Source organism: Pelotalea chapellei (assembly GCF_018531195.1).
Lineage (GTDB): Bacteria > Desulfobacterota > Desulfuromonadia > Geobacterales > Pseudopelobacteraceae > Pelotalea > Pelotalea chapellei.
Genome location: NZ_JAHDYS010000008.1, coordinates 1 through 197337 on the forward strand (window position 1 = coordinate 1; position 197337 = coordinate 197337).

Annotated in this window: 174 protein-coding genes, 1 tRNA gene, 1 other RNA gene and 3 pseudogenes; 96 read left to right on the forward strand and 83 right to left on the reverse strand. The window is 52.2% G+C overall.

What is annotated here, in order from left to right:
- Positions 1-220: 220 nt before the first annotated feature.
- Positions 221-664 (forward strand): cytochrome c3 family protein, encoded by a 444-nt coding sequence (locus KJB30_RS09545; protein WP_214298484.1) that lies wholly within the window; start codon positions 221-223, stop codon positions 662-664.
- A 95-nt stretch (positions 665-759) separates the two neighbouring features.
- On the opposite strand, the gene KJB30_RS09550 is transcribed toward KJB30_RS09545, so the two are convergent.
- Positions 760-3678: a PAS domain S-box protein gene (locus KJB30_RS09550; RefSeq protein WP_214298486.1), complete on the reverse strand. Its 2919-nt coding sequence runs from the start codon at positions 3676-3678 to the stop codon at positions 760-762.
- A 195-nt stretch (positions 3679-3873) separates the two neighbouring features.
- Positions 3874-4377 carry a DUF3592 domain-containing protein gene (locus tag KJB30_RS09555; protein ID WP_214298488.1) on the reverse strand — a complete coding sequence of 168 codons (504 nt, stop codon included), beginning with the start codon at positions 4375-4377 and terminating at the stop codon, positions 3874-3876.
- A 50-nt stretch (positions 4378-4427) separates the two neighbouring features.
- Between KJB30_RS09555 and KJB30_RS09560 the strand changes: the two genes are divergently transcribed.
- The 4 genes from KJB30_RS09560 to KJB30_RS09575 all read left to right on the forward strand — a co-directional run bounded on the left by KJB30_RS09560 (position 4428) and on the right by KJB30_RS09575 (position 5905).
- Positions 4428-4898 (forward strand): putative toxin-antitoxin system toxin component, PIN family, encoded by a 471-nt coding sequence (locus tag KJB30_RS09560; protein ID WP_214298490.1) that lies wholly within the window; start codon positions 4428-4430, stop codon positions 4896-4898.
- Positions 4895-5137, forward strand: a complete 243-nt coding sequence (locus KJB30_RS09565) for a toxin-antitoxin system HicB family antitoxin (protein ID WP_214298492.1) — start codon at positions 4895-4897, stop codon at positions 5135-5137. Before KJB30_RS09560 ends, KJB30_RS09565 begins: the two co-directional genes overlap by 4 nt.
- 166 nt (positions 5138-5303) lie before the next feature.
- A complete protein-coding gene (locus tag KJB30_RS09570) occupies positions 5304-5489 on the forward strand; it encodes a type II toxin-antitoxin system HicA family toxin (protein ID WP_246545614.1) in 186 nt (61 codons plus the stop codon).
- Entirely contained in the window at positions 5486-5905 is a 420-nt protein-coding gene (locus KJB30_RS09575; RefSeq protein ID WP_214298494.1) for a type II toxin-antitoxin system HicB family antitoxin, read from the forward strand. The genes KJB30_RS09570 and KJB30_RS09575 overlap by 4 nt, the downstream gene beginning before the upstream one ends.
- A gap of 215 nt (positions 5906-6120) precedes the next feature.
- On the opposite strand, the gene KJB30_RS09580 is transcribed toward KJB30_RS09575, so the two are convergent.
- From KJB30_RS09580 to KJB30_RS09610, 7 genes are all read right to left on the reverse strand, one after another.
- Positions 6121-6903 (reverse strand): transposase, encoded by a 783-nt coding sequence (locus KJB30_RS09580; RefSeq protein ID WP_214298496.1) that lies wholly within the window; start codon positions 6901-6903, stop codon positions 6121-6123.
- Positions 6904-7154: 251 nt separating this feature from the next.
- Complete coding sequence (locus KJB30_RS09585) at positions 7155-7781, reverse strand: hypothetical protein (RefSeq protein ID WP_214298498.1); 627 nt, start codon at positions 7779-7781, stop codon at positions 7155-7157.
- 5 nt (positions 7782-7786) lie between these two features.
- The gene (locus KJB30_RS09590) at positions 7787-8167 is read right to left on the reverse strand and encodes a hypothetical protein (protein ID WP_214298500.1); all 381 of its coding nucleotides are present in this window, start codon (positions 8165-8167) and stop codon (positions 7787-7789) included.
- A 49-nt stretch (positions 8168-8216) separates the two neighbouring features.
- Positions 8217-8822, reverse strand: coding sequence for a hypothetical protein (locus tag KJB30_RS09595; protein ID WP_214298502.1), 606 nt, complete (start codon positions 8820-8822; stop codon positions 8217-8219).
- Between the two features lie 100 nt (positions 8823-8922).
- Positions 8923-9294, reverse strand: a complete 372-nt coding sequence (locus KJB30_RS09600; protein ID WP_214298504.1) for an ankyrin repeat domain-containing protein — start codon at positions 9292-9294, stop codon at positions 8923-8925.
- 254 nt (positions 9295-9548) lie between these two features.
- The gene (locus tag KJB30_RS09605; RefSeq protein ID WP_214298506.1) at positions 9549-10637 is read right to left on the reverse strand and encodes an IS5 family transposase; all 1089 of its coding nucleotides are present in this window, start codon (positions 10635-10637) and stop codon (positions 9549-9551) included.
- A 132-nt stretch (positions 10638-10769) separates the two neighbouring features.
- The gene (locus KJB30_RS09610; RefSeq protein ID WP_214298508.1) at positions 10770-11144 is read right to left on the reverse strand and encodes a hypothetical protein; all 375 of its coding nucleotides are present in this window, start codon (positions 11142-11144) and stop codon (positions 10770-10772) included.
- A 191-nt stretch (positions 11145-11335) separates the two neighbouring features.
- On the opposite strand from KJB30_RS09610, the gene KJB30_RS09615 reads away from it, so the two are divergent.
- Complete coding sequence (locus tag KJB30_RS09615; RefSeq protein ID WP_214298866.1) at positions 11336-11701, forward strand: hypothetical protein; 366 nt, start codon at positions 11336-11338, stop codon at positions 11699-11701.
- A 193-nt stretch (positions 11702-11894) separates the two neighbouring features.
- Here the strand turns inward: KJB30_RS09615 and mfd are convergent, their stop codons facing one another.
- A complete protein-coding gene (gene mfd, locus KJB30_RS09620) occupies positions 11895-15440 on the reverse strand; it encodes a transcription-repair coupling factor (protein WP_214298510.1) in 3546 nt (1181 codons plus the stop codon).
- 33 nt (positions 15441-15473) lie between these two features.
- Complete coding sequence (locus KJB30_RS09625) at positions 15474-16031, reverse strand: MXAN_5187 C-terminal domain-containing protein (protein WP_214298512.1); 558 nt, start codon at positions 16029-16031, stop codon at positions 15474-15476.
- Between the two features lie 315 nt (positions 16032-16346).
- Between KJB30_RS09625 and glmU the strand changes: the two genes are divergently transcribed.
- The 4 genes from glmU to KJB30_RS09645 all read left to right on the forward strand — a co-directional run bounded on the left by glmU (position 16347) and on the right by KJB30_RS09645 (position 21954).
- On the forward strand, positions 16347-17720 hold the full coding sequence (glmU, locus tag KJB30_RS09630) for a bifunctional UDP-N-acetylglucosamine diphosphorylase/glucosamine-1-phosphate N-acetyltransferase GlmU (RefSeq protein WP_214298514.1): 1374 nt from the start codon (positions 16347-16349) through the stop codon (positions 17718-17720).
- Positions 17721-17799: 79 nt separating this feature from the next.
- The gene (locus tag KJB30_RS09635) at positions 17800-19917 is read left to right on the forward strand and encodes an EAL domain-containing response regulator (protein WP_367618961.1); all 2118 of its coding nucleotides are present in this window, start codon (positions 17800-17802) and stop codon (positions 19915-19917) included.
- Between the two features lie 156 nt (positions 19918-20073).
- Positions 20074-21252 carry an Ig-like domain-containing protein gene (locus KJB30_RS09640; protein WP_214298516.1) on the forward strand — a complete coding sequence of 393 codons (1179 nt, stop codon included), beginning with the start codon at positions 20074-20076 and terminating at the stop codon, positions 21250-21252.
- Positions 21253-21303: 51 nt separating this feature from the next.
- On the forward strand, positions 21304-21954 hold the full coding sequence (locus KJB30_RS09645) for an outer membrane protein (RefSeq protein WP_214298517.1): 651 nt from the start codon (positions 21304-21306) through the stop codon (positions 21952-21954).
- Positions 21955-22018: 64 nt separating this feature from the next.
- On the opposite strand, the gene KJB30_RS09650 is transcribed toward KJB30_RS09645, so the two are convergent.
- The 4 genes from KJB30_RS09650 to KJB30_RS09665 all read right to left on the reverse strand — a co-directional run bounded on the left by KJB30_RS09650 (position 22019) and on the right by KJB30_RS09665 (position 27868).
- A complete protein-coding gene (locus KJB30_RS09650) occupies positions 22019-23383 on the reverse strand; it encodes a hypothetical protein (RefSeq protein ID WP_214298519.1) in 1365 nt (454 codons plus the stop codon).
- A gap of 81 nt (positions 23384-23464) precedes the next feature.
- Positions 23465-25093, reverse strand: a complete 1629-nt coding sequence (locus tag KJB30_RS09655) for a methyl-accepting chemotaxis protein (protein WP_367618962.1) — start codon at positions 25091-25093, stop codon at positions 23465-23467.
- Between the two features lie 415 nt (positions 25094-25508).
- Positions 25509-27497, reverse strand: a complete 1989-nt coding sequence (locus tag KJB30_RS09660; RefSeq protein ID WP_214298523.1) for a methyl-accepting chemotaxis protein — start codon at positions 27495-27497, stop codon at positions 25509-25511.
- Positions 27498-27682: 185 nt separating this feature from the next.
- On the reverse strand, positions 27683-27868 hold the full coding sequence (locus KJB30_RS09665) for a hypothetical protein (RefSeq protein ID WP_214298525.1): 186 nt from the start codon (positions 27866-27868) through the stop codon (positions 27683-27685).
- 260 nt (positions 27869-28128) lie between these two features.
- On the opposite strand from KJB30_RS09665, the gene KJB30_RS09670 reads away from it, so the two are divergent.
- Complete coding sequence (locus tag KJB30_RS09670; protein ID WP_214298527.1) at positions 28129-30462, forward strand: PAS domain-containing sensor histidine kinase; 2334 nt, start codon at positions 28129-28131, stop codon at positions 30460-30462.
- A 306-nt stretch (positions 30463-30768) separates the two neighbouring features.
- Positions 30769-31041, forward strand: coding sequence for a sensor histidine kinase (locus KJB30_RS09675; RefSeq protein WP_367618966.1), 273 nt, complete (start codon positions 30769-30771; stop codon positions 31039-31041).
- Positions 31042-31445: 404 nt separating this feature from the next.
- Here KJB30_RS09675 and KJB30_RS09680 read toward each other — a convergent pair whose 3' ends face one another.
- Positions 31446-32174 (reverse strand): PEP-CTERM sorting domain-containing protein, encoded by a 729-nt coding sequence (locus tag KJB30_RS09680; protein WP_214298535.1) that lies wholly within the window; start codon positions 32172-32174, stop codon positions 31446-31448.
- Between the two features lie 548 nt (positions 32175-32722).
- Here KJB30_RS09680 and uvrA point away from each other — a divergent pair.
- Complete coding sequence (gene uvrA / locus KJB30_RS09685) at positions 32723-35629, forward strand: excinuclease ABC subunit UvrA (protein WP_214298537.1); 2907 nt, start codon at positions 32723-32725, stop codon at positions 35627-35629.
- 143 nt (positions 35630-35772) lie between these two features.
- Here the strand turns inward: uvrA and panD are convergent, their stop codons facing one another.
- From panD to KJB30_RS09715, 6 genes are all read right to left on the reverse strand, one after another.
- Positions 35773-36171 carry an aspartate 1-decarboxylase gene (gene panD / locus KJB30_RS09690; RefSeq protein ID WP_214298539.1) on the reverse strand — a complete coding sequence of 133 codons (399 nt, stop codon included), beginning with the start codon at positions 36169-36171 and terminating at the stop codon, positions 35773-35775.
- Positions 36172-36173: 2 nt separating this feature from the next.
- The gene (gene panC / locus KJB30_RS09695; protein ID WP_214298541.1) at positions 36174-37025 is read right to left on the reverse strand and encodes a pantoate--beta-alanine ligase; all 852 of its coding nucleotides are present in this window, start codon (positions 37023-37025) and stop codon (positions 36174-36176) included.
- A 19-nt stretch (positions 37026-37044) separates the two neighbouring features.
- Entirely contained in the window at positions 37045-37845 is an 801-nt protein-coding gene (gene panB / locus KJB30_RS09700; RefSeq protein ID WP_214298543.1) for a 3-methyl-2-oxobutanoate hydroxymethyltransferase, read from the reverse strand.
- Positions 37846-38094: 249 nt separating this feature from the next.
- Positions 38095-40062, reverse strand: coding sequence for a methyl-accepting chemotaxis protein (locus tag KJB30_RS09705; protein ID WP_214298545.1), 1968 nt, complete (start codon positions 40060-40062; stop codon positions 38095-38097).
- Positions 40063-40098: 36 nt separating this feature from the next.
- A complete protein-coding gene (locus KJB30_RS09710) occupies positions 40099-40467 on the reverse strand; it encodes a PilZ domain-containing protein (protein ID WP_214298547.1) in 369 nt (122 codons plus the stop codon).
- A gap of 87 nt (positions 40468-40554) precedes the next feature.
- Positions 40555-41538 carry a class II fructose-bisphosphate aldolase gene (locus KJB30_RS09715; protein ID WP_214298549.1) on the reverse strand — a complete coding sequence of 328 codons (984 nt, stop codon included), beginning with the start codon at positions 41536-41538 and terminating at the stop codon, positions 40555-40557.
- Between the two features lie 180 nt (positions 41539-41718).
- Between KJB30_RS09715 and mnmH the strand changes: the two genes are divergently transcribed.
- Positions 41719-42759 carry a tRNA 2-selenouridine(34) synthase MnmH gene (gene mnmH / locus KJB30_RS09720; protein WP_214298562.1) on the forward strand — a complete coding sequence of 347 codons (1041 nt, stop codon included), beginning with the start codon at positions 41719-41721 and terminating at the stop codon, positions 42757-42759.
- Positions 42760-42791: 32 nt separating this feature from the next.
- On the forward strand, positions 42792-43337 hold the full coding sequence (locus KJB30_RS09725) for a Slp family lipoprotein (RefSeq protein ID WP_214298564.1): 546 nt from the start codon (positions 42792-42794) through the stop codon (positions 43335-43337).
- Positions 43338-43347: 10 nt separating this feature from the next.
- Here the strand turns inward: KJB30_RS09725 and gluQRS are convergent, their stop codons facing one another.
- The 6 genes from gluQRS to KJB30_RS09755 form a co-directional block, all read right to left on the reverse strand.
- Positions 43348-44277, reverse strand: a complete 930-nt coding sequence (gluQRS, locus tag KJB30_RS09730) for a tRNA glutamyl-Q(34) synthetase GluQRS (protein ID WP_214298828.1) — start codon at positions 44275-44277, stop codon at positions 43348-43350.
- A gap of 77 nt (positions 44278-44354) precedes the next feature.
- A complete protein-coding gene (ppnP, locus tag KJB30_RS09735) occupies positions 44355-44669 on the reverse strand; it encodes a pyrimidine/purine nucleoside phosphorylase (protein WP_214298566.1) in 315 nt (104 codons plus the stop codon).
- Between the two features lie 123 nt (positions 44670-44792).
- Positions 44793-45188 (reverse strand): hypothetical protein, encoded by a 396-nt coding sequence (locus KJB30_RS09740; RefSeq protein ID WP_214298568.1) that lies wholly within the window; start codon positions 45186-45188, stop codon positions 44793-44795.
- A 175-nt stretch (positions 45189-45363) separates the two neighbouring features.
- A complete protein-coding gene (locus KJB30_RS09745) occupies positions 45364-48009 on the reverse strand; it encodes a CBS domain-containing protein (protein WP_214298576.1) in 2646 nt (881 codons plus the stop codon).
- Positions 48010-48043: 34 nt separating this feature from the next.
- The gene (locus KJB30_RS09750) at positions 48044-49210 is read right to left on the reverse strand and encodes an aminotransferase (protein ID WP_214298577.1); all 1167 of its coding nucleotides are present in this window, start codon (positions 49208-49210) and stop codon (positions 48044-48046) included.
- A gap of 98 nt (positions 49211-49308) precedes the next feature.
- Positions 49309-49785 (reverse strand): MaoC family dehydratase, encoded by a 477-nt coding sequence (locus KJB30_RS09755; protein WP_214298579.1) that lies wholly within the window; start codon positions 49783-49785, stop codon positions 49309-49311.
- Positions 49786-49879: 94 nt separating this feature from the next.
- On the opposite strand from KJB30_RS09755, the gene queF reads away from it, so the two are divergent.
- From queF to ftsZ, 26 genes are all read left to right on the forward strand, one after another.
- On the forward strand, positions 49880-50314 hold the full coding sequence (gene queF / locus KJB30_RS09760) for a preQ(1) synthase (RefSeq protein WP_214298581.1): 435 nt from the start codon (positions 49880-49882) through the stop codon (positions 50312-50314).
- Between the two features lie 24 nt (positions 50315-50338).
- Positions 50339-50902, forward strand: coding sequence for an elongation factor P (locus KJB30_RS09765; protein WP_214298583.1), 564 nt, complete (start codon positions 50339-50341; stop codon positions 50900-50902).
- 176 nt (positions 50903-51078) lie between these two features.
- Positions 51079-51846: a PilZ domain-containing protein gene (locus tag KJB30_RS09770; protein WP_214298584.1), complete on the forward strand. Its 768-nt coding sequence runs from the start codon at positions 51079-51081 to the stop codon at positions 51844-51846.
- A 102-nt stretch (positions 51847-51948) separates the two neighbouring features.
- Positions 51949-52025 (forward strand) — tRNA-Ile (locus KJB30_RS09775).
- 118 nt (positions 52026-52143) lie between these two features.
- A complete protein-coding gene (locus KJB30_RS09780; RefSeq protein WP_214298591.1) occupies positions 52144-53271 on the forward strand; it encodes a Nif3-like dinuclear metal center hexameric protein in 1128 nt (375 codons plus the stop codon).
- Positions 53272-53305: 34 nt separating this feature from the next.
- On the forward strand, positions 53306-54022 hold the full coding sequence (locus tag KJB30_RS09785) for a zinc ribbon domain-containing protein (protein ID WP_214298593.1): 717 nt from the start codon (positions 53306-53308) through the stop codon (positions 54020-54022).
- A gap of 52 nt (positions 54023-54074) precedes the next feature.
- Positions 54075-54440, forward strand: an RNA gene (gene rnpB, locus KJB30_RS09790) — RNase P RNA component class A.
- A gap of 67 nt (positions 54441-54507) precedes the next feature.
- Positions 54508-55728: an HD domain-containing protein gene (locus tag KJB30_RS09795; protein WP_214298595.1), complete on the forward strand. Its 1221-nt coding sequence runs from the start codon at positions 54508-54510 to the stop codon at positions 55726-55728.
- A 3-nt stretch (positions 55729-55731) separates the two neighbouring features.
- Complete coding sequence (locus tag KJB30_RS09800; protein WP_214298597.1) at positions 55732-56238, forward strand: hypothetical protein; 507 nt, start codon at positions 55732-55734, stop codon at positions 56236-56238.
- Between the two features lie 29 nt (positions 56239-56267).
- Positions 56268-56618 (forward strand): hypothetical protein, encoded by a 351-nt coding sequence (locus tag KJB30_RS09805; RefSeq protein ID WP_214298599.1) that lies wholly within the window; start codon positions 56268-56270, stop codon positions 56616-56618.
- A gap of 213 nt (positions 56619-56831) precedes the next feature.
- On the forward strand, positions 56832-57320 hold the full coding sequence (gene mraZ / locus KJB30_RS09810; RefSeq protein WP_214298601.1) for a division/cell wall cluster transcriptional repressor MraZ: 489 nt from the start codon (positions 56832-56834) through the stop codon (positions 57318-57320).
- The gene (rsmH, locus tag KJB30_RS09815) at positions 57321-58262 is read left to right on the forward strand and encodes a 16S rRNA (cytosine(1402)-N(4))-methyltransferase RsmH (RefSeq protein ID WP_214298603.1); all 942 of its coding nucleotides are present in this window, start codon (positions 57321-57323) and stop codon (positions 58260-58262) included. It abuts the gene before it with no gap.
- A gap of 53 nt (positions 58263-58315) precedes the next feature.
- Positions 58316-58657 carry a cell division protein FtsL gene (gene ftsL / locus KJB30_RS09820; RefSeq protein WP_214298605.1) on the forward strand — a complete coding sequence of 114 codons (342 nt, stop codon included), beginning with the start codon at positions 58316-58318 and terminating at the stop codon, positions 58655-58657.
- A 14-nt stretch (positions 58658-58671) separates the two neighbouring features.
- The gene (locus KJB30_RS09825) at positions 58672-60657 is read left to right on the forward strand and encodes a penicillin-binding protein (RefSeq protein ID WP_214298607.1); all 1986 of its coding nucleotides are present in this window, start codon (positions 58672-58674) and stop codon (positions 60655-60657) included.
- 52 nt (positions 60658-60709) lie between these two features.
- Positions 60710-62230 (forward strand): UDP-N-acetylmuramoyl-L-alanyl-D-glutamate--2,6-diaminopimelate ligase, encoded by a 1521-nt coding sequence (locus tag KJB30_RS09830; protein WP_214298609.1) that lies wholly within the window; start codon positions 60710-60712, stop codon positions 62228-62230.
- Entirely contained in the window at positions 62230-63603 is a 1374-nt protein-coding gene (locus KJB30_RS09835) for a UDP-N-acetylmuramoyl-tripeptide--D-alanyl-D-alanine ligase (RefSeq protein WP_214298611.1), read from the forward strand. Before KJB30_RS09830 ends, KJB30_RS09835 begins: the two co-directional genes overlap by 1 nt.
- Before the next feature lie 62 nt (positions 63604-63665).
- Positions 63666-64742: a phospho-N-acetylmuramoyl-pentapeptide-transferase gene (gene mraY / locus KJB30_RS09840; RefSeq protein ID WP_214298613.1), complete on the forward strand. Its 1077-nt coding sequence runs from the start codon at positions 63666-63668 to the stop codon at positions 64740-64742.
- Positions 64743-64778: 36 nt separating this feature from the next.
- Positions 64779-66119: a UDP-N-acetylmuramoyl-L-alanine--D-glutamate ligase gene (gene murD, locus KJB30_RS09845; protein ID WP_214298615.1), complete on the forward strand. Its 1341-nt coding sequence runs from the start codon at positions 64779-64781 to the stop codon at positions 66117-66119.
- 52 nt (positions 66120-66171) lie between these two features.
- Positions 66172-67314: a putative lipid II flippase FtsW gene (gene ftsW / locus KJB30_RS09850; RefSeq protein ID WP_367618967.1), complete on the forward strand. Its 1143-nt coding sequence runs from the start codon at positions 66172-66174 to the stop codon at positions 67312-67314.
- Positions 67311-68420, forward strand: coding sequence for an undecaprenyldiphospho-muramoylpentapeptide beta-N-acetylglucosaminyltransferase (gene murG / locus KJB30_RS09855; RefSeq protein ID WP_214298617.1), 1110 nt, complete (start codon positions 67311-67313; stop codon positions 68418-68420). Before ftsW ends, murG begins: the two co-directional genes overlap by 4 nt.
- 64 nt (positions 68421-68484) lie before the next feature.
- The gene (gene murC, locus KJB30_RS09860) at positions 68485-69864 is read left to right on the forward strand and encodes a UDP-N-acetylmuramate--L-alanine ligase (RefSeq protein ID WP_214298619.1); all 1380 of its coding nucleotides are present in this window, start codon (positions 68485-68487) and stop codon (positions 69862-69864) included.
- Positions 69819-70751 carry a UDP-N-acetylmuramate dehydrogenase gene (murB, locus tag KJB30_RS09865; protein ID WP_214298621.1) on the forward strand — a complete coding sequence of 311 codons (933 nt, stop codon included), beginning with the start codon at positions 69819-69821 and terminating at the stop codon, positions 70749-70751. The genes murC and murB overlap by 46 nt, the downstream gene beginning before the upstream one ends.
- A gap of 28 nt (positions 70752-70779) precedes the next feature.
- Positions 70780-71715, forward strand: coding sequence for a D-alanine--D-alanine ligase (locus tag KJB30_RS09870; RefSeq protein ID WP_214298623.1), 936 nt, complete (start codon positions 70780-70782; stop codon positions 71713-71715).
- Positions 71716-71719: 4 nt separating this feature from the next.
- Entirely contained in the window at positions 71720-72598 is an 879-nt protein-coding gene (locus KJB30_RS09875) for a cell division protein FtsQ/DivIB (protein WP_367618963.1), read from the forward strand.
- Complete coding sequence (ftsA, locus tag KJB30_RS09880) at positions 72576-73817, forward strand: cell division protein FtsA (protein WP_214298625.1); 1242 nt, start codon at positions 72576-72578, stop codon at positions 73815-73817. The genes KJB30_RS09875 and ftsA overlap by 23 nt, the downstream gene beginning before the upstream one ends.
- Positions 73818-73984: 167 nt before the next feature.
- Positions 73985-75154, forward strand: coding sequence for a cell division protein FtsZ (gene ftsZ, locus KJB30_RS09885; RefSeq protein WP_214298628.1), 1170 nt, complete (start codon positions 73985-73987; stop codon positions 75152-75154).
- 126 nt (positions 75155-75280) lie between these two features.
- Here the strand turns inward: ftsZ and KJB30_RS09890 are convergent, their stop codons facing one another.
- The 5 genes from KJB30_RS09890 to KJB30_RS09910 all read right to left on the reverse strand — a co-directional run bounded on the left by KJB30_RS09890 (position 75281) and on the right by KJB30_RS09910 (position 82143).
- On the reverse strand, positions 75281-75508 hold the full coding sequence (locus KJB30_RS09890) for a hypothetical protein (protein ID WP_214298630.1): 228 nt from the start codon (positions 75506-75508) through the stop codon (positions 75281-75283).
- On the reverse strand, positions 75492-75671 hold the full coding sequence (locus KJB30_RS09895) for a hypothetical protein (RefSeq protein ID WP_214298632.1): 180 nt from the start codon (positions 75669-75671) through the stop codon (positions 75492-75494). The genes KJB30_RS09890 and KJB30_RS09895 overlap by 17 nt, the downstream gene beginning before the upstream one ends.
- On the reverse strand, positions 75668-77356 hold the full coding sequence (locus KJB30_RS09900) for a radical SAM protein (protein WP_214298634.1): 1689 nt from the start codon (positions 77354-77356) through the stop codon (positions 75668-75670). The genes KJB30_RS09895 and KJB30_RS09900 overlap by 4 nt, the downstream gene beginning before the upstream one ends.
- A gap of 68 nt (positions 77357-77424) precedes the next feature.
- Complete coding sequence (locus KJB30_RS09905) at positions 77425-80046, reverse strand: molybdopterin-dependent oxidoreductase (RefSeq protein ID WP_214298636.1); 2622 nt, start codon at positions 80044-80046, stop codon at positions 77425-77427.
- Positions 80047-80124: 78 nt separating this feature from the next.
- Entirely contained in the window at positions 80125-82143 is a 2019-nt protein-coding gene (locus tag KJB30_RS09910; protein ID WP_214298638.1) for an FAD-dependent oxidoreductase, read from the reverse strand.
- Positions 82144-82450: 307 nt separating this feature from the next.
- Here KJB30_RS09910 and KJB30_RS09915 point away from each other — a divergent pair, with 307 nt between their 5' ends.
- Both KJB30_RS09915 and KJB30_RS09920 read left to right on the forward strand, forming a co-directional pair.
- Positions 82451-83581 (forward strand): aminopeptidase, encoded by a 1131-nt coding sequence (locus KJB30_RS09915; RefSeq protein WP_214298640.1) that lies wholly within the window; start codon positions 82451-82453, stop codon positions 83579-83581.
- Entirely contained in the window at positions 83578-84411 is an 834-nt protein-coding gene (locus KJB30_RS09920; protein WP_214298642.1) for a menaquinone biosynthesis family protein, read from the forward strand. The genes KJB30_RS09915 and KJB30_RS09920 overlap by 4 nt, the downstream gene beginning before the upstream one ends.
- Positions 84412-84574: 163 nt before the next feature.
- Here KJB30_RS09920 and KJB30_RS09925 read toward each other — a convergent pair whose 3' ends face one another.
- The 9 genes from KJB30_RS09925 to nuoH are packed head-to-tail and all read right to left on the reverse strand — an operon-like array spanning position 84575 to position 93031.
- On the reverse strand, positions 84575-85369 hold the full coding sequence (locus KJB30_RS09925; RefSeq protein WP_214298644.1) for a M48 family metallopeptidase: 795 nt from the start codon (positions 85367-85369) through the stop codon (positions 84575-84577).
- A gap of 18 nt (positions 85370-85387) precedes the next feature.
- Positions 85388-86782 (reverse strand): NADH-quinone oxidoreductase subunit N, encoded by a 1395-nt coding sequence (locus tag KJB30_RS09930; RefSeq protein WP_214298646.1) that lies wholly within the window; start codon positions 86780-86782, stop codon positions 85388-85390.
- Positions 86779-88263, reverse strand: coding sequence for a complex I subunit 4 family protein (locus KJB30_RS09935; protein WP_214298648.1), 1485 nt, complete (start codon positions 88261-88263; stop codon positions 86779-86781). Before KJB30_RS09935 ends, KJB30_RS09930 begins: the two co-directional genes overlap by 4 nt.
- The gene (gene nuoL / locus KJB30_RS09940; protein WP_214298650.1) at positions 88260-90149 is read right to left on the reverse strand and encodes an NADH-quinone oxidoreductase subunit L; all 1890 of its coding nucleotides are present in this window, start codon (positions 90147-90149) and stop codon (positions 88260-88262) included. The genes KJB30_RS09935 and nuoL overlap by 4 nt, the downstream gene beginning before the upstream one ends.
- 8 nt (positions 90150-90157) lie before the next feature.
- Entirely contained in the window at positions 90158-90466 is a 309-nt protein-coding gene (gene nuoK / locus KJB30_RS09945; RefSeq protein WP_214298652.1) for an NADH-quinone oxidoreductase subunit NuoK, read from the reverse strand.
- A complete protein-coding gene (locus KJB30_RS09950; RefSeq protein ID WP_214298654.1) occupies positions 90463-91011 on the reverse strand; it encodes an NADH-quinone oxidoreductase subunit J family protein in 549 nt (182 codons plus the stop codon). Before KJB30_RS09950 ends, nuoK begins: the two co-directional genes overlap by 4 nt.
- A gap of 5 nt (positions 91012-91016) precedes the next feature.
- The gene (gene nuoI, locus KJB30_RS09955; RefSeq protein ID WP_214298656.1) at positions 91017-91547 is read right to left on the reverse strand and encodes an NADH-quinone oxidoreductase subunit NuoI; all 531 of its coding nucleotides are present in this window, start codon (positions 91545-91547) and stop codon (positions 91017-91019) included.
- 24 nt (positions 91548-91571) lie between these two features.
- Positions 91572-91994, reverse strand: a complete 423-nt coding sequence (locus KJB30_RS09960) for an ankyrin repeat domain-containing protein (RefSeq protein ID WP_214298658.1) — start codon at positions 91992-91994, stop codon at positions 91572-91574.
- Positions 91995-92038: 44 nt separating this feature from the next.
- Positions 92039-93031 carry an NADH-quinone oxidoreductase subunit NuoH gene (gene nuoH / locus KJB30_RS09965; protein ID WP_214298660.1) on the reverse strand — a complete coding sequence of 331 codons (993 nt, stop codon included), beginning with the start codon at positions 93029-93031 and terminating at the stop codon, positions 92039-92041.
- A gap of 168 nt (positions 93032-93199) precedes the next feature.
- Here nuoH and yihA point away from each other — a divergent pair, with 168 nt between their 5' ends.
- The 5 genes from yihA to mqnB all read left to right on the forward strand — a co-directional run bounded on the left by yihA (position 93200) and on the right by mqnB (position 96349).
- Positions 93200-93811 carry a ribosome biogenesis GTP-binding protein YihA/YsxC gene (gene yihA, locus KJB30_RS09970; protein WP_214298662.1) on the forward strand — a complete coding sequence of 204 codons (612 nt, stop codon included), beginning with the start codon at positions 93200-93202 and terminating at the stop codon, positions 93809-93811.
- Complete coding sequence (locus KJB30_RS09975) at positions 93808-94080, forward strand: acylphosphatase (RefSeq protein ID WP_214298664.1); 273 nt, start codon at positions 93808-93810, stop codon at positions 94078-94080. Before yihA ends, KJB30_RS09975 begins: the two co-directional genes overlap by 4 nt.
- Positions 94081-94167: 87 nt before the next feature.
- Positions 94168-94941, forward strand: coding sequence for a GTP cyclohydrolase FolE2 (gene folE2, locus KJB30_RS09980; RefSeq protein WP_214298834.1), 774 nt, complete (start codon positions 94168-94170; stop codon positions 94939-94941).
- Positions 94938-95618 (forward strand): TIGR04282 family arsenosugar biosynthesis glycosyltransferase, encoded by a 681-nt coding sequence (locus KJB30_RS09985; protein WP_214298666.1) that lies wholly within the window; start codon positions 94938-94940, stop codon positions 95616-95618. Before folE2 ends, KJB30_RS09985 begins: the two co-directional genes overlap by 4 nt.
- Entirely contained in the window at positions 95615-96349 is a 735-nt protein-coding gene (gene mqnB, locus KJB30_RS09990) for a futalosine hydrolase (protein ID WP_214298668.1), read from the forward strand. The genes KJB30_RS09985 and mqnB overlap by 4 nt, the downstream gene beginning before the upstream one ends.
- 28 nt (positions 96350-96377) lie before the next feature.
- Here the strand turns inward: mqnB and KJB30_RS09995 are convergent, their stop codons facing one another.
- From KJB30_RS09995 to KJB30_RS10010, 4 genes are read right to left on the reverse strand one after another with little or no spacing between them, the layout of a single operon-like run.
- A complete protein-coding gene (locus KJB30_RS09995) occupies positions 96378-97064 on the reverse strand; it encodes a YggS family pyridoxal phosphate-dependent enzyme (RefSeq protein ID WP_214298670.1) in 687 nt (228 codons plus the stop codon).
- Positions 97051-97680 carry a Maf family nucleotide pyrophosphatase gene (locus KJB30_RS10000; RefSeq protein WP_214298672.1) on the reverse strand — a complete coding sequence of 210 codons (630 nt, stop codon included), beginning with the start codon at positions 97678-97680 and terminating at the stop codon, positions 97051-97053. The genes KJB30_RS09995 and KJB30_RS10000 overlap by 14 nt, the downstream gene beginning before the upstream one ends.
- A complete protein-coding gene (locus tag KJB30_RS10005) occupies positions 97661-97939 on the reverse strand; it encodes a hypothetical protein (RefSeq protein ID WP_214298674.1) in 279 nt (92 codons plus the stop codon). Before KJB30_RS10005 ends, KJB30_RS10000 begins: the two co-directional genes overlap by 20 nt.
- 27 nt (positions 97940-97966) lie before the next feature.
- Positions 97967-99346: an FAD-binding oxidoreductase gene (locus KJB30_RS10010; RefSeq protein WP_214298676.1), complete on the reverse strand. Its 1380-nt coding sequence runs from the start codon at positions 99344-99346 to the stop codon at positions 97967-97969.
- A gap of 192 nt (positions 99347-99538) precedes the next feature.
- Between KJB30_RS10010 and KJB30_RS10015 the strand changes: the two genes are divergently transcribed.
- The 4 genes from KJB30_RS10015 (at position 99539) to KJB30_RS18225 (ending at position 105589) form a co-directional block, all read left to right on the forward strand.
- Positions 99539-100912 carry a hypothetical protein gene (locus tag KJB30_RS10015; protein ID WP_214298678.1) on the forward strand — a complete coding sequence of 458 codons (1374 nt, stop codon included), beginning with the start codon at positions 99539-99541 and terminating at the stop codon, positions 100910-100912.
- A 63-nt stretch (positions 100913-100975) separates the two neighbouring features.
- On the forward strand, positions 100976-102013 hold the full coding sequence (gene mtnA / locus KJB30_RS10020; protein ID WP_214298680.1) for an S-methyl-5-thioribose-1-phosphate isomerase: 1038 nt from the start codon (positions 100976-100978) through the stop codon (positions 102011-102013).
- 62 nt (positions 102014-102075) lie between these two features.
- A complete protein-coding gene (glnE, locus tag KJB30_RS10025) occupies positions 102076-105258 on the forward strand; it encodes a bifunctional [glutamate--ammonia ligase]-adenylyl-L-tyrosine phosphorylase/[glutamate--ammonia-ligase] adenylyltransferase (protein ID WP_214298682.1) in 3183 nt (1060 codons plus the stop codon).
- A gap of 82 nt (positions 105259-105340) precedes the next feature.
- Positions 105341-105589: a GSU3128 family (seleno)protein gene (locus tag KJB30_RS18225; RefSeq protein ID WP_281415589.1), complete on the forward strand. Its 249-nt coding sequence runs from the start codon at positions 105341-105343 to the stop codon at positions 105587-105589.
- A gap of 12 nt (positions 105590-105601) precedes the next feature.
- On the opposite strand, the gene KJB30_RS10035 is transcribed toward KJB30_RS18225, so the two are convergent.
- The 3 genes from KJB30_RS10035 to def are packed head-to-tail and all read right to left on the reverse strand — an operon-like array spanning position 105602 to position 107837.
- Positions 105602-106318: a DUF116 domain-containing protein gene (locus KJB30_RS10035; RefSeq protein ID WP_214298835.1), complete on the reverse strand. Its 717-nt coding sequence runs from the start codon at positions 106316-106318 to the stop codon at positions 105602-105604.
- Positions 106319-106371: 53 nt separating this feature from the next.
- The gene (fmt, locus tag KJB30_RS10040; RefSeq protein WP_214298686.1) at positions 106372-107325 is read right to left on the reverse strand and encodes a methionyl-tRNA formyltransferase; all 954 of its coding nucleotides are present in this window, start codon (positions 107323-107325) and stop codon (positions 106372-106374) included.
- A complete protein-coding gene (gene def, locus KJB30_RS10045; protein WP_214298688.1) occupies positions 107322-107837 on the reverse strand; it encodes a peptide deformylase in 516 nt (171 codons plus the stop codon). Before def ends, fmt begins: the two co-directional genes overlap by 4 nt.
- Before the next feature lie 85 nt (positions 107838-107922).
- Between def and KJB30_RS10050 the strand changes: the two genes are divergently transcribed.
- Positions 107923-108141 carry a hypothetical protein gene (locus KJB30_RS10050; protein ID WP_214298690.1) on the forward strand — a complete coding sequence of 73 codons (219 nt, stop codon included), beginning with the start codon at positions 107923-107925 and terminating at the stop codon, positions 108139-108141.
- On the opposite strand, the gene KJB30_RS10055 is transcribed toward KJB30_RS10050, so the two are convergent.
- Positions 108134-108982, reverse strand: a complete 849-nt coding sequence (locus KJB30_RS10055; protein WP_214298692.1) for an HDOD domain-containing protein — start codon at positions 108980-108982, stop codon at positions 108134-108136. The genes KJB30_RS10050 and KJB30_RS10055 overlap by 8 nt on opposite strands.
- Before the next feature lie 166 nt (positions 108983-109148).
- Between KJB30_RS10055 and KJB30_RS10060 the strand changes: the two genes are divergently transcribed.
- Entirely contained in the window at positions 109149-111044 is a 1896-nt protein-coding gene (locus tag KJB30_RS10060) for a tetratricopeptide repeat protein (protein WP_214298698.1), read from the forward strand.
- A 74-nt stretch (positions 111045-111118) separates the two neighbouring features.
- Positions 111119-114637, forward strand: a complete 3519-nt coding sequence (locus KJB30_RS10065; protein ID WP_214298700.1) for an alpha-amylase family glycosyl hydrolase — start codon at positions 111119-111121, stop codon at positions 114635-114637.
- Positions 114638-114785: 148 nt separating this feature from the next.
- On the opposite strand, the gene KJB30_RS10070 is transcribed toward KJB30_RS10065, so the two are convergent.
- The 17 genes from KJB30_RS10070 to ybgF form a co-directional block, all read right to left on the reverse strand.
- On the reverse strand, positions 114786-116075 hold the full coding sequence (locus tag KJB30_RS10070; protein WP_214298702.1) for an adenylosuccinate synthase: 1290 nt from the start codon (positions 116073-116075) through the stop codon (positions 114786-114788).
- Positions 116076-116079: 4 nt separating this feature from the next.
- Positions 116080-117390, reverse strand: a complete 1311-nt coding sequence (locus KJB30_RS10075; protein WP_214298704.1) for an ATP phosphoribosyltransferase regulatory subunit — start codon at positions 117388-117390, stop codon at positions 116080-116082.
- Between the two features lie 8 nt (positions 117391-117398).
- Positions 117399-118907 (reverse strand): VCBS repeat-containing protein, encoded by a 1509-nt coding sequence (locus KJB30_RS10080; RefSeq protein WP_214298706.1) that lies wholly within the window; start codon positions 118905-118907, stop codon positions 117399-117401.
- Positions 118908-119188: 281 nt separating this feature from the next.
- Positions 119189-120655 (reverse strand): alginate export family protein, encoded by a 1467-nt coding sequence (locus KJB30_RS10085; protein WP_214298707.1) that lies wholly within the window; start codon positions 120653-120655, stop codon positions 119189-119191.
- A 454-nt stretch (positions 120656-121109) separates the two neighbouring features.
- Positions 121110-121520, reverse strand: coding sequence for a methylmalonyl-CoA epimerase (gene mce / locus KJB30_RS10090; RefSeq protein WP_214298709.1), 411 nt, complete (start codon positions 121518-121520; stop codon positions 121110-121112).
- A 47-nt stretch (positions 121521-121567) separates the two neighbouring features.
- On the reverse strand, positions 121568-121942 hold the full coding sequence (locus KJB30_RS10095) for a GxxExxY protein (RefSeq protein WP_214298710.1): 375 nt from the start codon (positions 121940-121942) through the stop codon (positions 121568-121570).
- Positions 121943-121992: 50 nt separating this feature from the next.
- Positions 121993-123648: an acyl-CoA mutase large subunit family protein gene (locus tag KJB30_RS10100; protein WP_214298712.1), complete on the reverse strand. Its 1656-nt coding sequence runs from the start codon at positions 123646-123648 to the stop codon at positions 121993-121995.
- 79 nt (positions 123649-123727) lie between these two features.
- Entirely contained in the window at positions 123728-124363 is a 636-nt protein-coding gene (locus KJB30_RS10105; protein WP_214298713.1) for a dTMP kinase, read from the reverse strand.
- A gap of 137 nt (positions 124364-124500) precedes the next feature.
- Entirely contained in the window at positions 124501-127377 is a 2877-nt protein-coding gene (locus KJB30_RS10110) for an ATP-binding protein (protein WP_214298715.1), read from the reverse strand.
- A gap of 151 nt (positions 127378-127528) precedes the next feature.
- Positions 127529-129253, reverse strand: coding sequence for an acyl-CoA carboxylase subunit beta (locus KJB30_RS10115; protein WP_214298716.1), 1725 nt, complete (start codon positions 129251-129253; stop codon positions 127529-127531).
- Positions 129254-129406: 153 nt separating this feature from the next.
- Entirely contained in the window at positions 129407-129970 is a 564-nt protein-coding gene (locus KJB30_RS10120) for a helix-turn-helix domain-containing protein (protein ID WP_214298718.1), read from the reverse strand.
- 191 nt (positions 129971-130161) lie between these two features.
- The gene (locus KJB30_RS10125; RefSeq protein WP_214298720.1) at positions 130162-131451 is read right to left on the reverse strand and encodes a (Fe-S)-binding protein; all 1290 of its coding nucleotides are present in this window, start codon (positions 131449-131451) and stop codon (positions 130162-130164) included.
- Positions 131452-131710: 259 nt separating this feature from the next.
- Complete coding sequence (gene trmFO / locus KJB30_RS10130; protein WP_214298722.1) at positions 131711-133021, reverse strand: methylenetetrahydrofolate--tRNA-(uracil(54)-C(5))-methyltransferase (FADH(2)-oxidizing) TrmFO; 1311 nt, start codon at positions 133019-133021, stop codon at positions 131711-131713.
- Positions 133022-133094: 73 nt separating this feature from the next.
- A complete protein-coding gene (gene topA, locus KJB30_RS10135; RefSeq protein WP_214298724.1) occupies positions 133095-135437 on the reverse strand; it encodes a type I DNA topoisomerase in 2343 nt (780 codons plus the stop codon).
- Positions 135438-135522: 85 nt separating this feature from the next.
- On the reverse strand, positions 135523-136626 hold the full coding sequence (gene dprA, locus KJB30_RS10140) for a DNA-processing protein DprA (RefSeq protein ID WP_214298726.1): 1104 nt from the start codon (positions 136624-136626) through the stop codon (positions 135523-135525).
- A gap of 76 nt (positions 136627-136702) precedes the next feature.
- A complete protein-coding gene (locus KJB30_RS10145; RefSeq protein WP_246545617.1) occupies positions 136703-137722 on the reverse strand; it encodes a LysM peptidoglycan-binding domain-containing protein in 1020 nt (339 codons plus the stop codon).
- Between the two features lie 33 nt (positions 137723-137755).
- A complete protein-coding gene (gene ybgF, locus KJB30_RS10150; RefSeq protein ID WP_214298728.1) occupies positions 137756-138481 on the reverse strand; it encodes a tol-pal system protein YbgF in 726 nt (241 codons plus the stop codon).
- Between the two features lie 148 nt (positions 138482-138629).
- Between ybgF and KJB30_RS10155 the strand changes: the two genes are divergently transcribed.
- The 18 genes from KJB30_RS10155 (at position 138630) to KJB30_RS10240 (ending at position 161987) form a co-directional block, all read left to right on the forward strand.
- The gene (locus KJB30_RS10155) at positions 138630-139862 is read left to right on the forward strand and encodes a peptidase U32 family protein (protein WP_214298730.1); all 1233 of its coding nucleotides are present in this window, start codon (positions 138630-138632) and stop codon (positions 139860-139862) included.
- A gap of 134 nt (positions 139863-139996) precedes the next feature.
- Positions 139997-141901, forward strand: a complete 1905-nt coding sequence (locus KJB30_RS10160) for a TonB-dependent receptor plug domain-containing protein (RefSeq protein ID WP_214298732.1) — start codon at positions 139997-139999, stop codon at positions 141899-141901.
- Complete coding sequence (locus tag KJB30_RS10165; RefSeq protein ID WP_214298734.1) at positions 141901-142758, forward strand: ABC transporter substrate-binding protein; 858 nt, start codon at positions 141901-141903, stop codon at positions 142756-142758. Before KJB30_RS10160 ends, KJB30_RS10165 begins: the two co-directional genes overlap by 1 nt.
- A gap of 293 nt (positions 142759-143051) precedes the next feature.
- On the forward strand, positions 143052-143432 hold the full coding sequence (locus KJB30_RS10170) for a RidA family protein (protein ID WP_214298736.1): 381 nt from the start codon (positions 143052-143054) through the stop codon (positions 143430-143432).
- A 51-nt stretch (positions 143433-143483) separates the two neighbouring features.
- Positions 143484-144455 (forward strand): D-2-hydroxyacid dehydrogenase, encoded by a 972-nt coding sequence (locus tag KJB30_RS10175; protein ID WP_214298738.1) that lies wholly within the window; start codon positions 143484-143486, stop codon positions 144453-144455.
- 125 nt (positions 144456-144580) lie between these two features.
- Complete coding sequence (gene dnaB, locus KJB30_RS10180) at positions 144581-145960, forward strand: replicative DNA helicase (RefSeq protein WP_214298740.1); 1380 nt, start codon at positions 144581-144583, stop codon at positions 145958-145960.
- A gap of 187 nt (positions 145961-146147) precedes the next feature.
- Positions 146148-147800, forward strand: coding sequence for an ATPase, T2SS/T4P/T4SS family (locus KJB30_RS10185; RefSeq protein ID WP_214298741.1), 1653 nt, complete (start codon positions 146148-146150; stop codon positions 147798-147800).
- Between the two features lie 84 nt (positions 147801-147884).
- Complete coding sequence (locus KJB30_RS10190; protein ID WP_214298742.1) at positions 147885-148952, forward strand: type IV pilus twitching motility protein PilT; 1068 nt, start codon at positions 147885-147887, stop codon at positions 148950-148952.
- Positions 148953-149202: 250 nt separating this feature from the next.
- A complete protein-coding gene (gene moaC / locus KJB30_RS10195; RefSeq protein WP_214298743.1) occupies positions 149203-149682 on the forward strand; it encodes a cyclic pyranopterin monophosphate synthase MoaC in 480 nt (159 codons plus the stop codon).
- 8 nt (positions 149683-149690) lie between these two features.
- Positions 149691-150200 (forward strand): MogA/MoaB family molybdenum cofactor biosynthesis protein, encoded by a 510-nt coding sequence (locus KJB30_RS10200; protein ID WP_214298839.1) that lies wholly within the window; start codon positions 149691-149693, stop codon positions 150198-150200.
- A gap of 57 nt (positions 150201-150257) precedes the next feature.
- Positions 150258-153785, forward strand: coding sequence for a hypothetical protein (locus KJB30_RS10205; RefSeq protein WP_214298744.1), 3528 nt, complete (start codon positions 150258-150260; stop codon positions 153783-153785).
- 53 nt (positions 153786-153838) lie between these two features.
- Positions 153839-154501 (forward strand): DUF1318 domain-containing protein, encoded by a 663-nt coding sequence (locus tag KJB30_RS10210; RefSeq protein ID WP_214298746.1) that lies wholly within the window; start codon positions 153839-153841, stop codon positions 154499-154501.
- A gap of 828 nt (positions 154502-155329) precedes the next feature.
- Positions 155330-156757 (forward strand): DUF3300 domain-containing protein, encoded by a 1428-nt coding sequence (locus tag KJB30_RS10215; protein WP_214298748.1) that lies wholly within the window; start codon positions 155330-155332, stop codon positions 156755-156757.
- Between the two features lie 51 nt (positions 156758-156808).
- Entirely contained in the window at positions 156809-157819 is a 1011-nt protein-coding gene (locus tag KJB30_RS10220) for a DUF2950 domain-containing protein (protein WP_246545619.1), read from the forward strand.
- Positions 157820-158008: 189 nt separating this feature from the next.
- Positions 158009-158398 (forward strand): DUF3135 domain-containing protein, encoded by a 390-nt coding sequence (locus KJB30_RS10225; RefSeq protein WP_214298750.1) that lies wholly within the window; start codon positions 158009-158011, stop codon positions 158396-158398.
- 327 nt (positions 158399-158725) lie between these two features.
- On the forward strand, positions 158726-159943 hold the full coding sequence (locus KJB30_RS10230) for a DUF6178 family protein (protein ID WP_246545620.1): 1218 nt from the start codon (positions 158726-158728) through the stop codon (positions 159941-159943).
- A 286-nt stretch (positions 159944-160229) separates the two neighbouring features.
- On the forward strand, positions 160230-160760 hold the full coding sequence (locus tag KJB30_RS10235; protein WP_214298752.1) for a GNAT family N-acetyltransferase: 531 nt from the start codon (positions 160230-160232) through the stop codon (positions 160758-160760).
- 45 nt (positions 160761-160805) lie between these two features.
- Positions 160806-161987: a hypothetical protein gene (locus tag KJB30_RS10240; protein ID WP_214298754.1), complete on the forward strand. Its 1182-nt coding sequence runs from the start codon at positions 160806-160808 to the stop codon at positions 161985-161987.
- Between the two features lie 94 nt (positions 161988-162081).
- Here the strand turns inward: KJB30_RS10240 and KJB30_RS10245 are convergent, their stop codons facing one another.
- Complete coding sequence (locus KJB30_RS10245) at positions 162082-162648, reverse strand: Hsp20/alpha crystallin family protein (protein ID WP_214298756.1); 567 nt, start codon at positions 162646-162648, stop codon at positions 162082-162084.
- Positions 162649-162783: 135 nt separating this feature from the next.
- Positions 162784-163386, reverse strand: coding sequence for a short chain dehydrogenase (locus KJB30_RS10250; RefSeq protein ID WP_214298758.1), 603 nt, complete (start codon positions 163384-163386; stop codon positions 162784-162786).
- 146 nt (positions 163387-163532) lie between these two features.
- Between KJB30_RS10250 and KJB30_RS10255 the strand changes: the two genes are divergently transcribed.
- The 5 genes and pseudogenes from KJB30_RS10255 to KJB30_RS10270 all read left to right on the forward strand — a co-directional run bounded on the left by KJB30_RS10255 (position 163533) and on the right by KJB30_RS10270 (position 166729).
- Entirely contained in the window at positions 163533-164051 is a 519-nt protein-coding gene (locus tag KJB30_RS10255) for a dioxygenase family protein (protein ID WP_246545621.1), read from the forward strand.
- 183 nt (positions 164052-164234) lie between these two features.
- Positions 164235-164756: pseudogene (locus tag KJB30_RS10260) on the forward strand (DUF4337 domain-containing protein); the annotation flags it as partial.
- Positions 164753-165493: pseudogene (locus KJB30_RS18645) on the forward strand (5'-3' exonuclease); the annotation flags it as partial. The pseudogenes KJB30_RS10260 and KJB30_RS18645, both read left to right, overlap by 4 nt.
- 141 nt (positions 165494-165634) lie before the next feature.
- Positions 165635-166048, forward strand: a pseudogene (rnhA, locus tag KJB30_RS18650) (ribonuclease HI); the annotation flags it as partial.
- Between the two features lie 189 nt (positions 166049-166237).
- A complete protein-coding gene (locus KJB30_RS10270; RefSeq protein ID WP_214298760.1) occupies positions 166238-166729 on the forward strand; it encodes an NUDIX hydrolase in 492 nt (163 codons plus the stop codon).
- 98 nt (positions 166730-166827) lie between these two features.
- Here KJB30_RS10270 and KJB30_RS10275 read toward each other — a convergent pair whose 3' ends face one another.
- Positions 166828-167232, reverse strand: a complete 405-nt coding sequence (locus KJB30_RS10275) for a DoxX family protein (RefSeq protein ID WP_214298762.1) — start codon at positions 167230-167232, stop codon at positions 166828-166830.
- Between the two features lie 173 nt (positions 167233-167405).
- On the opposite strand from KJB30_RS10275, the gene KJB30_RS10280 reads away from it, so the two are divergent.
- Positions 167406-168710 (forward strand): MFS transporter, encoded by a 1305-nt coding sequence (locus KJB30_RS10280; RefSeq protein ID WP_214298764.1) that lies wholly within the window; start codon positions 167406-167408, stop codon positions 168708-168710.
- Positions 168711-168804: 94 nt separating this feature from the next.
- On the opposite strand, the gene KJB30_RS10285 is transcribed toward KJB30_RS10280, so the two are convergent.
- A complete protein-coding gene (locus KJB30_RS10285; protein WP_214298765.1) occupies positions 168805-169323 on the reverse strand; it encodes a superoxide dismutase family protein in 519 nt (172 codons plus the stop codon).
- Positions 169324-169435: 112 nt separating this feature from the next.
- Between KJB30_RS10285 and KJB30_RS10290 the strand changes: the two genes are divergently transcribed.
- The 7 genes from KJB30_RS10290 to KJB30_RS10320 all read left to right on the forward strand — a co-directional run bounded on the left by KJB30_RS10290 (position 169436) and on the right by KJB30_RS10320 (position 177066).
- Positions 169436-170344 carry a CopD family protein gene (locus KJB30_RS10290; RefSeq protein ID WP_214298767.1) on the forward strand — a complete coding sequence of 303 codons (909 nt, stop codon included), beginning with the start codon at positions 169436-169438 and terminating at the stop codon, positions 170342-170344.
- Positions 170345-170761: 417 nt separating this feature from the next.
- The gene (locus KJB30_RS10295; RefSeq protein WP_214298769.1) at positions 170762-171571 is read left to right on the forward strand and encodes a metallophosphoesterase family protein; all 810 of its coding nucleotides are present in this window, start codon (positions 170762-170764) and stop codon (positions 171569-171571) included.
- Between the two features lie 56 nt (positions 171572-171627).
- On the forward strand, positions 171628-172560 hold the full coding sequence (locus tag KJB30_RS10300) for a diacylglycerol/lipid kinase family protein (protein WP_214298771.1): 933 nt from the start codon (positions 171628-171630) through the stop codon (positions 172558-172560).
- Between the two features lie 7 nt (positions 172561-172567).
- Positions 172568-173407: an Fpg/Nei family DNA glycosylase gene (locus KJB30_RS10305; RefSeq protein ID WP_214298773.1), complete on the forward strand. Its 840-nt coding sequence runs from the start codon at positions 172568-172570 to the stop codon at positions 173405-173407.
- Positions 173408-173541: 134 nt separating this feature from the next.
- Entirely contained in the window at positions 173542-173874 is a 333-nt protein-coding gene (locus KJB30_RS10310; protein WP_214298774.1) for a BON domain-containing protein, read from the forward strand.
- 478 nt (positions 173875-174352) lie between these two features.
- A complete protein-coding gene (locus KJB30_RS10315; RefSeq protein WP_214298781.1) occupies positions 174353-176032 on the forward strand; it encodes a phospholipid carrier-dependent glycosyltransferase in 1680 nt (559 codons plus the stop codon).
- Positions 176033-176064: 32 nt separating this feature from the next.
- Complete coding sequence (locus tag KJB30_RS10320) at positions 176065-177066, forward strand: glycosyltransferase family 2 protein (protein ID WP_214298783.1); 1002 nt, start codon at positions 176065-176067, stop codon at positions 177064-177066.
- Here the strand turns inward: KJB30_RS10320 and KJB30_RS10325 are convergent.
- The 3 genes from KJB30_RS10325 to KJB30_RS18020 all read right to left on the reverse strand — a co-directional run bounded on the left by KJB30_RS10325 (position 177047) and on the right by KJB30_RS18020 (position 179425).
- Positions 177047-178402 carry a glycosyltransferase 87 family protein gene (locus KJB30_RS10325; protein WP_214298785.1) on the reverse strand — a complete coding sequence of 452 codons (1356 nt, stop codon included), beginning with the start codon at positions 178400-178402 and terminating at the stop codon, positions 177047-177049. The two genes, KJB30_RS10320 and KJB30_RS10325, sit on opposite strands and share 20 nt — an antisense overlap.
- Before the next feature lie 10 nt (positions 178403-178412).
- On the reverse strand, positions 178413-178853 hold the full coding sequence (locus KJB30_RS10330) for a GtrA family protein (RefSeq protein ID WP_214298787.1): 441 nt from the start codon (positions 178851-178853) through the stop codon (positions 178413-178415).
- A 263-nt stretch (positions 178854-179116) separates the two neighbouring features.
- Positions 179117-179425: a hypothetical protein gene (locus tag KJB30_RS18020; RefSeq protein ID WP_246545622.1), complete on the reverse strand. Its 309-nt coding sequence runs from the start codon at positions 179423-179425 to the stop codon at positions 179117-179119.
- Between the two features lie 31 nt (positions 179426-179456).
- Here KJB30_RS18020 and KJB30_RS18455 point away from each other — a divergent pair, with 31 nt between their 5' ends.
- The 3 genes from KJB30_RS18455 (at position 179457) to KJB30_RS10345 (ending at position 181769) form a co-directional block, all read left to right on the forward strand.
- On the forward strand, positions 179457-179570 hold the full coding sequence (locus tag KJB30_RS18455) for a hypothetical protein (RefSeq protein WP_367618964.1): 114 nt from the start codon (positions 179457-179459) through the stop codon (positions 179568-179570).
- A 269-nt stretch (positions 179571-179839) separates the two neighbouring features.
- On the forward strand, positions 179840-180097 hold the full coding sequence (locus tag KJB30_RS10340) for a hypothetical protein (protein WP_214298791.1): 258 nt from the start codon (positions 179840-179842) through the stop codon (positions 180095-180097).
- A 148-nt stretch (positions 180098-180245) separates the two neighbouring features.
- A complete protein-coding gene (locus tag KJB30_RS10345) occupies positions 180246-181769 on the forward strand; it encodes a TolC family protein (RefSeq protein ID WP_214298793.1) in 1524 nt (507 codons plus the stop codon).
- Here KJB30_RS10345 and KJB30_RS10350 read toward each other — a convergent pair.
- The gene (locus tag KJB30_RS10350; protein ID WP_214298795.1) at positions 181766-182278 is read right to left on the reverse strand and encodes a DinB family protein; all 513 of its coding nucleotides are present in this window, start codon (positions 182276-182278) and stop codon (positions 181766-181768) included. The two genes, KJB30_RS10345 and KJB30_RS10350, sit on opposite strands and share 4 nt — an antisense overlap.
- A 2-nt stretch (positions 182279-182280) precedes the next feature.
- Positions 182281-182463, reverse strand: coding sequence for a hypothetical protein (locus KJB30_RS10355; protein ID WP_214298797.1), 183 nt, complete (start codon positions 182461-182463; stop codon positions 182281-182283).
- A gap of 210 nt (positions 182464-182673) precedes the next feature.
- Here KJB30_RS10355 and KJB30_RS10360 point away from each other — a divergent pair, with 210 nt between their 5' ends.
- A complete protein-coding gene (locus tag KJB30_RS10360) occupies positions 182674-182889 on the forward strand; it encodes a hypothetical protein (protein WP_214298799.1) in 216 nt (71 codons plus the stop codon).
- A gap of 92 nt (positions 182890-182981) precedes the next feature.
- Here the strand turns inward: KJB30_RS10360 and KJB30_RS10365 are convergent, their stop codons facing one another.
- Entirely contained in the window at positions 182982-183341 is a 360-nt protein-coding gene (locus KJB30_RS10365) for a cupin domain-containing protein (protein WP_214298801.1), read from the reverse strand.
- Between the two features lie 146 nt (positions 183342-183487).
- Here KJB30_RS10365 and KJB30_RS10370 point away from each other — a divergent pair, with 146 nt between their 5' ends.
- Positions 183488-184015, forward strand: a complete 528-nt coding sequence (locus KJB30_RS10370) for a DUF3750 domain-containing protein (RefSeq protein WP_246545623.1) — start codon at positions 183488-183490, stop codon at positions 184013-184015.
- 143 nt (positions 184016-184158) lie between these two features.
- The gene (dbpA, locus tag KJB30_RS10375) at positions 184159-185538 is read left to right on the forward strand and encodes an ATP-dependent RNA helicase DbpA (RefSeq protein WP_214298805.1); all 1380 of its coding nucleotides are present in this window, start codon (positions 184159-184161) and stop codon (positions 185536-185538) included.
- Positions 185539-185635: 97 nt separating this feature from the next.
- On the opposite strand, the gene KJB30_RS10380 is transcribed toward dbpA, so the two are convergent.
- From KJB30_RS10380 to KJB30_RS10400, 5 genes are all read right to left on the reverse strand, one after another.
- Positions 185636-186073, reverse strand: a complete 438-nt coding sequence (locus tag KJB30_RS10380) for a thioredoxin domain-containing protein (RefSeq protein WP_214298807.1) — start codon at positions 186071-186073, stop codon at positions 185636-185638.
- Positions 186074-186226: 153 nt separating this feature from the next.
- Positions 186227-187405, reverse strand: coding sequence for a methyl-accepting chemotaxis protein (locus tag KJB30_RS10385; protein ID WP_214298809.1), 1179 nt, complete (start codon positions 187403-187405; stop codon positions 186227-186229).
- A gap of 371 nt (positions 187406-187776) precedes the next feature.
- The gene (locus tag KJB30_RS10390; RefSeq protein ID WP_214298811.1) at positions 187777-189030 is read right to left on the reverse strand and encodes a uracil-xanthine permease family protein; all 1254 of its coding nucleotides are present in this window, start codon (positions 189028-189030) and stop codon (positions 187777-187779) included.
- A gap of 11 nt (positions 189031-189041) precedes the next feature.
- Positions 189042-189668: a uracil phosphoribosyltransferase gene (gene upp, locus KJB30_RS10395; protein WP_214298813.1), complete on the reverse strand. Its 627-nt coding sequence runs from the start codon at positions 189666-189668 to the stop codon at positions 189042-189044.
- A 350-nt stretch (positions 189669-190018) separates the two neighbouring features.
- A complete protein-coding gene (locus KJB30_RS10400; RefSeq protein WP_214298815.1) occupies positions 190019-190216 on the reverse strand; it encodes an ArsR family transcriptional regulator in 198 nt (65 codons plus the stop codon).
- Between the two features lie 203 nt (positions 190217-190419).
- On the opposite strand from KJB30_RS10400, the gene KJB30_RS10405 reads away from it, so the two are divergent.
- The 3 genes from KJB30_RS10405 to KJB30_RS10415 all read left to right on the forward strand — a co-directional run bounded on the left by KJB30_RS10405 (position 190420) and on the right by KJB30_RS10415 (position 193184).
- The gene (locus tag KJB30_RS10405; protein WP_437179728.1) at positions 190420-191847 is read left to right on the forward strand and encodes a DegQ family serine endoprotease; all 1428 of its coding nucleotides are present in this window, start codon (positions 190420-190422) and stop codon (positions 191845-191847) included.
- Between the two features lie 30 nt (positions 191848-191877).
- Positions 191878-192141 carry a hypothetical protein gene (locus tag KJB30_RS10410; protein ID WP_214298817.1) on the forward strand — a complete coding sequence of 88 codons (264 nt, stop codon included), beginning with the start codon at positions 191878-191880 and terminating at the stop codon, positions 192139-192141.
- A 98-nt stretch (positions 192142-192239) separates the two neighbouring features.
- The gene (locus KJB30_RS10415; RefSeq protein ID WP_214298819.1) at positions 192240-193184 is read left to right on the forward strand and encodes an RluA family pseudouridine synthase; all 945 of its coding nucleotides are present in this window, start codon (positions 192240-192242) and stop codon (positions 193182-193184) included.
- A gap of 20 nt (positions 193185-193204) precedes the next feature.
- Here KJB30_RS10415 and KJB30_RS10420 read toward each other — a convergent pair whose 3' ends face one another.
- Positions 193205-194434 carry a c-type heme family protein gene (locus tag KJB30_RS10420; protein ID WP_367618965.1) on the reverse strand — a complete coding sequence of 410 codons (1230 nt, stop codon included), beginning with the start codon at positions 194432-194434 and terminating at the stop codon, positions 193205-193207.
- A 167-nt stretch (positions 194435-194601) separates the two neighbouring features.
- Between KJB30_RS10420 and KJB30_RS10425 the strand changes: the two genes are divergently transcribed.
- Positions 194602-196917, forward strand: coding sequence for a penicillin-binding protein 1A (locus KJB30_RS10425; protein ID WP_214298820.1), 2316 nt, complete (start codon positions 194602-194604; stop codon positions 196915-196917).
- Positions 196918-197337 lie beyond the last annotated feature (420 nt).

The window sequence follows — 197337 nt, forward strand, 5'->3', positions numbered from 1 at the left end:
GTCCTGGAACAGAGAATCTAGTTACTGTCAGTCCAACATACAAGGCGTAGCAGCGCTACGCCGCACAAGGTGGCTTTCGAGGATGGCGGCGAGATGACTGTTTTTCAACAACCTTTTGATGTGATGACTGCTTGCACAGACTTGTTCCGATGATAGCATTAGATGTGTGTAACGTTGCGGCTTGTCTATAGCTTTCAAAAAGTCTGGAAGAGGGGGTCACTTGAAGCCTGCGCACACTTTCCGTACGGTAATTACAGCACTTCTCATGACTGCTGCCGGCAATGGTGTCCCTCATGATGCCGCATGTGGCGATATATCCGGTGTCGATCATTTTGGAAGCATGGTGGATAATGAAGGGGCCACCCACACCTGTCTTTCCTGTCACGATGGAATTGCTGTGAAAGGAGTTGATTATCAGCTTTTCAGCCGTAATTCCCATATGAATGCCTTGGGCAGTCATCCGATCGATGTTTCCTATCCTGCCGAATGGTCAGGCCGTACCAACTTCGCTTCGAGCACCGAAATCCTGCAGTCCGGGCTTCGTCTGCAGGATGGAAAAGTAACCTGCATCACCTGTCATGATCTGCGTCTGCAGCAGCGGGAACACTATGTTCCGGTCACCATGAACGGCAGTGCACTTTGTCTGACCTGCCATCGGGTTTAACCTTAAAATTCAGCTCACATGAAGCTCCCTCCCCCTTGAATGGGGAGTAACTTATGAGGCGCGCGTTGCAAATCAGGAAAAATTGTTACCAAAAATTACAGCACTTGCTTGATTCTCTCCAGCAGAGCTTCCGTGGAAAAAGGTTTCTGGAGATAGTTGACCTGGTCTTCAAGGGTCTCGCCCCGTAGTCCAGGATTCACCGGATATCCGGAAATGTACACCACCCGTAGTCCGGGAATCAGTGTTACCAGTTTATCGTGCAGTTCCGGTCCGCTCATTCCGGGCATGACCACATCAGATATCAGCAGGTCGATGTGCTGGCCCTCTTTAACAAGTTTCAATGCTGAATGTGGATCAGCGGCGGAAAGGATCTGATATCCCACTTCAGCCAGCATTTCTCCTACCAGATTCCGGACCATCTCGTTGTCTTCTACCACCAGCACCACCATATCGTCAGTTCCTTTGCACGGTGGCTCCTGCAGCATATCCACAACCGGTAATTGACACTGGGCGCAGCTCGCGAAATAAATTCTGAAGCTTGTTCCCTCCCCTTCATGGCTCGAGACGCTGATATGGGCACCGTGTTGTTTGACAACTCCATACACCGTGGCAAGGCCGAGGCCGGTGCCATGACCGACCTGCTTCGTGGTGAAGAATGGCTCAAAAATATGGTTCATCACATCGCTGCCCATGCCGCAGCCATTGTCGCGGAAAGAGAGCAACACATACTCTCCCGGCGCCATGCCGGGATGGAGCCGCGCGGCCTCCCCATCCATGAACACCTTGCATGTTTCGATCACAATGCGTCCCTGATTTTCGAAGGCATCCTGTGCATTCACAGTCAGATTAAGGATAATCTGTTCGATTCGTGAGCGCTCGGCCTTGATGAAGGCCCCCTGTGGATCGAGCAGAAGGTCAATCGTAATGTTTTCGCGAATGGTCCGACGCAGGATGGAGTTGAAGGAGGTGATCACCTCATTAAGGTCGATCGTTTCGGTAGTAACTGTTTGGCAGCGCCCAAAACCGAGTAGCTGTTGGGTGAGATCCTTGGCTTTATTGGCTGCCGCCATGATGCCGTTTAACCGGGATGCCAGGGGGGTGCCTGCTTCCACGGTGGCAAATGCCATTTCCGTATATCCCATGATGGGGGTCAGCAGGTTGTTGAAATCATGGGCGATGCCGCCCGCAAGATGACCGATAGCTTCCATTTTCTGCGCCTGGCGCAACTGGATTTCAAGTTCATCCCGCTCCTCTTCGGCCTGCTTGCGGGCAGTGATATCGCTGTAAACCCCCTGTGCAATGTGCAAACCGTTCTGCAGCATGGTGGCATAGGCAGAGTCATGCAGCCAGACCCAGTGCCCATCCTTGTGCTTTATGCGGTATTGAACATCATATGCAGTTCCATGCTCCATCAAGGAGGCGAAAGCTGTAAAAACCATCTGCCGGTCATCGGGATGGACTCGTTCAAGCCAGAGCGCCTCACCCCCTGCATAAAGCTCTTCAGGAGTATATCCTTCGATCGCTGTTACAACAGGGCTGATAAAATGGGTGGTGCCATGTTCATCCGCCTGCCAGCAGACGACCGGCAGATTTTCGACCAGCAGTCGGTAGCGCTCTTCCGATGCCTTGATGGCGGTGATATCTGAAACTATATGTACTGCGCCGGTGATGACACCATCTTCCCCTATGATTGGATCCACTGTCACTTCAAGCCATTTTTCTTCGATCGAAAGCTGCAGAGAGGCTCGTTTTTCCGTGTCCAGCATTTGCTGAAACGGGCAGGATGATAGTGGGGTAGTGAATTGGTGGGCAACTGAACAGCAGAGCTGGCCGACGATTTCTTCAACATTTTTGCCGAAAATGGTCTGAGTTGCCTTGTTGCAGCGCAGGATACGCCGCTCCAGGTCCATTATCCAGATGGCATCGGCAACGGAATCGAAGGTGGTTTGCCAGGCTGCTGCTGCCGCGGCAATCTCCGCCTGCTGCTCTGCCTGGTGGCGGTTTGCCAGTTCGATACGTCTGATCTGGCGCAGCAGCAGTAAAGTCAGGAACAGCAGGGCTCCACAGGCGGCAGTGGCGATCATGACGTGCTTGTACATGTTTTGCCGCCAGGTGCTCGTGACTTCGTCCGTGTCCAGGTTTGCAGTTACGATCACCGGATAACCGGCCAGGGAATCGTAGGAGATGATGCGGGCACTCGGTTCCAGTAAAGCCTGTCCAGCCTTAATATGGAAGATTCCTCTGGGAGATCGGGGCAGCTGCTGGCGGAAGAGGAAGGACTTGCGGAAATCAGTCTTGAGATCGGTGTCTTTGGCAGGTTCTGTCAGCAGCAGGGCGCCATCATTGCGGACCATGACGATGCGCCCCCGCTTTCCAAGTTCCAGGGAACGGTAAAATTCCATGAAATACTCCGCTTGGAAACCGATGGCTACTACCCCTGTGAAAGTGCCGTTGGCGGAACGGACCGGGCGGGAGATGGTGAAGCGCCAGTTGTTGTGCAGGCGGCTCTTGAACGGTCGTGAGATGAAAGGGGTGTCGTCCATGGGGTTATTCCGGTGATGGACGAAGTAATCCCGGTCAGCGACTTCGGTGGTCGTGGTCGGCAAATCCAGCGAATGGGCGAAGAGGGTGCCGTGTCGGTCCACCAGCACGATGGCATTAGCCTGAGGAATTTTGCGGGGGTGGCGTCTGTAGAATTCGCGGAGGTACTCGCTGTTCACGTTGTCGATGCCGCCTTGGGATTCGATGTGCTGGATGGCGTCCAGCAGAAGCCCGTCCATCTCGCCGAAGGCACGTTCGGCATGCTCGCGCAGGGCGCGTGCGTATCCTCGCGACTGCAGTTCCGCCGCATGAATCGTCAGACGATATTCCTCACGGGCTTGCAAGGCTGAAAAACAGATGATCGACAGGATCAGTATGATCACTGTGACAATGATGTATCGTTTGAAAGCGCGGTAGTCTGGCTGGCTGTTTTTCATTGAGTTTTTTGGAAAATCTACAGTCGTAACCTGCATCTCGTTTTTCCTCTGAGGGAACATTGGAACTGCTGTAAACAAATTACATGTGCATTCTTGCATCACATCTTCGTCACCTTATCATAAATTAAAATAGGGCCGGCATAACTATTTCATATGCCGGCCCGCTATGGAATGAGGTGTCTGTGGGAGACCGTCTCCCGTCAAGTGGTGGGGAATTCAAGTCGATAATTTTTACTTGTAACGTTTTGGTTCGAGCTGTCTCCGGAACAGCCAGAGCAGCAGGGGAAGGAGCAGGAAGCCTATGCCGAGCCCGAGCAGACTGGCCATCGTGTTCCAGGACGTGCGCGCTTCAAGAACTGTTTCTTTCGGGTTCGATGGGGAATAGTAGATGTCGACCTCGCGCCCGACAGGATATTTCGCCACCGCTTCGTGCGCCTCTGCCTCGCCGCTGCCAAAGCGGAAGTCGCCATATCTGACCCGCCTTACGCAGAAGGTCTCTTCGCTGTCCTTATACGTGCCGCAGATTTCCGCTCGCCACCACGGCGCCCGCCGGGTGCTGGAGCGCCGATCAGCAAATGATTTGGTGATGAGCCCCTTGCGCGAGGGCCATTTCTCCGCCGTAGCCATCTTGCCCATCTCGATGGGAACGGCCACTATCGTGAACAGCCCGAATAGAATCCCGGCCAGCAGAACATACCCTAACAATTTTCCCAGTATCTGTTTAATGGCGTTCATGGCCGTATCGGCTCCTCTGCTCGATTAAATCCCAAAGAAATACATTCTATTTGCTGACCAATATTTCCTGTGATATTGTATGTAATATGAATTACCGATTTGTTCTTGATGCAAATGTTCTGGTAACTGCCCTTTGCAACCGTGATGGAGCATCGCATCTTCTGATTCGATGGGCTTTGGCAGATAAAATATCACTCTTGGCATCGCCTCCGCTCTGGCTAGAATATGAGGCGGTACTCAAGCGGCCGGAAATAAGGTTACGCCACGGTATTTCAATTGAAAATCTGGAGATTGTTCTGGACACCCTGGCCGCTCATGTAGAACCGGTTCATTTGAGCTATTTATGGCGGCCTCAATTGCGTGACCCAAATGATGAAATGGTGCTGGAAACCGCACTGAATGCCGCTGCTGATGCGCTGGTGACTTTTAACACGAAAGATTTTGTTGATGCTGCTAGCCGGTTTTCTCTGAAATTAATCACACCGGCTGAATGCATCAAGTTGACAGGAGATATATCATGAGTCAATACGCCCTTCGAATACCTGATTCCCTCGCAGGTTACGCTAAAGAGCTGGCACGCGAAGATAATGTTTCTCTCAATCAGTTTATCGTGATTGCCCTTGCCGAGAAAGTATCTGCTTTGAAGACAGAAGCATTCTTCAGAGAGCGGGCTGAACGTGCTAATCCTGAAAAGGCGTTAAGTATTCTCGATTCGGTCAAGAAGATCCCTCCGATTTCGGGAGACGAACTACCTGGCTAACTTCCCTACATGATTGGTCATGAGGCAATAAGAGTGAATTATTGCGCCATAACGAGTGACGGACGACTCCAGGTACGAGAGAAATTGTTCCCGATCTCGACGACTCTTGAAGATATCTTTCAATAAATTTTTGCAATATTACCTAAAATGATATATCAATATAAGCATGAACGGCAAAGAAATCATAAAAAAGCTCAAAGCACTGGGATGGGAAATCAAGTCCATCAACGGTAGCCATCACCAGATGATAAAAGATGGTGTTAAGGTCACTGTGCCGGTTCACGGAACGCAAGACATTAAAATCAAAACCTTGCTTTCCATAGAGAAACAATCGGGGGTAAAACTAAAATGAAAATCGAATATCCGGCTATATTTGATCCTGCCGATGAAGGTGGATACACTATTACCTTCCCTGACTTCCCTGAAGCCATCAGTGAAGGGGATACACTTGAAGAAGCTAATTACAACGCCATAGAAGTATTGGACCTAACTCTTAAATCAAGGATGGAAGATAACGAGATTATCCCTCTTCCACACTCTGAATCAGGGGCTAACGTGCATATGATTGCGCCGGATGTCAACATTCAGGCGGCTCTTCTCGTCAAGTTAAATCGAGGAGAGAAAAAGTTCTCAGACCTTGCACGAACGCTAGGCACCTCATGGCCTGCGGTATCCCGCTTGGAAGATCCAAAGCATTGGCCGTCCCTTCGTCAACTGGATAAGATAGCGGCGGCCCTAGGTAAGCGATTAGTGTTATCTCTCGAATAACTATTCCAACTGCCTCGGTTTGTCTTTATTTTGTATGGTTTCCTTTCGCTGCCTTGCAGAATCCTTCTTCGATAAGTAGGGGAATCACATAGCTTAAATATTGTGGTGAATATCCATTCTTTATCAACATTGCTCCTATTGAACCATTTGGCGGATTGTCTCTGCCAGACCTTTTCCAGGGTCGGACCAAACCAACGCCACGATTTACTTCAGGTTTATTCCCAAAAATAACAGTTATTCAGGCTTAGAGCTTCGTTTTCGAGGTCAAAAACGGCCTTGTAAGGAACTGGTTCTTCCCTAAGAATGCAGACGTCGTCTTGCTGCCTCTCAATTCTTCTGCTGGCGGCCTTCATCCCAAGTCTTGCCTTTATTGCTTCAACGTAATAACCACTGCCCACGGCAATAGCATCTGTCCAACGATTGTCCCTCTTACTTTCACTGTTCTGCAAGGCGTCCTGGACCCATTGCCGATGATGATCGGCAAAAGATTCATTTGCGGGGACACCGCAGAATTCATGCAGTCCCTGACGGTCAATCACGCCATACCGCATAGGTGGGTTCTGGATTTCGTTGAAGCCGCCTGCCTCCCACTCCGATGGATGCTTTACCACTCCTGCGCGGACCATATTTAGATCGATGTACACAAGGCAACGGATCAGATGCTCATTCCGCTCGATTGCAGTGGCGTGGTAGCGATCTTCCCAGAACGCACCTTTCCGATCTTTACGCAGATTGAATTCCTGGGCGGTCCTCCCGGCTATCAGCTGGATACTATTGGGGATGACATCAGGGCCACTGTCGACAACCAGCAGATGAATATGGTTGGAGGTCACCACGTAGTTGAGCACCCGCAGGCCGAAACGTTTCTTGGCTTCAAATAGCCACGAATGACAGCGCCTCCGGTCCTTTTCGAATTTGAGGAGAAATTCCTTTTTGTGGCAGCGGTGGGTGATATGCCACACCTGCCCGGGGATGTGATGACGGTTTGCTCGTGCCATTTTCTTAAAGACTCGTTTTTAGTACAAAAAAAGGGTGTTTAAGGCCGAAATGAGGCCGATTTTTGGATGAAATTTATGTTATTGCAGGACGTTAGCTTGGTCCGACCCAAGCCACACACATCACAACGGGGCTGCGCCCTTGACCCGCGCCGGGACGCTTCTCAGCCCCGGTCGGTGTCCAAGGGCCTGGTTATCACCGATTTCGCCTATTAACTGCTCAATACGGAAACCAGCTCCCGCAAAAATCATCCTTAGGGGAATCGATTGATCTCCGGAAATTCACCATCTGACTCCCAAAGACAGGGGACGGAGCGCATGCGTACCTTCCAACCGTTGCGGGTGGGATGGTAGCGACGATAGAAGGTCACGAAATTTTTGTCCTTCGGCTGGCAGCTTACTGAGACAAGATTGTCAACTCCCTTTATGAAAATCTTCCTCCAATCAGCCTTTCCTGTCTGGGCAAGATAGATTGGTTCTAGACGCCCGTTGGACGCGAGAGCTACAACACGCTGTAGATGGTTATTCACTACTTGAACAGGAAAGGTCAAAGGGCCATTGTAGGAGCCTGCGGCTTGTGTCAGATCCACCGACACAAGGTAGCTTGGAGCAGGGGCTCCGCGAAGTGGGATGGGATCCAGTCGGGCCAAAGCGGCATCGAGGGTGAGACGGTCAAGTATTTGGCCCTTGCAGCCCCGCAGTTCCAAGACTGCAGGGGCTTGGGAACTGGACTCACCAGTCGCCCATTCCCGATCAACCACGCTGGGGCTTAACGCGGGGTCCAACACCAGCGACAAACGATTGCAACCAATCTGGATATCATCAGCTGCATGAACGACCGAGTTGATGCTGAACATACCGACAAGTAGTAATATTATCATGCGCTTTATGGTATTCTGGGAACCTCAATCCCTGCAATCAAACCTTCGTTGGTTTCAATCGCTTTCATAAGAACATCGATCTGTGAAGATACATTCTTTTCCAAATCAACCCCTGCCTTTTTAAGCTCGGCCAAATAGTGGGTCGTGTCGTTTTCGCTGGGCGGCGTTAGCCTGTCAATGGCATTACGCACTTTCATTGCACCGTACTTGTTGATGTAAAGATTCTTTTGCGCGGCACGACCCTCGTCCAGGTTGGCAAAGACGGCAAAGTGGCCTACTGCTCCTGATACCGAGCCGATCTTGGTTAAGGCATCCCTGCCGGGAGATAAGGGGACAGCGGGAGATAAGGGGACAGGCACCAATTGCACGGCTGGATGTTCATTCAATTAGGTGCCTGTCCCTTTATTGCTATGCTTTTCCCTGGCATAACTTGATTCATTCTCCAAGCTGCCTGCCATCATTGAGGCTTGTACCCTGACCATCAAAATTTACACGCAGTTCTGGGGCACGTGTGTTGATATAGTATTCACCCCTCGGGTGCATACAGGCAAGAATATCCTTGAATTTTTCTGGTGGTAGGCATTTCAGGTCAAAAGGAGGCAGCGAATCTTTTCCCGTATCTTTAAACCATACGATTGCAGCTTTTTTGGGTACTGATTTGGAAGAGTTCAGAGTGACATTGTAATTTACACTCGCAACCGCCCATTTGCAGAAACCAGGTTCAAATTTGTTCAACTCTAGGTTCAACTCATAAGTTCCATTTGTCTTTTTAAGCGGATAAACAAGACGTTCCACTCTTGGAGCGCTAGCGCCCTCTATCCAACTTAACGTTCGATCGCAGAAAGAATTGTGTGTAGTATATACAACATCAAGCGTCTGAAGGGTTACGAGGGAATCAATTGTTCCGGAAATTTTTAATGTTGCAGGACTATTAGCCCGAGTGCGTGGTGCTTCCGCTGCATCAAAAACTTTTTGGACCGGTTCACAACCCGCCAGCATCACGCAAAGTAGGCAAAAATATAAAACTAACCAATTCGACATATTTAGTTTGCTCCTCTCTGCAATAACGGGGCCGAGGCGCACCGGCGTAGCGTCAGCGGAGCCCGTGTGCCGCCGAGTGGTTGTGCCATGTTCTTGCTCTTCAGGTATCTGTCTTACCGAAAATTCCTTCCCACTCTCCCTCCCAGCAAAGATCACGGGCAAGTTTGCCTTCATCGTTTCTGATTTCTGCGTCTGCGCCTTTGCTCAGAAGATACCTAGCTATCTCGAATTCGCCCATTTCGATGGCTTCATGTAAAGGGGTATTTCCGTCTTCCATCTGTATGTTTAGATCTGCACCGTTCTCGACTAGAAGTTTGGCAGCTTCGAGATCACTCCAAGTGATAACAATTCCAAGAGGCGTATTCCCAAAGATATCTTGGGAATTAACATCGGGGGGCTGTTCGGAGGAGGAGAAACCGACAACTCCCCAGCACTTATTCAATACGTCAGATACTGATCCGTACTCGCTCATATTGATTCCTTGGTGCCCAACTCCTTAATCTACGGTTTCCCCATATAGGAAACTTGTTTCTTATATAAGAGACTTGCTTCCTATATCAGGTCTTTGAAAAACCCCAAGATTCCGGCTACATGACCTCATCTTGAAGATTTATTCGGGTTGTTTGGCCTCATTTTCCGATTGTTATGCTGTTTTTGTTGCTCTTTGAAAGCATTTTTGCCGCTAATCCGGTCCAGAGTTCGCCTTCAGGGCGATTTTATCCTGCGTTAGGTGGCACAGATCCCCAAATTTCTCATTCGGACTAGGTTGTAAGCTGTCACCGCCAAGGTAAAGTGCCAGTCGATCTTTTTGATGCCCCTGTAGCGGGTTTTGCGGAACAGCCCCACCGTCTTAAGCCAGCCGAACACCTCTTCAATCCGCTTGCGGAACTTCTGGCTTGCCGCATAGCTTCTGTGTCGGGTGGTGCGACCATCGATGGCTGAACGGCGGCCTTTCTTGGTAGTGTTCTGTGTGACGTGAGGCGTTACATTTAAGTCCCGCATGGCAGAGACGAAGCCAAGGGTATCGTAGTTTCTGTCAGCCGCGATGGTAACCCGACGCTTGCGCGGGGCGATTTTACCAATCATAGCCTTTGCGGTTTCTCGCTCGGCAAAACCATCGGCTTGCGTGACACTGCTCATCACAACCAGCCCATTGAGATTCTCGGTTAACAGGTGTGCCGCAAACGAGAGCCGCGGTTCCTGATTGATGCTTTTACGGTACAGCCTTGCTTCAGGATCAGTGGTTGATGAGTGAGTTTCGTTGGTGAGTTTCTCTCCCTTGAAGTTACGCTCCGGATTCTTTCCTGACGGAAGGTCCTGATCGTCGTCTCTCGGCTTGAAACTTTTTAGAGAAGCCCATGATTGGATCAATGTGCCGTCAACGCTGAAGTGATCCTTGGAAAGCAACTTACCGCGTTTGGCCTGGTCAAGCACTTCTGCCAGGAATCTGGTGGCAATGTCAGTATGAATAAGCCGTTCCTGATTCGTGCTGAAACTGGAATTGTCCCAAACCTGTTCGTCGAGCCCCAAACCAAGGAACCAACGAAACAGGAGATTGAAGTGAATTTGTTCCACCAACTTGACGTTGCTGGGAATCGAGTACAGCACCTGAAGCAGCATGGCCTTGAGTAGCCGTTCTGGCGGAATCGACGGGCGGCCGGTGTGGGAGTACATCTGACTGAATATCGGTGAAAGCTTCTCAAGCGCAGTATCAACCATTTGTCTGATTGGACGAAGTGGATGATCTTTGGAAACAAAGGACTCAGGCGAGAGATAAACGAACAAGGCGTCAGATGATTGATCGAAACCGCGCATACTGTTTCTCCTGAAATATCAGCAAGATATGCACGGCATCATAACATAAGTAGCAGCTAATACCATCATAAATACTCAGAGTTTTTCAAAGACCTGATATAAGATGCTTGAGGGTTTCTTATATAGGAAGCTTTATGGGGCTTTACCGCGTTTCATGAATTCTCCTGAAATCCGCGACTCCAATGCTGTGTTGCGGATAAATCGATATTGTGTCAGCCACATTTTTATTTCGGGATCCCATTTTGCGCGTGCCTTACGTAATTTTTCACGCAAATCCGTTTCATTATAAGCCACCGCAATAGGGACAATATCATCATCTTTAAAGCGAAATGGTGGTTGCCATGATTTTTCATAAACCACAAGCTCTACTGTTTTTATCCGTACCCCACGTTGCTCATCGTACTGGTAACGTACACAAAGAAGCGACTCACCGTATTGCTCAACGAGGCGCTTGGTTCCTTTTTGTCCCGGTTTAAGGTGGCAGTGCGCCTTCATATCTTTCAGCATTAGTCTTCCCTTGTCGTCATACCTGTTAGTGGTTCAGTGCAGATAAACACCTTATGGATACAGGTATTTGCTCGAAAATATACGCAGTCTTTGGTAGGGTGTAAATTAAAATTTCCCAGCAAAGGACCGGCGATGATCCAGCTTCCGGTACAGATGGTTTCAGATTATCGGTCACACCTTCTTAAAGAAGAGTGATAGAGGAGAATCTTCCCGATTACCTGAAATGGCTTCGTTATTTTATCGATTTCTGCGAAAAGCACTGTAGTAACGAAGATGAGTCAGTCCGTATTCGGCAATTTCTGGATAAATTACAGGAGAAAAATCAGTCTGAAAGCCAGCGGCGCAGGGCATACAATGCGGTGGAAAAGAAGTATCCCCGGGCGCCGAAAGAGTTTGCCCACCAGTGGTTTTTACCCCAGAAAAACCTGACGCTGGTGACGGAAAGCGGTGAGCGGCGACGTTGGCGACCTCAACGTACCACGGGGTACGCCTCGGTCTTTCCCTCACTTGCGCCGTGCATATCGGTCTCCTCATTACGTTTTTCAACAACCGGCTAAACATCTCCTCCCTCTCTTCATCCAAAAAGCCGACCCACCTCACCCTCAGGGTAGCGACCCCAAGCTCTTCCAATCCGGCAACAAAAAAGGCAGCCTCGATGGAAGCTGCCTGATACCTGTTTTGATTTGTCGATTCTAAATCAGTCTCGTCTTTTACTGAGCCTTAATTCTCCCTGTTTCAGAAGCTTCAGGATTATGCCGGAGCCAGCTTCATCAAAACCGTCCGGGCCGTTTCCAGAATGTCTTCGAATGCCGTGCCCCCCACTACGCAGGTCAGGCGATAATCCGGAGTGAACTGGAATCGCTTCGGCTCGTTGCGCATCATGGAGATGATCGTGTCCGGCGAGGCGGGCGTGGCAGGGTGGAATGCGATGACGACATGTTTTCCGTCGTAGTCGATCTGTCGTACCAACAGTCGTTTGAGCATGATGCGCAGCTTCATGATCTCGAACAGATAGGATGTGGCCAGAGGATAGGCGCCAAAGCGGTCGCTGACCTCGTTCTGAACGTCGAGCACATCCTCTTCGTTTTCCGCCTGGGTCAGTTTTTTGTAGATCACCAGTCGCTGGTTGGCATCCTTGACATATGCCTCGGGGATAAATGCCGGTACTTTCAGGTTGATCTCCGGCTCGACCCGTTCAACCATTTCCTGGCCTCTCATGCGGCTGATGGTCTCTTCCAGCATCTGGTTGTAAAGCTCGAAACCGATCTCGGTGACCGTGCCGGATTGGCGGCTGCCGAGCATGTCACCCGCCCCGCGGATCTCCATGTCATGAGTTGCGATACGGAATCCTGCGCCCAATTCGGAAATTTCCTGCAGGACCCTGAGCCGCTCCCGGGCATCGGAAGATATGCTGAGCTCACCAGGTATGAGCAGGTAGGCATAGCCGCGCTGGGTGGAGCGTCCCACCCGGCCGCGCAGCTGGTAAAGCTGGGAAAGACCGAATGTGTCAGCACGATCCACGATCAGGGTGTTGGCATTGGGAATATCCAGGCCGGACTCGATGATGGTTGTGCAGATAAGCAGGTTGGTTTCGCCATGCATGAAGCCGAGCATCACTTTTTCCAGTTCGTGCTCCCCCATCTGACCATGTCCCATTGCAATCTTGGCCTCCGGTACTATTGCCGCGATCTGTTCGGCCCGCTTGGCGATGCTGGTGACCCGGTTATGGACAAAGAAAACCTGTCCGCCCCGCCGAAGCTCACGCATGACCGCTTCCCGGATCAGTTCCTCGGAAAAGCGCGCAATAAAGGTCTTGATCGCCAGGCGGTCAACCGGCGGGGTATCGATGATCGACAGGTCGCGAATGCCCATCATGGACATGTACAGGGTGCGCGGGATCGGGGTGGCGGTCAGGGTCATGACATCCACCATGGCGCGAAAGGCCTTGAGCCGTTCCTTGTCCTTGACGCCGAAGCGCTGCTCTTCATCCACGATCAACAGCCCCAGATCCTTGAACACCACATCCTTCTGCAGCAGGCGATGGGTGCCGATGATGATGTCGATATCACCCTTTTTGAGCCGCTCGAGGATGGCCTTCTGTTCTTTTGGAGTGCGGAAGCGGGAGATGACCTCTACGGTTACCGGATAGTCCTTGAGCCGCGCAACGAATGTTTCGTAGTGCTGCTGGGCCAGGATGGTCGTTGGCACCAGCAAGCCGACCTGCTTGCCGTCCAGTGCGGCCTTGAAGGCGCCACGCAAGGCTACTTCGGTCTTGCCGTAGCCGACATCTCCGCAGATCAACCGATCCATGGGGCGCGAGTGCTGCATGTCCGCCAGCACGTCCTGGATAGCCGAGAGTTGGTCAGGAGTTTCCTCCCAGGCAAAGGATGCCTCGAATTCGCGGTACATCTCGTCCGGGGGAGAGAATGAAAAGCCTTCGTGAATCTGGCGTTGTGCATAGATATCCAGCAGTTCACCGGCAAGTTCTTCAATTGATTTTCTGGCTTTGCCCTTTGACTTCTCCCACGAGACTCCCCCCAGCTTATCAAGGCCGGGTGAACTTCCCTCCGGGCCGACATAGCGCTGCACAAGGGCCAGGCGGTCGACCGGCAGGTAAAGTTTGTCCCCTCCGGCATATTCCAGCAGCAGGAAGTCTCCACCAACGCCGCTGACACTGATGTGCTGGAGGCCGCGATACAGGCCGATGCCGTGGTCCACATGCACCATGTGGTCTCCGGGCTTCAACTCAGCAAGGGAGGAGAGGATCTGCTTTTTGCGCACTTCGGAAATGCCCCGGCGTCGCACCCGCTTGCCGAACAGTTCTTCTTCGGCAATTACCGCCAGCCGTGAATCCGGCAGACGGAAGCCCCGGGAGATTTCGCCCAGGAGCAGGGTTACGCGGTTTCCTTCCGGCCTCTCGGGGACCTGTGACACTTCTTCCCCAGGAGCAGGGAGGATGGAGGAGGGGAGCCCTGCCGCCTCCGGGAAGCTTTCCTCGCTGATGACGCAGGGAATTTTGTAAGGGGCCAGCAATTCTTTCAAGCGCTCTGCCTGGGGGCGCTGGTGACAAGCAATCAGGATATGGTAGTTGCGGTCGAGCCAGTCCCGCAGATGGTTGGAAAGCGGAGCAAGGGCGTGGGTGGTCTCCTTTGAGACGGTCACACGTAGATCGCCATTGTCCTGGCAGGGGATGCTTATTGAGGCGGAGACCTCGCCGCCGGTGAGGTTCAATACAGGAAACTTCAGGCCGGCTCGCCGTGCAATGATTGCCTGGAGTTCCTGCTGATCGAGGAACAGCTTTTCGGGAGGGGCATGGGGTAGGCGGCCGGTGCGTGCCGTTTCGGCGCCTTTCTCAATTTCTTCGCCCAGGTGTTGGCAGGATTCCTGGATCAGATCGGGATCAAGCAGCACCAGTGTCGCATCAGGAGCATAGTCGAATATAGTCTCCATACCCGGATGCAGCAGCGGCTGAAGAAATTCCACCCCCTGGTAATATACGGAGCTCTTCAGGTCGTTCAGGATCGCCAGTCGCCGATCCGCTGGGATATCCAGATCATCGCAGCAGGTCTTCAGCCGCGGAGCGATATTTTCCAGCACCTCATCGGTCAGCAGGATTTCCCGTGAAGGGAGCAGAACCAGTTCATCGATGGCCTGAAGGGAACGTTGGGTAAGGGGGTCGAAAGAACGGATGGTTTCTGCTGTGTCTCCAAAAAACTCGATGCGCACCGGTGTCGGCAGGTTGGGTGGAAAAATGTCCAGAATTCCGCCGCGTACCGTGAAAGTGCCGCGATCTTCCACCAGCGGAGCATTGGCGTAACCCATCTTGATCAACCGTGCCAGCAGGTCGTCGCGTTCGAATTCTTCACCAGCCACCAGATAGCAGGAGGCATCGCTGAAAGTCTGCCGTCCCAGCACCCGCTGCAGGGCAGCAGCCACAGGCAGGACCACCACGCGCCCCAGCCCGTTTTGCAGGCGGAAGAGGGTGTCCAGGCGTGCTCCGGAAATATCAGGGTGGGGGGATGCTGCAGTAAAGGGTGGTACATCCCAGGCAGGGAAGGAGAGGGGGGTGCTGCCGCCGGTAAAAAAACCAAGCTCGAGGCAGAATTCATCCGCTGCAGCCTGGTCCGGTGTGAGCACTATCAACTGCTTCAGCTGCAAACGGAGCAGTTCTGCCACTACCCAGGCCGCTGCAGATCCTTTCAGTCCGGGGAGCGCAATGTGCCCGGAGTTGCGTTGCAGGGCAGCTAGAATTTCTGCTGTTTGGGGTGTGAAGATCGATTTGTTGCTGGATTGCATGTTTGGACCATAATTGGACAAATTGATGTGTTGTTATGCGCGCCGACGAGCCTTTATCTTGGGTCTTCCATTTTCTATTACTACGCGGAATACCAAATCATCACTACCCAGGCGGGTAGCCAAAGCAGGCTTGCTTTTTTCGATGCTTTTCGCTACCGCTTCCCGGCTCAAGTTTTCCACGGGAAGGTTGCACTTTTGACGCGCCTCGCGATACTCCGAGTAAATGCGCTCCAGGTCAATCTCCCGGCTCGATTCGCCATTATCCTGTCGTTGGTTTTCCCTGGTGCTGTGCTGGTTGCGATGCAGGTCGCTGATAAAGCGGTCACGGGAATATCTGCCTTCATCGATCAGCCGCAGAATTCTGTTCCAGTGTTCGCGGTAGGTGCTGAGGCGGGCAACAAGCATCTGATACTTGTGTTTGTACATGGTGTTGTTGATGGGAGTTGCAGAATGCAGTCGCGCCAGTTTCTCTACTGTTCCCAGTAACTGGAGTGGTTCGCGCTTTTCAAGCCCGATGAAATACTGCTCGTAACGGGTTATCAGCTCCCCGAGCTGATGTTCCAGTTGTGTGAGGTCTTCTGCAATAGCCATTGATCAACCCTTGTGCAGGTTCTTGGAGCAAATTGAAAGGATATATCCAAACTACCCTCACAGTAAAGCTTTAAACAGGTTGTTGAAAATCTACTGCAGGGTCGATCTGCGGGATGGTCCTTGATGAGGTTCAAATGATATTTCAGGTCTGCTTAAGTCGTTTTGATCGTGCTCACTAATTGCTCTTGGCCTTCTTGTCACGTTTTCCCGTAGTCCGTGAATTCACCGCATATTGACTTGACTGGGGTGGGGCCTTCGCTTACACTATTGCGGCAAATAATGAAGTAAAACCAATCAGAAACAGCTGGAGCCCCTATGGAAAATATTGCTGCGGTTGTCCTTGCTGCCGGCAAGGGTACTCGCATGAAATCCGGGATAGTGAAGGTTCTGCATCCTGCCGCCGGCCGGCCGATGATAACCTGGCCAGTGGATGCGGCCCGCCTGGCGGGAGCCGCACCGATTGTGCTGGTGGTCGGTCATCAGGCCAATGCGGTTTCCAATACGTTTCGCGGCGCCGATGACATCCTTTGTGCCATGCAGGAAGAACAACTGGGAACTGGCCATGCTGTGGCCTGTGCCAAGGGTGCGCTGCAGGGTTTTAACGGCACGGTGCTGATCCTGTGCGGCGATACGCCGCTATTGAGAGGGGAAACTCTTCGCGAACTGATCGCTTTTCATCGTGGACAGGAAGCGGTGCTGACGGTGCTGACCGCGCGTATGGATGATCCTCATGGATATGGGCGGGTGGTACGTGACCAGTCCGGCCAGGTGCTGGCCATTGTCGAACAGAAAGATGCAACTCCGGAACAGCAGGCTATTACGGAGATCAACAGCGGTATCTACTGTATGGAGTCGGACTTCCTTTTTTCCAATATTTCTTCCATCAGCAGCAACAATGCTCAAAATGAATTCTATCTTACCGATCTGCTTTCCATTGCCGTGAATAAAGGATTGACCTGTCTGGCGCGCTGTATTGCTGATGCTGATGAAATCATGGGGGTCAATGACCGTGGCCAACTGGCGATGGCTTCCACGATCCTGCGTCAGCGCATCAATCACGAGCTGATGTGTTCCGGCGTCTCCATGATCGATCCTGGGCATACCTATATCGACCATGGAGTAGCAATCGGCCCGGATACCATTATCCACCCCAATTGCACCATTGGGGGCAATACCGTTATCGGTAGCAACTGCACCATTGAAGGCAGTGTGACCATCGATAGCTGTCAGATTGGTAATGATTGCCATATCAAGGCCGGATCTGTTCTGGAAAGCTCCGAACTGCAGGACGATGTGACAGTCGGCCCGATGGCCCACCTTCGGTCCGGCACTGTGCTGCAGGATCATGTCAAGATCGGTAATTTTGTTGAAACCAAGAAAGCGGTCATGGGGAAAGGGTCAAAGGCCTCTCACCTGACTTATTTGGGGGATGCCGAGATCGGCAGTGATGTCAATATCGGCTGCGGCACCATCACCTGCAATTATGACGGCGTCAAAAAGCACCGCACGGTGATCGGCGACAATGTATTTATCGGCAGTGACGTACAGTTGGTAGCTCCGGTGACGGTAGGCAGCAACTCCCTGGTAGCAGCTGGAACGACTGTTACGAAAAATGTGCCACAGGATTCTCTGGCAATTGCCCGCGTTCCCCAGGTTAATAAGGAAGGCTGGCGCTTGAAAAAGAAATAGCGCTGCTTTATCGAGACAGAAAAACGCCAGCCGGTAGCCTTCCCGCTGCCGGATACTCATAAATTGCACCGGAACCATAGTGAACGATTTGCAGCTGGAACCAACAAACGCTGAATTGGTTCTTATCATTGAAGATGATGCCGGACTCAGTGACCTGATGATGTCGGTCCTTGAAGACGAAGGCTATGCCAGTGCCTGTGCCACCAGTGGTCGCCAGGCCATGGAACTGCTGGCAACACGTACTGCCGGCCTGATCATGCTGGATTATGCTTTGCCCGACATGACCGGAGCTGCCTTTATCGAGCAAATCCGGGAATTAGGCTGCATGATTCCCTTTGTCATGGTGACTGGCCGGGATGACGCCAGTCTTGCCGTGCAGATGATGAAAACCGGCGCCTGTGATTACATGCTCAAGGACACTACATTTCTTGACCGTCTGCCTGCTGTGGTCAGCCGTGCTCTCAATGATGCCCGCATTCGCGAGCGTCTCCAGCGTGCAGAAATGTCCTTGCGACAAAGCGAGCGACGCCTTGCCCGGGCGCAGAAAATCGCTCGCATGGGAAGTTGGGAATGGAATGTTGTTACTGGTGAAATTTACTGGTCAGACGAGTTGTACCGGATTTTCGGATTTGCGCCGCGTGAACCGGCAGTCATTGACATGGAATGGATTTTCGGACTGGTCAACCCCACTGACATGGCGGCCTTCCGGAAAGTCATGCTGGCCGCCGCCAAAAATGCACAGCCCTTCAACATTGTTTATCGTATCAATTCGCTCACGGATGGTGAAGTTGTAGTCAACAGCCAGGGAGAAGTTGAATGTGACAGCTCCGGTAATGTGGTGCTGGTTTCCGGCACAACTCTTGACATAACAGCCCGCATTCGCGCCGAGAGTGAAATCCAGCAGCTGATCAACTACGATACATTAACCGGCCTTCCCAATCGCAGCCTGCTTCACGACCGGCTCAAGCTGGCCATTGCCCAGGCGGCGCGGGAACACAACCTGGTCGGAGTGCTGCTGCTCGATCTGGATCGTTTCAAGAGTATCAATGAAACTCTCGGCCATCGGGCGGGTGATAAACTACTTAAAACAGTGGCAAAGCGTCTCTCGGCATGTGTGCGTGAGAGTGATACCCTGGCGCGGTTGGGTGGTGATGAATTTGTTACCATTCTGATCGGAGTCAGTTCAGAGGATGGCATAACCACTGTTGCAAAGAAGGTTTTGGCTCTGATAGCCGAGCCGATGTACATAGATGGTCATGAGATCTACACTTCAGGCAGCATCGGCATTGCCGTATATCCCATGGATGGAGAAGATGGCCACACCCTGCTCAAGCACGCCGATCTTGCCATGTATCAGGCCAAGGAGCAGGATCGCAACAATTTCCAGTTTTTCTCCCGTGAGATGAATACCAAGGTGCTGGAGCGGATGATGCTGGAGACTTCCATGCGCAAGGCACTGGATCGGGAGGAATTTTTCCTGGTATATCAGCCCCAGGTGGATGTCCGCAGCGGCCGCATCATCGGGATGGAAGCCCTGTTGCGCTGGCAGCATCCCGATATGGGACTGCTTGGGCCGGATAAGTTCATCTATCTCGCTGAGGACAACGGATTTATCATCCCTCTCGGCGAGTGGGTACTGCGTGCCGCCTGCAAGCAGAATAAGGCCTGGCAGGATGCCGGGCTGACCCCGGTGCGGGTGGCGGTAAATTTATCCAGCAAGCAGTTCGGTCAGCAGCGGCTGGATGAAATGATCGCATCGGTGCTGATGGATACCGGTTTGGAACCTCAATGGCTCGAGGTGGAAATCACCGAAAGCGCTATCATGAAAAACGCGGAGCAGAACGCCACCATTCTGCACAAACTCAAAGAAATGGGCATTGCCCTGGCTATTGATGATTTTGGTACAGGCTATTCCTCTCTTTCCTATCTCAAGCACTTTCCCATCACCCGTTTAAAGATCGACCGTTCCTTTGTGCGGGACATTACCACCAACCCCGATGACGCAGCCATTGCCGAAATCATTATTGCCATGGCCCAGACGCTGAAGCTCAACGTCATTGCAGAAGGGGTTGAAACCCGTCCCCAGATGGAATTTCTTTCCTTCCATAATTGCGTGGAAATGCAAGGTTATCTTTTCAGTCGTCCCGTGCCGGCTGAAGAATTTGCCAGACTTCTTCGCGAAGGTCTCAAGTACTGATCAACGCTTTCTCCACACGTCCGATTCGTAGCAAACCGCCTGCCTTTCAGCCAGAATCCCACCAGATTCCCCGGTTTCCATTGTCTTGGCACGCTTGACGCTGTCCTGCATGGAATGGTATGGAATTAAAAATATTTTTATGTTTTGGGGGTATGCATGATCAAGCTGTTTTGGTCAGGTCTTTTGACAATGTTGCTGCTATCCGGCTGCGGCTGGAATGGAACTCCGACTCGCCACAACGATGTAGCACCTCCTACTTCGATCACGATCACCGCAGAGTTACCTGTTATTGCTGCCAAGACTTCCACCAAGCTCAAGGTAACAGGTGACTATTCCGGAAAATACACTCTGGATCTTACGGATCAGGCGGTCTGGTCGAGTGATTCACCCGGCATAGCTGATTTCTCTGCGGCCAGTCCCAACCGTGTGGTTGCGCATGCCCCGGGGACAGCAATTCTGACGGCAAACGTGAGGGGGGTGACGAGCACCTTTCAGCTGACGGTCAGCAATGCTAAAATCTCCGCGGTGATAATCAGCCCTGTCGATCCAACCATTCCCGTTGGTCTCACGACCCAGTTTACCGCAAGCGGTAGCTTTTCCGACTCAACAACCCAGGATATAACACCGGATTCCGCCTGGGCTTCAGACACACCAAATATAGCAACCATAAGCAACGCTGACGGCAGCAAGGGCTTCGCCCATGCTCTCGCAGTCGGCACATCAACCATCAGAGCGACCTTTGACGGAATGAGCGACACAACTGTGTTGACTGTCTCGGCACCTGTACCGGTTTCAATTACGATTACAACACCTGCCAGTGACAATCTGATCGTCGGCGCTAACAGAGACTTTACCGTGACGGCCACAATGAGTGACGGCACCCCTCAAATTGTGACCCCTGACAGCGAGTGGAGCACCAGCGATGCTGCAATAGCCACGGTCGGCAATGCTGCACCCGATAAGGGAAAAGTCACGGGTGTCGCCGCAGGCTCTGCCACCATCAGTGCCGTATATGCAGGTCTGACCGCTACGGCGAATGTGACAGTCGCTGCGAAAGTAGTTCAAAGTCTGGCCATTGACCCACCTCCAGCTACTTTCCTGTCTATTACCTCACCATTTACATTTCAAACTTTAACCCCAGTTCAATTTACGGCCACAGCCACTTACAACGACGGTTCCACCCAGGTTGTGACCGCTCAAGCTGCCTGGACCAGCAGCTTGCCTAATAGTGTGAGTGTCAATAATGGGCTGGTAACGCCAATTAGTGCCAACACGGCAATTATCACAGCTAGTTTTGAGGGACTGAAGCAAACAGTAACTGTCATCGTGCCATGAGCGGCATATATGGAATCATCACAAATTAAATTTTCCAGGAAGTGAGATAATATGAAACCAATCAGCAAAATGACGATTTACGTGTGCCTGCTGCTCCTGCTGTGCGTCCCTGCACGGGCTGAACATACCGGTCCCTACGTGGGGATCCTCGCTGGAGGGAGTGCACTGATGGATGCCAAAGCCTCAAACGGCCAGGAAAGCTTCAAGCTCGGTTTTAATCCTGGTTTTCAGGGAAGCGCAGTTGTCGGGTGGGATCTGAGGTATGACAATCCGGTGGGAGAAGGGCGAATCGAACTTGAATACAATCATCGCAGCAATCCATTAGACAAAGTCAGTTTTGTTGAAGGAACCTCCAAAGGTGGGGGTAACCTGACGGCAGACAGTCTGCTGCTTAACTGTTTCGCTGTTTTTCACAACAAGTTGTCCTGGTCACCATACGTGGGCATTGGTGTCGGGGCGGCCCGAATCGAAGCCAATGATCTGAAAGTGGATGGTCAGGCACTGGCCAGCGACTCTACGGTGGTACTGGCCTATCAACTTGGTGCTGGAGTTGATTATCCGCTGACAGATTATCTAAACCTTGATCTCGGCTATCGCTTTTTTGGCAGCACCAAGCCGAAGTTTACCGATTTTAACGGACAAAAATTCGGTGTCGATTACTTTAGTCACAACCTTGTTTTGGGGCTGCGGCTCGGATTTTGAATTGTTTCCTGTTTCAATTCAGGGGCGACCGGCCGGTCGCCCCTACGTCCCCGCAAAAAAACCGTCATAATTCCTTTGACCACAGCAGCAGCAATGAACTGCCGGGTGATCCGTTGCGAAGAATGCTGGTGTCATAGGAATATTCAATAAAAAGCTGAGAATTCCAAAAGAAACCACTCGTGATGGCAGCCGAGAAAACCTTGCCCTGCTTTTCCTGAAACATGCGGGTATTGTCGGTGAAGATGTTGCGTTTGACCCAGGCATAAGTGTAACGGAGATGCAGGTGCAGGAAAAAGAGGAGTTCCCGCCGGTATTCAGCTGACCCTATCAGATAATCCGAGACAGGGAATTGGTTGAACATGGCGCCCGGGTAGACCTGGCGATAAAGGTCGTCGGTTTCAGTCGGCATCGGTCCCCCTCCGATGCGGAAGGCCGAAAAGCGGTCCAGCTTTCCATAGGGGGTAAAGCCGCCGTAAAAGCTGAAAAGGAGCCGGTTCTTTTCGGAAAGGCCGGGAATCCCGCCGGCGGCCAGCAGGTAGCCGGAAACTTTAAGGTAGTCGCGGGTCTCATCTCGCGGGTAGAGGGCGCCGCCGTAGTTGGCGTCGGACCATTTGTTTCTTCGCATAGCCTCAGCGTCCATCCCGCTGGCAAGGCCGCTGTGGGGCAGTTCCATCAAGTTGCGGCGCAGGCCGTCATACCGCACCCGCAGGAGCGTGCCGAAGACTGTCGTATCGGGAGGTAGTCGCACTTCCGGGCCGGTATCGGAAGTGGGCTTGGTGTATAGGTAGCCTGCCTGGCCGTACAACTGCAGCCTGAGGTCATTGTCTGCCTGGAAGGGGGCGACAGGAATGCGCATTCCAATGCCTGCCCGGCCGTTGACAGTACCCCAGATGATGGAGGTCCTCCTGATTTCCTGGCCATCGGAGATCTCTTCATCGGGAAAGGGTATCGTGTTGTTGTCGAGGTGCCCGAGCAGTTGCAGGTTGCCGAAGGTTCGGGAGATATCAAACTCATTGACGAAAATACCGAGAATTGCCCGGAGGCGTGTATCGCCCCAGCGGTGTCGTAGGTAAACGGATCCGATCGGGAGAGCGTCCCGCCCTGCAAGGGAAGTTGTGAAGAGGGTGCTGCCAAGGACCAGGGAGGCATTGTTGTCCCGGTCTCGGGGAGGGATGTCCACAGTTGTACCAAAGGATGTGGTACTGACCGGTTCTCCTGCCAGAGGGGTGTGGTAACTGGGAAGTTCTATTGTGGGTGCGGACATGCTGCCCGAGCCATCCTTCTCGATCTCAATATCGGCTCCACTGGCCGGCCCGGGGGCAGACGCCCATAAAACGAGAAAAACAGCCCAGGCAGCACAGGGATAAGCCGCTTTGCTGTAGAGCAGGGTGAGTGACGATCTGATTGAATAATGGAGGAGCAGGTGCATGTTCTGATGATACAGCAAAAGCTTTAATTCATGCTGTTAATAATCGGTTCCTCATCTTTGAATTTCATCGGTGTCAGATGATTATGCCAGCTTGAACCTGAATACCAGCTCCTGCAGTAGTTGCGCGTTTGCAGTTAATTGAGCCGAAGCGGTTGCCGTTTCGCTTGCCCCGCGTGCAGTATTATGCACCACTTCAGTAACTTGCTGTACGTTTGTCGTTATCTCGCAGGTTGTAGCAGTCTGTTCTTCTGCGGCAGTGGCAATCTGGTTGATCTGCATTGTGACTTCATTTACCTGGCTGAGTATTTCCTCCAGGGCCTGACCTGATTTTTCCGAACTTGAAGCGCCTTTTTCTACTTCAAGAACACCTTCCTCCATTGCTTGAACGGCAACTTTGGTTTCATTTTGGATGGTCCTGATCATTTCAGATATTTCCTTGGTTGCTTTGGTCGTTCTCTCTGCAAGCGCTCTGACTTCATCGGCAACAACAGCAAACCCTCTCCCTTGCTCCCCGGCCCTGGCAGCTTCAATGGCAGCATTCAACGCAAGCAGGTTGGTCTGATCTGCAATATCTTCAATGGTCCCGACAATCTCGCCAATTTGAATAGAACGGACTCCCAGGCTTTCTACTGTCTGTGCCGACTGCCTGACCTGTTCAGCTATCTTGCCCATTCCTGTGATGGTTTCCTGTACTACGGCACCCCCTTTGATCGCGGATGCACTGGTCTGCCGTGAACTTTCGGCCGCCATACTGCAGTTGCGAGCTATATCAGTGCTTGTGGCAGCCATCTCCTCGCTTGCTGTTGCCACGGTGCTTGTCTGGGATGCGACCTCTTCGGCGCCCGTGGCAATCTGTTCTGCAGTGGATTGAAGCTGATTGGATGCCGAAGCCACCTGGCTGGATGTTTCGGCTACACTCTTCAGGATGTGATTCAAATTGGCAATAACCTTTCGTGATGAATCCGCCAGGACTCCCACTTCATCTTTGCCTGTTACTGAAATATTCATGGTCAGATCACCATCCGCCAGGCGATTGTTCATGGCAACAAGCTCGGAAATGGGCTTGGTGATGGTGCGAGTAACCAGTATTGCTGCTGCAATACCTGTAAGTAAGGAAACAAGGCCTAATATGATATTTATGTAGCGAGCCCTGTGACTATAGGTCGCGGTTCTTTCGTTCATCTCCTTGGAAGCGTTTTTCTGATAGTTGAGAAGCTCAACGAAATTATCCTTGGTTTTGTCGGTAAGAGGCATCGTTTCGTTGACAAGCATGGCGATAGCCTCTTCTCTTTGCCCCTTCTGGGAAAGTTCCAGGGTTTTGTTGTTTGCAGCTGCAGCCGGAGCTACTACTGCTTTCAATTTTGCTATTATCGCTTTTCCTTGTTCCATCTGATCCAATTCTTCTATTTTGGCAATTGCCTGCTTGTACTCCTGGCGACTTGCCTGGATTTCTTTTAAAAATTGATCTCTGTTTGAATGATTTTCAAGAAGTGTGAATGAGCGGGCAGAACTGACAACGTTATTTAAAGCTATTAGTGCTTCATATGCTTTCTCGGTTCTTACGTGGTTGTTTTCTACAATCTGGTCAATATTGTTATCAATCTTGTTAATCAGGTAATAACTCGATGCCACAGACAGCATCATCAGCAATAAAACACATGTAAAGGCTGCTCCAAGACGTACTCCGATTTTGATGTCTGAACTTTTCACAAAGGCCTCCATGTTTAATTAATAAAATTAAAGCTTCATTGGGCGGGTGTAGCATCGATTAATCGTCAAATAGCGTAAGCCTCATAATGGAGTCTTATTGTATTCATAAGTAAATTACTTATATTGTTGATTTATATTCATTTATCGAAAATGATGTTATTGACGCAAGCACATTGCGCACCATTTTTGTTGGGGACATGAAAGAGAAATAAATAATTTTATTTTTATTTTATAATTAATGGATGAAGGTTCGCAGAAGGGAATACTGTCTCAGAGGTGATGTCAAGTTGTAAGCAAGGAGTGGGACCAGTTCGGGGGCAGGGCACCTTCTCCTTTAGGGCCACAGTACTTAAGGGGTACCCGATAGGGCGGAGGAGGGGGATTCGGGCGAGATTGGGTCTCGCCCTTTTGTTATTTAAACCAGTTTGAATCTTCCCACCGTAGATTGTAATTCCGAGGCCAGCTGTGAAAGATGCGATGCGGCAGAGCTGGTCTGATGAGCTCCGCTGGCGGTTTCCTGCACCACATCGGTGATCTGGTGGATGTTGCTCGAGATTTCGCCGGTGACAGCGGTCTGCTCTTCGGCTGCAGTAGCAATCTGATGAACCTGCATCGTGACCTCGTTAATGGCGTCGACGATCATTTGAAGCGCTTCCCCTGACCTTCGCGAACTCTCCATTCCCCATTCGACCTCTTGTACTCCGTTTTCCATGGTCTGAACAGCAGCGCCTGTCTCCTGCTGGATCCCCTTGATCATGGTCCCGATTTCCTTGGTGGCCCGTGTAGTCCGCTCGGCCAGGGCGCGCACCTCATCGGCCACAACCGCAAAGCCACGCCCCTGTTCGCCGGCGCGGGCCGCTTCTATGGCGGCATTCAGCGCCAGCAAGTTGGTCTGGTCGGCAATATCCTCGATCGTGCCGACGATCGCGCCGATCTGGTCGGACCGGGAACCGAGGCTTTCCACGGTATGAGCCGACTCGCGAACCCGTTCAGCAATGTTCTGCATGCCCACCAGGGTTTTTTGCACGATTTCAGCTCCTTCGCGGGCGGTGTCGGTTGCACGGACGGCAGCTTCGGAGGCCAGTGTACAGTTGTGGGAGATGTCATTGGAAGTCGCCGACATTTCTTCGCTGGAGGTCGCCACGGTGGTGGATTGGCAGGCTACCTCCTCGGCGGCCGTAGCGATCTGGTCGGCGGTGCTGTGAAGTTGCACCGCTGAAGTGGTTACCAGTGCGGTTGTATTGGAGCATTGGGCAATGATCGAGTGGATTTTTTCTACGAAGATATTGAAGTTACTGCACACCATGCCGATCTCGTCGCTGCGGTCCGTTTCGAGGCGAAGAGTCAGGTCTCCTTCACCTTCGGCGATATCCCGGAGCATGCAGTTGAGGTTTTTAAGCGGTTTTACAATGCCGCTCATCACGATGAAACCGAGCGCCAGAGAGATGATCGAAATGACAGCGGTAAGAAGCATGCTCATGGTGAGGCTCTTTTTTGTTACCGCCTCAAAGCTGTCCGCTGCTGCGGTAAAATGTTCGTAGAGTTTGTCCTCGGCCTGCTTCATGCCGTTGATTTTTTCCGTAACAGCAGAAAACCATGCTTCCGGTGCAATGTCGAGTTCACCGGCAGAACTCCTGGCAAGAGCCGTGGCGCGCATTTCTTCCACCTTTTTGGCTGCAGGCGAGGCCAGTTTCTCCTGGACAATGTCCTTGCTCGCTTTATCTGCGTACAGGTTGAACAGGTTGAGATAGGAATCCTGCGCGGACAGGATCTTGAGAAAGCGCTGGTAGGTCTCGTCATCAAAACGGTTAGCGCTGAAAACAGCGTTCAGGGTTGCTCGTTCCCGACCGGCATGTTCTTTGGCACTGACAAAGGCGTACACGGCAGTTGCGTCTCCGCTCAGGGAAGCATTGGCTGTCATGCGTCCAGCTGCGGCGAGAAGTTCAATGTAGGAGGAAATGGCACCGCTGTAAAAGCCGAAGGACTCTTTTCCGGTCAGGGTCAGGCTGTCGGCTGCCGCTCTGGTAGCGCCCAGGTTTCCCAGCTTGGCAGCTGCTGTTTCAAGCGGCTGTTTAACAGCTTCCAGGCTTGCGCTCCGCTGGGTTAGAAACTCACTCAACTTTTTCTGGGCCTCGACAGTTGTTTCCCGCTGCTTGGCCAGCTCAGGCTTGAACTTCTCACCTTTGGAGCCGATCATCCCGGCAGTCATGCCGCGCTCTTTCTGCAGTTCGTGAATCAGCCCGCCGGTAAGGGCCGATAGCGAGGCCAATGATTTGGTGCGCTGCATGTCTCGTACAGAGGCTATCTTGTCGCTTACGTCGCGGATTGAAAAAAAGAGAAGCCCCAGGATAGGCGGGATTAACATCAGCTGCAGTTTGGTACCGATTTTGAGATTTTTCAGCATGCAGGCCTCTCCAAAACATGAGTAGGATTTTTGCCCGACAGTAGCTGAAATGGGATCAGGAAAAATGACCTAAGTCAAAAAATTAATTAAAAGATAGGCCATCCGGGCAGATCAACGTGTGAGTAATAAAAAAGGACTACAGTCGTGCTGTGGTCCTTTTTATTGTTCAGCTGAATCAGATCCTGTTAAACATGTTTCCCTTTTGGAATGATGTGTTTCAGTTTGTGAGAACCATTATAAAGCGTCTGTTTGATGATCCCCCGATTCTCTTTGAGATCTTTTCTGGAGCCATCTACCCCTAACGAGATTTCGGCCTCTGTGGCCAGTTCTTCGATTCTTTCTTCCTCTCTTTCGTCTCTAAGAGCTGTCATTCAGAGCACCTCCCTGTAATTTTTCCTGTATCAATTATCCCACAGGAAAGTAACAAAGACAAGAATGGCGGGTTACTGAGTGGTGTAAAAATACATTAATATTAAAGTCTTACGTGAGGCGGGCTGGCTGGTGGGTCCGGGAAGCCCAGAGAGATAATTCCCCCGGGAACTCCTTTAATTAAGTCGACTGTTACCGATAAGAGAAGCTGCTCGGGTATGGAAGACACTGCCTGAGCAGAAGTCGCTTCGCGGAGGAACAAATGCGGTCAATAAGTTTGAAAACAAAAATTGCCATTGCTGTAGCAGTATTTGGCGTTGTTATTGTTGCTGGTCTTGGTTTTTTCGGCATCAGCTTCTTTCGTCAGCAGCTGCGCTCCAATATCGCCCAACAGCAGTTTACACTTGTATCGTCATTGGCTTCTCAAATTGATGACAAGATTCTGACTGCCCAGACTGAGCTTGCTACTGTTGCCCAAATTTTCCCCAAAGATTTTTCAAAAGCACAGGAAGTCATCGAAGGCAGACTCGATACCCGGGAGATGTTCCAGAGTGGTTTCGCGCTGGTCGACATGTCAGGCAAAATGCTGGCTTTGGCCCCTTATGAAGCAGAAATGTTCAAGAAAAACTTCGGAAACAGGGAATATTTTTTAAAAACCCTGGAGAACCAGAAGCCGTTTATCTCCAATCCGTTCATCACTTTGCAGAAAAACAAACATCCGATTGTGATGTTTACTGCCCCGCTTTTTGGGGAGAGCAGGAAGATGCAGGGAATGCTTTTAGGGGCTATTGATCTGACGCGCAACAACTTCCTTGGCAAACTCATTGATACCAAACTTGGCAAGAACGGTTACCTCTATTTGTTCAACACCAGCGGTGTTGTCATAATGCACCCCAACAAGAACAACATTCTCAAGAAGATGGCGCTGTCAGACAAGGACAAGCTCCTGGGCCAGGTTCTAAAAGGTTTTGAAGGAAGTGGCGAAACGATCTCCGAAGATGGCAAACCGGTCCTGGCATCCTATAAAAGATTGGGGGCCACCAACTGGATTCTTTGTGCAAGCATGCCCCTTGGAGAAGCATACGGACCGATTATCCACGCCAGCAAGATCCTCTATGGTGCATTTTCAGCCATAATGCTTATTTCCATATTCCTGGCCTGGACTCTGATGAGCTACATGACAGTTCCGCTGGCCAGGTTCACCGAGCATGTACGTTCACTCATGGAAAACAGTGATAAACAGGAGGTTTTCAAATATGAAAATAACGATGAGATCGGTCTTCTGGCCAACTCCTTCAACCTTCTGATCAAGAAGTTGAAGGAAGAGAAGGAAGCGCTGACCCTTTCGGAGCAGAGATTCGCGACGGCATTCAACGCCAGTCCTGAAAGCACAAGTATTACCCGACTGGCGGATGGTCTGTTTCTGGAAGTAAATGAAGCCTTTTCAAGAACAACTGGTTTCGAGCGTGAAGAGGTAATCGGTAAAACCAGTCTCGATCTTCAGCTCTGGCCAGCAAAAGAAGATAGAGTAAAAATGCTGCAGCACCTGAAGAGGGACGGGGTGGTCAGCAATCTCGAGGTGCAGTTGCGGATCAAGTCGGGCAAAGTCGCTACCATGCTTTTATCCGCCGTACCGTTCGATTTTTACGGAGAGCCGAGCATCCTTCTTACTCATCGGGATATCACCGAGAAAAAAGAGGTTGAGAGAAGGCTGCAGAAGAAACAGGCGCAGTTACTGGAAAACCATGAGGAACTGGCAACGGCATATGAACAGCTGAAGACAGCCCAGACCCAGATGCTGCAACAGGAGAAAATGGCTTCCATCGGCCTTCTCTCCGCCGGCGTGGCACATGAGCTGAATAATCCGATTGCGTTCGTCGCAAGCAATCTGAGCACATTGGAAAAATATGTAAGCAGGATGAGCACATTCATCAGTATGCAGCACGAGAAATATGCCCTTTCCCTCTCCCCGGAAGATCTGAAGGATCTTGAGGATGGAAAAAAGGCGCTTAAGCTGGATAAAATCATGGGGGACATCGGCGAGCTTATCCAGGAGTCCAAGGATGGTGCTGAGCGGGTGCGTTCCATTGTTCTGGATTTGAAGAGCTTTTCAAGGGAGGGAGTGGTTCAGTCCAGCGCGGCAAATCTCAACGACTGCCTGCAGAGCACTCTGAATATCGTCTGGAACGAGCTGAAATACAGCGCGACGGTAAAGAAGGAGTTTGGGGATATCCCCATTACCATGTGCAATCCGCAGCAGCTTAACCAGGTTTTCCTGAACCTCATTGTCAATGCCTCCCATGCCATCGAAAACAAGGGCGAGATAGCGATCAAAACCTGGCATGAGTCAGGATCAATTTTCGTGACCATCGCTGACAACGGGTGCGGGATTCCCCCATCGATCAAGGAGAAGATCTTCGAGCCGTTTTTCACAACAAAAGAGGTAGGCAAGGGGACAGGCCTGGGGCTGAGCATTACCTATGACATCATCAAGAAACACAACGGCGAGATTACGGTGGAAAGCGAAGTCGGCAAAGGGACGGCTTTCACCATACGGATACCGGTTTGTGATACGCGGGAGAGTGTTGTTGGCTGAGAGCCATAAAGGTCGATAGGCTGGATCGTTTTGGCTGGAGCAGCAGGTAAAAATGGTTCGGAATCAACGCCCAGGTCTTTCCTTATCAATGAAGATTTTCTGCCGCTCGATCCCACGAGATGACGTGTTGAAGCAGGTCAGGAGTGTCGATTCGAGCAGTTTGCGGCATGGTTTTTAGCTGGTTAACATATGTGAATTGATAAAGGTGACAACGTCCCTGTGCTCTTACCGGCGTTAGTCAACAACTAAACAACGTCCCTGCAGCCGTCCCAACTAAACAACGTCCCTGCAGCCGTCCAGGGCGAGATAGCGATCAAAACCTGGCATGAGTCAGGATCAATTTTCGTGACCATCGCTGACAACGGGTGCGGGATTCCGCCATTGATCAAGGAGAAAATCTTCGAGCCGTTTTTCACAACAAAAGAGGTAGGCAAGGGGACAGGTCTGGGGCTGAGTATTACCTATGACATCATCAAGAAACATAATGGTGAGATCATGGTGGAAAGCGAAGTCGGCAAAGGGACGGTTTTCACCATGCGAATACCGGTCTGTGATACGCGAGAGAGTGTTATCAGCTGAGAGCCATAAAGGTCGATAGGCTGGATCGTTTTGGCTGGAGCAGCAGGTGGTTCGGAATCAACGCCCAGGTCTTTTCTTATCAATGAAGATTTTCTGCCGCTCGATCCCACGAGATGACGTGTTGAAGCAGGTCAGGAGTGTCGATGCGAGCAGTTTGCGGCATGGTTTTTAGCTGGTTAACATATGTGAATTGATAAAGGTGACAACGTCCCTGTGCTCTTACCGGCGTTAGTCAACAAATAAACAACGTCCCTGCAGCCGTCCTCTAGTCAACAAATAAACAACGTCCCTGCAGCCGTCCTCGTTCACGCCCCTGCGACTTGAATCTATCTTCTGAAATTCTCCAACGAGAATACTACGTGGTGTACTTGTAATTCGAACTCGCCCTTTTTAATGATGGCTACTCAGTAGTGTTGCTGTTTTATGTGCATATAAAGTATGAGTAGCCCTCCCAAAATTCCTAGCAGGAAAAAAGTTGAAGGTTCAGGCACCGGTGTACTTGCATTTTCAAAATGAACTGACGCATTGCTGATATCTACAAAACCGTTTTCCAACAAGGTGTAACCTGTTGGACCATCCACATCGAACCACATACGAGCAAGAATGTTGCCGGTCGAAAACCCACTGATCCAGTTTGGATCAGTGGGTGATGACATTGACTGGGATAAGTTGAATGAGTAAATGTCGGTGTTTATGTCCTGGTTGACAGTAAAATCCGTGACTGTGCCAAAAACATTCTGATAGTGGTAGTTAGTTGATTCAAGGCCGTCAATATGTAACAAATTAAAGTTTGAATATATATGCTGATTGTAAACAGAAGCATCAGCAATAACTAATCTCCCATAGAGCCAGCCATCAACAATACTCCCTTGATTATTTGTATATTTAGGCAGTAAAAATGTACCTGAAAGTTTCCTTGAGTATTGCTCAATCTCGGTATAGGGAGTCCCGAGGTTTATTGTTTGACTGTTCACAAAGGCTGGATTGTAGTATGACGAACCAACTCCAAGTTGGTATTCTCTTACAAGATTATTCAGACTAAAATCGATTGTTGTCGCAGATGCAATACTCACAGAGCAGATAAAAGCGATCGCGTAAAATACAATAAACCGACTGAATAAATTTCCTGACATATTACCTCCGGATGTTTTTAATTGAGGGGAAAATCCCTCAATATATTGATTGCTTATGATTTCTTGATCTTTTGCTACATTCTCTTTTCAACGTTTTATTGAGCGGTTGGCATCTAATACTGTATGCTTTTCCAATTCTGTGCCCCTGATTTTGCCATATTGAATGAACCATAATTTCGCTTGTGGATCTCACCTTAATTCGGAGGGTCACCCTTAATTTTTATTCTCTTGGACCCCGGCTTGCACGCTACAATGGCCGATCAAGCGTAATCCTGCCATAGTCACCACTGCTCGAAATGTCGCAAACTATCACAAAATGATTAAAGTTAAATTAAAAATACAAAAAAATTTCTGTGGCCCAGCTTCCGTCTAACCTGCACAGGCAATACCGGTCGCTTGTGCATGGCAGACTGGCCTATCCACCACTTCCCCTCCTCTCCATCCCTTCCCATAACCCTCTCCGGTGCTCTGCCCCTTGCTTTTAGATGGAGATACGGCTAGTCTTAATAAATCAAATTCATCAATAAAATCATCTTTTCGAGAGTTCGATGTCCCACGATAAAATAGTCATTAAAGGTGCTTGCGAGCACAATCTGAAATGCATTGATGTTGAGATCCCCCGGGATCAGCTGGTGGTAATTACCGGTCTGTCCGGTTCGGGCAAGTCCACCCTGGCTTTTGATACCATTTACGCCGAAGGGCAGCGCCGCTATGTGGAGTCGCTCTCCGCCTATGCGCGGCAGTTTCTGGAGCAGATGGAAAAGCCGGATGTGGAATCGATCGAAGGGCTTTCTCCGGCCATCTCCATCGAGCAGAAAACCACCAGCAAGAATCCCCGCTCCACGGTCGGCACGGTTACCGAAATTTATGATTACCTGCGCCTGCTGTTTGCCCGCGTCGGTCATCCCCACTGCACATCCTGCGGCAAGGAAATCACCTCCCAGACGGTTTCTCAGATGGTGGACCAGATCATTGCGCTGCCTCCCGGAACGAAGCTGACTCTACTTTCACCCATGATCCGCGGTCGCAAGGGGGAGTACAAAAAAGAGCTGAATCAGCTGCGCAAGGAAGGCTTTACCCGCGTAATTGTGGATGGCCAGATGCGGGAGCTGGGCGAAGAGATAGAGCTGGACAAGAAGAAAAAGCATGATATCGATATCGTGGTGGACCGCCTGGTGGTGAAGGAAGGAATCCAGCGCCGGCTGGCCGATTCGCTGGAGACCGCGCTGCATCATGCCGAGGGGGTTGCCAAGGTTGAGGTGGTTGCACCGGTCACGGACGAACCCGTAGGGGCGGGGTCCCCCCGCCCTGGGTCGGCGCGCAGGGGCGGAAAAAACCAGGGCGGGGAGACCCCGCCCCTACAGTCCACGCTGATTTTCTCGGAAAAGCTTGCCTGTGTGGAATGCGGCATTTCCTATCAGGAGGTGACGCCACGGCTCTTCTCCTTCAATAACCCCCATGGAGCCTGCCCCGACTGCACCGGACTGGGCACCCGCATGTACTTCGATGCGGAACTGGTCATTCCCAACCCGGAACTTTCCCTGCGTGAAGGGGCCATCGCCCCGTGGGAGAAGCGGCTTTCGGGCTGGTTTCACCTGGTCCTGGATGCGCTTGCCAAGGCCTACAAGTTCGATATTCGCAAGCCCTTCAAAGAGCTGTCGGAAGATGTCCGTGACGTGATCCTTAACGGTTCCCGCGGCAAGAAGATCGAGTTCTGGTGGGAGGAGGAGGGGGACCGGCGCCATACTTACCAGAAGGAGTTCGAGGGGGTGCTGAACAACCTCCAGCGTCGCTGGCGGGAGACCGAATCCGATGCGGCCCGGGAAGAGCTGGAAAAGTACATGAACGTGATGCCGTGTCCGACCTGCCAGGGGGCACGCCTTCGACCGGAGGCGCTGCATGTGCTGATCAGCGGCCGCACCATCCGGGATCTGACCGCTCTTGCCATCCGCGATGGCCTGCGTTTTTTCGAGGAGCTGGTGCTTACCGACAAGGAGCAGGAGATAGCCCGCCGTATCCTCAAGGAGGTGCGCGAACGGCTCTCTTTCCTGGTAAACGTCGGATTGGACTACCTGTCCCTGGACCGTACTGCAGGAACCCTGTCGGGCGGGGAAGGGCAGCGCATCCGCCTGGCAACCCAGATCGGCTCTTCTCTGGTGGGGGTGCTCTACATCCTTGACGAGCCCTCCATCGGTCTTCACCAGCGCGACAACTCGCGCCTTTTGTCAACTCTCAAGCGGCTGCGCGACCTGGGCAATACCGTGCTGGTGGTGGAACACGATGAGGAGACGATTCTTGAAGCGGATCATCTGATCGACATGGGGCCGGGTGCCGGAGTGCATGGCGGTGAGGTGGTGGCCCAGGGTACTCCTGACGAGGTGATGAAGAATCCCGAGTCCCTGACCGGTCGTTATCTGTCAGGTGATCTGACTATTCCAGTGCCGAAGAAGCGCAGAAAACCTTCGAAACATCTGAAAATTATCAAGGCAAGTGAAAACAACCTTAAAGATGTGAATGCCGAGATTCCGCTGGGGGTGATGACCTGCGTTACAGGGGTTTCGGGATCAGGCAAGTCGACGCTGGTGATCGATACCCTGCACAAGGTGCTCAGTCAGCGATTGTACCGCAGTCGAGAGAAAGCGGGCGCGGTGAAGGATGTGCTGGGGCTGGAACACCTGGACAAGGTCATCAACATCGACCAGTCCCCCATCGGCCGCACTCCGCGCTCCAATCCGGCCACCTACACCGGCGTATTCGGAGATATCCGCGACCTGTTCTCCAACCTGCCCGAATCCAAGCTGCGGGGCTACAAGCCGGGAAGATATTCATTCAACGTCAAGGGGGGGCGCTGCGAGGCCTGCTCGGGAGACGGCATCATCAAGATCGAGATGCACTTTCTGCCTGATGTGTACGTGGAATGTGAAGTCTGCAAAGGTGCCCGCTACAACCGGGAAACGCTGGAAGTGCAGTTCAAGGGCAAATCCATCGCCGATGTGCTGGGGATGACGGTTTCCCAGGCTCTGGAATTCATGGGGGCAATCCCGCGCATCAAGAACAAGCTCAAAACTCTGGAAGAAGTAGGCTTGGGCTACATCACCCTCGGCCAGGCGGCCACCACACTTTCCGGTGGGGAAGCCCAGCGGGTCAAGCTTGCCAAGGAACTGACCAAGCGGGCAACGGGGCGCACCATCTACATCCTGGATGAGCCGACCACCGGCCTGCACTTCGCGGATATCGCCAAACTGCTGGATGTGCTGGATAAGCTGGTGGAGGCAGGCAACACGATTGTGATCATCGAGCACAACCTGGATGTGATCAAGACCGCCGACTGGATCATCGATCTTGGGCCCGAAGGGGGTGACCGGGGGGGAGAAATCATCGCCTGCGGAACGCCTGAGCAGGTGGCGAAAGTCACCAGATCCTACACCGGACAGTATCTGCGCAAAATGTTGTGACCTTAAAATATCTCTGCCTGTACAACAAAAAGGGGACTACCGATAACGGTGGTCCCCTTTTTAATCTTCGTCCGACGATAAAGTCCCCCTTTAACAAAAGGGGACTTAGGAGGATTTGCCTTTGTAAATCTGAAACAGTTCTTCTAATGGACCACGCACTTCAGCTTGGCTTGCCCTGCTTCTTCAGCACGGGTCGGCAGCATGCAGTTCTTCTCATCCACGAAAACCAGCTTCGGCTCGTGCTTGATGGCAGCCTCATTGTCCATATTAACGAAACTGGCAATGATGACCAGATCCTTGGGAGCCACCAGGCGCGCGGCAGCGCCATTCAGGCAGATAACTCCCGAACCGCGTTCCCCTTCGATGGCATAGGTTTCCAGCCGGCTGCCGTTGGTTACATTCCAGACAGCCACCTTCTCGTAGGATACGATGTCGGCGGCATCCATAAGATCACGGTCGATCGTGACACTTCCCTCGTAATGCAAGTCTGCTCCGGTGACAGTGGCGCGGTGAATTTTGCTCTTTAACATGATTCTGTGCATGGTTACAGCTCCTTTCCCAGTAGAGTGTTATCTATAAGACGCGTTTTTCCAATTTTTACGGCAAGTGCCAGAAGGGTGCCGTCAACGGCAGTCGTTGCCGGCTGCAATGTTGTTCCATCGCGGAATTCCAGGTAATCAATCTGTGCAGCGGGCTCTGCATTGATAATGTCCACAGCCTTTTCTCGCAGTGGTTCGATAGAGCGCTCGCCGGCGGCCTGCATGGCTCGAACCGCATTGATTGAGCGGTACAGGCAGAGGGCACTACGGCGCTCAGCGGTTGACAGGTAGGCGTTGCGTGAGCTCATGGCCAGTCCATCCGCCTCCCTGACGATGGGCATGCCCTGCACGGTGACCGGCATACTCAGATCGGCGGTCATCTGCCTGATCAGGGCCAGCTGCTGGTAATCCTTGCGACCAAACAGGGCCAGGTCAGGCATTACGATGTTGAACAGTTTTGCCACTACCGTTGCCACGCCATCAAAATGCCCCGGCCGGCTTGCTCCGCACAAGGGCTGGGATAGCTCTCGCACCGCAATTGATGTCTGGAATCCTGAAGGATACATCTCGGCTGCATCAGGGTTGAAGATGATATCGACACCGCACTCACGAGCAATGCGGCTGTCGCGCTCCATGTCGCGGGGATAGCGATCCAGGTCCTCGTTTGCACCGAACTGGATCGGGTTGACAAAGATCGACAGCACCAGGATATCGCCTTGTCTGCGCCCTTCCCGCAGGAGTGATGCATGCCCCTCATGCAGAAATCCCATGGTGGGAACAAAGGCAATGCGCTTGTTCTCACGTTTCAGCGCGAGGACGGTTTGCTGCATTTCATCTATGCCGGTGATGATCTTCATGTCTGTTCAGGTCCTCTGGTTAGGTGAAGGAATGCTCTGCTGTCGGGAACTCTCCGGTTCTGACTTCATTGACGTACTGTTTTACCGCCTCGCTGATGATTGGCCCAAGTTCGGCGTAACGTTTGACAAATTTGGGCGAATATTTCTCGCACAGCCCAAGTATGTCGTGAATCACCAGTACCTGCCCATCGCAGGACGGGCCGGCGCCGATGCCGATGGTGGGGATGGAGAGTTCGTCGGTGATGCGTGCCGCGAGCTGCGCCGGTATGCCTTCCAGTACCACAGAAAAAGCACCGGCCTCCTGGACAGCCAGCGCATCATCAAATATCCGGTCGGCTTGGTCCTTACGACCCTGAACTTTATAGCCCCCCATGCGGTGGATTGATTGAGGTGTCAGTCCGATATGGGCCATGACCGGAATATCTATGGAGGAAAGCGCGCGAATGACTCCTGCCATGTTCGCACCTCCTTCTATCTTGACTGCCTCGGCGCCCCCTTCTTTGATCATGCGGCCGCAATTGCGGCAGGCATCGTCGAGGCCAGTCTGATAGGACATGAAGGGCATGTCCGCCACTACCAGAGCTTTGGGACGAGAGCGAACCACGGCTTTGGTGTGATAGAGCATCTCATCCATGGTGACCGGTAGAGTGGTGTCATGTCCGGCAAAGACCACCCCGGCAGAATCGCCGACCAGAATGATATCAACGCCACCATTGTCAATCAGGCGTGCGAAGGGATAATCATAGGCGGTGAGGACGGTTATGCGCCGATTCTCGGATTTCATTTTGAGAATGTCAGGAAGGGTCAGTTTTTTGTGCATGCCATATCCCTATAAAAACAAAAAAACGCGCCGAAGGGGCGCGTGGAAGGACAGATGATGCAGCGTTTTGCTGCTGATCTGAAAGTATCTTCCGTCCCGGTTCACCCGTGAATCCGTGCGGTATGTCTGTACTTTTTTTGCAAACACTGATCGGTTCCCTAAAGGGTAACCGTCACTGTGGTTATAACTTATACCAAACAAAAACCAATGTTGCCATAAAAAAATATGACCGATCTCTGGATCTTTTTTCTAGGTCGTCAGGTTTTTAATCGACTCAAGCTCCCTGATTACCTCAGCACTCTGCTTGCGGCGTTGTTCCATGTTGTCGAACATTTCCTTGACCATCTCACTTACTGATTCAACGGTACGGCTGATCTGATGTCCATCTTCCACCTGTCGGGAAGTGGATTGAACCATTTCATGGGTCATATCCTTGATGGTCTCTATGGAACGGGCAATGCTGCGTGTCGCTTTGGCTTGATCCGTTGAAGCTGCGAAAATTTGTGATGTCATGGCGCTGATATCTTCCATGGAACGTGCCACGACCTGAACGCTGCCGACCTGTTCTTCAGTTGCCTGCTTGATCTGCTGGGTCATTTCCATGGAACAGACCGAGCGGTCATAGATGGCTTTAAGGCTCTCCCCCGTGCTGTGACCGAGTTCGACGCCGCGCTGCACAAGGCTTTTGCTGTTGGTAATGTTGCTGGCAGCGGTACGGGATTCGGTCATGATCTCTTCGATTATCGAGGTGATTTCACCTGTGGAATTTCCGGTCTGCAGTGAAAGGTTACGGATTTCATCCGCCACTACGCCAAAGCTCTTGCCATATTCGCCTGCCTGGGCAGCAATGATGGAGGCATTCAGAGCCAGCAGGTTGGTGCGCTTGGTGATGTCGTTGATGACGCTGACGATATTTTCGATACGGGTGCTGTTTTCAACCAGACGCTTGATCGCAGCGTAGGAGAGTTCAACAGAATTCTGTATTTCGGCAAGGGCCTCAATGGTTTTGTTCACCACGGAAATGCTTTCGTCGGCCTGGGATTTGACCTGGCTGGAAACTTCATGGGAGATGGCCGAATTCTGTTCCACATTGCTGATGGTGCTGTTGATTTCTTCCATGGCGGAGGCAGATTGGTGCACTATTCCAGCCAGATGATCCAGATTGCGCGTAACCTGCTCAATGGCAACCGAGATCTCGTTGACCGCCGCACTGGTTTCATCCACTGAGGCCATGACCCCTTCAGAGGCAGAGGCGATGACTGCAGTTCCATCGGCAACTGATACAACATTCTCCTGGAGGTTGCGGACGTTGCGGGAGTATTGTTCGCGGTTGCCGAGCAGGAATGCGAAGGAGCTTTCCATTTCGGTGGTGAGGGTGTCGATCGATGTCAGCAGATTAATGCGAGTCATGGCTGAAGCAACCTGATCAGCAAAAAGCATGATCGTATCAACATCAGAGTCATTCAGTGCTCGTTTGCTGGTTTTGTTGTCAATGGCAAAGATACCGACAGTTTCCCCTTTGACAACAATTGGACAAAGGATGAAGCTTCTGGAACGCAGAGGTGCCAGGTTGTCGTAAGGGGGTTGTAGATGGTAATCCTGAGGGTAACGTGAGATGTCGTCGATCAGGTAGACTTTCCTGTCCACAAAACATTTGTAGATAACGCCGATTGAAGGGGTAAGCGGCATGCTGACGCTGTCAAGATCGAAATCTTCAGTTCCAGCAGTCGTGACAAAACGAAGATGTCTCTCCTGAACCATGAGAATATTTACTCGCTCATATCCCAGGACCTCATGCAGACCTTCGGCGCACAACAAAAGTATTTCTTCGAGATTGAGCGACATCTGAATCTTGCTGCTGATGTGGTGAAAATTTTTGATGTTATTGTCAAGCACCCGGTAACGGTTCTCAAAAATTTCCTTCTGGGAGGCAACCTCTGTATGGAGCAGATCCAATTCCGCGGCCCGTTCGTGCAGTTCATCTCCGCTTCTACCGATCAGAAATCCTAACGTCGAAAGAACAAGAGCTGTCCCGAATCCCATGTAAGAGTACAGCAGCATGTGCTCGAGAGAACCGAATATATCTTTGTAGACCTGTCCGGTCAGGGTTTGGTTCTTGTCGTAGAACAGCAGCAGTCTGATGATCGTCCAGCCGATGGGCGCACTGATACCGAGCATAAATCCGGAAAAAGAGAACAGGGTGGAATGTTTTTTCATGCAGTCATCCTCGTGGATGAAAATATTTAGTTAAATTCAGGGGACTAATTTATGATCAATGGAATTGTAAACTTCTTCCATAACCTTTTCGGAGTCATCTATGTTATAGGCAATGATGTTTTTCAGGTGGGTATAAGAATCAAGATCTATTTTTTCAAAATGAAAGCCAACTCCTACCTCAGTTATTCGACAGACTTTGCCTTGGAAACCAAGGGAAATCTCAGGGTAACTTCCTGTCAAAGTCATGGTGATATCAACTGCTTCGTCAATTGTAAGATGTTCTGATGTCTTGATGAACATGCCATTCATGCTGAGATTTTGCACTTCGGCCGTGAATATTCGATTCGCCGTGCTGATGGAAGTATTTATTTTGAAATCCACCCGGGAAAATTTTCTGGTTGGCATGCATGGCTCCTTGGACATGCGGGGTTTCAGCGTGCTGCACAAGTACCTGCCGTACAGCACGCTGAATTTTGAGTCGGTTATATCTTTTCAGGCGTTGCCGGCGGAGCCCAGTACTGTTTGATTTTTGTGTTTGATAAGATTGATCAACTCTTTGCGGGCTTCACCCAGATATTTTCGCGGATCGAATTCCTTGGGATCCTTTGCGAAGTATTCACGAATTTTGGCGGTGACCGCCAACCTGCCATCAGAATCGATATTGATTTTGCACACAGCACTGGCTGCAGCCTTACGCAGTTGATCCTCAGGTACACCTACAGCACCGTCCATTTTCCCGCCATAGCTGTTGATCAGTTCCACATATTCAGGAAGCACAGAAGAGGCACCGTGGAGAACGATCGGGAAACCTGGGATGCGTTTTTCGCATTCGTCAAGAATATCGAAACGCAAAGGGGGTACGGACTCACCCGGTTTAAGTTTGAATTTGTAGGCGCCGTGGCTGGTGCCGATTGAAATCGCCAGGGAGTCAACGCCGGTCTTTTTGACAAAATCCTCTACTTCTTCAGGCTTGGTGTAAGTGGAATGTTCGGCGGAAACTTCATCTTCAATTCCGGCCAATACCCCCAGTTCCCCTTCCACTGTGACATCATGCTGACGTGCATATTCCACCACTTTTTTTGTCAGGGCCACATTCTCGTCGAAGGGAAGGTGGGAGCCGTCGATCATTACTGAGGAAAAGCCGCTATCAATACATGACTTGCATAGTTCGAAGGAGTCGCCGTGGTCGAGGTGCAGGCAGATGGGGATTTTCGAGCCAGCTTCGCGGGCCATCTGGACAGCGCCCATGGCCATGTAACGCAACATGGTTTCGTTGGCGTAGCTGCGGGCACCCTTTGAGACCTGGATTATTACGGGTGAATCGGTCTCGACACAGGCGGTAACGATGGCCTGAAGTTGTTCCAGGTTGTTGAAGTTATAGGCAGGTATTGCGTATTTTCCAGCCATGGCCTTGCTGAACATTTGCTTGGTATTAACCAGGCCCAACTCGCTGTAATGCACCTTCTGCTTTTCCATCGTTCCCTCCTTTTGGTTTCGCCATGGAGTGTCAGTGGAGCATGTTGAGCCGCCTGACAATCAAGCTTTTATGGCGCGTTTATTCGATTACAGATACCACGTAAAATGCCATCAATCAAGGAGTAAACTGTTGCCAGCCGGCCATGGAACGCCTATACTGCCGAGCAGAAAAGGACAATCATGCCGGAAATAATTTCATTCATACCATCTCTGCTGGATACCCATTGCATAGTAGATGTTCGTACTCCTCTGGAGTATGTGGAGGACCACCTTCCAGGCGCGATCAATGTTCCTATTCTGAGCAATGAGGAACGTGCGGAGATCGGCACAATCCATAAACAAATTGGACCTCAGCAGGCCCGACTGAGGGGCCTGGAGCTGACATGCGGGCGTTTCGCTGCAATGGTCAGAGAGATCGCAGAAAAGGCTGCAGGCCGGCCAATAGTAGTTTACTGCTGGCGTGGGGGGCTGCGTAGTCGCTCAGTAGCCGTACTTGTGGAAACAAGCGGTTATCATGTGTGCCAACTTCAAGGGGGCTACAAGGCCTTTCGCGGCGAGGTAATCAAGTTTTTTGAAAACTTCACACCGCCGGCACCGCTGATTGTAATGCACGGCATGACAGGAACCGGCAAGACCACCTTCATCAATGGCCTTGATCCTCAAAAATGGTCCGGTATCGACCTGGAAGGGCTAGCCTGTCATCGAGGTTCAGTATTCGGCCATGTGGGGCTTGATCAGTCTCTCAGCCAAAAAAGATTTGATACGCTTCTGTGGGATGCTTTCAGGCGTGCCGGAACCGAGCGGCCGATTGTAATTGAAGGTGAAAGCCAACGGATAGGCAGGATCTTGCTTCCCGGCAATCTCTACAGTGTTATGGCAGCCAGTTGCAAGGTCTGGTGCCATGCTTCCCTGGAAACCCGCATTCAGCGTCTGACTGCAGAATACGCCCATCACGAATACCGTCAGCCAATGTTTTCCGCGCTTGAAAGAATCAGAAAAAAATTGGGGGGGCAACTGCATGGAGAATTGTTGGAAATGTTGGAAAAGTGGGATGTAGAGGGGGCATGCCGCGGTCTGATCCAGCATTATTACGACAAGCTTTATTATAAAAATCGTGACTGGACCCCGGCGATGGAACTGGATATGGAGAATTTCTCACTTGCTGAACAAAGTCTGGAATCTTTGTGGTCGAATGGAAGTTGTTTGGGTATGAAAGCTTAAATTTCACCAAACAGTCCTGATGGAGGAGTCGCATGAAACAGATTATCTTTACACTGCTTGCTGTGCTGCTTCTGCTCAATGGCTGCAGCCATGTAATGAGTGAAGCCAACCTGAAGCTGGCTGAACCTTCAGTCAACTTTGCCGCTCTGGCTGCCAATCCGGAGGCTTTTGTCGGTAAGATAATACTGGTGGGAGGCATCATTGTGGAGGTGCAGAGCAGCGGTGATATCTCTCAAATTGAAGTTTCCCAGCTGGAGCTGCTGAAGAACGGGGTGCCGGACGAGGATTCTAATTCGGGGGGGCATTTCCTGGCGCTCACCAGTCAGCTGATTGATCCTGAGGTCTACCGGCCAGGACAGCTGGTTACCTTGATCGGCGAGGTCAAGGGGAAAAAAGTGCAGAAACTGCAGGATGTCGATTATTCCTATCCTCTGCTTGCAACTCGTGAACTGCGTCCATTCAGAAGCTCCGAACCTTTTACACGCACCACGAATCCCTATCAGAACCAGTTCGGGGATGAGAAGTTTCTCGGAAGGCCGCCAGGCCTTGCGGATGGAGAACCGAGACGATTGTATTGATTTTCTGAAGTTACATCTGTAAACATCCTCCAACAGTAGGTATCCGCTTTACGTCGAAAATTCCAGTCGCCCAATCCAGGATCTCCTCGCATGAGGCACCGGTCAGCTCATGCGGGGGAAGCTGTCCCAGAAAACGCAGCACTGCCAGGAGCAGCTCGTTTTCCCTGCCCCGCCAGTTTCCCAGGTGATGCGATACCAGATTGTCCCTTTTGCTCAGTTTGTTTCCTGATGGATCGGTAACCAGCGGCAGGTGGCAGTAGCCAGGCTGTGGGAAGCCAAGCAGCCGTTGAAGGTAAATCTGGCGGGGAGTAGATCCAAGCAGGTCATCGCCTCGCACTACCTGGTTCACGCCGGTCAGTTGATCATCCACCACCACCGCAAGCTGGTAGGCGAACTCTCCATCTCCTCGTCTCACCACAATATCGCCGCAATACCTGGAAAGGTCCTGGCAGATCCTCCCCCGGCGCAGGTCATTGAAACAGATTTCTTCTTCTCTCACACGTACACGCCACGAGCGGATCGTTGCATGTTGGTTCATTCCGGAGCGACAGGTGCCGGAATAGGGGAGGCAATCATCATCAGGATGCGGAGCCGAGGCTGCCTGGGCAATTTCCCGCCGCGAACAACCGCACGGGAACAGCAATCCTTGCTGCTGCAGCTGCCGGAAGGCCAATTCGTAGGCTTCTCCATGGCAGCTTTGCCTGGAGGGCTTCCCATCCCAGACCAGCCCGAAATCTTCCAGTGTCTGCAGGATGTCGTCAGCCATCCCTGGTATCTGACGAGGCGCATCCAGGTCGTCCAGTCGCAGCAGCCAACGTCCACCACAGGATCTGGCCATAAGCCAGCTTCCGACCGCCGCTACCAGCGAACCGCTATGCAGTGCACCGGTGGGGGAGGGGGCAAAGCGGCCTGTTATGGTTTCACTTGTGTTTTGGATCATGGGAGTGGCTGTCAGCGCATCTGGAGAAGATTGATCGGCATTCTTCATTCAGCTCCTCCAGATGCGACGCCAAGTGTTTAGGCAAGAAAAGAGCAGCAATAATCGGTAACCACAGCTACCTTCATAAGGAAAACCGAATTGGCCGGCACATCAAAGGCTTCGCCACCAACCACTTTCGTCCAGGCGCCATCTCCTTTCATCTGCCATTCAAGTTCTCCAGATAGAATCTCCATGTTTTCTGCAGCACCGGTTGAGAATTCATATTCTCCCGCCTGCATGACACCGAGTGTTTTTTTGCTGCCGTCAGGGAACAGTACGGTGTGGCTCACAACCTTGCCATCGAAATAAATATTGGCTTTCTTTGGGACTGTGACGTTGTTGAACTGAGACATACTTCCTCCTTGAATGGGTAATGTAAAGGTTATACCCGTAACAAGCCTGGGGAGGCAAAATAAAAAAGGCCCGTCACTGTGATGGTGACGGGCCGATGAGCATCTAATTGAATTGCATTTAAATCAGTTAAATGTTCCCCGCAAAATATCCGCACGCCAGCTTACGATAGTCTGTTTGGAGACCGGAGATTCTATCAGGTCGGGCATAATGGTTGGTACGGCGATTTTAACTTTACCATTTTCGATGGAAGCAAGTGCGCGTGTTGACGTTTTCCCAACGCCATATGCTGTGCCTGCCAGAACGCCCGAGGCTGCTCCAAAAGCCATGTAATTGAGATTGTCCGCCGGTTTTTTAGTGAATGCCATCAGAGCCGCACCCACCAGTGTTCCAATGGCTCCGCCATAAAGGGCGTCATGAAACACCTCTTTCAGAGCGCTCTCCTCTGCAAAGGCAGATGGGGTGGCGGCCAGGAATGATATAAGCAGGAAAGCGGATATAATGCGTGAAACTTTATGCATAGTGACAACACCTCGTTTTCTTGATTTGTAGTCAGTACCATAGCAAATCAAAAGCCATATGTGTCATAAAAATGATTATTGTGTGATTTCAACACTTTTTGTTGAGTTCAGATACTGAGGCAGGGGCTTATACCTGTAGGTAGGTCAGGTTTGTTGAAGCATTTTTGCAACAGTGCTACGTTGATTGACGGATCAGAGACATTGCCATCGAACGTTCTTCCTCAGTCGTAGTGATTGTGCCATCAAGGCGTGCAGTAAGGAGATGTTTCATTACGTATCCCAATTCCGGACCTGGTTTAATGCCCATCTGTTGCAGGGCGATTCCATCAAGAGTGCAGCGAACCTGTCGCAGGTGGGTAATGTACAGTGAGACGAAGCGCCTGATCTCTTCGTGACGCGTGCGGGCAGCGAGGTAAAGCAGGAGTTCCAGGGGCAGGCCCTGAAAACAGTAATAGACTTCACTGTTGCGAATAGGGGGGCCATGTTTCAATCTGCGCTGCATAGCTTCCAGTACGCCAAGCGCACGATTTCGCAGGCCAAAGACTCGTGATACTACTCGGCCTGGCACCGAAAGGCGTTTGCAGATCCCGACGAATTCCTCCTGCTTAAGCCTGTCGCAGAGCGCAAGGAAATAAACCTGCCATTGTTCGCAGTGATCTTTTAGATAAAGCAGTCGGAACCAAGCCAGCACCTGGGTGGTTTCATGGATGACTCGTTCGGCTTCGCCAACTTGCTTGAGAGCGGGATGAATGGAGGGAAGCAGTCCGAGTTCAGCCATGCGAAAAACCGCACGAACAGGTTCGCGCTCGCGTAGGATCAGGATCAGTTCGTTAAGCAGGCGGGTTCCTCCGACCTTGTCCAGTACATTCATCCGCACCGCATTGCGAATCAGGTTTTCCGTGTGTGGAGCAATGTGGAAGCCGAGCCGTTGTTCAAAACGGACAGCGCGAAAAACGCGGGTAGGATCTTCCACAAAGGAGAGATTGTGCAGTACCCTGACGATGCGTTCCTGGATGTCTTGCTGCCCGCCGAAATAATCTGTCAGCAAACCGAAACGATCTTTGTTGATGCAGAAAGCGAGGGTGTTGATGGTGAAATCACGGCGATACAGGTCGTGGCGCAGGGATGAACGCTCAACAGTGGGGAGCACACCGGGAGATTCATAGTATTCCAGGCGGGTACTGGCCACATCAACTTTGCTGCCATCCGGGCGTACAATGACAGCCGTGCTGAAGGCGGGATGGCTGCGTACACGGCAGCCGTGAGTCCGGGCAAATGATTCCGCGAAGAAAATGCCGTCACCCTCAACAGTCACATCCATATCCAGATTTTCCATCCCCAGTAGCAGGTCCCGTACGAAACCACCTACCGCATAAACAGAAAGGCCCAATGCATCACCTGTGTCGCCAAGCTCCCGCAACAGGCGGATAGCCTCGGACGGGAGGCGTTTGTTGATTAGCCCTTCGATGGAGTGGCTTTTAGGTGTGGTGGTAAGTGCCCCCATATCGTAGAGCGACTCAGGCTGTCCGCGATGGCCGCCATACATATGTCGCAGCAGGTCGGTTCGCGTCACGGCACCAACAAGATACTCTCCCTCGAAGACCGGTACGAAACGGCGGTTACCCTCCACCATATAGGCTTGAATCTGGGTCAGTTGTGAGTCGGGCTGAGCGCGCAGGAAATCGGTGTGCATGAAATCACTGACAGCTGAACCGCCGAGGTCGTGGTAAATGGCTTTTTCAACTATCTTGCGTGAGATGATGCCAACCATGTTTTCATTCTGCATTACCGGCATGGCATTGCAATTATAGCGGGTCAGCAGGTCGCGGGCTTCAGCAATGGTGATGCCGATCGGTACGGTTTTAACTGGACTGGACATGACATCTTTGGCGGCAACCCGTGCGGTGACCGCCATTCGCAGTAATTCCTCCAGCCGCCTCAGTACCTGTCTCAGCGTCAGGTCGTGGACCGAGGCCGAGGCTGCCGATGCATGTCCACCGCCGTTGAAATTGCGCATGATCTCGCCGACGTTCACTTCGGAGATCCGGCTGCGGCCCACCAGGTATACTCGTTTCCCCATGGCCACTACAAGAAACAGTGCGTCAAGATTTTCCATATCCCGCATCAGGTGGGCTAAACCGGCAATATCAGCTATGTAGCTTTCGCATGAGGCATAGGTGATGGAGACGTTGACGTTGTTGATGGCGGTGGTCTTGAGATTTTTCAGCAGTGTGTTCAGCAGAATAACTTGCTGAGTGGTCAGCCCCTGGGAAACGAAGTCTGCCACCACATTCAGGCGTGCTCCCTGATCCAGCAGCCAGGCTGCTGCCAGGTAGTCATCCCGGGTGGTGGGGGGGAAGAGAAGCCGGCCGGTATCTTCATAGATGCCGAGCATGACGACAGTTGCTTCTTCAGGGGTCAGTGCTATTCCTTGATCCTTTAAGATGCCGGCCATAATCGATGAGACCGCTCCGCAGGGACGGATGATGCCGCCGGTGGGACGGATGCTTTCAGCAGTTATGGGGTGATGGTCATAGATGTGCACTTCCAGATCCGGTCTGCCGATGATCTCCCCAAATCGGTCGATGCGGGCAACATGCTGGCAGTCAACGATAATCAGGCGGGTTATTTTATCAAGGTGAATCTCTTTCGCTTTGGTAAGAAGGGGCAGGAACTCCGGGTGTTGGGCGGCAAAGTCGCGTACCCCTTTTTCCTGTGACCCAGGCATTGTCAGCAATGCACCGGGATAGAGCCTGGCTGCGGCGACCATGGCGCCAAGACAATCGAAATCGGCATTTATGTGAGTGATAACAACGTCCATCAGCACTCCAGGTGGTATCAATCGATCCCGCTCTTTAAATGGGGATTGATCTGAAGCGTCGTGCCGCTTCAGGAATAATCTCTTTGCTAATATTGCCAAGGGCAAGCCGTAGATATCCCTCCAGGCCTGGACCAAATACTTCGCCCCCCAGGCATAGGATTCCGGCTTCATCCAGCATTTTTTTTGCAGCTTGACGACCCGTTAATCTGCTGAAAGGGTGACGCACCCAGGCGAAGAAACTGCCGCTGGCAACAAGGCGGAAATGGTTGCCCGGTTGGGTGAAAGCGTGCACGAAAAGACTGTGTCGAAAATCCATCAGCAGGCGGTTGGCATCGACCCAGTCATCCAGGTTTTCTACTCCGTATTTAAGAGCCATTTGTGTTATGCGCGGCTGACAGACCACCATGCTGTCCTGAATCTTGAGCGCCTGGCGGATCATTTCATCTGATGCGGCCAGTAATCCGGCACGGTAACCGGTTAGAGCATAGGTTTTGCCGAACGACATGATCTGTACCAGTGTACTGTGCCAATCCGGAATGGTAAATAGCTCGTGGGGTTGGCTTGCGACGAAGTCTGCATAGGTTTCGTCCAGCACCAGGGCGATACGATGTTTACGTGCCAGAAGATATAACTCTGTCAGCAGGGCGGGGGGAATAGATGCACCAGTCGGATTGCTGGGGGTGACCAGCAGTATTGCCCTGGTGCGGGGAGTTATCAGCCGGTTGATCACCGCAGGATCGGGTAACCCTTTGCGCTCTTCGTCAAAGGGGGCGAAGACCGGTTTGATTCTGAGAGATTCCAGGGCCATCGGGTGATCGAAGTAGCAGGGGGCCTGGAGAATGACTTCATCGCCTGCGTGACAGAGGGTCATGATCGCCAGCCAGAATGCCTGGCTGGCACCTGCCGTCAGACAGAGTTGGTTTGGCTCCATCTTGGCAGCATAACGTCTCTTGTAGCGATCGCACACTGCGCGCCGCACTTCTGGCAGACCCTCGTCCGGGGTATAACGTGAGGTAGTGGGTTCATCCAGCAACACCTTCAGATGGTTTATCAGTTCCGGGGCCGGTGCATAATCCGGAACAGCCTGGCACAGGTCAATAAGTTCGGGTCCTTCTTCCGGGCGGGCCGCAAGCCACTCCTTGACCTCTGAAATTGGAGGGAAGTTGACGCTGCGCAGATGATCATTAATGTGATAGGGCATGGAAATCTCGAATAAAAAATCCTGTATAGTTATAGAACAAACGCAGGTTGCGGGGGAGCTAGTTTTCTAATATCAGTGCGGTTGAGCGGAAGAGCTTCTCAGGGATAGACACGCGCCAAAAAAACGGCCACACAGGCTGGTTTGCTTTCTCCATCAATGTCGATGGTGTATTCATAGGTGAACTGAACAGCCTCTCCAACCTTCTCTACTCGTAGTACTTTCGTGCGGGCACGGATTCGAGAGTCGACAAGAACCGGTGCGGGGAATCGCAGCCGATCAAGTCCGTAGTTGACCCGCAGGCGCATGCCGGGATAGTTTTGATTGAAGTACTCGGGAGCATTGCTCTCTGACAGGAAGGGAAGCAGTGAAAGGGTCAGATAACCATGGGCAATAGTTGCGCCGTATGGCGATTCAAGGGCTGCACGAGCCGGGTCGATATGGATCCACTGCAGATCACCGGTGGCTTCAGCAAAGGCATTAATACGTTGTTGATCTATCCGCAGCCACTGTCCACAGTGGATTTCAGTGTTTAACTTCGGTAGATAGAGAGCTATCAGGTCGTCTGCTACAGACATATTGTGTTCCTTTTTTGCTCGTAAAAAATGATTGCCAAGCATTTCGTGCTATGGTATCGTAGATTTCCTGATTGACCACAAGGGGGATCATTAGATGACGCTTCACAAAGATTTGAAAACATTAGGTACTGGCGCAACTACCTATCGTTATGATCAGCCGGACTCTGATCTGCTGGAGGTTTTTCCAAGTCCGTTTGCGCAAGAAGACATGAACCCGGCACAGGCGGTCGGCACCTTGCACATCGAGTGCCCGGAGTTTACCTGCCTCTGTCCGATGACCGGTCAGCCCGACTTTGCCAGAATAATAATCGATTACCAGCCCGACAAACTATGCGTTGAGAGCAAGAGTCTCAAGCTTTATCTGGGGTCCTTCCGTATGCATGGCGAATTTCACGAAGCCAGCGTTAACCGCATCTGCAATGATCTGGTCAGGCTTATGGAACCGGTCTGGTTGACAGTCAAGGGTGAGTTTACCCCCCGGGGTGGCATACCCTTTTGGCCCACGGCCGAGTACCGCAGAAAAAGCTGAAAATTTTTATAGGAGATAAGATACATGTTCAGTACATCCGATTTTAAAAAAGGGCTCGTGATTCAGTTGGATAACGCCCCTTGCCTGATTCTTGACGTTACGGTTCAGTCCCCCACCGCTCGCGGGGCCAACACCATGGTAAAGACTAAATATCGGAACCTGATTACTTCTCAGGTGCTGGAAAGAACCTTCCGCTCCGGAGATAAGGTTGACGAGGCGGATTTCGAGCGTCATAAGGGACAGTTTCTCTATGCCGACGGGGACCAGGGCATGTTCATGGACCTGGAAAATTATGAGCAGTTCGAGATGAAGGCTGACGATTTCGAGTTGGTATCGCCCTTCTTGCTGGAAGGTACTGAAGTTGTGCTGGGTATTTTCGAGGGACGCATGGTTAACGTCGAGTTGCCCATGACCGTAGAGTTGACAGTTACCGAAACGCCACCGGCATTGAAAAACGCCACTGCCACTGCTGAAACCAAAGAGGCTATCCTTGAGACAGGTCTAAAGGTCAGAGTTCCCCCCTATCTGGAATCTGGCGAAAAGGTGAAGGTAGATACTCGCGACTGCCGCTTCATTTCCCGCGCCTGATTTATCCGAGAACAGCTATGAATGGGCAGACGGTGAAGGCTGCCCCTTTTTTGTGTTCAAATGTTTCCAGGTCTTTATTCAGCTGGTAATATTCAATGATCAGGTTGATACCGACCAAACAGATCAAGAAGATATGAGAAGCAACAGGAGTCAGTCAGGTTGCACTTCTAGACGCCATGAGCACAATAAATTTCAACAGGTATTTCAGGCTCAAGCAGAGAGCCTACCTGATCAATATCTCTGAAGCGAGGGACCGTGATCAGTATGAGTCACTCAGCGGAACTATTGTTGAGTGCAACGGGGAGCTTCTTGCGCTGCAGATACCTTATGCCATTGACCAGGAAGCTACCGGTGATATCACCTATAAGCTTACCTCCGAGTCAATGGGCGGTGGTATCCAAATAATGGCTGACCTGGTCAAGGTGACACAAGGTAATGTATTTCATCTCAAGTTGCGTGGAAACCTCGAGATGTATCAACGTCGTCAGACTCCCCGTTTGGATGTGACCCTGAAACTGTTCCAGATCCGTAGAGATGCTTCTCTTGCTGTTTATCGCAAGGAGTATCGGCGGATAGTGGAATATCTGAATAACCAGGGACTTCCTCCCAATCTTAAGTTGCAGGAGACGCCGATCAATTTGAGCGCCGGAGGATTGTGCATTACAATTGAACCTAATGTACTCGCTTCTTCTCTTGCACTTTTTTTTCTGGATTTGAATGACGGTAAACAACCGGTGTGTGCCATTGCAGAGTTGGTCTGGAGTCGCAACGAAAATAGCAAGCAGATGGGAGGTCATCGATTTCTGCAGATCAGCAAGCTTGATCAGGAAAGAATCGGCCAGTACGTGCATGCACATCTTAAAGACAAGGGAGCAGGTGCAGCTCCTAAAATCAATTGGGAATTGTCCGACCGCATGACATTTCAGGAGGGTGAAAAAAAGTAATCGGTTTCGGCTTCACAATTTGCGTTTGAACTGACAAAAAGAGTCAAGCACCTGAAAAGACTTGACAGCTTAAGCCTTCTTCCCTACTATTATTTTTTCCAAGGGCCTATAGCTCAGTTGGCTAGAGCCACCGGCTCATAACCGGTTGGTCCCAGGTTCGAGTCCTGGTGGGCCCACCAATCAAATACAGAGGATGTTACGCCGGATGCCGGCATCTACTGCAAGCGGAATATACCGCATCACATCAATTTCACAAGAGTGCACACCACATGGTTGCACTCTTTTTATTTGTGGCCGATGAAAAGATCCAGACTCTCAGACATACTTGGAATCATTGGAAAAATGGCGCCACCAGGCTTGGCGGAGTCGTGGGACAACCCCGGGCTGCAGGTGGGGGATCCCGCAATGGAGATCTCCCGCATCATGGTCGCTCTTGATCCGGCTCCCCCTGTCATCCAATCGGCACTTTCCTCTTCCTGCCAGCTGCTTCTTACCCATCACCCCCTTATCTTCAAACCGCAGAAAAGCATATCCACTGCAACACCGCTCGGCAGATCAATCCATGCTGCAATTCGCGGGGGGCTTGCCGTCGTGTGCATGCACACCAATTATGATTGTGCAGAAGGGGGCCTGAATGATGTCCTCGCCGAGCGACTGAGACTCAGTTCCTGTCAGCCGCTGCATGTGACAGGCGTGCAGGAACTTGTCAAGCTGGTGGTGTTTGTGCCGCAGGAACATCTGGAGCGTGTGCGTGCGGAGATGCTTCCCTGGATCGAATCTTTGGGGGCTTATAAAGACTGTTCCTTTGCTGCATCTGGTGAGGGGACGTTTACTCCCCAATCGGGGGCTCAGCCTTTTATCGGTTCGGTGGGAGTTCGGGAGCACGTTGCAGAGATGCGTCTTGAATTGCTTGTCGATCGGAAAAATCTTTCTCGCGCGCTCAAAGCCTTGATGGCGGCCCATCCCTACGAAGAGCCCGCTTTTGATGTTTATCCGCTGCTCAATGAAGGGCGCACCACGGGGTTGGGGCGCATTGGAAGGCTTGCTGAGCCGGTCTCACTCTCAGCGTTTGCTGCACGTGTTGCAGATGATCTAAATGCGCCTGGACTGCGTTATGTTGGGGATGCCGACAGGACGGTAAGCCGGGTGGCGTTGTGTAGCGGCAGTGGAGCATCCCTGTTGCGCGATGCCGTGCGTGCGGGAGCAGACGTCCTGTTGACCGGAGATGTGAAGTACCATGAAGCCCGGGATGCCCAGGATCTTGGGATTGCTTTGATTGATGCCGGGCATTTCCCCTCGGAAATCATTATGGTGGATGCAGTGGTTGCCCAGTTGCAGAGGATGCTTGGCCAAGCCGGATACGAGAATTGCCAAGTTTTGCCCTGCAGCGTCGAGTCGGAACCGTTTCTATACTGTCGGAGATAAGTATTTACATTTCTATTAGCAGGGAGGCAGAAAGTTGAAAAAGAAACTTGAGATGTTGGAGCAGCTCCAGGAGATTGATGTTCAGATCGATATTCTGAAGAACAATCAGAGTGGTTTGTTTGGTGAAGTAAGCGGCATTGAACAGGAGCTTGATAGTGCCCGTGAAGTGGTTGCGGGGCTGGAGGCCCGCATTGCGCAACTTGAACAGGAAAAAGCGGAGTTTGAAGCCAGCCTTGCTACTGAACAGGAAAATATTCGTCGTTCTGAAACGAATATGAAAGAAATAAAGACGAACAAAGAATTTCAGGCCGTGGGGCGTGAAATAACAGTCGCGCGCAAACAGACTCAGGAAATTGAAGAGCAGATTCTACAGAAGCTTGGACAGGTTGAGGAAGTGAATTCTGAGCTTGCCGGCAGAAGGGCTGATTTGACTTTGCTTGAGCAGAATTCGGAAGAGCGTCGCGAGGCGAAACAGACAGAGATCGATGCTCTCCAGGGCGATATTGATGCGGATGTTGCCCGGCGCGCCGAAATTACTCAAGCGCTGCCGCCCGGCCTTGTCAAACGCTATGACAGTCTGCGCGAACAACGGCGGGGGCAGGCAGTTGCCATTGCCCGTGACGGCTACTGCCTGGGGTGCAACATGAACTTGCCGCCGCAGCTTTACAACAGTCTCTTTCGTGCCGATGACCTGATCAGCTGTCCCCATTGTCAGAGGGTGCTGATTCTGAAGCAGCAGCAAGCAGGTTAAGGTTAAGGTTGAGGTCGAGATTTAACCTCAACCTGGTTCATAAAGTTTGGCTGAAGTAGTCCAGATGGCCGCCCTTCCTTCGGGAAGAGAGGAAAGTCCGGGCTCCGCAGGGCATGATGCTGGATAACGTCCAGCGGGGGTGACCCCAGGGATAGTGCCACAGAGAGAAGTCCGCCTGCTCAGGCAGGTAAGGGTGAAAGGGTGAGGTAAGAGCTCACCGGGTCCGTCGGTGACGGCGGATGCCAGGTAAACCCCATCAGGAGCAAGACCTAATAGGGAGGCGTTAAGGGTGGCCCGCCCGTGCCTCCGGGTTGGTCGCTTGAGGCTGTCGGTAACGGCAGACCCAGATGAATGGCCATCACCCGGAAAAGGGAAACCTGATCCGGGAACAGAACCCGGCTTACGGACTGCTTCAGCCAATTTTTTCTCACAACAACTGACAATCATCTTCCTCGCTAAAGATCTTTTTAATCCCGGCAGACGGCATGAAATCCTCTCTGGACATTCCTGCACATATCTTCCCTGTTGAATGCCACGACCGCATTTTCCTGGTGGGCGGCTGCGTGCGTGATCTGCTGCTGGGAAGGGAGAGTCAGGATGTAGACATCGTGGCGGCTCTCACCCACGATGATCTGTGTGCTCTTGGATTTCGTCTGATTGAGACATCCGGTTCGGTAAATGTTTATTTTCTCCATCACCCGGATTCTGGAACCATTGAAGTCACCCGTATCAACGATATAGGTGATCTGGTGAAGGATCTTGGCCGCCGTGACTTCACCATCAATGCCATGGCAATGAGTATGGCCGGACTTTTGATTGATCCCCAGACTGGCCGGGCGGATGTGAAGGCAGGGGTGCTGCGACCATGCAGTCAAAGCTCTTTTAAGGATGATCCTCTGCGCATTATACGCGCCTTCCGTTTTGAAGCCGGAGGGTGGCGTATGGTTGCGGAGACCGAGAGGCTCATCAGGAAGGGGGAGTGGTCGCCGTCATTCATGCAGATACCGATAGAGCGTTTCAGCAGCGAAATGATCAAAGCGTTAACACTGAATGCGCCAGAGCGTTTTTTTCAACTCATGATCAAGTTTGATGCAGGAAAAGAATTTTTACCTGAGCTTTTCAAAATGCCGTCTATTCCGGCCGGCCCGTTGGAACACCACCCCGAAGGTGATCTGTTCACTCATTCTGTTCAAGTGCTGCAACGGGTGGCAACGGTAAGCAATGATCCGATGGTGCGGTTCAGTGCCTTCTTTCATGATCTTGGAAAATTAGCCACCGCTGCGGAATTTTACCCGAGGCATCTTGGCCACGAGTCTGCCGGTCTGAGAATGGCAGCAGAACTCTGCAGTCGACTTCGTCTTCCGGCAGCCTATGCCAAAGCACTTGGAGGGGTCAGTCGTCTACATGGCAATGCCAACAGATGGCCTGAGCTGCGGGATGCTACCAGGCTTGCCATGGCCGAGCAGGCCCTCAAAGCTGGCATCGCTGAGAGTCTGCAGCTGATTGCCGCTGCCGATAAGGCGGGTGCTTTGCATGTGGCTGAATGGCAGGATGCCCTTCGAATCGCCGGTATGAATACCGGGGAATTGGGGATTGATCAGGAGAAATTGCAGGCCTTGCCGGTCAAGGACAGGCAGGCATTTATCCTTCAGAGGCGGGTGGCGATGTTAAGGGCCTGCAGAGCCAGCTCAGAGAGAAGGAACTGATTCATGGATGATCGGCAGTCCTGGCACAAGGCCCAGGTTTCCGCCTGGGAATGCTATGAGAGATTGTCTGCTGACAGGCGGGAGCAGCTTGACTGCCTAATGGGGCGGATAATGCTCCTGAAGGAACAGCTTCTCAATCTGGCGCTGACTGCGGGGAGCAGATTGATCTGCAGAGACTGTGGTGGAAAATGCTGTCTTTATGGTAAGTATCATGTGACCGTGCTGGACCTGATCATCAACCGCAAGCATTCGGCCGAGCCGCTGGCTCCGGATTTCAGCACCTATCCTTTCTGCCCCTATGGAAGTGCCGATGGATGTTGTTTTACCCCTCGACTCAGGCCGCTGACTTGTGTGATCTTCAACTGTGAACTGTTGGAGGATCGGTTGGATGAGCATGCACGCCATCAGGCGGCCATGTGCGAGCGGGAGCTGCGTGAGGCATGTGCCGAAGCGGAAATGATAGCCGAGAGTCGTCTGACACGATCCGCACTTTTGAGCTACGGAGATTGAGAAGTTAAAAACATCGCGAAGGGATTCTTATGACAGTTAATGATGTCGTACTGGTATATGTGGACAATAAACCTGGCTTCTATGCCCGCATTGATGAAATTACACCTGATGTAAAACCTGGCTGGTGGCAGGTGCAACTACTGGTTTTCACCTTTCCGCTTCAGGCATTCAGCTGGATTCTGGATGAATTTCAATTGGAAGGAGCGGACTTCACCATGGGGGGTACACCTATCCGCCTGGAGCCGGTTGTTTCTCCCGTCCACGAGGACCGTCGCCTGGAAGAAGAGGAATCAGAAGCGACACGCAAGGAACAGCCTGAGCGCCTGCGGCAGGAGGGAGGCGCCAAAGTTGTTTCTCTGGCTGATCGTCGAAAAAAGTAGTCCACGCTTCAGGGTAGACTCATGTTCCTAGTAAATGGTTTCAAGTCCTAATTAAGGTCATTTCAATATCATGATTCACTCACTCCTCCCCATGTAACATGGGGAGGTTTTTTTATGAAAAAGAGTCGGCAAAATAATATTTTAACTTGACACTTGTCTTGACCGCCGGTATATATTTTCCATATTGTGGAAAAAAGTGGAAAACGGTGGTAAATGACAGGTCAAGACGCCATATTCGGTGGTGAAAATCCAAGCACCATTGACAGCAAAGGACGAACCTGTATCCCGGCCAAGTACCGTGATGCCCTTGTTCAGGCCTTTGGTGATGAGCGTTTTTTTATAACAAAGGCTCAGCCCATAAAAATTGGTGAAGATAGCTATGCTCGCGGACTTTCTGTTTTTCCGGTCAGTGTCTGGACGGAAATCAAGAGCAAGGCACTGGCCAACGAGGGGGGCTATACTTCTCTCCAGCTGGACAGCATCAAGCGCCAGTTCCTGAACCCCGCCGAAGAATGTAGTGCCGATAAGCTGGGTCGGGTGCTGATTCCCACGGCGTTGCGTGTTCATGCGGGGCTGGAGCGCGATATGTGGTTTGTGGGTATGGGGCGCCGTTTCGATATCTGGAGTCGAGAAACCTACGACAGGGTAAATGCTCAGGACGAGAAAAACCTGCCTATGGATCTGACGGCAATAGGTCTTTAAATGACTGAATTCAAACATCTCTCAGTAATGCCGGAGGAGGTAGTCCGGTTCCTGGCGCTGAAAGACGGTGGATGCTATCTGGACGGTACCTTGGGTGGCGGAGGCCATTCTGCTTTGATCGCGGAGGGCTGCCTTCCAGGCGGAGGGATGCTGATAGGTGTGGACCGGGACAAGAAGGCACTGGAGGCTGCTGGAAAGCGACTTACGCCCCTCGGTGGAAATGTACAGCTGGTGCATGGCAACTTTGCTGACATCGGGGAACATCTCTTAAGGCTCGGCGCACCACAGCTGGACGGATTCATACTTGACCTGGGAGTCTCTTCCCATCAGCTGGATACAGCGGAACGCGGTTTCAGTTTTCAGCAGGACGCACAGCTGGACATGCGTATGGATACCAGTCAGGGAGAAACGGCTGCCGATCTGGTGAATACTCTGCCTGAATCAGAACTGGAATGGATCTTCAAGGAATATGGCGAAGAACGTTGGGCCAAGCGAATTGCTGCATTCATCATTGAGGCCCGTTCCCAGAAAACTATAGAAACTACCCTGCAACTGGTTGATGTCGTCAAGGGAGCCATTCCCAAAGCCAAGTGGGAGGAAAGAATTCATCCCGCCACCCGCACTTTTCAGGCTCTGCGTATCGCGGTAAATCATGAGCTGAACAGTCTGGAGAAGGGGTTGCGGGCGGCGCTGGACCACCTGAAGCCGGGCGGGAGGGGAGTGGTCATCTCTTTCCATTCGCTGGAAGACCGAATCGTTAAAAATATTTTCAGGGAGTTCGCTGAAGGTTGTACCTGCCCACGTAATTTGCCGGTGTGTGTCTGTGGTAATCAGCCCAAGGTTCGGGTCCTGACGCGCCGACCAGTGATGGCTACGGATAATGAAGTTGAGCATAACGCCCGATCGCGCAGCGCCAAATTACGAGCCGTGGAAAAGTTGTAAACCAGTCAAGTCTTCCAGGTCTTTGGATAACAGTATTTACAAGAGGTAACAGCATGGCACACGCAAGATTAGATTACGGAAAAGTTGCCGCCCCCCGGCACATAGGCACAGTTGATCTGCTGTCCAACCGCCTGGACATATTCAGGTTCCTGATGATCTGCATGATCCTTTTCACAATCGTATCCGTATTCCATGTCTGGTCCCGTTTCAAGTTGATCGATCTTAATCTGCAAACAGCCGAATCAACCCGTCACCTAAAAGAGGCCGAGCAGGAACAAAAGCGGCTCATGCTGGAAGTTGCTTCACTGCGCACTCCCGGAAGGATCGACGCCATAGCCAAGGGCGAACTGGGCATGGCGCTACCGAGCGAACAACAGATAGTGCTTGTAAAGTGAGCAGATGGTGAATCATGCAGGATGAACGGGAAAAATGGGCGCGAACCCGGATAATCATCATTGGGACATTTTTTGGCCTGTTGTTTCTGGCTGTCACAGGCCAGGCATTCAAGCTCCAGATTCTGCAGCATGAGGATATGCTCAAGAAGGCTGACCGTCAGCATCAGCGGATCGTACAGCTTACTCCTGTTCGCGGCACGATCATGGACCGTAATGGCAACAAGCTCGCAGTCTCGCTTGAGATGGATTCATGCTTTGCCGAACCGCGCTCAATTCAGGATATCGAAGGCACAGCAGCTGTGCTGGCTCCTTTTCTCGCCACCACCCCAAAAGAGCTTGTCAAGAAGCTGAACAGCAGCAAAAACTTTGTCTGGCTGGAACGGCGCCTTACTCCCGAGCGGGCAGCACCAATCAAAAACCTCAAGCTGCGGGGAATCGGTTTCGCCCCTGAGCCAAAGCGCTATTATCCAAACATGGAAGTCGCTGCGCACGTGATCGGATTCACAGGGCTCGATCCAGCAGGACTCGAGGGAATCGAACTTAAGTACGATTCCACCATTATCGGTAACACCGGGTATATGGTGACTGAGCGTGATGCGCTTGGTCGCAATATCGCTCTTAAAAATAGCGTGGTCAAAAATTCCTCGCCTGGAAAGAATCTGGTCCTGACGCTGGACATGACGATTCAGCACATTGTCGAGAGAGAGCTGGCAAAGGCGGTTACTGAAAGTCAGGCAAAGGGCGGAATGGCCCTGGTAATGGAATCCGATACCGGAAAAATACTTGCACTGGCCAATTATCCCACCTTCAATCCCAATTCCTTTGCACAGCATACACATGCCCAATTGCGCAACAAGACAGTGGCAGACAGTTTTGAGCCAGGCTCAACCTTCAAAATATTCGTCATTGCCGCTGCACTTGAGGAAAAGCTGGTTAACCCGAGTGAGGTTTTTAACTGCGAGAACGGCGTCTACAAGATCGCCGACAGAATAATACACGACGATCATCCCCATCCACGTCTGTCAGTATCGGAAATCATCAAGTACTCCAGCAATATCGGATCAGCAAAGATAGGATTCAAGCTCGGCGAGGAGAGGCTTTCGCGCTATTTGCGGAATTTCGGATTCGGTGAGCGCACCGGCATCGACCTTCCGGGAGAGGCGCAGGGCAGCCTGAAGAAGCGCTGGTACGGCATTGATCTCGCCACCACCTCTTTTGGTCAGGGGGTCTCGCTTTCGACTGTGCAACTGGCAAGCGCCGTGTCTTCCATCGCTAACGGCGGTCTGTTGATGAAACCTTACCTGGTGGAAAGAATTCTGGATGACACCGGCCAGGAAGTGCAAAAGATCGAACCCCAGGTCCTGCGTCGGGTGATTTCAGCTGAAACGGCTCAGAAAGTCACCAGGATGATGGAAACAGTAACCGGCGAAGGGGGAACGGGGACAAAGGCAGCAGTCGAAGGATTCCGTGTGGCAGGCAAGACCGGTACTGCTCAAAAAGTTGATCCACTTACCCGCAGCTACTCCCCATCAAAGCGGGTAGGTTCATTTGTCGGTTTTGTTCCTGCCAATAAACCCAAACTGACGATCGCGGTTATCATCGATGAACCGCAAGGAGTCAAATACGGTGGAGTCGTTGCGGCGCCGGCTTTTCACGGTATTGCCTTGAACTCGTTAGCCTACCTGAAGATTATGCCTTCCGGAGATCTTATCAAGGCTCCCAAGGTAACTGAATTAAAGGCTAACAATACCAGTCCTGGGGAGGCTGCAGTGATAGAGGCCATGGCCGAAGGGGATGCGCTGGATGCGTTGTCTCCCGGAGATGTGGCAATGCCCGACTTTCGGGGAATGAGCATGCGCCGCGTGTTGCAGGTTATGGAAAAGCGCAAGATAAACATCAAGCTAATCGGCAGCGGTCGTGCCATGGAGCAGCACCCCTCCCCGGGGCAAGCCATCAGGGGGACCGGGGAAGTCTGGGTTAAATTCGCGCCCTCAGCATAAATACAACAACCTGTCGGGTCTTCGGCAGGTTGTACTTTTTTCTGGAGAATATATGAAGCTCTCCTCGTTGCTTGGCTCCTTGGCGAAAGAATTGACGGGCAATGATTCGGTTGAAATAACCGGAGTAACCTGTGATTCTCGCAGTGTGAAGCCAGGCATGCTTTTCTTTGCCCTGCCTGGTGCCACGGTTGACGGCCATCGTTTTATTCCAGCGGCAGTAACCGCGGGAGCGGCGGCAGTCGTTCTTGAGGACACTGCGAGTGCGCCTCAGGAAGTTCCCTGGATCAGTGTGACTGATGCCCGGTCCGCAATGGCCATAACGGCAGCTGAGTTTTACGGCAAACCGACCGTCGATCTGCCGCTTATCGGCATCACCGGTACTAATGGCAAGACAACGACCAGCTATCTGGTCGAATCCATCCTCGCAGCAGCCGGCACACCTGCGGCGGTACTTGGCACCATTAGCTACCGGTTCGGTGAAACCACCATTGAAGCATCCCACACCACGCCTGAATCAACCGAGCTGCAAGCTGCCTTCAGGAAGCTGGCTGATGCAGGTGCCCGTGCATTTGTGATGGAAGTGTCTTCCCACGCCCTGGAACAAAAGCGGGTGGATGGTTGTTACTTCGATGTAGGCATCTTCAGCAACCTGACCCGTGATCATCTGGACTACCACAAGACAATGGAGAGTTACCTGGAATCAAAGCAGCGACTCTTTGAAGATCTTCTCCGTCCCGACACGCTCAAGCCGCGACGCAGAGCTGCTGTCAACATGGATGATGAATACGGTGTACGAATAGCTGGCCGGGCCGCATGTGAGGTAATAACCTACGGTGTGGATTTCCAGGGAGATGTGCATGCGGTCGATGTGCAGTCTTCCGTCAACGGCATCAGTGGCAGACTGGTCACACCTTACGGAGCGATAGCATTCTCCTCCCGTCTTCTGGGCAGGTTCAATCTCTACAACATACTCGCAGCGGCATCGGCTGGAGTCGCCCTCGAACTGCCGCTTGAAGCAATCAAATCCGGAATTGAGGGGCACACAACCGTTCCGGGACGAATGGAACGGGTGGAGAATACACAGGGAGTAACATTACTGGTGGATTATGCCCACACCGGCGACGCACTTGAGAATGTTCTTTCTACCTTGCAGGAATTGGCCACCGCCCGCATCATTACCGTATTCGGCTGTGGAGGTGATCGGGATACGGGCAAACGCCCCATCATGGGAAGGATTGCCGCCAGCATGAGCGATCTGGCGATCGTTACCTCGGATAATCCCCGCACAGAAAATCCACTGACCATACTTGGGCAGGTTCGGGCAGGCATCCTTCCCCTTGGGTTCCGCGAATACACTCCTGAAGATGCTGTTGGCGGATTTCCGGAAAAGGGTTTTGTCATGCTTGAGAACCGTGCCGAGGCGATCAGACTGGCAGTGCGTGCAGCCAAGCCGGGGGATATCATACTGCTGGCGGGCAAGGGGCATGAAGATTACCAGATAATCGGAACCACCAAGCACCACTTTGATGACCGTGAAGAAGCCAGACGAGCCTTTGAGGAAATCAGCCGCTGATGTTTACCATCCAGGAAATAGCTGCCGCGACAGGTGGCATAATTAAGGGTAACCCTGCAGGAGAAATAACCGCTGTTTCGACCGACTCTCGCTCAATCCGGCCCGGCATGCTGTTTGTGCCACTCAAGGGGGAGCGCTTTGATGGCCATGATTTCATCGAAATGGTGGTCAGTAACGGTATCAGGGCTATTGTGGCTGAACAGGCGCCACAGGGGATTTCGGGTGAGGATGTTACAGTCATACTTGTTCCTGACACGTTACGGGCATTGGGAGACCTGGCGCTTTTCCACAGGAGACATTTTACTCCAACGGTAATTGGCATTACAGGCAGCAACGGTAAAACAACCACCAAGGAGATGCTTGCCGCCATCTTGGAGCAGAGCAGGCCGGGCCTGAAAACAGAGGGAAATCTCAACAACCTGATTGGTCTGCCGCAGATGCTGTTCAAGCTTGATGCCAGGCACAAATGGGCCGTTCTGGAGATGGGCATGAGCGAACCGGGCGAGATCGATCGGCTGGCGGAAATTGCACTACCCCAGGTAGGCATTGTGCTGAATGCTTTTCCTGCCCATCTGGAGAGCATGGGGAGTGTGGAGAATGTGGCCAGGGCCAAGGGGGAACTATTGCTGCGGATTGAGGCGGATGGATATGCCGTGGTCAATGCGGACGACGCCCTGATTGACGCACAGCCATCTCCTCCCCACGTGCGGAGGATCACCTTCGGGCTAGGTACGGCAGATGTGCGGGCCACGCAGGTGGAATCACTCGGTACCGGCGGGCAGCGGTTCGTGCTTCATCTTGGTGAGACGTCCCAAACGGTAGCTCTGCAGGCTTTTGGCAGCCATAACATCTATAATGCACTGGCAGCGGCGGCAGGTGCCTACGCTGCCGGAGTTCCCCCTCAGCAGATCTGCAGCGGCCTAAACAGTTTCAAGCCTTATGACAAGCGTTTCCAGCTGGAAACGGTCGCAGGTCTTGTGCTTATTGATGACAGCTACAATGCCAATCCAGCTTCCATGAAGGCTGCCTTAGCCGCCTTGGCGGGTTTGAAGGGGGGTAAGCGTGCTTTCGTCGCTCTTGGAGACATGCTGGAGCTTGGCGACGATGAGGCGGAGTTGCACTACGCGCTCGGCACACAGGCAGCGGGAGTGGCTGATCGCCTGTATCTGTATGGGAAACTGTCGAAGCACACGGCGGAAGGAGCCCGGGCTGCAGGCATGTCGGCTTCTGAGGTTGTCTGCCTGCAGGATCACGAATCAATCACGTCCGATATTCTCTCGCGAGCAGTTAGTGGCGATTTCATTCTCGTGAAGGGGTCACGAGGCATGAGGATGGAAAAGATAGTTGAAGGAATAAAGCGCGCCATTCTGTAGAGTTTTGCTAACCGCCCACATGACGGGCCTGCTTTCGCCATAACCCCCAACAGGGAGCACAGATGCTTTATCACATTTTTTATCCCCTGGCGAACAACGTCAAGCTGTTCAATATTTTCAAATACCTGACTTTCAGAACAATTTACTCCATGATTACGGCGTTGCTGGTCTGTTTTGTGATCGGCCCCTGGATCATCCGCAAGCTGGAAAGCCTTCAGGCACGCCAGGTAATTCGCACCGACGGGCCGGAATCCCACCTTCAGAAGCAGGGAACTCCAACAATGGGTGGTGTCATGATTCTGGCCGCCATAGTGATTCCGACCCTGTTGTGGGCTGATCTCAAGAACAGCTACATCTGGCTGGCTCTCTTTATAACTGTCGGATATGGCGTCATCGGCTTTGTGGATGACTACAAGAAAGTAGTGGAAAAGAATCCTAAAGGACTATCTCCGCGACAGAAGATGTTCTGGCAGGTGCTGCTGTCCGGAGTTGTGGCGGTGTATCTGTTCATCAGCCCTGGCTTCAGCGAACAGCTCTTTTTCCCCTTCTTCAAGAATTTCCACCCTGACCTGTGGATCTGGTTCATTCCTTTTGCCATCCTGGTCATTGTAGGAGCCAGTAATGCCGTTAACCTGACTGACGGACTTGACGGGCTTGCCATCGGCCCGGTGGCGATCAATGCAGCCACATACATGCTGTTTGCCTATGTGGCCGGTCACGCTACCCTGTCCGCCTACCTGCAGGTGCCTCGAGTGCCGGGTGCCGGTGAACTCGCCGTATTGTGCGGCGCCATGGTTGGAGCGGGGCTGGGTTTCTTATGGTACAACTCCTATCCGGCAGATGTCTTCATGGGAGATGTCGGCTCGCTCTCGCTTGGCGGCACTCTTGGAGTCATTGCTGTCCTGACCAAGCAGGAGATTCTGCTGGTGATCGTAGGGGGAGTCTTTGTCGTTGAAGCGCTTTCTGTCATTTTTCAGGTTGGGTCATACAAATACCGCGGAAAGCGGATCTTTCGCATGGCACCGATCCATCACCATTTCGAGCTCAAGGGAGTGGCTGAGCCAAAGATCATTGTCCGTTTCTGGATCATCACCATCATACTGGCACTGGTGGCCATCTCAACATTGAAGATGCGCTAAAAACAATCATTTACTGCAGATGCCAAGGGTAATTACATGCAGCTGATAAACAAAAAAGTTCTTGTCGTCGGACTCGCCAAAACAGGTGTGGCCTGCGCCCGTTTTCTGGCCTCACGGGGGAGCAGGGTAACCGTTACCGATATGCGCGATGAGGCGGCGTTATCTTCCCAGCTTGCCGAGCTTGAAGGATGTAACATAAAAAAGGCGCTGGGACATCATGATGAAAACGATTTCACATCTTCTGATCTGATAGTTGTTTCCCCGGGGGTTCCCCAGGATCATCCACTGCTTGTAAAGGGCAGGAATGCTGGTGTCGAGATAGTCAGTGAGGTCGAGCTTGCCTCACGGTTTATTGATGCGCCGCTGGCCGCCATTACCGGAACCAATGGCAAAACCACCACAACCACCCTGCTTGGCGCAATCTTCAAACACAATGGCTACCATACATTCGTCGGTGGCAACATTGGCAATCCACTGATCGAAGTGGCTGCATCCCATCAGATTGTGGATCAGGTGGTTGCAGAGATCAGTTCATTTCAGTTGGAGTGGATCACCTCCTTTCGCCCCCAGGTGGCGGCATTGCTCAATCTGAGTGAGGATCATCTGGATCGCTATCCTGATTATCAGGCCTATATAGATGCCAAGATGCGTATTTTCGAGAACCAGACTGAAGAAGATTTTGCGGTAGTTAACCGGGATGACCCACTGGTATGGAAAAGCTGCCAGGGTCTGAAAGCTAGATTGTTCCCTTTCAGCCGCACTCTGGAGTTGGAAGAAGGTATCTTCTGCCGCGACGGTGTCATTACCTACCGTCATGACGGTCATGAGGAATGCTTCCCCACGGCTGCCATACGCTTGCAAGGGGTGCATAACCAGGAAAATATCATGGCTGCACTGGCCTGCGCCTTGTTGCTCGGTTGTCGTCCCGACGAAAGCTTTGAGACGGTGCTCTGCTTCGAGTCGCTGCACCATCGTATGGAATTTGTCCGCGAGGTAAATGGTGTCGGTTATTATGAAGACAGCAAGGCTACCAATGTGGGCAGCGTGCAGAAGGCACTGGAAAGTTTCGACAACATCACACTGATAGCAGGCGGCAAGGACAAGGGTGGCTCCTACGCACCACTGGCATCGCTGGTGCAATCGCGCGTCAGGCATCTGATCCTGATAGGCGAGGCTGCCGAGCGCATGCAGGCGGAGTTGGGTGCACTAACCGACACCGTTAGGGCCGCAACACTGGAAGATGCAGTCAGGCTGGCAGCTCAGGTAAGTGCGCCGGGCGGCACCGTCCTGATGTCTCCGGCTTGCTCAAGTTTCGACATGTTTCGCGATTACGAGGAACGGGCGCAGCGGTTCATTGCGGCAGTAATGGGATTGTAGGGGCGAGGATGCATCACCCAGGTAAAAACGAGAAACAAGGTAGTTCCTACGGATTATTATGAAACTAATGCTTAAAAAACTCGAAGAGTACGATTTGATCATCATGCTGATGGCAATCGCCCTGACCTGCTTCGGGGTGGTGCTGGTCTATTCTGCTTCAAATATCATGGCTGCCAAGCGGTTTCATGACGGATTCTTCTTCCTCAAACGCCAGGGACTGTTCGCTATTGCAGGTTTCGTTGTCATGCTGGTGGTAATGCGCATTGACTATCACGTGTGGAAACAGTTGGCCGTGCCGGCACTGCTGCTCTGTCTGGTGATGCTTGGCCTGGTGCTCATTCCCGGCATCGGAGGCAAGGCCGGCGGCTCTTCCCGCTGGATCAAAATTCTGCCCGGGTTCAATCTACAGCCGTCCGAGATGGCCAAGCTTGCCCTGATTATGTACATGGCCTACTCTCTGGACAAGAAACAGGACAAGGTGAAGCTATTGGCGTCAGGTTTCATCCCCTACATGATCGTACTGATGTTTCTGATCAGTTTCCTGGTACTCCAACCAGATCTGGGGGGAGCGCTGACTTTGGCGGCAGTGTCCATGACCATGCTTTTTGCAGCAGGAACACGTCTGACCTACATCTTTTCAATGTTTCTCCTGGCAATGCCGTTGCTGGCCATCAAATTAAGCCGGGGTTATCATAAAGGGCGTATCGATGCCTACCTGGACCCTTGGAGCGACCCTGCGGGAAAGGGTTTCCAGATCATTCAATCCTGGCTGGCTCTGGGGACTGGTGGCGTTTTTGGACAGGGACTTGGCGAGGGAAAACAGAAACTTTTTTATCTTCCCGAGGCCCATACAGACTTCATATTGTCAGTAGTCGGCGAAGAGCTAGGGTTTCTGGGAGTGCTCGTAATCATCGGCATGTTTTTCCTGCTTGTGCAGCGAGCTATGCGGATTGCAGTGGCAGCACCGGATACGTTCGGCCGCTTCCTCGCTCTGGGAATAGCAGTGCTATTTGGTATCGAGGCCACGGTTAATATGGGAGTTGTTACCGGCCTGCTTCCAACAAAGGGGCTTGCATTGCCTTTCATCAGTTATGGCGGTAGTTCGCTGCTAATCAGCCTTTTTGCAGTAGGCATCCTGCTTAATATTTCCTCCGGACTGAAAATCTCACCCATTACTGTTAAGGAGGGGGCATGAAGCTTGTCATTGCCGGAGGCGGTACCGGTGGCCATCTTTTTCCGGGAATTGCGGTGGCAGAGGAGTTCCTTTCCCGATCCTCAGAGAATGAAGTCCTGTTTATCGGTACTGAGCGGGGAATTGAATCGCGAGCGGTGCCGGCTGCGGGTTATCGTCTTGAAATAATTTCCGCAGCTGGAATCCGGGGCAAGGGGAGTTTTGGCAAATTAAAAGGGGGCATACAGATGTTGTACGGGTATGCCCAATCACGAAGAGTGCTCAGAGAATTTCAACCTGACATTGTACTGGGTGTTGGAGGCTATGCCTCGCTTCCGGTGGTCATGGCTGCTCGTGGCCTGCAGATACCAAACTTTATCCATGAGCAAAATGCCATTCCGGGTATGAGCAATCGGCTCCTGGCTAGGCTCACGGACCGCGCATTCATCACCCTGGAAGAATCGATCCGCTATTTTCCTGAGCAGAAGGTACTTTTGACCGGCAATCCGCTGCGGCGACAGATCTTGGGAATGCAGAAATCAGAAGCTGCCGAGGGCGCTGTCGATTTCCTGGTCCCGTCCCCTGGTTCTCCTTTTCACATCTTCGTTTTCGGTGGAAGTCAGGGAGCACATGCTATCAACACGGCCATGGTGGCGGCATTACCTTTCCTGAAAAAGCAGGACACCGATCTGGAAATCACCCATCAGACGGGTGAAAAGGATTGTGAGGAAATTTCTGCAGCGTACCGGGCGGCAGGAGTTGCTGCACGAGTAACCCCATTCATAAGCGATATGGCGGCTGAATATGCCAAAGCAGATCTGATCGTCTGTCGGGCCGGTGCGACAACCATTGCAGAAGTTACAGCCTGTGGCAAAGCCTGCCTGTTTATTCCATTTCCTCACGCGGTTGATGATCACCAACGTCGTAATGCTGAGGCTTTGCTGAAGAAGGAAGCTTGTTTGATGCTGTTGGAGCAGGAATTGAGCGGAGAAAAGTTGGCTGAGGTGATAGTTGAGTTGATTAAAGATCCGAAAGCCCGTCTGCGTATGAGGCAACTGGCGTTTAGCTTGGCCCGTCTGGATGCAGCTAAAATAATAGTGGATGAGATGACCAGAGAATGCACTGCATAGAATGTTTTGCAGAATTTAATCCGGGTCCCCAGGCACATGTTCAAGGCAGAAAGAAGAGGTAGTCATGTACGGTAATATTGAAAAAATACATTTTGTCGGTATCGGTGGTATCGGCATGAGCGGTATTGCAGAGGTGCTGCTGAACCTGGGTTACAAGGTGTCGGGTTCGGATTTGCGCAGCTCTGAGATCACTGAAAGACTGGTGATACTCGGTGCGGAAATTGGCCTTGGGCATTCGGCTCAGAATCTGAAAAACGTTGATGTGGTGGTAATTTCATCTGCCGTGCATGATGACAACCCGGAGGTAGTTGAAGCCAAACGGCTGCATGTGCCAGTCATTCCTCGGGCCGAGATGCTGGCAGAGTTGATGCGCATGAAATATGGAATAGCCATAGCCGGCACCCACGGCAAGACGACCACCACCTCGATGGCGGCTTGCATACTTGGACATGCCGGCATTGATCCTACGATCGTAATCGGCGGGAAACTGAATGCCATCGGCAGCAATGCGCAACTGGGTCAGGGAAAATTTCTTCTGGCCGAGGCGGATGAATCTGATGGATCTTTTTTGGTACTGTCTCCGACCATTGCAGTGGTCACCAACATCGATGCCGATCACCTGGATCATTACTCTGGCGGTATTGAAGAAATCAAGAGCACCTTTGTCAAGTTCATCAACAAGGTGCCTTTTTACGGTCTGGCAGTTCTCTGCCTAGACGACAAAAATATCTGCGAAATCCTGCCACTGGTCAAGAAGCGCTACCTGACCTATGGCCTCTCCTCCCAGGCCGATATCCGGGCGACCCATGTACGACATGATGGTTTCAACACCTCTTTCGTAGTTCATTACAAGGGCTATCGACTGGGTGAAGTATCCTTCCCAATGCCAGGTCCCCATAACGTCTTGAATGCCATGGCCTGTATTGCCGTTGCTATGGAACTGGATGTGCCCTTCTCTGTCATTCAGGAAGCTTTTGCTGGTTTCAGTGGCGTAGGCCGGCGTTTTACCGTCAAAGGCGAGCCACGGGGTATCATGGTCGTTGATGATTATGGCCACCATCCAGTCGAGATTAAGGCAACACTGGCGGCGGCACGGCAGGGTTGGCCGGAACGACGCATTGTTGCAGCCTTCCAACCGCATCGCTATACCCGCACTCATGAATTGTTCAGCGAGTTTGTGACTGCTTTTTATGATGCTGATGTGCTGGTGTTGACCGATGTGTACGCGGCCGGCGAACAACCGATCGAAGGGGCTACTGCCGAACGTCTGTGCCATGAAGTACGTCGTCACGGACAGAAAGATGTGACTTATATTGCCAATCGTGAAGATATCCCGGCGCATTTGATGGGAACCGTTAAGGAAGGTGATATTGTGATCACGCTTGGGGCTGGAAACATATGGCAGCAGGGCGAGGCATTGGTGCGATTACTGGAGGAAGCCTGAAACTCTCCGAAATCACGCTGCGGGGCCAACTGCTGCACAATGAGCCTCTTAGCAGGCATACGTCTCTTAAAGTGGGTGGGCCGGTAGATTGCTTTGCGGTTCCGGAGGATATGACCGATCTGCTGGGACTATTGCAGCAGCTGGAGGCACATGGTTTTCCGTGGTTCATCATCGGCGGAGGGTACAATCTGCTTGTTGGTGACGGCGGCTTTCGCGGTGTTGCAATCAGTCTTAAAAGAATAAATAGAATCGCCATTGAAAAGGGAGTGCTGCACGCCGAGGCAGGGGCTACAAATCAGGCTGTAGCGGCCTTTGCTCGTGACAATGGAATGTCCGGATTGGAGTTTTTGGTAGGTATACCTGGCACGCTGGGTGGAGCGTTGCGAATGAACGCCGGTGCCCATGGTAATGAACTTTTTGACAGCGTGGTCAGCGTGGAGATGGTGAGTGAAGGTGTAAATCAAAAATATGCGAAACATTTATTAAAATTCGGTTATCGCTGCTTGCAACTGGATACTAATAAAATTATAATCGCCGCTGATATTTGCTGTAAACCTGCACCCAGGGAGTCGATAGTTCAGTTGATGGAAAGCTGCTTGGACAAGCGTAAGGAAACCCAAAAGGTAAATTTTCCGAATGCTGGTTCTTTTTTCAAAAATCCCGCGAATCATGCAGCATGGAGATTGATCGACGAGGCCGGGATGAGAGGTTTTTCAGTAGGTGGTGCTCAGGTTTCCGAGGTCCACACCAATTTTCTGGTGAATTGCGGGAAGGCCACGGCAGCTGATTTTATCAAACTGGCTGCCATTGTTAAGGAACAGGTCTTGCGGAAAAGCAACATTCTTCTTGAGGAAGAAGTGATCATGATTGGTGAGCAGGGCAGCTAGGATGTGTGAAAAAAGTTGTGGAGTTACAATGCCGGATAGTTTTAAGTCCAAAAAAATAGGCGTTCTGATGGGGGGATTTTCAGCAGAGCGTGAGGTTTCCCTCAAGAGTGGTGCTGCAGTTCATCAAGCCTTACTTGGCAGGGGATACGATGCCGTAACCATTGATGTGGGGAGTGATCTGCCGGAAATACTGCTGCGGGAAAACATTCAGGCCGCTTTTATCGCTCTGCATGGACGATATGGCGAGGACGGCTGTGTTCAGGGTTTACTGGAACTGCTGCAGATTCCCTACACCGGATCCGGTGTGCTTGCCAGCGCATTGGCAATGCATAAGCTTTACAGCAAGCAAGCTTTTACAGCGGGCGGTATTCTTACGGCCCCCTTTCATTTTTTTCGGCGGGGAGAGCAGATCAGGCTTGAGGATCTATGCTTTGATCTGCCCCTGGTTGTCAAACCGGTTCAGGAAGGATCCTCGGTTGGTATTTCCATTGTTAAGGAGGCTGCCGAACTTGCGGCAGCCCTGGATTTGGCCTTTCAGCACGATGATGGGATTCTTGTCGAACAGTACGTCAAGGGGCAGGAAGTACAGGTTGGCATTCTTAATGATCGTCCTATTGGGGCCATAGAAATTGTTCCCAAAAATGAATTCTATGATTTTGAAGCCAAATACAGTGATGGCATGGCTGAGCATATCTTTCCTGCGCGACTGGACAGCGAGTTGTACGAAAAAGCTCAACAGGTGGGTCTCGCCGCTCACCATGCTTTGGGATGCAGCGGGTACAGTAGAGTAGATCTGCTGGTGACTCCTGCGGGTGACTGTTATGTGCTTGAAGTAAACACACTCCCCGGCATGACCGCATTGAGCCTTTTACCGGAAATTGCCGCCAAGGGAGCAGGATTGAACTTCGAAAATCTGGTAGAAAGCATTATTGAGACTGCAGGGCTCAAAGTAAAGGTGAATTGATACGGTGCGGGATTTCTCGAAGTCCACATATGAACGTAAAAAAGTAGCTTTGAACCGCGTCAAAGTTCAGCGGAAACCAATCGACTGGGGCAAGTATCTGCGTCCGTTGGGCAAGATGCTGTGCGGGCTTCTCGGTGTATCGCTGCTTTGTGTGGCCGTTTTTGTCGGATATCGTGCAGTGTGTGCAATAACATTTTTCCGAATCAAGAACATTGAAGTTTCAAGTACCAAGCGCCTGACACGTGAAGAAGTTCTTGCCATTGCCGGAATAGAGCCAGGGGGTGACCTGCTGCGTATGAGCCTGAAACACGTGGGTGAGCAGCTCTCTCGCAATCCTTGGGTTGAGACAGTTCGGATTCAGCGTTTTTTCCCAGACAGAGTGGCAATCACGATTGCAGAGCGGGAACCACTTGCCGTGGTTAACATGGGATACATCTACTACCTGGACTCTAAAGGGGTTGTCTTTAAAGTGCTGAACCAGGGGGACAGTCTCAATTACCCAGTTGTCACCGGGTTTGGAGAAGAAGACATGACCAGTGATCCCTCTGGTACAAGAGAGGCGCTTAAGTCAACGTGTGAACTCTTAAAGATTTTGCAGGAGAAAGGTGCGTTTGTCCTTGCAGATGTATCTGAGATTCATTACGATAAGGGATTCGGTTTCACGCTATTTACGGCGTCTGGCGGTCTTCCGGTTAAAATCGGTTATGGGGATTTCTCGCCTAAAGTCATACGTTTTGCACGAATTTATCGTGAGCTAATGGCACAAGGACAATCACTCCAATATATTGACCTCGACTACAGCGATAAAATCATTGTTAAAAAATTAACTACCACGATTCAGGATATAAGCAGGGGGGGAAATGTCAGCAGCAAAAAAGGATAATCTCATTGTCGGGCTCGATATTGGGACAACTAAGATCTGCGCAATAGTGGGTAATGTCACTGAGGACGGCTTGGATATCGTAGGAATCGGTACTAGTCCTTCCAGCGGTTTGCGCAAAGGTGTTGTCATCAACATTGAAAGCACTGTAGGGGCGATTCGCAAGGCTGTTGAAGAGGCTGAACTGATGGCAGGGTGTGAAATCAAGTCAGTTTACGCCGGAATTGCAGGTGGGCATATCAAGGGGACCAACTCCCAGGGTGTGATTGCCATTAAAAATCGTGAGGTTTCCCAGGAGGATGTTCGGCGTGTAATTGATGCAGCCAAAGCCATCGCTATTCCAATGGACCGGGAGGTGATTCACATTTTGCCTCAGGAGTTCATAATCGATGAACAGGATGGTATTCGTGAACCGCTTGGCATGAGCGGCGTCCGTTTGGAGGCCAAAGTCCATATTGTTACCGGTGCAGTGGCCAGCGCACAGAATATAGTCAAATCTTGTAATCGTTCCGGTCTTGATGTTGCTGACATTGTGCTGGAGCAACTTGCTTCTTCCGAAGCGGTGCTGTCAGCTGACGAGAAAGAACTTGGAGTATGCCTTGTAGATATCGGGGGGGGCACTACCGATGTGGCTATCTTCTCGGAAGGAGCCATAAAGTATACCTCTGTAATCGCATTGGGTGGTAATCAGCTAACCAATGATATCGCAGTAGGACTGCGTACTCCCTTTGCTGAGGCGGAGAAAATCAAGCAGAAATACGGCTGCTGCCTCGCAACTCTTGTCGGCAAAGAGGATAAGATCGAAGTTCCCAGTGTGGGAGGCCGCAAACCACGTGAACTGTCTAGAAATGTCCTTTGCGAAATTCTGGGACCGCGTGTTGAAGAGATCTTCGCACTTGTGAATCGAGAAATAATTAAATCCGGGCTTGAAGACACTATCGCTTCAGGCGTTGTAATCACAGGAGGATCAAGCATTCTGGAAGGAATGCCCGAGCTTGCCGAACAGATATTCAATCTTCCTGTTCGGCGCGGTGTACCACACCGTATAGGTGGTCTCATAGATGTTGTTAATTCTCCGGTATATGCGACTGGTGTCGGGCTTGTCGTGTATGGCAGTAAGAATGCCGGAGGCCGTCCGGCGGGAAGTGAACCCCAGCCTATCGGAGATGGTTTTGGAGCCGTTTTCAAACGCATGAAGTCCTGGTTCCGTGAATTTTTCTAAAAGAAAAATAATTAAATCCAGCTGTAGGGTTTGGCCAAAGAATCGATATTTGAGACCTTTTTTATTGCTCGATTTTTCCTGAATTTTTCCTTTGATTCTTGGAGTAAATGCGGTTACAGTTTGCGGCGAGAAAGTGAACAACTGGCAAGCTGAGAGGAGGGAACAGGATGTTCGAATTTGATGAGACGATAGAGCAAGGTGCCATAATAAAGGTGATCGGTGTTGGGGGGGGCGGAGGAAACGCCGTCAATACCATGATCGCCAGTACTATAGAAAAAGTTGATTTTATTGTTGCCAACACTGATGCGCAGTCGTTGCGTATTTCCAAAGCTCCGGTTAAAATTCAGCTTGGCCGAGTTCTTACTAAAGGGCTCGGTGCCGGTTCCAAGCCGGAAGTGGGCAAAGAAGCAGCCATTGAAGACCGTGAGAAACTGGTTGAATCGTTGAAGGGCGCTGATCTCGTTTTTATTGCTGCAGGCATGGGAGGCGGCACCGGCACAGGGGCTGCGCCGGTAATCGCTGAAGTGGCTCGTGAAACAGGAACCCTTACTGTAGGTGTTGTAACCAAGCCGTTTACCTATGAAGGCAAGGCAAGGTTAGAGCAGGCCGAGCGTGGCATCAGCGACCTCAAGAAGCACGTTGACTCTCTGATCATCATTCCAAATGATCGTCTTATCAGCATGGCCAGTAAGAATATGTCTCTCTTTGATGCTTTCAAACCGTCAGATGATGTGCTTCGCCAGGCAGTGCAGGGGATTTCCGAACTGATTACCTCAACGGGTATGATGAATCTGGACTTTGCCGATGTTAAAACAGTCATGAGTGTGCGTGGCATGGCCATGATGGGTATTGGCGTGGGTACAGGCGAAAATCGCGCCGCCGATGCTGTCAACAGCGCTATTTCCAGCCCGCTGCTTGAGGATAATGACATCTCTGGCGCAAAGGGTGTACTGGTTAATATCACAGGCTCTGAGTCCATGACCATGGATGATTACAATACGGTCAATCGGATTGTGCATGAAAAAGTACACGCTGAAGCAAACATCAAGATCGGTGTAGTCCGTGACGATAATCTTGGTGATCTTATCAAAGTTACGGTAATAGCTACTGGTTTCGGTGACCGCTTTGATGTTGAAAAAAGTCATAAGAGAACTTTTGCTCCTTTGACTGCAGAGAAGCAGGTTTCTCCTTCACGAAACATGCTGGAAAGACCTACTTTTATTCGAGATCGTCAGCAGGCTGAGAACGTCACCCGTATTCGTCCGTCTATTTCATTGTTGGAAGATGATGAGGATCAGTACGACATTCCTACCTTCCTGAGAAAATCTGTCGATTAGCTAAAATGTGTAGAATGGAGCATCCAGTGATGCTCCATTTCTACGTTTACCCGGTTACTCCGTTTTTCCCCCTCCTGGAGTACCGGGCTTTTTTTTGTCTTTTTTTCAAGCGATCGCTCATGGCATCTATGAGCCCATCAATCTTTCGTACTCTTCTTTGCTGAGACTGGCCCAGTAGTTGGCCTCTTTGACTTTTTTCAGCTCTTCCAGCTTTGTAATGACAGCATCAACTATTCCTGGCAGTTCTTCCTGAATCACCAGTCTGACAATACGCTTCAGTTCATCATGTTCCATATCAGAGATGCCTCTTTCCTTGACGTCCGCTGTGTTGGAAGGCTCAGGTGTTGTACTCATGACAGTACATCATTACCAGTTTGGTTCGTATTTCCAGGCACTTTGGGCAAAGGGTGCCGGCGTCCTGCCACACCTCTTCTGCCAGCCATTCTCCAGCCTTGGCATCATCAGAATATTCTGCGGAGTCCTCAAACGTCTCAGAACAGATGCCACACCGCTTCATTTAATCACACCTCCTCCAAACGCGCGTTCATACTCTTTGCGCAGCATGCGCACGTCCGCACTCTCAAGAATTCCCCAGGGCAAAGGCTCATCAAGAGGAATAGTTCTGTAAACCAACTCATCAAGGTCCATGTTGCATGTTTTGGCTGCTTTTTTAAGGGGTGAAGAATTTACCATTTCTGCCAGCAGTGCAGCGCAACGCCTGTCTCCGCGTGACAATAATGCCTGCAGATAACATCCCTTGAGGCTCTCCACTTTCAAGTGCACGTTAGGAATTCTGCGAAATCGGTTTTCAAGGCTTTTAACTTTGCGTTCAAGTGAGGGGAGCGGTTCCATGCCACACCACTGAAAAGGGGTAAATGGCTTGGGTATAAAAGGGTTGACAGAAACGGTAATATCTCCCAGCCGGCAGTTAGTTTTTGCCCGCACCACCATTCGTTCACGGATCATGGTCACAAGGTGCACCAGCTCATCCAGGTCGCCTTCTGTCTCGGTCGGCAATCCGATAATAACGTATAGCTTGAGATTCAAAATGTCACGGGCGATAAGCATATCGCAGGCATCAAGGATCTGAGCCTCGTTCAGATTTTTCTTGATGAGGTCGCGAAGACGCTGTGAGCCACCTTCAGGTGCAATAGATATGGTCTTATGACCGCTTGCTACCAAAGCCTCAAGCATCTCCGTGTCGATACGGTCAATTCGCAATGAAGAAACGGAGACCTTCCCGCCTTTCCGGATGATGGAACTGCAAGCGAGACCGATATCGCTATGATCTGAAACAGCTGCACCAACCAGTCCGATCTTAGGTCTGTGGAGCAGCCCTTTTTCAGCGATATCAAGAATGCGTCTGCACTCTTGTTGCCGAAAAGTTCCATAGATGAATCCGGAGGTACAGAATCGACATCCCCTCGGGCAGCCGCGGCTGACCTCCACCAGAAACATGTCTCCGAACTCTGTGTTAGGCGTAAGGATGACCGAGGAGGAGGGGGGATGCTGATTAAGTTCACAAGAGGGCCGTTTTATATGTTCAGGTATATCAGGGTTGTTATTGAAGCCTGTGAAACGGTCATCTTTGTACAGCGGTTGGTGGAAAGAAGGGATGTAAAATCCCGGTTGAGCAGAGAGCGCCATATAAAGACCATGGCGGCCATCAGAATAGGATGTCAGCAGTGCTGAAACCAGTGCCGGAACAAGCTCTTCGCCTTCACCGATGCAGATGATATCGAGGAAATCTGCCGCCGGCTCAGGGTTGATGAAGAAAGCTGCTCCGCCAGCTACAACGAGTGGATTTGAGGCTGTTCTTTCCTTGGCCCAGATGGGAATTTGAGCCAGTTGAAGAATGAGCGGGATATTGAGGTAATCTGGTTCGAAAGAAGTGGAAAAAGCGAGTACGTCGAAATCCGAAAGTGGTCGCTGGCTTTCGAGGGAAAGAAGCGGGAGACCGCTTCGATGGTATTCCTTCAAATCTTCTTTGTCCGGTAGAAATGCACGTTCACACATGATGCCTGCAGACGATGCCAAAAGGGAATAGATTGTCTGAAAGCCAAGGCTGCTCATGCCTGTCTGGTAACGGCTGGGAGATACAATGCAAATCTTCAGTTGACCGCCGCGGGCTTGGCCGTGGGGGCAGAGGTTTGTTTCAGCCTGAAGCAGTGAGCGCAGTTTTTGTTTTATGTTCCAACTCATTTTTTTATACTGTACCAAAAAGAAACGCCGCGCAAGGCGGCGTTCGATAGTGACATAAAGAATTCGGCCTATGCCTTTTGAATGGTGACAGCCACCGTTCTGTCTGAATTAGTGGTGAGCTGATTCAGGTGAGTTTCTCTAAAATGTACAGGGGCAAAGAGAAGACCGGGTTGCACAGCTGCAGAAATTTTTGCTTTTAGTGTGCAACTGCCCGTTGCTGAAACCAACTTTATGCAGTCTCCTCCGGAAATTCCAGCTTGTGCGGCATCCACTGGAGCAATTTCAACGTAGCCTTCGGAAGCAACGGTGAGGTTGTTTTCCGACCACGTTGACAGTGTACCATTGTGATATAGCATAGTGCCAAGCGCCAGCTTGAAGCCTGTAGAGGCAACGGGAGGTACAGGGGAAATGGCTTTGAAGGATGCTTTTCTATCATTAAACTCAACCCTCGCCTTAGTCCGCCCCATGCTGCATCCGCTCTTTTCACACACTTCGCTATAAAGACCCGAAAGTTTTGTAATTTCCTTGGCCACGGCATCAATGCCGGTGGCGGCAATTGTTGGTACCGGCGCAATAAGGTTATGCAGCCGTGTAATAGTGTCAGCATCCGTATGGGCCAGGCCGGCTGCAGAAACCGCCTTGTTAAAGAATTGTACACGGTTGTCCACAGTGGTAAATGAACCGGACTTTTCAGCCGCAGTCACTGCCGGCAATACGATGTGTGCAAGGCGCGCTGTCTCGGTCAGAAACAGGTCCTGGACGATGAGGAGGTCAAGTTTTTGCAAAGCTTTCATCACTCTGGCGTGGTTCGGCATTAAGTGCAGCAAATCACTGCCCATTACGTAAAGTGCCTTGATTTCACCACTTTCGATTGCATCAATGATCTGGAAGAGATTTTTTCCTGGTTTGGTTGGAATGGTGCAGTTCCAGGCGGTTCCGAATGCTGCCGCGGCGTGATCATAGGTGTGGTAGCCGGGCAGGTACTCGGGACATACACCCATGTCCAGCATTCCCTGGGAGTTGTTCTTCTCGTCGATCGGGAATATTCCTGCCCCTGTCGGACCTACCGCTCCAGTCAACAGTGCCAGGTTTACTACTGCAGTGACAGCCGCCATGGCATCACCAGCACGCATGACTTCAGCACCGTAGATTACGGCTGTCCGTCCACCGTTGCTGATCAGGCGAGCAGCCTGACGCAGTTCGGTCTCACCTATACCTGTGGCTTCTTGGATTTTGTCAAAAGACAGAGCCTCAAGGGAAGTGGTCAGTGATTCCGATCCAGAGGTATTTTGAGAGATGAACGTTGTGTTTTCCAGGCTCTCTGAAAGGACCGCCTTGCAGAGTCCGGCAGCAAGAAAAGCTTCACTGCCGGGGCGATACTGGAGAAATTCATTGGCAAACTTGTTCATGGATGTGACGCGGGTTGTTGCCAATACCAGGGTAGCATCGTTTTTGGTGGCAGCCTGAATGACCCGGTAGGCAAAACCTGGCGATTCAGCTTTGAGATCGGCACCGATTACCACAATGGCAGAGGCATTTTCAATTGCCGCCATTCCCTTGGTTCCGCCACTGTAGCCGAGCATCTCATGCTGAATGATCTGCGCGGGGAAGTAGCCAAGCCTTGCTTCAGAGTCAATGTTGTTGGTGCCGATGGCCCCACGCATGAATTTCTGGAAAAGGTAGTTTTCTTCGTTGGTAACACGTGGAGATCCGATGCCGGCAACGGCATTGCTACCGCTTGTGGCAATGATTTCTTTGAGCTTGCTTGCTGCGGTGCCTAAAGCCTGCTCCCACGAGCTTTTCTGCTGGTTTCCGGCGTTATCCATGAGCAGGGGTGTTGTCAATCTTCCCGAGGAGTTGAAGGCTGCATAACCGAAGCGGCCGTTGATGCAGAGGTTGCCTTTATTGTAACCGTCATCTGAACTGGTGACTCTCTCGATACGTCCTTCCCGGGAGTGGTACTTGATCTGGCAGCCGGATGAGCAAAAGCCGCAGATACTTGGCGTTACATCGAATGTCCAGGGGCGGCCCCGGAACTTGAAAGGTTTGCTCAGCAGGGTTCCTGTCGGGCAGGCATTGATGCAGTTACCGCAGAAATCACAGTCAAGTGGAGTGCCGTCGGGGGTGTCAATAACGGACCTGTCGCCGCAGCTCTTGATCACGATCGCATCGGCGCCGACTATTTCGTGGCAGACTTTTGTGCATTTTTCACAGAGGATGCAGCGGGTAGTGCAGTTTTCGATCAGAGGCCAGTCATAACGGATAGGAAGGGGATCAGGTGCAGCACCATATTTGTTCTTGTCTACCTGAAGACGAAAGCAGGAATCCTGGAGGTCGCATTCTCCTGCAGCATCACAGACGGGGCAATCAAGGGGGTGATTGACCAGCATCAGCTCCATTGTCTTTTTCCGAATCTCCTCAAGCCTGGGGGTCGAGGTCGTCACGCTGATGCCATCTTTGACAGGAGTATTGCAGGCAGTCTGGGGAAGGGCGACTCCTTCTATGTCGACCACGCAGATACGGCATGCACCGGTGGTGGAAACCTTTTTGAGCCAGCACAGGGTGGGAATATCAATTCCTAATTTGGCGGCTGCTTCAAGGATAGTGCTGCCTGTGGGGACAGTCACCTGCCGGCCGTCGATGGTCAGTGTTGCCGTCGTTTTAGTATCACTGGACTCTGTATGTGCCATGCCTTCATATCTCCGATTTCTTCAAATACGATCGATTAGCAAACTAGGTGATTGTGTTGACGACCATCGTAGCAGGGATTATAGCGTGACAAGCGCCATACGATAGCATCTCAAGCACCTATCAGCCTCTGCCTGAGCCGTGGCATCGCTGAAACCCAGCTCTACCTCGCCATAGTTGCCTTTCGCAGCACGCTCACGGCCATGGACTTCTTTCTGGTTGGCGCGCCCGGCTGCATCAAGACAGGCTACGTTTTCATTCTTGTCGTACACGCCCAGGTAGGTCAGCAGATCCTCAAAGATATCTTCTTCACTCAGATAAGCCTTTCCTTCCTCAAGCCAGCGTTGAATGACAAACGATGCCCTGTGTGCATTGCCTACGCAAGCCACCACGGTTAGCGGACCAATTTCTGCATCGCCACCGGCAAAAACACCATCACAGTCGGTAATCAAGGAGCGCGAAAGAGGGTTGCCCATGCCGTCCTTGAGGTCTTTGCCAGCTGCGTCCTTCAGTGGCAGGTATTTCGTAAGCACGGTATTCCATTTCGAAATGTCGATACCCATATCAGGGGGTATGAAGCCAAGATCCGGATCCTGGCCAATTGCTGGAATAACAGTATCGCACTCAACGATGAACTCGCTGCCAGGCACCGGTTCAGGACGGCGGCGTCCCGATGCGTCAGGTTCGCCCATGGCCATGCGTACACATTCGACACCCGTTACCTGTTCATTCGCGTCGACTATTATTTTTGTTGGCAGCACTTGGAATTCGAATTTGACACCTTCTTCGTCAGCACCGTCAACTTCCCATACATCAGCAGGCATCTCCTTGCGGGAGCGTCGGTAGAGCAGAATCGACTCTTCGGCGCCTTCACGCAGGGCAACCCTGACGCAGTCAATGGCGGTGTTTCCGCCGCCTACAACACAGACCTTCTTACCCATGCCGGTCGGTCTGCCCATGTAGGCTTCGCGCAGGAAGTCGATTCCGCCTGGAAGAAAGCCTTTGTAGCCTTTGTCCTCACCTTCGACGCCCATCGGCTTGGAGCGGTGTGCCCCCGGGGCAAGGAAAACAGCGTCATGCTTCTTTTTCAGTTCCGGCAGGGAGATGTCCTTGCCAACGCGGCAGTTATAGACGATATCCACACCCATAGCGGCGATGATATCAATGTCCCTCTGCAGAATGTGGCGCGGCATGCGGTAGGCTGGAATGCCGACGGCAATCATTCCGCCGCCAAAACCCTCGGGAAGTGCTTCATAAATGGTACAGTGGTAGCCCTCAAGGGCCAGGTAATATGCACAGGCCAGTCCGGCAGGACCAGCGCCGACAATGCCGACTGTCTTGCTTTTCTTTGGTTTGGGTGTCATTGGCGGTTGCAGTTTGTGCAGCCACTCATAATCTGATGCCGAGCGCTTCAACACCATGATATTGATGGAATCATCCACATTTTTGCGGCGGCAGGCGGTTTCGCAGGGATGGGGGCAGACCCGGCCGCAGACTGACGGAAGGGGCATACTTTCCCGGATTGTTTTCAGTGAATCCCCGAACTGATAGTTTTTAATGGCTTCAATATAGCCTGGAATATCGATATGGGCGGGGCACTTGTCCATGCAAGGAGCGGTAAGCTTGTGGATGTAACTCTGGGCAGAGGGCAGGCGCTTGCCGTGGATGTAGGCCAGGAAGTCCTCACGGAAATGGGTGACTGCATCGAACACAGGCGTCGTGGCGCTCTGGCAGAGGGTGCACTTGCAATGTTTCAGCACGTCAGTCAGGTCGCCGACAGTGTCCAGATCGGCTTCGCTGGCCTTGCCGTCCAAAACATCCTGAAGCAGATCCATCAGCACCTTTGTGCCTTTTTTGCCAGGCGTACATCTTCCACAGCAGAAAAGTTTCTGGACACGCTTCATATATTCGGCGGCCATGGCCGGAACATCCACGCTCTTGTCAAAAAGAATGAGGCCGTCCCATCCCATGAAGCTTCTCAGGGGGCGTTCACCGTCAAAAGCGACCGGTAGCTTGAAGCTTACAGCTGCTGGTTCTCCGGAGACATTCCTGTTGTCAATTGTATTTCTACCCCACGTGGAAAAAACTACCTGAGCCACACGAACCTCCAAAAACCGGCCCCCTGAAAATGCGGGGTTAAGTACTTGTATTTATAACTAAAAAAATGATTTAAAAATTGTATACAGTATGCATCTTTATCATAATAGCAAACGAGAAATCAAGGGAAAAAATAATGGCTTACCTTCACTTTCCGTGGATTCCCAGTTTTCCAAATCTATGATATAGAGTGACTTCCGCACCAGTACTGATCTCTGCCGGTCAATCTATCCGGATGGCGTGCGGTTAAAGGAAATTTATTTATTTCGTGGCCTATAATATAAGAAATACTAGAACGGGAGGGATGGCATGAAGGACTTTGACAGAGCATTCCGGTCGTTGTTTGAAGTCAACATGGGAATCGATTCCAAGGAACGGGTACTGGTATTCAGTGATATCATCCGGCCTGATGAATTATTGTCCGTCGCAGATCGCGACCGCCGACAGCGACTCAATGCCACTGCCCGTCAGGTAGCCGATTTCGCTGCACGCAGCTGGGGTAATGCGTCTTTTGTGGAGTTCCCTGCTACCTTGACATCAGGTGTAGAGCCTCCTGAAGCACTCTGGCTGGAGACATTCGGCAGTGAGGCTGTAAATGAGCTGGACGGGGCAGGTCTTCTGGCACTTCTGCTGACCAAGAGTGCCAGCGCTGAGCAAATCAGCAGAGCCAGAGAGATCGTTGTTTCACACCAGCAAGATGCAGCTGATGTAATCATAGCCATGAGCAACAATTCCACCAGCCATACCCGCTACCGTGCCCTGGCGAATGCAACGGGAGCTCGGTTTGCCAGTCTGCCCCACTTTGACCCGGAGATGTTCCACACATCCATGGCTGTTGACTGGAGCGTGCTTGCCGCTCGCACGGCACGTCTTGTGGCCGCCATCAACAAGGCAGAATGGATTCGCATCACAACCCCCAACGGAACAGATATGCATATCTGCAAACAGTCCCGCAATGCGGAGGGGGATGACGGATTGCTTACAGCGCGCGGCAGTTTCGGAAACCTGCCGGCCGGAGAGGCTTATTTCGCACCACTGGAAGGCAAAAGTTACGGCACCATGGTCCTGGAGTGGGGGCCGACGCGCAAACTTGATGAACCGCTCCGTCTGACTGTGGAGCAAGGGCAGGTTACTGCCCTGGAGGGAAATGATCCCCATCGCAGAAAACTGGAGGAACGCTTTGCCGAGAACAGCACCTGCCGCAATCTGGCTGAACTCGGGATCGGCACCAACGACAAGGCCAGCCGGCCTGACAATGTACTCGAAGCTGAAAAAATACTGGGTACCGTCCACATGGCCCTTGGCGATAACTCCGGATTCGGTGGCAAGGTCAGCGCCCCCTTTCACGAAGATTACGTTTTTTATCGTCCAACTCTGACTGCCATCATGAAGGATTCCACCGAGCAGGTGCTTATCGATGACGGGAGGATGCTGGTATGACCACGCCCCTTACCTTGGGATTTTCGCCGTGCCCCAATGACACCTTCATGTTTTATCCCCTGGTGCACGGGTTGGTTGATACCGGCGGCCTGTCATATCGGGAGCGGCTGGAAGATGTTGAGACCCTTAACCAGCTGGCGCTGGGGAGCGAACTTGATGTCAGCAAGGTTTCCTACCATGCTCTCGGCCATATCCGCGATGACTATGCCCTGCTTCGCTCCGGCAGTGCTTTGGGAAGGGGGTGCGGACCTTTGCTGGTTTCGGCCGCAGAGGTGAACCCAACTGATCTGGCGGGCAAGACAATCGCTGTGCCGGGTCGCTTCACAACTGCACTGTTGCTGCTGCGCCTGTTCGACCCATCTTTACACAATTTTATCGAAATGCCCTTTCATGAAGTGATGGAAGCCGTATTGAGCGGAAATGCCGACGCTGGGCTGATAATTCATGAATCACGCTTTACCTACCAGGGCTACGGCCTGCACAAACTGCTTGATCTTGGGGAATGGTGGGAGAATGAGACCGGGCTGCCGATCCCGCTGGGAGGTATCGTTGCCCGGAGATCGCTTGGAAAAGAAACTGTCAGCGCCGTGGAGCGGGCCCTCGGCAGGGGAGTAGAGTATGCCCGCAGTCATCCTGATGAGGCTGCACGGTACATCTGTGAGCACGCCCAGGAAATGAGCGCCGAAGTCTGTGCTGCCCACATCAACCTGTATGTGAATGATTTTTCCGCCGACCTCGGTGATGAAGGTGTGCAGGCCATCCGGTGTCTGATGGAGAGGGCAGAGCAGGCGGGGATAGTTCCACGCTCCGAGGCGCCACTGTTTTTCTAGCAGGATGTTGAAAAACAGCCATCTCGCCGCCGTCCTCAGGTGCGACGATCTGGTTATTTTTGAACAACCTGAGCCTGCTAGAGAACATAAGGTTTTATCTACTAATCAAAAGGCCACGATGGATATTCCTCGTGGCCTTTTGATTTAATCGTGCGGATTATTTTTACTTTTTGTAGTACTCCATCGCTTTCGGGATCAGTTTCTTGATGTTCGCGATTCTGGTCGCGTCAGAAGGGTGGGTGCTGAGAAATTCCGGCGGCGCCTGTCCTCCCTTCTGGGCAGCCATCCGCTCCCAGAATGTCACCGCTTCATTGGGGTCATAACCGGCCATTGCCATGAAAATCAGTCCCAGCTGATCAGCTTCACTCTCCTGCAGACGGCCATAGGGAAGGATTGCGCCGTACTGGGCACCCGCCCCATAGGCGGCCATCCAGAGCTGCTGTGTCTGTGCAGGTTTGGTGGAGAGGGCGGTCGAAAGCGCCACTCCACCCATCTGGGCCAGCAATCCCTGGCTCATACGCTCATTGCCATGTTCCGCAATGGCATGGGCGATTTCGTGTCCCAGTACTACGGCGAGGCCGGTTTCATTTTTTGCCACCGGCAGGAGGCCGGTATACACCACAACCTTGCCCCCTGGCATGCACCAGGCATTGACCTGTTTGTCCTCGACCAGATTGAATTCCCATTTGTAATCAGCAAGACGCTGGCTCTGGCCCTTTTCCGCAAAATAGCGTTCAACAGCATTCTGGATCTTGCCGCCGACCCGCTTGACCATCTGGGTCTGCTCTTGGTTGGTGCTGACTTTGTGCTCTTTAATAAACTGGTCGTACTGCTGCAAACTCATGGACATCATGGATGATCCCGGAATCAGGTTGAGCTGGGATCTTCCGGTAATGGGGACCGTGCTGCAGGCGGTGAGGGATACAAGGCAGACAAGCAGGACAAGGTAATGTGCCATAAAAATTCTCCTTTTGGTTCAGGGTAGTATTCGTTTAAGCAGTTCCAGCAGCGGCTGAGGATAAATGCCCAGAAAGAGCGTTGTCAGAGTCGGAATCGCCAAGGCTGTCATCCCGGCGACAGAAAGAGGGGGGGCATGATCAGGCTGTCCTTCGGGAGACTTCATGTAAAGCGTCACCACCACCCGCAGATAGAAGAAGACAGCTACCAGTGCGGTAAGTATAGCCATGATTGCCAATGATGTTTCACCGCTGCGAAGCGCGGCAGCAAATATGGCAAATTTAGCCATGAAGCCGGCCGTCGGCGGAATACCAGCCAGTGAAAACAAAGCGACTGCCAGTGCCGCTCCGGCCGCAGGATTTCTGTAACCGAGTCCCCGGTACTGTTCAAGTTCATCCCTGTCATGGTCCCCTGACAATAATGAAACAGCTCCAAATGTGGCAAGGCCGGCTGCCGCATACATCACAGCATAAAACACTGCTGCCGGTCTGCCGCCTGACGGCGCTGCCACAAGGGACAAGGCAACATACCCCATCTGGGCGATGGAGGACCAGGCCAGCATGCGCTTGATGCTTCTCTGCAGCAGAGCTGCCAGATTCCCGCTCACAAAAGAGAGTAGTGCCAGCATCCAGAAGATGTCGTGGATTCCGCGCCAGCTCTCCACGAGCGGTATGAAGAGCAGCAGGGCTGCGAGGGAAGCTGCTTTTGAGGCAGTGGAGAGCAGCGCGGTGACCGGTGCCGGAGCCCCCTGGTACACATCCGGTGTCCAGAGGTGGGCCGGAACCAGGGAAAGCTTGAAGGCCAGGCCCAGCAGAACCAGGCAGCTCCCTGCAATAAAAAGGGGGTCAATGACTTGCATTGCCACCAGCTCAGCCAGCCGGAGAGTGCCGCGGCTGCAATAGATCAGGGCAATGCCCATGGAAAGAAGGGCTGCCGACAGGGTGCCGTTGAGCAGATATTTCAGCCCCGCTTCACCGCCATGCTCGGACCTCCGTTCAATGGCAACCATTATATAAAAAGCAAAAGTGAACGACTCCAGCCCGATGAAGAGCATCACCAGGTTGTTGGCAGCACAGGCTGCCCCCATACCGGTCAGGGCGAATAGCAATGTTGCGGGGAATTCCTCGCCGGTGATGCCCCGGCGACAGTTGTATTCCCAGGCAAGCAACAGTGCCACGAGCCCGGTTCCATAAAGGAAGACTGAAAAAAAACGGGAAAATGAGGTGATTGCTAAACCGGGCATCACAGCATCTGCCGGCATTGCAATACTCCAGATCAGTGCGGCAGCCGCACAGGCAGCAGCTATCCCGTAAAGGTAACCTCCGGGGCGGACCGCTCCTGTCAGAAGCAGCAGCACACTGCCACCTGCCAGGATGAGCAGCGGCATGATGGCCAATAGTTGCTCCGCTGTCATGGCGTTCCTCCGGTCAGCAGTTGTACCGGCACGTGCAGCATTTCCAGCAGCGGTGCGGGGTGAATCCCCATCCAGATGTCCAGCAGGGCGAGTATCGCAAGAATGCCGATCTCTCTCGGGTTGAGATCATTAAGTGAGAGCGGCTGGCGCTCCTTCTGGAAAACCACCTCCTGAACCAGGCGGACCATATAGATCAAAGGGAACACGATCCCGCAGAAAGCCAGGACAGCCACCAGCGGCGAACTTTTTATGGTTCCTGCAAGAATCAGAAACTCCCCTACAAAGTTGTTCAGGCCCGGAACTCCCATGGCCGTGACAGCAAAGAGCAGGAAGAAGAATGACCAGAGCGGGAGCTTGCCCCACAGTCCGCCAAAAGCGGCTATTTCACGGGTGTGAGCCCGCTCGTCGAGCATTCCGACCATGCAGAAAAGGGCTGCAGTTGTTACGCCGTGATTGGCCATCTGGATGATCGCCCCTGATAATGCCACCGGCTGCCAGGCAGCTATGCCGATGGCCACATACCCCATATGGCCGATACTGGAGTAGGCGATCAGCCGCTTCATGTCCTGTTGGGCAAAGGCAACCAGTGAGGCATAAAAAATTCCGATCAGCGCCAGGGAGTAGAATAGCGGCGTCATCATCTGGGCTGCCTGGGGGAAAAGCGGATAACCAAAACGGATAAGGGCGTAACTGCCGGTCTTGAGCAGCAGGCCGGCCAGGATGACGCTGCCGGCAGTGGGGGCATCGGTGTGGGCATCAGGCAGCCAGGTATGCAGAGGGAAGAGCGGAAATTTTATGGCAAAGGCCAGGAAAAAAGCGGCATACAGCCACAATTGTGTTTCCAGCGGCAGCTGAACCTTGAGCAGTTCCTGCAGCTGAAAGCTGGAGACGCCGGTCTGTTGAGCATACAGCAGGTGCAGGGCGATGATCGCCAGTAGCATCAACAATGAACCGGACATGGTGAAGAGAAAAAACTTAAGGGTGGAATAGAGGCGTCTGCCGTGGCCCCAGATGCCGATCAGGAAGAACATCGGAATCAGCATCATCTCCCAGAACAGATAGAACAGAGCTAGGTCGAGCGCCAGGAAGACGCCCATGATGCCGGCCTCCATGACCAGCATCATGGACAGGAACAGGCTGGTTCTCTCCTTGATGGAATCCCAGGAGACCGCGAGACCGACACAGAAAACAATGGCGGTCAGCATGATCATCAGCAGTGAGATGCCGTCCAAAGCCAGAGTATAGCGGATGCCGAAGGCGGGGATCCAGGGAGCATCTTCCAGCAGCAGGAAACCTTGCGGAAAGGGATTCACTGCCAATCCCTTCCACGAAGCGTACAGCCAGAGTGCCAAGGTCAGTTCCGTCAGCGCAACTACCAGAGCGATGGGGCGAGCCAAACGACGGCAGTTCCATGCTGGAAGGAGCAGAAGGCAGCCTGCCAGGGGAAGGAAGACCAGGATGGACAGAATCGGGATGCTCATGAAAGTGCCCATGCACAATATGCCAGTATGGCAGCCACTCCGCCGGCCAGGCCGAACAGGGAAGTGGCTACTTTTCCGGTGCTCCAGGCCGAGGGAAGTAAGGCAAGGCGTCCCATGAGGCGTGCCAGTCCCTCCAGTGCGCCATCAATGGCGGTTTCGTCCACTCCTTTCCAGAGGAAACGGGCCAGCCTGACAAAGGGACGGATGAATAGCAGTCGGTAGAGCTCGTCGAGATACCAGCCGTTCTGCAGAAAGATGAAAAGCTTTGATCCGGCCTGTTCGCGAGCCAGCACGCCGGAGCGCTGTACACCCATGTAGCGCTGCCAGGCCAATCCCAGGCCCAGCAGAGAAACAGCCGCAGCAATGCCTTGAAGGATCAACTCCTCCATGTGGGATGAATGCATTGCTCCGAAGCCGGGTATCGATCCGAAGAAGCGGGCAAGCAGCCCTTCTCCCAGATAAGCCGGCAGGTTGAGCACTCCTCCCCCCAGACCGAGGATCGCAAGGGGAACAAGAGTGATGGTCATGACCAGTGGCAGTGTTCTTTCTCCGTTCTCTTGATGGTTAGCATTGTCCGCTTCACCGTGGAAAACGATAAACAGCATGCGGAAGGTATAGAAGGCTGTCAGCAGGGCGGTTAGCAGTCCGAGCAAGAATAGGGAGGTGTACAGCGACCCGCCACGTTCAAAGACTGCTCCGAGAATGGCATCTTTGCTGAAGAAGCCGCCGCTGAGCGGGAAGCCAGCAAGGCAGAGAACTCCTGCCAGGAAAGGCCAGTAGACCGCCGGCAGCTTCCCACGCAGGCCACCCATGCGAAAGATGTCCTGCTGATGGTGCAGCGCCGTAATGACGCAGCCTGCCCCCAGAAAGAGCAGTGCCTTGAAGAAGGCATGGGTCAGCAGATGAAACCCCGCAGCGGTCAATGCTCCGGCTCCCACTCCCAGAATCATGTAGCCGATCTGGCTGATGGTGGAGTAGGCAAGGATGCGTTTGAGGTCGCGTTGGGCGCATGCACAGGTGGCGGCATAGAAGGCGGTCGCTCCGCCGGTGACGGCAATTGCTGCCAGGGTTGTGGGCGAAGAGCCGATCAGTGGGAACATTCGAGCCAGCAGATAAACTCCTGCTGTGACCATGGTGGCTGCGTGGATCTGGGCCGAAACCGGGGTAGGACCAGCCATGGCATCAGGCAGCCAGACCGATAGCGGCAGTTGGGCCGACTTTCCGGCAGCGCCGATCAGCAGAAGAATTCCCAAAACAGTTATCACACCTGGAGGTGCCAGGGGAGCCAGAAAGTTTAACTCGGCAATGGATTGGGTGCCGAAGAGCAGAAACATCCAGATGATTGCGATGCCAAATGCTGTGTCGCCGATGCGGGTGACGATGAAGGCTTTGCGTCCTGCGGTAGCATTTTTTTCTTCTGTGTACCAGAAGCCGATCAGGGCATAGGAGCAGAAACCGACACCCTCCCACCCAAGATAGAGCAGCGGCAGGTTTGCGGCCAGCACCAGCACCAGCATGGCAAAGACAAAGAGGTTCAAGAGGGCGAAGTAGCGGGCATGGGAGGCTTCTTCACCCATGTAACCGACTGAATACAGGTGAATCAAGCCGCACACAAAGGTGATCATCAAGGTCAGGATCAGGGAAAACTGGTCCAGGTAGAGAGCGATGGGAGCCTTGAAATCAAAGGTGGACAGCCAGGAGCCGTATTCCGCTGTAACCGGAGCGGTGAAATTTGTATATGCCAGCAGGGCGCAGGAAAAAGCGCCCCAGATCACTCCGCAGGCAATGGTCTCTCCCACTTTACGCGGAAGCATACGGCCGATCAGGGCGTTGATGAGACCGCCTGCCAAGGGCAGCAGAAGTATGAGGGCCAAGTAGAGTTTCATCAGGTAGTTTAGCCTTTCAACTCGCTGAACAGATCCGTATCCACGGTTCGTTTACGACGGTGCAGGTACACCACCATGGCCAGGGCCAGGGAAACTTCGGACGAGGTGAGGGCCATGATGAAAATGGCGAACAACTGGCCATCCGCATTGCCCCAGCGCGCCGATCCCCCCACAGCGACCAGCATGACCGCGTTCAGCATGACCTCGATGCAGACCAGCATCATGATCATGTTGGCACGCCAGGTTAGAAGTCCGGCCATGCCAAGAAAGAAGAGCAAGCCAGCCAGCACCAGAATATGTTCGAGCGGTACGATCATTTTTCCTCACCCCCAGCCCTTCTCTCTGAGGCAGAGGGTGGCCGAAGGGGGGGTGAGGGGGAAGATTGCTTCCCCAGATACAACGCACCCACCAGGGCAAAAAGGAGTTGCAGCGAAATCAGCTCCACTGCCAGGCCATGTTCCTGAAACAGGCGCTTGGCAACTTCACGAATCGGCAGGCTTACGGGTGAGACGATTGAACTAGCATGGCGGGATACTGTCACGATGGTCAGTGAAGCGATGCTGATACCTGCCAGCAGCAGGGACGGCAGCCATTCCTTCCAATGTGGTGAGAGACCTTTTTCAGGGTGGCCCAGGTCAAGCATCATGATCACGAATAAAAAGAGCACCATGATGGCACCGGCGTACAGGATCACCTCGAAGGCTGCCACCAGCGGCGCCATGAAAAGGTAGAAGATAACTGCCATGGCAAATAGCGAGGTAACCAGGTAGAGGATGGCATGCACCGGATGCTTTTCGGAGATAGCCAGCACAGTTGCTATCAGGGTGACGATTGCCAGTATGTAGAAAATGATCTGTTCCATAGTATCTAGGGCATCAGGGATCTGGCATCCACCGGCCTGGTCTCCTCCAGTCCCTCGCCCCGCGGTTGCGTGACGCCGATGCCGGCGTGCCGGTAAAAGTTGTAGGAGTCATCCTTGCCGCAACCGTCAATCAGCAGGTCCTCCTTTTCGTATATCATTTCCCGGATGTCCCTTTTGCAAAATTCATAGTCCGGTGTCATCTGGATCGCCAGGGTCGGGCAGGCTTCAGCACACAGGCCGCAGAAGATGCAGCGTGAGAAATTGATCCGGAACCATTCGGCATAGCGTCGGCCATTCGGCCGTTCGCCCGACTGCATTGAGATGCAGTCAACCGGACAGGCGGCTGAACAAAGGTAGCAGGCTACACAACGTTCATCTCCATCCGGATCGCGGGTCAGTACGATGCGCGCTCGGAAACGTGAGGGCAGGGTTCGTTTTTCCTCGGGATATTGAATCGTCACCGGCTTTGCCAGCATATGGCGCAAGGTGATGCCCAAACCGCCCAAAAGGTTTCTGGTTTCCTTGAAGATGCTCATAAATTACCTTTTGATGGTCTTGCCTCAGGCATTTACGTGTCTGACGCGCTCCGCCTTTCTTAACAACGCGACTGCCAGGGGATGACTGTTATTCTCGGCATACTGAGAAGCTATGGTACCACCATTGGTTTTAATCAACGGGCTGGCACCACCATCCAGAAGTGCCTGGACCGTTTTGTTGCAACCATAGATCGCAGCCAGCATTAGAGGCGTGTGCCCTTCACTGTCGCGGGCATCCACATCAGCGCCGCTCTCAATAAGCATGCAGGCGATTTCGGTGTGACCGTTGGCAGCCGCGTAGTGGAGGGCGGTCTTGCCTTTGTCGCTGGTTGAGGTCAGGTCAGCCCCACGGTGCAGCAGGTCCTGGACAAAATCCTTGCGCCCCTCTTTGGATGCTGCAATCAGCGGTGTGTGTCCATAACGATTCTTGGCATTTACACTTTCCATGTGAGACTCCTCCTGAAATATAATATCGGACAAGTGTCCATACATCATGATGTCAGAAACAGCAGCCAGGCAGTAACAAGGATGTTGAACAGGGCAAGCGGGGTCAGTATTTTCCACCCCAGGTGCATAAGCTGATCATAGCGCAGTCGCGGCAAGGTTCCCCGCAACCAGATCATAAGAAAGGCAAATGCCAGCGTTTTAATGCTGAACCAGATCACTGGAGGCAGGAGGGGGCCATGCCAGCCTCCCAGGAAAAAAGTTGCCGCCAAACCTCCCAATACAATGATGTTTATGTACTCACCGACAAAGAAGAGGCCAAAGCGCATGCCGGAATATTCGGTGTGAAATCCGGCCACCAGCTCCCCCTCGGCTTCGGGCAGATCAAAAGGAATGCGCCTGCATTCGGCCGTGATGCTGATCAGGAAAATGATAAAGGCCAGCGGTTGATAGACGATGAAAGGCATACTTTGCTGAGCTGTAACGATGTCCGTCATGCTGAAGGAGCGGGACATCATCACCACCGGCACCAGAGCCAGCCCCATGGAAAGCTCGTAGGAGATCAGCTGGGCCAGCCCCCGGATGCCGCCCAGCAGGGAATATTTGGAATTGGAGGCCCAGCCGCCGATGGCAACCCCATATACCGCAATGGAGGAGAGTGCCAGGAAAAACAGGAGCCCGACATTCAGGTCGGCGATCAGCAGGGGCAGGGTGTGGCCCGCTATGGTCAGGGGGGCACCAAAAGGGATTACACTGAAGATGAGGAGTGCGGGAATGGCGGCCATGGCCGGAGCAAGATAGAAAAGCCATCTGTCAGCAGCAGCCGGGACAAGGTCTTCCTTGGTCAGAAGTTTGATAACATCTGCGAGCGGCTGCAGCAGCCCGAATGGCCCCACGCGGTTGGGCCCCTTGCGATCCTGAATCCAGGCCAGAATCCTTCGCTCGGCAAATACCAGGTAGGCGGCCAGAGTCAGAACTGCAAAAAAAACGGCACCAAGTTTTGCCGCAAACAGCGCTATGTCCACCGGATCTGCCGTCATCGGAACCTTGTCTGAAAAAGGTGAGATGGCTGCCGCCTTAAAGGGCAATTATATATCACAAAGGGAGGATGAAAAGCATCAGCAATGTAGGCTCCGGCCCAAATGGGTGAATCTGCTTGTATCTGCCGACTGCAGCACACTATAATACTCCCCTTGGAGGATTCATTAATGGATGTAAAAAAGGCAGAATTCATAAAAAGCGCCGTGAAACCGAAAGACTTTCCACCGGCTGAATTACCTGAGGTGGCATTTGTAGGGCGTTCAAATGTGGGGAAATCCTCTTTAATCAATGTGCTCGCCAATCGCAAGGCACTGGTCCGCACCAGTTCTACCCCAGGCAGGACCCAGCTGATAAACTTTTTCGATATCAATAGTATACTTACCTTGGTAGACCTGCCGGGATACGGCTACGCCAAGGCTCCGCCCGATGTGCGCAAACAGTGGGGGCCAATGATCGAGACCTATCTGGCCAAGCGGGAGAATCTTAAAACCGTGGTCCTGATTCTCGACATTCGGAGGATCCCGTCGGACGGAGACCTTGAGATGCTTCGCTGGCTTGAGATGTACAATATTCCCCCCATCATCGTGCTGACCAAGTGTGACAAGCTTTCCAAGCTGGAACGGGCACGCCAGACCGCTCTGATCGCAACGGCTATCAAACGGGAAAAAACGATGATGCTGCCTTTTTCGGCCCTGTCCAGGGATGGGCGCGACGGAATCTGGCAGGAGATCGAACGGCTGTTGGGACTTGATGAACCAGCCGGAGAACAACAGGTATGAGAGTCAGAACAGGTGTTACTATTCACGGTTTGGTCCAGGGAGTAGCTTTCCGCTACTATACCTGTGATCGTGCCACGGAGCTTGGCGTTGCCGGTTGGGTGAGGAACCTGCCGGATGGCTCGGTGGAAGGGCTGTTCGAGGGTGATGACACAGTTGTGCAGGCTCTGGTGGATTGGTGTCGTAACGGTCCTCCGGCGGCACGGGTTGACCGAATAGACATCCGAAGTGAAAAGTATAGCGGTGAATTCAAGTCTTTTACCATTCTTTAGCCGACCAAAAAGGCTTAAAAATTCCACACAGGAAAATGACATATGGCCCCCATTCGAGGCACACAGCCCCAGACAATTCATAAAGATATGCCGGATATGCAGAAACGTGCGGATACCCGGCGCATACCGATTTCCAAGGTCGGTGTGAAGGATATCACCTATCCAGTCGTAATCATGGACAAAAATCGCTCTTTGCAGCATACGGTTGCACGGGTCAACATGTACGTGGATCTTCCCCATCACTTCAAGGGGACCCATATGAGCCGCTTTGTAGAGATCCTTAACCGCTACCGGGAGCAGATCGCCCTGGACAAACTGGAGATCATTCTGGAAGAGATGAAGTCCAGGCTCGGCTCTGACAACGCACATCTTGAGATCCAGTTTCCTTATTTCATCGACAAGCGGGCACCTGTTTCCGGAGCCACCAGTTTGATGGAATATACCTGCGAGTTTAGCGCCTCCATGACAGATACCCTTGATTTTGTTCTGGGGGTCAAGGTGCCGCTTACGTCACTCTGCCCCTGCAGCAAAGAGCTTTCACGCTTCGGCGCCCATAACCAGCGCAGTGTCATGACCGTGCGGGTCCGTTATAAGGATTTCATCTGGATCGAAGATCTGGTCGAGCTGATCGAACAGTGTGGCAGCAGTCCACTTTATGCACTGCTCAAGCGTGAGGACGAGAAGTTCGTCACCGAACAGGCTTACGAGAACCCGCGGTTTGTGGAAGACATGGTGCGGGAAGCCTATTCCCGGTTGGCTGCCGTTGAAAATATCACCTGGTTTTCTGTGGAAACTGAAAATTTCGAGTCCATCCACAATCACTCTGCCTACGCCTCGGTTGGACTGGATCGCCGCGGATGAGCAAGGGGCTGATAATTTTTGCCCGTGCACCGGTGCCGGGTAAGGTTAAGACCCGTCTGGCGCGGGATGTGGGCGAACAGGTTGCGACTGAACTGTATGGCGCCATGCTTGATGATGTACTGGAAATGGCGGCACTTCTCGATGATGTGAGATTGCTGGTCTTCTGGGCAGATGGTTCATATCTCCATTTTCCCGGCATACCTCGACTGGAGATGTTCGAGCAGAGTGGGGAAGATCTTGGACAACGCATGGCCAATGCCTTCAGGACAGCTTTTGAAGAGGGGATTGACGCCTGCTGCATCATCGGTAGCGACCTGCCGGATCTGCCGCTGGAATATGTCAGAAAGGCTTTCCGGATGCTTGAAGAAAACCGCATCGATGCAGTCTTCGGCCCATCCTCCGATGGCGGCTATTATCTGCTGGGAATGCGCCGACTGTGGCCGGAACTATTTGAAAATGTTCCCTGGAGTACATCGCTGGTTCTTGAAACGAGCCTTAAGCACGCCCGGGCATCGGAACTGACTGTCGATCTGCTTCCCGTGTGGCATGACATCGATACAATCGATGACCTGAAACGGTTAGCGCTGTTTCCGGGTAAATCCTCACGCACCGGTTGTCTGCTGCAGCAGATGCCGGCAATCCTCAACTTCCTGACTTCTTCGGGAGCTACCCCATGAATCCGGTTCTGATTATTACTGCCGTTCCCCAGGAAGCCGGCTTGCTTGAACAGGCGCTTGCATGCAATGCCCTGCCGCTCACGATAGGCGCTTTTACCTGTGTTCAAGGGGTCTGCGGGACGCTGCCGGTAACGATCTGTGCAGCTGGTGTCGGCAAAATCAATGCAGCGGCAGCCACGGCCGCGCTACTCGGACACCTCAGGCCACGTCTGGTTATAAATACAGGATGTGCAGGAGCCTATGCCGGTATTGGTCTTGGTATCGGCGACCTTGCTGTGGCAGACAAAGAGGTCCTGGGTGATGAGGGAGTGATGACTTCTGCGGGATGGCTGGATTTGCAGCAGATGAAAATGCCCTGCTTCACGAAAGAAGATCAGCAGTACTTCAATGAAATACCGCTTTCAGTTGTTGCATCTGAAAAAGCTGTGCATCTGGCTGGCAGATCCGGAATCAATCTTGTCCGCGGAACCTTTATAACCGTTTCCACCTGCAGTGGAACGATCCAGCAGGGAGAACAGCTTTCAAGCCGCTTCGGCGGCATCTGCGAGAACATGGAAGGTGGGGCAGTGGCACTGACCTGTCTGCGCTATGGTGTTGAATGTCTGGAAGTCAGGGGGGTCAGCAATCTGGTTGAAGAGCGGAACATGAAGGCCTGGGACATCCCCAGGGCGGTGGAGGCTGCACAACAGTTCGTGCTGAAATATCTGGAAGAAATGACTCGGCCGGAATAGTTTTTCCCTTAGTCTCTAAGTCCCAAATTCACCCGCGCTCCCCAAAGATAGCTGTGCCGATTCTGACCAGAGTTGCCCCTTCCTGTATGGCCGCTTCAAAATCTCCCGACATTCCCATGGACAGTTCCTTCATCTCAACGCCTGGAATCTCCTCGGCAGCAATCATTGTGAACAGTCGCTTCAGTTCGGCGAAATAAGGGCGGGCAGCCGTCGGGTCGTCGAAAAAAGGGGGCATGGTCATCAGGCCGGCCACACGGATGTTTGGCAGCAGTGAGGCCGCTCGCACCAGGTTTATTGCATCTTCGCTGGTTGTGCCCGATTTTGTTGTTTCCCCGGAAACATTCACCTGTACCAGAATATTGCAGGTTTCGTTGATCCGCCCCCACTGGCGGCTGATCTCTTCCGCCAGGGAAAGCCGGTCAACCGAGTGGATCATGTTCACCAGTCCAGCTATGTACTTGACCTTGTTGCTCTGCAGGTGGCCGATGAAATGCCATTCAACAGGATCAGGCACTTCTGCCGTCTTGGCGGTGAATTCCTGAACATAGTTCTCGCCGAAGAGTGTCTGTCCTGCACGAAAAGCTTGGATCACATCAGCGCCGGGGCGGGTTTTCGATACTGCAACCAGTCTGACCTCATCCGGATTGCGGCCAGCCTTGACAGCAGCCATACGAATTTCTTGCCGCACCCCTTCGAGCCGTTCAGCGATCGACATTTTCTCCCCCGTCCGGCAGAGCACCCATGGATTGCAGCAGCTCATAGATCTCCGTCATCGGCAGCCCGATGACATTGGTATAGGAACCACGGATGGAGCGGATGAAATGAACGGCGCCCCCCTGGATGGCGTAGGCCCCCGCCTTGTCCATTGGGCAGCCGGTGGCAATGTAGGTATGTATCTCCCGGTCGCTGAGGTTTTTGAAAAGGACCTCTGTAGTGACGCTCTGGCTGATGCAGGTGTCCGTGGTCACGTCGTGAACCGCAATGCCGGTGATGACTTCGTGGGCCCGGCCGGAAAGGGAGGTCAGCATCTCGAATGCCTCGGCTTCGTCTTTCGGTTTGCCCATGATCCTGTTGTCCAGCACCACCACGGTATCGGAGCCGACAAAAAAACGTCCCGGCACTTTTCCGGCAACAGCCTGGGCTTTCTCTCGGGACAGGCGTTCGACATGTTCGGCCGGTTGTTCGCCCGGCAGTACATCTTCGCAGATATCGGCCGGCACGACAGCGCAGGTGATGCCGGCCAGCCCCATCAGCTCCGAGCGGCGCGGAGATGCGGAGGCAAGCACAATGGTGTCCTGAGCTGAAATGGAATCATTTTTCAATTGAATCATCCCCACTCTCGTTTTTTCGGTTCTGCTCAGCTTTCTGTTGAGCCTCCAGATCTTCCCAATGTTTTTTCCAATCCTTCTTGCGAACTTTGATCAGCAGGAAGACACCGGGAATGATGACAATTCCCCAGAAAATGTTGATCGTGGCTTTCTCGGTGATGCCGTAGATCAGGGATGCAACCCCCATCAGCAGAAGCAGCGCTTCCATTGAGAGGATACGGCCGATGATCGAGACTTCCTGACGCTGCTTGTCCTTATCCATTGAATATTCCTTGTGGTTGACCTTAATTTACCAGGGAAACATCTTGCCCGGGTTGAGGATGTTGTTGGGGTCCAGGGCCTGTTTGACCGCTTTCATGGTGGCAATCTGTTCCGGAGACAATTCAAGTTCGATAAAGGGTGCCTTGGAAAGTCCCACGCCATGTTCACCTGACATGGTGCCTCCCAGGCTGAGTGCTGCTTCGAATACCTCCCGGATTGCCTCGTGTGCCTTTTTTTCCATGCCGGGCAGCGACTTGTTGACCATGATGTTGACATGGATGTTGCCGTCGCCGGCGTGGCCGAAGTTTACAATCGGAATGTCGTAGCGCAGCTGGATCTGTTCGATCAGCCGGATTACATCCGGTACTTTGCTGCGTGGCACGACGATATCTTCGTTGTACTTGTCCGGGTTGACATCCCGCAGGGAAGGTGACACCAGGCGGCGTACCTTCCAGAGCTGCTCGGACTCGGCATTGTCTTTTGCGGCACGGAACTGCACCAGTCCCAGTGGCTTGATGATGTCATGGATCTGTTGAGCCTGCTTCTCAATCAGGTCACGATCACCATCCACCTCAATCAGCAGTACCGCCCGCCCTTCAGGAGGAATGCCCAGGTTGAAGCGGCGTTCAACGCATTGCAGGGTCGCATGGTCCATGAATTCCAGCGTGGTGGGGATGATCTTGCCGCCGATAATAGCGGAGACCGCCTTGGCTGCACCATCTATTGAATCGAAAATGGTCAGCATCGTCTTCTTGGCGTCCGGGAAGGGGAGCAGCTTGAAGATGATTTTGGTAATGATGCCCAGGGTGCCTTCGCTGCCGCAGAGCAGTTTGGTCAGATCGTAACCGACTACTCCCTTATAGGTTTCCCCTCCGGTGCGGATGATGGCGCCCGTCGGCAGCACGACCTCCAGTCCCATCACGAAATCTTTTGTGCAGCCGTATTTTACTGCACGGGGGCCGCCGGCATTTTCAGCTACATTGCCTCCAAGGGTGGAGAACTTCAGGGAAGCGGGATCCGGCGGATAGAAGAGCCCCAGTTTTTCCACTGCCTGCTGGAACTGCTCGGTAACAACACCCGGTTCGACCTCAGCAATCAGATTTTCAGTATCGACACGCAGGATGCGGTTCAGCCGCGTGGTAACCAGTACGATCCCGCCCGCCTTGGGAAGTGCACCTCCGGAAAAGCCGCTCCCCGCACCGCGGGGAAATACCGGAAAACCTTCCTGGTTTGCCAGTTTCAAAACGGAGGAAATCTCCTGGGCGTTGGCGGGATGCACCACGGCTGCGGGCAGGTACTCCATTTGAGTGGCATCGTAGGAATAACAGAGCAGATCCTGCCGCTCGGTGGCGATGTTTTCAGCTCCCACGATGTTCTTCAGTGCTTCGATGATGCGTGCATCAAGCATTTTTACCTCAGGTATATTCTTTGTTTAATTTAAATTTCTGTTGGGTCTTTTCTCGTTACGGTGAAGCAGTTTACCATACATGAATAGTGCGCTCTGGCGCAAGGCGGATTTGCACCGCCCAGCTCAACAATCCTATTGATAACGCATGGTTCATACCGTACAATGCTGCTTTCACATGAGGAGGAAACCTATTTGACTGACCTGCTGTTGATAACGGATGTGCCCCGCCTTCTGAAGGTGTTTTCTCCCTTGGCAGAGGAGCGAAATCTGCGGTTGCGGGTAGCTACGAACCTTGAAAAGGGTGCTGAGGAAATTGTGGCTGAAAAGCCGGGCATCGTCTTTGTTCAAACCCACCTCTCCGGATTGTCTGCAGAGATTCTACTGATGCACCTCAAAAAACAGCTTGGCAGGCGGCGGTCCCGTTTCGTGTTGCTGTGTCCCGGCGATCAGTTGAGCGGAGAAGCAGTTAAGCTCTACCACGGCCATATCGATACAGCCCTGGATGATACGCTCCTTTTGGACAGCGTACGGGATATGATCAGCACGCTTGTCTCGCCCCGTAAAAAAAATGTTGCGCAACCTTCCGATCCAGCTGATTCCGTGCCGGCGGTCGTGGAAGAAGAGGAAAACGAGGAGCCTGTCCGGCAGGGAATCGATTCAGATGCTACTGCTTTTGTCCCTTTAAAGTATGAGCAGGAGTTTCAGTCCTCATCCGTCTCCGGGCCTTCGCCGGAAGAGCACTCCCTTGAGGAGCAAGGAGTGGTGTATGGGCGCCGTCCTCAGATTTCCGTCTATTCCGAGTTTACCAGCTCATTTGATGATGCTGTCAGCAGTATGCCGACTCAGGAGCCACTGACCTCTTCGCAAAACTGGAGCCATGAATCCAGAATTGCTTCTGAACCTGCTCCGGGGCGGTCCCGGCGTGCCATGTTCCTTCTTTGGCTCGCTCCGGTGCTGATTGCCGCGGTGGTTATTACCATACTGCAGCATCGCAAGTCGAAGCCGGAACCGGTGGAAGTAGTTGCCACGCCACCATCCGGCCCTGCAGCCAAGCCCAAAGAAGTGCTTCCTGCAACTCCGGTAACAGTACAACCTGCTGTTCCCTCACCGATTCCTCCGGCTGCATCAGCAGTCATAGCGACACCCTCAGTCAGCACGGCCCAGACGCCGGTGCCATCCGCTGCAGTAAAGCCATCTGTCTCAGCAAATCGTCTAACTGTATTGCCTGAGTTCGTACCCCGTTATGGTCGTGATAAGAGCTATGCAGCTGATCATCCTGGCTGGGAACGGTACAAAGGGCAGGTAACCGAGTTCAAAATCTTCCGTGAAGGTGAATCCATAAAAGCGATCCAGATCATTGATCGCGGCGGACGAGGGTTGCCCGACTCTTTCATGAAGAGCGCGCTCAAGCAGGTGACAAAGAGCCCCGCTTTTGCCGTGACCTCCTCAGAAAAGAAGGGTGACTACACCATTCAGCGGGGGCAGGTCTCGGAAAACATCAACGCCGTCTATTATCGCGATGCAAGTGGCAGCAAACTGCGAGCCTTCGTTATAACCTGGCAGTAGCAGCAGTGACTTAAGAAATGATGCAGGTAATTTTTCCCGATACAGATATCCAAGGAGCTATCCATGTCTTTCCGCACTATTGAGTGGCGTGATGACGCAGTAATCATGATCGATCAGACTCTTCTGCCAGGTCAGGAAGTCTACAATACCTACTCGGATTTCAGATCGGTGGCCGAGGCGATCCAGGGTATGATCATTCGCGGCGCCCCGGCCATCGGCGTTGCCGCTGCCATGGGGGTCGCACTGGGAGCACGGGACATTATCGCAGACACTCATGAATCATTCTTTCGTCAGCTCGAAAATGTCTGCGATGTCCTGGCCCGTACACGCCCCACAGCCGTCAACCTCTTCTGGGGTATCGAGCGCATGAAGCGGGTGGCTGAGGCCAATCGCGACAAGAAACTTGACCAGATCCGTGAACTCCTTAAAAAGGAAGCGATACGCATCGAGGAGGAAGACCAGACCATTTGCCACAACATCGGCAAGTGGGGCGCCACGTTGATCCCCGAAGGTGCCACAGTCCTGACCCACTGCAATGCCGGCGGTCTGGCTACCGCCGGTTATGGCACGGCTCTCGGAGTCATTCGTGCCGCCCATGAAGCCGGCAAGAACATTCAGGTTTTTGCAGATGAGACCCGTCCATGGCTGCAGGGAGCACGCTTGACAGCCTGGGAGCTCATGCGTGAGGGCATACCCACGACCCTGATTTCAGACAATATGGCCGGTTTTTTCATGAGTCGCGGCGAGATCACCTGTTGCGTCGTTGGAGCGGACCGTATTGCAGCCAACGGGGATACGGCAAACAAGATCGGTACCTATTCCGTTGCTGTGCTGGCCAAGGAGAACAATATTCCCTTTTACGTGGCTGCTCCGGTCTCGACCCTGGATCTGACGCTCTCCGACGGCGGCAAGATCCCCATCGAGGAGCGACCTGCCAGTGAGGTGACTCACATCAAGGGAATCGAAATTGCCCCGGCCGGCGTCCGTGTCCGCAATCCTTCCTTTGATGTTACCCCGGCTCGCTATATCTCTGCCATTATCACTGAAAACGGAATTGTCAGCGGAGACTACCGTTCCGGTCTTCGCAAGATTTCCTGCTGAACAATACACCTCCACCCCTCCCCAGCCGGGGAGGGGCCTTTCCAGGTAAGGACACTCCCTACATGCACGTAGAACGTTTTTCAGGCGAATTCGTCCGGCTCATGGCCATTGAAGATGCTGCGATTCGCGGACAGGAACTGGCTGCTTTTCTTGAACAGCATGGTTTTTTATATGGTGCCCGTTCGGCGGATAACATTCTTCTGATCCAGCACCAGTTTCCCATCGAGACTCTGCACCGCATCGTGGTCTGTTCACTGATGACTCCCTCGCCCGACATGGCCCTGAATGCCTTTGAGCGCCTCGCCGGGGTCATACCGTCAGAAGACCTGCTGGAAGCGGCCGGACGTAGGAAGCGCCTGAACCAGTTTGTGCTGATCTGTGGTGCCTCTCCATTTCTGGTCAACCTGATATTCAAGACTCCCTCCGCGTTCCGCTGGCTTTTTCTGGAAAACGGCATCGACATAAGCCGCTCAGGGGATGAGATGCTGGCCGTATTGCGGACGCAGGTGGACGAACAGGTCGATTTGGCCTGCCTGATGAAGCTTCTGCGCTGCTTCAAGCGTGCGGAAATTCTGCGTATAGCGACACGCGACTTAAACGGACTGGCTCCTCTTGAAGAGGTTACTGCTGAACTTTCCAGCCTCGCGGCTGCAACTTTGCAGGTGGCCTATGAGGTCTGCCGTCGATGTCTTGTACGTGAATACGGCATACCGTTGGTTAAGGCCGAGAATGGCACCCATGAAGCGGAAATGACGGTAATCGGCATGGGCAAGTTCGGCGGCAACGAGTTGAACTTCTCCTCTGATATCGACATCATCTATTTTTATGAGTCCGATCGGGGTGAAACCAGCGGAATCGAAAACGGTTCGGGTGCAGTGCGCGGAGTCGTGTCACTGCACACCTTCTTCAATAAGCTGGGTGAGATGATCAGCAAGGCGATTTCCCAGGTTACCGAGGACGGCTTTGTCTTCAGAGTGGATGTAGGGTTGCGGCCGGAGGGAAAATCAGGGGACATGGCGGTATCGCTGCGATCCGCGGAAGTCTACTATGAGTCGTGGGGTCAGTCGTGGGAGCGTACCGCCATGCTCAAAGGGCGTCCGGTGGCCGGATCCATCGATATGGGAGAGCAACTGCTGAAGTCGCTTCAACCCTTTATCTACCGTAAATATCTTGACTACAACCTGATCGAAGACATGAAGAACATGAAGCAGAAGATTGATGCGTCTCTGACCCGTTCCATGGAGGGGGAAACCAACCTCAAGCTCGGACGGGGAGGCATCCGCGAAATTGAATTCTTCATTCAGGCTCTGCAGCTTGTCTATGCCGGAAAGAATCCGCGGCTACGCGAGCGCAACTCGCTTAAGGCCCTAACAACCCTGCTGGATGCGCGCCTGATCACTGATGAAGATCATCGCCAGCTGAGCGATGCCTATCGTTTCCTGCGCACAGTTGAACACCGTATTCAGGTGGTGCAGGAACGACAGACCCATAACCTGCCGTCCAAAGAAGAGGAGATGCTTGCTCTGGCACGCCGTTCCGGTTTCCTGCGCCCCGACGGGCTGGTGAGATTTCGGGATGTTCTGAACAATCATCGCAACACGGTCTCCGCCATTTACGGCAACCTGTTTTATTCTAGTGATGAGCAACAGCAGCATGAAGTGCATCAAGAGGTCCTCTACCTGCTTGATCATAATGCCGATGCGGACATGGTCAAGGACATACTGGCAGAGCACCATTTTGAGAATGTAGACAGCGCTTACGAAAACCTGCTCTCTCTGCGTAACGGGCCGATCAAGGGCAACATTACCGAACGCAGCCGTCGGCTCCTGGAACGGATATCACCACTGCTTGTGCAGGAGTTGCTGAACTCTCCGGATCCTGACATGGCGCTGGCGAACCTGGAACGCTTCCTGATTGTTACCGGAACTCGTTCCTCGTACTATGCGTTGCTGGCAGAAAACCGCGAGACGCTCAAACTGCTTGTCTCATTGTTCGGCATGTCGGCATTCCTGTCAAAAATACTGATCAGCCACCCCGAGCTTCTGGACAGCATGGTGTCAGGCAGCTCAGCCTCGTCAGTCAAAACCAGGGGGATAATGGAAGCAGAGCTTACCTCTCTGCTGGAACAGACCGATTATTTCGAAGAGCAGCTTGACGTACTCCGACGTTATCGTAATGAGGAGTTTCTGCGGATCGGTCTTAATGATATTCATGGCCGATCCGGACAGAGTGAGACAACCAATCAGCTGACCCTGTTGGGGGAAGCATGTCTCTCCATTGCCCACCGCTTAGCAGTACAAGAGCTGAAACGCTTCGGAAAACCCCGGTCCAACAATGCAGGGATTCAGCAGGATGCCGGGCTTGCGGTTATTGGCATGGGCAAGATGGGGGGTGGCGATCTTAACTATCACTCTGACCTGGACATTATTTTCGTGTATGACCACCAAGGGTATACAGATGGCGAAAAACAGATCTCTAATCATGAGTACTTCGCCAAACTGGCCCAGAAGATGATATCAATTCTGACCATGCAGACCCGGGAAGGGTACGTGTATAAAATCGATACCCGCTTGCGCCCTTCGGGAAATGCCGGGCCGCTGGTGACCTCCCTGGATTCTTTTCTGGAGTACCACCGCAAGGAGGCCCAGATATGGGAACGGCAGGCATTGACCAAGGCTCGGGTGGTGCTGGGTGATGACCTGTTGGCGGTTCAGTTGCATGAAGTAATACGGCAGACAGTGTATGGAGCATCAATAGATGATGAAGGGCGCAGGGAAATTCATCGTCTGCGCATGCGTATGGAGCACGAGCTGGCCAAGGAGACTGCTGGCAGCTACAATATAAAAACCGGCCGCGGCGGGATGGTAGATGTCGAGTTTCTCGCCCAGTATCTGCAGCTGCGCCATGGGTGCCGTTATCCTGAGCTGCGAACCACCAGTACCATTGTGACGCTTAAAGAGGTGCGCTCTTTGGGGCTGATTTCTGATAACGATGCGGAGACGCTGATCTCAGGATATAAGTTCCTGCGCAAGCTGGAAAATCGTCTGCGTATCATTCATGACTATTCCGTCAATGATCTAAGTGGACCAAAAAGCTATATGGACAAATTGGCCAAACGAATGGGATATGATGCGAAGCTGAGAAGCCCCGGAGCGGCACTGATTTCCGACTACGAGGAAGTGACGGGCAGAATCAGGGATTGTTATGATTGGGTGTTTGAAGCTGGGGAGACTGCGGATCAGTGAATAGGGAATAGGGAATAGGGAATAGGGGCGTTCCTTGTGACTGTGGCAATCAGCCCCTTTTGCCGACTTCATGGAGGTGGAGATGAAACTCACCAAGAAAATCCTTGATTACGAGTATCAGGAAGTGCTGGATACGAAGACACGGGAGCTGATTCGTGTCGCTTGTGCCATTGCTGTTGGCTGTCCAACCTGAATGAAGAAGCACTTCGCGGTCGCGAAGGAGGCAGGGGCAACCATGGAAGAGCTTCGTGAAAGCATTGCATACGGAATCATTGCACCATCCGGCAGGGCCAAGAACTTTGCCCTGAACATGATGGACGAGCTGGAATAACCGGTCTCAGCTTTATTTCTGGATGATCTGGCTGAGGACATCATCAATTTTAAATGCATCCACCGTGGTATTAAAGCAAGGACCAAAAGGTCGGTTGTTGAGGATGCCAATCACAGGCAGGGGATAGCAGTCTTTGATGCCTGAGGTGAGATCTCGTTCGCAGGCAACAGCCAGAACGAGCTTGGGGCGTTTTTCCACGATTACTTTGCGGGCAAGCGTTCCGCCGGTGGCAACAGAGATATCAATATTGTACTTACGTCCAATATCCACCAGTCCCTTGATGTCGCAGCGCCCGCACTGAATGCATTTGTGAATATCGCCGGTTACCTTGATCTCGCAATCAAAGAGTTGGATACAATGGGGCAGCAGCACCAGCACTCGGTCCGGTTTGACTTTCTGGCGCTGTGAAATGACCAGGCTGTTGTTCATGGCTATGAACGATTGGCGGATACTGTCCTTGTCGATGCCGAGCCCACGCCCCACCAGTTCAATCACCGGTAGCAGGAACTTGATCACCACCAGTCGCATGAAACGGGTGAAAAAGATATCCTTGCCCAGGGCTGTAGTTAAAACAAGCAGACCGGTTCCGAAAATAGCCACACCCGAGAGCGCAGCCACAACAATACCTACAATGTTGGGCAGATTGGGATGAATATTCTGCAGTCCGCGGTTCGGCACCCACCAGACCAGGAAAATCAATCCAACGAGAACAAGGCAGGTGAGACCCATCAGGGAGATGAATAGCCGCTTCCGGGGTGGGGAGGTTACATCGCTGGAAAGTGTCACGATATGTGGGTCTCCGGGTTGCTGGTGAGCAGCATGCCTTCCAGGCCTGGAAAACCTGCCAGAAAACTCGCAGCATCAAGCCGTTTTTTACCCGCCAATTGCAGCTCTTCAATCACCAGACTTCCCGATAAACAGGCGATTTCAAGACCCTCACGGGATGCACGCAGTACTGAACCAGGCAGGCCCGTACCTTGGGCGACTCGTGTCCGGAATATCTTGAGTGGCTGGCCTTGTAGAAAGGTATAAGCACCGGGCCAGACTACCATGCCACGTACCTGATTATGGATGGCCCGTGCATCGCGGTACCAGTTGATCAGGCCATCCTCCTTCTTGAGCAGTGGAGCATAGCAGGTTTGTTTGTCGTCCTGTTGTTCCGGTGTCAGTCGTCCCGCTTTGAGTCCATCCACAGTTTCAGCCAGCAGTTCTGCCCCCATGGTTGCCATGCGATCATGAAGAGAAATGATGTTCTCATTTTCGTCAATAATGGTGGCCCGTTTAAGCAACATGGGACCTGTATCCAACCCCGGGTCCATCAGCATGGTGGTGACGCCGGTTTCGGCTTCGCCATTGATGATGCACCAGTTAAGCGGTGCTGCTCCTCGGTAGCGGGGCAGCAGCGAGGCATGAACGTTTACGCATCCCTGTGGAGGTATGTCCAGCAGCACCTTGGGAAGAATCTGACCAAAGGCAATGACGACAATCAGGTCTGGTTGCAAGTCACGAATAACCTCAATGAAAGCGGGATCGCGTACTTTCAACGGTTGGTAAACCGGAATGTCATGCTGAAGAGCGATTTCTTTGACCGGTGGTGGCATCAGTTTCTGACCACGCCCCTTGGGCCGATCAGGCTGGGTTATCACTGCTATTGGTTTTTCACCACGGTTGATCAGGGTCTGAAGTGTAGGGCAGGCGAAATCAGGTGTGCCCATGAAGATTATGCGCCAGCTCATCGTTTCCCCTCTGAAGTTTCGGACATCCGGCGCATTTTACGCTGGAAAAGATCGCGCTTGAGCGGCGAAAGGTGGTCGACGAAGAGTACCCCATCAAGGTGGTCGATTTCATGTTGAAAGGCAATGGCAAGCAGATCTTCTGCTTTCCAGGTTGTTTCATTGCCCTCTAGATCTAGCCCCTTTACAATCACGCGTGCATGCCGGCGGACGTTGGCAGCGTACTCGGGAACCGAAAGGCACCCCTCTTCCTCGTAAGTTTCTCCTTCTGAATGGACGATTACCGGATTGATTGCTACAATCAGCTCTCTCGGCTCATCCCTGCCGGATACGTCAATAACGATCAAACGCTGGTGCACCCCAATCTGAGGGGCGGCCAGTCCTACGCCGGGAGCATCGTACATGGTTTCAGCCATATCCATGGCCAGAGCTCGAACAGCGTCGGTTATAATGGTCACCTGAGCCGATTTTTTCTTCAGTTCAGGATTTGGAAAAGTAAGAATGGGGCGTATCATAGGCATTCCTTACACTTGTTTTTCATAATTACCTACTATATTGGTTTAGAAACGAAAAATCAATTTACATCTTCAGGAGGATCTCGTGACCGAGCCTGTCATCATAATCAGCGGAGCAGCACCGATATGTGGATCAAAGGACAAAAAAAGACCCCCTAAAGAGGCTTTGAAAAAGGCCACAACACATGTTCACTCAGATGAGGCAGGGGATGACAGCGTTGATATTTCAGAAGAGGCACGTGACTGCGCCTCGGGTAGGAAACGAAGGAATATCCTTGAATATCTGAATGAAGAAATTAACTGAAAACCCCTCTATCCAGCTCATAGGCTGCAGCGAAAGTTTTCAATAGATCTGAAAGCGTTTTTTCATCCAGATTGAGAAGACGAGCCGGGGTCGTTGTATGCAACACGAGTGATTCATCCGGTTCGCGTACTCCAATGCCGCATTTGTGGCAGAAAAGATTCGACAAACCTACCACGCAGGTCAGCTTTATCTGATAGGGGTCCTCATCTTCATCAAACCTGAAGTGATGATGCTCTGCCACTGCTTTCATCAACATGATTGGAAAATTCCACTTTTTTATCACCATTGCGCCGACGTCTGCGTGATTGTACTGGTAGACCTGCTGCTCTGCTTCCAGAAATGATACATCATTGTTATAGCAAATTTGCATAATAGTCTGGAATTGTCTGTTGTCCATCGTATCCATCACGATCTTGCCAATGTCATGGAACAGGCCACCAAGAAAGGCTTCTTCTTCATGGATCAGTCTGGTCTTGCCGGCGATGATGCGGGCCGCCAGTCCAGCCCCGAAAGAATGCTCCCAGAGCATCTGTTCCGTCAGCCCGTAAGGTTTATAAACTTGCTTAACAGAAGCGGCAATTACCAGGCTTTTGAGGGTGTTGTAGCCAAGCATCATGATTGCGTGAGAAAGGGTCTGGATCTGACGCTGACAGCCATAGAAGGAAGAGTTGGAGATTTTTAGTACTCGGGCTGCCACGGCAGGGTCGGATGCTACTACTTTCGCCAGTTCCTCAGCAGAAGCTCCTTCCTGCTCGATAAGTTGAAGTACTTTGGTGGCGACCACCGGTATTGTTGGTAGGTCGCCTGTATTCATAATGAGATCTTCGAGTTCAAGGTTCATGTTCTGCTCCTTACATATCCGGAAGAACGGCTGCAATAGGTTTGATAAGAAGCATCATTTTATTACTTGTAATCCCAAAAAATCAAGATATTAGCCGATTTAATTGAAATTTTTACCATTCAGTTGTATACTTCTCGCCCATTACTTTACCTGTGTGAGGAGTCCTATGACGCTTTTTCGTTTATATTCCATATTGCTGGGCACAACTTTGCTTCTGTGTGGCTTCAGCTGGGGGCTTGGCAACGACTCCTGTACAAAAGCCCAAGAGCTGTCCAGTAAGCTCGAAAGTTTGCATGAAGAATCAGAAATTCGCCTGGCTGAAGCTCAAATCCTGTCACTCTGTCCCGATGGAGCTGCAGCACATTTTGTGTCCGCCCTTCAATTGGAGAGGGTGGGCAACATAGATGGTGCTATTGGCGAATATCGCAAGTGCCTTCAGCAGCAACGGTCATTCCCCGAAGCAAGTGGTAATCTGGGTCTTCTCTATGCGCAGAAAGGAATGAATGATGAGGCTATGGTCGAGCTGTCGCGAGGTTTGTCTGCAAACTCCAACCCCAGATATCATAAGGCGATGGGGCGAATTCTGGCAGAGCAGAAAGTATATCCACTGGCAATTCATCATCTTTCTGAGGCAGGTCGCGAATTAAGCCGTGATACCGGTATAGGCATGAGTCTTGCCGATATCTATACAGCGACCGGAAAAACGGATAAAGCGTTGGAAGAATATCGCCGGGTTCTGGTAATAGATCCGAATCATGAGCAGGCTCATATTCGGCAGGCTGCTCTTCTGCTGGACCGAAACGAGACGGATAAGGCCCTTGAGGAGCTTAAACAGGCCGAACTCGTGAATCCTCAGAACCGAGATGTTCATTTGATGATGGCAGTTATTTATGAAAAGAAGGGTGATACCAAGCAGGCTGATTACCGCTATCTCCTCGGCGGTAAACCCAAAAAAGATCAACCTCAGGTCGTACCGGCTGCTGTCAAACTGTCTGATGCGGCTGTGACGACGGATGCAGATAGCACCGCGACCGTGCTTCAGGCTGCTCTGAAAGATTCGCCGGAGAAGGCGGTAGAAATTTATGAAAAACTGGGCAATGCCTATCGCCTGGCAGGTAAAGATGCAGAAGCCATTGCCGCCTATAGGGAGGCAGCTCATCGCAATAGCACGAGCAGTGACGTTTATCTGAATCTTGGTATACTCTATGAGAAAGAGGATAAGCTGGATGAAGCAGTGGTGGCGTATAAACAGGCGATCAACGCCAAGCCTTCCAATGCTGATGCACGTTTGCGCCTGGCAAATATTCGTGATGCACGCGGTTTTTACCAGGAAGCTGTTGAGCAATATGTTGAATTCCTCAAGCTCAAACCGGATAGTCCTGACATTCAACTCAAGTTGGCCCGGATATTTGCCCGCAATAAAGAGCTGAACCTGGCAATTGATGCATATAAAGCCGTATTGAAGCAGCTGCCCGATAATTTGGAGGCAAACCGCGAACTGGCCCCCTTATATCGGGCCAAAGGCATGAATGATAAGGCGATTGAGCATTACAAGAGGGCACTTGCTCAACAGAAGGATGACGTTGAAACACGTACTGCCCTGGTTGCAATCTATGTAAAGAATAAACAATACGATGAAATTACAGAGCTTCTCAAGGGGGCGGTGGAATTATTCCCGGAAGATGCCAATAACCATTATAAGCTGGGGCTGATTTATGAATTCAAAAAAGATTATGAAAGCGCCATAGCCAGTTATAAAAAAGCTGCCGAATTAAAGCCTGACCATGCTCGCTCCTTGAATGCCCTTGGCCGACTGTACATGAAAACGGGCCGGATCACCGAGGCCAAGGAAGTTCTTGAAGCTGCCAAAACCGCAGATCCCAATCTTGAAGAGACAGCTATTCTGCTCAACAACATCCGGGATGAATTCAGTCCTGAGCCCAAAAAAATCAGCAAAAAGCTCAAAACACGCTCAGGTAAAAAAACTAAAAAAGGCAAGGCATCGAAGAGCTCGAAATCCAAAAAACCACAAAAAAAGGGGACTGCCAAATCCAAGAAGTAGTGGTGTGCCGGTCTGAACGATACGTAGCCCCTTCCGATGTTCGCATTACCCACATCCATACAGCGGAGAACACCATGACAGAACAGCCCGGTACCACAGCGTACTTTCCCCACGTCATCCAGATATCCGCACAATATTGGCGCTCCCTCGATCTGGGAGCGCTTTCGCGTTTGATCGCCGAACGAAACATTCCTCCAATCATCTTTTATCGCCAAATGGCTCTCAAGTTGAACCGATTGCAGCCGGACAGTGCCACACCAGTCCACGCAGGCCACCTCAACCTCTATGCAACACTGCAGACTGTACAGCGATTTATTATTGATGTGCTGGCTGAGCAGGAGTTGCCTGACGTACTGCTGGATGCGCTGCAACGTAGCAGCTCAGAGCATGCATTTCCCGAGGTGGCAACGAATTTTGTTGAGCTGTATCCGCCTCAGGCTGTGTTGAATGGCTCAATGGGAGCTGGAGAATGGCTTGCTGCTGATACACAACAAGTTATTAAAAAACGGATGCTGTTGCGTGAAATACTGCTCCTGAGGATGGCTTCTGGTAATCCCGCAATAGATAGCTTTCGTGCCATTCTGGATGACAAACAGCTGAGTCTTGCTTCTCCAGCTTATGCACATCTTGTTGATGGTGTGACCGGTTCATTGGCTAAAGGACCTTTTATCACTGGTCTTAATATGACTCTGGCAGATGCTCTCCAGGCACCGGTAAAGGCATCGCCCGATTCGCTTTCCGGCCAAGTAGGGTATATTCGTGAACAATGGCAGGAGCTGCTTCCTCCCGAACTGCTGAAAGAAGTAACCACTGCTTTTGACATACTTCTTGAAGAAGAGCGTTCGCGTGGTTGGGGAGGCGAACCTGGCCCTCCGCCGGTGTTGGAGTTTAACAGAAGTGGCAAGGGCGGCGCAGGAGAGCATGGCGGCGGCGCCAATGAGGGTCATGGCGGCGGGCATGCTGGCAGCTCGGTTTTCGGTGGCTACGACTATCCTGAATACGAATATTTTTCCGTTGATGCCGATTGGATGTCCAATGTGGTTTTGATGGCGAAGATGGTTTATGTCTGGCTTGATCAGCTTAGCAAACAGCACGGATATCCGATCACACGGCTGGATCAGATACCTGATTGTGAATTGAATAGGCTTGCTGAGGCTGGATTCACCGGGCTTTGGCTGATTGGAATCTGGGAACGTTCTGCTGCTTCTCAAAGGATAAAACAGCTCTGCGGAAATCCTGATGCGATTGCCTCTGCCTATTCGCTTTATGATTATGAGATTGCTGCTGACTTGGGAGGTTGGGAGGCATTAGGCAATCTTCGGGAACGAGCTGCTCATCGCGGCATCCGTCTGGCCAGCGACATGGTTCCAAACCACACCGGCATTTATTCTCGCTGGGTAATTCAGCACCCCGATTGGTTTGTGCAGACAGATTATCCTCCTTTCCCCACCTATCAATTCAATGGCGAAGATCTCTCCCATTCGGGGGAAATGTGTATTCAGGTGGAAGACGGATACTGGACAAAAACTGATGCCGCGGTTGTATTTCGCATGATTGAACGAAATACCGGTCGTGTACGTTATATCTATCATGGAAACGACGGTACCAGCATTCCATGGAATGACACCGCTCAGCTCAACTATCTGATTCCTGAAGTACGTGAAGCTGTCATCCAGACTATTCTTCATGTGGCCAGAAATTTTCCGATCATTCGATTTGATGCAGCCATGACATTGGCCAAAAAACATTATCAGCGCCTTTGGTTTCCTATTCGAGGTCTTGGTGGAGGTATTCCTTCCCGTGCCGAACATAGTATGACGCGCGAAGAGTTTGATACTGTATTCCCGGTTGAGTTCTGGCGCGAAGTTGTTGACCGTGTGGCGGTTGAGGCCCCCGGAACTCTGCTTCTGGCCGAGGCTTTCTGGATGATGGAAGGCTATTTTGTCAGAACTCTTGGCATGCACAGGGTCTACAACAGCGCTTTCATGAATATGCTTAAGATGGAGGAGAATCACAAGTACCGCCAGACAATTAAAAATGTTCTTGAGTTCAATCCGGAAGTGCTCAAGAGGTTTGTTAATTTCATGAATAATCCTGATGAAAAGACCGCCGTGGAACAATTCGGTACTCAGGGGAAATATTTTGGTGCCTGTATGATGATGGTCACCATGCCCGGCCTCCCCATGTTTGGCCACGGTCAGATTGAGGGACTGCATGAAAAATATGGCATGGAATATAAGCGCGCCTATTGGGACGAACCGGTTGATCAAGGGCTGGTTCGGGGCCATGAGATGTGGATTTTCCCACTTCTTAGGCATCGTGGGCTTTTTTCAGGTTCAGAAAATTTCTCTTTGTATGATTTTTATGCAGGCGATCATGTTGATGAGAATGTATTTGCCTATAGTAACCGTGTGGGTGACCATCGGGCTCTCATCCTCTATCATAACAGGTACGCCACTACAGCAGGCTGGATAAGGAAATCAACATCTTTTGCTGTAAAAGGTACGAATGGCGATATGGAATTGCGTCATACGACACTTGCCAAAGCCCTGGGAGTTACTGCCGGAGATGATTTGTACCTTGCCTTTCGGGACATTTACAGCGGCCTCGAATATCTGCGCAATGGAACAGAACTGAGCCAAAAAGGCCTTTATGCGGAGCTCGGAGAATATGAATTTTCTGTATTTCTTGACTTCAGGGAAATTCAGGATGATGCCGATTGTACTTGGAAATTGTTATGTGAAACACTCAACGGAAGCGGCGTGGAAAGCCTGGAAGAGGCGCGGCTCCAGGTGCAGTTCAACGATCTGAACCAAGCATTCAACACTGTTCTTGAATGTATTCCTGCTGAATCCGGTAAAGCGCAGGTAGGTGTTGTCATTGGAGATGCAGCTGCGTTGGACAAAGCTGCCGCTGACTTTTTCGACCTGTTGGAGAGACAGGGAGAGGTGATTGCCACAACGCCTCCTCTTCCGTCACAACCGCTGCTTCTTGTCGCTGCCGCGCTCGCTCCAGCCAGAAAACCACTCAAGGGCACCGATCTGCAACCTCTTCTGCGTAAACAGCTGGATTCTGCTGGAGTCCGACTGCTGCTGTCCTGGTTGCTTTTGCGACCGTCGAGGCCGGATACAGTGGAATCCTATGGCTTCGATTATACTCTTCACCATGGTGTTAATCCGGCTGAACCAATGCTTGTTGGACCCGCTTATATTCAGTTGCTTAAGGCACTGCTATCTGCTGGCCCCACTGATCTTGCGCAACCTGCTAATGCTTCGCTGGCTGTCATTCTGTCTAGCTCTGCTTGTCAGAAGTTCATCCAGGTACATGAAAGTGAAGGAGAGGAGTGGTTTAATAAGGAACGATTCGAGCTGTTCCTGCAGTGGCTTGTCATTACTCATCTAGCCATGCTGGCAGGAGAGTCACCTAAGGTTGCTATGCTCAATGAATGGCTGAATTTAGCGGTCTTGGAGGTCCAGGCTTACGCAGATCTGGCAGCCCATGCCGGTTATCGTCTGAATCTGTTTCTACGTATGTTGAACACCCCTGGCGAGAAAGAAGAGGTCCCGGTTAAGCCTGTCCCCCCAAAAAGATAAAAAGAAGTTTTGGGTCGCCATTAGGTGGTGCGTTAATCGGAAGGTTGCGGCAGAGTGCTTTTATGAATGATGATGTGAGGTGGGGAATTGATTTTCAGGGCAGTTGGACGGGGGAACCATTTCAGGTTCCCCCTTTTGTTTCAGGAATCTAGAAAGGATTGCGCAGTACGATTGTCTGATCGCGTCGCGGGCCGACTGAGACCATGACAATCTGGCAGCCGGCCAGTTCTTCAAGGCGCTGCACATATTTTTTTGCATTTTCAGGCAGATCTTCGAAAGTTTTAGCTGCAGTTATATCAGTTTTCCAGCCAGGCAGTTCTTCATATACAGGCTGACAGTTCTCAAATATTTCCAAGGCAGCCGGCAGCGATTCAAGTGCTTTCCCTTGGTAGGTATAGCCTGTACATACCTTGATCGTGTCGAAATCTGAAAGCACATCCAGCTTTGTCAGGGCAATGCCGGTGAGGCCGTTGATTCGTACAGCATAACGGATTACCATAGTGTCGAACCAGCCGCAGCGACGGGGTCGGCCGGTTGTGGCTCCAAACTCACCACCAACCTGGCGCAGCTTTTCCCCGGTTTCTTCGAGCAGCTCAGTTGGAAAAGGACCACTTCCTACCCTGGTAACATAGGCTTTGGATATCCCGATTACTTCATTTATCTGACGAGGACTTACGCCAGAACCTGTGCTCGCGCCGCCGGCGCACGTGGATGATGAGGTAACATAGGGATAGGTTCCATGATCGACATCCAGAAGTGTTCCCTGGGCTCCTTCGAACAGCAGGCTTTTGCCTGCTTTAAGGTCTTTTTCAAGAATAAGTGAAGTGTCGGCTACATAGGTGCGCAGTATTTGGGCATACCCACGATACTCTGCAACGATCTCCTCGAGATTACAGGGAGCTTCACCCAGAAGGTTCTCCAACAGGAAATTTTTTTCGACCAGGAATTCCTTTACTTTGCGTACAAAGACCTCCTCATTAAGCAGGTCCATGAGGCGAATGCCGCGCCGTCCGATTTTATCCTCGTAACATGGGCCAATTCCGCGACCTGTTGTACCGATCTTCTTATCACCGCTCTTGGCTTCACGGGCGATATCTATGCGCTTGTGATACGGCATGATGATGTGCAGCGATTCGGAGAGCAGCAGACAAGAATCATCCTTGATTCGTCCGGACTCTTTGAGCTTGGTGATTTCCCGGATGAATACCTCAGGGTCAAGAACCACACCGTTGCCGATGATGCAGCGTTTACCTTCGTGGAGGATGCCGGAAGGAATCAGGTGCAGGACTACCTTCTCGTTGCCCACCACCAGTGTATGACCGGCGTTGTTGCCCCCCTGGTAGCGTACGATATCATCGGCATGCTCTGTATAAATATCAACTACCTTGCCTTTACCTTCGTCGCCCCATTGGGCTCCTACTACTACTACGTTTGCCATTCCTTTAGTCCCCCTGGCCTTCCTGGATGAAGTTCTTCAGTTCGTCGCTCATCAGCATGTCACTGTTGAAATTTTTTGTTTTTGAATCATGGGTGCGCACAGCACGGTAGTTCCCGAGGACAGTCTCATCGCCAACAACCAGCATGCAGCGTATATTTAAGCGTTTGGCATATTCAAGTGAAGCCCTCTCTTCGCGGTGGATTATATCACGGGCGGTAGAGTAGCCCAGCGAGCGCAACAGGCGTGCAACTTCGAGAACTTCACGTCGATCCTCTTTGCAGTTGAAGAGCAGAAAGTCACGAGTGGTACTCGCTTCCACATCCGGACGCCTCTCAAGGGCCTGAAGCAGGCTCAGAACATTGAAAGTAAATCCTGTTGCTGCAGCAGGATGACCGTAACGGGCAGTCAAGTTATCGTATCGACCACCACTGCACACCGGTTCTCCCAGTCCGGGAACAAAACCCTCAAATGTAATGCCGGTATGGTATTCCAAGCCACGGGTTTCACCCAGGTCAAAAGTAAGGAATTCACTTACGCCATGGATGTCAAGAATATCCAATACATTCTGAAGGTTGTCCAAAGCAGCACGGGAGCGAACATTGCTGGCGATCTGGCGCGCTGTATCCAGTATGTCGCGGTTACCGAAAAGGCGAGGTAGGGCCAGGACCTCCCGGCGCGAAGTCTCCGAAAGGTCATTGTCTGCAATGATGCGCTCAACTGCGGAGGAATCTTTGCGGGCAACTGCCATGTGCAGATCCCTGAGAGATTGTCCGCTCAGGCCGGACGCAGCCATGACACCTCGGCAGAATTCAACCTGTCCAAGATCTATCTTGAAATTCTCGAAACCAAGCCCTTGCAGCGCCTCAATAGCCATTGCAATCATTTCAGCGTCCGCTTCGGGCGAATCAAGGCCGATCAGCTCGACACCTGACTGAAATATTTCACGGCTGCGGCCAGTCTGAATCTCGGTCTGGCGCAGTACTCTTCCGCTGTAACTGATGCGGTGGGGCAGGGGCCAATCTGCAAGTCGTGTGGCCACAATGCGGGCAATCTGGGGAGTAATGTCAGGGGGGAAAGCGAGCAGGCGTCCCGTTTGGCGATCATCGAACCGATAGGTTTTTCCTTTAAGTTCGTCACCAAGGCCAATGGCCATTACATCTTCGTATTCGAGTTTAGGTGTGATTACACGCCGGAACCCCCATAGTTCAAAAACTCTTCGGATCTTGTGTTCAATGTATCCGATCTTGGCGGCCGCATCCGGCATGAAATCACTGACCCCGCGTGGCAGGGATATGTCTGGTTTGGTAATGGACATTAATGGTCCTATTCCACCTTCTTGATCGAGAGGGATGAGGCACCACGGGTTGCGATGCTTGGCCGCTGCACGGTCTGCAGGATAAGCAATTCATTTTTTGATTCATCAAAATAGTAATCCGGCATGTAGTTTTGGGTGTCGCGGGTACGCCACTTTTCTTCCAGGCTCGAACCGTTCCACGCCAGGCAGAAAACTGCGCCGCGTTTATAGGAACGGGCATTACCAAGCACCCAGAAACCATCGTTCTTGCCGACCAGCACTTCACCTTTGGAGGTAACCTGAACGCGCTGATTCAGGAATATCCAGCGGTATCTGTCGCCAGTTACGCGGACGTTGATCGGGTCTTCTTTTTGAAAGTACAGTTCCGAACCACCAAATTTGTCATTGCTACGCCACAGTTCGCTCAGGTCCTGGTCGTATACCACCAGGTAACCATCAGGATTGATTACAATTGTGTAAGTCTTATCATCCTGGGTGCGGAATTGGTTGAAGCTGTAAATGTCCCCGTAGCGAGGAAGTTTGATTGGATTTTTGAGAGTGATGGCAGAGCCATTGCGCGTGACTTCGGCGACCTCGCCATAAAAGTCAGTATCCCGACCCATGGCTTGGGCGTATATTTTTTTAGGACCACCGGCCAGATTTATGCTTCTGAAAAACCAGGGAAGTTTTTCAGCAACAAGAACCAGCTTGTTATCTTTTACCTGCCAGACCTGGGAAGCAAGCTCTTCGGAGCGGATGATGGTGACATACACATCTATTGTGCCGTCTTTTCCTTCAGTGGAGTCGACTGAAAGTATCTTCTCCGAATTTTTAAATTCAACTTCTGCAACCAGTTTCATTTCAGTAGCCTGACGGTAATAAGCAAGACGACGCTCTTCTGCCAGGAAGATTTCGCGGCTTCCGTCGGGGAATGTTCTGCCGGTCGCGATCAGGTTGGCTGCACCTGGTAGGCGTCTGCTCAGCCAGCCACTAGATGTATTTTTCTCGTATTCGGCGGGCTTGATGAAGTCGCCGGTGGGTGCTTTGTCAACCTGCTGTTCTGCTTTAATGATGTCGGATTTTATCGGTGCGGCGGGTTGGATGGTTTTGGGTGCGGCTGTGCCTACGGTAGCGGCTGGTTTGTTGCCGTAGAGATTTGACAGCTCTGATGAGAGTTTGTCTGCAAGTTTGCCGATTGCAGGAATCAGGTCGTCCTGACTTTCCCCCTGTACGAAGGCTCTTGTAAGTACTTTGCCTGTTGTATTTTTAGCCAGTGCATCCACGCTGAAAATCTTGCCGATCATGACGTAGGTACCGGTTACCGTTACATCCGCGTCAGCACTGTTCCCAACCGCTGTAATGCTGTCACTATTAAGGCGCGAAGCAAGCAGCATCTGCAAGGTAGCCTTCATCTCATCCTTGTTCTGGTTGCCAATGGCATTCATTTCCCCGACGTAAACCCGAATCTGGGATGCCAATGCAGGCAGGGCCATCAGGGTGACAAGCAGTGCAGCGAACAGCACAATCAATTTTTTCATGGTGCCTCCAGGTCGGGTTTAAAGCCTGCGGATTATTGCATAAAGCATCGTTCAGGTCAAAAAAAAAGGGGTGATACTGCCCCTTTGGCATCAGGTAAATCAAGATTAAAGAGCATGCTTAATCTGAGTTTTGTATTGTCGAGCAGGGTTAAGTTTTTGTATCGCAGTGATAGAACTCTCTGGAGGTCTCCGTATCAGAGCCTCTGCATACTTAAGTCAACAGGCAAAAAAAAAGAGGACGGGATTGCTCCCGCCCTCTTGGACATCAGGTGAAACTTGAATTAGAAAGCATAGCTCAGAACGACGCGAGCGGTGTAGGGGTTTTCAGGCTCCTTGCCGCCGGTAACAGTATCTGTGTAGTAGCCACCCAGGATGACATAAGCACCCTGAACACTGGCGGTCAGGTTGTCATACATCTTGTAACCGGTCTCCAGGTTGATTTCAGCCCCCTGGAAGTTGGAGCCATTAACATTGCCTTTTGTTACGTTGACAGGACGGTTGCCGTTTTTCTTGGCAGCCCAGGCAAAGCCGGCATTAGCATTTGCGTACATTTTAGGAGTAATGGTTGCATCGTAGCCCAAGGTGGCCAGAATCACACCCTGATTTTTGTTGTTGGTGCTGTAGATGAGGGACTGGTCTGTGGAAGTTCCCTGCATGTTGGTTGCACGATTCAGGATCATCATGTTTGAATCATTATAGGAGTTGCAACCGGTGCCGCTGGTGCTGACAAAACCATTTGTGGCTGCGCCATTGGAGGTGTTCACGGCCTGCCATGCACTGTTAACACCATCGTTAGCATTTCTCTCGCCGGTCGTAAACAGAGCTGCGGTACGCAGGTTGCCGGGACCGAGAGGCAGTTTGGCAGCAGCATTAAACGCATAGCCGTTGTAGGTGGCTCTTTTTCTTGTTGCTGCAGGATCAGCAAACTTCTGTACACCTTGCTGCGCGGCAGCAAAACCACTCAGGCCGAGTGCACCGAGTTTGGCATCAAAATTGGCGCCAAGCACATGTAATGTTGTAGGGCTAGAATTGCGGTCATCTGCATACAGATAGTAGGCAGCGCCAACTTTGAGGTCTTTGTTGATTGCGAAGTCACTGGACAGAGCAACAAGGTGCAGGTCGTCCAAGCCGCGCTGGCGGGTATTGCCAACGGTGAAATAGGATTGGTCATAAGCGCGGAAATAGCCGAGACCAACAGTAGCAGGACCGAACTTGCTGACGGAATTGACGCCAGCTATATCTGCATCAAAGAAAACGCCTTTGAAAGCATCTTTGATTGGCTGGATACCGGCGGTAACACGAACAGGGGTAGAAGGAATCTTGAAGTCAAGGTATACGTGCTTTGTTTCCAGGTTGACGGCATCTGATTCCAAAGCTCCGCCTGAGTTCCTGAAAGCGGTACCGGCAGTTGGTCCTGCCGTAGTGGAGTTAGTAGAACTAATAATTCCACCCTGTGCACGATCGCCAAAAACCGAATCGATTTCAAAAGCAGTTACCAGTTTAAGATCATCGTTTGCTTTGGCTGTGTAAAAAATGCGGGCGCGCTGCTCGAAGTAGTTGTTTGCTTTGTTTTTTTCAACAGTTGTGCTTGGAGTGATATAGCCTGATCCGCCGTTTTCATAGTCAGATACGAAATACTTCAACTTGTACATGCCGTGAAACTCATTCTCGAATGCCATGGCTGGTACGGAAATGGCTGCGAGTGCTCCGGCTGCTGCTGCGATTGTTGCTGCTTTTTTCAACTTCATGTGTGCCTCCTTCATTTTGTATAAGATGCGTGCATGTCAGCTACCAAACAGATTACATTAAATAATTTTTTTGAGCGTTGCTCACCACCTTTCCTATGAATTGGCCTTCTGATACATGTGTTGTTTATGCTGGTCCCTGAAACGCACGTACCCTTTGAACGGTCTCACGGGGAGCAGTCCAAAGGGTACATTTGTTACCAGCAGTTTGTCTTATTTGTCTGAAACGTTTCACAGTTTGTTCGCTCCCGGATGATGTCGTGCTTGTAAAGCAAAACAATTAAAAATCAGGCGGTTAGCTACTAAGAGGTTTCGTTTGGTTTCAGTGGTGTTTTAAAAAAGATGTCGCACTATACAATAAATCAAACGATTGTCAAGAAGAAAAAAGCGTTTGTTTTTGTAACGTGCTGTAAATACAACGTTAAGAAGGGGTGTGTCAACATCTTATTGTATTTAATTAAATTTTATGCCTCAGTTGGCACAGCTCGGTCAAAATTCCATTGCTGCTTTTGGGATGAATAAAAGCAATGCTGGTCCCATGAGCACCACTGCGGGGCTTCTGATCAATCATCCGTGATCCTTCATCAACGAGTTTGGCAATAGCTGCTTCGATATCTTCTACCTCATAGGCTAAATGATGAATGCCAGGCCCGTTTTTCTCAAGAAATTTTGCAATCGGGCTTTCAAGTGTGGTGGGCTCTAGAAGTTCTATTTTCGATTCTCCCACTTGCAGCATGGCGACCTTGACCATCTGTTCGGCAACTTCCTCAATGCCGGCAAAGGTCATACCCAGGTTGTCACGGTAAAAGGGCAGAGATTCATCAAGAGAGCGTACGGCGATACCGATGTGATTAATTTTTGTAAGCATGTAAAATTCCTTTACTCACCACAGAGTCACAGAGCACACAGAGGAATTCAAAGGACAAGGCGTTTAAGCCCGTCTTTGAGTAAGCGACAGTTGAAGTTAAGAAGAAGGCCCGTTTGCTTGCCAGAAAGTTTGAGGTATGTCAAGAGCTGTGCTTCATGGATAGGGAGTAAAGAATCCACACTCTTAAGCTCCACAACTACTTTGCTGTCGACCAAAATATCCAGCCGATAACCAATGTCGAGCACCACTCCTTTGTAAATGACAGGCAGTTCTTTCTGACGCTCGAATGGTATGTTTCTATCCTCTAGTTCCCTTGCGAGACAAACTTCATACGCCGATTCCAGTAATCCTGGACCCAAGCCGCGATGAACCTCTATGGCAGCCTCTATTATGTAATTGGTTAAATCCGCATCTCTGTACATAGATCAGATTTCTCTGTGTCCTCTGTGACTCTGTGGTGGATGATTTACGTCTATAAAACCACAGTCTCCGTGTGTTTTCCAAATACCCCTCTGAAAACATCTGCTATTTCGCCCAGGGTCGCATAGGCTTTGACTGCATTGAGGATGTGCGGCATGAGGTTGTCGGTTCCCTTGGCAGCATTCTCAAGGAGTTGCAGCGTTTCCTGCACTTTTGCCGTGTCTCGTCCAGCCTTCATTTCTCCCAATGCTTTCTTCTGAAATATCTCGACCTCTTCCTTGATTTTGAGCAGACCGGTAGGAGGCGGTTCCTGAATGGTAAATTTGTTGACACCTACAATAATCAGATCATCTTTTTCGATCGATTTCTGGTAGGCATATGCTGAATCCTGAATCTCTTTCTGTTGAAAACCTCGTGAGATGGCCTCAACGGCTCCGCCCAGAGAGTCGATCTTGTCAATGTAGTCCATGGCGGCTTTTTCGATCTGGTCTGTTAGCGACTCAACTAGAAAAGAGCCGGCAAGGGGGTCGATGCTGTCGGCAACGCCTGATTCATAGGCGATTACCTGCTGAGTGCGCAGGGCAATGCGGACAGAATCCTCGGTTGGCAAGGCCAGAGCCTCATCACGGGAATTGGTGTGCAGGGACTGGGTGCCACCCAGTACTGCGGCCAGGGCCTGAATGGTGACGCGCATGATGTTGTTGTCCGGTTGCTGTGCGGTAAGAGTACATCCGGCGGTCTGAGTATGGAAGCGCAGCATCAGGGACTTTGGATCTTTGGCGCCGAAACGCTCTTTCATCACTTTTGCCCAAATGCGACGTGCAGCACGGAATTTTGCCACTTCTTCCAAAAGATTGTTATGTGCGTTAAAGAAAAAAGCCAGGCGCGGCGCAAAGTCATCAACAGCCAGACCAGCCTTGATTGCGGCATCGACATAGGCAATACCATCTGCGAGTGTAAAGGCAACTTCCTGAACCGCAGATGAGCCTGCTTCGCGGATGTGGTAGCCGGAAATTGATATGGTGTTCCATTTGGGCACCGAATCCTTGCAGTAGGCAAAAATGTCGGTGATTATGCGCATGGATTCCTTTGGCGGGTAGATGTATGTGCCGCGGGCCATGTATTCCTTGAGGATGTCATTTTGAATGGTTCCGGAAATTTGATCTGCTGAAACTCCCTGCTTCTCAGCTACTGCGATATACATGCAGAGCAGGATGGCGGCTGTGGAGTTGATGGTCATGGAGGTGGAAACTTTGTCCAAAGGAATTCCGTCAAAAAGTATTTCCATATCTGCCAGAGAATCAATGGCAACGCCGACCTTGCCGACTTCACCCTGACTCATGGCTGCATCGGAATCGTACCCCATCTGGGTTGGGAGGTCGAAGGCCACCGAGAGGCCGGTCTGGCCGGCGGCGAGCAAATATTTATAGCGTTCGTTCGATTCCTTGGCGGTTCCAAATCCCGCATATTGGCGCATTGTCCAGAAACGGCCGCGATACATGGTGGGTTGTACACCGCGGGTAAAAGGATATTCACCGGGGAACCCCAAGTTCTCTTCATAACCGGGATATTCGAAATCAGGAGTGAAACATCGCTCCAGTTCTATATTTGAAGTAGTGGTGAAATCAGTTTTTCGTTCCGGTGATCTGGCAATATTTTTGGCAACAGTTCCATTCGTCCACTGCTGTTTCTTGTCTGAAATGTTCATATTCACTCCTTGTGTAGATAAAAAGTCCCTCTCCCGGTGGTAGGGAGAGGGTCTCGAGGAAGAAACTCTGCGGTTGTTATTAGAGAATTGCCTGCACCAGTGACCATGCCTCGGCAATGACCTCATCCTGGGAGCGATTGGCGGCGGCATCCACCCTCACTCCGCGCCAGCGAGACATTTCATTCAAATAAAACTCCCTCATCTGCTGATAGTATTCAAGTCCGCCTTCGTGGTGAATCTGCAGGACATCCTCGATTCGTTCATGGGCTTCTTCGGCCGGCACATCGATGAAGATGGTCAAATCGGGATAGATCTCTTCATCAAACAAAAAACCCCGGGACATCTTTTCCAGGGCACGTAAGGCGTCAAAATTGCGAACATGACCCTGGACCCAGGCATTGGCTAAGGAAGATATGCTTGACTGCTTGCAAAGAACGATTTTGTCATTTTCCAGTGCAGGTGAAACAATATTTTTGAAGATCTCAGCTCGAACGGCGCATTCCAGGAAAAAGTCGGCGCGTACATCCTTGCCGAAGGGCCAGTTAAGAAACGTCTCCATTCCCAGTTCTTTAACCCTTCCCGAATCAGGATTTGCACATTCTATGACATCATATTTGCTTTCGACCAACGCCTTGTGCAGTCCCACAATACCTGCTTTGACCTGCTGGCCGGAGCCGCTGATGCCCTCGATAACTATAAATTTACCTTTTCTCACTGTATCCTCCTCTGCTCATTGGTTTATGTACGTTTGACTGAAGTTGCCTTCGGCTGAAACGACTGACCCCGTCTTTTCAGACAGGGTCAGTCGGAACACCAAGGGCTGAAATCAGCCCGGTGAAAGCACCGACCCGATTATAGAACAGCCTTCAGATATGTAGTGGTCTGCTCGCGCTTGACGAGACGGATCTCTTCAGGGTTGACTTCCACGAACTTCTCATCCGGGGTTACCTTGAATAATGGCTGACCCTTCTGAACAATGCTACCGTCAGCACCCTGCATGATGATTTTGTCTATAGTACCGGAGAAGGTCGCCCGGACCGTGTTGAACATCTTCATGACTTCGATGATATAAAGCGCCTGTCCCTTTTCAAAATGCATCCCTTCACTTACGAACAGCGGCAGGCCTGGAGCTTCCTGGCCGTAGTACATGCCGCCGCAAATTGCCACGATCTCATCTGCTTTTGTGGCTGGAGGAGGAACCAGAACTTTCCTCATCTGTGTCTGTAGATCGGTGTCGTTCAACTCTTCCGGAATGGTGACTTCAAGATTGTCTTCCACTTTGAAGTCCCAGAAATTAACATTTTCAGCTACAAGGAACAGCATCCCGAGCAATTCCAGACCTGCTTCAAAGCCCATATGCGCCGAACGGATCTGACCCCATTCTTCGACGCTGAAGCCATCCTGAGGTTGTTCTTTGGTCAACAGGTCCGACAGTGTATCAAACTCGTGCATGCCGAGATTGAAACGCTGTGACAGGGTGGAGTAGAAGCGAAGACCTTTTTGAAGTAGTTCGTTGTCATGGTCCCAGATCACGTCTGCAGCGGGGGCAGCCGTATCGTAGGTCATATTGAGATATTCGTAGGTATCAGCCAGGATAACAAAGGGATTATCATGCCAGACCACTTTGCCATTCTCCATGGTGAAGTTGTTGCGGTTGAGAGAAAGCCATCCGGACAGCAGGTGCGGATCTTCCAGAAGCTTGTCCATTGGTCGGGTGACCAAAGTACCTTTACGATCCAGAATTGACGACATTTCCTTGGCCATTTTTGGATCATCAGGAAACAGGGCAGCCATTTTTTTTGCATAAGCTTTCTTCATCTGGATGAAGGCAAATAATGTGTCCAGGCGTCCCGCCTCTTCCTTCAATCGCCCAACCAGGGTCAGATACGGCACAACGAACCGGGTAGTTGGTTTTGCCATCACATTCTGACCAAGGAACCAGTTCACAAGCCCATAATGAAACTCAAGATTAGTCGCCAGATCACTTCCGCGGAGCACGGTTTTGCCGAGTACTTTGGAAAGATGCAAATAGCTGGCAAGACGATCTTCGCCCTTGGTGAGAAGCAGGGCGATATTGGAGTCATAGGCGCCAGCCACTTTGTAGCGCATGAACATGCCGGTGTCAGGGTTAACCAGGCAAATTCCCTGGTCATCACGAATTTCGCCCTCGATGGGGGAAGACCAGTAGCGAATCATGCCGCCGGCATGAGGCGACAATGAAGAATCGGTTGCATTGAGACGCGCTTCGGCAGCTGCCTTGAATCGAAGAATCCGCTCTGGTTTGGGGAGTTTCTTTTTGTGGCGCGCCAACAGTGCCATCGCCTCAACCAGTGATTCGACGATGAAGAAGTCATTTGGATCATCAGGGTTGGTGAACTTGAGGCTGTAGCAGAGTTCCGATACCCGGTGTTCAACCTGGATGCGGGTATTGACTTCCATGAAGTAGTAACGGTCACGGTCAACGATACATTCGAAGGTCGATGCGGAATCAAGGCCGACTGCCTGACCAAATTTGGTTGAATCCTCTTCCATGCGTCTGAGCACGTTCAAGTCGCTTTCCAGTGCCTTGACCTCAGCTGTTCGCCCAGCGTTCCTGGCTTTTTCTATGGCCTCTGTCAGCCCTTCCTGGGTCACTGAAATCTCGAGCAGTTTCTGCTCATGCATCTGCAAAGAACAGTCGCGACCACCCAAAGAAACGCACCACTCCCCGTTGCCGAGAAGCTGGATTTCATTGTGGCGGGTCTGCTCGATATTCAGTTCGACGAGAACGTTCTTGTTGTCACCGATACCGTTGGCCTTGACTTCGTTCAGTACTTCACGAACTAGAGTTGGAGTGTCTGCGGCTGCTTCCTGGATATCGGCCTCAGAAGGATTTTCGAGCGAAAGAAGCGATGCACCCAGTATACGCTGGCCTTTACCGCCGCCGCCGCCAATGGCTTTGAGACGAATACGGCTGGCTGGGTACTCTTTGAACATGGCAACAACTTCGACCTGCACCTGGGCAGAAAGCTCTTCGATGGAATAGAGGTCAAGACCTTTATCGTAAGAGGCATAAAGGATTTGATCCGCCAGATCTTCAAGAGAAGTCTCATCATCAAGAGCGTTGGCGTCAACGTCCAGTTTATGGAGGGTGATCAGTTCTTTGAGCTTATCTCTGGTGCCATGCTTTTTAACCAGGGTGCGGGCAGTTACATTATTTATGCCTGGGGTGACGCTTACGCCAACCTGGAGAGCGGTTCGCTTGGCCTCATCCTTTTTGCCGGCATCGGCCTGGGTGCGAGAGTTAGGGCCAATGAAGTTCAGGCCGGCCTTCTCTATTGCCGCAACGAATTCTTCATCTTCCGCCATAAAGCCGTAACCGGCAAAGATGGAATCGTAACCGTTGTCTTTGGCGATTTGAATGATCTGCCCAATTCGTTCAACGCGTTCTTCCTTGCTGGCACCGGTGTAATCAGGTACCCGATGGACGCGGTTGGAGTCGGTTAACTGGCGCAGTTCCGGAGCAAGGGCATTGGCATAGACAATGGAATCTTTTTCGGAAAGCAGAATGCCAAAATGGGTCATGCCCATCTCTTCGAAGACATCCATTGCTTCCTTGCGGATCGGCCCGCGACAGACGATCAGCGGCTTGAGGTCTTCGCAGGCGAATGATCTCACCCAGGCTGAATCAGACGTGCCGAGGCGACGGTCGCGGTGAATCAGGGGGTTGTTCATGTACAGGTCGTTCATTGGCTTTATCTCCATAAATTAAATTCGAATCAGGAATTCACCCCAGAGGCACAAAGGGAACTAAGATCTTCAGGCATAATATTGAGCCCAGTGCGTCATCTTCATCTTTGATTACCCCGTGCTCTCTGTGTCTCTGTAGTGAATAAATTTTTTAGTGGAATTCACGCTGTGGTCCCATCATCGGGCCGGGTTTGTAGTGCCTCATCAGGAAGGCGATGTTCTCGCCCAGGACCTGACGCAGATCGGTTGGCATGACGATGGAGGAGATGGAGCCCAAAGCCAGACCTTCTCGAGGATTCATCAGCTCTTTTTCGTAACGCTGATTCAAGGCAGCTTCCTGGAGCTTCAACCATTCGGCTGATTCTTTCTCGGCATCTTTCTTGGCAGATGCTGCATCCATGCCGCAATTGACGCGTTCTTCCGTTCCCTTCTTAATCATATCGGCAGCAGTTACCCTGATTTTGCGGACCTCATCCTTGTAAACAAACTCTTTACCTGCCGGTCCCATAACCGCGAGGCGCGTGGTGGGAAGTGCAAGCACCAGGTCTGCTCCGGTAGGGTAGTTGTTGTAGGAAGCATATGCTCCGCCGTAGGCATTGCGCAGAATCAGCAGGATGCGGGGGGTGCGCACGTCGACAATGGAATCAAGCATGGAGCGTCCGGCCTGAACTATTCCGCGTGATTCCTGCTCCCGTCCGGGAAGGAAACCGGTGGTATCTTCCATGAAGATGATTGGAATATTATAGATATTGCAGAAGCGGACGAACCGGGCAATCTTGACCGCAGAGTCGCAATCGATCTGGCCCGAAGAAACGGCCGAATTGTTGGCAACAAATCCTACCACCTGACCGCCGAGGCGACCGAAGGCGGTGACGACTTCCTTGGCCCGCTCCGGCTGCAGTTCGAAATAATCGCCATGGTCGCAGATCTGCTGGATGATGATGGAGACATCGAAAGGAGTATTGAAGCCGGTCGGCGAATTAAAGGCTTTCTTGAGCAGGGTGTTAATTTCCCAGGTCTTGCGGTTGAGTGGATCGCTTGTGGACTGGAAAGGGGCTCCCAAGCTGTTGTTGTCGGGAATGTAGGAGAGCAGTCGCTTGGCAGTTCGCAGCGCAGCCACCTCGTCTGTAACGGTTAGGTCGGCAACTCCGGAGCGACCATGCACTTTTGGTCCACCCAGTTCTTCAGGGGTAATGTCCTCGCCAAGCACCGATTTGACAACCCCCGGTCCGGTAAGACCGAAGAAGGTGTCGTTAGGCTGGATTACGAAGCTGCCCTGGCGGGGAAGGTAGGAACCGCCGCCGGCGTTGAAGCCGAACATGCACATGATGGAGGGTACTACGCCGCTGATCTTGCGTAGAGCGGTAAAGGCCTCGGCATAGCCGTCCAGACCTCCTACCCCGGCTGGTACAAAGGCGCCTGCAGAGTCATTCATGCCGATCAGCGGGATGCCCTTCTCGCCGGCCATGTTGAAGAGCTTGGCCAATTTGCTGCCGTTGGTGGCGTCGATGGAACCGGCTCGCACGGTGAAATCGTGGCCATACACGGCCACATCACGTCCGTCGATGTTGAGGACGGCAGTAACAAGTGAAGCACCGTCCAGATTTTTGCCCCAGTTCTGAAAAAGGACGTTGGGCGCCTTGTCGGAAAGGATGCGCAGGCGCTCCCAGACCGTCATACGCTTTTTGAAATGCTGCTTTTCGATCTGGTCGATCTTTACCGATTTGATCGGGCGCTGGATCAGCTCATAGCCTTCTTTCATGGCCTCTTCATAGCCACCAGTGGCTTTGGAGATCTCACCGGGAATATTGAATTCCAGCTTCTCGGGCGGATCAAACGGATTCTTCAGTTGCGGCTTGATTACATTATTGGACATCGTGGCCATCCTTCCCATAAATGAAGTTATTAAATATCAACGCCATGCTTTTCCTGCCCATCCCAATCCTCCTGTTGTCGGTAACGTAAAATGGAAGTGAGGGGCACACGTAGGCATTCCAGAACCTCGCAGTGTGTCCCCCACGGGTTGATGCTAACGGGTAACGACGGCCAGAACCTTGACTTCTGCTCCATCTTTAGAGAGCAGCCGGTGCTTGAGAGATGAATCGAAATAGACGCAGTCGCCTTCGTAAAGGGTAATCCGCTTGTCGTCCAGAATAAGTTCTGCTGTGCCTTTCATAACAAAAAGGAACTCTTCGCCATCATGACTGTAGGTATTCTCTTCCAGTACCTTTTCAGTCACCGTCAGGAGAAAGGGTTCCATTTTTTTATTCTGCTTATGGAAGGAGAGGGACTCGTAGGAATACCCCTGGCTGGTTCCTGCCCGGGATATGACTCTGGGAATAGCTTTGCGCTCATTGGCGCGGACAACTTCGAAGCGGCATTCCTCTTCATCTTCGGCGAAAAAAATGCCGATTTTTACATCGAAAAATTTAGCTATTTTTGAAAGAGTTGCTATGGGCGGGGATACATTGTTGTTTTCAATCTGTGAAATCAGCGCAGGCGAAAAACCGGTTTCCCTGGCCACCGCCTGAAGAGTCAGTTTTTTGGCCAAGCGCAGTTTTTTTATTTTTGCTCCGATGTTGAAATCCATCATACAGCCACCAGTTGAGGAATATAACCAGTTTTGATTGCGGCGTTTGTATACAATTTGCCCTCCAAAGTCAATAAATTTTCATTTCCAATAAAAAAGGCCTGTAGCAGGCCTAAAAAACTTTTATTATCATTAAAAATGGTGTTAGTGCAGAGGAACAGTGCAGGTTTACGGCAGGAGGTAATAAAAAACGATCATTGTTTGAGTAATCCGAGATTACGGCAGAGTATCTCCAGTGTATGCAGCACCTCTACGGATGAACCGTGCTGTTTGAGCCCATCGGAAAGCTGCATCATACAGCCGGGACAACCGGTAACTACCGCCTCGGCCTTGGTTGCCATAATGGCGTTGCTTTTAGCCTCGTTAATACTCATTGACGAACCATAGTGATAGACATTGAAGGTGCCGCCCAAGCCGCAACAGCGATCGGCACCTTCCATCTCTACCAGTTCCACGCCGGGTGCCGCCTTGAGCAGTTGGCGCGGCTGGGTAGTAATTCCGCGGGTACGAAGATGGCAGGGGTCGTGATAGGTGATGTTTATCCTTTCTCCCGTGCCGGTTTCTTCCGGCTTAAGTCCCAGTTTATGCAGGAGCTGGGAAGCATCGACCGTCTTGGCTGCCAGAGCTTCAAGACGGTTTTTCAGGTCAGGATTACGTTTTCCTACCACAAGCGGATAGAGGCGATGCAATGCTCCGCCGCAGGTGGCGCAGGCACTCATCACATAGTCCGCTTCGTAGCGCTCCATCTCATCAAGGTTCTTTTCAGCAAGTTCACGTACTGTCTTTAGGTCCCCGCCAGACATGCCCGGCAGACCGCAGCATTGTTGGCCTTTGGGGATGATGACCGTGCAGCCCAGGTGGCGGAAGAGAGCCAGTGTTGCCTCGCCCACCTGTGTATAAACAAAATTGGTCATGCAGCCGACGAAGAAGACAATCCGCGGCTTGCCCGGTTCGCCAGGAATCACTTCGGGATGACGATCAATGAAGGGCGTTTTTGCAATGGCCGGAATATGGCGGCTGTTTCCCACAAAGGGTAGGGGAAAGCGCAGTCGCAGGCCTGATGTCTCGGGGACCTTCTTGAAGAAAAGCGGTCCCAGCACCGATGCCATCTTTGCCCCCATCTTCATGCGGGAACGGTTCTTGATGACCTGGCCGACTGCCTGGTGAAATGTAGTCAGACCACGTTTCTGGGCAAGTGCTTCACGGGCGGCGATTACGATTTCGTCGGTGGGGACTTCATTGGGGCACTTTTCAACACAGCTTCCGCACAACAGGCACTTTGACATCGCTTCATAGGTCTGGTCGTCCAGTTCCAGGTCGTCCTTCAATATATGCTGTGCCAGGGCCACCTTGCCGCGGGCAACAGCCGGTTCACGACCGAAGGCACTGAAGGCGGGACAGTTGGCCCGGCAGGCTCCACACTTGACGCATTTTTTAAGCTGATCTTCAACCCGTTTGATGGGATCATTGTTTTGGTCGGACATATGAGAACCTTTCATAAAACAGAGGCACAGGGGAAACGGAACACTTAGACAGGATAGCCCAAAACGTTCCGGAAAGACAATCCTTGAGATTTAAAAGTCTTGAAGGCGTATCTCGCGCGGAGTCGCAGAGCAACGCAGAGAAAGACTTGAGACAAAATCAGGCTTAGCCTCACGAAAATCCTCGAAAAGGCCGGAGTAACCTAAGCTCTGAGGTAATGCGAAGAAAAGAATTTTTGGCTGGAAAGCTCGCGTTTGCTCTTTATTCCTGCAGTGACATTTTCCATTCGTCCAGCATAACTAAAGCCCGTTCTGCCAGCTTTCCCCGTCGCTCTTTCTTTTTTACCCGACCGGGTAGGTCCGGGAACAGTCCGTAATTTACGTTCATCGGCTGGAAATGTCGGGTGTCTGCGTTGGTGATGTGTGCCATCAATGCACCCAGGGCAGTTTCCGGTGGCGGGACGACCTGGGCTTGGCCCGCCAGTAACCTGGCTGCGGTGAGGCCGGCGAGAAAGCCGCTGCCGGCTGATTCCACATACCCTTCTACTCCTGTGATCTGGCCGGCGAAAAAGATGCGTCCATCATTTTTCAGTTGCTGGCTCGGCAGCAGTATTGATGGCGCGTTGATGAAAGTGTTGCGGTGCATGGAGCCGAGTCTGACAAACTCGGCCTGCTCCAGTCCGGGAATCATCCGAAAGACCCTGCGCTGTTCCGGCCAGGTCAGCTTGGTCTGGAACCCTACAAGGTTGAACATGGTCTTTTCAAGATTTTCGGCCCTGAGTTGTATCACGGCATGCGGTTCTGCTCCGGTGCTTGGGTCAACGAGGCCGACCGGCTTCATGGGGCCAAAGCGGAGGGTTTCCACCCCTCGGGAGGCGATTTCTTCAACAGGCATGCATCCTTCGAAGTGCACGACCTTCTCGAAATCCCGCGCAGCCACTTTCTCTGCACCAAGCAATTCATTTACAAAGGCTACATATTCGGCTTCTGAGAGCGGACAGTTGAGGTAATCGTCACCATCCCCCTTGCCGTAGCGGGATGCCGCGAAGATTTTGCCCATATCCAGAGAATCTGCAGCCACAATCGGGGCAATTGCATCGTAAAAATAGAGCCGATCGCCGGTCAAGGCACTCAAAGCTGTCGCCAGGTTGTCGCTGGTAAGCGGTCCCGAGGCAATTATAACCATTCCTTCCGTGGGCAGCTCGTTCACCTCTCCAGGGATCAGGCGGATCAGAGGGTGGGCAGTGATTTTGGCTGTCACATAATCGGAGAACAGCTGCCTGTCGACTGCCAGTGCTCCGCCGGCTGGTACACGGGTAGCTTCTGCCGCTTCCATGATCAGAGAATTACAGCGGCGCAACTCTTCTTTGAGAAGGCCTACAGCATTTTCCAGCGAGTCTCCTCGCAGGGAGTTGGAGCAGACCAACTCGGCCAGGCCGGGCATGTGGTGGGCCGGTGAAAGTTTTTCAGGCTTCATTTCATGCAGAATGACTGAAACACCGCGCTGGGCGGCCTGCCAGGCAGCTTCGCAGCCGGCCAGACCTGCGCCGATAATGGTTAATGTCTTGTTCATGATATTGTCACACCTCGTAATAGAAAAGGCGGGGTGGTGCCCCGCCTTGAATTTCCGCTTCTGAAAAAGGATATTATTCGCTTGTCCAGTCACACCCTTCTTTCGGACATTTCAGGAATTCTCCCTTTCTCTTGTAAATCTTCTTGACCACTACCGGGAAACCGCACTTTGGGCAGGGCTGGTGTACCGGCAGGTCCCACAAGGCAAACTTGCACTGGGGATAGCGATTGCACGAGTAGAACATCTTGCCGTAGCGGGACTTCTTCTCGGTCAGTTCGCCTTCCTTGCATTCCGGGCAGGTTACACCGGTTCCTCGCGGTTTTACAAGCGGCTGGATGTTTTTGCAGCCGGGATAGCCGGAGCAGGCCAGGTATTTTCCGTAGCGGCCATCCTTGATCAGCATGGATGCTCCGCACTTGTCACATTTTTCCTCAGACACCTCAGGTTCGACAGCTTCGGCGCCTTTGTCTCCATCTACACTGCGAGTATATTTGCAGCCTTCCTTGAAGCCGGAGCAGGCGATGAACTTGCCGCGCTTGCCCAGCTTGACAACCAGCGGCTGACCGCATTCGGGACACATTTCATCAGTTGCTTCGGTTGTCAGGTCTGATTTCTGTACTTCCCCCTCCTTCTGCTTGAGCAAGGTCACGAACGGTTCCCAGAACTCCTTCAGCAGCGGCTTCCACTGCTTTTCGCCGCGGGAAACCTGGTCCAGTTCTTCTTCCAGGCCGGCGGTAAAGTTGTAATCAACGTAGCGGGAGAAATGTGCCACCAGCAGGTCATTGACCACCATGCCGACATCCTCGGGAAAGAAACGTTTCTTTTCCAGGCGGGTGTATTTGCGTTCAACCAGTGTATTCATGATCGAAGCATACGTGGAGGGGCGGCCGATGCCGAACTCTTCCAGGGTTTTGACTAGAGTGGCCTCGGTGTAGCGTGGGGGAGGCTGGGTGAAGTGCTGCTCCGGGAGCAGTTCGTGCAGTTTCAGGTCTGCCCCTTCATTCATTGCCGGCAGCAGCCCCTCTTTCTCTTCATCCTGATCGTCAAGTCCCTCGATATAAAGCTTCATGAAACCGGGGAAGCGAATCACCGTTCCGGCAGCCCGCAGGCCGCAGCGCGTTGCGCCGGCAAAGGGATTATTGGATGCCGCGGCATCATCTGCCATTACTTGAACCAGCGCAATCGGCTGGGCCAGATCTGCAGTGATATCAACCGATGTCTGATCCAGCAGCGCCTCGGTCATCTGGCAGGCCACGGTGCGTTTCCAGATCAGCTCGTACAGTTTGTGCAGGTCAGGAGTGAGAAACTTTTTCAGCTCTGTCGGGGTCTTGACGATATAGGTCGGGCGGATAGCTTCATGGGCTTCCTGGGCATTTTTGGTTTTTGTTTTGAATATACGCGGTTTTGAAAGAGCATATTCCTTACCGTAGGCTGCCGTGATGACATCATGGGCTTCCTGGAGTGCCTGATTGGAAAGGTTGACGCTGTCGGTACGCATGTAGGTGATCAGGCCGACGGTGCCCCCTTCGCCTATATCGATCCCTTCGTACAGTTTCTGGGCAGTAGACATGGTTTTCTTTGCCGAGAAGCCGAGCTTGCGGGATGCTTCCTGCTGGAGTGTTGAGGTGGTAAACGGGGGGGACGGATTACGCTTCTTTTCACTCTTGGTTACTTTGGTCACCCGATAGCTGCCGGTCTGCAGGGCATTTTTCAAGCCATCGGCCGTCGCGGCGTCCGGGATATCAAACTTTCCGAGACGCTTGCCGCCGACGTCCACCAGTCCGGCTTTGAATTCCTGGCCTGGAGCCACTCCCAAACGGGCGGCGATGGTCCAGTACTCCTGCTCGATGAAAGCACGGATCTCTTTTTCTCTTTCGCAGATCAGCCGCAGAGCCACTGACTGTACACGCCCGGCGGAAAGGCCGTAACGGATCTTTTTCCAAAGAAAAGGTGAGAGATTGAAGCCTACCAGGTAGTCCAGCACAGACCGGGCCTGCTGGGCATCCACCAGCTCTACAGCGATTCCGCGGGGATTTTCGACAGCGTGAACGATGGCATCCTTGGTGATTTCGTGGAACACGACCCGCTGGATATCTATTCCAGGTTTTTTCTTGTCAAGTCCAAGGGCCGCCAGCAGATGCCAGGAAATGGCCTCTCCCTCGCGGTCGGGGTCAGTTGCCAATAGGAGACGATTCGAATCCTTGAGCGCCTTTTTGATTGCATCAATATGCTTCTTGCTTTCCGGCAGCACATGGTATTTGGGTTCAAAGTTGCTTTCGATATCCACCGAGCCCTGTTTACTGGGCAGTGCCCGTACATGCCCGAAAGAGGCCAGCACTTTATAGTCCGGCCCAAGAAATTTTTCTATTGTCTTGGCTTTGGCCGGTGATTCGACTATTACGAGATTTTGCGGCATATATGTATATTCCTTTTTTACCGATTGGTGGGTGTTCGCCACGATGCTGCAAACTTCATCACTCCTGCAATCTGCTCCACTACTTTCATACAGTTGTTGCGTAATGTGTGCCCGGAAGCGCTGTTACCGCCCCCTTGAGCTCAAGGTGCAGTAACATAGAGGAAACCTCCCCGGCTGTCAATTCAGTTTGGCTGATGATGTCGTCGATGTGCAGGGGGGAACGGGACAGCAGTTCATAGATGGCAGCCTCTCTCGGTGACAGACTGAAACTGGGTGAAGCTGGGATCGGCCTGCCGGTTGTGGCGGTGAAGCCCGGCAGCTCCTCCAGGATATCTTCTACGCAGTCAACCAGCTTGGCCCCCTGCTTGATCAGACGATTGGTCCCCCGGCTGGTGGCAAACGTTATATGGCCCGGGACGGCAAATACATCCCGGCCATGCTCCAGGGCATATTGGGCTGTGATCAGTGATCCGCTTTTCTCGACGGCCTCTACTACCAGCACACCCCGGGACAGGCCGCTGATGATCCGGTTGCGACGCGGGAAATTTTCCGCCAGCGGTTGGGTCCCCAAGGGGAACTCCGATAACAGGCAGCCTTTTTCGGCCATCTCATCGAACAGCTTGCGATTTTCCGGTGGGTAGATTTTGTCGATTCCGCATCCCAATACACCTGCCGTCTGACCGCCACCCTGAAGTGCGCCTTTATGGGCGGCCGTATCTACGCCACGTGCCATGCCTGATACCACGGTAATTCCATTCCTTCCCAATGCCTCGGCCAGACGTCCGGTGGTCAGCAGACCGTAGGTGGTGGCTCGCCTCGACCCCACCATTGCGATAGCCGGATTTCCGGGACAGAGGTGGCCTTTTACATAGAGGAAGGGGGGAGGGTCAGGGATCTCGAACAGGGATTTGGGGTAATCCGGCGAAGTGAATTTGATCAGTCTGGCATTGCTGGTGCGGAGTCGCCGGCACTCTTCTTCGGCAAAGCGTTGCCATGCTCCGCTTCTGATCTCATCAATAATGGAAACTGTGACACCCCTGGCAGTGCGCAATTCATCAGGCGATGCTGTCAAAGCACCCGTGGGAGTGTCAAAGCGCTCCAGCAGTCGGCGAAAAGTGACATTGCCGACTCCGGTCACGGCCTTTAGCCCAATCCAGTAATAATCTTCGCTTTCATCGAACAGCAGCATTGTATTTTCTTCTCGAGGTGCCAGGAATGAAAAAAAAAGACCGGCCAGGGGCCGGTCATAATTTGCTGCGTACTATTTATTTGGGCGCTGTGACAATCTTGTCGCCCTTATATATGGCGTCGATGCTTTTTACAACCAAGGCGGTCGCCGTTTTTTTGCCGGTTTCCAGAATAACGAGAGCACCCAGCAACTCCTGGGGCAAGCGTTCAACTCTTCCCTCGGCATAGCGCTGGTCAACTTTCACATCGCGCACAACGTACAGCATGTTGCCGGGCTCAGCTCCGTGATTGCTGCCGAGATCGATGTACACAATGTCACCGTCGGCAATGATGCCTGTTCCGGTTGCACTTTCTACAATATAGCCTTTCAAATCGATGGTTGCCATTTTGAGAGCAACTTCACGGCGGGGATTTTCGCGCAACGGAAGCAGATATGAACCTGGTGATATTTCCTGGTAGTTCCGGGTGATAATTGCCCGTGATGCAGTCCGCTCAACGTCTGTAAGCTGCAGTGTGCCGAGAGGGACTATTTTCTTGCCCATGATCTCGCTCGTCAGCGGATGACTTACTGCGCTTTCGGCTTTGTAAATGGCGAATTTTTCTCCACCCTTGACACCGTTAATGGCTCCGATATCGGTATAGACCATGTCGTCGACACCGATCAGGACCCGATCATGGTGGCCGCTGATGATGGAACCAAATGGTTTGGTTCCATTCTCTAAAAGGAATCCCTCGTTGCCGCGAATGGGAAAAAGCTTCTCTTCAGCCACTTCCTGCACAATGTCGGGCTTGATTGTCTTTTGTTGCGCTGCTGCTGTCTTGCTGTTGGGTGTTGGTACTATCTCAAGGCGGTCTGGAAAAATACGGACTTTCTGTCCCGGATAGATGAAATGCGGGTTGGTAATCTGGCTGTTTTTTGACCACATGTTCGGCCAATAATTGGGGTCTTTGATGAAGCGTTCCGAGAGTCCCCAGAGGGTGTCCCCTTTTTTGATCACATAAATTGTCGGTTCATTCTGGTCGAGCGCCTGTGCCCGGAAAGGCAGTGCCAGAAACAGGGCCAGCAGCAAGGGGATGAGATGTTTGGTTTTAATCATGATGGTTACCTTCATGTTTCCGATAATGTCTCATTAATGGGCGGTCAGTCTCTCGCGAGCCTTGGCTGCGGCATGACTACCGGGATAGGTCTTGATCAGATTTTCAAAGAGTGCTTTTGCTTTGTCACGCTCATTCATCGCAGACAAGGTAAAGCCTAATTTCAGCATTGCATCAGGTGCCTTGGAGCTTTTGGGATACTTGTCAGCTGTTTTTTGAAAGATGATCCTGGCCTGGGGAAGGTCCGACTGACTGTAGTGGCATTCACCGATCCAATAGAGTGCGTTGGCCGCGTACTCACTGTCAGGGGATGCGGCAAGAAATGCCTCAAAAGCCTTGATGGCAGCTGAGAAATTGTTGGAGCTATAGAGGCCGAATGCTTTGAGATAGTCTGCCGGGGGGCTGTTGTCACCGTTTTTTTCAGTGGATTGCGTGTTGACCACCTCTATCTTGGGAGAATTTGTCCGCTGGGAAAGCAGGACCAGACGTGCTTTATATTCATCTTGAGAAGTCCGTAACTCCTGCAGGCTGGTTTGAATCTGCTTGTTCTGTGCTGTTGAAGCCTTTAACTGATCTTCCAGGGTGAGGATGCGGCTGGTCAGCTCATTCAGTTGTTGCCCGGTTGTCCGGTCGGTCTGAATCAGGTGTTCGAGTTTTGCCTCAGCCTCCGATTGGCGCTTGATCATCAGGTCATTAGAAGCACAGCCAGCGAGTACGAAAAACGATATGAGGCAGGCTATTCTGTTGGTGCCCGATGACATAATTCCTCCATATAACAATGATTTTCATAATTAAAGCGTTATGGCGTAGTTTGTCAAGTGAAAGCTGCCTTTTCAGTTTAAATGGGGGGGGGAATATGCTAGCATCCAATTCCCCACATCATCTCATTTCTCACGACCGGAATCTCTTGTGCAAAAACCCGAACTCCTGGCTCCTGCCGGTAATATGGAAAAATTGAAAACCGCCATTCATTACGGCGCTGATGCCGTTTATCTGGGAGGGCGGGCCTTTGGTCTGCGCAACCTTGCTGACAATTTCAGCGTTCCTGAAATGGCCATAGCGCTGAATTACTGTCATGAACGTGGAGTAAAAGTCTACCTGACGGTTAACAGCTATCCCCATAACGATGCGCTGGAGCGGCTGGAACAGTACCTCAGGGAGGTTGCCCCGCTTCCTTTTGACGCCTATATCGTGGCTGATCCCGGTGTTATCGACCTGGTGCGGGAAATCTCGCCCGAGCGGCAGCTGCACCTTTCCACCCAGGCCAATACCATCAACTGGCGCAGTGCCCGTTTCTGGAAACGCCAAGGCGTATCGCGAGTCAATCTCGCCCGGGAAACTACTCTTGAGGCAATTATAGAAACGGTCACCCGCAGCGGCATCGAAACAGAAGTCTTCGTCCATGGAGCGCTCTGCATCTCCTACTCCGGACGCTGCCTTCTTTCCAGCGCCATGGCCGGTCGCGATGCCAACCAGGGGGAGTGTGCCCATCCCTGCCGCTGGAATTATCATCTGGTGGAGGAACAGCGTCCGGGTGAATATTTCCCTGTGGTGGAGGATGAGGGTGGTACTTTCATCTTCAATTCCCGGGATCTTTGCCTGCTCGAACACCTGCCGGAGCTTGTCCGCAGCGGAGCAGCGTCGCTCAAAATCGAGGGACGCATGAAGGGGATCAATTACATTGCATCCGTGTTGCGAGTGTACCGTCAGGCACTGGATGAATATTGGGCGGATCCGAATGGCTACCGCTGCCGGCCAGAATGGATGGATGAGCTTTCCAAGCTGAGTCACCGTGGATACACCACCGGCTTTCTCTTCGGCGAACCTCGCGATGTTGGGCAGGAATATCATTCTGCCTATATCCGCAGTCATGAATTTGTAGGCCGTGTTGAAGAGGTGCGTGATGGCGGCATGGCTGTGATTGGCGTACGTAACCGCATCAGGCTTGGCGATGAGCTGGAGTTCATCGGTCCGGGCATGCGATCGGCAAGCTTGCGGGTTGAAGGTCTGACTGTACTCGATTCCCACGGCAATTACGAAACGGCCTCCGCTAATCCCAATCAACTTGTTCTGATGGCTGTACCGGCCGGCATTGTGCCCTTTGATCTTATTCGTCGGGAAAAGACTTCCGCCTCGAACTGAATCCTTTCATTTCCAATTCTGCTGAGGGAATGGCATCAGCGCCATTTTCTCTTTACCTTCTGCAGGTTGTCTCTAGTCTTCATTAAAAATGATGGACGGCAGCGCCATTCATCTGTTATTGGGAGATCATTCCCATGTTTTTCAACCTATTGCATAATCTGTGGGCGCTGTTTGTCCTCTTTGCTGAAGAACGGCGCCTTCTGTTTTCGGTGCCATCCCTCTGCCGTCTGCGTACCTTGCTCACGGCCCTGTGCTGCTGGACCACACTAATGTCTCCCCTGGGGGCCCACGGCGAAGAGGTCGAGGATGCCGCTGCGATGTTTTCCGCCTGGCAGGAGCGCTCCTCCACCACCAGCCGTGCACCCAGGCCGCTCTCCCAGACCCCCCAGAACGTGACCGTGATTACCGCCCGTGAGATCGAACTGCTCAATGCACATACCTTGGCGGATGTGCTGGATGCGGTTCCCGGCATCCAGCTGAACCGCAGGAGCGGCATCCCCGGCCTGCCGGTCCTCACCCAGATCCAGAGCACGGACTTTATTCACTCCCAAGTTTTTGTGGATGGCGTCTCCGCCTCCAATCTGAACAGCAATTACCCCGATGTGGCTGCCATACCGGCCCAGATCATAGAGCGGGTCGAGATCGTCAAGGGGGCCGCTTCCACTGCCTGGGGATCGGCACTGGGCGGGGTGATCAATGTCATCACCAAGTCGCCCGAAGCGCGCCGGGCCATGGGCGGATCGGTTACCGCCTCCATCGGGGAAGGCACCACGGCCGATACCCGTGGGGAACTGAGCGGCAGCGTCGGTAGTCTGGGTTACTATCTCTCCGGGGGGTATCTGGGCTCAGAAGGGCTGCTGCCGGGCATGCACATCGGCTCCAGTCATGCCTATACCAAGCTGAACTACTCCGCTGACCCCCGCACCCGGCTGTGGGGTACCTTCAGCTACAACCGCGCTGTCATGGGCGACACCTACATTCCCCAGTTTAACCTGCGGGACAGAACAGACAAGACCCTGCTGCTGGCTTCCGTCGGCCTGAGTCACACCCTGCGGGAAGGGCTGGAACTGGAGATTACCGGGCGCCATTCTTTCATGGAAGCAGGCATCAGCCTCCTGTCCATCAGCGACGGCAGTCTCTTAAACCCTCTCCTGCCTGCAGAAATCTCAAAGGATTACGTCAGCGGGGCCAGCCTGAAACTGATCTGGCGCACCGACAACAATCAGCTGGTGGCCGGCAGCGACTATAACCACCAGGAAACCTATTTTAACTCATCCAATCGCCGTTCCTTCAGCCCCTTTACCAGTGACGCGGACCGCTGGGGTTTGTACCTCAACGATACTTACAGCCGCGGGCCGTTCAGCCTGAGCCCGGGGCTGCGCCTGGACCACACCCAGACCAACGGTGATAACCTCAGCTACTCCCTGGGGGGCACCTGGCAGGTCAGCGACAGCACCCTGCTGCGAGCCTATACTGGCCGCGGCTATGGACTGCCCTTTCTGTGGGTTACTCCCTTACCCCTGGCAAAGATCTGGACCACCCAGGTGGGGGTGGAGAGCGGCGCCGTGCCCTATCTCTGGCTGAAGGGCACCCTGTTCCGCAACATGACCTGGGGCGCGGCTGTCCAGCAGCAGCTGGCCATGGGCAGCGAATTGGAAATTCGCACTTCGCCGGTGTTCAACACGTCATTGACCGGGGGCTATACCTTTACCCAGACCACGCGCACCAGCGACGGAACACCGGTACGCCAGGAGAAGCCGACCCATACGCTGAAACTGGCCCTGCGCTATGACGATGCCACCTTCCGGGGGGTATTGACCGGCAGCCACATCTACTGGAACAATCCGGTTGAGGCCAACGGCAGCTACCGTGGCCTGATCTGGGATCTGCACCTTGGGACCATGCTGCTCAAACGGCAGTACTCCTCCCTGGAGCTGTTCTTCTCCGCCCACAACCTGTTCAACGGCAACTTCAACAGCTCCGATTTCTACTCCACCGTGAACCGTTGGTACGAGGGGGGAGTGCAGGTGAGATTCTGATGAGACGTTTGATGCTCTTCATATTCGCCTGTTCGATCCTGCTGCCATCCACGGTCCAGGCCTATGAGGTGCTGGTGTTGCTGAGCAGGCGCGATCCGGGCTACGATGAGGTGCTGAAGGGCTTCCGTGCAGTGTATGCCGGCAGTCAGCGCCTGGTTGTTCTGTCTGATTATACTGAGATTGATATGCTGCGGATCCTGCGCGAGGAGCACCCCCGCCTGGTGCTGGCTCTCGGTGATGCGGCCCTGAAAGAGGCGCGCAAAACTTTGCAGACTCCGGTAATCGCCCTGATGAGTCTGTGTATCACTCCCCCGTCCACCAGCCAGCCTAACCTAACGGGGATTGGTATCATGGCGCCGCCGGAACGCTACCTGAAGATTTTTCAGTCCCTCAAGCTGCGCCGGGTGGGGGTGGTCTACAATTCGGCCAAGAACGGCTGGTACATGCGCCAGGCCCGTCAGGCGGCCCGGCAAGCCGGTATCGAGCTGGTGACCCGCGAGGTGAACAACTCCCGCGAAGTGGCCGCAGCGCTGAACTCCCTGGCCGACAGGGTGGATGGCCTGTGGATGCCTGCCGATCCGACCGTCGTGACCCGCGAAATATCGGAAGAGTGGTTTCTGGTGGCTGCCCGGTACTCCTTGCCGCTGGTAAGCTTCTCCAGTGCCTTTCTCTCTATAGGAGCCGTGGCTGCGGTGGATCTGGACCGGGTGGAAATGGGGCGCCAGGCGGCAGCCATGACCGAGCGGATTCTGCAGGGGGGCGGTGTGGCTGACGTGCCGCCGGAACTGCCCCGCAGCGGTCAGGTTAAAGGCAATGCCAGCCTGCTCAAGCGCCTGGGGATGAACCTGGGTGATTAGCAGAACAAGTACCGGCTTGTAGACCCTGCCGCAATCTTTCCAATAGTGACTGATTCAGTTTGATTGCATCAATAGTTGCAGTCGGCATATCCTGATTTTTTAATCCCTGCCTTTACATAGAAGCTCCGCATGACCACTTCAAATCCTCAATGTGGTTGCCGCGAGTGAACATAAACAGATCTGCCAATAACAGCTGCTGTGATTGGCAAAAGTGGAATGTTTTAAAGTAGTACATTTTTATATGCATCGGTTTTTATATTAAACAAGTAGGCGCTGGGAGTGAAAGGAACAACATGTCCAGAAAAGCAATTGTTGCTGAAAACGCAGTGGCAGTTGGCCCATATTCCCATGCAGTGGAAGCGGGGGATGTGATCTACTTATCCGGCCAGACTCCGATTGATTCAATATCTGGTAAGCTCGTTACCGGAGATGTTTCTGCTCAGGCTGAGCAATGTTTCAAAAATTTGTTCGCAGTTTTAAAGGCGGCGGGGCTTGATGAGAGCAACGTCATGAAGGTAAATGTCTTCCTTGTTGATATGAACGATTTTGCCGCGATGAATACAGTTTACAAGAAGCAATTCAGTCAGCCATTTCCTGCACGTACGACCATAGGCGTTGCATCGCTACCGCTTGGAGCAAAAATTGAAATCGAAATGATAGCTCGCAGGGGTTAACGAGAAAACATCCAGAATGGTCTTTTCCAGATTGAAACCAAGGAGTCTCCCATGAAAATCGTAATCCTCGACGGCTACACCATCAACCCCGGCGACAACCCCTGGGACCCGTTGACTTCACAGGGAGAAGTGGTGATATACGACCGCACCCCGTCCGAACTGAAGATCGATCGGGCCGCTGATGCCGACATCATCCTGACCAGCAAGGTCAAGCTCGACGCTGCTACCATTGCCGCTCTGCCGAAGCTTAAATACATCTCCATGCTGGCCACCGGCTATAACAACGTGGATATTGCCGCCGCCGGAGCGCGGGGCATTCCGGTGGCCAATGTGCCGGCCTATTCTACCGAATCTGTGGCCCAGACCGCCTTTTCCCTGCTTCTGGAACTGGCAACCGGAGCCGGGATGCATGACCAGGCCGTGAAGGCAGGGGAGTGGTGTCGCAATCAGGATCATTCCTTTTGGAAAAAGCCAATTGTCGAGTTGGACGGACTGACCCTGGGGATCGTGGGCTATGGTACCATCGGCCGGGCCACAGCCCGTATCGGGGCGGCCTTCGGCATGCGCATCATTGCCCATGCCCCACGTATCCCGGCTGATCCCGGTCCGACGCCGGTCAGTTTCGTGCCCCTCGACGAACTTTTCAAAACCGCGGACGTGGTGTCGCTCAATTGCCCGCAGACCGCTGACAACGCCGGTTTCGTCAATAGTCGTACTCTCGGGCTGATGAAGCCGAGCGCATTTCTGCTCAACCTGGCTCGGGGCGGGCTGGTGAACGAGGCCGATCTGGCGGCGGCCCTGCGTGCGGGCACCATTGCCGGTGCCGGCCTGGATGTTGTGGCCGTGGAACCGATGCTGCCGGACAATCCGCTTCTGACCGCTTCCAATTGTGTGATCACCCCCCATATTGCCTGGGCCTCTCTGGCGGCCCGCAAGCGGCTGATGCAGATTGTCGCCGCCAACATGGCATCTTTTATCAAGGGTGATCCGATCAACGTGGTGAACGGCCAGTATTTGAGATGAATTCTGTCAGAGTCGGCCCTGCACCAGAAAAAATGAAGCACGAGAATATTGAATGGGTTATAGTTGGGTCGTTCGTTTTAGGTGTAAAACTTTGAATCGCAGCATACAGGAGTAAGAAAGTAATTATGAGCAGCCCTGATTTGAGAAAACTCCCCCCCCAGAGCCTGGAGGCCGAAATGTCCATTCTGGGAGGCATTCTGATTGATAACGATGCAATCAACCGCGTGCTGGAGGTGTTGACCTCTGAGGACTTTTATCGTGAGAGCCACCGCAAGATCTTCCTGGCCATGATGGCACTCTCCGACCTGCGTGAACCGTGTGACCTGATCACCTTGAGTTCCATGCTTAAAAAGCAGGGGGAGCTGGAGGAGGTTGGCGGTGCAGCTTATCTGGCCACTCTCGTGGACTATGTCCCTACAGCGGCAAACGTTTCCTACTACTGCAAGATCGTCAAAGAAAAGTCCACCAACCGCCGCCTGATCAGCGTTGCCACAGATATAGTCACCCGTGGCTATGACGAGCAGGCTGATGTCAACGAACTGCTGGATGTGGCCCAGAAGCACATCTACGAGATATCCGAGAACAAGCTGCGCCCCCAGTATGTGATGGTTAAGGACATCATCAAGGACACCTTCAAAATTCTGCAGACCCTGCACTCCAAAAAGGAGCTGGTTACCGGTACCCCTACCGGCTATGTGGACCTGGACCTGATGACAGCCGGTTTCCAGCCGGGCGACCTGATCATCATCGCAGCCCGTCCTTCCATGGGCAAGACCACCCTGGCCTTGAACATCGCTGAATATGCCAGTGCGGATCCTCGCAACAAGAACCGGGTGCCGTCCGTGGTATTCTCTCTGGAGATGGGCAAGGAGCAGCTGGTCATGCGTCTGTTCGCTTCCATCGCCAGGATCGATTTCGGCAAGATGCGCACCGGCCATTTCCAGGATTCCGACTGGCCGCGCCTGACCAGGGCTGCCGGCATACTGCACGATTCCAAGATTTTCATTGATGATACTCCGGCCATCACGGTGCTGGAACTCCGCTCCAAGGCGCGCCGCCTGAAGAGCGAGCATGACCTTGGCATGATCATTGTCGACTACCTGCAGCTGATGCGGGGAGGAGCCAACACGGAATCGCGTCAGCAGGAGATCTCCGATATTTCCCGGTCCCTCAAGGCCCTGGCCAAGGAGCTCAATGTGCCGGTGATTGCCCTTTCCCAGCTCAACCGCGAACTGGAAAAACGGGCAGACAAGCGCCCCATGATGAGTGACCTTCGTGAGTCGGGCGCCATCGAGCAGGATGCGGACGTGATCATGTTCGTTTACCGCGAGGCTGTTTACTGCGACAACTGCCGCAAACGTGACGGTTCCTGTACCCACGGTCATGAACGTAACGCCGAAGTCATCATCGGCAAGCAGAGGAACGGCGCACTGGGCACCGTCCCGCTGGCCTTCTTCGGCGAGCATACCCGCTTTGAGAACCTGAGCGAGCGCAACGACAGTTAAGGCGGGGACCAGGGACAAAGTTCCCCTCCCTTGATGGGAGGGGCTAGGGGAGGGTGAAGCAGACAGCAGCGGTAAGATGGGTGTCATCTTGGAGAAAAACCACCCCTCTCCCCGACCCTCTCCCACTGAGTGGAGAGGGAGCCTTGACCTAAGCGCATCTCCACTGACTAATTAAGGGAGGACGTACATGTCAGAACCGGTAAAAAAAGGGAGTCTGGGAGAGATCCTGTCCGCCTCCCAGATCATCAGCGAAGCCGATGTGCAGGCGGCACTCGAGATGCAGAAGCGCACCGGCTGCCGGATTGGCGAGGCGCTGGTGAACCTGGGGATTGTTACCCAGGAGGATATTGACTGGGCGCTTTCCAATCAGCTGGATTTGCCCTACATCCGCCTCAAGAAGGAGATGATCGATCCTGCGGCCATCGCCCTGATTCCGGGCAATCTGGCGAGAACCTATAATTTCATCCCCCTGATAGCGGCAGGTGGAGAGCTCAGTATTGCCATCGCAGACCCGCTTAATCGCGCTGCAACCGAGGCAATCGAGCGGTTGACCGGATTAAGCGTTAATCTTTCCGTAGCGCTGATCCGCGAAATTCGCGAAATGATCGACGCCTGGTATGGTGCAGCCAGCCGTGATCAGATGGGTTTCGAATCCCCCGCTTTTTCTCCTGCCGTACTCGAGATCATCAATGCCGATATCGGCGGGGGCAAGTTGCTGGACTACCTGCTGGTGTTTATTCTGCGGAACCGGCTTTCCTCACTGTCGCTGCACCCATCCACTGAACAGGTAACGGTGAGTGGCCGAAAGGAGGGCGTTGTCAGCCAGATCGGCACTCTGCTGCTTAATCATTACCCTGAATTCATCCGGCGCCTGCGAAAAACTGCCTCAATTGCTGCAACCGGTGAAGCGGCTTCTGGTGGAACAATTTCTCTGACGGTTAAAAACCGGACCGTCACTTTTCAAGTCGCATTACTGCAAGGATACGGCGGTGATTATGTCACTCTGAAACACCAGATCGCCCCGGCGGTCCCTGCACGGTTGGACGATCTTGAAGTTCCAGGTGAGCAAAAGGAATCGGTTGCACAGATTTTCAGGGCGGACAGGGGTATTACCTTCTTTGCTTCAGGAATCATCCAGGAGCGCTGTCAGCTGATGGACCTGGTGCTGGAGGAGAGTAGTATCGCCGGAAAAAACGTGATCATCCTCGGCGATGGTCCCGGCAGAAGAGGCGGGAACTTCCCGCGGATTCCGCTACCAGAGTCCGATACCGACCGTGCCCGTCTGATCATGGATGTTCTTGACCATGACCCGGATGTCCTGGTGATCGAAGATGTTGCCGGCGGGTTGCCGTTCACCGCAGCCTGTCGCGCTGCCATGCGAGGCAAGCTGGTGTTGGCAGGGCTTGCCATTAGTAGCACCGCTGCGGTTCTGCGGTATCTGCTGCACAGCAGGCAGCAGAATCATTTTCTGCCGACTTTTGTGAACGGTGTGATATCCGTGAAAAGTCTGCAGATGCTTTGTCGTTCCTGCAAGAGAGAATATGTGCCACCACGCGAACAGCTGGCCGCCATGCAGCTGGAGCAAGTTCCGCCTGTATTTTATCATCCTGCGGGATGCGAAGTCTGCGGCGCCAGCGGATTCAGCGAACGTCGCTTTCTGCTGGATTCGTTCGTGTTTGATGAAGATTTCCGCAACGCCTTCAATCAGGCTGCCGATGTGCCCTCCCTGGAACTCTATCTCGGCTCCAGGGGATACCATGGCAGTTACAGTGAGGCCTTGCGGCTGCTGACAGCAGGAGAGGTTTCGCCGGAGGAATTTATCGCTTCAGTTATGATGTAATCTCTTGCAGTCGGCGAAGGGGACCCGATTTCAGTGCTCCCCTCTATGTTTAGTTGGATTAACAAGTACCCCTGGAGTAGAGCCATGGCACGCATTGACGCACTATTCAAGATGATGAAAGAGCAGGGAGCCTCGGACCTGCACCTCTCTACCGGCAATCCGCCGATCTTCCGCCTGCACGGCGAGATGGTTCGGCTGCAGTTTAAGACCCTCGGCAATGACGAGCTCAAGGCGATCCTGTTCGAGATTCTCAACGAGAAGCAGAAGGCACACTTCGAGGAGACCAAGGATCTGGACTTCGCCTATGCAGTGGAAGGGCTGGCCCGTTTCCGCGGCAACATCCTCATGCAGCACCGTGGAATTGCCGCCGTGTTCCGCATCATCCCCTCCAAGATCCTGTCGGCTGATGACCTAGGGCTGCCTGAAGGGGTGAGGCGCATGACCAATTTCAAAAAGGGACTGGTGCTGGTGACCGGGCCGACCGGCTCGGGCAAGTCCACCACCCTGGCGGGAATGATCGACCTGATCAACGCCACCCGCAAAGAACATATCCTGACCCTGGAAGACCCGCTGGAGTTCATCCACGAGAACAAGGAGTCGCTGATCAACCAGCGTCAGATCGGCGAGCACACCGAGAGTTTTTCATCGGCCCTGCGGGCGGCACTGCGTGAGGATCCGGATATCATCCTGGTTGGCGAAATGCGCGACCTCGTGACCATTCAGCTGGCCATGAGCGCCGCTGAAACCGGCCACCTCGTCTTCGGTACTTTGCACACAAATACAGCCGCCAAGACCATTGACCGCATCATCGACGTTTTTCCCACCGACCAGCAGGAACAGGTGCGGGCCATGCTGTCCGAATCGCTGAAAGGGGTAGTCTGCCAGCAACTGCTGAAGACGGCCGACGGCAAGGGGCGGGTTGCTGCCCTGGAGATCATGCTGGGCACCCCGGCCATCGCCAACCTTATCCGCGAAGCAAAGACCTTCCAGATCCCCTCCATCATTCAGACTGCCAAGAAAGACGGCATGCAGCTGATGGATCAGCACCTGCTGGATCTGCTCAAGACCAAGCGAATCAATCCGGAAGAGGCTTATCGGTGTGCCATAGATAAGAAACAGTTCGAACAGTATCTGCCGGCAGCGGCGGGGTAGAGGTTGCTGAAAAACAGCCATCTCGCCGCCGTCCTCGTCAGCCACCTTGTGCGACGTAGCGCTGGCCCCCTCCCTATCCCTCCCCCACAATGGGGGGAGGGCATTCTGTTCCCTCTCCCTTTATGGGAGAGGGTGGCCAAAGGCCGGGTGAGGGCCTCCGCGGGGCTTCCTGCGGGTGCGACGATCTGACTATTTTTGAGTAACCTGTTCAGAACAAACCGGGTCGCCACACAAAAAAGAGGATCTCTATATGAACTTCAACCATTTTGACGAAGCAGGCAATGCGGTGATGGTGGATGTCTCGGCCAAGCAGAAAACCATGAGAACTGCCATTGCCGAGGCGCTCGTGCAGATGTCGCCTGAACTGTTGGCCGCCATTCAGAGCGGTGGCGTGGCCAAGGGAGACGTGCTGGGCGTGGCTCGTCTGGCCGGCATCCAGGCTGCCAAGAAGACTTGGGAGCTGATCCCCCTGTCCCATCCCCTGGCGCTGCATGCCATTTCGGTTGATTTCGAACTTAACCAACCGGCCGGGCAGGTGGCCGTGAAGTGCACGGTGCGGGCGTTCGAACGCACCGGCGTGGAGATGGAGGCCATGACCGGCGCCAGCCTGGCGGCCCTGACCATCTACGACATGTGCAAGGGGGCTGACAAGTCCATCAGCATCGGTGTAATCCGCCTGGTGTATAAGGAAGGCGGCAAGAGCGGCGTCTATCGACGGGAGGCACCATGACAGATATGATCAGGGTGGCCATACTGACTCTTTCGGATAAGGGATCGCGGGGTGAACGGGTGGACCAGAGCGGTCCGGCCCTTTCCGCCTGGCTGGCTGAACGGGGAGCACAGACGGTGCATGCACAGATCATCCCTGACGAGCACGACCAGATCGTCGCTGTATTGACGGAATGGGCCGATGCGGATCTGGCGGATCTGATCCTGACCACCGGCGGTACCGGCGTCTCTCCCCGTGATGTCACCCCCGAAGCGACCATGCAGGTAACCCAACGCCTGATACCCGGCATCGGGGAACTCATGCGCCTGAAGAGTCTGGAAAAAACCCCCATGGCATCCCTGTCACGAGCAGTTGCGGGTATTCGTGGCCAGTCGTTGATCATCAATCTGCCGGGAAGCCCCAAAGGTGCCGTGGAAAATCTGGCAGCGGTCTGGCAGGTGATCGGCCATGCGGTGGAAAAGATCCGTGGCGGCCAAGAGGACTGCGGGGACAGGTTCACCAATCCGACGTGCCCCTGATAGCAAATTGTCACGTGCAAGATCCATGGTTACAATTCCGTGGGGGGATGCAGGCGCATGAGTGACACCAAACAGAAAACCACAAAATTAAAGCCATTCTTCCGTATTCTGATCGCTCTGCTTCTTGTCGGCGGTCTCACTTTCATCGCCCTTGCGGTGTACCTCTCTACTCCCCATGCAGCTTCCCAGGTGTCCCGCCTGTTGACCACATCGCTCCACCAGACGGTTCTGGTATCGCATCTTGAACTGACCGGCACCACTCTTCGACTCGAAAAAATTTCCGTCGACAGCCCCGGTTTTTCGGGCCATCTGGCAGCGGCAGATGCGATTGCCATACAGCCGCAATGGCGCAGCCTCGTGACTGGCAGGCGCTACTTCCGGCTGATTGAAATCGATGGACTCAAGCTTGATATCCGCAAGAATAGCAAGGGTGTATGGAACTTTTCGGAGTTGCAGCGTTCGATGGCTAGCGGCAAGCCGTCGGGCGCCGAGCTCTATATCCGGCAGCTGGTGGTAAAGAACGGAAAAATCTCGATCAACGATCAGGCCATGCAGAATATCAACCTGCAGCTGCATAATGTTTCCAGCAAGGGAACAGCAGATGCGGATGTGCAGTTGGTCTTCGAGGATGCGGTTAAAAATCGCTATACCATTGCCGGCCGTGCCCGGGGAGGAAGCCAGCCGGCTCTTGACCTGACTCTGTCGGCACCGACTTTTTCCGTGAATGGTGTGGCCGCTATGCTTGGCCTGAAAAAGCCGCCCCTTTATGGGGAAGAACCCGGGGTGCTCAAGGCTACGGCTGTCATGCAGGGAAAACTGGTGCAGACTTCGCTTCTGTATCAATTCAAGGGTATGCGGCTGATAGCTGGAAGCGCGCCCCTGGGCGGCGCATTGAGTGCCAGTGCCGGCTATGATTCGGGAAAGGACGAGGTGCGGCTGGAGGCAGCGACCCTGTCTGTCAATGATCTGATCAAGCTGCATGCCTCGGGCAGAGCGTCCTCGCTTCGAACGGAACGGAAGTTTGCCGGAGAACTTTCCGCAGGGGAGGTCGATCTGGCCAGAGTGACTGGACTGCTGCCGGAGGGAGAACGCCGCACAACAATTCTGACAGGCAGGCTCGCTAGCACTGTTCTAAAAGTTTCGGGTGACGCAGCACGGGGAATCACCTCCGCCTCGGGTTCCCTCTCCCTTATGGACGGCCTGCTGAAGCGTAATGGCAGGACCTACGTCAGCGGAGTCGAGGGGACACTGCGTCTGGCTGCAGCAGATAAGGATATCCGGCTGGCAGGTAGGCTCCATTCAGGGAAAGCCTCTGCAGAGTCCCTGCTGCAGGATCTAGATACCTCCTTCAGTATGGCGCTCTCCTCAAAAATGAAGCCGTTGGCGGCAGAGGTCAGTCCTCTTTCCGGTAGAGCCATGGGAATACCGTTCACGGGACAATTTTCCTTCAGGAAAGAGGCGCCTGAGCCCTTCAAGGTCACACTGAATGTCCCCCGGACACCGCTGCAATTGCTGCGTCCGTTTCTGAAACAGTACAATCTGGAGCCAGACTCCGGGACCGCCTCCATATCACTTCGCGCCGCAGGGCAGGGGGCACGGGACCTTCATGGAGCAGGACGGGTTGAACTCGTGTCTGTCCAGGGACATCAGGAGAAAAAGGTTTTTGCACTGAAAAACGGTGTCACGGATTTCAGCCTGGGGCTGATAAAAGGCAAGCTGGAGTTGTCAGGCAATGCCAGATTTTCTGGTGTTGCTTTTGGTGGCAAGGGGGGAGATGCCGCCTTTGCATACCGTCTGGTGGACGACAGGCTGGCTCTTTCCGGGAGTACCTTTCAGGTGGAAGGAGTAACCGGCTCTATCGAACGATTGTCGGCAGTGATTCCTCGTAAGGACGCTGGAGAGATAACCCGCCTCCCGCTGGTGCTCGAACTGGCCGGTGGCAAATTCAGGCGTGATCAGCTGGCGATAAATGGCGTTTCGGCCACAATGGATGGTGCCTTTATAGCGAACGGCGGGGACAAATGGCTGGAGGGGAATGCATCACTGGGTTTTGCGGATGCCACCTGGCAGGGAAAGCCGCTGGCCGCGTCTGCTGCCCGTCTGACATTTGCCCGTTCAGGCGCCAGTGGCGACCTTAGCGGGACAGTACTGGGAGGACCGCTGGCAGGCAAATTCGCCTTCAATCCCTTTGCCCCCGGCGCTGGATCAACTTTTCAGGTGGGGATACAGCAGGCACAATTGACCCAGGCAGCCGGTATCGTTCCTGCCGCCTGGAAAGCTGTTCCAACGGGCGGCCTGGCGGATATTACCTGCAAAGGCTCCTATGCACCGGCAACCGGCCCGGATGCGCGTCTGGAAGTTCATGTAAAGAATGTTTCCATCAATAACAGCACAGGCAAGACGCTGCTTTCCGATGGCGGGATCAATCTGCGTGGCGGTATCTCGGGTCAGAAAGTAACAGTCAATTCTGCTGTTGTCAGTGTCGGTGAAGCTGTGGCAGTTACCATTAAGGGAGCAATTGAGCAGGCTGCTTCTCCCGGAAGAACAGGGCGTCTTACCTTTGCGCTGCCGGTTACGCCGGTAAACGGCATGGTTGATCAAGTGGTTAACGTCATGCCTCGAATGATCCAGGAGGCAACTCTTACTGGTACGGTTGCAGGGGAGGGGGCTTTAGATCTGCAGGAGGGCAGGATGCTGCTGCAGGGAGCAGTGCGGCTGAAAGGTGTCGGGCTGGATACGCAACAATTGCGGCTGGCTGACCTCAGCGGCGAGATTCCGATCTCTCTGGATTTTTCGGGGAAGAACACCGGCCGCAGCTTTGACACCCTCAGCTTTACCCGCGAAAATTACCCCCGTCTGCTTACCCAGTTGCGCGGGAAATCGGGCGCAGCATCATCAGTCAGCATAGGAAGCCTGGCGGTTGGTCCCCAGGATCTGGGCAGTATCAAACTGCAGATGAGCGCCGGGAATGGCGTCACCAGGGTCGATCTCCTTAAGGCTTCTCTCTATGGGGGGAACATTTACGGCAAAACCTCCTTCAGTATTGATCGAAACCTCTCCTCCCGGCTGGATCTGCTCCTGGACAGTCTCAGCCTCAAGGAGCTCTGTAATGCTTTTCCAAAGATCAAGGGGTATATCTCCGGCCTGCTTGACGGGGTTATCAGTATTGACGCCTCCGGAAAAAAACTGACCGACCTGTCCGGATTCACCGAATTGTGGGCACGGGAGGATAAGCGGGAAAAGATGCTGATCAGCAAGGAATTTCTTCAAAAGCTGTCAGGGAAGAAGTTGAGCGGGTTCTTTTTCCGCAATGACCGCGCCTACGACAATGCGGAAATCAACGCAATACTGGAGCATGGTTATCTGACCTTCGAACGTCTTGATATCAAAAATACCAATGTCTTTGGGGTTAAGGACCTGAGTGTTTCGATTGCTCCATCACAGAACCGTATAGCACTTGATCATCTTCTTGATACAATACAGCAGGCGGCGGTGCGAGGTACCCGGGCAACGGGTGGTGAAGCTCCAGCAGGAGAGCAGGAGGGAGGCGCGCCGAGTACTCCCGGATTTCAATGGCAGGAATGATATACTGCGGGTTGTAACCCATTTTACAGAGAAAAATAAATGGAGGTGGAACCATGAAGGGCAGAATGATGAAATGGCTGATAACCGGGGTGTGTGGGCTGTTGGCAGCGTGTGCGATCATTACGGTGAATGTGTATTTTCCGGAAAAAGCAGCCAAAGAGGCGTACAAGTCTCTGGATGACATGCTGCTGAAAAATCCGGCGGAGAAGGTTCCTGGAGAGAAGCAGCCGGGCCTTGAACAGGGGCAGCCCGAGGTAAAACCACAGAGCCGCCTCTTCGGGCCGCAGCCTCTGTTCAGCATGGTCACAGAGGCTCAAGCTGCAGAAAGTGAGGCAGATACTCTTGCAGTTGAACTGGCCAGCATGCCGGAGGTAACCAAAGCCTATGCAGAGATGAGTCAGAGATTGCCACGGCTGACGGAATTGTTTGGCAGCGGCGCGATCGGCTTGAGCAATCAGGGATTGGTAAGCGTGCGTGACAAGGCCAAGCTGGCTGCAGGAGATGAAGGAATGATCGCTGCTGAAAACCAGAGCCGCAAGGTTGTGGTCGGGAGCATGGCCAAGGCCACCCTGAAGCTGACCAAGCAGAAAGAGACTCCTGAGGCTCTCGGTCAGGTCATGGGCAAATCGGCAGCAACTTTTGCCGAAAACCGGCGTGAAGCGGCTAAACCGGGATGGTGGATTCAGCTGCAGAATGGGCGTTGGGTTCAGAAATAGTCATTATCTGAAAACGTTTTTTTAAATGGCGCTTTTCATGTCTGAAAAGCGCCATTTTTATTCTGATTTTCTCACACAAGAAAATAGTAGTTACAGCCGATTTTCAGGTTCAAGTTTTGCAATCTAAAATATTTTTTAATGGTGTGGGCAGGGAGGATTTTGTGGAACATGCGAAAAGGCTTCTTTTTTGCTTGGGAGTGGCCGTGCTTCAGTTGACGGTCTTGATCCCCATTGTCAGGGCCGGTGATACCGAATCAGTCATTGCACTTAGCCTGATGGAAAACGACAGAATGAAACATGAGCAGGCAGAAGAAGTACCGCCCTCTGCTTGGTGTCAACCAAGAGTCCTCGGAAAGTCGCTTTCGAATACTAACCAGGCACCTCTGGTACCCAAGAAACCATTTGCTCAACCTTCCTCTGCCCCGATTAACACTGTGGTAGTAACCCCTTCTACTCCGGTTTCTATTCCCCAGTCAGTTGAGATCAGCCAAAGGTGTTCCGGCTTGGATGGAAATTCAGCAATGGTCCGGGAGTAGTTTCGGACAGCAAACCGGGTTTAAAGTACTGGAAAAGTGTCTGAAGCCTGGTTGAATAGCGGCAATGGTTGGTGATTTAACATGATGTACGGCTCAAGTTGGAATAATAAGTAATAAAAGACCTAACCGGCAACAGATATTGATTGCTCCTATAAATGTCGGTTCTCTCCCCGTTCGCCCCGCAGTTTGATAGCTTCCTCTTATTTTGTTCGTTCTCCACCATCCCCACAAGGTATATAATATGACTACGTGAAAAGGTGCAGCAGTCAGTACACGCAGCAAAGGAGATTTTATGAGAGCATTTATACCAGTATTGCGTAAGGTGATTCTGACCATCGTCGCTTTGCTCGTAATACCTGCCGGAATAATGGCTCAGGATGAAGATGATTCCGATCAGGCCTATCACTTCAGCAAGGAAGAGTTGACCCAGATGGTTGCGCCTATTGCGCTCTACCCGGATGCGTTGACCGCCCAGATTCTGATGGCTTCTACCTATCCGCTGGAAGTGGTGGAGGCGGACCGTTGGCGGAGCAAGAATCTGCAGCTGAAAGGTACTGACCTGGATAATGCCCTGCAGGACAAGAATTGGGATCCCAGCGTCAAATCGATCTGCCATTTCCCCGACATCCTCAAGGCGATGAGCGATAAGCTCGATCAGACCAGGAAGCTTGGCGATGCATTCCTGGGGCAGGAAGAGGAGGTCATGGCCATAATCCAGGAGTTGCGCAGCAAGGCCATGGCCCAGGGTAATCTCAATACGAGCGAGCAGCAGAAGGTGATTGTTGAGAAGGAAATCATCAAGATCGAGCCTGCCAATCCGGAGGTCGTGTATGTGCCGGTGTACGATCCGGCTTATGTGTATGGTCCCTGGTGGTATCCGGCTTACCCCCCTTATTATTGGTACTATCCTCCCGGGTTTTACAGCGGAGCCTACATCGGCTTTGGTCCCGGCATTTTCTTCGGGTTCAATGCCTTCTCATGGGCCTGGTTTGATTGGCCGTTTCACCGGGTTCATATCGACATCAACAGGACCAGGAGCTTTCACCATCATGTCAGACGGGATGACTTCTATGGCAGGCGGGGTGGCACCCCCAATGTCTGGAGGCACAATCCGCAACATCGCAGAGGGGTGGCGTACCGGGATCTGAGAACGAGTGAACGTTTCGGGTCGCGTACTCCCCGTGCATTCGTATCGTCGCCCTCCAACCGGGAAAGACGCGGTTATCCGGGAACGCGCATTGAACAGCAGAACGTGAGGCCGCAGCGGGGGGTGAGACAGGCTGTGCCGCAGACACCGCAGACACCAACTGTGCGGCAGGCTCCTTCAGCAGACACCACGGCTCCTGTAATACGCCGGGAAGGATCAACCACACCGAGGGTGCAATCAGTACCTCGTGAAGGCTCGCCTGCGCCACGAGTGCAGTCAGCACCTGATCGCTCCCAACGTGGCGTGGTTCGTGATACTCCCTTCAGGGGCATTGGTGAAGGAAACCTCGAGCGCAGGGCGGGTGAGCGTGGCGGTATAAGCAATCGCAGCAGTGAAATCAGACCGCAGACAGGTGGTGCTAGTCGCCAAAGCGGTGCTTCAGGTGGTGGCTTTTCGCGCGGTGGCGCCCCGGGGGGCGTATTGCGCGGTGGTGGCGGATCTGGTGGTACCTTACGCGGTGGTGATGGTGGCGGGCACGGTGGCGGCGGTGGCCACGGTGGTGGGCGTAGATAGCTGCAGGATCCGGTCAGGTCAACAACCTGATAATGCATACAGGGGGAAGTCATGAAAATAGCAATTGTGCAAAATATCAGTGGGAGGATCTGGATGGCCCTGCTCGCCTGGGTAGTCACCGTAATTCTGGGTATGTTCACTTTGGCTCCGGATATAAGTTCAGCGGAAGCACTACAGAAACGCTTTTCGTCACCCGAGGAGGCGGTGGAGGCACTCGTTGCCGCAGCCAGGGCGGACGATCTGAACACGATGCTGTCCATCCTCGGACCCGGCAGCAAGGAGCTGGTTTCTTCGGGTGACAGTGTGGCCGACAATGCGAGTCGTGACAAATTCGTCGCATCTTATGAGCAGAAGCACTCTCTGGAGGCCCGGACAGCCAGCACCAGGATCCTGCACATCGGCGCCGATGACTGGTCCATGCCTATCCCGATCGTCAGGAAGGGGAACAGCTGGGGTTTTGACATTGGAAAAGGGAAGAAAGAAGTTTTGAACCGCAGGATCGGGCGCAACGAACTGTATGTTATTGATGTAATCGATGCATATGTGGATGCACAGCACGAATATGCGAGCAGAGATTGCCGTGGCGGAGGCAGGGTCGAATTTGCCCAGCGTATCATAAGTACACGGGGCAGTCGTGACGGCCTTTATTGGGAAGCCAGGGAGGGGGAGGAACAGAGTCCGCTGGGACCGCTGGTTGCCCAGGCGGCGCAGGAAGGGTACTCAGCAGATGGCAATCTTTCACCATTCCACGGGTATTATTTCAAAGTCCTCAAGGGGCAGGGCAAAAACGCCAAGGGTGGTGCCTACAGCTATGTGGTCAAGGACAAGATGATCCTTGGGTTTGCTCTGGTGGCATATCCCGCTGAATACGGCAATTCCGGGGTGATGACGTTTGTTGTAAATCAGGAGGGGATCCTGTTTGAGAAGAATCTCGGTAAAAATACCCGGCGCCTGGCCGAAGCGATGACAGTGTACAATCCCGATAAGAGCTGGAAAAGAGTCAAAGATCTGGGAGCAACGGCAGCGAATGTGCCTTGCCCGGTAGATCAGAAGCGTCCATAACACAGGCGTTGCTGTTGTTAACTGTCTGATCTGCTGATGCAATCAAAAGTGGTCCAACAGTCATCAAAAATCTCACGCTTGCGTGCTTTACCGTTTCGGACCCTACAGGCAGCAAGTTGAGATCGGAAGTTTAGGCGTTATAGTAAGTAGTGGAGCGGCAGATCCTGTGAAAAAATAGGAGCGAATGCCATGCACACTGATTTACAAACCGAGTTCAGGGACTATACGCCGGATGGATTGAGTGAGCTCTACAAAAAAGATCCAACTTATTTTGATGAACTTGCTGCTGCTGCCATTCACCAGGCATGCATTGGTAAAACTGAAAAGGAAACAACCAAACTTCGACAAATGCAGTGGTCCATTGAGGGTCAACTCCGGAAAGCCAAGACTCCGCTTCAAAGAATGCAGATAATGGAAAATATTTTCTATAGCCGCATCTTTGGACAAGATGGCGAACTCGCGCAACTATCGTATGGTTGCAAGAGGTTGCTTGATGCTGTCTGTGTGCAGGATCCTGCCACAAGACCGAAGTTATCTCTATTGAATGGCGGCAGAAACGAGGGAGCCAAAGGCCTTTAAAATGGTTTACCAACGGCGGCATCCCGATGTTTTTTGTAGAGGGAACTCGAAGTCCCCCGCTGAATAAGGTGGAGCAAAGGTTTAGAAGCCTCCATGCTTGCCAGAACTGGAAATTCCTCGTATTATGGTGCCAATTTCAGATAGGGCGGCCGATCAAGCCGCCTTTTGTTTTGCACTGAATTCCATGGTAGGGATGAAGCTATATAAGGACCCATGACAACAGGTAACGCATGAAAAGGAGAATGGGCATTGAAAGATTGTAAAACTGAAACAGCTACAGACATGGCAGCGACACAGAGGACAAGGCTTGGCAGGGAGGAATTTAGCATGCTGCCTTTTCCCGATAAACTCACGTACTTGGCCGGAGTATCCCCCAAGGAACGGGTGAGTCTTATACTGGGAGACCCGGAGGGCAAGCAGCTGACCTGGTCCATGCACCCCCAGGCCTTGTACTGGCTTTTCAAGGAAATTGACACCCCTGATGCCATGCAATTGCTGGGGTTGGCAAATCCACGGCAGTGCGTTTTCATTCTGGATATGGAACTCTGGAGAGGCTGGACCTTTTCCGAAGATAAGGCGATGGAATATTTCGGGTATATCCTGAAAGGGAGTGAGGAGCATTTCCTGGAATTACTTCCCCATCTGGATTTCAATCTCCTCACACTTTTTCTGGGGAGGGAAATTTTTGTCGCGGGTGGCATTGGAGACCTCAATACCGATGAAGAACGCTTGATTGAGTGGGATCACACCTTCGATGATGTGTTTCTCATAAAATTCAAGAAACCAGAAAATGCCGAGGTAATCGGCCGCTTTATAGATTTGGTCTGCCGCTATGACAACCCCCTCTATACTGCGCTGATGGAAAGCGTCAGCAGTGATATCGATGTGGAAGGTGAAGAGGAGTGTTATCGCTTGAAGTCGGGACGTCTTGCCGATCTGGGCTTTCCTCCCCTTGACGAGGCACGTGAGATCTATTCCCGAATTAATCCGGCCACCTTTACACCCAGCCATACCAAAGTGCTGTTGCAGACCGATGTATCGAATAATCTTCCCGATATCATGTTGACCGATAAAACACTACTGGAGAGGGCTATTCTGCAGGTAGACTCGGAACTTTTCCGCATGGAGCTGAACTATCTTATAAACACCGCTCTTGTGGCTGATGAAGCACACCTGGCCGACACGCCATACATGCTGGCGGTAGTGGAAAGGGTTTACGGTTATTTGAATATTGCCCTTGAGTACCTCAGCAAAGGGGATGAAGCCAAGGGGGTCGAGATTCTGCGCGGCGAGTATCTGAAAAACCTGTTCCGTCTTGGCTTTAGCATTGTACTTGGCCTGAAACACAGGGCAGACAAGTTGAACGATTCAAGTTATGCTACCGGTGAAGTCCTGTCCGGGCTGAAAAGTCCCAGACCTCGCTATTACCGTGGATTGGATGACGACGGTATTGATGGTTACCGGGAATTTCACGAAATGCAGGATTTCAGGAATGTGTCTGATTTTTTAACAACTCTGGAAGATGGGACGGATGAGTTGAATTGAAGCAGGATAAATATAGAGACAATTCAAAGGCGGCCAACTGGTCGCCTTTGTTGTTCCTGTTTCTGGAGCACTCAGCGGGAAGCGGGTCTGGTTTCATCTGGTACAATGCCGAAGCAGGCGGTAGTGTGAAGGCTTTCCTTCTCTTTTGACTTGCTGAGGGAGGCCGGATACAATCGTGCCTCGGCAGGTATCTCTGATACCGGAAGCAAGTGAACAGCGGGGAGTCCGGGCCCAATTTAATGCCCAAATAAGCAAGCAGCGCATAAGTCGTGGAGATGAGACAATTATGAAAATACAGAAACTGACAATCGAAAACCGCGCAAAGGTATATGCGCTTCTGCAATGTGCCTTTCCCCGCAGTAACTATGAAGCTGAGCTGGTGCGGAAACTGCACGCCAATGGCAGGCCGCTCCACGAATGGGTCTGCCTCCATTCCAACAAAGTCATCGCCTACATCGCCTTTTCCAATGCGTATCATGGCAGGGATATCTGCGGATTGCATCTGGCGCCCATGGCGGTGACACCGGAGTTTCAGAAACAGGGGGTGGGCACGGAACTGCTCAGGTTTGCCTTGCGGCAGGAGGCGATCAAGGGCCAGCCCCTGTTCGTACTGGGGGAACCGAATTATTACAGGAAGTTTGGCTTTGAGCCGTGCAGTCAGCCCATTTGTCCGTTCGATATAAACAACGCCCATTTCCTGAGCATGGGCAACATCGTTGCCACCAGCTTTGTTGTCGGGTATGAGCCGGAGTTTGTTCCGGTCATCGCGCCGGCAGCCCCTCATGGAAAGAAGCACAGGCACGGTAAGCATTCCTGATCGCTATTTGATTATTTTCTTCCTTTGTTGCATGGAGATGTTTTTATGAAAAAGCTGTTGATTGTCTGCCTCGCTCTGATAACGCTCTTCGTTGCATGTGCTCCCTCCATGTATGGCGTTCCACAGGAGACCTGGGACCGAATGAGCGAGTCGGAGCGGATTGAGGCGATGCGGGTCTATGAGCGGGAACAGCAGGCCCGTCGTCAGGCGGCGGAAGAGCGGGCCCGTCGTCAGGCCTTTGAGCGCGAGCGGGAGAGGGTGCGGCAGGCCGAGATTGAAAGAGCACGGCGTGAGCGGATAGAGGCGATCCATCGGGGTGAGGGTGCCTATGGGGAGTTGATCCGGGTCCGCTTGCAGGGGGGCAGGATCAAGCTTGGGGATCGTCACCACCGCTACGAGCCGATAACCTTCACCATTGCCGACGGTGAAACGGTTAAAATAGGAGTGTCGGATGGCAGGGGACGAGGGGCTGATCTGGTCGTGAGCTATGGCGGGGGTGCTCTTTCCCTTGATGGAAGCCGTTTCCCTTACGAGCGGCGCTGGGGGCGAGGAACCGTGTATGCCGATACCGGAACCCGGGGGGCGCTCGATCTGCGTGGAGTGGATCTGTTTGTTGAAGTTCGCGACCGTTCCAGCCGTCATGAGCGGGAGCTGCCCCGCCTGGCCGTGATCAGAGAAGAAGCGCCGCCGGTGGTGATCCGGGAGAAGGAGCATCGAAGATCCCCACAGGTGATTCCAAGAGAAGAAGAGAAGCCGAAACCGCCGCCCCTGGCCGTCCGCGAGCCTCCTGGCACGCCACCGGCAACGGTACGCAATCCCCCCAAGACGCCACCGGTGGTTGTGCGCGAACCGGTTAAACCGCCGCCGGGACAACCTGTCTCATCCCCTGCAGTGGAAGGTCCTCCACGCACTCTGGAAGTATTTCTGCTTTCAGGGGAGATGAAGGTGCGGGGCCAGAATCAGAATGTGGAGCGTGCTGCACTGCGAATTTCAGAAGGGGAAAGCCTGAGTCTGACCGTGAAGGCAGGGGCTGAGACGCGCACCATCTCCCTCCGCTATGCCAAGGGTGAACTTTTCATCGATCCCGGACCCGCACGTGGGCGCGATGTAGTGCGCCTTCCTTTTGAGAAGGAGTGGAAAACGGGGAAGGTCTACAGATTTGGTTTGAAGGGTAGAGTAGCTTTGGAAAAGGTTGAAATGAAGGTGACTGGGATCAACTGGAAGTAGCAGACTTACGTCTGAAAATAACCTGCTTAAGCACAAAGAGAGGGGGAGCCAAAAGCTCCCCCTCTCTTTGCATGTTTCTGTTCATATTCAATTATCAGCTGATTGGTACGTTTCGGATGTTGCCGGTCTCGGCAATTTTCGGAATTCGTATCTCCAGCACACCATCTTTATGACTGGCCTTAACATCTTCCAGGTTAACCCCCTCGGGAAGCTCGATCGAACGGCTGAAGCTGCCGTAGCACTGTTCAACCCGGTAATAACCTTTTCGCTCGACGGTTTCCCCACCTGTTTTTTCACCGCTTAAGACCAGTCTGTTGCCGGAAAGTTCCAGTTTGATGTCCTCCCGTTTCACTCCTGCAAGTTCCGCCCTGATGATCAGCTCGTTTCCTTCCTCGAACATATCGAGGGCCGGCACGAAATCGGTACTCTTCTGCTCACCCCTGAAGGTTGTCAATGGGAGCCGGTGAAAACCGAAGAACGGACGATGGAGAGTGTCTTCAAACCACCGCTCCATTTCGTGCAAGGTTGTGAGCATTTCCCGTTCAATTCTGGTCATCGTCGGGATCGTCTCAAGGGATGCACCAGGTGTCCGGCTGACGGTTACTTCTCTTTCTTCTCTCGGTTCATGTTCTCTCAGTGCTGTTTCATTATGTTTTCTCATGGCTCACACCTCCATGAATTCAATGACCTACGATAGAATTATACCAATTATGGCAATAAGTGATCAAGAGGGTTTGATGTATCCAGCTGTGCTCTCACCTCGGAATTACCTAATCCAGAGCCTTCCTCCTTTTTCTCAGGTGTAATCATCCACCTCAAGCACCGTCCCCTTCATGGTGCCGGTGACGCTGGCTACATAAGCCCGGGCGACAAGGGCGGCGGGCATGCCCTCCAGCAGTTTGTTACCCATTGCCAGCAGGGTTTCCTGCACCCAGACCGGGCTGACAACGTTTACCCGCACCCCACGTTCCAGCTCCAGCTGGGCCGCACGCACAAAGCCTTCCAGGCCGGCGTTGACCATGCTGATGGCACTGCCGCCCGGCATCGGCTCCCTGCCCAGTATGCCGCTGGTGAGGGTTATCGAGCCGTTGTCATTAATGTAGTTGCGGCCGATCCTGACCAGATTGATCTGGCCCATCAGCTTGTTCCTGAAGCTGAACAGGAAGTCCTCATACTCCAGGTCGTCCAGCGGGCCGAAACGGGCGCTTCCAGCGGCACTCACAATTGCATCGAATTTCCCGACACCTTGAAAGAACGCTTCCACGCTCTCGGGATTGGCCATGTCGATCCGCAGATCACCGCTGCTCCGGCTGGCACTGATCACTTCGTTGCTCGCACTCAGCGCCTTCGCAACCTCCCGGCCGATTGTTCCGGTACCACCGATTAGTATGATACGCATCAGATCCTCCTTGTGAACATTCAACTTCTTCTGTAATTGTACCTCGATCCGAAAATCTTTGAATCTGACCTTCCTGTCTGCTCTCGTCATACAGGTGGATGAGACGGGGGAGAAAGACCAGAGCGCGATCTGGTATACTGGGATATATGAATGCTACCTTGAAATATATGCTGGTCAGATGCAGTGCGGGCTGTCTGATCATCCTGCTGGTGTTGATCACATGCACTGCAGTTACTATGGCGGCCAGCTGCCCTCCGACCCCCTGGGATGAAATCGGCCCTTTTTACCGCCCCAACGCACCGGTTAGAAACAGTATAGGCACCGGGTATGTGTTGAGTGGAACAGTTCGCTCAGCGGGAGATTGCCGCCCCCTTCCCAATGTGCGGATTGAAATATGGCAGGCCGGTCCGGACGGCAGTTACAGTGATCAATACCGGGCGACTCTGTTTTCCGATAGTGAGGGTCGCTACAGTCTGCAAACCTTCTTGCCGCCACCTTACGGGCGACGGCCGTCTCACATCCATATGCTGGTAGATGCAAAGGGGTTTGAAGGTCTGATAACACAGCATTATCCCAAGAAAAATACTACGAAAGCCGTCTATGACCTGGTTTTGGTCCCTGAAATCAAGGGGAAGGAAAAGGTAAGGAACCCTGTGGGGCGATAGGATTCCTCATAAATATAATCAAAGAAGGGCACCCGCTGGGGCGCCCTTCTTGCTTTCTGGTCAACGTAAACATATACTTAACCGATTTCAGATAAGCTTTTGAAGGAGAGAAATATGAGTGAGATCAATGCGCTTCAGGAGCGTCTCGACGAATCTTAGGCTAAAAATCGACTCAACAACTGGGTTGCAATCACGGTAGCAATCGTTTCCGTTTTTATGGCTGTTACAAAGGTGAAGGACGATAACATCGTTCAAGCCATGCTTCAGACCAAGTCTGATGCCGTGGACACCTGGAACGAGTATCAGTCCAAGAAGGTCAAGCAGCATATGGCCGAGTTGGGCTTGAGCCAGGTTCAAGCGCTACAGGCTCTGGCGCCGAGCAAGGGAGCCGAGGTGCTGATTGCCCAGCAGAAACAGTATCAGAATTCAATTTCCCGCTATCAGATCGAGGAAGAGGGGTTGAGCAAAAAAGCCAAAGGATTTGAAAAGCAATATGACGACTTAAACTATCGCGATGATCAGTTTGATTTATCCGATGCTACGCTTTCCATATCGCTGGCCATGCTGGCCATTACCGCTTTGACCGGGAAACGCAGGCTGATTGTTCTTGCCTGGATCTTCGCCGCGTTTGGAATGATCGTAGGGCTGGCCGGCCTTTTGGGGCTGCCGCTGCATCCCTCCGCACTTATCGGGTTATTGACGTGATTGAAGATTTGAAGTCAGCGCCGCAGCTTTATCTGCTGGATGGTTCCAGTTACATCTATCGCGCCTATTACGGTGTCCGGGATTGTGTCACCTCCGGCGGGATGCCCTCCAATGCCATTCTCGGCTTCACCCGGATGCTGCTCAACCTTCTGCATGAGAACCGTCCCGAGTACTTTGCCGTTGTATTCGATCCTCCCCGGGATGCAACCTTCCGTCGCGAGATTTACCCCGCATACAAAGCGCATCGGGATGATATGCCCGAGGATTTGGTGGCCCAGCTGCCATACATCAGGAAGATCTTGCATGCTCTCTCTATCCCGGCTCTGGAAGTGCCTGGTTTCGAAGCTGACGATGTCATTGCCACCTTGGCACGCCGCTATGCTGCAGAAGGAGTTCATGTCACGGTCGTGACCGGTGACAAGGACCTGATGCAGATCGTCGGAAAGGGAATCGAGCTGTTGGATACGATGAAGGATCAGCGCTGCGGACCCCGAGAGGTTTTGGAACGCTTCGGCGTCCTGCCGGAGCTGGTGCCGGATGTTCTGGGACTGGCCGGCGATGTGTCGGACAATATCCCGGGAGTACCCGGAATCGGCGAGAAGACCGCCGCCGGGCTGATCAATCAGTTCGGTTCCCTGGAAGGGGTCATCCGCTGGAAAGATCTGGTAAAGGGCAAACAGCGCCGGGAGAATATCTGTGTTTATGCCGAACAGGCTCGACTCTCCAAAATACTGGCCACTGTCCGTTACGACGTTCACCTGGAACTGTCGCTTGCGGAACTGCAGCGTCAGCTGCCGAACCTGCCCTTGCTGATGCCCCTGCTGCACGAGCTGGAATTTGCGTCGCTGGCAATTGCCTTTACTCTGCCTCCCCCTGGCGTGGTGGAGATCTACTGCGATGGCTCGGGCAGAGAGTCCGGCCCCGGAGGGTATGGGGTGATCCTGCGCTATGGGGAATCCGAGAAAGAGTTGAGCGGCTTTGAGCCTGCAGCCACCTCCCAGCGTATGGAGCTGACCGCGGCGATCAGAGGGTTGGAAGCATTGCAGAAGCCCAAGCGGGTGCATATCTTCAGTGATTCGCAATACCTGGTCAGAGGGATGAGCGAATGGCTGCAGGGCTGGATCCGAAGCGGCCGTCTCGAGACCGAGGGCGCTCTCAAAAATCAGGATCTCTGGCAACAGCTGTCCATTTTGTCTGCCAAGCATAAGGTCACATGGGAATGGGTGCGCGGCCATAACGGGCATCCCTTCAATGAACGTTGCGACCGGTTGGCAAAACGGGCGGCAGAGGCGGGGATGCTGGCGATCGAGGAAGCGATGCGGGTGGAGCGGGAGGCAGAAGAAATCAACATTCCGCTGCCAGTCGTGCCTGTTCAGCCTGTTTCGTTATTGGCTGGCGAGGAAGCTGCGTTCGAGGCCGATGCAGATGGCCAGCTGCTGCTCTGTTAGTCGTTATACTGCTTCATACGCAAAGGGATCTAAATGCCAAAAAGAAGTGCCGGCATACTGATGTACCGTTTCAGAAACGAACTTCCTGAAGTTCTCCTGGTTCATCCCGGGGGACCCTTCTGGGCCAGAAAAGATCTCGGCTCCTGGTCGATTCCCAAGGGTGAATATGAAGACCATGAAGAGCCATTTGTGGTTGCGCGGCGGGAGTTTTTCGAAGAAACAGGCTTTCAGGTTGAAGGAGAGTTTGTCGAGCTGGCTCCGGTAAAGCAGCCGAGCGGTAAAGTTGTTTCGGTGTGGGCGGTAAAGGGTGACTGTGATGCAGCCAATGCCAGGAGTAATTGCTTCACACTGGAATGGCCCAAGAATTCTGGTTCATTCAAAGAATTCCCCGAGGTGGATCGTGCAGAGTGGTTTTCTGTTGCAGTTGCCAGAGAGAAAATTTTAAAAGGACAAGTTCCCATTCTCGATCAGCTGTGCAAGCAGCTCGCCATCCTCCGATTACCTGCTGACCCCCTTCAAATGTGATACCTACCCTCCCTACGTAAACAACAATTGCCTTTTCAGCCTTGCCATCGAACCAGAGGAACAACTTGATCTTCTGAGTGGCTCCTGTCGTGAATGTTTCAGGCGTTTTTGCGATGGTTGCCGTTTATCACAGAATCGACGCTCCAGATGCCGCTCCCGTGGGCGGCGATGAACAGGAACACGAAGCAGTACAGCACGGCCAGTTCCCCTTGATTCTGAAGCGGCAGCAGTGCTTTGGTGCCGTGACCCATCCAGTAGGCGAATGCCATCAATCCGCTGGAAAGGAAGGCTGCCCAGGGCGTGAGCAGGCCGATCATCACCAGAATACCTCCCAGCAGCTCGATCGGTCCGGCTACGTAGGTAATGAAGGCCGGCACTCCGGGGGGCATGCCGCTGGGAAAATCGAACAACTTCTGGGCTCCGTGCCACAGAAACAGAAAACCGGCAACAATCCGCAGCAGTGCATAGCACTGGGAGTTGTAGTTTGACATGAATGACTTCATGGATATACCTCCGGTTACCATAGGATAACTGACTATCAAGACTATTTTAGTCTCTTGTGCGCATGTGGCAACATCATTAATTGCCAATGTTTGACAGTACTGGATTGATTGCGGGGCGAACCCGTGGTACACGGATGGGCCTGAAATTTTTGATATGGAGCGCAGGGACGAGCATGATTATAACACGCAGAAATAAGCTGCATTATGCCTGGGTTGTCGCCGGAGTCACGTTTCTGACTCTGCTGGTGACAGCAGGCATCAGGTCAACGCCGGGCGTACTTATTGTCCCCATTGAACATGAATTCGGCTGGTCGCGCGCCACCATCTCCATTGCTGTTTCCGTGAATCTGCTGCTGTACGGGTTGATGGGGCCGTTTGCGGCGGCCTTCTTCGACAAGTTCGGCGTGCGCCGCACTATGGTGACAGCGCTGGTGCTGTTGGTGATTGGGGTTTGTACCACAACTTTGATAACACGCCCATGGCACATGATCCTGATCTGGGGAGTCGTGGTGGGCTGTGGCGCGGGGATGACTGCGTACAGTCTGAGCGCCACCGTTGTCAGCCGCTGGTTTCACAAATCCCAGGGAACGGTAATGGGTGTGCTGACGGCCAGTGCGGCTACGGGGCAATTGCTTTTTCTGCCATTCCTGGCTCAATTGACACATCATTATGGCTGGCGAAAAGCGACTTTTGCCATTGCGTGTGCAGCTCTGGCCATTCTGCCTCTGGTTTTGTTTTTCATGCGCAACCAGCCTGCGGATAAGAATCTTCTGGCATATGGGGAAGAACCGCACAGCAATGATATATCCCCCTCCTCAGCCAGTCCGCATCGGAATCCCTTCCATGTGGCGATACTCGGGTTGCAGCGCGGTCTGGTCTCCCGGGATTTTTGGCTTTTGTCAGGCAGTTTCTTCATCTGCGGTGCCAGCACCAACGGCCTGATTGGTACGCATCTCATCCCGGCCTGTGTCGATCACGGCATTCCTGAAGTACGGGCCGCAGGCCTGCTTGCTTTAATGGGAGTGCTCGATCTGATTGGTACAACTTTTTCCGGATGGCTTTCCGATCGATACAACAGCCGTTATCTGCTCTGCTGTTACTATGGGCTGCGCGGCTTGTCGCTGATGGGGCTGCCCTATGCTCTGGCAGGGCCCGAATGGGGGCTTTCGGCATTTGCGATTTTCTATGGCCTGGACTGGATCGCCACAGTTCCACCAACTGTGAAACTAACTGCAGAAGCATTCGGCAGGGCCAGTGTGGGGATCATGTTTGGCTGGATCTTTGCCAGTCACCAGATCGGTGCGGCGCTTTCGGCAACCTTTGCCGGTAGTGTGAGAACCTATCTGGGGGACTACATGTTTGCTTTCCTGCTCTCCGGGCTGATGTGTCTGTTCGCCGCGGGTCTGGTATTGAGGATTAACAAGAAGTCTGCTGCGGCGCCGGGGATTGTGCCTGGAACGGAAGAGCAGGCGGTATAGATTCAACTTATGGGCTAATGCACATTCAGGATGAGAAACAGCAAAGGCGGTCCGTGGGCCGCCTTTGCTGTTTCTGCTGAAAATCCTCAAGCTATTACTTGGCGCCGATCACCCCGCAGGCGATCCGGTCGCCGGAGTTGCCGCTGGGATCGGTCTTTTCATCGTCCGGCTTGGCGTGAATGACCAGGGCCGTGCCTCCAGGCTTCAACAGGGAGCCCGTTCCCGTTCCCAGCGTCGCTCCTTGGGCAATTGCCGTCAATTTCGCGGTACCATCGGACTGTACCACCAGATTGGGCAGGTCGCCGGCATGTTTCCCCCCGGGACTGCCGGCGCCGTGATGCTTGCTGGTGGGGTTAAAGTGACTGCCTGCAGTGGAAAAACCGGGGGGCTCGCATTTCCCGTTTTCATGGATATGCACCCCATGCTTGCCGGGCTGCAGCCCCGTCACTTTCATTGTTACTTCCACTCCCCCTTTTTTCTCGTAAAAAATTGCCGTTCCGACCGGTTTTCCTGCTGGGTCAAAAATTGCTGAGGAAATGCTCTTCTCCATTCCGGCAGCCCCTGCCACAGCGGCAGTGGCAAGCAAAAGCAGACATGTGGCGGATTTGATCATGGTTTTCTCCTTTGGTTCCAGATTTTTACTACAAAAAGTGTAGCCATGGTCAGTCTGCTGTCAAGCCTCGCCAGTCTTGACTTTCCCGCCTCTGCTCGTTATACCAGTCTTAATGAAACGCTCTATTGCACAATTTGTCATGATACTGCTCCTGGCCTGTCCGCTGGCAGCTTTTGCTACCGAAGAGTATGCCCGCCAGACCGGCCGGGCCTGTTCCGCCTGCCATGTCGATCCTTCCGGCGGAGGCGAATTGACCCGCGAGGGGACAACATTTGCCGCCACGCTGACAGCGACCCCACAAAAGCCTGCCCTTTCCGCGACTGCCCGCTGGTTCCGTTTTGCCGTTGGTTACCTGCACCTGATCACTGCTTTTCTCTGGTTCGGTACCATTCTCTACGTTCACCTTGTGCTCAAACCTGCCTATGCCTCGGGAGGCCTACCACGCGGTGAAGTGCTTGTCGGCGTTGTCTCCATGGTGGTCATGGGAGTCACCGGAATCATCCTGACCCGCTTCCGGGTCGGCTCGCCTGAGCTTCTGCTGCAGTCCCGCTTCGGAATTCTGCTGCTGATCAAGATCGGCCTTTATTTGGTCATGGTCACTTCAGCGGCGTTTGTGGTTACGGTGATCGGTCCGCGCCTGAAGAAAAAACGCTCCAACTCGTCTCCGCTGATAGTCAGCGGTGACATGAGCGTTGAAGAGCTGGCTGTATGCGACGGTACCGAGGGTCGACCGGCTCTGATTGCCTTTCAGGGCACGATCTACGACGCTTCTGCCAGTCGGTTGTGGAAGCAGGGCAAGCATATGGGACGTCACCAGGCTGGGGGAGACCTGACCGAAGCACTGGCGCAAGCACCCCATGGGGCGGATCTTGTGACGGCTTTGCCTGCCGTCGGGCATCTCGTTGCCGGAATTAAGCGACCGGCTCCTCTTCACGAACGAGTGTTTTATTTCATGGCGTATATGAACCTTACGATCGTATTTTTGATCGTGCTGATCCTGGCCCTCTGGCGCTGGTGGTAGAGATGAACAGGTTGTTGAAAAACAGCCATCTCGCCGCCATCCTCGAAAGCACACCCTTGTGCAGCGTAGCGCTGCGGCCCTCACCCAATCCCTCTCCCACGTGGAGAGGGCAAGGCGTGCTCTCCCCCAGCGGGGGAGAGATAGAGAGGGGGCTGCTTCCGCGGGGCGTTCTCCGGGTGCGATGATCTGACTATTTTTGAACAACCTGAGTTTACAGCATTCTGTTGTTGCCCACCTTCACCCTGTGATCCTTCCTCATTACTCATCCTCATGTAACTCGCCAGCATCCCGCAGCTGATCTCAAGCTCCTCACCGAGCGCTTAATCTTGCTTATGGTATAGTTGGATACTGTGATGTCACTGACACAGTTGTCCTTTACTGCTGCTGTCATGATCGCAATGATTGTACGGGGGAATAATGCTGCGTACGATTCTTCATCTTTCAGATATTCACTTCGGCAGCATAGATCCCCTTACTGTCACTCCTCTCATCCAGGTAGCGCACGAAGTGGCCCCGGACGTGGTGGTCGTCTCGGGGGATTTGACACAACGCGCCAGACCCAGCCAGTTCATCGATGCGCGTGCCTTCCTGGACCAGCTTCCTTCCCCGCAGGTGATCGTGCCGGGAAATCACGATATTCCCCTCTATAATATAGCCCGCCGATTCCTCCGGCCTCTCGACAATTACCGCCGCTATATCAGCGATAGACTGGAACAATACTATGCGGATACGGAGATTGCGGTGCTGGGGATCAACACCGCCCGCTCACTCACCTTCAAGAATGGCCGCATAAGTCTTAGGCAGATACGCCACGTCAGAGAAAAATTTTGTTCCCTTGCTTCACACATCGTGAAGATCATTGTCACGCATCATCCGATCGATCTGCCGCGCCAGTTCGCTGGACAGGAGGTGGTGGGGCGTGCAGGACGGTTGATGAATGTACTGGCATATTGCCACGCCGACATGCTGCTGGCAGGGCATTATCATCTCAGCCACACCGGCGATACCGCCAGCCGCTATCCCATCCCCGGATATACTGCCCTGGTGGTCCACGCCGGTACAGCCACATCCTCACGGGGGCGCGGCGAACCCAATGCCTTTAATGTCATCCGCATCGAGCGACCTTTTGTGGATATCGACCGTTATGCCTGGCAAAGTGAGACCGGGTTGTTTCAGCTTATCCGGCAGGAACGATTTGAACGGCACGAAGGGCAGTGGGTGAATTAACTCCGGTCTTCTTAAGCATCCATACATATCTGGCGGTTTCTCCCTGGAGTCTCAGCATGATTCCTGAATCAGCGATGGTCGATCACACAAATTCTTTGCGTCTTGCAGTCATCATCAACGCCGGTTCCGGAAGCGTAAGAGATGCGGATTTGGCGGCTCAGGTATGCTCTCAATTTTCAGCAAAGGGAGTTGAGGTTGAATTCTGCGTCTGTGCCGAGGGCACTGACATCCGGCAACATGCGGTAAAAGCACTGCAGCATGGTTGTACTGTTGTGGTTGCCGGCGGCGGCGACGGGACGGTCAGTACCGTCGCCTCAGTGGTTGCCGGCACAAGTGCCGCGCTTGGCGTCCTTCCGCTCGGAACACTGAATCACTTTGCCAAGGATCTCGGCATACCGCTGGGCCTTGAAGAAGCGGTCGCTACGATCGTTGAGGGCAGGGTTGCAAAGGTCGATATCGGCGAGCTTAACGGCCGCACGTTCATCAACAATTCCAGCCTGGGGCTTTACCCCAAGATTGTTCGCCACAGGGAAGAGCATCAACGTCTCGGACGCTCCAAGTGGTGGGCGTTTTGCAAGGCTATCCTGATGGTGCTGGGTCGCTATTCCTTCCTGAAAGTAAAGCTTTCAACGGATGAAAAAGAGATCATCAGGAGCACTCCCTTTGTGTTTATCGGTAACAATGAGTATGAAATTCACGGTTTGAGCATCGGTACCCGCGCCCGCATCGACTCAGGCATCCTATCACTCTACATGACTCGTCGCGCCGGCAGAATTCGGCTGCTTGGCCTGGCCCTGCGGGGATTATTCGGTTTTTTAAAAGATTCAGTTGATTTTGATACGATCACAACCTCGGAGGTTACAATCGACACCCGCGGTCGTAGCGTCCAGGTTGCTCTTGATGGTGAGCTGTTCCAGATAGAACTTCCTCTGCGTTACCGCTGCAGGAAACAGGAGCTGGGGGTGATTGTGCGGAATGTAAAGGAGTAAATCAGCGATGCCGGAAGGACCCCACATCAGGAACACTGCCGACGATCTTCGGGCTGCGCTGCTTGACAGGTACATCGAGCATTGTAAGAGTCGCCTTAAAAAAAGCGAGATCGAAGGGTGGCGGGAGAAGATTGAAGGGAGCAGGGTGGTGGCGGTACGTTCCCATGGGAAAAATCTCTTCATCGACTTTGAAAGCGGCTGGACGCTCTACAGCCATATGATGATGTGGGGATCATGGCATGTTCACCGGCTGGACGAAGAGTGGCACAAGGAGGAGTCCAGGGCGCGGGTTGTGCTGCAGACGGCTGAGGCGGTGGTAGTACTTTTTTCGGCTCCGGTGTGCGAGCTACTGCGGAGCGATGAATTGTCGAACCATCGGACAGCGGAATTAGGCCCCGATTTTCTGGCAGATACCTTTGGTGTCGACTCTCAGCATGAAATTCGTCGCCGACTCGCCCTTCACCCCCAGGAAAGTATCGGCGAAGCGCTCCTCAACCAGAATGTGATGGCCGGGATCGGCAACATCCTAAAGTCCGAGATTCTTTTCGCGGTCAAAATCAATCCGCTGCGTCTCTCTTCAAGCCTGACGGAGCAGGAGTTTGAGCGTCTGATGGAGGTGGCAACGGACTTCATGCGTCGCTCCTACGAGACCCATGGTTTCAAAAAGGTATTTCTGCCTCCGGATCTGCAGGAAAAGGTGACTGGGCTCGGCTACGTCTATGGCAGAAGCCGGCGCCCCTGCCTGGTCTGTGATACTCCAATCGTAATGGTGCGTCAGGGAAAAACAAACCGCAAAACCTTCTATTGTCCTCACTGCCAGCCGGAGAAGTCGGGGCCTGAACGCTGAGATAACCCCCTGAAACTTGTGGTAATGAGAATCGACTTACGGAATTGATTTTATCTTTTTCCAATCTACAATTGATACAGGAGATGACTCCTGCAAAGTGAGAAAAGGAAATAATTCAATGAGAGGAGAAAATCATGAAGACCAAAAGCTCGATTGCTATGATTCTGACTGCGGCTGCACTTATGATCCCTGGCCTGCCGCTGCATGCGGCTGATGACCATTACTCGGACAAAACGATGGGTGAAAAAACAGACGACGCAATGATAACGTCGAAAGTCAAAATGGAACTGATGGGTAACAGCGGGACAAGCGCCATGCGCACAGAGGTTGACACCAACAATGGTGTGGTTACTTTGAGCGGTACGGCTAAAAGCACGGCTGAAAAAGAACTGGCCACGCAGATTGCCAAGAAAGTAAAAGGAGTAACGAAGGTTAACAATCGGATGACTGTTCAATCTGAAAAATAGGGATCTTCAATATTTTTCATTTTCAGCAGCTTGAGGTGTGATCAAGCCCTTGTCGAATATCTGGCAAGGGCTTTTGCAATTTTCCCATGAGGTGGCCATTGTCGCCTTTTTTGTTTGCGGCAAGCGAATAAGCCCTGTCAGGGGTGCGGTGGATATAATCTTATAAGTTGATAATATCTATGCAGGGTCGATTCTGGTCAGGAGTCTGTCGAACTTAGGAAGTCGTAGCGAAAATTCGGCTGGGCGAGGACAGATTTAGACGATTTTGAAGGTCAATAGTTGTTCTATTGACCAAAAAAGCGGCTGAATATGATCCGTCCAGACGGATTTGCAGTAGATTACTCCTAAGTCTGACAGGCTCCTAGGTGGGGAGCAGTAATATTTCATGATAACGCCAGATACTATGGAAGTGCATTCTCCAAAACGGGTTGAATCCGAGATGTGGAGCTCTGTAACAGATAAGCAGGATATCCGGCTTATGGCTTTACTGTTCCTGGGATATCTGCTGGTTGCCGTGTATAACCTGGGCAGTTTCAACGTACCTGTAACCGTATGGAAGCCTGTGAATGGCGGAGAAATGTTCGATATAGATCTCGGCAGGGAAGTTGATGTTGCCAGGATTTATTATTACAGCGGGATCAATGAAAGCAGGTATGACAACGCGAAGTTCTTCGTCCTGTATCAGAAGGGGGGGCAATTCCATTCCCTGACAGCCATCGATAAAAATGAGTGCGGGATCTGGAAGTATAAAGAGGTCAGTGCCAAAACCTCACGCCTCAAAATTGTCGCCAATCCGCCTGGCGGTGCACTGAACGAGATGGCAATAGTTGAGAAGGGTAAACGTGTCCCCTATACCCCCGTCAGACTTCAGGCCGGTTCCTCCTTAAGTGACCCCAAAAAACTGTTCGATGAACAGGATACTTTCGAATACGCCCCATCTTTTAAAAGCAGCTTCTATTTTGATGAGATCTATCATGCCAGGACAGCATACGAACAACTGCAACGCATGGACCAGTACGAAAATACACATCCTCCGCTGGGAAAACTGTTCATTGCCGCTGGTATTGCTCTGTTCGGGATGAATTCTTTTGGCTGGAGAATCGCGGGCACGCTGTTCGGGGCAGCCATGGTGCCGGCTATGTATCTGTTTGGGAAAAAGTTATTTGGAAGCCGTTTTTTCGCTTTCTGTGCTGCCTTCCTGATGATGGTGGATTTTATGCATTTCACTCAGACCCGCATTGCAGTGATCGATGTGTATGGAACCTTTTTTATCATTCTAATGTTTTATTTCATGCACGACTTTTACAATGGTGATTCTGATCTCCTCGATCCCGTCAGGTCCCTGCGCCCATTATTCCTGAGCGGACTCTGCTTCGGTCTGGGAGCGGCCTGCAAGTGGATCAGCCTGTATGCCGGGGCCGGCCTGGCATTTCTGGTCCTTCTCAAAATGTACTATCACTATCGTGAAAATGCGACTGGCCAAAGCAAAGCGGAGTACCTGCGGTTGAATCTGCTGCCTCTTATCTGTTTCTGCCTCCTTTTTTTCGTTGTCATACCGTCTGTAGTGTATCTGCTCTCGTACATTCCCTTTTTGCTGATCAAGGGACAGAACCATGGCCTTATTGATATTCTTAAAAATCAGCGGGATATGTTCGTCTATCACAGTCAGTTAAAGGCAACCCACCCGTTTTCCTCCCCCTGGTGGTCCTGGCCTCTGGATCTGCGGCCGATATGGCTTTACACAGGAAGCGATCTGCCTGCGGGACAGGTCTCCTCCATTGCATCATTTGGCAATCCTGCAATTTGGTGGGCTGGAATACCGGCTGTCCTGGCGGCCGTTATCATGGCTGGCGTCAAGCGGGATCGGCGGATGGCAGTGGTTTTCACCGGACTGGCTTGCCAGTATCTGCCATGGGCGACGATCCCGAGAGTAGCCTTTATCTACCATTTCTTTTCAGTTGTGCCGTTCATGATTCTTTCACTTGTGTACGTGATGAAGGCAACCATGGAGAGGTGGCCACAAGCTCGACATGCAGCATATGCCTATCTTTGCCTGGCGGGCGGGCTCTTCATACTGTTTTATCCGGTCCTGTCAGGGCTGCAGTTGGCTGAAGGCTATTTTAAAAGTTTGAGATGGTTGAAAAGCTGGACTTTTTGACAACAACATTAATAACCTCAACCGGAGGTACTATGTCTGAAGCAGCGAGATTTTCGGTGGTGGTGCCTGTCTATAATGAGGAAAATGTTCTACCGGAGATGTATTCGAGGCTGCACGCTGTCATGGAGGCACTTCATCAGCCCTACGAGATAATCTTCGTCAACGATGGAAGCTCAGACCGGACCTTCGCAATTTTGAACGAGCTATGCGAACAGGACCACGCTATCAAGGTGATCGATTTTGCCAAGAATTTTGGTCATCAAACCGCAATTACAGCTGGAATGGATTATTCCGAAGGGGAGGCTATCGTTGTCATCGATGCAGACCTCCAGGACCCGCCGGAGGTGATCCCTTTGATGATCGAACGCTGGAATGAGGGGTATGACGTTGTGTACGGCAAGCGGGGAGAGCGCAAGGGAGAAACCTTTTTCAAGAGACTCAGTGCCTCTCTCTTTTACCGGTTGATGCGAAAACTGACCGATGTGGACATTCCCGTGGATACCGGGGACTTCAGGCTGATCGACCGCAAGGTGTGCAATGCGCTCAAATCCATTAAAGAGCGCAATCGTTACATCAGGGGCATTATCAGCTGGCTGGGGTTCAAGCAGATCGGGGTGGACTTCTGCAGGGAAGAACGCTTTGCAGGGGAGACAAAGTATCCCTTCAAGAAGATGTTGAAGTTTGCCTTTGATGCAATCACCTCTTTTTCTTTCAAACCGTTGAAGCTCTCTTCATACCTGGGGATGCTGATGTCATTTTTCAGCTTCATCTATCTGTTGTTCGTCCTTTACCAGAAGCTCTTTACTAACCAAACCGTTACCGGATGGGCCTCCAGCATGGTGGTCAATCTGTTTTTCAACGGCATTGTGCTGATGATGCTGGGTATTGCAGGGGAATATATCGGCCGAATCTACGACGAGACCAAGGGGCGGCCGCTGTACGTGGTACGGCAGGTGAAGAACTTCAGTCGCAACAGGATCGAGCGCAGATCGCGGCAATCGGCACTTTCTCAAGCTAACTTACAGGTTCCTTGATCGGAGTCGAAGGGAGCAGAGCGGTAGCGACCTTTGCCTGGCATTGAATTTTGATTCCATAGGCAACGGTACATCCCAGCAGCAGAAGATTCAGGGCCGAGATTGCAATGAGGAAAGGGTCGAAGGGATGGATATGATTGCCATGCATGCCAGCAATCAGCACCTGTGCCACATTCATGAAGTGGGTGACGCTATAGCCGGCAAAGAGTGCGAGCATCTTCCGGTCCTGAGAGTACAGAAAGGCCAGCAGGGCAAAAATAAGAGCAGGGAACAGATACCGTTCGTGCATTTTTGATGCAAGTACGAAAACAGCGGATATCAGAAACAAGGCCATGTAATACATCCTCACCTCCCTTCTTCCTTTCACATAGACTGCCACGGCAAAAAGCGTTGCAGCCACGATGAAGAAAGCTCCCCAGGCTCTGTAGGAAAAAACCAGCAGGATGTCGGTTTCCGGTTTGAAATTGCCACCGCTCAGGGCAAAGAGGTTAAAGGCATTGAGCGTGGCGTAGGGATACGAGGCGAGGGTGGCAGCATAATGTTTGAATATCCAGAAAGGCTCCTCTTTAAGGGCAAACGGCAGAATAAATACGATAAATACAGCTATTCCGGCCGACGCACTGATCAGCATTTTTTTCCAGTTCCGGCTGAATGTTCCGGGCAGCAATCGCTCCGAAGCGGCGCACAGGAAAAGCGGGCTGAAAATTAGCGCCTGGGGCTTTATCAGCAGTGCCAGTGCGAATAGAATCGCGGAGCGAATCAGCCAGTCCTTTGTCAGGCTAATGACAGACAAGGCGATGAACAAGCTAAAGACAGCATCTACCTGTCCCCAGGCCGCTGAATTGATGATTATTGCAGGGTTGAATCCATAAATAAGGGCAACAGCCAGGGCATATCTTCTTCCCCGGTGAGTAGAAGTCAGGCGGTAAACAAGAAGGACAGTCACCATATCGGCGAGAATGGCCGGCATTTTGATCAGTGCCAGAAATGCTGGGGAGTCATTCCCCACCAGCAGCACCTCCTTGGTCTTGCCGATCAGAAAAAGAACATACATGTATCCCGGAGGGTAATCGGCGAACATTCCGGATGAATAAAAACCCGGAAGGTCTTTGGCCGCCTGTATTGCCCAAGCCTGAAAGGTCTGCACATCAGCAGGATATCCCTTTACCGTGACCACCAAAGCGATTCTGATCAGCAGCATGAAGGTGAGAGCGACATATATCAGCCATTGTCGGGGGGCTTCCTTCCCCTCTTGTGTACATGCCGCATATTTGCCCGCCAGCACAACTCCACCTACAAACACCGCCGAAAGCGCAACAAAAAATAATTGTGTCATCACATCCTCATTACTCAATCGGCGACGTTTCAACTTTAAAAACCCAGAGCCTGGTGCCGCAGAAACTGATCAGCATGGTGAATACGGTCGCAACAACCTTGGCAGGCAGGAGAGGGACATGCAGTTGTGAGTGGAAGAGGTAGACAAGCAGAACGGAAATCGCCAGTGCTGACAGATTGATTGTTATGAATCGCGCCACCTCGGCTGCAGTAATCTCTGCTGTGCGGAATGTCCAGTATTTGTTGAAAAAATAGCTGTTGATAATCCCACAACCATAAGAAAAGATTTGTGCAAGCAGATATGCGACTCCCATGGCATTCAATGCAAAAAAAAGGCTGAAATCAATTAACGTGTTCAGTACTCCAACCAGATTGAATCTGATTAACTGTCGGACAATTTCCGATAACCTAGTCGTTTGTCCTATAACCTTCTCTGTTTTGCACTTTTTCATGCTATTTAATATACCTCATACTCGAAATATTTCCGATAAGTCCTGTTTTAATGTTTACCATCCTTGACATGAATCATCCTGCCAGTAAAATTTTAACTGTTATTGCAGGGCAAAATTCAACTGTCAGAGTTGCAACACACCTTCAGGGTGGACAACAACTAAAAAGGGAGGTACGGCATGGTAAAAAGGATAACGCAATTACTGGCTCTTATGATGTGTCTAGGTAGTATGCAATTAGGAACGGTTGCTGTTGCTGATGATGATTACAGGCAGGGCAGGGCAACCGGCGGGTACTCTGATGATAATGACAGGGATGGAGACAGGGACGGGGACAGGGACAGGGAAGGTAGAAGAAAACCAAGGAGAACTCCAAGGCCAACAGCAACTCCAACAGCAACTCCGACTCCAAGGCCAACAGCCACACCAACAGCTACGCCAACACCGACAGCAACACCAAGGCCAACGGCCACACCGACGGCCACACCGACAGCTACTCCAACACCAACGCCAACTCCGAGACCGACAGCAACACCAACTCCGACACCGGCACTTGATGGCGCAGCGCTATACAACACGAACTGCGCAGGTTGTCATGGCACAAGTATGCGCGGCAGATCAGCCTCCAGCATTCAAGACGCCATCAACAGCAACAAAGGCGGCATGGGCTTCCTCAGAACCCTCACGCCGGCGCAGATCACAGCTATCTCACAGTTCTGATCACAGCAACATGGTCTTACCAAGCCCTCCTCTCTCAGGGGAGGGTTTTTTTGTGTCCGCTACCGAATATCTTTCCAAATAAGATCAACTCAGCAAAAACCTCAATAAGTGATCCCGGTTACATTGCCATTTCACTCTCTGTAGTACCTTGACTTAGCAGTCACCGCTACCCGTGAAACCCCAGTTGCAAGGCTGGATTCCCCAGCCTGAGGTGTTTCATCACGGTGATCAGCGGTATATCCAAGCCAAGGAATAATGGAGAGAGATATATGTTCACCAGATCAAAAAGATTCTTAACTGTATGCAGTGTCGCCAGTCTTCTTGTTACAGGGTTTGCTTCCGCCGGTTCAGCCGCTTCTGCTCAATCCTGGAGCCTCTATAATCAATCCTGTTTTGCCTGCCATGGCATTTCCAAACAAGGCAAATCACCTTTTGCTATCCAGAACGCCGTGAATAATGTGGTATCAATGTCATCGATGAAGTCGCTTGCCGCCGGGCAGATTGCAGCCATTGCCGCCGGCCGATAGAGAATAGCAGAAAACATAATCGTAGCTGTAACACTGAGCCCTCCCTTTGCGGAGGGCTTTTTTTGTGAGAGTTGCTTAATAAAATGTTGCGGATATAATCTTTCTTGAATCTCTGAATAGTCGACTCCCGACAAAAAGGATCAGAAAGATGGCAATCGCAAAAATTGCATGTGGAATAATTCTTGTGGCAACGGGAACCGCCTGTTGTGAAGAGTGGCCTGAAACTGTTGACAAGATAAACATTACCAGGGATTTCGCTCTTCAGATGGCCATTCGCAGAAATATCGACATCAAATTAGAATCGCTCAGCTCCGCTGCTGCCGAGATAGATGTCCTGAGGAGCCATAGCATTTATGACCCGGTTTTTAATGCATCATCTAATGGCGGAATATCGTATGTGCCCGGAGATCCTTTCTCACGGACCTCAACAATGACCTCTTCGATCGGTTTGAGCCAATATCTCTTTACAGGGGGAACACTCGCTGCCACCACGCAAACGGGCTTTACAGCTGTCGAAACAGAGCCGCCCGGATCAGCCCCCACTAATTGGCTATCTTCAGTGGGATTGACTTTTTCACAACCGCTTCTGAAAAATGCGGGCAGGGAAATAACCAATCTGGGTATTACGTTGGCTGAAATTTCACTAGAAGATTCAATGGAAAGATTTCGGGGGGTCAACACCGATACCGCATTGTCTGTAATTAATTCGTATAACCGAGTGTACACCTTGCAGCAGATTCTGGAGACACGTATAGCGGCGATGAATTCGGCGCAGAACCTGCTTATTGAGATTGACAAGAGGGAACAGCAGGGGCCTTTGCAGGGGATGGAAAGAGCCAATGCCGCCTATGCTCTTGCCCAGCGTCGCAGGGATCTTGTCGATGCGGAACGCAATATTATTGACCAGGAAGCCAGCCTCCGCTACCTGATCGGCCTTGATGCAAAAACCCGCATAATTCCTCTTGATCCTCCTTCCGATGCTGAACTGCAGGAGACAGAGGAACAGGCGATACAGACGGCACTGGAATTGCGACCCGAGTTGAGGGAGCTCAGGCTGACGTTAAAAGCAACCGAGCTGCAGGAGCGGATTGCACGGCATCAAACACTGCCTGATCTTTTTTTTACGGTCAGCGGAGGGCTCAGCGGAACAAGTAACACGTTTGAAAATAGTTATCAGCAGATTGGAGAACGTGCCTCACGTTTCTGGACAGGCGGGATGGTATTGAATGTTCCAATCGGGAATACTGCGGCCGAGAATGACTATCGTAGAAGCAAGATCAGAACAGAGCAGGTGAAAAACCAGATTGAAAGTCTCAGCTGGAGAATACGTAACGATATCGAAGCAGATTTCAGGGCACTCATCTCTGCGCGGCTGCAGAGACAGATAAGCGGCCAGGCGCGGCAATTTGCCGTTCAGCGCCTTGAGGAGTATCGAAAAAATAATCAGTTGGGTACTCCTACTGCCACATTGCAAGATGTTATTAATGCGGAAAATGATTTGACTGCTGCCCGAAATACCCAATTGGAGGCAGCAGAAACTTTTGCCGCTGCCATTGCCAGACTCTGGCGCGACATGGGCGTGCTTCTGGAACGACAAGGTCTTTATCCTCAGAAACGTCCCGGAAAGAAACTGATCGCGTCGCAGTCACCTTCCGTGCGAATCGTACCTTAATCTGCTTTTCCCGTGAGATAAGGGAGGTTTGCAGGCCACAATCCCATTACCTGCCGTACCAGCGCCAGTTCGCCGATATGATAGGCATTATGATCAGCAGCGGTAAGTATTTCGCGGAAGATTGTGTAAGAAGGAGCGTGGGGTAGCGGAGCGAACAGCTCGGTGTGCGGGTCCAGAACGATTTCCTTCAGCGAGTGAAGATCTGAAAGTACCTCCTCCAGGGTCTTCAGCCAGCCCTCTTCGTCAGTCTGTGCATCCGGAGAGGGACGATATCCCAGAGGATAATCAGGCGAAATGTGCAGCGGGTTGCGAATGAATTCCAGGATGTCCCACTGGGCGATACGGATGTGCTCCACGAAATGCCATAGCGAATAGGGGGTGCGTGGCGGCTTGTCGTTGATCCGAGGCAGCGGGATCTCTGCAACTACCTCTTCGAAGCTCATATGAGCATGTTCTCCCGACAAAAGTGCCACCAGTTCGCTTCGCAGAACCTCATTTTCTCTCTTCATCGTCACTCCTCCTGCGTCTCCCTTCTTCTCCGCGCTTTAAGACCGCAGAGCGGGCAGCGCTTCTCCGCAACTTCCCGCTCGCAGACATCACACCAATATTGGGGAGTGTTCCACTCTTCGCATCCCTCGCAGAACTTTGCATTTCCATTATTGATGCAGCCGCACTTCCCGCTCTTCTTGTCCATGTCTCCCTCTACGGCTCTGGTGACAGTTTCCCGGAGGCCGGACTCATCGATCGATCTCTTTTCACGTGTGATGTTTCAATTATACGCCCTGATGGACAAAAGTGGATATCCCACTGGATATTGCATGGGATGGTTTCGGCGCTTGAACATACATCAGCCGTCACTTATACTCATCCTTGTTGCTCACCAATAAAGATACGGAGATATTCTATGGAACTTGACCTGGACTCGTTGCGAAAATTGCTCAGCAAAGGAAGTGACGAAATCGAAAGGAGCGTTGCAGGAACCGGCTATCTGGCCAGAACCGTCATCGGTGTCGGTACGTTTTTGCTGGACAACGAGGGTAATGTCGATCTTCTGTCCGCCAAGCAACGGGTGACCTATGAAAGGTTTATCGAGCCGCTTTTGGGAAAGACTTCTCGTTAATTGCTTCATTGAAGTACCTCGGAAATAACCACGCTAAAACATTAAGGCGACCAATTCAGGTCGCCTTAATGTTTTAAAATTGAAAGATGGTTTTATGGTTTTGCAAAATTAACAGCGCCATACCAGTCCACCAGGACAGCCGGTTCATTCCCCACAACCCAGGCATCATGATTCTCGGGAAGGTTGGAAACATCTCCCGGGCCCAGATCAAATTCGGTGCCATCGGCCATCCGGACATGAACATGTCCTGAGACTAAATATTGAAAATGGGGAGCCGTGCACCATTCGGTGCCGGCAATCGGTTTCACATCCTCTGACCAGCGCCAGCCCGGTTCCAGAATCATTCTGCCGACTGTGCCGCCCGAAATGTTGACCAGTTCCACTTTGCCATGATTGAAAGTCCGGACTTCGTCCGGGCTGTTGAAGTGCTTCCATTCAGCTTTGGTTGCCATGACAGTTGCCCCCTTTCGTTTGATCTCCCTCTACCTGAATTATACGCCCTTTCTATCATTTTAACCTCTGGCACCCTTCTATAGGCTTGAACTTTTGGTTCCAAATGGATGACAATAATCAGGATTGCCAGGAGAAGGAGGAAGGCTTGAAAAAGATAATCCAGATCATCATGTCATTGATGCTTCTTGTTGGATGTTCCAGTGGCAAGGATTGGCGCACTGCCAGTCGTGAGTCTGCCGGGATAGCCCCGGATCCTCACCTGAAAGAAGCTGTGTTGCAGGTCTACGGCGCTCCTACCTGGGGGTGGCGTGGCTGGTTTGCCATCCACACCTGGATCGCTGCCAAGCGCTCCGCTGAGACTGAATACACGGTTTATGAGGTCATCGGCTGGCGTCTGTATCGAGGTCTGCCAGTGATCCGCATCGAAAAGGATCTGCCTGACCGTTATTGGTTCGGGGAGCGCCCGAGGCTGCTCCGGGAGCACCGGGGGGACGGGGTAGATCAGCTGATAGCAAAGGTGGACAAAGCGGCCCGCGCCTATCCCTGGCCGACGACTTACGAAGCTTTCCCAGGCCCAAACAGCAATACCTTCATTGCCTGGATTGGGCGACAGGTGCCGGAGCTTCGTTTGGAACTGCCTTTTTCAGCGATTGGCAGCGGTTATGGAAGCTGACAGGCAGATTTGAGGTCTTGTTGCCGAAGCATGGCTAATGAATTGCCTGGCAGGTTGTAACATGGTACATTCGGTTTCGCGTCTGAACCACAGGGAGACACTCTGTGGTTTTTTTGCGGGCGCAGAATGAGGAGAATCATCTTATGAACCCGGCAGCATTTTCATCGCTCCACCTGAAAACCCCCATGCTCAAGAACCTGCACTCCCTCGGCTATGCCGAAATGACGCCGGTTCAGGCCCATAGTCTACCGCTGATATTGGCGGGCAAAGATGTAATCGCCAAGGCAAAGACCGGCAGTGGCAAGACCGCCGCCTTTGGCATCGGCCTGCTGACACATCTGGAGGTTGCCTCTCTGGGGGTGCAAGCTTTGGTACTCTGTCCGACACGTGAGCTGGCCGATCAGGTCGGCAAGGAGTTGCGGCGCCTGGCACGTTTTACAGAGAACATCAGAATCCTGACCGTCTGCGGCGGAGTACCCTTTGGCCCTCAATTGAGCGCCCTGCAGCATGGAGCCCATGTGGTAGTGGGCACTCCCGGCCGTCTGCTGGATCATCTGCGCCGTGAAAGTCTCGATCTCTCTTCCTTGCGCACTTTGGTGCTGGATGAGGCGGACCGCATGCTGGACATGGGGTTTCAGGAGGATATCGCTGCGCTGATTGCAGCCATCCCGCCTAAAAGGCAGACCCTGCTGTTTTCCGCAACTTATCCTGATTCGATAACTGAAATGAGTGCTGAAATACAGCATGAGCCGGTGGAGGTCAGCGTTGATGAGGCCCATGACGAGGGCTCGATCGAACAGATCTTTTATGAGGTGGACCCTGACCAGCGCAGCGAGGCGGTAGCCCGCATTCTGGGCCACTATCGTCCGGAATCGACCCTGGTCTTCTGCAACACAAGGCAGGAGTGCCAGGACCTGGCTGATATGCTGGTTAAGCGCGGATTCACTGCACTGGCTATTCATGGTGACCTGGAACAGCGTGAGCGGGACCAGGTGCTGGTCCGTTTTGCCAATAAGAGCGCATCGGTGCTGGTGGCAACCGATGTTGCTGCCAGGGGTCTGGATATCAAGGAACTTCCGGCAGTGATCAATTATGAGCTGTCACGCAATCCGGAGGTTCACACCCACCGCATTGGTCGTACCGGTCGAGCCGGTGAGCAGGGTTTGGCGATAAGTTTGGTAACTTTACGGGAGTCCCGTCGGGTCAGCGCCATCGAAGAGGGGCTGGGCAGCACGATCACCCGCGGAGAATTGGCAGGATTGACGGCAACAGGCAGGCCCCAGGCACCATCTATGGTGACCATTTGCATTGATGGTGGCCGTAAAAACAAGCTGCGGCCCGGAGATATTCTGGGCGCTCTGACCGGTGAAGGGGGCATAGCCGGGAGCGAGGTCGGCAAAATTGATGTGTTCGATTTTCATACCTATGTCGCAATCATGCGGCAGAGTATTGACCAAGCATTGAGATGTCTGGGACAGAACAGGATCAAGGGGCGTTTTTTCAAGGTGCGTCGAACGGGGTGATTGCCAACCTGGAACTGCTATGACAACATGCTGAATAGAAATGGAAAAGGCGGCCAATCGGTCGCCTTTTTGCTTGGAGAAAAGTAGTTAAATAAAATCAGCCATGACGCCTGCACCACGCTAGCAGCGCCTCAGCCGTCTGCGCGCCGCTCACCTGATCGACCACTTTGCCCTTGCGCAGCAGCATGACTACCGGTATGCCGCGCACACCAAAGCGCGAGGCGAGAGCCTGATTCTCTTGGGTATTCACCTGGACTACGGCCGTTTTGCCGGCCAGTTTTTCGGCTACTGTCCGCACCGCCGGTGCGAATGAAATACAGTGCGGTCACCAGGGAGCCCAAAATTCAGCCAGTACCGGACCAGGGTAAGTGGCGATGAAACTGTCGAAGCTGCTGTTGGTTAACTGCTGCGGTTGAGTGTACAAGGGAGGCAACATGGCCTGGCAGTGGCCGCAGCGGCCTTTGACTCCTTCCTTGTCTGCAGGAATGCGGTTGCCGGTGCCGCAGGAGGGGCAGGTTACGATATGGGATGACATGATGTACCCCCTTCAGTGTTTCCCTCACTGCAATATTATCAGTAGGGAAATAAAAGCAAAGTACCTCTTCCAGAAATTGATCTGTTCCAAGTGCCTACCTGAAGGCTTTAGGTCATCCCTTCCTGCAATCTGATTGCATCGAATTTGCCCTGGCTACAGTTTGAAGCGTGCAGTCATCTCCTTAAGCTCTTCTGCTGTCCTGATCAGGTTAGAGGCTGCTTGTTCGGTTTTGCTGGTTCCGTGGGAAACGTTGTCGATTACTGCATTAATTTCACGAATGTTGTCCATTACCCCGTCTGTTGTCGCTGATTGTTCCTCGATGGCAATTGCGACTTGAGCTACACTTTCGACCAGCACCTCGATGTGGGATGTTATCTCGGATACGGCCTCGCTGGAAAGCCTTACCTTGCTCACGCCGCTCTGGGCGCTGTGGGAGCTTTGTTCCATGGATCCCATCACGTTGCTGACATCACGCTGAAGGGTGGTGATGATCTTCTGGATTTCGCCTGTTGCTGAGGTTGTTCGCTCCGCCAGTTTCCTGACCTCATCTGCAACCACCGCAAATCCCCGTCCCTGCTCTCCGGCGCGGGCTGCCTCGATGGCGGCATTCAGCGCCAAAAGGTTTGTCTGGTCCGCAATGTCTTCGATCGTTGAAACAATCTCACCTATCTGCTGTGAATTATTGCCAAGAGAAGCCACCGCCTCTGTTGTTTCCGTAATCACGCTTCCGATCTCTTCCATCATGCAGGACATTTCTCCAATACTGCTAATGCCTTTCGTGCTGGCCATTCTGGTATGCGAGGCTTTTTCGGCCATCAGTTGGCAGTTGCTGGAGATGTGGTTGCTGACCGATGAGAGTCCTTCGACAGCATGTACCACGGAAGCTGTCTGCTCTGCAGCCTGCAAGGCGCCGCCGGCCAGTTCTACCGAGGTTAATCTGAGATTTTCCGATGCAGAGGTCAGATCACGGGAGGTTGCCTGGATTCCGGTAATCATCGTGCGCATCGAGGTTTGGACCTCAGTGATCGTGTTTAATATCCAGCTGATTTCATTTTTGTTCCTGACTGTTATCGTCTGGCTGAGATTGCCCTCTGCCATATTCTGGAGATAAGCTATTACCCGTTTGATCGACGAGCTGATGCCCCAGATATTCAGTAAACTGAAAAAAGCGCCCAGGCTGATAAAAAGGACAAGGGAGCCGTAGCGGATCAGGGATGACTCGGATCTTCCCAGGATTGCGGCTGCTACAATACAGAAGCTGTAACAAACACAAAGGAGTGTAATGCGGGTCTTGATGGACAGTCGATAATAAAGTTGTTGAAGGGTCTGCATGGCCTTGCTCCATCGATAAGGGGGGTCCCAATGTGGTGGTATGTTATTTATTATCGGCATTTTTTGTTTTCATTAAAGAGAAACGGCTTTCTAAAAATATTAATTCTGTTCAAATAGAACTTTATCATCATATCTTTTTAAATGATGCAACGACTCATGGATGAAGTTTACGGCAGGTTTTGAGCGGGTGGGTTTTTTGAGCAGATATGTGGTTTCGCGGGTGGATGAAATGAAGGTTCACTATTTATCGAGGACGGGGCGGGTTTGAAGCCGCCCCTGCGACATTTATTTTCAGTTTGAAAGTTCGGCCAGAGTTGATTGCTGAAATCGGTGTATTGAGTCCGAAAACTGTTTGCCTAATGACAGGTGAATCAGGGAAAGGCTGCCGGGGTAATCTCTTCTTCCTGCTCGCCGGGGGGCAGAACCAGATTGAGCAGTACAGCCAGTACGCCGCAGAGGCTGATCCCCTGGAGACTGAAGCTTCCGATCGTTACGCCGAGACCGCCTATGCCGGTGACAAGGGTAACGGAAACCAGGCAGAGATTGCGCGGCTTCATCAGGTCTACTTTTCCGTCAATGATGGTTTTGAGGCCGATGCCGGCGATGGAGCCGAAGAGCAGGATCATGATCCCGCCCATGACCGGCATGGGGATGGTTTGCAGAAGGGCGCCAAATTTGCCGACGAACGCCATCAAAATAGCAAAACAGGCGGCCCAGGTCATAACCACAGGATTGTAGTTGCGGGTGAGCATGACCGCGCCGGTGACCTCACCATAGGTGGTGACCGGAGGTCCGCCGAAAAGGCCGACTATGTTTACCGCCAACCCGTCACCAAGCAGAGTGCGGTGCAGACCAGGTTTTTCAGTATAGTCGCGGCCGACGACTGAACCGATGGCTAGAATTCCACCCACGTGTTCCACAATCGGGGCAATGGCTACCGGAATCATGAAGAGAATCGCCGCCAGATTGAATTCAGGTCGTCCGAATTCAGGGAGCGCCAGCCATGGCGCGTTGATCACTTTGCTGAAATCGACCAGGCCAAGAAACAGAGAGGTGGTGTAGCCAACCAGCACGCCGACCAGAATGGGTACCAGTTTGAGCAGGCCGCGGGCATGGATGGCGGTCAGCATGGTTGCGATCAGTGAAATGGTTGCAACACACAGGGAGGTGCCGTAGGGGATCACCTGGGTCTCACCTGCTTTGCCGGTTGCCATATTGATAGCTACCTGGGCCAGTCCCAGGCCGATGACCATGACCACCGGGCCAATGACAACCGGCGGCAGAATCCGGTGGATGAAGTCTGCGCCGCGCCACTTGACCATTCCGGCAGCTACGTAATAAAGCAGGCTGGCGGCGGCGAGAGCTCCGAAAGTCGCCGGCATGCCCCACGTTTTGACCGAGTAGATCACCGGGGCGATAAAGGCAAAGGAAGATCCCAGGTAGATCGGTACCTGGCGTTTGGTGCAGGCCTGAAAGATAAGCGTGCCGATGCCGGCTCCGAGGAGCGCCAGGCTCGGGTTGAGTCCGGTCAGCAGCGGGACGAGAACTGTAGCGCCAAAGGCGACAAAAAGAATCTGGGCGCCGGAAAGGGCGGTACGCCAAGTTGGTTCAGGGGACGGTGACATGCGGTGCGCTCCTATTTTGTGCCGAAAATCTTGTCGCCGGCATCGCCGAGGCCGGGAAGTATGTAACCTTGCTCGTTGAGGCGCTCATCAATGGAGGCAACGTAAATCTCCACGTCTGGGTGGGCTGCAGTGATCTTTTCGATTCCTTCGGGGACAGCTACCAGGAAGAGTCCTTTGATCCGCCTGCACCCGGACTTTTTCAGCATTTCTATGGTAGCCAGCAGCGAGCCGCCAGTGGCGAGCATGGGATCAATGATCAGGGCAATGCGCTCCTCCATGCCGCTGGTGAATTTCTGGTAGTAGGCGACCGGTTCCAGCGTTTCCTCATCACGATAAAGACCCACCACGCTGACCTTTGCGCTGGGTATCATGTCGAGAACACCGTTCATCATCCCCAGCCCTGCACGAAGGATAGGTACTACCGTAATTTTCTTGCCCTTGATCTGGTGGACAGAGACCGGACCAGCCCACCCATTGACGGTAATAGTTTCGGTCTCAAGATCTTTAGTCGCTTCATAGGTCAGGAGGCGCGCCACCTCTGAGGAAAGCTCGCGAAACTGCTTTGTACTGAGTTCTGATTGACGCATCAGACCGAGTTTGTGCTGAATGAGAGGATGTTTGACTTCGTAAACAGCCACGTTTGACTCCTGTTGTTTGTAGTGTGTAAGAACCGGAAAAGGATACAGTTCAGCCATCAACAGGTCAACGTTTGAAATGTTTGTCAGCTTTCATGAATTGAGTTTAGGAGGAATTTCTTTTGTATGAGCTCACGGCACGGGTGAGATGAAGCGGTATGTGGGCAGGGATGGTAGCGATGCGGATATTTTTGGTGAGGGGGGCGGGTTTAAACCCGCCCCGACATATTTCTTCATCATTACATGAATCCAGCCGATTTCCATCCATCAACTCCCCCTTCCAGGGCTGAAACGTTTTTAAACCCTTTTCCTGCGAATTCTTCTGCCCGACCGGCAGATGTCTGTTCGCGGGGTCAATTGCAGTAGAAGATGAGCTCCTGCTGTTTGGTGATCTCCATAAGGCGGTTGTTCAGTTCACCCAATGTCCAAGCCCCTTCCAACCGCATCTGACCACACTTCTGATCATCGTCGTAAGCGCAAATAAAAAGCGCTTCCCCAGCCCGTACTTTACGTCGGGCCTCCTGAGGTTGAATTCGACTGATCATTGCCATGTCTCCTCCTGTTGATCTTTTTGAGATTGCTGCTTCCGTTACCATAAGCGTAACAGGGAATTCAGAGGCCACAACTCGGGCAATATCAGAGAAAGTGATGTTTCTTGGCGGCCATCGAAATGAATATTAATCCGTTGACAGGGCCATGGAGTTTAGCTAACCTTTCATGGCTGGAAACTACCTATAAATCAGGGGCCTGAACCATGTTCCCTCATCTGCCGATAAAAATATTTTATGTTTTGACCACCGCTTTTATGCTTTTGGGGTTGAGCGGCTGTTCGGAGAAGTCGAGCGCACCTCTCTTTCACGAATCGAATCGTAAAGGGGGCGAAGCTGATGCCCCTGTCAAGGATGTGCCCAAAGACATAATCGCCACCCAAAAAGCATTCAGCCTGGTTGCCCAGAAAGTTACCCCCTGTGTTGTCAATATCTCCACAATTGGCAGAAAGAAGATGGTCCAGCCATTCTTTGAAATGTCCCCCCTTTTCGAAGATTTTTTCGGCGGTCCTCAATTTCAACGGGATAAGAGTTTGGGGTCAGGGTTCATCATCAGCAAGGACGGCTATATCGTTACTAACGACCATGTAGTGCGTGAGGCAGAGAGCATTCAGGTCAAGTTATCCAATGATAAGGTTTATAACGCAAAGGTTGTGGGGGGCGATCAGAAGAGTGACATTGCCGTTATCAAGATTAATGCGTCCGATCTGCCGGTGGCCGTGTTGGGGGATTCGGAAAAGCTGGAAGTGGGACAATGGGCTATTGCAATCGGCAATCCTTTTGGCCTTGATCGTACCATGACCGTAGGCATCATTTCAGCTACCGGGCGCTCCAATATGGGCATCGAAACATACGAAAACTTTATTCAGACGGATGCTTCCATCAATCCAGGTAATTCAGGCGGTCCGTTGCTGAATGTATATGGCGAGGTCATTGGCATCAACACAGCCATTGTCGCCGCAGGACAGGGTATTGGCTTTGCCATCCCCGTTGATATGGCCAAGCCGATCTTTAGTCAGCTCATCAAGAAGGGAAGTGTCAATCGTGGGTGGATGGGGGTGACTATTCAGCCATTGACAGAAGAACTTGCTCAATCTTTCGGTTTGCGTCAGGCAAAGGGAGCTTTGATAAATGACATAATGAAGGGGAGTCCTGCTGAGAAAGCCGGTATCCAGCAAGGAGACATCATCACTGCTTTTAATGGAACCGAAATCAAGGACCCATCTCATCTGCAGCGCCTTGTTGCTGAAACCGCCGTGGGTAAACCGGTTAAGGTAACTGTTTTCCGTGAGGGAAAATCTCTGGACCTGAGTATGACGCTAACCAGTGCCGATGTTGCCCCTAAGCCTCGGCGTGATGTGGGAAGAGGCGGAGAAAAGGGACAGGCCGATCTTGTAGGGATAGTTGTTCAAGATGTCAAAGGTGAAGGGGTGGTTGTGGCTGATGTCGCTCAAGGCAGTCCGGCCGCGGAAGCTGGTATAAAACGTGGTGACATTATTGTTTCGATAAATCGTCAGCGCATACGAGATACGGCCGACTATCAGCGTAGCATACGCAAGGTGCCAGAAGGAACTCTGGCTATTCTTGTGCGTAGAGGCGACGCAAGTATTTACTTTGCACTGCAGGTCAAATAGGGCAGGTTAGAGTTGAACGAGGAGAAGGGTATGAACCTGATAGAAAATGTTGATTCGGCTCGGCGCCTGGCACGGGCGATAATATCGGATGTCGCCATGTATAACAGGGAGAAGGTGGAGAACGGTATTAAGAATGATGATATCTTTGATGCCCTTCAGGCGGAACTGGAAGAAGGGCGCCAGCATTTTTTTTCGCGCGTGGCGCCGGAACTGGAACCGACTATTATTTACGATCTTGCTGTTGTGGATGTGCTCATTAAGCGAGCGGGAAAAATCGAATCATCAATCTGGTAGTTGTCCCAGATACAATGAAATTGCAAGGCGTACCTCCATGGAGGTACGCCTTTTATTTGGCAATAGTTTATACAGGCCCTACAGCTATGAGGATGTAAATGGTTATCAATTTTTCAAACGAATATGAATCGATGCGGCTTGATCTTTTTCTTTCCCGGGAATTGGTTGGAGAGACCCGTGCAGCGATTCAAAGGCTGATCTTGACAGAACATATCTTGATCAATGGCCTCCCAGTCCGTCCCTCCTATAAATTAAAAGGAGGAGAATGTATCTCGGTGGATATTCCTGCGCCAATAGCAGCAGAGCCGCTGCCGGAGGAGATTTCGCTTGAGGTGATTTATGAAGATAGTGACCTTATCGTTATAAATAAGCCGGCAGGATTAGTGATTCATCCTGGTCCGGGCAACAGCAGCGGAACCCTGGTGAATGCCCTGCTGGCACATTGCACCGATCTGTCCGGCATTGGCGGAGAGTTGCGCCCAGGAATTGTACATCGTCTTGACAAGGGCACTTCGGGTGTTCTGGTTGCTGCCAAAAATGATCGCACTCACAATGCACTTTCAACTCAATTCAGTGTCCATTCCATCAAGCGTATGTATCAGGCAATTGTGTATGGAAATCCCAAAGAAGATACAGGCAAGATAGAGGGTATCATCGGCAGGCATCCCATTGACCGGTTACGCAGGTCTGGTGCCGCGCGTCACGGTAAGCGGGCGGTGACGCGCTGGCGTGTTAGTGCACGCTATGGCAGGTTTGCTTTGATGGAGTTGCGACTGGAAACGGGGCGAACACATCAGATTCGTGTACATCTGTGTGAGGCCGGTTTCCCTGTGGTGGGAGATCCTCTATACCCTGATGGGGGGCGTTTCAACAACCTGACTGATCCCCAACTGCGTAAGATGATCAGCAAGCTCGGACGCCAGGCGCTTCATGCACGGGTTTTGGGGTTCATTCATCCGACATCAGGAGAGTATATGGAATTCACCAGTGAGTTGCCGGATGATATGCGTGAGTTGCTGGCATATTTGGGGGAGTCTGTTTAAGGTCTGCGGAAAGATAAATTTCAGACCTTCTTTTCATTCTTTATAGTTCGCAGGATGGCACTGAACATCTGGTTCTGGTCTGATTGCGACACAGAGATAATCATCTCGACCTCGATGATGCGCCCGCAGACATCTCGCATTTTGTGCAAGGTGGTTGTACCGATAAGATCGCTCCGCCCGCTGCTGAAATAATCCTCCACGGCTTGCTGTAACTCTTGTCCTTTCTCCATAAAATCATAAATGCTTTGGCCAAGCAGTTCCTGTTTGTTTAGTCCGAAAAGTTTTTCAGCTTTTTGATTGGATATGACTATTTTGCCGTCAGCCATGAAAGTGATAATGGGTGATTGGGCTATTTCGATGAAATTGCGGTAACGATCTTCAGATTCAATCCGTTGCATGGTCTTTCGGTCCAGTTCCGCCATCAGTTCATTGAAAGATCCGATCAGTTCTCCTATTTCATCTGATGTTGTGCGCTCCATGCGTTCAGAAAAATTTCCGGTCTTGGCCACTTCTGAGATATGGGAAGCAACGGTTTTTACCGGAGTCAAGATAGCCTTGCGGATTACCCATCCGGTTATGACCAGAAAGAGAATCAAAACAAAGCTGTCATACAGGATGTCATGCCTGAGGTTAGCTCCTATCTCCTTGTAGAGTCCTTCCATAGGGATAGATATTGAAATGGCACCGATTACCTCACCCACTTTGTAGCCGTAGGAAAAATGGCCCTTTGGAAAGCGTGCTTTGACAAAGGCCGGTGCGGATTCGTAGCTTCCGTGGCATGTCAGGCAGGATTGATCGGCCAACATAGGAAGAAGGTAGCGGAAATCTTTTTTGCCGTCTTTAGTAACCACATGCCAGAATTCAGTGGGCCTGTTATTCTTGAAAGAGGTTAATTGTGTAGCTTCAAAGGAATCGGGCCGGTTTTCGGGATTACGGTAACGTAGCGAAATTTGACGAACAGAAAAATTAGAGCCTTGGGTTAGGCGCTGAGCAATTTTTGTAGATGCCACCTGTGGAACAAGATTGTAATTCTTCTCTGGTTCCGTAGTCACACTCTTGGAAAGATAATCACGGGTTACTATGATCTGCTGGGCGATTGAGCGAGCATTGTCAATCGCTCCCTTGAGGATCAAAGTCTGTGCTTTCCGGTAATTATTATAGGCAAGTGCCAAAAGCAGCAGTACAAGCAGCAAAGAAGAAATGATATTAAAGGTAGTGCTGACGCTACGGCTGATTTTGAACTTCATCATTATTTTTTTCCTTAACTTTTAAATCATAATTATAACGGCTTCACATGCCATGGCAAGATTTATATGCCTGGTTATTCTGCTTGAATTTGCTATTATGGCAGCGCTATTTATTCGACCACTTTAAAAAATCAATCATGATCAGGTAATAAAGAAGAGGTTAAAACAGTATGAATAGAAGGTTTTTTTTGCGTAGCTGCAAAGGTTTTCTTACTACAGCGCTACTCTTTATTGTGACCATAGTAGTGGTAATGGTTCTGGGAGCATCCGGCTATGTATTTTATCTGCTTGCCCGACTTCCCCGCGTTGATCGCCTGGCTGATTACAAGCCACCCATTGTCTCTCAGGTTTTCGGTGACGACGGCAGTCTGGTGGGTGAATTTTATTTGGAACGGCGCATTGTTGTGCCGGTCAACAAGATGCCTCGCAAGCTTATTCAGGCTTTTGTGGCGGCGGAGGATGCCAATTTTTATTCTCATAAAGGCATAGATTATATTGGCATCATGCGTGCCGCTGTAAAAAATGTGATGTCTATGCGCAAGAAGGAAGGCGCTTCTACAATCAGCCAGCAGGTTACTAAATCAATGCTGCTGACGCCGGAGAAAAAGTTTTCCCGCAAAATCAAGGAAGCAATTCTTGCGAAACGACTGGAAGAAAAGCTGAGTAAAGATGAAATCCTTTATCTCTATCTGAATCAGATTTATCTGGGTGGCGGTGCATATGGCGTCCAGGCGGCTGCGGAGACTTATTTCGGCAAAAATGTGGAAGAGCTTAACCTTGCTGAAATGGCAATGCTGGCTGGTCTTCCAAAGGCACCAAATGCGTATTCGCCCATAAAACATCTGGAAAAGGCGCGTGAACGGCAGTCGTATGTGTTGGAGCGGATGGTCAGGGAGGGGTATGTCACCCAGGCCGAGGCTGACTATGCTAAAAAAACAACAATATCTATCCACCCCATGAAGAAGGTCAACAATGAACAGTCCGCCTATTTTCTTGAACATCTTCGCATTCAATTGGAGAGTAAATATGGCGAAGATCAGCTCTATAAGGGGGGGCTGAAGATTTATACGACCATGAATGCAGGAATGCAGCGTGCAGCTTATGAAAGTGTCAGAAACGGGTTGAAAGCGGTTGATAAACGTCAAGGTTATCGTGGCCCTGCTAAATATCTCTCCCTAACAGAGGTTGAGCCTTTTTGTTTAAAGGTTGAGGAGGGTATCGATTCTGCCATTCTTAAAACTGGCGAAACCTATCAAGGTGTGGTGGTGGGTTTTAACACCCAGAAAGGTGAGGCAATTGTCAGGGTCGGAGATCGCAAGGGAATTCTGAGTAGAAAAAACATGTCATGGGCAGGACGCCTTGAAATGATAAGCAGCTACGGCAAACCTGAAAAGGGAAATCGCTCCTTGACGCTTGGTTCTGTGATTGAGGTTTCTGTAGTTTCTCCGGAGATCAACCAGGAGGGAGCACAGTTTGCTCTTGACCAGGTTCCTGAAGTGCAGGCGGCATTGGTCGCAATTGATCCTCGCACCGGTGGTTTGAAAGCTATGGTAGGTGGATATGACTTCAAAAAGAGCCAGTTTAATCGCGCCATTCAGGCCAAACGCAACGCGGGATCTGCTTTTAAACCAATTATTTATGCAGCTGCCCTGGATAAGGGACTCACACCAGCTACGATAATTGAAGACGCGGAGGTTGAATATCCGGACGGCACTGGGAAGATGTGGAAGCCCAAGAACTACGACGGTGTTTTCCGGGGGCCGGTTACGATGCGGGAAGCGCTGACTCACTCCATTAACATTGTCAGTGTGAAAATCATGGAGCAGATTGGTGCCCCTTATGCTGCAGAATATGCTCAAAAGATGGGTTTCTCTTCACAAATTCCTGCCAACTTGGCGTTAGCCCTTGGCGCGGCGAGTGTTTCACCTATGGAACTCACTTCCGCTTATACCATTTTTGCAAATCAAGGAATGCAACTCCCTTCTTCTATTATCACTAAGGTTACCGACAATGATGGCGTTGTTCTTCAGCAGGCTTCTCAGCCCGTTCCGGTACCTATTATTGCCCCGGAAACATCATATGTAATAACTAATCTCATGCAGAGCGTTGTGGCAAGTGGTACCGGGCATCGCGCTTCAGTTATAGGTCGGCCGGTTGCTGGGAAAACTGGAACAACGAATGACGCTAAGGACGCTTGGTTTATTGGGTACATCCCCCAGCTAGTGACGGGCGTGTGGGTTGGATATGACCAGGAACGATCGCTTGGAGCCAGTGGCTCTGGTGGTCAGGCTTCGGCGCCAATATGGGCGGAGTTTATGCAAAAGGCAGTGATGTCTATGCCCGTAGAGGATTTTGCAGCACCCGAAAATGTGACTTTTTTGCTTATCAATCCAACTACAGGCAAACTTGCCCGGGAGGGGACCCCGGGCGCAGTCATGGAATGTTTTGTCAAAGGGACAGAACCGGGCGGTTACGATGGTGAATGAGGAGGGGCGTACAATCTCCTGTAGAACGGCTAGAACAAGTGCAAATAGATCCTTTTTTTCACTATTTTGAACTTTCTATGGTCCATGGGTGACAATTCAAGAAGAAGACTTTTACGAGTTTTATATTATACTTATGTAACATCTTTCCGAACTTTTTCTTTGACAGAGACCTGTTGTCATGTTAAAAGCCAAGTCCCTTTTGAGGAAGAGCTTCTTGAAGTTTCTGGCAGAAAAAGACCATGCAATGAAAAAGAAGTTGACATACTGAAATCGTTTTGTTAGTTTAACCAGCTCAACGCCTCGGGTGAGGCCCTCAAGGGCTGAATCAGTTTTTTGGGGCAGCAAAAAAAGAAGTTGACACATTGAGATAGTTTTGTTAGTTTGTTCGTCTTGACTGAGTGTCTGGTCTTTGAAAACCGA

Coding starts and splice junctions, on each gene's coding strand:
- KJB30_RS18455 (WP_367618964.1), top strand. CDS start 179,457: ATGCGCGGCAGATCAGCCTCCAGCATTCAAGACGCCATCAACAGCAAC.
- KJB30_RS09555 (WP_214298488.1), bottom strand. CDS start 4,377: ATGAACGCCATTAAACAGATACTGGGAAAATTGTTAGGGTATGTTCTG.
- KJB30_RS10240 (WP_214298754.1), top strand. CDS start 160,806: ATGAAAAAGCTGTTGATTGTCTGCCTCGCTCTGATAACGCTCTTCGTT.
- KJB30_RS10185 (WP_214298741.1), top strand. CDS start 146,148: ATGTCAGAACCGGTAAAAAAAGGGAGTCTGGGAGAGATCCTGTCCGCC.
- KJB30_RS09565 (WP_214298492.1), top strand. CDS start 4,895: ATGAGTCAATACGCCCTTCGAATACCTGATTCCCTCGCAGGTTACGCT.
- KJB30_RS10120 (WP_214298718.1), bottom strand. CDS start 129,970: ATGATGGATTTCAACATCGGAGCAAAAATAAAAAAACTGCGCTTGGCC.
- KJB30_RS09550 (WP_214298486.1), bottom strand. CDS start 3,678: ATGCAGGTTACGACTGTAGATTTTCCAAAAAACTCAATGAAAAACAGC.
- KJB30_RS10055 (WP_214298692.1), bottom strand. CDS start 108,982: ATGAACCTTGAACTCGAAGATCTCATTATGAATACAGGCGACCTACCA.
- KJB30_RS09670 (WP_214298527.1), top strand. CDS start 28,129: ATGCGGTCAATAAGTTTGAAAACAAAAATTGCCATTGCTGTAGCAGTA.
- KJB30_RS10145 (WP_246545617.1), bottom strand. CDS start 137,722: ATGATTAAAACCAAACATCTCATCCCCTTGCTGCTGGCCCTGTTTCTG.
- queF (WP_214298581.1), top strand. CDS start 49,880: ATGACGCTTCACAAAGATTTGAAAACATTAGGTACTGGCGCAACTACC.
- KJB30_RS09625 (WP_214298512.1), bottom strand. CDS start 16,031: ATGGCTATTGCAGAAGACCTCACACAACTGGAACATCAGCTCGGGGAG.
- KJB30_RS10170 (WP_214298736.1), top strand. CDS start 143,052: ATGTCCAGAAAAGCAATTGTTGCTGAAAACGCAGTGGCAGTTGGCCCA.
- panB (WP_214298543.1), bottom strand. CDS start 37,845: ATGCACAAAAAACTGACCCTTCCTGACATTCTCAAAATGAAATCCGAG.
- panD (WP_214298539.1), bottom strand. CDS start 36,171: ATGCACAGAATCATGTTAAAGAGCAAAATTCACCGCGCCACTGTCACC.
- murB (WP_214298621.1), top strand. CDS start 69,819: ATGGCAGCAGGGCGAGGCATTGGTGCGATTACTGGAGGAAGCCTGAAA.
- KJB30_RS10315 (WP_214298781.1), top strand. CDS start 174,353: ATGGCTTTACTGTTCCTGGGATATCTGCTGGTTGCCGTGTATAACCTG.
- yihA (WP_214298662.1), top strand. CDS start 93,200: ATGGATGTAAAAAAGGCAGAATTCATAAAAAGCGCCGTGAAACCGAAA.
- panC (WP_214298541.1), bottom strand. CDS start 37,025: ATGAAGATCATCACCGGCATAGATGAAATGCAGCAAACCGTCCTCGCG.
- KJB30_RS10225 (WP_214298750.1), top strand. CDS start 158,009: ATGCACACTGATTTACAAACCGAGTTCAGGGACTATACGCCGGATGGA.
- KJB30_RS09580 (WP_214298496.1), bottom strand. CDS start 6,903: ATGGCACGAGCAAACCGTCATCACATCCCCGGGCAGGTGTGGCATATC.
- KJB30_RS10080 (WP_214298706.1), bottom strand. CDS start 118,907: ATGAAAAAATTGATTGTGCTGTTCGCTGCACTGCTTGTCACCCTGATG.
- KJB30_RS10345 (WP_214298793.1), top strand. CDS start 180,246: ATGGCAATCGCAAAAATTGCATGTGGAATAATTCTTGTGGCAACGGGA.
- KJB30_RS10160 (WP_214298732.1), top strand. CDS start 139,997: ATGTTTTTCAACCTATTGCATAATCTGTGGGCGCTGTTTGTCCTCTTT.
- KJB30_RS10250 (WP_214298758.1), bottom strand. CDS start 163,386: ATGCGTATCATACTAATCGGTGGTACCGGAACAATCGGCCGGGAGGTT.
- KJB30_RS10385 (WP_214298809.1), bottom strand. CDS start 187,405: ATGCAGACCCTTCAACAACTTTATTATCGACTGTCCATCAAGACCCGC.
- KJB30_RS09780 (WP_214298591.1), top strand. CDS start 52,144: ATGAAAAGATCCAGACTCTCAGACATACTTGGAATCATTGGAAAAATG.
- KJB30_RS10060 (WP_214298698.1), top strand. CDS start 109,149: ATGACGCTTTTTCGTTTATATTCCATATTGCTGGGCACAACTTTGCTT.
- glnE (WP_214298682.1), top strand. CDS start 102,076: ATGCACGTAGAACGTTTTTCAGGCGAATTCGTCCGGCTCATGGCCATT.
- KJB30_RS10190 (WP_214298742.1), top strand. CDS start 147,885: ATGGCACGCATTGACGCACTATTCAAGATGATGAAAGAGCAGGGAGCC.
- KJB30_RS10175 (WP_214298738.1), top strand. CDS start 143,484: ATGAAAATCGTAATCCTCGACGGCTACACCATCAACCCCGGCGACAAC.
- KJB30_RS09795 (WP_214298595.1), top strand. CDS start 54,508: ATGAAATCCTCTCTGGACATTCCTGCACATATCTTCCCTGTTGAATGC.
- KJB30_RS09890 (WP_214298630.1), bottom strand. CDS start 75,508: ATGAGTACAACACCTGAGCCTTCCAACACAGCGGACGTCAAGGAAAGA.
- gluQRS (WP_214298828.1), bottom strand. CDS start 44,277: ATGATCCAAAACACAAGTGAAACCATAACAGGCCGCTTTGCCCCCTCC.
- KJB30_RS10215 (WP_214298748.1), top strand. CDS start 155,330: ATGAGAGCATTTATACCAGTATTGCGTAAGGTGATTCTGACCATCGTC.
- KJB30_RS09920 (WP_214298642.1), top strand. CDS start 83,578: ATGACCACGCCCCTTACCTTGGGATTTTCGCCGTGCCCCAATGACACC.
- KJB30_RS10100 (WP_214298712.1), bottom strand. CDS start 123,648: ATGAACATTTCAGACAAGAAACAGCAGTGGACGAATGGAACTGTTGCC.
- KJB30_RS09805 (WP_214298599.1), top strand. CDS start 56,268: ATGACAGTTAATGATGTCGTACTGGTATATGTGGACAATAAACCTGGC.
- KJB30_RS10270 (WP_214298760.1), top strand. CDS start 166,238: ATGCCAAAAAGAAGTGCCGGCATACTGATGTACCGTTTCAGAAACGAA.
- KJB30_RS10085 (WP_214298707.1), bottom strand. CDS start 120,655: ATGAAGTTGAAAAAAGCAGCAACAATCGCAGCAGCAGCCGGAGCACTC.
- KJB30_RS09725 (WP_214298564.1), top strand. CDS start 42,792: ATGAAACAGATTATCTTTACACTGCTTGCTGTGCTGCTTCTGCTCAAT.
- KJB30_RS10280 (WP_214298764.1), top strand. CDS start 167,406: ATGATTATAACACGCAGAAATAAGCTGCATTATGCCTGGGTTGTCGCC.
- KJB30_RS09640 (WP_214298516.1), top strand. CDS start 20,074: ATGATCAAGCTGTTTTGGTCAGGTCTTTTGACAATGTTGCTGCTATCC.
- ftsZ (WP_214298628.1), top strand. CDS start 73,985: ATGTTCGAATTTGATGAGACGATAGAGCAAGGTGCCATAATAAAGGTG.
- KJB30_RS09575 (WP_214298494.1), top strand. CDS start 5,486: ATGAAAATCGAATATCCGGCTATATTTGATCCTGCCGATGAAGGTGGA.
- KJB30_RS10255 (WP_246545621.1), top strand. CDS start 163,533: ATGAATGCTACCTTGAAATATATGCTGGTCAGATGCAGTGCGGGCTGT.
- KJB30_RS09870 (WP_214298623.1), top strand. CDS start 70,780: ATGCCGGATAGTTTTAAGTCCAAAAAAATAGGCGTTCTGATGGGGGGA.
- mnmH (WP_214298562.1), top strand. CDS start 41,719: ATGCCGGAAATAATTTCATTCATACCATCTCTGCTGGATACCCATTGC.
- KJB30_RS10295 (WP_214298769.1), top strand. CDS start 170,762: ATGCTGCGTACGATTCTTCATCTTTCAGATATTCACTTCGGCAGCATA.
- KJB30_RS09650 (WP_214298519.1), bottom strand. CDS start 23,383: ATGCACCTGCTCCTCCATTATTCAATCAGATCGTCACTCACCCTGCTC.
- KJB30_RS09610 (WP_214298508.1), bottom strand. CDS start 11,144: ATGCTGAAAGATATGAAGGCGCACTGCCACCTTAAACCGGGACAAAAA.
- KJB30_RS10360 (WP_214298799.1), top strand. CDS start 182,674: ATGGAACTTGACCTGGACTCGTTGCGAAAATTGCTCAGCAAAGGAAGT.
- ybgF (WP_214298728.1), bottom strand. CDS start 138,481: ATGTCATCGGGCACCAACAGAATAGCCTGCCTCATATCGTTTTTCGTA.
- KJB30_RS10300 (WP_214298771.1), top strand. CDS start 171,628: ATGATTCCTGAATCAGCGATGGTCGATCACACAAATTCTTTGCGTCTT.
- dbpA (WP_214298805.1), top strand. CDS start 184,159: ATGAACCCGGCAGCATTTTCATCGCTCCACCTGAAAACCCCCATGCTC.
- KJB30_RS10235 (WP_214298752.1), top strand. CDS start 160,230: ATGAAAATACAGAAACTGACAATCGAAAACCGCGCAAAGGTATATGCG.
- KJB30_RS09710 (WP_214298547.1), bottom strand. CDS start 40,467: ATGCCAACCAGAAAATTTTCCCGGGTGGATTTCAAAATAAATACTTCC.
- KJB30_RS10420 (WP_367618965.1), bottom strand. CDS start 194,434: ATGATGAAGTTCAAAATCAGCCGTAGCGTCAGCACTACCTTTAATATC.
- KJB30_RS10350 (WP_214298795.1), bottom strand. CDS start 182,278: ATGAAGAGAGAAAATGAGGTTCTGCGAAGCGAACTGGTGGCACTTTTG.
- dnaB (WP_214298740.1), top strand. CDS start 144,581: ATGAGCAGCCCTGATTTGAGAAAACTCCCCCCCCAGAGCCTGGAGGCC.
- KJB30_RS09985 (WP_214298666.1), top strand. CDS start 94,938: ATGAGCAAGGGGCTGATAATTTTTGCCCGTGCACCGGTGCCGGGTAAG.
- murD (WP_214298615.1), top strand. CDS start 64,779: ATGCAGCTGATAAACAAAAAAGTTCTTGTCGTCGGACTCGCCAAAACA.
- KJB30_RS10390 (WP_214298811.1), bottom strand. CDS start 189,030: ATGTCACCGTCCCCTGAACCAACTTGGCGTACCGCCCTTTCCGGCGCC.
- KJB30_RS10210 (WP_214298746.1), top strand. CDS start 153,839: ATGAAGGGCAGAATGATGAAATGGCTGATAACCGGGGTGTGTGGGCTG.
- murC (WP_214298619.1), top strand. CDS start 68,485: ATGTACGGTAATATTGAAAAAATACATTTTGTCGGTATCGGTGGTATC.
- KJB30_RS09600 (WP_214298504.1), bottom strand. CDS start 9,294: ATGAGCGAGTACGGATCAGTATCTGACGTATTGAATAAGTGCTGGGGA.
- KJB30_RS09585 (WP_214298498.1), bottom strand. CDS start 7,781: ATGATAATATTACTACTTGTCGGTATGTTCAGCATCAACTCGGTCGTT.
- nuoL (WP_214298650.1), bottom strand. CDS start 90,149: ATGAAACTCTACTTGGCCCTCATACTTCTGCTGCCCTTGGCAGGCGGT.
- KJB30_RS09740 (WP_214298568.1), bottom strand. CDS start 45,188: ATGCATAAAGTTTCACGCATTATATCCGCTTTCCTGCTTATATCATTC.
- moaC (WP_214298743.1), top strand. CDS start 149,203: ATGAACTTCAACCATTTTGACGAAGCAGGCAATGCGGTGATGGTGGAT.
- KJB30_RS09750 (WP_214298577.1), bottom strand. CDS start 49,210: ATGCCCTATCACATTAATGATCATCTGCGCAGCGTCAACTTCCCTCCA.
- KJB30_RS09770 (WP_214298584.1), top strand. CDS start 51,079: ATGAGCACAATAAATTTCAACAGGTATTTCAGGCTCAAGCAGAGAGCC.
- KJB30_RS09570 (WP_246545614.1), top strand. CDS start 5,304: ATGAACGGCAAAGAAATCATAAAAAAGCTCAAAGCACTGGGATGGGAA.
- KJB30_RS09765 (WP_214298583.1), top strand. CDS start 50,339: ATGTTCAGTACATCCGATTTTAAAAAAGGGCTCGTGATTCAGTTGGAT.
- KJB30_RS10325 (WP_214298785.1), bottom strand. CDS start 178,402: ATGACACAATTATTTTTTGTTGCGCTTTCGGCGGTGTTTGTAGGTGGA.
- mraZ (WP_214298601.1), top strand. CDS start 56,832: ATGACAGGTCAAGACGCCATATTCGGTGGTGAAAATCCAAGCACCATT.
- KJB30_RS09895 (WP_214298632.1), bottom strand. CDS start 75,671: ATGAAGCGGTGTGGCATCTGTTCTGAGACGTTTGAGGACTCCGCAGAA.
- ppnP (WP_214298566.1), bottom strand. CDS start 44,669: ATGTCTCAGTTCAACAACGTCACAGTCCCAAAGAAAGCCAATATTTAT.
- KJB30_RS09645 (WP_214298517.1), top strand. CDS start 21,304: ATGAAACCAATCAGCAAAATGACGATTTACGTGTGCCTGCTGCTCCTG.
- KJB30_RS09950 (WP_214298654.1), bottom strand. CDS start 91,011: ATGGAACAGATCATTTTCTACATACTGGCAATCGTCACCCTGATAGCA.
- KJB30_RS10320 (WP_214298783.1), top strand. CDS start 176,065: ATGTCTGAAGCAGCGAGATTTTCGGTGGTGGTGCCTGTCTATAATGAG.
- KJB30_RS10075 (WP_214298704.1), bottom strand. CDS start 117,390: ATGTCCATTACCAAACCAGACATATCCCTGCCACGCGGGGTCAGTGAT.
- KJB30_RS10125 (WP_214298720.1), bottom strand. CDS start 131,451: ATGTCCGACCAAAACAATGATCCCATCAAACGGGTTGAAGATCAGCTT.
- trmFO (WP_214298722.1), bottom strand. CDS start 133,021: ATGAACAAGACATTAACCATTATCGGCGCAGGTCTGGCCGGCTGCGAA.
- KJB30_RS09995 (WP_214298670.1), bottom strand. CDS start 97,064: ATGTCGATCGCTGAACGGCTCGAAGGGGTGCGGCAAGAAATTCGTATG.
- dprA (WP_214298726.1), bottom strand. CDS start 136,626: ATGCTGCTGTTCGATGAAAGCGAAGATTATTACTGGATTGGGCTAAAG.
- KJB30_RS09975 (WP_214298664.1), top strand. CDS start 93,808: ATGAGAGTCAGAACAGGTGTTACTATTCACGGTTTGGTCCAGGGAGTA.
- KJB30_RS09825 (WP_214298607.1), top strand. CDS start 58,672: ATGCAGGATGAACGGGAAAAATGGGCGCGAACCCGGATAATCATCATT.
- topA (WP_214298724.1), bottom strand. CDS start 135,437: ATGCCGCAAAATCTCGTAATAGTCGAATCACCGGCCAAAGCCAAGACA.
- KJB30_RS10340 (WP_214298791.1), top strand. CDS start 179,840: ATGTTCACCAGATCAAAAAGATTCTTAACTGTATGCAGTGTCGCCAGT.
- mraY (WP_214298613.1), top strand. CDS start 63,666: ATGCTTTATCACATTTTTTATCCCCTGGCGAACAACGTCAAGCTGTTC.
- KJB30_RS10285 (WP_214298765.1), bottom strand. CDS start 169,323: ATGATCAAATCCGCCACATGTCTGCTTTTGCTTGCCACTGCCGCTGTG.
- KJB30_RS10405 (WP_437179728.1), top strand. CDS start 190,420: ATGTTCCCTCATCTGCCGATAAAAATATTTTATGTTTTGACCACCGCT.
- KJB30_RS10000 (WP_214298672.1), bottom strand. CDS start 97,680: ATGATTCAATTGAAAAATGATTCCATTTCAGCTCAGGACACCATTGTG.
- nuoI (WP_214298656.1), bottom strand. CDS start 91,547: ATGAGCATCTTCAAGGAAACCAGAAACCTTTTGGGCGGTTTGGGCATC.
- KJB30_RS10035 (WP_214298835.1), bottom strand. CDS start 106,318: ATGGGTCTCACCTGCCTTGTTCTCGTTGGATTGATTTTCCTGGTCTGG.
- folE2 (WP_214298834.1), top strand. CDS start 94,168: ATGCCGGATATGCAGAAACGTGCGGATACCCGGCGCATACCGATTTCC.
- mqnB (WP_214298668.1), top strand. CDS start 95,615: ATGAATCCGGTTCTGATTATTACTGCCGTTCCCCAGGAAGCCGGCTTG.
- KJB30_RS10010 (WP_214298676.1), bottom strand. CDS start 99,346: ATGCTTGATGCACGCATCATCGAAGCACTGAAGAACATCGTGGGAGCT.
- KJB30_RS10425 (WP_214298820.1), top strand. CDS start 194,602: ATGAATAGAAGGTTTTTTTTGCGTAGCTGCAAAGGTTTTCTTACTACA.
- mce (WP_214298709.1), bottom strand. CDS start 121,520: ATGCTTACAAAAATTAATCACATCGGTATCGCCGTACGCTCTCTTGAT.
- KJB30_RS10070 (WP_214298702.1), bottom strand. CDS start 116,075: ATGGCAAACGTAGTAGTAGTAGGAGCCCAATGGGGCGACGAAGGTAAA.
- KJB30_RS09755 (WP_214298579.1), bottom strand. CDS start 49,785: ATGTCTGTAGCAGACGACCTGATAGCTCTCTATCTACCGAAGTTAAAC.
- KJB30_RS10115 (WP_214298716.1), bottom strand. CDS start 129,253: ATGTCCAATAATGTAATCAAGCCGCAACTGAAGAATCCGTTTGATCCG.
- KJB30_RS09680 (WP_214298535.1), bottom strand. CDS start 32,174: ATGTCAGGAAATTTATTCAGTCGGTTTATTGTATTTTACGCGATCGCT.
- ftsA (WP_214298625.1), top strand. CDS start 72,576: ATGTCAGCAGCAAAAAAGGATAATCTCATTGTCGGGCTCGATATTGGG.
- nuoK (WP_214298652.1), bottom strand. CDS start 90,466: ATGATCGTACCGCTCGAACATATTCTGGTGCTGGCTGGCTTGCTCTTC.
- KJB30_RS10205 (WP_214298744.1), top strand. CDS start 150,258: ATGAGTGACACCAAACAGAAAACCACAAAATTAAAGCCATTCTTCCGT.
- KJB30_RS10355 (WP_214298797.1), bottom strand. CDS start 182,463: ATGGACAAGAAGAGCGGGAAGTGCGGCTGCATCAATAATGGAAATGCA.
- KJB30_RS10365 (WP_214298801.1), bottom strand. CDS start 183,341: ATGGCAACCAAAGCTGAATGGAAGCACTTCAACAGCCCGGACGAAGTC.
- KJB30_RS10400 (WP_214298815.1), bottom strand. CDS start 190,216: ATGGCAATGATCAGTCGAATTCAACCTCAGGAGGCCCGACGTAAAGTA.
- KJB30_RS09660 (WP_214298523.1), bottom strand. CDS start 27,497: ATGCTGAAAAATCTCAAAATCGGTACCAAACTGCAGCTGATGTTAATC.
- KJB30_RS10220 (WP_246545619.1), top strand. CDS start 156,809: ATGAAAATAGCAATTGTGCAAAATATCAGTGGGAGGATCTGGATGGCC.
- KJB30_RS10275 (WP_214298762.1), bottom strand. CDS start 167,232: ATGAAGTCATTCATGTCAAACTACAACTCCCAGTGCTATGCACTGCTG.
- KJB30_RS09960 (WP_214298658.1), bottom strand. CDS start 91,994: ATGGAAAGTGTAAATGCCAAGAATCGTTATGGACACACACCGCTGATT.
- fmt (WP_214298686.1), bottom strand. CDS start 107,325: ATGAGCTGGCGCATAATCTTCATGGGCACACCTGATTTCGCCTGCCCT.
- KJB30_RS09800 (WP_214298597.1), top strand. CDS start 55,732: ATGGATGATCGGCAGTCCTGGCACAAGGCCCAGGTTTCCGCCTGGGAA.
- glmU (WP_214298514.1), top strand. CDS start 16,347: ATGGAAAATATTGCTGCGGTTGTCCTTGCTGCCGGCAAGGGTACTCGC.
- KJB30_RS09605 (WP_214298506.1), bottom strand. CDS start 10,637: ATGCGCGGTTTCGATCAATCATCTGACGCCTTGTTCGTTTATCTCTCG.
- KJB30_RS09905 (WP_214298636.1), bottom strand. CDS start 80,046: ATGGCACATACAGAGTCCAGTGATACTAAAACGACGGCAACACTGACC.
- KJB30_RS10290 (WP_214298767.1), top strand. CDS start 169,436: ATGAAACGCTCTATTGCACAATTTGTCATGATACTGCTCCTGGCCTGT.
- KJB30_RS09715 (WP_214298549.1), bottom strand. CDS start 41,538: ATGGAAAAGCAGAAGGTGCATTACAGCGAGTTGGGCCTGGTTAATACC.
- nuoH (WP_214298660.1), bottom strand. CDS start 93,031: ATGACGGCAGATCCGGTGGACATAGCGCTGTTTGCGGCAAAACTTGGT.
- KJB30_RS09665 (WP_214298525.1), bottom strand. CDS start 27,868: ATGACAGCTCTTAGAGACGAAAGAGAGGAAGAAAGAATCGAAGAACTG.
- KJB30_RS10165 (WP_214298734.1), top strand. CDS start 141,901: ATGAGACGTTTGATGCTCTTCATATTCGCCTGTTCGATCCTGCTGCCA.
- KJB30_RS10005 (WP_214298674.1), bottom strand. CDS start 97,939: ATGGATAAGGACAAGCAGCGTCAGGAAGTCTCGATCATCGGCCGTATC.
- KJB30_RS10110 (WP_214298715.1), bottom strand. CDS start 127,377: ATGAACGACCTGTACATGAACAACCCCCTGATTCACCGCGACCGTCGC.
- KJB30_RS10245 (WP_214298756.1), bottom strand. CDS start 162,648: ATGAGAAAACATAATGAAACAGCACTGAGAGAACATGAACCGAGAGAA.
- KJB30_RS09930 (WP_214298646.1), bottom strand. CDS start 86,782: ATGACAGCGGAGCAACTATTGGCCATCATGCCGCTGCTCATCCTGGCA.
- KJB30_RS09835 (WP_214298611.1), top strand. CDS start 62,230: ATGTTTACCATCCAGGAAATAGCTGCCGCGACAGGTGGCATAATTAAG.
- KJB30_RS09830 (WP_214298609.1), top strand. CDS start 60,710: ATGAAGCTCTCCTCGTTGCTTGGCTCCTTGGCGAAAGAATTGACGGGC.
- KJB30_RS09745 (WP_214298576.1), bottom strand. CDS start 48,009: ATGGACGTTGTTATCACTCACATAAATGCCGATTTCGATTGTCTTGGC.
- KJB30_RS10065 (WP_214298700.1), top strand. CDS start 111,119: ATGACAGAACAGCCCGGTACCACAGCGTACTTTCCCCACGTCATCCAG.
- KJB30_RS10095 (WP_214298710.1), bottom strand. CDS start 121,942: ATGTACAGAGATGCGGATTTAACCAATTACATAATAGAGGCTGCCATA.
- KJB30_RS09900 (WP_214298634.1), bottom strand. CDS start 77,356: ATGAGTTGGAACATAAAACAAAAACTGCGCTCACTGCTTCAGGCTGAA.
- rsmH (WP_214298603.1), top strand. CDS start 57,321: ATGACTGAATTCAAACATCTCTCAGTAATGCCGGAGGAGGTAGTCCGG.
- uvrA (WP_214298537.1), top strand. CDS start 32,723: ATGTCCCACGATAAAATAGTCATTAAAGGTGCTTGCGAGCACAATCTG.
- def (WP_214298688.1), bottom strand. CDS start 107,837: ATGATACGCCCCATTCTTACTTTTCCAAATCCTGAACTGAAGAAAAAA.
- murG (WP_214298617.1), top strand. CDS start 67,311: ATGAAGCTTGTCATTGCCGGAGGCGGTACCGGTGGCCATCTTTTTCCG.
- KJB30_RS09935 (WP_214298648.1), bottom strand. CDS start 88,263: ATGAGCATCCCGATTCTGTCCATCCTGGTCTTCCTTCCCCTGGCAGGC.
- KJB30_RS09595 (WP_214298502.1), bottom strand. CDS start 8,822: ATGTCGAATTGGTTAGTTTTATATTTTTGCCTACTTTGCGTGATGCTG.
- KJB30_RS09915 (WP_214298640.1), top strand. CDS start 82,451: ATGAAGGACTTTGACAGAGCATTCCGGTCGTTGTTTGAAGTCAACATG.
- mtnA (WP_214298680.1), top strand. CDS start 100,976: ATGTCTTTCCGCACTATTGAGTGGCGTGATGACGCAGTAATCATGATC.
- KJB30_RS10415 (WP_214298819.1), top strand. CDS start 192,240: ATGGTTATCAATTTTTCAAACGAATATGAATCGATGCGGCTTGATCTT.
- KJB30_RS10305 (WP_214298773.1), top strand. CDS start 172,568: ATGCCGGAAGGACCCCACATCAGGAACACTGCCGACGATCTTCGGGCT.
- KJB30_RS09925 (WP_214298644.1), bottom strand. CDS start 85,369: ATGGCACATTACCTTGTCCTGCTTGTCTGCCTTGTATCCCTCACCGCC.
- mfd (WP_214298510.1), bottom strand. CDS start 15,440: ATGCAATCCAGCAACAAATCGATCTTCACACCCCAAACAGCAGAAATT.
- ftsL (WP_214298605.1), top strand. CDS start 58,316: ATGGCACACGCAAGATTAGATTACGGAAAAGTTGCCGCCCCCCGGCAC.
- KJB30_RS09705 (WP_214298545.1), bottom strand. CDS start 40,062: ATGAAAAAACATTCCACCCTGTTCTCTTTTTCCGGATTTATGCTCGGT.
- KJB30_RS10310 (WP_214298774.1), top strand. CDS start 173,542: ATGAAGACCAAAAGCTCGATTGCTATGATTCTGACTGCGGCTGCACTT.
- KJB30_RS10410 (WP_214298817.1), top strand. CDS start 191,878: ATGAACCTGATAGAAAATGTTGATTCGGCTCGGCGCCTGGCACGGGCG.
- KJB30_RS10230 (WP_246545620.1), top strand. CDS start 158,726: ATGCTGCCTTTTCCCGATAAACTCACGTACTTGGCCGGAGTATCCCCC.
- KJB30_RS10330 (WP_214298787.1), bottom strand. CDS start 178,853: ATGAAAAAGTGCAAAACAGAGAAGGTTATAGGACAAACGACTAGGTTA.